This is a genomic window from Zhongshania sp. (genome assembly GCF_029212375.1).
Lineage (GTDB): Bacteria > Pseudomonadota > Gammaproteobacteria > Pseudomonadales > Spongiibacteraceae > Spongiibacter.
In genome coordinates this window covers 281931-448933 of record NZ_JARGNU010000002.1, presented here as the reverse complement: position 1 = coordinate 448933, position 167003 = coordinate 281931, and the positions used below count along the sequence as shown (strand labels likewise).

144 protein-coding genes, 1 tRNA gene and 1 pseudogene (1 of these 146 only partly in view) are annotated in these 167003 nt (G+C 50.8%); 58 read left to right on the top strand and 88 right to left on the bottom strand.

The window, feature by feature from the left end:
• Window positions 1–156 precede the first annotated feature (156 nt).
• The 6 genes from P1U47_RS04045 to dapA form a co-directional block, all read right to left on the bottom strand.
• Complete coding sequence (locus P1U47_RS04045) at window positions 157–2220, bottom strand: TonB-dependent receptor (protein WP_301027296.1); 2064 nt, start codon at window positions 2218–2220, stop codon at window positions 157–159.
• A 194-nt stretch (window positions 2221–2414) separates the two neighbouring features.
• Complete coding sequence (locus P1U47_RS04040; RefSeq protein WP_301027295.1) at window positions 2415–2702, bottom strand: hypothetical protein; 288 nt, start codon at window positions 2700–2702, stop codon at window positions 2415–2417.
• Window positions 2703–2787: 85 nt separating this feature from the next.
• Window positions 2788–3507, bottom strand: coding sequence for a phosphoribosylaminoimidazolesuccinocarboxamide synthase (gene purC / locus P1U47_RS04035; protein WP_184460861.1), 720 nt, complete (start codon window positions 3505–3507; stop codon window positions 2788–2790).
• Window positions 3508–3532: 25 nt separating this feature from the next.
• Window positions 3533–4291, bottom strand: coding sequence for an MBL fold metallo-hydrolase (locus P1U47_RS04030; RefSeq protein WP_301027294.1), 759 nt, complete (start codon window positions 4289–4291; stop codon window positions 3533–3535).
• Entirely contained in the window at window positions 4291–5322 is a 1032-nt protein-coding gene (gene bamC, locus P1U47_RS04025; protein WP_301027293.1) for an outer membrane protein assembly factor BamC, read from the bottom strand. Before bamC ends, P1U47_RS04030 begins: the two co-directional genes overlap by 1 nt.
• Window positions 5323–6201 carry a 4-hydroxy-tetrahydrodipicolinate synthase gene (dapA, locus tag P1U47_RS04020; RefSeq protein WP_301027292.1) on the bottom strand — a complete coding sequence of 293 codons (879 nt, stop codon included), beginning with the start codon at window positions 6199–6201 and terminating at the stop codon, window positions 5323–5325.
• A gap of 190 nt (window positions 6202–6391) precedes the next feature.
• On the opposite strand from dapA, the gene P1U47_RS04015 reads away from it, so the two are divergent.
• Window positions 6392–6877, top strand: a complete 486-nt coding sequence (locus P1U47_RS04015) for a DUF3806 domain-containing protein (protein WP_301027291.1) — start codon at window positions 6392–6394, stop codon at window positions 6875–6877.
• A 9-nt stretch (window positions 6878–6886) separates the two neighbouring features.
• On the opposite strand, the gene P1U47_RS04010 is transcribed toward P1U47_RS04015, so the two are convergent.
• The gene (locus P1U47_RS04010) at window positions 6887–7774 is read right to left on the bottom strand and encodes an AEC family transporter (protein ID WP_301027290.1); all 888 of its coding nucleotides are present in this window, start codon (window positions 7772–7774) and stop codon (window positions 6887–6889) included.
• 145 nt (window positions 7775–7919) lie between these two features.
• Here P1U47_RS04010 and P1U47_RS04005 point away from each other — a divergent pair, with 145 nt between their 5' ends.
• Both P1U47_RS04005 and P1U47_RS04000 read left to right on the top strand, forming a co-directional pair.
• Window positions 7920–8135 carry a TIGR02450 family Trp-rich protein gene (locus P1U47_RS04005; protein WP_301027289.1) on the top strand — a complete coding sequence of 72 codons (216 nt, stop codon included), beginning with the start codon at window positions 7920–7922 and terminating at the stop codon, window positions 8133–8135.
• A gap of 236 nt (window positions 8136–8371) precedes the next feature.
• Complete coding sequence (locus P1U47_RS04000) at window positions 8372–8743, top strand: VOC family protein (RefSeq protein ID WP_301027288.1); 372 nt, start codon at window positions 8372–8374, stop codon at window positions 8741–8743.
• A gap of 137 nt (window positions 8744–8880) precedes the next feature.
• Here the strand turns inward: P1U47_RS04000 and cofH are convergent, their stop codons facing one another.
• Genes cofH through npdG form a run of 5 tightly spaced genes read right to left on the bottom strand, consistent with a single transcriptional unit; the run spans window position 8881 to window position 14716 of the window.
• Window positions 8881–11403 carry a 5-amino-6-(D-ribitylamino)uracil--L-tyrosine 4-hydroxyphenyl transferase CofH gene (gene cofH / locus P1U47_RS03995; protein WP_301027287.1) on the bottom strand — a complete coding sequence of 841 codons (2523 nt, stop codon included), beginning with the start codon at window positions 11401–11403 and terminating at the stop codon, window positions 8881–8883.
• The gene (gene cofC / locus P1U47_RS03990; RefSeq protein ID WP_301027286.1) at window positions 11400–12167 is read right to left on the bottom strand and encodes a 2-phospho-L-lactate guanylyltransferase; all 768 of its coding nucleotides are present in this window, start codon (window positions 12165–12167) and stop codon (window positions 11400–11402) included. The genes cofH and cofC overlap by 4 nt, the downstream gene beginning before the upstream one ends.
• Window positions 12168–12222: 55 nt before the next feature.
• Window positions 12223–13203, bottom strand: coding sequence for a 2-phospho-L-lactate transferase (gene cofD / locus P1U47_RS03985; RefSeq protein ID WP_301027284.1), 981 nt, complete (start codon window positions 13201–13203; stop codon window positions 12223–12225).
• Window positions 13203–13979 (bottom strand): coenzyme F420-0:L-glutamate ligase, encoded by a 777-nt coding sequence (gene cofE, locus P1U47_RS03980; protein WP_301027283.1) that lies wholly within the window; start codon window positions 13977–13979, stop codon window positions 13203–13205. The genes cofD and cofE overlap by 1 nt, the downstream gene beginning before the upstream one ends.
• The gene (npdG, locus tag P1U47_RS03975) at window positions 13976–14716 is read right to left on the bottom strand and encodes an NADPH-dependent F420 reductase (protein ID WP_301027281.1); all 741 of its coding nucleotides are present in this window, start codon (window positions 14714–14716) and stop codon (window positions 13976–13978) included. The genes cofE and npdG overlap by 4 nt, the downstream gene beginning before the upstream one ends.
• 235 nt (window positions 14717–14951) lie before the next feature.
• On the opposite strand from npdG, the gene P1U47_RS03970 reads away from it, so the two are divergent.
• Entirely contained in the window at window positions 14952–15419 is a 468-nt protein-coding gene (locus tag P1U47_RS03970; RefSeq protein ID WP_301027280.1) for a globin domain-containing protein, read from the top strand.
• A gap of 178 nt (window positions 15420–15597) precedes the next feature.
• Here P1U47_RS03970 and P1U47_RS03965 read toward each other — a convergent pair whose 3' ends face one another.
• Window positions 15598–15858, bottom strand: a complete 261-nt coding sequence (locus P1U47_RS03965) for a hypothetical protein (RefSeq protein ID WP_301027279.1) — start codon at window positions 15856–15858, stop codon at window positions 15598–15600.
• Window positions 15859–16051: 193 nt separating this feature from the next.
• Window positions 16052–17473 carry a pyruvate kinase gene (gene pyk, locus P1U47_RS03960; protein ID WP_301027278.1) on the bottom strand — a complete coding sequence of 474 codons (1422 nt, stop codon included), beginning with the start codon at window positions 17471–17473 and terminating at the stop codon, window positions 16052–16054.
• Window positions 17474–17785: 312 nt separating this feature from the next.
• Between pyk and P1U47_RS03955 the strand changes: the two genes are divergently transcribed.
• Complete coding sequence (locus P1U47_RS03955) at window positions 17786–20089, top strand: penicillin acylase family protein (protein WP_301027277.1); 2304 nt, start codon at window positions 17786–17788, stop codon at window positions 20087–20089.
• 70 nt (window positions 20090–20159) lie between these two features.
• On the opposite strand, the gene P1U47_RS03950 is transcribed toward P1U47_RS03955, so the two are convergent.
• Window positions 20160–22334 carry a glutamine synthetase III gene (locus P1U47_RS03950; protein WP_301027276.1) on the bottom strand — a complete coding sequence of 725 codons (2175 nt, stop codon included), beginning with the start codon at window positions 22332–22334 and terminating at the stop codon, window positions 20160–20162.
• 262 nt (window positions 22335–22596) lie between these two features.
• On the opposite strand from P1U47_RS03950, the gene P1U47_RS03945 reads away from it, so the two are divergent.
• Both P1U47_RS03945 and P1U47_RS03940 read left to right on the top strand, forming a co-directional pair.
• Entirely contained in the window at window positions 22597–23850 is a 1254-nt protein-coding gene (locus P1U47_RS03945; RefSeq protein WP_301027299.1) for an NAD(P)/FAD-dependent oxidoreductase, read from the top strand.
• 76 nt (window positions 23851–23926) lie between these two features.
• Window positions 23927–25588 carry an NAD(P)/FAD-dependent oxidoreductase gene (locus P1U47_RS03940; RefSeq protein WP_301027275.1) on the top strand — a complete coding sequence of 554 codons (1662 nt, stop codon included), beginning with the start codon at window positions 23927–23929 and terminating at the stop codon, window positions 25586–25588.
• 44 nt (window positions 25589–25632) lie between these two features.
• On the opposite strand, the gene P1U47_RS03935 is transcribed toward P1U47_RS03940, so the two are convergent.
• Complete coding sequence (locus tag P1U47_RS03935; RefSeq protein ID WP_301027274.1) at window positions 25633–25899, bottom strand: hypothetical protein; 267 nt, start codon at window positions 25897–25899, stop codon at window positions 25633–25635.
• 276 nt (window positions 25900–26175) lie between these two features.
• On the opposite strand from P1U47_RS03935, the gene P1U47_RS03930 reads away from it, so the two are divergent.
• The 4 genes from P1U47_RS03930 to P1U47_RS03915 all read left to right on the top strand — a co-directional run bounded on the left by P1U47_RS03930 (window position 26176) and on the right by P1U47_RS03915 (window position 31626).
• Entirely contained in the window at window positions 26176–26589 is a 414-nt protein-coding gene (locus P1U47_RS03930) for a MerR family DNA-binding transcriptional regulator (protein WP_301027273.1), read from the top strand.
• A 54-nt stretch (window positions 26590–26643) separates the two neighbouring features.
• Entirely contained in the window at window positions 26644–27813 is a 1170-nt protein-coding gene (locus P1U47_RS03925) for an isovaleryl-CoA dehydrogenase (protein ID WP_301027272.1), read from the top strand.
• Between the two features lie 115 nt (window positions 27814–27928).
• Window positions 27929–29536, top strand: coding sequence for a carboxyl transferase domain-containing protein (locus P1U47_RS03920; protein WP_301027271.1), 1608 nt, complete (start codon window positions 27929–27931; stop codon window positions 29534–29536).
• An 83-nt stretch (window positions 29537–29619) separates the two neighbouring features.
• Window positions 29620–31626: an acetyl/propionyl/methylcrotonyl-CoA carboxylase subunit alpha gene (locus tag P1U47_RS03915; RefSeq protein WP_301027270.1), complete on the top strand. Its 2007-nt coding sequence runs from the start codon at window positions 29620–29622 to the stop codon at window positions 31624–31626.
• A 283-nt stretch (window positions 31627–31909) separates the two neighbouring features.
• Here the strand turns inward: P1U47_RS03915 and P1U47_RS03910 are convergent, their stop codons facing one another.
• From P1U47_RS03910 to P1U47_RS03870, 9 genes are all read right to left on the bottom strand, one after another.
• Complete coding sequence (locus tag P1U47_RS03910; protein WP_301027269.1) at window positions 31910–32392, bottom strand: cupin domain-containing protein; 483 nt, start codon at window positions 32390–32392, stop codon at window positions 31910–31912.
• A gap of 125 nt (window positions 32393–32517) precedes the next feature.
• Window positions 32518–33465, bottom strand: a complete 948-nt coding sequence (locus tag P1U47_RS03905; protein WP_301027268.1) for a hypothetical protein — start codon at window positions 33463–33465, stop codon at window positions 32518–32520.
• A 293-nt stretch (window positions 33466–33758) separates the two neighbouring features.
• A complete protein-coding gene (locus P1U47_RS03900) occupies window positions 33759–34472 on the bottom strand; it encodes a 2OG-Fe(II) oxygenase (RefSeq protein ID WP_301027267.1) in 714 nt (237 codons plus the stop codon).
• A 134-nt stretch (window positions 34473–34606) separates the two neighbouring features.
• Window positions 34607–35170, bottom strand: coding sequence for a CBS domain-containing protein (locus tag P1U47_RS03895; RefSeq protein WP_301027266.1), 564 nt, complete (start codon window positions 35168–35170; stop codon window positions 34607–34609).
• 56 nt (window positions 35171–35226) lie between these two features.
• Window positions 35227–35514 (bottom strand): hypothetical protein, encoded by a 288-nt coding sequence (locus tag P1U47_RS03890; RefSeq protein WP_301027265.1) that lies wholly within the window; start codon window positions 35512–35514, stop codon window positions 35227–35229.
• Between the two features lie 143 nt (window positions 35515–35657).
• Window positions 35658–36059 carry a GFA family protein gene (locus tag P1U47_RS03885; RefSeq protein WP_301027264.1) on the bottom strand — a complete coding sequence of 134 codons (402 nt, stop codon included), beginning with the start codon at window positions 36057–36059 and terminating at the stop codon, window positions 35658–35660.
• A gap of 67 nt (window positions 36060–36126) precedes the next feature.
• Window positions 36127–37116: a DUF4268 domain-containing protein gene (locus P1U47_RS03880; RefSeq protein ID WP_301027263.1), complete on the bottom strand. Its 990-nt coding sequence runs from the start codon at window positions 37114–37116 to the stop codon at window positions 36127–36129.
• Window positions 37117–37290: 174 nt separating this feature from the next.
• Window positions 37291–38340 carry a nitronate monooxygenase gene (locus P1U47_RS03875; RefSeq protein WP_301027262.1) on the bottom strand — a complete coding sequence of 350 codons (1050 nt, stop codon included), beginning with the start codon at window positions 38338–38340 and terminating at the stop codon, window positions 37291–37293.
• A gap of 171 nt (window positions 38341–38511) precedes the next feature.
• Window positions 38512–38958 carry a DUF1294 domain-containing protein gene (locus tag P1U47_RS03870; RefSeq protein ID WP_301027261.1) on the bottom strand — a complete coding sequence of 149 codons (447 nt, stop codon included), beginning with the start codon at window positions 38956–38958 and terminating at the stop codon, window positions 38512–38514.
• A gap of 157 nt (window positions 38959–39115) precedes the next feature.
• Between P1U47_RS03870 and P1U47_RS03865 the strand changes: the two genes are divergently transcribed.
• Entirely contained in the window at window positions 39116–39361 is a 246-nt protein-coding gene (locus tag P1U47_RS03865; protein ID WP_301027259.1) for a hypothetical protein, read from the top strand.
• Between the two features lie 80 nt (window positions 39362–39441).
• Here the strand turns inward: P1U47_RS03865 and P1U47_RS03860 are convergent, their stop codons facing one another.
• From P1U47_RS03860 to P1U47_RS03845, 4 genes are all read right to left on the bottom strand, one after another.
• Window positions 39442–39819 (bottom strand): carboxymuconolactone decarboxylase family protein, encoded by a 378-nt coding sequence (locus P1U47_RS03860; protein ID WP_301027258.1) that lies wholly within the window; start codon window positions 39817–39819, stop codon window positions 39442–39444.
• 116 nt (window positions 39820–39935) lie between these two features.
• Window positions 39936–41093: an acyl-CoA dehydrogenase family protein gene (locus P1U47_RS03855; RefSeq protein WP_301027257.1), complete on the bottom strand. Its 1158-nt coding sequence runs from the start codon at window positions 41091–41093 to the stop codon at window positions 39936–39938.
• A gap of 37 nt (window positions 41094–41130) precedes the next feature.
• Entirely contained in the window at window positions 41131–41838 is a 708-nt protein-coding gene (locus P1U47_RS03850; RefSeq protein WP_301027256.1) for a glutathione S-transferase family protein, read from the bottom strand.
• 22 nt (window positions 41839–41860) lie between these two features.
• Window positions 41861–43036 carry an acyl-CoA dehydrogenase family protein gene (locus P1U47_RS03845; protein ID WP_301027255.1) on the bottom strand — a complete coding sequence of 392 codons (1176 nt, stop codon included), beginning with the start codon at window positions 43034–43036 and terminating at the stop codon, window positions 41861–41863.
• 347 nt (window positions 43037–43383) lie between these two features.
• Between P1U47_RS03845 and P1U47_RS03840 the strand changes: the two genes are divergently transcribed.
• The 4 genes from P1U47_RS03840 to P1U47_RS17565 all read left to right on the top strand — a co-directional run bounded on the left by P1U47_RS03840 (window position 43384) and on the right by P1U47_RS17565 (window position 46498).
• Complete coding sequence (locus tag P1U47_RS03840; RefSeq protein ID WP_301027254.1) at window positions 43384–43788, top strand: SirB2 family protein; 405 nt, start codon at window positions 43384–43386, stop codon at window positions 43786–43788.
• 271 nt (window positions 43789–44059) lie between these two features.
• A complete protein-coding gene (locus P1U47_RS03835; RefSeq protein WP_301027252.1) occupies window positions 44060–44299 on the top strand; it encodes a FeoA family protein in 240 nt (79 codons plus the stop codon).
• Window positions 44296–46158: a ferrous iron transporter B gene (locus tag P1U47_RS03830; protein WP_301027251.1), complete on the top strand. Its 1863-nt coding sequence runs from the start codon at window positions 44296–44298 to the stop codon at window positions 46156–46158. The genes P1U47_RS03835 and P1U47_RS03830 overlap by 4 nt, the downstream gene beginning before the upstream one ends.
• Before the next feature lie 10 nt (window positions 46159–46168).
• The gene (locus P1U47_RS17565; protein ID WP_366943112.1) at window positions 46169–46498 is read left to right on the top strand and encodes a DUF6587 family protein; all 330 of its coding nucleotides are present in this window, start codon (window positions 46169–46171) and stop codon (window positions 46496–46498) included.
• Window positions 46499–46679: 181 nt separating this feature from the next.
• Here the strand turns inward: P1U47_RS17565 and P1U47_RS03825 are convergent, their stop codons facing one another.
• Window positions 46680–47318 (bottom strand): TetR family transcriptional regulator, encoded by a 639-nt coding sequence (locus P1U47_RS03825; protein WP_301027249.1) that lies wholly within the window; start codon window positions 47316–47318, stop codon window positions 46680–46682.
• 333 nt (window positions 47319–47651) lie between these two features.
• Between P1U47_RS03825 and P1U47_RS03820 the strand changes: the two genes are divergently transcribed.
• A complete protein-coding gene (locus tag P1U47_RS03820) occupies window positions 47652–48065 on the top strand; it encodes a nuclear transport factor 2 family protein (RefSeq protein WP_301027248.1) in 414 nt (137 codons plus the stop codon).
• Between the two features lie 50 nt (window positions 48066–48115).
• Window positions 48116–50074, top strand: coding sequence for an acetoacetate--CoA ligase (locus tag P1U47_RS03815; protein ID WP_301027247.1), 1959 nt, complete (start codon window positions 48116–48118; stop codon window positions 50072–50074).
• A 128-nt stretch (window positions 50075–50202) separates the two neighbouring features.
• Here P1U47_RS03815 and lpdA read toward each other — a convergent pair whose 3' ends face one another.
• From lpdA to aceE, 5 genes are all read right to left on the bottom strand, one after another.
• Window positions 50203–51966 (bottom strand): dihydrolipoyl dehydrogenase, encoded by a 1764-nt coding sequence (lpdA, locus tag P1U47_RS03810; protein WP_301027246.1) that lies wholly within the window; start codon window positions 51964–51966, stop codon window positions 50203–50205.
• An 11-nt stretch (window positions 51967–51977) separates the two neighbouring features.
• Entirely contained in the window at window positions 51978–53312 is a 1335-nt protein-coding gene (gene aceF / locus P1U47_RS03805; RefSeq protein ID WP_301027245.1) for a dihydrolipoyllysine-residue acetyltransferase, read from the bottom strand.
• A gap of 1 nt (window position 53313) precedes the next feature.
• On the bottom strand, window positions 53314–54177 hold the full coding sequence (locus P1U47_RS03800; RefSeq protein ID WP_301027244.1) for a hypothetical protein: 864 nt from the start codon (window positions 54175–54177) through the stop codon (window positions 53314–53316).
• A gap of 25 nt (window positions 54178–54202) precedes the next feature.
• A complete protein-coding gene (locus tag P1U47_RS03795) occupies window positions 54203–55078 on the bottom strand; it encodes an IS982 family transposase (RefSeq protein WP_301027243.1) in 876 nt (291 codons plus the stop codon).
• Window positions 55079–55160: 82 nt separating this feature from the next.
• Window positions 55161–56981 (bottom strand): pyruvate dehydrogenase (acetyl-transferring), homodimeric type, encoded by a 1821-nt coding sequence (aceE, locus tag P1U47_RS03790; RefSeq protein WP_301027242.1) that lies wholly within the window; start codon window positions 56979–56981, stop codon window positions 55161–55163.
• Window positions 56982–57125: 144 nt separating this feature from the next.
• On the opposite strand from aceE, the gene P1U47_RS03785 reads away from it, so the two are divergent.
• The 5 genes from P1U47_RS03785 to P1U47_RS03765 all read left to right on the top strand — a co-directional run bounded on the left by P1U47_RS03785 (window position 57126) and on the right by P1U47_RS03765 (window position 61351).
• A complete protein-coding gene (locus P1U47_RS03785) occupies window positions 57126–57587 on the top strand; it encodes an Lrp/AsnC family transcriptional regulator (RefSeq protein ID WP_301027241.1) in 462 nt (153 codons plus the stop codon).
• An 860-nt stretch (window positions 57588–58447) separates the two neighbouring features.
• Window positions 58448–58843, top strand: coding sequence for a nuclear transport factor 2 family protein (locus P1U47_RS03780; protein WP_301027240.1), 396 nt, complete (start codon window positions 58448–58450; stop codon window positions 58841–58843).
• 63 nt (window positions 58844–58906) lie between these two features.
• Window positions 58907–60163 carry an SRPBCC family protein gene (locus tag P1U47_RS03775; protein WP_301027239.1) on the top strand — a complete coding sequence of 419 codons (1257 nt, stop codon included), beginning with the start codon at window positions 58907–58909 and terminating at the stop codon, window positions 60161–60163.
• Window positions 60160–60513 (top strand): hypothetical protein, encoded by a 354-nt coding sequence (locus P1U47_RS03770; protein WP_301027238.1) that lies wholly within the window; start codon window positions 60160–60162, stop codon window positions 60511–60513. Before P1U47_RS03775 ends, P1U47_RS03770 begins: the two co-directional genes overlap by 4 nt.
• Before the next feature lie 28 nt (window positions 60514–60541).
• A complete protein-coding gene (locus P1U47_RS03765) occupies window positions 60542–61351 on the top strand; it encodes an SDR family oxidoreductase (RefSeq protein ID WP_301027237.1) in 810 nt (269 codons plus the stop codon).
• Window positions 61352–61705: 354 nt separating this feature from the next.
• Here the strand turns inward: P1U47_RS03765 and P1U47_RS03760 are convergent, their stop codons facing one another.
• The 10 genes from P1U47_RS03760 to P1U47_RS03715 form a co-directional block, all read right to left on the bottom strand.
• A complete protein-coding gene (locus P1U47_RS03760) occupies window positions 61706–64069 on the bottom strand; it encodes a TonB-dependent receptor (protein ID WP_301027236.1) in 2364 nt (787 codons plus the stop codon).
• Window positions 64070–64109: 40 nt separating this feature from the next.
• Window positions 64110–65030: a hypothetical protein gene (locus P1U47_RS03755; RefSeq protein ID WP_301027235.1), complete on the bottom strand. Its 921-nt coding sequence runs from the start codon at window positions 65028–65030 to the stop codon at window positions 64110–64112.
• 195 nt (window positions 65031–65225) lie between these two features.
• A complete protein-coding gene (locus P1U47_RS03750; RefSeq protein WP_301027234.1) occupies window positions 65226–65873 on the bottom strand; it encodes a TetR/AcrR family transcriptional regulator in 648 nt (215 codons plus the stop codon).
• Window positions 65874–66005: 132 nt separating this feature from the next.
• Window positions 66006–66602, bottom strand: a complete 597-nt coding sequence (locus P1U47_RS03745) for a TetR/AcrR family transcriptional regulator (RefSeq protein ID WP_301027233.1) — start codon at window positions 66600–66602, stop codon at window positions 66006–66008.
• A 9-nt stretch (window positions 66603–66611) separates the two neighbouring features.
• Window positions 66612–68075 carry an aldehyde dehydrogenase family protein gene (locus tag P1U47_RS03740; protein ID WP_301027232.1) on the bottom strand — a complete coding sequence of 488 codons (1464 nt, stop codon included), beginning with the start codon at window positions 68073–68075 and terminating at the stop codon, window positions 66612–66614.
• Window positions 68076–68100: 25 nt separating this feature from the next.
• Window positions 68101–68856 (bottom strand): glucose 1-dehydrogenase, encoded by a 756-nt coding sequence (locus P1U47_RS03735; protein WP_301027231.1) that lies wholly within the window; start codon window positions 68854–68856, stop codon window positions 68101–68103.
• A gap of 94 nt (window positions 68857–68950) precedes the next feature.
• The gene (locus tag P1U47_RS03730; protein ID WP_301027230.1) at window positions 68951–70165 is read right to left on the bottom strand and encodes a cytochrome P450; all 1215 of its coding nucleotides are present in this window, start codon (window positions 70163–70165) and stop codon (window positions 68951–68953) included.
• 144 nt (window positions 70166–70309) lie between these two features.
• Window positions 70310–71476, bottom strand: a complete 1167-nt coding sequence (locus tag P1U47_RS03725; RefSeq protein WP_301027229.1) for a phosphotransferase — start codon at window positions 71474–71476, stop codon at window positions 70310–70312.
• Between the two features lie 37 nt (window positions 71477–71513).
• Window positions 71514–72317 (bottom strand): SDR family NAD(P)-dependent oxidoreductase, encoded by an 804-nt coding sequence (locus P1U47_RS03720; protein ID WP_301027228.1) that lies wholly within the window; start codon window positions 72315–72317, stop codon window positions 71514–71516.
• 81 nt (window positions 72318–72398) lie between these two features.
• Window positions 72399–74852: a TonB-dependent receptor gene (locus P1U47_RS03715; RefSeq protein ID WP_301027227.1), complete on the bottom strand. Its 2454-nt coding sequence runs from the start codon at window positions 74850–74852 to the stop codon at window positions 72399–72401.
• Window positions 74853–75507: 655 nt separating this feature from the next.
• Here P1U47_RS03715 and P1U47_RS03710 point away from each other — a divergent pair.
• The gene (locus P1U47_RS03710) at window positions 75508–76146 is read left to right on the top strand and encodes a TetR/AcrR family transcriptional regulator (protein WP_301027226.1); all 639 of its coding nucleotides are present in this window, start codon (window positions 75508–75510) and stop codon (window positions 76144–76146) included.
• A 44-nt stretch (window positions 76147–76190) separates the two neighbouring features.
• Window positions 76191–77618 (top strand): coniferyl aldehyde dehydrogenase, encoded by a 1428-nt coding sequence (locus P1U47_RS03705; protein WP_301027225.1) that lies wholly within the window; start codon window positions 76191–76193, stop codon window positions 77616–77618.
• A 6-nt stretch (window positions 77619–77624) separates the two neighbouring features.
• Here the strand turns inward: P1U47_RS03705 and P1U47_RS03700 are convergent, their stop codons facing one another.
• The 4 genes from P1U47_RS03700 to P1U47_RS03685 all read right to left on the bottom strand — a co-directional run bounded on the left by P1U47_RS03700 (window position 77625) and on the right by P1U47_RS03685 (window position 82896).
• Complete coding sequence (locus P1U47_RS03700) at window positions 77625–79058, bottom strand: GntR family transcriptional regulator (protein ID WP_301027224.1); 1434 nt, start codon at window positions 79056–79058, stop codon at window positions 77625–77627.
• A 144-nt stretch (window positions 79059–79202) separates the two neighbouring features.
• Window positions 79203–79913 carry a TetR/AcrR family transcriptional regulator gene (locus P1U47_RS03695; protein ID WP_301027223.1) on the bottom strand — a complete coding sequence of 237 codons (711 nt, stop codon included), beginning with the start codon at window positions 79911–79913 and terminating at the stop codon, window positions 79203–79205.
• 27 nt (window positions 79914–79940) lie between these two features.
• Window positions 79941–81704, bottom strand: coding sequence for a cytochrome P450 (locus tag P1U47_RS03690; RefSeq protein ID WP_301027222.1), 1764 nt, complete (start codon window positions 81702–81704; stop codon window positions 79941–79943).
• Between the two features lie 367 nt (window positions 81705–82071).
• Window positions 82072–82896 (bottom strand): GntR family transcriptional regulator, encoded by an 825-nt coding sequence (locus P1U47_RS03685; RefSeq protein ID WP_301027221.1) that lies wholly within the window; start codon window positions 82894–82896, stop codon window positions 82072–82074.
• 270 nt (window positions 82897–83166) lie between these two features.
• Between P1U47_RS03685 and P1U47_RS03680 the strand changes: the two genes are divergently transcribed.
• From P1U47_RS03680 to P1U47_RS03595, 18 genes are all read left to right on the top strand, one after another.
• Complete coding sequence (locus P1U47_RS03680; RefSeq protein ID WP_301027220.1) at window positions 83167–84690, top strand: class I adenylate-forming enzyme family protein; 1524 nt, start codon at window positions 83167–83169, stop codon at window positions 84688–84690.
• Window positions 84691–84694: 4 nt separating this feature from the next.
• The gene (locus P1U47_RS03675) at window positions 84695–85540 is read left to right on the top strand and encodes an enoyl-CoA hydratase (protein WP_301027219.1); all 846 of its coding nucleotides are present in this window, start codon (window positions 84695–84697) and stop codon (window positions 85538–85540) included.
• A 48-nt stretch (window positions 85541–85588) separates the two neighbouring features.
• A complete protein-coding gene (locus P1U47_RS03670) occupies window positions 85589–86884 on the top strand; it encodes a MaoC family dehydratase N-terminal domain-containing protein (protein ID WP_301027218.1) in 1296 nt (431 codons plus the stop codon).
• 51 nt (window positions 86885–86935) lie between these two features.
• Complete coding sequence (locus tag P1U47_RS03665) at window positions 86936–88147, top strand: acyl-CoA dehydrogenase family protein (protein ID WP_301027217.1); 1212 nt, start codon at window positions 86936–86938, stop codon at window positions 88145–88147.
• A 5-nt stretch (window positions 88148–88152) separates the two neighbouring features.
• Window positions 88153–89226 carry an acyl-CoA dehydrogenase family protein gene (locus tag P1U47_RS03660; RefSeq protein WP_301027216.1) on the top strand — a complete coding sequence of 358 codons (1074 nt, stop codon included), beginning with the start codon at window positions 88153–88155 and terminating at the stop codon, window positions 89224–89226.
• 60 nt (window positions 89227–89286) lie between these two features.
• Entirely contained in the window at window positions 89287–90255 is a 969-nt protein-coding gene (locus P1U47_RS03655; RefSeq protein ID WP_301027215.1) for a nitronate monooxygenase, read from the top strand.
• 63 nt (window positions 90256–90318) lie between these two features.
• Window positions 90319–91485 carry a hypothetical protein gene (locus P1U47_RS03650; protein ID WP_301027214.1) on the top strand — a complete coding sequence of 389 codons (1167 nt, stop codon included), beginning with the start codon at window positions 90319–90321 and terminating at the stop codon, window positions 91483–91485.
• 26 nt (window positions 91486–91511) lie between these two features.
• Window positions 91512–91952 carry an OB-fold domain-containing protein gene (locus P1U47_RS03645; RefSeq protein ID WP_301027213.1) on the top strand — a complete coding sequence of 147 codons (441 nt, stop codon included), beginning with the start codon at window positions 91512–91514 and terminating at the stop codon, window positions 91950–91952.
• Between the two features lie 38 nt (window positions 91953–91990).
• Window positions 91991–93304, top strand: a complete 1314-nt coding sequence (locus tag P1U47_RS03640) for a hypothetical protein (RefSeq protein WP_301027212.1) — start codon at window positions 91991–91993, stop codon at window positions 93302–93304.
• Window positions 93301–93987, top strand: coding sequence for a hypothetical protein (locus P1U47_RS03635; RefSeq protein ID WP_301027211.1), 687 nt, complete (start codon window positions 93301–93303; stop codon window positions 93985–93987). Before P1U47_RS03640 ends, P1U47_RS03635 begins: the two co-directional genes overlap by 4 nt.
• A gap of 34 nt (window positions 93988–94021) precedes the next feature.
• Entirely contained in the window at window positions 94022–95572 is a 1551-nt protein-coding gene (locus P1U47_RS03630; RefSeq protein WP_301027210.1) for an AMP-binding protein, read from the top strand.
• An 11-nt stretch (window positions 95573–95583) separates the two neighbouring features.
• Window positions 95584–95916: a hypothetical protein gene (locus tag P1U47_RS03625; protein WP_301027209.1), complete on the top strand. Its 333-nt coding sequence runs from the start codon at window positions 95584–95586 to the stop codon at window positions 95914–95916.
• A 61-nt stretch (window positions 95917–95977) separates the two neighbouring features.
• Window positions 95978–97897: a hypothetical protein gene (locus P1U47_RS03620; RefSeq protein ID WP_301027208.1), complete on the top strand. Its 1920-nt coding sequence runs from the start codon at window positions 95978–95980 to the stop codon at window positions 97895–97897.
• A gap of 88 nt (window positions 97898–97985) precedes the next feature.
• A complete protein-coding gene (locus tag P1U47_RS03615; protein WP_301027206.1) occupies window positions 97986–98810 on the top strand; it encodes a DUF2889 domain-containing protein in 825 nt (274 codons plus the stop codon).
• A 12-nt stretch (window positions 98811–98822) separates the two neighbouring features.
• Entirely contained in the window at window positions 98823–100694 is a 1872-nt protein-coding gene (locus P1U47_RS03610) for a carboxylesterase family protein (RefSeq protein ID WP_301027205.1), read from the top strand.
• 33 nt (window positions 100695–100727) lie between these two features.
• Window positions 100728–103265: a CoA transferase gene (locus P1U47_RS03605; RefSeq protein ID WP_301027204.1), complete on the top strand. Its 2538-nt coding sequence runs from the start codon at window positions 100728–100730 to the stop codon at window positions 103263–103265.
• Between the two features lie 77 nt (window positions 103266–103342).
• Window positions 103343–104737 (top strand): wax ester/triacylglycerol synthase family O-acyltransferase, encoded by a 1395-nt coding sequence (locus P1U47_RS03600; RefSeq protein ID WP_301027203.1) that lies wholly within the window; start codon window positions 103343–103345, stop codon window positions 104735–104737.
• Between the two features lie 51 nt (window positions 104738–104788).
• Complete coding sequence (locus tag P1U47_RS03595; RefSeq protein ID WP_301027202.1) at window positions 104789–106270, top strand: DUF3336 domain-containing protein; 1482 nt, start codon at window positions 104789–104791, stop codon at window positions 106268–106270.
• Window positions 106271–106348: 78 nt separating this feature from the next.
• Here P1U47_RS03595 and P1U47_RS03590 read toward each other — a convergent pair whose 3' ends face one another.
• The 4 genes from P1U47_RS03590 to P1U47_RS03575 form a co-directional block, all read right to left on the bottom strand.
• The gene (locus tag P1U47_RS03590) at window positions 106349–107101 is read right to left on the bottom strand and encodes a hypothetical protein (RefSeq protein ID WP_301027201.1); all 753 of its coding nucleotides are present in this window, start codon (window positions 107099–107101) and stop codon (window positions 106349–106351) included.
• Window positions 107091–107732 carry a SatD family protein gene (locus tag P1U47_RS03585; protein WP_301027200.1) on the bottom strand — a complete coding sequence of 214 codons (642 nt, stop codon included), beginning with the start codon at window positions 107730–107732 and terminating at the stop codon, window positions 107091–107093. The genes P1U47_RS03590 and P1U47_RS03585 overlap by 11 nt, the downstream gene beginning before the upstream one ends.
• Window positions 107733–107812: 80 nt before the next feature.
• Window positions 107813–108148: a hypothetical protein gene (locus P1U47_RS03580; protein ID WP_301027198.1), complete on the bottom strand. Its 336-nt coding sequence runs from the start codon at window positions 108146–108148 to the stop codon at window positions 107813–107815.
• A gap of 168 nt (window positions 108149–108316) precedes the next feature.
• Window positions 108317–109513 carry a phosphotransferase gene (locus P1U47_RS03575; protein WP_301027197.1) on the bottom strand — a complete coding sequence of 399 codons (1197 nt, stop codon included), beginning with the start codon at window positions 109511–109513 and terminating at the stop codon, window positions 108317–108319.
• A gap of 210 nt (window positions 109514–109723) precedes the next feature.
• Between P1U47_RS03575 and P1U47_RS03570 the strand changes: the two genes are divergently transcribed.
• On the top strand, window positions 109724–110206 hold the full coding sequence (locus P1U47_RS03570; RefSeq protein ID WP_301027196.1) for a helix-turn-helix domain-containing protein: 483 nt from the start codon (window positions 109724–109726) through the stop codon (window positions 110204–110206).
• On the opposite strand, the gene P1U47_RS03565 is transcribed toward P1U47_RS03570, so the two are convergent.
• The 3 genes from P1U47_RS03565 to P1U47_RS03555 form a co-directional block, all read right to left on the bottom strand.
• Window positions 110203–111396: a thiolase family protein gene (locus P1U47_RS03565; protein WP_301027195.1), complete on the bottom strand. Its 1194-nt coding sequence runs from the start codon at window positions 111394–111396 to the stop codon at window positions 110203–110205. The two genes, P1U47_RS03570 and P1U47_RS03565, sit on opposite strands and share 4 nt — an antisense overlap.
• Window positions 111393–111818 (bottom strand): OB-fold domain-containing protein, encoded by a 426-nt coding sequence (locus P1U47_RS03560; RefSeq protein WP_301027194.1) that lies wholly within the window; start codon window positions 111816–111818, stop codon window positions 111393–111395. The genes P1U47_RS03565 and P1U47_RS03560 overlap by 4 nt, the downstream gene beginning before the upstream one ends.
• An 88-nt stretch (window positions 111819–111906) precedes the next feature.
• A complete protein-coding gene (locus P1U47_RS03555) occupies window positions 111907–113235 on the bottom strand; it encodes an amidohydrolase family protein (protein WP_301027193.1) in 1329 nt (442 codons plus the stop codon).
• A gap of 191 nt (window positions 113236–113426) precedes the next feature.
• Between P1U47_RS03555 and P1U47_RS03550 the strand changes: the two genes are divergently transcribed.
• The gene (locus P1U47_RS03550) at window positions 113427–114053 is read left to right on the top strand and encodes a TetR/AcrR family transcriptional regulator (protein ID WP_301027192.1); all 627 of its coding nucleotides are present in this window, start codon (window positions 113427–113429) and stop codon (window positions 114051–114053) included.
• A gap of 317 nt (window positions 114054–114370) precedes the next feature.
• On the opposite strand, the gene P1U47_RS03545 is transcribed toward P1U47_RS03550, so the two are convergent.
• The 6 genes from P1U47_RS03545 to P1U47_RS03520 all read right to left on the bottom strand — a co-directional run bounded on the left by P1U47_RS03545 (window position 114371) and on the right by P1U47_RS03520 (window position 117797).
• Window positions 114371–115300 (bottom strand): hypothetical protein, encoded by a 930-nt coding sequence (locus tag P1U47_RS03545; protein ID WP_301027190.1) that lies wholly within the window; start codon window positions 115298–115300, stop codon window positions 114371–114373.
• Between the two features lie 105 nt (window positions 115301–115405).
• Entirely contained in the window at window positions 115406–115891 is a 486-nt protein-coding gene (locus P1U47_RS03540) for a hypothetical protein (RefSeq protein ID WP_301027189.1), read from the bottom strand.
• 782 nt (window positions 115892–116673) lie between these two features.
• Window positions 116674–116961 (bottom strand): HigA family addiction module antitoxin, encoded by a 288-nt coding sequence (locus P1U47_RS03535; protein ID WP_301027188.1) that lies wholly within the window; start codon window positions 116959–116961, stop codon window positions 116674–116676.
• A gap of 9 nt (window positions 116962–116970) precedes the next feature.
• Entirely contained in the window at window positions 116971–117153 is a 183-nt protein-coding gene (locus P1U47_RS03530) for a type II toxin-antitoxin system RelE/ParE family toxin (RefSeq protein WP_301027187.1), read from the bottom strand.
• A gap of 33 nt (window positions 117154–117186) precedes the next feature.
• Entirely contained in the window at window positions 117187–117501 is a 315-nt protein-coding gene (locus P1U47_RS03525; RefSeq protein ID WP_301027186.1) for a HigA family addiction module antitoxin, read from the bottom strand.
• Between the two features lie 14 nt (window positions 117502–117515).
• Window positions 117516–117797, bottom strand: a complete 282-nt coding sequence (locus P1U47_RS03520) for a type II toxin-antitoxin system RelE/ParE family toxin (protein WP_301027185.1) — start codon at window positions 117795–117797, stop codon at window positions 117516–117518.
• A gap of 486 nt (window positions 117798–118283) precedes the next feature.
• On the opposite strand from P1U47_RS03520, the gene P1U47_RS03515 reads away from it, so the two are divergent.
• Window positions 118284–118535: a type II toxin-antitoxin system Phd/YefM family antitoxin gene (locus P1U47_RS03515; protein WP_301027184.1), complete on the top strand. Its 252-nt coding sequence runs from the start codon at window positions 118284–118286 to the stop codon at window positions 118533–118535.
• Entirely contained in the window at window positions 118532–118786 is a 255-nt protein-coding gene (locus P1U47_RS03510) for a Txe/YoeB family addiction module toxin (RefSeq protein ID WP_301027183.1), read from the top strand. Before P1U47_RS03515 ends, P1U47_RS03510 begins: the two co-directional genes overlap by 4 nt.
• Window positions 118787–119387: 601 nt before the next feature.
• On the opposite strand, the gene P1U47_RS03505 is transcribed toward P1U47_RS03510, so the two are convergent.
• The 5 genes from P1U47_RS03505 to P1U47_RS03485 are packed head-to-tail and all read right to left on the bottom strand — an operon-like array spanning window position 119388 to window position 124137.
• Window positions 119388–120209, bottom strand: coding sequence for an SDR family oxidoreductase (locus P1U47_RS03505; protein WP_301027182.1), 822 nt, complete (start codon window positions 120207–120209; stop codon window positions 119388–119390).
• Window positions 120210–120261: 52 nt separating this feature from the next.
• Window positions 120262–120960, bottom strand: coding sequence for an SDR family NAD(P)-dependent oxidoreductase (locus tag P1U47_RS03500; RefSeq protein ID WP_301027181.1), 699 nt, complete (start codon window positions 120958–120960; stop codon window positions 120262–120264).
• A gap of 39 nt (window positions 120961–120999) precedes the next feature.
• Window positions 121000–122619, bottom strand: a complete 1620-nt coding sequence (locus P1U47_RS03495; protein WP_301027180.1) for an AMP-binding protein — start codon at window positions 122617–122619, stop codon at window positions 121000–121002.
• A gap of 14 nt (window positions 122620–122633) precedes the next feature.
• On the bottom strand, window positions 122634–123491 hold the full coding sequence (locus P1U47_RS03490) for an alpha/beta hydrolase (RefSeq protein WP_301027179.1): 858 nt from the start codon (window positions 123489–123491) through the stop codon (window positions 122634–122636).
• A complete protein-coding gene (locus tag P1U47_RS03485) occupies window positions 123460–124137 on the bottom strand; it encodes a TetR/AcrR family transcriptional regulator (RefSeq protein ID WP_301027178.1) in 678 nt (225 codons plus the stop codon). The genes P1U47_RS03490 and P1U47_RS03485 overlap by 32 nt, the downstream gene beginning before the upstream one ends.
• Before the next feature lie 296 nt (window positions 124138–124433).
• On the opposite strand from P1U47_RS03485, the gene P1U47_RS03480 reads away from it, so the two are divergent.
• The 3 genes from P1U47_RS03480 to P1U47_RS03470 are packed head-to-tail and all read left to right on the top strand — an operon-like array spanning window position 124434 to window position 127945.
• Window positions 124434–125663: a cytochrome P450 gene (locus P1U47_RS03480; protein WP_301027177.1), complete on the top strand. Its 1230-nt coding sequence runs from the start codon at window positions 124434–124436 to the stop codon at window positions 125661–125663.
• Between the two features lie 51 nt (window positions 125664–125714).
• Window positions 125715–127190, top strand: a complete 1476-nt coding sequence (locus tag P1U47_RS03475; protein WP_301027176.1) for an aldehyde dehydrogenase family protein — start codon at window positions 125715–125717, stop codon at window positions 127188–127190.
• Window positions 127191–127204: 14 nt separating this feature from the next.
• Window positions 127205–127945: an SDR family NAD(P)-dependent oxidoreductase gene (locus P1U47_RS03470; RefSeq protein ID WP_301027175.1), complete on the top strand. Its 741-nt coding sequence runs from the start codon at window positions 127205–127207 to the stop codon at window positions 127943–127945.
• Window positions 127946–128059: 114 nt separating this feature from the next.
• Here the strand turns inward: P1U47_RS03470 and P1U47_RS03465 are convergent, their stop codons facing one another.
• From P1U47_RS03465 to P1U47_RS03445, 5 genes are all read right to left on the bottom strand, one after another.
• A complete protein-coding gene (locus P1U47_RS03465) occupies window positions 128060–128230 on the bottom strand; it encodes an SMR family transporter (protein ID WP_301027174.1) in 171 nt (56 codons plus the stop codon).
• Window positions 128231–129715: 1485 nt separating this feature from the next.
• On the bottom strand, window positions 129716–131224 hold the full coding sequence (locus P1U47_RS03460; protein ID WP_301027173.1) for a hypothetical protein: 1509 nt from the start codon (window positions 131222–131224) through the stop codon (window positions 129716–129718).
• A gap of 39 nt (window positions 131225–131263) precedes the next feature.
• A complete protein-coding gene (locus P1U47_RS03455) occupies window positions 131264–132211 on the bottom strand; it encodes a flavin reductase family protein (protein WP_301027172.1) in 948 nt (315 codons plus the stop codon).
• An 85-nt stretch (window positions 132212–132296) separates the two neighbouring features.
• Window positions 132297–133214 (bottom strand): alpha/beta hydrolase, encoded by a 918-nt coding sequence (locus P1U47_RS03450; RefSeq protein WP_301027171.1) that lies wholly within the window; start codon window positions 133212–133214, stop codon window positions 132297–132299.
• On the bottom strand, window positions 133214–134005 hold the full coding sequence (locus P1U47_RS03445) for an enoyl-CoA hydratase/isomerase family protein (protein WP_301027170.1): 792 nt from the start codon (window positions 134003–134005) through the stop codon (window positions 133214–133216). Before P1U47_RS03445 ends, P1U47_RS03450 begins: the two co-directional genes overlap by 1 nt.
• A gap of 331 nt (window positions 134006–134336) precedes the next feature.
• On the opposite strand from P1U47_RS03445, the gene P1U47_RS03440 reads away from it, so the two are divergent.
• The 5 genes from P1U47_RS03440 to P1U47_RS03420 all read left to right on the top strand — a co-directional run bounded on the left by P1U47_RS03440 (window position 134337) and on the right by P1U47_RS03420 (window position 142615).
• On the top strand, window positions 134337–135545 hold the full coding sequence (locus tag P1U47_RS03440; RefSeq protein ID WP_301027169.1) for an acetyl-CoA C-acetyltransferase: 1209 nt from the start codon (window positions 134337–134339) through the stop codon (window positions 135543–135545).
• Window positions 135546–135567: 22 nt separating this feature from the next.
• Complete coding sequence (locus P1U47_RS03435) at window positions 135568–137715, top strand: 3-hydroxyacyl-CoA dehydrogenase NAD-binding domain-containing protein (protein ID WP_301027167.1); 2148 nt, start codon at window positions 135568–135570, stop codon at window positions 137713–137715.
• A 72-nt stretch (window positions 137716–137787) separates the two neighbouring features.
• The gene (locus P1U47_RS03430; RefSeq protein WP_301027166.1) at window positions 137788–138951 is read left to right on the top strand and encodes an acyl-CoA dehydrogenase family protein; all 1164 of its coding nucleotides are present in this window, start codon (window positions 137788–137790) and stop codon (window positions 138949–138951) included.
• 31 nt (window positions 138952–138982) lie between these two features.
• Window positions 138983–140170 carry a cytochrome P450 gene (locus tag P1U47_RS03425; protein WP_301027164.1) on the top strand — a complete coding sequence of 396 codons (1188 nt, stop codon included), beginning with the start codon at window positions 138983–138985 and terminating at the stop codon, window positions 140168–140170.
• A 96-nt stretch (window positions 140171–140266) separates the two neighbouring features.
• Window positions 140267–142615, top strand: a complete 2349-nt coding sequence (locus P1U47_RS03420) for a TonB-dependent receptor (RefSeq protein WP_301027162.1) — start codon at window positions 140267–140269, stop codon at window positions 142613–142615.
• A 105-nt stretch (window positions 142616–142720) separates the two neighbouring features.
• On the opposite strand, the gene P1U47_RS03415 is transcribed toward P1U47_RS03420, so the two are convergent.
• The 9 genes from P1U47_RS03415 to P1U47_RS03375 all read right to left on the bottom strand — a co-directional run bounded on the left by P1U47_RS03415 (window position 142721) and on the right by P1U47_RS03375 (window position 155452).
• Window positions 142721–143173 carry a patatin-like phospholipase family protein gene (locus P1U47_RS03415; protein WP_301027161.1) on the bottom strand — a complete coding sequence of 151 codons (453 nt, stop codon included), beginning with the start codon at window positions 143171–143173 and terminating at the stop codon, window positions 142721–142723.
• 195 nt (window positions 143174–143368) lie between these two features.
• Entirely contained in the window at window positions 143369–143587 is a 219-nt protein-coding gene (locus tag P1U47_RS03410; RefSeq protein ID WP_301027160.1) for a patatin-like phospholipase family protein, read from the bottom strand.
• A 68-nt stretch (window positions 143588–143655) separates the two neighbouring features.
• On the bottom strand, window positions 143656–145632 hold the full coding sequence (locus P1U47_RS03405) for a CocE/NonD family hydrolase (RefSeq protein ID WP_301027159.1): 1977 nt from the start codon (window positions 145630–145632) through the stop codon (window positions 143656–143658).
• 59 nt (window positions 145633–145691) lie between these two features.
• Entirely contained in the window at window positions 145692–148097 is a 2406-nt protein-coding gene (locus tag P1U47_RS03400) for a TonB-dependent receptor (RefSeq protein WP_301027158.1), read from the bottom strand.
• Between the two features lie 301 nt (window positions 148098–148398).
• The gene (locus P1U47_RS03395; protein ID WP_301027157.1) at window positions 148399–149505 is read right to left on the bottom strand and encodes an amidohydrolase family protein; all 1107 of its coding nucleotides are present in this window, start codon (window positions 149503–149505) and stop codon (window positions 148399–148401) included.
• Between the two features lie 77 nt (window positions 149506–149582).
• Window positions 149583–152000: a CoA transferase gene (locus P1U47_RS03390; protein WP_301027155.1), complete on the bottom strand. Its 2418-nt coding sequence runs from the start codon at window positions 151998–152000 to the stop codon at window positions 149583–149585.
• Between the two features lie 38 nt (window positions 152001–152038).
• A complete protein-coding gene (locus P1U47_RS03385) occupies window positions 152039–153151 on the bottom strand; it encodes an acyl-CoA dehydrogenase family protein (protein WP_301027154.1) in 1113 nt (370 codons plus the stop codon).
• Between the two features lie 13 nt (window positions 153152–153164).
• Window positions 153165–154337, bottom strand: a complete 1173-nt coding sequence (locus tag P1U47_RS03380) for an acyl-CoA dehydrogenase family protein (RefSeq protein WP_301027153.1) — start codon at window positions 154335–154337, stop codon at window positions 153165–153167.
• Entirely contained in the window at window positions 154337–155452 is a 1116-nt protein-coding gene (locus P1U47_RS03375) for a nitronate monooxygenase (RefSeq protein WP_301027152.1), read from the bottom strand. The genes P1U47_RS03380 and P1U47_RS03375 overlap by 1 nt, the downstream gene beginning before the upstream one ends.
• Before the next feature lie 98 nt (window positions 155453–155550).
• Here P1U47_RS03375 and P1U47_RS03370 point away from each other — a divergent pair, with 98 nt between their 5' ends.
• Entirely contained in the window at window positions 155551–156585 is a 1035-nt protein-coding gene (locus tag P1U47_RS03370) for an AraC family transcriptional regulator (RefSeq protein WP_301027151.1), read from the top strand.
• Window positions 156586–156614: 29 nt separating this feature from the next.
• Here P1U47_RS03370 and P1U47_RS03365 read toward each other — a convergent pair whose 3' ends face one another.
• Window positions 156615–157823 (bottom strand): acyl-CoA dehydrogenase family protein, encoded by a 1209-nt coding sequence (locus P1U47_RS03365; RefSeq protein ID WP_301027150.1) that lies wholly within the window; start codon window positions 157821–157823, stop codon window positions 156615–156617.
• 28 nt (window positions 157824–157851) lie between these two features.
• Entirely contained in the window at window positions 157852–158925 is a 1074-nt protein-coding gene (locus P1U47_RS03360; RefSeq protein ID WP_301027149.1) for an acyl-CoA dehydrogenase family protein, read from the bottom strand.
• A gap of 231 nt (window positions 158926–159156) precedes the next feature.
• Between P1U47_RS03360 and P1U47_RS03355 the strand changes: the two genes are divergently transcribed.
• Window positions 159157–159933: an enoyl-CoA hydratase-related protein gene (locus P1U47_RS03355; protein WP_301027148.1), complete on the top strand. Its 777-nt coding sequence runs from the start codon at window positions 159157–159159 to the stop codon at window positions 159931–159933.
• A 15-nt stretch (window positions 159934–159948) separates the two neighbouring features.
• Here P1U47_RS03355 and P1U47_RS03350 read toward each other — a convergent pair whose 3' ends face one another.
• Together P1U47_RS03350 and P1U47_RS03345 are read right to left on the bottom strand one after the other, a co-directional pair.
• Entirely contained in the window at window positions 159949–161541 is a 1593-nt protein-coding gene (locus P1U47_RS03350; RefSeq protein WP_301027147.1) for an AMP-binding protein, read from the bottom strand.
• An 81-nt stretch (window positions 161542–161622) separates the two neighbouring features.
• A complete protein-coding gene (locus P1U47_RS03345; protein WP_301027146.1) occupies window positions 161623–163929 on the bottom strand; it encodes a TonB-dependent receptor in 2307 nt (768 codons plus the stop codon).
• A 264-nt stretch (window positions 163930–164193) separates the two neighbouring features.
• Here P1U47_RS03345 and P1U47_RS03340 point away from each other — a divergent pair, with 264 nt between their 5' ends.
• On the top strand, window positions 164194–164532 hold the full coding sequence (locus tag P1U47_RS03340; RefSeq protein WP_301027145.1) for a transposase: 339 nt from the start codon (window positions 164194–164196) through the stop codon (window positions 164530–164532).
• A gap of 138 nt (window positions 164533–164670) precedes the next feature.
• Here P1U47_RS03340 and P1U47_RS03335 read toward each other — a convergent pair.
• From P1U47_RS03335 to P1U47_RS03325, 3 genes and pseudogenes are all read right to left on the bottom strand, one after another.
• Window positions 164671–164747, bottom strand: a tRNA-Arg gene (locus P1U47_RS03335).
• A 183-nt stretch (window positions 164748–164930) separates the two neighbouring features.
• Window positions 164931–165953: pseudogene (locus P1U47_RS03330) on the bottom strand (cyclopropane-fatty-acyl-phospholipid synthase family protein).
• Between the two features lie 149 nt (window positions 165954–166102).
• A protein-coding gene (locus P1U47_RS03325) for a CaiB/BaiF CoA-transferase family protein (protein WP_301027144.1) crosses the window boundary here: on the bottom strand, window positions 166103–167003 show its 3' portion. It continues 236 nt past the right edge of the window; 901 of the gene's 1137 nt are visible here — the last part of the coding sequence; its start codon lies beyond the right edge, outside the window; its stop codon occupies window positions 166103–166105.

The window sequence follows — 167003 nt, the reverse complement described above, 5'->3', positions numbered from 1 at the left end:
CGGTTCAGTATGAGAAATTAGCAAATTAATGTGTCCGGTTTTGTTGACCAGAACAGTTCCTTAAAATAAAGTAAATCGGCCGCATTCTGTATTAATACCAATTAGGATAGCGATAGCCCTTAGTACTATCGCTACCCCAAAATAAATTAATAATTTTTAGTTTTCGTCAAACTGTATCTGCAAAGCGAGTTCTACAGCACGACCTGCCTCCGGCGCGTAATCACGGATAAATGAACTCGCACTGCGGATTTCCTCGTCACCCAAATTACGCCCTTTGAGCATGACAGTGTATTGCACGTCGGCTAGTTCAAACACTCGAGAAACAGTCATATCTAGCCGCTGATAGCTCGCTGTTACAAGGTCGTTGGCGCCAGGTTTGGTTTGCGCGTGAGCATAAACCATGCTCAAATCGGCCTGCCAGTTCTGCGTCTGCCAATGTAAACCTAGACCGTCACGCGCCGGGGGTAAACGCGGCGCATTATCGCCATTATCCAATTCACCAGATATTCGATCACCGAATACGCTTAGGCTATAGACCGCACTGCCACTGTTATACATCTGCCATTCAAATTCATATTCCACGCCCTGAAAGCTCGCATCTTGCTGGCGGTAGGCCAAAACATCCACGCCGTCCAGTTCGCTGCCGGTATTATCCAGATAGATAAAATTCTGAAAATGATTAGAAAACGCCGTGAGTTTGCCACTAATCACGTCATAGTCGGCACGCAGACTCAAATCGACATTCTGCGCCTCTTCACTAAGCAATTGCGCATTGCCAACTTCAATCGCGCCGGTAGCACCGTGCACAACGTAACTGCCAGCGGCATTGCCAATATTCGAAAAACGTTCCTCTGCCGTTGGCGCTCGGCGCGAACGAGATAGGGCCAAAGACGCAGTCCAATTATCATTTAAATCGTATAAACCCGCCAAAGAAGCACTGGCGCTATCGGTGTCGTAATCTGCAATATTTTCGTGATTAGCAGATAAACGATCAAAATCTGCGCGCACGCCAGCTTCTATTGACCAGTTGCTGGCGTGGTAATCTTCCAGCCAAAACACCCCCAATTGCTGGGTATTATTGGCCGGTACAAATGACTCTTCACCAAGCGCAGAAAAATCTGCATCCAACCATTGCAAACCTACTACCCCATGCCAATCGCCCCCCCAGCCGCTAAAAGGCCGGTGTGCCAACTCTAAACGGCCCGCCCACGCTTCTTTGTTAAACGTAGTCCCAACGTCACCATTAGCCTCGATTTCCTGATGCTGGTAGTCGCTGTATGCTACCCGCCAGCGCAATAATTCAAAAACACCATCAAAATGCCGGTCACCAGCAAGATCCCAGCGCTTTTGACTCACTGCTAAACTCACTCCCGCCTCGCTCTCTTCCGGCTCTGCGCCATGCTCCTCGTCCTCATGGTGATGCACACCGGCAGGAATACCGTAAGTATTGTCCAGCTCGCTATAACTCAGCCCCCAGTAGCCAGCTTCAAAATGATAGGCACTGCCCAAGGTCGTACGGCGCGTGCGACCGTCGGCATTGGCGATAAAGCCATCACTGCTTTCGTCGGTATCGGCAATATTGCGCGGATTAACAGCTAAGCCCGGAATATCGGGGCTTGCCCAATCGCGGTACAAAGAATCAACATGCACCGCCCAGTTGCCGTCACCCGCATCCACCCGAAATACCCCGCTACGACCGTCGTCAACACTGCTATGACGAAGCTCGGCTGCCCCCGAAGCGCCATTAATTGCCTTGCTCGGCACACGGCTATCTAAAACATTAATTACCCCGCCAATAGCACCACCGCCGTAAAGTAAGGTCGCGGGGCCACGGAGAATTTCTATGCTGTCGGCCAATATCGGCTCTACCGAAACCGCGTGATCGGCGCTATTAGAAGACACGTCTAAGCTCGGTAAACTATTTTGTAAAACCTGAACCCGCGGTCCCTGCTGCCCGCGTATCACCGGCTGCCCAACCGCCGGCCCAAAACTCGCGCTGCTCAATCCTGGTGAATGATTAAGGGTTTCGCCAATCGTCGCTGCCGCTTGGCGACGCAATTCTTCGCCACTTAGCACCGTTAAGGGCAATGCTGTTTGCGCTTCATTTTTGTGGATTGAAGTGGTAACCAAGACATGTTCCATGTGGGACTTTTCAGCCGCCACTACGCATAAAGGCTGGGCGCAAGCACCCGCCACAGAAATTATCATCTTCCAGTTCATTGTGTATTCCTGAGTATCTAATGTTGTGCAGCACTGCTTGCATAAGGCTAAACAACCTTGATCTGCAAATAGCGCTACAAAGTAGTTCTACAGAAAACACCGAGCTTGAACCCGCCATAAAGGCACGGGCACACTGCGCTAGCGTACAGGCGCAGCAGATTTACTTAGTAAGCCGATGTTTCGCGAAACGCGATTTAGACAAAAGCAACAGGAGGTGCCCGAGCGGGCGGGTGTAACACAACACGGGCGCGGATTACTTTGGGTAGCGCCAGTTCATGACGACTGGGTAAAAACGCGGGAATATAAGGGGTAAAGGGGTCGCTAGTGGCCGCCGCACTGCTGTAATGACAGACCACACACTCGCTAAGCGGGCTGTGTTCTGCAATATGAATATGGTTACCCTGCAGCCATAGCGACCAACTGAGGCACAGTAATAGCAGTGCCGCCAGTGATAGGCGTTTATGTTGTAGGTTAAGATTCATGAGGGTTGTGAGTGCTGCGTTAACAAGCGAGCGGCTATGCTAACGCAGTGTGATGATGTCCGGCAAGAGTAAAACCGAAGGCAATCTAAGCGTCGAAGTCGATCCCTAAACGCCGGCCAACTAACTCATAAGACTCAACTACATTGCCAAGGCCTTGACGGAAACGGTCTTTGTCGAGTTTTTCGCGGGTGTCTTTGTCCCACAGACGGCAGCCGTCTGGCGAGAATTCATCGCCAAGATGGATTTCGCCGTCGCTGAACACACCAAATTCCAGTTTGTAATCCACGAGCAGCATACCCGCGTCGGCAAACATCTTTTGGAGCACATCGTTAACTTTAAAGGTTAATTCCTTCATGCGATCAAGCTGAGCGTCGTTTGCCCAGCCAAATGAGCGAATATGGTATTCATTGATCATCGGGTCGTGCAGGGCATCATTTTTCAGGAACATTTCAAAAGTGGGCGGATTAAGCTCCAAACCTTCTTCCACGCCTAAACGCTTAACAATCGAACCCGCGGCAATATTACGCACCACACATTCAATGGGCAGCATATCCAATTTTTTAACCAGCGCATCGTTGTCAGACAATAGCTTTTCAAAATGGGTTGGAATACCGGCTGCCTGCAAGGCATTCATAATGAAGGCATTGAACTTATTGTTCACCATGCCTTTGCGATCCAGCTGCTCTACCCGCAGACCGTCGAAGGCCGAGGTGTCATTTCTGAAATTGAGGATATAGCGGTCTGGGTCGTCAGTCTTAAAAACTGACTTTGCCTTACCGGAATACAACTCTTCGCGTTTTTCCATGGTTTGCCTCATTAGCACAAAAAGATCACGCTATATCTAGCCAGTCGAAACCAGCCTCTTGGTCGGCAGACAGCAGCGCGTCACTGTTTACCAACATCGGTTCTATCGCCATTCTCGCCAGCGCGGGCGTGTTGTTCTTTTCACTCAGGTGGGCAATGACCACATGTTGAAGCCGAGCAACTTCGGCATCTTCCAGCAAACTCGCGGCCTGCTGGTTATTCAAATGCCCCCAATCGCCGCCAACCCGCTGTTTGAGCGAATAGGGATAGGGGCCATTGGCGAGCATGGTCACGTCGTGATTACACTCAAGTAGCAGCGCATCGCAGCGGCGATAGTGCTCCCTGACGACGGGCGTAATACTACCTAAATCCGTGAGCAGCCCAAACGTTTTTTTTTGGTAACTGAACACAAACTGGCAGGGTTCCCGCGCATCGTGGGGAACCGCCACCGGCATTACCGAGACGCCACCGATGTCGATTGCCGCACCTAATTCTAAATGCCGCCAGTGGTGAGAGAGCCGCAGCTGGCCGTGCTCCCCCGTCCCGTAACTGCAATACACCGGCATTTTGTATTTACGCGCCAGCGGCAACACCCCTTTGATGTGATCGCTGTGCTCGTGAGTAACCAAAATCGCGGTTAAATCACTCGGCGTTCGGCCAAGCCTAGCCATGCGCCGCTCGGTTTCTTTAATACTAAAACCGCAGTCGATCAGTATGCAGCTTTGCTCGGTTTCGAGCAGGGTAGCATTGCCTTTACTGCCACTACCCAGCGATGCAAAACGCACTAATACATATACCCCATAATGCGCTTAAGCAGGTTTTCGCGCTCGGTGTCGCGCAGGCGGCGGCCTTTCTGGTAATTAAGGTAAATAAAGGACTCGCCATTGGCGGCTGGACGCAGCTCCACCACATAACGGCTCAGATTAGCGCGACGGGCGCTAAATAAGCGAGTGAACCAGCCCATTTCATCGGCCTCGGTGTCGCTGTAATTCAGCCAGTATTTATTTACTTCGCGGCGGTCATCTTCAATTTCAAAACCCGCCTTAACCAGCGCCAGCCCCAATGCAGCCCAAGCGCGATCTTCTTGCAATTGCAGCCTTAAATATTGACCATCACCTTCGGGAGAGCCTTCAAGAAAAATTTTTCCCTTACCGTCTGAACGCTGAGCCATCATCGATACCGAGGCATCTTGCTCGCTGTCGGCAAGATACTGGGCAACCACGCGCACCATCTGCGCTTCGCGGTCTAGGGAATCAGACTGTGCAGGCCAATCATCGCCGCCATTAATTTGGGTTAGCAGGTGAATTTCGCTAGTGCCTTTTTGCACACCTTGGTCGAGGCGAAAACGAAAGCGCTCCCGCGTACTGCCGTCACCATTGGGGTCGCGCCACTCGGTTTCTATAACCGACGTAGCACCATCGGCACGGGCAATTTTTAAGCCCGCACGACCAAGAAATACCCGCATCCGCGGCCATACTTGGTTTGGATCACCGTCCAGTAATATCCAGCTTTTACCATCTAAGGTTTGAATTTTAACTTCGGCAGTACCCACATTTTTAGCAAGGGGCTCTGGCCTTTTTAATTCAAATTTGCCTGGCAACACGGTGTGGGTCTGCAGGCCAGGCACCACGTACTTGTCATCCAAGGTCGCTGAACTTACACCCGGCGGCAATTCTAAGGGCGCGCTTAACTTAGCTTTGCGGTAATCATCACCGCGATCGCGAAACGCGCCGTCAGACATACAGCCAGACAATACTGCCAGCCCCAAACTCACGGTCATTATTCTAAACACGGTGCTGTGCATATTATTGCTCATTTAGTCGATTAATCCCGCTTTTTGTAGGGCTTCGGTCACTTGTGGTTTGGCTGCGTCGCTGAGCACGGTCAAGGGCAAACGAATACCGTCTTCCATCATGCCCATGGCATGCAAAGCCCACTTCACTGGAATGGGGTTTGATTCCACAAACAAGCGCTCGTGCAAAATTCTCAGTGGCGCGTCAGCCAAGTCGGTGGCCGCTTTATCACCCGCCATGGCCGCCACGCAAACGGCCTTCACCGCCGCCGGCGCAATATTGGCGGTAACCGAAATATTGCCCTTGCCACCCAGCAGCATCAATTCTGCCGCGGTTGCGTCATCACCAGACAATACATCTAATTTATCGCCAACGGCGTCTATCAGCTCTTTGCCCCGCGCTAAATCGCCTGTGGCATCTTTGATAGCAATAATATTGGGGTGTTCGGCTAAGCGGATAGTGGTCGAATTAAGCATGTCGCAGGCGGTACGGCCCGGCACATTGTACAAAATTTGAGGTATCGCCACCGCGTTGGCAATTGCCATATAGTGCTGATACAAGCCCTCTTGGGTGGGCTTGTTATAGTACGGCGTCACCAATAAACAGGCGTCGGCGCCCACTTCGCGGGCAACTTCGGTGAGTTCGATAGCCTCAGACGTAGAGTTTGCACCCGTACCGGCGATCACCTTGACACGGCCAGCCACTTGGTCGACACAGGCTTTAATCACCATCTTGTGCTCGTCCATGCCCAGAGTTGCTGACTCGCCGGTGGTGCCCACCGCCACAATACCGTCAGTACCCTGTTCAACATGCCAGTCTATCAAGCGCGACAAAGCCTGCCAGTCTATACTGCCATCGCTGTGCATCGGTGTTACTAGGGCGACAATGCTACCCGAAATCATGCCTGTATCTCCAAAAATGGTGCAAGCCGCCAATGGTACTGGCCTGTGCCACGCAGCTCAAGGGACAAATCACTGTAAGCTAGCGGAATCTCGAACGAATCCATGCAAACATGGTCAACAACATAGGTCTTAACGACGTTAACACCTATAATGCACCGCGTTTTGCCCATGTAAGACAGGAGAAAAGCCAATGCGTTTCCTAGCGATAGTATTTCTGTTTATTTTGGCGCCAATGAGTATCGCCGACCCTTGGCGCACCGACCCGATCACGCCCATGGACGAACGTTACATGGACAATAGCCGCAAGGAGCTCAATGACCTTGCCCGAATTGAATTGGGCCGCAGCTTCGGCGAAGGCCGCGACAGCGACCTGAGACTGATGCAAACTCTGCTCGATCGCAAACTGGTTAAAGGTGATCAAACTGCACTATTGCAGGCCATGGGCATTGTTATTGGCGACCATCTACGCAAGGAGCACAATTTAAAGTGGGTCATCTATATTGACCGCGTCGGCCGCAGCCGAGCTTTAGACGTGCCGATGAAAGACGAGGCCATATTCCCCGTTACGCAAATCTCTAGCCGCGCCGCGGTTGGCGCCGATATTGACGTTAAGGCAATCTACGAACGCCTAGAAGGCGAAATTGCCCGCGCCAAAAAGAAGATCATTGTCCGCTAAACCTTCTTTTTAGCGCACACCAAGAAAATAGAGTAGTACGGGGATGCTAATAAAGCTGATTAAGGTGGAGCTAACCACCATCCCCGCCACGGTGTCCGGCTCCCGCCGGTACTGCATAGCCAACAAATAATTAAACACCGCCGCAGGCGTTGCCGATTGCAATAAAACCACATTGCGCACCATGCCCTCCAAATCTAGAACGTATACCGTCGCCACGCCGCCGCCCAAGCCGACCAATAGGCGCAGGCAACCCAGCCCTAGCGATTTACCCACTCCCTGCAAGCGCAGACTGCTTAAGGAAACCCCAAGGGTAATCAACATTAGCGGTATCGAAATACCGCCTAGTAATTCCAAGGTATTTTGTAACGGCAAAGGCAAATGCCAATGATTAAAAATCAATAGACAGGCAAACACCCCAGCATAAATTACCGGCGAGCTGAGCACGCCCTTAATCATGGCTTTACCGCTGAGTACCGCAACCCCAAAGGAAAAGTGTGAGATGGTGGTAACGAGGAATACCCCCAGCCCAATCGCCAACCCTTCCTGACCAAAGGCAAACAAACAGAGGGGCAAGCCCATATTGCCAAAATTGCCAAATACCAGCGGTATCAAAAAATCGCGCAAGCTCAAACGCAATAACACACAAGCCGCAGCGGCAAATACCGCGGTAAAGGCCAGCATACACATGCTGGCGAGCAAAACGTGCTGCAGGAGCTCCGCAGATATCACCGTTTTGCCCAAGGTTCCCACGATCAGCGCCGGCGCGCTAATCCACAGCACAATGCGCCGCACAAATTCATGGTCGAAGGGCTGTTTAAAGCGCACCCAAAACACGCCAATGGCCGCGCAGAGTATTACCGGCAAAATAATCGGTACAAGAGGAGAGATTAAGGACATGAGATTCCGGTTAGAAGTGCATTATTGCGGATCAAAGAAGCGCCATTATCAGGGCATTATGCACCTTTTCCAAGCCGCGGCCGCGCATCTATATGGCCCATTACTGCGTAAGCATATAAATATCCAAACCGCTTAGGCCATCATTATGAACACCGTTAACCCCAAAAAACTCCTCAATAGTAAATGGACCGCCGTTAGTCCCGTAGACAAAGAAAAGCATTTTATTGTCACTGAAGCCAAGTTCGATGAATATCAGACCCTCTACCACTGCGAGCTCGAAGCAGTAATGAGCAAACGCAGCTTCACACTGCAGTGGCGAGAGCTGAAGGACGCCAATCGTTGGCTCTGTGGCTGGCAGTAACAAACCGCTGCGGCCAATTACTAAGGCGCGCGACTGGTGGCTGTGCCAAATATCCTCAACCACGAGTAAATGCCTAGGCAGGCCGAAGGTAAAAATTCTATCATTAGCGCGATGATAGAACGTACTATTGAAAGACGCATTAGCAAATAGCTATGGCTTGCGTGACACCAAATTAAATACAATGTTCTTATTCAACATAAAGACATCAACACCTAAACCAATAAAGGATTCTAAAAATGATCGGATATGTAACCTTAGGCGTTAAGGATTTAGCCGCCGCCAAAGCCTTTTATCTTGAACTATTGGCAGATATGAACGTGCAACTGATTTTTGATATGGATCGCATCGCGATGATTGGCCGCCCCGGCGAGCCAATGCTAAGTGTTTGCGTGCCCTATAACGAAGAAGCCCCCTCTGCGGGTAACGGCAATATGGTTGCGCTCGCACCTGGCTCAACTGAAGCAGTAGACAAACTCTATGCTAAAGCAATTTCAATGGGCGCGACCAGCGACGGCGAGCCAGGCTGGCGTATAGAAGGCGTATTTTACGGCGCGTACTTTTTTGATAAAGACGGCAACAAAGTCTGCTTTTTCTTTATGCCAAGCTAATCCTGAGCCAGCATAAATCAATAAGTAAACCCTAGCCAAATAGACTGGGGTTTATTTCTTCAACGCTTATACTGGTAAAAACTCGGGCATAAGCGCCGCGAACGCCGCTCTCTTTCGTTACACACGCTAATTTTTGTTCAGCCGATCGCCAACACATCATCATTGCGGTGTTTACTGCGCTCATACTTATCAGCTGGCGTATTTATTAGCTCAGCAAGTGGCAGCGCATTACGGGATCGCAAACACTGCTCCGGATCAGCAGGGCCATACAAGGTATTGCGTTGAAATGGCTGACGGCCAGCGCGATATATCCTAGCCTCCATCAATTCCGGCGCGGTTTCTTGACCATGCACAGCCCCCGCAGCGCGGGTAATGGTTTCATTCATTAAGGTGCCACCCAAATCATTCACACCAGCATTCAATAAAGCGGCAACCCCCTGCTCACCCATTTTCACCCACGAGGCTTGAATATTGTCGATGAGGCCGTTGAACACGAGTCTGGCCACCGCATGCATTAAAATAGCTTCGCGAAAGCTCGGTCCCCGTCGCGCTTTGCCCTTTAGGTAGATCGGCGCCTCTGCGGGTACAAAGGGCAATGGCACAAACTCAGTAAAACCCCCAGTTTGTTCTTGTAAATTCCGCACGCGCAAAAGATGGCGCGCCCACGATATATAGCCGTCGACATGACCATACATAATGGTCGCCGTCGAGCGCAGCCCAACTTTATGGGCGCTTGCCATCACCTCTAGCCACTGCACGGTATTGATTTTGTCGGGGCACAAAACTGCTCTTACGTCGTCGTCGAGGATTTCGGCTGCGGTGCCAGGCAGGGAGTGTAAACCTGCGTCCTTTAGCTGGCGTAAATAGGTTTCCAGATTGAGACCAAGGGTTTGAGCGCCCTGCCAAACCTCCAAAGGAGAAAAGGCATGGATATGCATGTTTGGTGTTTCTGCGCGCAAGGTAGCAAGAATATCGAGGTAGGTTTGGCCGGTGTATTCAGGGTGAATACCGCCCTGCATACACACCTCTGTCGCACCCCGCTGCCACGCCTCCTTGGCGCGACGAGCGATTTCGTCGCCGGACAAATCATAGGGCCGACCACGCAGATTTTCGCTGAGTTTACCCTTAGAAAACGCGCAAAACTGGCATTTGAAATAGCACACATTGGTGTAATTGATATTGCGGGTAACAACATAGCTCACGCGGTCGCCACAGCGCTGCGCGCGAAGGCGATTAGCCGCTTGGCAAACCGCCGTAAAATCTGCGCCTCGCGCAGAGAACAAACGAGCAATATCACTTTCACTCAGGGCCTGTGCTCGCATCGCCGCAACGATAATGCCTTGGATATCCGCCGACACTGGCGCAGCAAAATCGCGATTATTCGCCTTACCGTTTATAAGTTCGATCTCCGCCGTAGGCGCTTCAAAATCCTGCCCCGCCACCCAGCCATCTTCCTTAGGCAGGCCTTGACCATCGCAGTACTGCAATACTTTGCTGTGCAGCGCGATATCTAACCAGCGGGAGTAATCCCGCACATAGCGCGGATAAATAGTTAGGCGCTCATGCAGGTGCTTGCCTGCGGCCGCGGTTTCTGTCGCCAAAGTTTCAAGATGCGGCCACGGCGCCTCGGGGTTTACAAAGTCTGGTGTTAAAGGCGACACCCCGCCCCAGTCGTTCAAGCCCGCCGCGATCAACTGCGGCAAAACGCCGGGGCTGAGGTTAGGCGGCGCTTGAATACTCATCTGGGCGCCAAAAATCAGCCGCGCCACCGCGATTGTCCACAGTAGCTCATTCAAATCTGGCTCTGGTGCCTTTGCCATTTTAGTTTCTGGCTTGGCGCGAAAATTTTGAATAATCACTTCTTGTAAATGGCCATAGCGCCGATGCAGCGCACGCAATGCCAGCAGTGACTCTACGCGTTCAAGACGCGTTTCACCGATACCAATTAAAATTCCCGAGGTAAAGGGCACGGCTGCGCGCCCCGCCCGCTCAATCGTTGCCAAACGCAGCTCAGGGTCTTTGTCAGGTGAGCCGTAGTGAGGCATACCCTTAGCGCATAAACGACTCGATGCCGACTCCAGCATTATCCCCATTGATGCCGACACTGGGCGCAACATCGCGAACTCCGCATCATTCATGCAACCGGCGTTAATATGGGGAAGCACATTGGTTTCGGCTAATACTCGGCCGGCAACATGAGCGAGGTATTCTAATGTCGTTGCAAAACCCATTGCCTGCAGGGCCTCGCGGGCAGCGCGATAACGCAATTCAGGCTTTTCTCCCAGGGTAAACAGGGCCTCTTTGCAGCCCATGCTTTCAGCGACTTTAACCTGCGCTAGCACGTGCTCTGGCGACAAAAAAGCCTGTTCTATTTTTTTGGGGGTTTTCGCAAAGGTGCAATAATGACAAACGTCACGACACAAATGAGTCAGTGGAATAAACACTTTTCGCGAATAACTTACGCCGTTATTAAACCCGCGATCGCGGAGCTGAGCAGCCACCCGCATCAAAGCCGGCGTTTCGTCCAGTTCGGCCAAATTTATGGCATCTTCCGAATGTAAACCCAAATCGGCAATGTGACTCAACTCCCACGGCAACCCAAAGCTACTCGATTCCTCTTTTTGAAAGCTAGCTAATATCGTCTGTATATTGGCCGTCATAGCGTATTCCAACCCGACATAGCTGAGGTGATAGGCATCAATAATCCTTTGGTATTGGCCTTTATATTTACCTCATCACCCGTCAAGCTTAAGCGTTGAGCGATGCCGCTTGCGTGTAAGAATTTGAGGGTATGCCGCCCAGCGCTGCTCGTTGGCATCGCCAGCAAACGCAACAGGTCACTGCGGGTATCGATGTCTTGGGCAATACCTGGCAAATGTAAAATTTGGGTGGCTATGCCGAGGCGCTGCGCTTGCCGAGCGTGCTGTTCACAACTGTCTTGACCATAAGCTAGCACTGGCATCCGCGCAGGATGACAAACCAAAATATTACTCCCGCGCCGATAGTAGTCCGTCACTATACTGAATCCCGGCGCGCCCTCATTCAACAGCTCGGTGTGAGCGTTAAGGACGGTGTCTAACTCACTATGGCTAAGCAAAGGCAAATCACCGTGTACGACCATGACATTACGGTGTGGCGCAATGCGATGTATATTTGCCAGTGCTGCGCCAACCACCGCGTTCAACCCCTGCTCCCCAAAATCGCGCTCAGGCCAGCACACAACGCCATAGTGCTCTGCCAATGAATGTGCCGCAGGGTCGTCTGAAACCAGCACCACTTGCTCAAATCGGGGATACGAGGCAAGAACCTCAATCACATCCTCTACCATTGCATGAAACAAAGCCCAGCGCTCAGACGCCGTTATACTGCCCGCCAATCGTTGTTTGGCCTGTACAAAAATTTTTAATGGCAGTAGTGCCCACATAATGTCGCTACGCTTCTAATGGATGCTTATTGTTATGATAAATGCGTCAAAGGCTTTACTTATTAATGCGGCTGGCGAAGTCTAATATTGTCTCGGCCAGCTGAGTTTTACTCGCAACATCACTCATCATCGTTTGACTTACACAGGTATCCAGCCCCATTGCCGCCACCTCGTCGGCATAGCTCGCGTCTAATTCATCTAATACATAGGCATCAATAACATCGCCGTAATAAGCGGCTACCGCTGCAGCAGTAGCGGGCATCGCCAGCTCGCGCATCATTTTTGCTGCTGGCCCTTTCACTGCGCGCCCAGCAATAATTGGCGACACGGCAATCACCGGCGCCTTCGCGGCTTTCAATAATTCACGACAGCCGTGCAGGGCTAAAATGGGGTCAACGCTTACAAAGGGATTAGAGGGGCAAATAATAATCGCGCTCAGGGTATCGCCTGCCAGCAGCGCAGCTAACTTCGGGTGCAGTTGCGCAGATTCAATCCCATCAAACAGTAATTCCCGAACTTCAGGTTCGCACTTATCGCGAACAAAATACTCTTGAAATTCTAAACGCCCCTGATCGGTTATGACTTTGGTCGCCACCCTATCTTCCGTCATGGGCAACAGAGTATGTGGAATACCCAAACCACAGCACAGTTTTTCGGTTACCGAGGCCAAGCTATCGCCTTTAGCCAATAATTGTGTGCGCAGAATATGCGTGGCCACATCCTGATCGCCAATTTGAAACCACTCTTCACCACCCAAGCGGCGCATCGCTATGCGGGTCCGCCAGCTTTCGTCCTTTAAGCCCCAGCCGCGCTCCTCATCGTTTAGGTCGGCCAGTGCGTACATAACCGAATCGAGGTCTGGGCAAATTCGCAGTCCCCAGTAGTCAAAATCATCAGCCGTATTCGCGGCGATTGTCAGTTGAGCGCCCGACAATACACCGGCAAGCCCCCTCGCCAACTTAGCGCCGCCGACCCCACCCGTCAGGGCGAGTACGCGTCCGGTATAGGCCGACTCAGTGGTTAACGATGTGTACATTAGCGAAACATATCCTTCTCGCGATCGCGAATTAATGAAGTAGAACCCGCCGTAGAGGGGCGCAAATTTGCGCCCCGAATTAACACCAGCGGTATCGCCTCGTCACCCTGCCCCATCATAAATGAGGCGGCTGCCGCCAATTCATCCGCCACGGCTACCTCGCTTATTTCAAGTGCACGACCAAATAGGTCGCGCTCCCCAATTCTATTTTCCACGGCGTCAAAACCCGCCGTGGCAATAGCAAAACCTACCGTGCCATTGCGCCACGCTCGGCCAGCACTGTCATTAATAATAATATTAGTCTGTATCCCCGTTTTTACATACAAGGCATCACGCAAGGCCTGAGCGCTGGCATCGGGGTTTTCCGGAAGAAGTAATAATCGCGGATTCTCAGGGTCGCTTTCAATGTTTGAACGGTCAATACCAGCATTAGCATGCACATAACCCAATTTGTGTTCAACAATGACCACGCCGGGCCGCTGGCGCAACACTGCCCGCGACTCTCCCAATAAAACCTGCATATGGCGAGGGTCTTTGACGCAGCTTGCCGCCAAGGCAATCGCCTCCGGCCCAGGCTCCACCGCATTTAAGTAGGCATAGCGCCCCTCTGCCTTTGACACTATTTTTTGCGCCAGCACCAGCAAATCACCGTCTTGCAACGACAAACCCGCAGCATCCAAGGCCGTTACCAGTATCTGCGCCAGATCATCCCCCGGCTCAATCATCGGAATACTCGGCACCGCATACAACGTCATGGCCTTATGCGCTGTGCTCATGAGTGCTCCATCCCGGTAACCTTGATCCCCGCATGGCATTTGTACTGCTTATTTATAAAAATCAGTAACGACGTCATTGCCTCTACTGCCGCCGCATTGGCAATACTCCCCGCATGCAGGCCTCGCAATCCCGTGGCCTCGACCAACTCAATGACCTGGGCGCGCGCTTCTTTATTGTCGCCACAAACAAGTACATCACTGTCCACGACCTGCCCCTCTTGCAAATGCACTGCCGCCACATTTTGAAAAGCTGACACCACCCTAACTCCGTCGCCCAATATATTTTGTGCAATCTGCCCAGCAGAGCCTTCTGCTGGCAATTGCACTCGGGCAACTTTAGGGGGGATTAAGGGCACCGTTACGTCGATTAAAATTTTGCCTTGCAGCGCGTCTTTAACGCTTAGCAGGGTACTGGTGTGATGCGCAAAAGGAACCGTAAGTACCACTAAATCGCCGGCACTGGCCGCCGCGATGTTATCCATCGCTAAAACCGGCACCAAACCAATGCCGCGCGCCTGCATAAGGCCGCGCAATTCACCTGCCGCAGACTCGGCATTGTCTTGCGTGCGCGAACCTATAATAATTTGGTAACCAGCCGCCGCCCAGCGCCGCGCCAAGCCTGTACCAAGTCCGCCGGTTCCACCTAAAATCGCAATGACGGGTTTGGGGTTTTCCATGACTTTTATCCTTATATTGTTGGTCATAACCGCTTCTTCAGTGTCGGCTAAGTTTGCCACATCCACAAGCCATAACTGCACCAGCCACCGCTATGCCCAGCACCAAAATAAACAACCGTCTTAAGCAAAACACCGCATACCACATTGCGGTAACTAGCTATATCGCCCTCGGATAGCTCTAATAATCAAACCCCATAAAATCCGCTAGATTAAAACCATGCCAGTGATACTAAGTATATTTATCACCGTATAACGCATTTTTTTGGCATCAATACGCGACCTTGAGGCGCTAGCCATGACCCCAAAACAGATTAGTATTATTCAGCACACTTTTTTAACAGTGACCGCGATTAGCCGCCCCTTCGCTAGAGTCTTTTATCTGCGACTATTTCAACTATCGCCCGACTTGAAACACCATTTCAACAGTCAATCAGACTACAAAGGCCGCAAACTCAATGCCATGTTAGGCACTGCAGTACGCTCGCTTTATAATATAGACGGTTTAAAAGTGGTGGTTAGCAGCCTCGGTCGCCGCTATATCGCACAAGGTATTAGCGCCGAACAACTCGGGCACATAAATCAGGCATTATTAGAAACGCTAGAAATGGCCTTAGGGGATGAATTCAGTGGCGATGTGAGCGCTGCGTGGACAAGTCTCAGCACCTTATTATTAAATACGTTACTTGAGTCAAACTCACCCCGCAAGCTTGCGCACTGTCCTTGGGGATTTGAAGTACCCACCGCGCTTGCAGCGGTACGATAGTCGCTCACACGTATTTGACTAAACTACGATTGGCTTGGGGAAATGCACCTTTACCGCGACCAAATTTTGGCCAAAGGCACAAGTAGCCGCGCCCGAGATCAAGCGCCACCATGTAAAGGGTTTAGATCACCAACACACTCCTGCCTACCAATTTAGTGTTAGCGCTAGATTAAATTTTTTAATAACAAAGGTTTTTAGCAAAAACCTTATCCGCCATTAAACTAAGCGTATACAGCCGCAGATTCTCCTGCGCCTCTTCAAGGGTGCTCGCTCTATGTCGGGCATCGCAATCTTTAAAAAAGTGGCTAATATCCCATGAATACGCCCCAATTGGATGAGGCTTAGCACTAATATCGACCATAATCCGCGCTTTTATACTCTCACTCATACCTTCTAAATTAAAAATATACTCATCGAGAATTTTTCTTGGAGTGCGCATAACATGTACCTCGTCAGTGAGAACACAAATCAAAAATTTATCCAAAAAGGTATAATAATTTACTTATCAGGAAAAGAAGACTACCTCAAATAAAGCACCTTACTCATTAGCGCGCAAGCTATTAGCGCCGAACGAGTTAAATCCTCGCGGCAAGCAAGCGCGCAGCCCTCGCTACTGGCTAGGGCTTAGCGGCTTAACTTACCCGCACTATTTTGAGTGTATTGGTGTGACCGTCAACGCCCACCTCATCACCAGTGGTACCTAAGATCAAATCACCGGCGACCACATGCCCTTTCGATTGAATTTTTTCAACACAACCGCTAATTTCAATGCCATTAGCTGGGCTCGATACCGCATACACGCCGCGATATAAACTCACCCGATTACAAGTAGTCGGGTTTCGACTGAAAGCAAAAATTGGAATGCCAGAAGTCAGACGCGACATTAGCAATACGGTACGACCAGTCTCAGTCATCGACACAATCGCCTTCACACCTACCTGATGATTCGCTGCATAAACGGCGCTCATCGCCAAGGTTTCTTCCACTGAATCAAATTTTCGCTCAAGACGATAACTGGATTTTCTGGCGGAAGGATACTGCTCAGCGCCTTCGCAATTGCGCGCCATGGCTTTTACTGTTTCAACAGGGTACATCCCCGACGCGGTTTCCGCCGACAACATCACCGCGTCGGTTCCGTCCAATACCGCATTGGCAACATCAAACACCTCGGCGCGGGTTGGCACTGGGCAGCTGATCATCGACTCCATCATCTGAGTTGCGGTAATAACCGGCCGATTCAATACGCGGGAACGTTTAATAATGTGCTTTTGCAAGCCGATGAGGCTGGCATCACCGATCTCGACGCCTAAATCGCCCCGCGCCACCATCACGCCATCGCAAGCACGAATTAGCTCATCAAGGTGTTCGTCATTTGCCACCGCCTCTGCGCGCTCAATCTTGCCGATGATATGAGCAAAACAACCCGCCGCTTCTAGCTTCTCGCGGGCATCAATAATATCGGCGGCGCTGCTGGGAAATGACACGGCAATAAAATCGAGACCAATATCGGCAGCCAATTTAATATCTTCAAGATCTTTTTCGGTTAAGGCTGGCGCCGACAATCCGCCGCCAAGGCGATTAATACCTTTGCGCGAATGCAAATTACCAGCACTTTCCGAGCGGCAGTAGACCTTTTCGCCAACAACCCGATCAACCATTAAGCGCAAACGACCGTCATCCAGTAACAAGGTGTCGCCAGCACTTACCGAGCGCGCCAAGGGCTCGTAATCGACACCCAAATGATGATCGCTGCCTTCGCCGTCGGCCAATTCGGTATCAAGTATCAGCTCAGTGCCTTTTTTCAATACAATTGGATCAACCGCTAATTTACGCAAGCGAATTTTGGGGCCTTGTAAATCGCCCAACAAGCCGACAAAACATTTGGCCTCGGCTGCCAATTCACGAATCAATAACGCCCGTGCACGGTGTTCATCTGCGCTGCCATGGGAAAAATTCAATCGAAATACATTCACCCCAGCGCTAATCATCTCGGCGAGTATTTCCCGAGAGTCACAAGCGGGTCCGACTGTGGCCACAATCTTAGTTCGACGCATGAATACCGCTATCCTTTAAATAAATAGTGAATGATGGCCCTATGTTACACCCCAGCCCGCTGCACAGCGACACCTCGCCACTCAGTTTTTTCAACTGCCCGCGCGGTTCAACGTACAGCAATAACACCAGCGGCTTTTTGCCCTGCCCAACGCGCACCACTATTTCACATAACAACTTAAATTTAGCCAAACCAATCACAATTCAAGATATTAAAAATAGGCTTAAAATATACATTGTTATGATGGCTCACATATTGCTAAACCAGATTACTATGTCACATCAACGAGAGCAAACACCCCATCAGGAGCGCCATGAAAGCAAGCCACATTCCAGGCATTTTCGCCCTGCTCGCCCAAGTAAGTAGCGGTCATTTATTTACTCGAAGACGCCCAAGCACGCTAGCGCAACGCCTCGCCAAACTGCCCTTAGCAAACGCACCACTGGCTGCCAAAATAGAAATACGCTGGAACGCACAAATGGTGCCGTATATTTTTGCAGATTCTGAGCGCGATGCAGCGACAGGGCTAGGCATGATTCACGCCCACCTTCGCCTCAGCCAAATCACCTTTTTACGCCAAATTAGTCAAGGGCGAATGGCGGAGTTTTTGGGGCCAGCGGCAATCAACATCGACCACACCTTGCGCATATTGGATTTTGGCCGCAGCACCCCAGCCAACCTCGCCGCATTGCCGGCAAGCACCTTGAACTGGCTAGAGGGCTTTGTGGCGGGCATTAATCATGTCATTGACCACGTCAACCAAGATAAACGGCGCCAACCCGAAGAACTCGCTATTCTCGGCGTGCAGGCTGAGCGCTGGAACGTATCCGACGTATTGAGCCTGAGCCGCTTAAGTTGCGCCGACTTCACTTGGAAAGTGTGGACCAACTTACTGCCACTGCGTGAGCGCAGCGACTGGTCGACGATTTGGCAAAATCTAATGCAGCAAAACGGCGGACCACCCATTCCAGGCCATCACCGCAAAACCAGCGGCCACACTATCGACTGGCTCAGCGACCACTTTGGCAAGCCCGGCGGTTCAAACTCAATGGCAATTAACCCCCAGCTTAGCGACAACGGCGCGGCAATATTAGCTGGGGATCCACACTTACCCATCACACTGCCCAATTTATGGCTAATGGCTGGTGTGCACTGCCCCACCATGAAAGTCGCCGGTTTTATGCTGCCGGGCATGCCCGCCATAATGGTTGGCCGCAGCCCAGACATCGCATGGGGAGGCACGTCTATGCACGCGACCTCGAGTGATTTATTTGATATTAGCGATCTTCCCAAAACTGCAATTCGCCAGCGCCAAGAGCATATCAAAGTGCGCTGGGGCCGCGACCAGAAACTAACAATTAACGAGTGCGACTGGGGGCCAATTCTGTCTGACGCCCCTATGTTTGGCGGTAAAAAATCATCGCCGAATTCCACCAAGTCAAAACCGCGTTTCGCGATGCGCTGGGTTGGCCACGACCCCAGCGACGAAATAAGCGCCCTGCTCGGCGCCGCCAGAGCAAACAACTTTACTGAGTTTCGCGGCGCCCTAGAGAGTTTTGCGGTGGCTGGTCAAAATATGCTGTACGCCGACACCAGCGGCAATATTGGCCAAGTCATGGCGGCCCACTTACCTGCGCGCCCCGCCAAGCCAGCCAAAGACATGATCCTAGCCCGCAGCGAGCTTCGTTTTTGGCAAACTAAAATCACGAGCGCAGAGTTACCCCGTAGCTACAACCCCGCTGAGGGATTTGTCGCTTCAGCAAATAACCGCCCCAGCGAAGAAAGCCCTTATTTAATCAGCAATTTCTATTCACCCGATGACCGCATCCGGCGCCTGCGTCAAATACTCGGCGGCGACGCACCGGCCAGCGCCCTATGGAATATCTCGCAAGATGTAAGTAGCCCAACGGCGCTACCACTGCGCGATGCTATGCTTGCGCTGGTGTCAAACCCTAACAACGATAAGCTCAAGCCCTTGCTAGCGTGGGACGGGGTTTACGACATTGACAGCCAAGGCGCCTTGTTTTTTGAACTCAGCCTCTATCACTTTGCTATTGCCCTGCACGGCGAAGACGCACTCGCGGTATTTACCGCCAACTGGGATCCCCGCGGACTACTCCGCGCCGAGCTAGCTAAGCAGCCAGAAAGTAAGCTCCGCGCAGCCATCGACCAAGCCTTTAGCAAAGCAGCAGCCGACACCGCAAAATATGAGCGCTGGGGAAATATTCACCGCCTAAAATTGGCCCACCCACTGGCGGCCTTGCCCTTATTTGGACGGCGCTGGCGCTTCGCCGACGAGCCCATTGCTGGCGCCAACGAAACCATCATGAAGTCTGCCCATGGCTTCGCCAAGGGCAAACATTATGTGCGAATGAGCTCCAATGCCCGCCACCTTTGCGACATGAGCGATATCGACGCCAATTGGTTTGTGCTGCTAGGAGGCCAAGACGGCGACCCAGGCTCTGCTTGTTTTCTTGACCAATGGCCGCTGTGGCAAAAAGGCGAAATGCTGCAAATGCCATTGCGGGCAGACACCATCCGCACTTTATTTAGCTACTCCACTAAAATAACGCCGGCGCACTGCAGCATCGCAGCCAAAAACTTATCTGCTAGATAACAAAAAGCCCTCAATAAAGAGGGCTTTAGGCGTAGATAAAAATGAGTTGGCGCACCGCGCCAGCTCAAACTTATCTAATAAACAACATTTCCGAGTACTTAGGCATAGGCCACAGATCGTCGGCAACCAAGGCTTCCAGCACGTCAGCATGGCCACGCACTTCCAGCATCAAACTGCGCAAAGTGCCTGCCGCGTACTGCATGTGCTCCTCGGTAGAGGCAAAGTCGTGAACAGCCAAGGCAGTATTCAGCGTAGACACTGCCGTCATCATTGCATTCGCCTCGCTTGCTACCGCTGCAGCCACGCTATTGTCTAAAGTAATACTCAACGCCGCCATCGCCGAGCTAGTTGACGCCAACTGCGACAAATACTCAATTGCCGCTGGGTAAATGCTAGTTGTGGCCATATCGACAACCAACTTCGCTTCTACCTCGATAGACAACAAGTACTGCTCAGAATACACCTCAAAGCGGCTTTCCAGCTCTACCGGAGTCAATACCCCAGTGCTGGAGAACAACTTAATAACCGCCTCGTCACGGAAATAAGGTAGCGCATCTGCAGAGGTTGGCAGGTTTTTCAGGCCGCGATCTTCAACCGCTGCACGATGCCACTCAGCTGAGTAGCCGTCGCCACCAAAGATAACATTGCTGTGCGCTTCCATAAGTTCTTTAAGTACTTTGATCGCCGCTTCAGGCTTGCTCGTGCCAGTAGCTAATTCAACTTCTAGCTTGTCAGCAATCCAGTTTAAGGAGTCGGCCAGCATGGTGTTCATCGCAACCAACGGACCAGACACAGAAGCAGAAGAGCCTACTGCGCGGAATTCAAAGCGGTTACCAGTAAAGGCAAACGGTGAAGTGCGGTTACGGTCGCCAGGATCGCGCTCAAACTTCAGAATCTGGCTCAGACCTAGATCCATAAAGCCGCCCAATTCAGACTTCAGCAATTTGCCTTCTTTGATGTCGTTAAAGACACCTTCCAGCTGGTCACCCAAGTACACCGACAAAATGGCTGGAGGCGCTTCATTTGCTCCCAAACGGTGATCGTTCGACGCAGAAGCAATAACAGCGCGCAAAAGCGGCCCATAAAGGTGCGCGCCACGGATTACTGCACCACAAAAGAGCAGGAAGTTGATGTTGTCGTGAGGAGTGCTACCTGGATCCAGTAAATTTCCCTGGGTTGCGTTACCTACCGACCAGTTTACGTGCTTACCAGAGCCGTTTACGCCAGCAAATGGCTTCTCGTGAAGCAAACATACAAAGCCATGACGCTTGGCAGTAATCTTTAACAGGGTCATCAGCATTTGTTGGTGATCAGAAGCGATATTCGCTGCCTCATAATAGGGCGCGATTTCAAACTGACCTGGTGCCACTTCGTTGTGGTGGGTTTTTGCTGGAATACCCAATTTGTATAGCTTGTCTTCCAAATCTTGCATGAAGACCTGAACGCGCTCAGGGATCGCACCAAAATAATGGTCGTCAAACTGCTGCCCTTTGGCTGGCGAAGCGCCAAACAACGTGCGGCCAGCCAGGGTAAGGTCTGGGCGGCTAGCAGCAAAATTAGCATCGATCAGGAAGTATTCCTGCTCAGCGCCACAGCTGGAATTCAAGGTGGCAACCTCGGCCTCACCCATCAGCGACAACACCCGCTGACCGGCCTTATCCATTGCAGTATTAGAGCGCAGCAGTGGGATTTTTTTGTCCAGCGCTTCACCTGTCCAGCTCATAAATACGCTTGGAATCATCAAGGTAGAGCCGTTATCGGTGTGCATGATATAAGCGGGGCTGGTTGGATCCCAAGCCGTGTAACCACGCGCGGCATTGGTCATCCGCAGACTGCCGTTAGGGAAAGAAGAACCGTCTGGCTCGCCCTTAATCAGCAAGCTGCCAGTAAATTCAGTGATCGCATGACCGTCAGAATTAGCAATAATAAAACCATCGTGCTTCTCAGCAGTGGCGTTGGTCATTGGGTAGAAAATGTGCGAGAAGAACTTAACGCCTTTGCCCAGCGCCCAATCTTTCATGGCTGCGGCAACAACATCAGCGGTCGCGGGGTCAAGCGGCGCACCGGTTTGTACGGTCTTTTTCATTGCTTTAAAAGCATTCTTAGAAAGACACTGTTCCATCTTTGCAAGATTAAAAACATCGCTTGCCCAGATTTTACTGAGGGGCTCAGGCATCGTAACGGCTTTAGGCGTACGATTAGTAATCTGGGAAATAGCTTGAACGCGCGCTTGATTGCGACTCATTAAGGTGACCTCGCCTTATACAATATTAAGTAATGGATATCACTTGAACTTGCTGAAATGCCAAGAACGAAAATGACTGGGGTTTTGCTAGCAAAATTTGCACCAGCTTAGCGCAGCCAGCAAAATTTTTTGAAATAATAGCCCCGTAGTTCGGCAGGCACGCAGTATAGCGATGGTGCGGCCAAATACCAGCCTATGCCAGCGCAAAGATTTGTCGGTATACTGCGCGCCAAATACCCTCTGTAAAAGTGACACTCCTACCGTGCAATTTGGCGCAAACCATTTCGACGTGATCATACTTGGTGCCGGTGCATCAGGGCTAATGTGCGCACTCACCGCCGCCCAGCGCGGGCGACGGGTTTTGGTTTTAGAAAAAGCCAATAAAGTGGGCAAAAAAATCCTAATGTCTGGCGGCGGCCGCTGCAATTTCACTAATCACTTTGTGGAGGCAGACAACTTTATCTCTGCCAACCCGCATTTTTGCAAGGCCGCACTCACCCGCTATACCCAGTGGGACTTTATCGGCATGGTTGAGCGCTACGGCATTGCCTTTGAGGAGCGCAAACACAGCCAGCTGTTTTGCCTCGACTCCGCCAAAGACATCCTTAATATGCTGCTCGACGAATGTGCTCAGGCCGGCGCCGAAATCCGCAGTCACTGCACTATTGATAAAATATCGGCATTACCTGAACAAGCGTACTCAGACAAACATGCGCAAGAGAACCAGCGCAGCCGCTACCAAATAGCGCTACACCAAGGCCAAACTCCATTGAAACTAGAGTGCCATTCACTGGTGGTCGCCACCGGCGCGCTCTCGATTCCCAGCCTCGGCGGCAGCGGCTTAGGCTACGACATCGCCAAGCAATTCGGCATTGCCCTTACCGAGCGCCAAGCGGGACTTGTGCCTTTTATGTTCAGCGACGCCATGAAGCCCCTCTGCGAACGCCTCGCCGGTCTAGCGCTAGAAGTCGAGGTAAGCTGCAATAAGCGCCAATTCACCGAGAATATGCTGTTTACCCATCGCGGCATTAGCGGTCCAGCCATACTGCAGATATCCAATTACTGGAATCCAGGCAACGAGATTGTGGTTAATCTGCTCCCCCAACTTGATATCGCCAACTGGCTGCACAGCGCCAAGCAGCAACAGAGCAAGAGCTTATTGCGCACGGTGCTAGCGCAACAGCTGTCGAAGGGGCTCGTCGCCGAACTGCAAACCCTGTGGTGGCCAGACAGCGCAGAACTAACGCTGGCCAGCTTTAGCGACAAGCAACTCGCCGCCATTGCCGAAAAGCTCCAGCACTGGCGCCTTAAACCCTCGGCAACCGAGGGCTACCGCACCGCCGAAGTCACCCGTGGCGGCGTTGACACCGCGGCTATTAGCTCCAAAACCATGGAAGTAAAATCCCAAGCTGGCCTCTACTTTATCGGCGAGGTTTTAGACGTAACCGGCCATTTAGGCGGCTTCAATTTTCAGTGGGCGTGGTCGTCGGGCTATAGCGCTGGCTTGGCTTGCTAATAACTGCGCGCAACCCCAGCCCACAATCATGATAAAATCCCGCACTTAAAGACCAAATCGGAAATACACCCTGTTCATGCTCAGACTCACCGACATCAAACTGCCCCTCAATCACAGCGACGCCGATTTGCGCAGTGCCGTACTCACTAAACTAGCCCTGGTTGATTCAGAGCTGCTGAATATTCATATTTTTAAGCGCAGTTACGACGCCAGAAAAAAGCACAACATCCTGCTAATTTACCTGCTGGATATTGAGCTGAGCGACGAGACGGAGCAGCGGGTACTGGCGCAGTTTGCTGGCAAAGGGTTTGTTCGCCCTAGCCCCAATACCGACTACCAATTTCTGGGCCAAGCCCCTACAGACTTCCCCAGCCCCGAACTACAGCGGCCAATAGTGATTGGCTTCGGCCCCTGCGGTATTTTAGCGGCACTGGTCTTGGCGCAAATGGGCTTGAAACCGATTGTACTCGACCGCGGCCAAGACGTTCGGCAGCGCACCAAAGACACTTGGGGTCTATGGCGCGAGCGCAAGCTCAACACCGAGTCAAATGTGCAGTACGGCGAGGGCGGCGCGGGCACCTTCTCCGACGGCAAGCTCTACAGCCAAGTTAAGGACCGTCGTTTTCTCGGCCGCAAAGTCATGACCGAATTTGTTAAGGCCGGCGCCCCTGAAGAAATCCTGATGGTCAGCAAGCCCCATATCGGCACCTTTAAGCTGGTGAAAATGGTGGAGAATATCCGCGCTGAAATTACCCGCCTTGGCGGTGAAATTCGCTTTAATAGCAAAGTCGAAACCCTGCATCGCGAATCAGACAATGGCGAACTTGGCAAAGTAACTGGCGTCACGCTTGCCGATGGCAGCCACCTCGCCAGCCGCCATATTATTCTGGCGGTGGGCCACAGCGCCCGCGACACCTTTGAAATGCTGCTCGCGCAAGGGGTTTACCTCGAGGCCAAGCCCTTTTCCATCGGCTTTCGCATTGAGCACCCGCAATCCGTTATCGACGCAGCCCGCTTTGGCGACAACGCAGGCAACCCAATCCTTGGCGCCGCCGACTACAAACTCGTTCATCACTGCAAAAACGGCCGCAGTGTATACAGTTTCTGCATGTGCCCCGGCGGCACCGTGGTCGCCGCCACCTCAGAAGAAGGCCGAGTGGTGACCAACGGCATGTCGCAATATTCCCGCAACGAACGCAATGCCAATTCCGCCATTGTGGTCGGTATTGAGCCCGAAAAAGACTATCCCGAGCATGTGCTCGCGGGTATCGACTTACAGCGTCAGCTCGAAAGCTTAGCCTACCAACTGGGTGGCGAAAACTACAACGCGCCCGCCCAGCTCGTTGGCGACTACCTGCGCAACACACCCTCAAGCGAACTCGGCAGGGTAGTGCCCTCTTACAAACCCGGCGTGAGCCTTGGCGATTTAAGCTTGGCCCTGCCCGACTTTGCCAATGCCGCTATTCGCGAGGCGATTCCCGCTTTTGACAAGCAAATCAAAGGCTTTGCAATGAACGATGCGATTCTCACCGGCATCGAAACCCGCACATCGTCGCCGATCTGTATCAAACGCGGTCGCGATTACCAAAACCTGAATACCAAGGGTCTCTACCCAGCCGGTGAAGGCGCTGGCTATGCGGGGGGGATTTTGTCTGCGGGTATCGACGGCATCAAAGTGGCAGAAGCCGTGGCGATTGATTTACTGGGGCTGGACGTAGCAATACCAGACGGTCGCTGACTTAGCTAGAAAGAGTTCAGCGCACCGGACAGCAGCGTAAGCCCCTATAAATCGAGATTGCGCGTCAATACTTCTGCAGATTTAATGATACGGCTTACACGGTACAGCTCGTCGTGTTTCTCTTCTGCGGAGTAGCCTGCTGGCTCACCGGTGCCGGCGTTAACAAGCCAAGAGGTTTCCGGTCTGCGTTTGCCCAGTAACTTCTTGAGCTCAGGAGCCGTAATACCTAATGCTTTAGCGGCTGCATTATTGCTGCAACGAGTCTGGTTTTCGTTCAGGTAATCAAGTACGAGGGTGATTTTATCTTGCATTACAATAGGATCCTTACAAAGTTAAGCTAGCGGCAAAGTGTCCACCCTTGCGAGCTTATGTACTTTGTTGACAATAAACCGGAGTTGGATCGACCATTATACCGTAAATTGCGGGTAATTATCTGGTTTGCTTTGGCCAAGTCGCAACACATCCATCCTGACAGAAAAATTTAGTGGCGCACTGAATAGCCAAACTAATAACAAGCAAATCAAAGTTGACGTTAACGTAAACTAGAGGTAAGGTGTTCGCTATCTTAATACTGCGAACAAGACCCCATGCCAACTCGACGCTATAGTATTTCCGATCTTGCCTCGGACTTTGACATCACCACCCGCACTATTCGCTTTTACGAAGAGAAAGGCCTGCTCAACCCCGAGCGCAAAGGCCAAACCCGTATTTATAGCGCCGCCGACCGCATCAAGCTAAAGCTCATTCTGCGCGGTAAACGCCTCGGGCTTTCCCTCGAAGACAGCAAAGACATTATCGAGATGTACCACCCCGAGCATGACAACAGTCCCCAGCTCATTAAATTAATCGACAAAATTCGCGAGCGCCGGCGCTTAATAAAAGAACAATTACGGCAGCAGCTTCAAGACCTCAACGACATGATCTCAGAGTTAGACCAAGCCGAAGAACGCTGTGTCGAGGCACTTAACGACATGCAAAAAAAGCCCAGTAAAACCGCATAAACACAGCATTAAACGGCCACATAATTTAATAACGCAAACACACAGGTGATTCCCATGAGTTCTAGCTACCCCTCTCTTAATTTTGGCCTTGGCGAAGAAATCGACATGTTGCGCGACGCCACCTACCAATTTGCGCAGGCCGAGATAGCCCCACGCGCCGAAAGCATCGACAAAGATAATGCCTTCCCAATGGATTTGTGGCGCAAAATGGGTGACATGGGACTATTGGGCATTACCGTTAGCGAAGAGTTTGGCGGCAGCGACATGGGCTATTTGGCCCACGTTATTGCCATGGAAGAAATCAGCCGCGCCTCCGCCTCGGTGGGCCTGTCCTACGGCGCGCACTCCAATCTGTGCGTTAACCAGATTTATAAAAATGGCAACCAAACCCAAAAAGAAAAATACCTGCCCAAACTGTGCTCTGGCGAACACATTGGCGCCTTGGCGATGTCTGAGCCCAATGCCGGTTCCGACGTGGTTAGTATGAAAATGAAAGCCGACAAACAGGGCGATCACTATGTGCTTAACGGCAATAAAATGTGGATCACCAACGGTCCCGACGCCAATACCTACGTGATTTATGCCAAGACCGATATCAATGCTGGCCCGCGTGGCATGACGGCATTCATAGTAGAGCGCGACTACCCCGGCTTTAGCCGCTCACCCAAGCTCGACAAACTCGGTATGCGCGGCTCCAACACCTGCGAACTGGTGTTTGATAACTGCAAAGTGCCCTCAGAAAACATTCTTGGCAAGGAAGGCGAAGGCGTTAAGGTTTTAATGAGTGGTCTGGACTTTGAGCGCACCGTTTTGTCTGGCGGTCCTACTGGCATTATGCAGGCCTGCATGGACGTGGTGGTGCCCTATTTACACGACCGCAAACAGTTTGGCCAAAGCATTGGTGAATTCCAGCTCATGCAGGGCAAGCTCGCCGATATGTATACCGAACTCAATGCCAGCCGCGCCTATTTATACGCGGTAGCCCGCGCCTGTGATCGCGGCGAAGCCAGCCGCAAAGATGCCGCAGGGGTAATTCTTTACGCAGCCGAAAAAGCCACACAAATGGCGCTACAAGCCATTCAAACTCTCGGCGGCAATGGTTACACCAATGAATTTCCCACTGGCCGTTTACTGCGCGACGCCAAACTCTATGAAATTGGCGCCGGCACCTCAGAAATACGCCGCATGCTTATTGGCCGCGAACTGTTTAAAGAAACACTGTAAACCTCGCCGATGCAATTTAATTAGGGCCACCCATAAAAAATAAACAATGGGTGGCCAAATTTAAGAAGCAATAAATACGTTTTTGACGATATAAAACGAAGCACAGGCAGCCACCATGACCGTACTGAAATCGACAATTAATCCCCGCGATACCGGTTTTCTCGAAAACACCGCGCACATGCAAGCGCAGGTCGACGACCTCAAAAACATTGTGACCAAGATCAGCCGCGGCGGCGGTGAAAAATCTCAGCGCCGCCATACCGAGCGCGGCAAGTTACTGCCAAGGGAAAGAATCAGTGCTCTTGTCGATGTCGGCACGCCCTTTCTAGAATTATCGCAATTAGCTGCTTACGAAGTTTACGAAGAAGAACTCGCCGCGGCGGGCATCATTACCGGCATTGGCCGCGTCTGCGGGCAGGAATGCATGGTTATCGCCAACGACGCCACGGTTAAAGGCGGCAGCTACTTCCCCCTTACAGTGAAAAAGCATTTGCGCGCCCAAAGCATCGCCCAAGAAAACTTCTTACCCTGTATTTATTTGGTCGACTCAGGCGGCGCCAATCTACCCCGCCAAGACGACGTATTCCCAGACCGCGAACACTTTGGCCGCTTCTTTTTTAATCAGGCCAATATGTCGGCCATGGGCATTCCTCAAATCGCGGTGGTCATGGGCAGCTGCACGGCAGGTGGCGCTTACATTCCGGCGATGGCCGACGAATCCATTATAGTGCGCGAACAAGGCACCATCTTTCTTGCCGGCCCGCCACTGGTAAAAGCCGCCACAGGTGAAGTGGTTAGTGCCGAAGACCTCGGCGGCGCCGATGTTCACTGCCGCACCTCAGGGGTTGCCGATCACTACGCCCAAAACGATCACCACGCGCTGCAATTGGCGCGCAATGCCGTAAAACGTTTAAATCGCCGTAAACCAATTGAACTCGACATTGCGCCCAGCGAAGAACCCGCCTACCCCGCCAAAGACATTTACGGCATTGTGCCTAAAGACAGTCGCAAACCCTATGACGTGCGCGAAATTATCGCTCGCATTGTGGATGCCTCTGACTTTGACGAATTCAAAGCCCTGTACGGCACTACCTTAATCTGTGGCTTTGCCCGCATATTTGGCTACCCAGTGGGTATTATCGCCAATAACGGCATACTGTTTTCTGAATCTGCGCAGAAAGGCACGCATTTTATTGAGCTGTGTGCCCAACGTAAAATTCCCCTGATTTTCTTGCAGAACATCACCGGCTTTATGGTCGGCCAGCAATACGAAGCCGGCGGCATTGCCAAGCACGGCGCCAAAATGGTAATGGCAGTTGCCTGTGCCAAAGTGCCCAAGCTTACCGTACTTATTGGCGGCTCCTTTGGCGCCGGCAACTATGGTATGTGCGGCCGCGCCTACGACCCGCGCTTTATGTTTATGTGGCCCAATGCGCGCATCTCGGTAATGGGTGGTGAGCAAGCCGCTGGCGTTATGGCGCAAATAAAACGCGACCAATATGAGCGCGACGATAAAGACTGGCCCGCCGAGGAAGAAAAAGCCTTTAAGCAGCCAATTCTCGACACCTACGAAAAGCAGGGCCACCCGTATTACGCCTCGGCGCGGCTGTGGGACGACGGCGTTATCGACCCCGCCGACACCCGCATGGTATTGGGCTTGAGCTTGTCTGCCAGCTTAAACAAGCCAATTGAAGACACAAAATTTGGCGTATTCAGAATGTAGTGCCTTGAGCTTTCAACACAAATTACTCGGCACACTTTTCTAACACTGAATACTGGCTTATTAAATAATACGGAAGCGCAAGCATGTTTACTAAAATTCTGATTGCCAACCGCGGGGAAATCGCCTGCCGCGTTATCAAAACGGCACGCCGCATGGGTGTCCGCACCGTGGCGGTTTACAGCGACGCCGACCGCAACGCCCTGCATGTCAGCATGGCCGACGAAGCCATCCATATTGGCGGCTCCGCAGCGCGAGACTCTTACTTAGATATTGATAAAGTCATCGCCGCCGCAATAAAAACCGGCGCACAGGCCATCCACCCCGGCTATGGATTTTTATCAGAAAACGCGGCCTTTTGTCGTCGCTGCGCCGCTGAAAATATTGTATTTATCGGGCCGCCCACCCCCGCAATCGAGGCCATGGGTTCTAAATCTGCCGCTAAGCAAATTATGGAAAAAGCCGGTGTACCACTGGTAACAGGCTATCATGGCGACGACCAAGATCCGGAAATAATCCGCAAAGCCGCCAACGACATGGGCTACCCGGTATTACTTAAAGCCACGGCTGGCGGCGGCGGTAAAGGCATGCGCCAAGTGTGGAGCGCAGAGGAGTTTGACACTGCCCTTGACGCCGCCAAGCGCGAAGCCATGAACGGCTTTGGCGACGACACCATGCTGGTTGAAAAATACCTTACCCAGCCCCGTCACATCGAAATTCAAGTGTTCTGCGACAGTCACGGCAACGCGGTGTATTTATTTGAGCGCGACTGCTCCATACAGCGCCGCCACCAAAAAGTAATTGAAGAGGCCCCCGCGCCCAGCATGAGCGAAACCCTGCGTGCCGAAATGGGTAACGCCGCAGTATGCGCTGCCCAAGCCATTGATTATGTTGGTGCTGGCACGGTTGAGTTTTTACTCGACGCCGACGGTAGTTTTTATTTCATGGAAATGAATACCCGTCTGCAGGTAGAACACCCCGTTACCGAAATGATTACCGGTTTAGACTTAGTGGAGTGGCAGCTGCGAGTTGCCGCTGGCGACGTTCTGCCGCTTAAGCAGAATGAATTAACAATTAATGGCCACGCCATAGAAGTGCGAATTTACGCCGAAGACCCTAACAATGAATTTTTGCCCCAAACCGGCAGCCTTCACTTTTTAGAAACCCCGGCGGAATCGGCCCATATCCGTATCGACACCGGCGTGATCGAAGGCGATGAAGTCAGTGTATTTTACGACCCCATGATCGCCAAATTAATTGTGTGGGACACCGACCGCCAACATGCGCTGCGGCGCTTGGGTGGCGCCTTAAAGGAATATCGATTAAACGGCGTCACCACAAATATCGACTTTCTGTACACGCTTTGCCAGCACCCCGCGTTTGCCAAAGCAGAATTTGACACGGGCTTTATCGGCAAGCATGAAGACCAGCTGCTAAATCGCGACACTCCCGAACTTGGCGACAATCTCGCACTGGCCGCGCTCTATCTCATTTTAAAACAGAAACAGCTTATTGCCGCCCGCGCCTATGGCAGCAGCGACGCTGGCTCGCCTTGGAACAACCCCCACAGCTGGCGTTTGAATCAACCAGCGCAGCATCACTTTGCGCTGCAATTTGGTGACGAGGTCGTCTCGGTCTGCGCCACGGCTCTTGATACCGATCCCACCAGTTTCAATATTAAGCACGGCGAACAAGAATACACCGTTAGCGGTGAGTTAAACGAGCGCGTATTACAGGCCGATATCGACGGCCACCGCCAGAGCGCCAGCATCGCCGAGCACAACGGTAGCTTCAGTATGTACACCGCCGAGCGCGCCGTGCAATTTAATATCAAACGACCCGACTTAGGCGACAGCAGTGGCGACGCCTCTGAGAACCAATTGATCGCGCCGATGAATGGCACCATTGTCAGCCATCTATTAGCCGCGGGTAGCACCGTCAGCAAAGGTGACGCCCTACTAATAATGGAAGCCATGAAGATGGAACACACTATTCGCGCCCCCGCCGACGGTATAGTGAAAGCGTTTTATTACCAAGCCGGCGAGCTGGTGAGCGGCGGTGCTGAATTAATTGAATTTGAGAAAGCCGAATGAGCTGCACCAGAGCCGCCATGTAAATTCAAAAAAACAACACCGCTTTAACCCCCCATTGGTAACGGAAATCCGCTGCAAAGAGATGCATTGTGTTGTGGGCCCAGCGGCCTATACCAATAAAATGTAACGATTAGCAGCGAACAAAGCTGATGGGCTAGAGTAAACAGAAGATATTTAAAAAGCACTAAAGCTAATGATAATTAGTATGTCTTTTAAAGGCTCCACGCTGAGCGGCACGAGGTACGAGCGACCAGCGTGAAAGGTCTGAACAGCTGCAAATATATTAAGCCTTCTTACCTGCATTTGGCTCCGCAATCCTGTCAATATCGACAAGATTCCACGGCATATTTTTTTGACGATAAATGCGCTTATTTAATTTTGGATAATCACCCACATCATGATCAAGACGTTGACCAACCACGATACATTTCAATATTGAATCACCGACATTTTTAAGAGCATGAGCCTCCCCACCTGCTCGATATCCTATAAAATCTCCCGACTTAACACTGTATATATACTCGCCGATCTGAGCCTCGGCCACTCCATCAAGAATATAAATGCACTCGTCTTCATGATAGTGCATATGAAACTCTGTGGTTTCATGACCAGGTTGAACTTCAATAATATGAAACCCAAATCCAGACAACCCTGTTAAATCGCCTAGCGATTTATTAGTCCGCTTTGCATTCTCATTCAAAAAATGAGTTTTTGATATCCCTTCAAATTGTTCAATTTCTTCTTTGGTGACTAAGTATTTATCCATTATTCCCTCCAGAGGCATTTGAAGCAGCCTCAAAATCGGCGCACTAAGAGTCTATGTTAGTCTGGGGAGTCTAGGCTGGCAACGGTATCGTCTCGTTGACAAAAGACAGCCAGTTAATGGGGGAATCAAGCTAACATCCACAAATGCGCCGCAACCAAGGCTCGCCACGGTGAGAATTGTGCTAGCCACTGCTGTGTCTCCAGCTCACTAATTTTATCGTGGCGAGCTAATAGCAATTGAAGATTACGGCGCACCGCAACATCGCCGTGCAGCGAGCCATCTAAATAGGCGAAGCCCCGCAGCAAAACGTAGTTAACCGTCCACGGGCCGATACCCCGAATACCCAGCAATTGGCGGCGAAGTGTTTCGGCGCTGACGTGATCTAATAGCTGATCGTCGCTTTGGGGGAGTTTGAGTTGGCCACACGCTAGTGCCTGTGCCAAAAATATCAAGGTCTGCGCCTTGGTTTTAGACAAACCAACGTTGCACAAAACCGCAAGCTCACTGGCCGCGACCTGTTCAACACTTGGGTGGCAGCGCAAGCCACTGGAATGTAGGCAACCCAGTAATTGAATAAAACGCCGCCGAATCGACACGGCCGCTGCCACACTAATTTGCTGGCCCGTAACCGCCCAGCACAAGGCCTCAAAAGGATTCACCGACAGCGGCACCCGCAGGTTTGGGCGCTGCTGTAATAAACCGCCCAGTTGCGGGTGCTCGCAATATTGAAATAAGAACGCTTCCACATCTTGATTCAAACCCAGCATCCGTCTCACCATGGCTTGCAGATTTACCTGCCATTGCGCCGCATGCTTAGCCCTAGAACTTTGCGCTAAGGACATATCCAAGTCTAAAACCACTGTCGCCGTTTGACCGTTAAACTGAATACCTAAACAAGCTGGGTAGCCTTCCCAAATCAACGCCTTTTCCAAGGTGCTAGGCAAGGATTGGCTTAGTGTTTCAACCGGCATAACGCAACGCTCAGATACCTGCTCGCTATCACGACCGTGAAACGCGAGTATATCGCCGACCCTGTAGTTTGCTGGCAGCACTAATTCTAGTGAAATTCTCATTATGTGAAGAAGCCCCTCAAAAATCCGCTCATTCGACTTACAGATTTGCCCCAACGTACAACACTCCCAACTAAACCTAGACCCCTTCAGCTGCGAATACGTTAGTAGAACAGCTCTACCTAACACTCAAACGCGGCACGGCCTTCATCCCGCGTTTGAGCTCACCGAGCATCACAGAAATCAATGGGATGCATTAGCGAGGACTGTCTGAGCCGAAGGCGAGCTCCGCCGCGATCCCGTTGAATTTTGTGAGCGCAGGGTACCCGAAGGGTAAGTGATAGCGGGCAATTTAATTAGCTCGCATCATGAAAAATCACGCCGAGAGTATGCCGCTCACCACTGCGCAGCTCACTCACCCCGTGACGATGATTGAGCCGGTAAATGCCACGCGTCCCGGTTGCTGGCCGCTGGTGCACGGCAAAAATCAGGGCATCACCTTGGGCCAAGGGCAGCACCTCTGGCCGCGACTGCATTCGCGGCCGCTGCTCGGTCATTACAAATTCACCGCCACTAAAATCCCGCTTTGGGTCAGACAATAACACCACCATTTGCAGGGGAAACACATGCTCGCCGTAAAGGTCTTGATGCAGGCAATTATAGTCACCCGCCTCATACCGCAGCATCAATGGCGTAGGGCTGCACTGCCCCGCCGCGTGGCAGCGCTGGATAAACTCCTCATGAGTATCGGGAAACCGTGTGGCCAAGCCCATCAATTCATTCCAGCGATTGGCCACCGGCACTAAACCCGCATAAACATCACGGCGCAGTTCGGCAACCAAATCGGGCAAGGGGTAGGAAAAATACTGATACTCACCGCGCCCATAACCGTGGCGCTCCATTACGACCCGCTTGCGAAAAAGCGCCTGTTGAGGATATTGCGCAATCACCTCGCGACAGGTTTCTGCGTTAAACAGGCTTTGAATAAGCGCACTACCGCGGCTATTTAATTGATCTTCTAGCTGAAGCCAGTCAATTTTGGCTAAAGAATGATTTGCGGTGGTGACCACGGGGTGTCCTTTTCTTGGGCAGCGGAGTGCAAAAAAGAACATTGTGACGAATCGACGCTATTAATACAGCCCGATTCTTGCGGTAATCAATACCGAGTCAATTTAGGGGGCCGAAGCCCCCTATAAGACCGCCCTTAGCGATGTAAAGACGAAAGATACAACTCGGCAAATTTTGGCGGACGCTGAATAGACACATCCATTTTCAATTTTCGAGCGATGTCGCTGGCCGAGATAACACCGCGTATTTGGTGGTGCGAGCGCTCTACCACCAAACAGTGTTGATGACCGTATTGCCTCAGCACATCCAGCACGTCTGATACGGTCATTAACTCCAGCTCCCTAAAATCAAACACCTTTAAATCTTGCCGCTTGCGCATCATGTCATTCACCTGAAGCTCCTCGCGGTTGTAGCCGTCGGCCACTTTTTTGATCATTTCGCTATCGCTAAGGTCCTCTAACGCGACCACGCCAAGGAAGCTGCCATATTCATCTACAACCAATTTCAGTCGAACATGTGAGCGTTTCATCATATTCTCGGCTTCTAGCGCCGAGGTCGTGGCATCGATTACCATCGGTTCATGTACTTTAAAATCGGTAAACACCACCATTGCAGGTGAATCACCGTTTAGCTGGTCGAAGTTTTCTGGGTGCGCCAATTGATCGACGCGATCGGCGTCGTATAGTCCAAACTGTTTCATGTTTTTAACTCTCATTAATTAACAGCAACGGCGAATACCGTCGGTTTTGGTATTAATCAGAGTAGTTTTGGCGGCGCGCGAATTGGCGCATTTCGATAAATGCACTGGGCGCCGAGATTTTGCGGGGCATAAACCTGCGGCTGGTCAGGAAAATCAAGGAGAGTATAAGGGGTATTGGTATTAAGCAGTTTGGCGGGCGGGTCTTCGCTACCGGCAAAATCTGCACGGCATTCCGCGATATCGCTAACACTGCCCGCCAGCCAGCTTTTTGCTGAATGATGCCGATCCGCCAGTGCATTGGTGCACAGCAGTACAACGATCATTGCTAACAGACTGCGAAGCATGATTCTCCCGCAAATATGAACAAATTCTTACAGCAGCATAACACAGCTATTAATTCTGTCTATCGAGTACCGACGGGGAACAGTGATGGGTGTTACTCATGCCGATTTATCACGCCAGCGCCAAGCCAACGTAGTGGGCAGTTTTAAATAGGAAGTTCATCAAAGCGCGGCACATTTTCCAGCGCATTGTCCCAGCTCGCCTTGCTACCCATAAAAATATGGCCCTGCGGCGCAAGGCCAATGTCGGTATTAAGACTACCCGCCGGAATCACAACCGACTCGCCATCTGCCGACACAAAAGGCAATGCCGAGCCACAGCGGCTACAAAAACTGCGCTGATGCCGCGTGCCCAACACCTTAAAATTAGATACGCTGTCTTTGCCCTGCAACCAAACTAACTCACCGCCACGGCCAAAAATATTTGCAGCATGCGCCGAGCCCGAGTTTTTACGACAGCGCTGGCAATGGCAGAGAAAAAATTTTTTAAGCTCACCGCCGTATTCATAAATAACATTACCGCAAAGGCAAGAACCTGAGTGTTTCATGATTAGAGTATCTCCAGAATCAACTGCCCCTTTGATTTAACTGGGGCGCTCGTGAATTAGAAATTACTTACATACTTCGAGCAATTACAGATAAAGGTCTTATTTTTTTACTAAATACAGTTTTCAACTTCAATAATTTATCAATATGCCAAGATTTAACCGCCTCTAGCTCAGAATCTGCATCATCAATTGAGCCGTTTGTGTACAAAGCAATTCTTGACGCTATTCCGTTGTCCAGACGCTCCCAGCTAAGCGCTTCACCTAACTCAACCTCTATTTCATTTTTCATTTTCTGTAATTCGTCAAAAATATACTTATTCTTTACTTGTTCACCAACACCAATATATAACTCAGCCCGCGCTTTACCATCTTGAGCGAAATTCGCACCATATGTTATTCCACTAGAACCCGACGAAAATGAATACCAATTTTGAGGCTGACCAGCCCTTGCTGACGTAAACCTATACTTATCCCGAAGCGTATCAATTAGGCTTTGAAAATAATTTCTATACCTCTCCCCTTTCGTTGAAATCGAGGCACTTTGGGACTGCCGTTTTTTGTTTTTTTGCCATTCATTTGGTGAAGCGACTAATTTGAAATTAAACGCAGGCTTTGAGTCATCTATTTTTATCACCTCTACCACCACACCAAAAAATGATGTTTCACTGTCGGTTCTTTGATTAAGCCAGTCCAGTGCCTGCCGGTGCTCCTCCCGAATTGCTTCAGACACCCAAATAACAATAGAGGCATTAAATCCTGCGGCGTAGGTCAGCAACTTACCCAAATGATCATGATCAGTTTGCGTAAGCTGATTTTCTATAATTACAGACTTAGACGAACCTAAGTCTTTAGCTAAGATATCTAAAGAAAAGTCACCAACACTCGCTTCCTGCTCGGTTAGCTCTAGATCCATCCCTAATGATTTCCCAAGCTCGCCTATATTGTCTGCGAGCCAAGGAGTAAAATCTGACGCTTCATGAGGCCAGATTTCACGTAGAGCTACCTTATTTAATTCACCAAACAATTTATATACCTCTTGATTTTGCAAGGCTGTCAAAAAATCCTGTTTGAAGCCTGACGTTGACTGATAACGTTGACGCTCGCATCACAAATCAGCATTTTTCTTACATAGATAACCAATAAATACACCCATACGGTGCAACAAGTTTGTGTTTCACAGTATCTTTAAAACTTGTATTACAACACTTGAACCCGTAAAAAAGCAGAAAACTTAAGGGGCATCGCTGACCAAATCCACCAGCTCTCGCGTAAGCAGCAGTGCTGAAATCTCCTTGCAAGCGCTCGTATTCTGCCCTGCCCACAGCGGCGAAAAATCACCACTACCTTGGCTTTCTGCCTTGGCTCGGAGTGGCGCAATGGCTGTGCTTGCTAGGGGGAAATCCGGGGCTGCAGAGTTTATTGGCCCCAGCTCACGCATTAGCCGATTTACAATGCCCCGCGCTGGGCCACCGCTGAATAGATTGGTAAGCGCAGTGACGCGGGCGGCGTCGCTTTGCAGAGCTGCGCGGTGTATTGGGCTGGTGGTGGCTTCTGGGCAGAGTAGATAGGTGGTGCCGAGTTGGGCAGCAGTCGCGCCAAGGCCGATAGCGGCAGCAACACCCTTGCTGTCGGCAATGCCGCCGGCGGCAATAACGGGAACTTTCACAGCTTGAACAACCTGCGGCAACAAGGCGAAAGTACCGACCTGAGTGCTTATGTCGCGCGCCAAGAAGCTACCGCGATGCCCACCCGCCTCTAAGCCCTGGGCGATGACAGCGTCTACGCCGCGGGCTTCTAGCCAGCGCGCCTCACCGACCGTTGTTGCAGTTGAAATAATTTTTCCACCCCAACCGCGTATGCGCGCCATTAGCGCTGGCGCGGGCAGGCCAAAATGAAAACTCACTACTGGTGGTTTAAATTCGTCTAGTATGTCGGCGGCCTCATTGCTGAACGGCCTGCGACCGGCTTGCGCAGCAATAGAATGCACATCTATACCAAGCTCAATGTAATACGGCGCAAGGGTTTGTAGCCATTGCCTTTCGCACTCTGGATTTGGCGTGGGCGGAATATGACAAAAGAAATTGACGTTATAAGGTTTGGCGGTTTGCTGCTTAATGGCGCTTAATTCTGCACGCAGTGCGTCAGGACTTAACATGGCGCAGGGCAGCGAACCGAGGCCACCGGCGTTTGACACAGCAACCGCAAGCGCATGGCCTTGCACTCCCGCCATTGGCGCTTGAATGATCGGCAGCTCCACACCGAGCAGTTCCATTATATTCATGCTTTGCCTCATACAAAAAACACCGAAACCGAGAACTTAGGGTACTAGCGCTAGCGGTTCTGCACAGTATAAATGTGGATGCGTGCTTATCAGCAGCCCTAACCCCTAAGCCCTAACCCCTAAGCCCTAAGCCCTAAGCTTTACGCGAGTTCCGCTCTCAACTCTAAGTCGCTAGTGAAATCGCATTAAATTGAATAAAACCGTAACGCTGTTATGGCCACCAAGTTGATTAGCGGCCCAAGCCTCCATCTTATTGATACTGCACTGGATTTTCTGCGAACCTTCCAGTGTATGTAGCCAGCCAAGCAGGCTAATGTTTATAAAGAGGGTAATAACAAATACCCCCCGAAAACTGACTTTCTTGGTTTTATGGCGAAGCCTTTGTTGGCCAATAATTGCACCGGGCCAACCACACATTAATGCCGAAATGTGTAAGGTATTTTCCGGCACTCGCCACCGGCCATTGGTGGCAGCCATTTTATCTTTGGCATATAAACCGTAGGAAATCACGCTGGCAATAAAATAGACCAACGCAATTAGCGGCGGCGTATAGCCAAACCAGTAGGAGTAAGCCAAGCCCGCAACTAACAACACAATGGGGATATACCACATTTTCATTTCTATGCCACGCAATGGTCAAGCCAAGTTCCAAGCAAGAATTATATGTAATTCAAGCACTAAGCATCTAAAATGACAGAATATACTGGATCGGTAACTGTTTCCCCTAAAATAGCTCGACTGCGGTATAATTAGGCCCATCGCAGCACAGGAGAATATGGCTATTATGAAACAAGAAGACATTACCACTGCCAAGCCTAAGTCTCTTAGCGTCTTTGAAACGCTTAAGCAGGGCATTTCATTATTATTTGCGCTTCAAAATAAATCGGGACGCAAGCAATTAATGGACTCGGCAGAAACCAACCCCTTGCCAATACTGTTTGCTGGACTATCGGCAATGGCCATCTTTTTTCTTATCTGTTTTGTAACATCGCAACTGGCTCTTAAGTTTATTGTGCAATAAGGAATGTTAGGCGCAACTTGCCTACCAAAATAAGGCGCCCGAGCTTGTAAAACACGGCCGCCTTCCTTTAATAAGCGCCATTAAGCCTCGTAAGTATCAACAACTTCTTTTGCCACGCGCATGGCAGACAAGGCCGCTGGGTAGCCACAATACGCTGCCGCATGCATAACAATCTCGCGTATTTCTTCTGGGCTAACGCCGTTATTAAGCGCCCCACGCACATGTCCTTTCAGCTCCCCCTGCGCGTGTAGCGCTATTAGCATAGACACCGTAACAATGCTGCGGGCCTTAAGGTCTAGACCATCGCGCGTCCAAACTCCACCCCAAGCGTGTTCCATGGCGGCCTCTTGCAAGGGCATGTCAAAATCGCTGGCATTGCCCAGCGAGGTATCCACGTGGGCGCTACCCATAACTTGGCGACGAATTATTTCACCGGCTTTTTGATCTTCAATACTCATGCGCTTTCCACTCATCTCTGGTTTGCAGAGGCAATACTACTGCGAATCGCCGAGTCATGAAATCTAACGCAAAGCCAAAGATAAGAACCAAATTTGGCAGGGCCTAAGGTTTACGGCTATTTCTTATTACTGGGCAATATCCCCATGGTTTTGCAGATAATACTGAGCATTACCTCGTCGGCGCCGCCGCCGATAGACGTTAAACGGCTGTCGCGATAGGCGCGGGCAACTGGGTTGTCCCACATATATCCCATGCCGCCCCAGTACTGCATACAGCTGTCGGAGACTTCGCGCAGCAGACGCCCCACTTTTAATTTAGCCATAGAAGCCTTGCGGGTAACGTCTTCGCCGTCGATATAGCCTTCTACTGCGTTGTATACCAGCGCGCGCAGGGCTTCGACCTCGGTCTGCAATTCTGCCATGCGGAAATGCACCACTTGATTGTCGAGTACCGATTTACCAAAAATCTGCCGTTCGCGGGTGTATTCAATGGTGTTGTTAATGCAGTCTTCCATACCTTTCAAACCACCCGCCGCAGCGAATAAGCGCTCTTCTTGAAATTGCAGCATCTGGTAGATAAAGCCGTGGCCCTCTTCGCCAATTAGATTGCGCTGAGGTACCCGCACATTGTCGAAAAACACTTGAGCCGTGTCTGATGAGCGCATACCAAGCTTATTAAGGCGCTCGGAGAAGGAGATACCAGGTGTATTAGTGGGCACCACAATTAACGATTTATTCAGATGTGGCTTGTCGTCGCTGGTATTGGCCAGCAGGCATAAATAGTCGGCCTGAGTGGAGTTGGTAATCCACATTTTGGAGCCGTTAATAACGTAGTCGCCGCCGTCTTTTTTAGCCGTGGTTTTTATGGCCGCCACGTCTGAACCGGCGTGGGGCTCACTTACCGCAATAGAGAATACCGCGTCGCCCGCAATGGCGGGCACCAAGAATTCGCGGCGCAGCTCGTCGCTACCAAAGCGCGCCAAAGCTGGTGTCGCCATATCGGTTTGCACGCCAATCCCCATTGACACGCCACCGCTGGCAATACGCCCTAGCTCCTCAGAAAACACTATTTGGTAGCTGTAATCCAAGCCCATGCCGCCGTACTCGACCGGTTTCGCAATGCCAAGCAGACCCAGATTACCCATTTTTTTAAACAGCTCGTGGGCGGGGAAAATACCGTCTGCTTCCCACTGATCGGCATAGGGATTAATTTCAGTATCGATAAAGCGGGCAATGGTTTGCCGGATGGCATTGTGTTCTTCACTAAATTTCATAGTAACTCCGTATTATTTTTACAATGCGTTAAAGGTATTAGCCAAATAAATTGGGGACGTTTTCGAAGGGGTATGGCGTAGGCGAAAATAGCGACTGCTCTTTGCCTATCGGCTCCACTTTTTGAAACGCTGGCCGCGCACTCATGCGCTGATAATAGTCCAACACCTGCGGTTCATAGAATTGTGACAAGCCCAAGCCATCACCCAAATAAAGGGCAAACACCACCGCAATATCGGCGACGGTAAAGCGCTCATCGCAGAGGAACTCTCGACCAACAATATGACTATTAAGACGTTTAAGCCGCGCCAAAAACCATTTGTAATAGTCTTCTACCACCTGGGGCTGGCGGCGCTCCGGCGGCTCTAACTGGGAGTAGCGCAGCACCAGCGTTTGCGGAAAGGTTAAGGTGGCATCGCTGTGAAACAGCCAGTTTAAATAATCGCCGTATTCGGGGTGATCGGCTTTTAAACCAAAATCATAGCGCTGGTAGCGCTCAACCAAATACAAGCCAATCGCCGAAGACTCGGTCATGTGGGTGTCGCCGTCGACAAAATACGGCACTGTACCCAGTGAATTAAGCTCTAAAAATTCTCGCGCAAACATGCGGGGCGGAAATGGCAAGGTCTCTAGTTCATAATCTATACCCATTTCTTCTAGCGCCCACAGGGCACGTAGTGAACGGGAAGTGTAGCAATGCCACAACTTTGGTCGCTGTTTGCTTTGTAGATGATTGTGTTCGCTCATTGTTTATCCTTTTTATATTGGCTTACAGGCCGTACTGCCGGGCGGCAAGATCGCGCATAATTTCTTCAGAACCGCCACCAATCGCGTTAACTCGCACTTCGCGATAAAACCGCTCAACCCGATTACCCCGCAGATAGCTAGCGCCGCCAAGGATTTGACTCGCCTCGCGGGCGCAAAACTCCATGGTCTCGCTGGCCTGTACTTTCGCCATGGCCAAATCACCCGGATCACAGCGGCCTTCAATATAGGCTTGGGTAAGGTACTGCAAATAGGTCTGGGTGGCGTTGATGCGCTGTTTCATGCTGGCAATTTTATGGCGAATAACTTGATGATCGGCCAAACGCTTACCAAAGGTCTTGCGCTGTTGCGCCCACGTTACCGCGTCTTCTAGGCAAGCGCGCGCCGCAGCTTCCATGGTAACCGCCAAGCTTAAACGCTCGGGGTTGAAGTTTGTCATAATCACCCAGAAGCCCTTGCCCTCTTCACCCAGTAAATTGCCTACCGGCACCCGCACATTGTCAAAATACAGACTGCCGGTATCGGCGCAGCACCAACCCTGCTTACGATCTAAGGGCGTGCGCCCCACTCCAGGCAAATCGGTGGGAATCAGTAGCATCGACACGCCTTTACCACCTTCGCCACCGGTGCGCACGGCAGTCGACACCCAATCTGCATTCATGGCGCCAGAGATAAAGGTTTTACTGCCGTTCACAATATAGTGGTCGCCGTCGCGCACCGCGGTGGTGGTAATATTCGCAACATCCGAACCACCCGAGGGCTCGGTAATCCCCAGCGAAATTCGCTTTTCCCCCGCCAATACCGGCGGCACCACCAACTGCTTAATTTCATCGCTGCCGTAATTTAATACCGGCGGCAAACCGATGCCGTGAATCAGTAAATTACTCACCAAGCCTCCCGCCGATCCCGCGCGGGTAAACTCCTCACTTACAATATTCATATGCCACTGATCAATGCCCTCGGAGATACCGCCGTATTGCTCGGGGTAGCTGAGCTGCAATACACCGATCTCGGCGGCCTTAGCCCACAAACTGGCGGGTATCTGCCCCGCCTCTTCCCAATCGTTCAAAAATGGCTCTACCTCGCGGCTTAGCCACCTGCGCAACTGGGTGCGCCATTCTTCGTGCTCGGGACGTAAATAGGGGTTGTGCAGACGCGCACTGTCAAAACTCAGGGACATTGCCAATACCTATTGGGTTAAAAACAAGTACCGCTCAGTCTAGCTGGATTAAGGATATTGGCTTGGGCAATAGCGCCACTAAGTCGGGCATTCACGCCAGATTGATGACTTTACTTGACAGCTTGGCAATGCTTTACCGCATTTTGATTAATGCCGTAAGAACATCGTCCACTGACGCCGCCCTGCGTTCGACTGTTACACTCAGCGTAGAGATGATCACCTGTAAAGCAGCACGAACAGCTCCACAGAATTATTTACAGGCTCCGTTATGGTTTCTGCATTAAAATCATCGACCGCATTCGCTCTGTAGGAACATAATTAAACTATACGACGAGACGCAAACAGCCATGATTGAATTCTACCCACAGATCAAACTACTACATATCGCCACCGTTTTACTCTCTGGTGGCGTGTTTACGTTTCGCGGTTTGCTAATGGTTGCCAGATCCGCCCAAAGTAATCACCCAGCGCTCTCGCGGCTGTCTTACATTAACGACAGTATTCTGCTCACAACCGGTTTATTACTCATGAAAATGACACATCAGTATCCAGTTTCACATAACTGGCTGAGCGTAAAATTGAGTATGCTAATCATTTATATCGTACTGGGCGTATATGCCTTGCGTGCAGGCCGCACCCATTCCCAGCAAATTATTGCGTTTATCGCCGCCCTAAGTAGCTACTTGTTAATAATATCCATAGCGCGCGCCCACCATCCACTCGGTATTTTTGCAACTGGAAACCTATTTTAGCCATGACAGCACCGCCCCTACTGACTCAAGCATTTTGAGGGCTCTTCCAATTGCTGCGCGTTATGACGCTGTTCGTATTATCGTCTACTTAGCCGGTCTATCTGGCATCCTGCCTCTTAGGCGCGCTACCCTCTGGTATTCCCAAAAAGTCGAATAAGCCCAATACTAAGGTTGACGAATACACACCTAGACACAATATATCCGTAGTAACTCGCTATCATAGGGAATATAATGAGACCCATTCTCATTAGCGGCCAGTTGCAGCTTTATTATGAACTTATCCGAGCTACCAAAAGGCGGTCAAGCAATCGTAGTCTCAGTACGAAATAGCCGTGAGCTAGACCCTATCGCGCATCGCATGCGTGAATTGGGTTTTGTGGTTGACGCCCCAGTAAAAATTTTAGCTAGGGGTCTTTTCAAAGATTCTCCTTTGGTTGTCCGCGTTGGCAACACTCGCTTTGCTCTACGAAAGAAAGAGGCAGAGCGCATTCAAATTAAAGAAGTAATATGAGCCGCACCCCAAATCAAGTTCATCGCGTAGCTTTAGTCGGAAACCCCAATTGCGGGAAAACTGCGCTATTCAACCTGCTCACTGGTAGTAAGCAAAAAGTAGCCAATTACGCCGGCGTCACCGTTGAGCGCAAAGAAGGTTACTGTCGAATCAACGAAGACCTTAGCTTTCAGGTACTAGACTTACCCGGCGCCTACAGCCTATCTGCTACCAGTCCTGACGAGGCCGTTACTCGCGATGTGTTACAAGGGATCTACAAAGGCGAGGCGCAGCCTGAGCTCATTGTTTGTGTAATTGATGCAACCAATCTAAGACTACACTTGCGCTTTGTGCTTGAGCTGGCCGACCTAGGTCGGCCAATGATAATAGCCCTAAACATGATGGACAGCGCTCGCAAACAAAACATTCATATAGATACCATCGGCCTAACTAAAGCGCTGGGCATACCTATATTAGAAACCATAGCAACTCAGCGCGACGGTGCCGCTAATTTACTAGCACAGCTAGCACAGCAGCACTGGCCAACACCGGCGCACAGCAATAATCTCAATATTGAAGCCCGCTATGAACACGTCAATACTCTTATGGCGCGTTACGTTTCGCAAAATAGCACACACAAGCATCGTGGTTTCGATGACCAATTAGACGGCATTCTCCTTCACCCTATCACTGGCCTAATTGTTCTTTCCTTTATCTTATTTTTCATGTTCCAAGCGGTATTTTCGTGGGCGGCCCCATTAATGGATGGCATAACCGCAGGCGTCAATTTATTTGGAAACTTAGTCACAGCGCCAATCCCAGTGGAATCAGCGCTCTACAGTTTAGTGAATGACGGCATAATTGCAGGGCTGGGCAATGTATTAATATTTCTACCGCAAATATTAATTCTGTTCCTGTTCATTCTTTTCTTAGAAGAATCTGGCTACCTCCCCCGCGCAGCATACCTCATGGACAGAATAATGTTTCGCGCTGGGCTCACCGGCCGCGCATTTATTCCGTTACTGTCGAGCTTTGCCTGTGCCGTACCTGGCATAATGGCAACTCGGAGTATTCAAGACCCACGCGATAGATTAACGACCATACTCGTTGCCCCCTTAATGACCTGCTCAGCTAGGCTCCCTGTTTACACACTTTTAATTTCGGCATTTATTCCCCGCCAGCAAGTAGCGGGGTTATTTAATCTTCAAGGATTAGTGCTATTTACCCTGTATATAGCCGGCATTTTAAGCGCTTTAGTAGTGGCGTTTAGTATGAAATGGGTAAAGCGAGATAAAAGCGAGCATGCCTTTTTAATGGAATTGCCCGCTTATCGCATCCCTAAGGTTCGGGATTTAGGCATTGGTCTATTGCACCGAAGTAATATATTTTTAAAACGCGTTGGCGGAATCATCTTTTCACTCACCGTTCTGCTGTGGGCATTTTGCACGTTTCCTAGCGCTCCCGCAGACTACATGGGCGCCGCTATCGACTACAGTATTGCCGGTCGCTTAGGCCATATGATGTCAGTTATTTTTGAACCCATTGGGTTTAACTGGCAAATATGCATTGCTTTAATACCAGGCATGGCTGCCCGCGAAGTTGCTGTATCTGCACTGGCCACGGTGTATGCAATGTCGGGCAGCAACGAAATGGTCAACCAACAACTAACCGAGTTAATTGCCCAACAATGGACACTACCTACCGCGCTATCGCTGCTTGCGTGGTTCGTATTTGCCCCGCAGTGTATCTCCACCTTGGCCGTTATTCGGCGCGAAACTAACTCTTGGCGAGTGATGGGCTTTGCCACTTTTTATCTGTTTGCATTAGCCTATCTCGCTTCATTTCTTGTTTTTCAATTAAGCACAAGCTTGCTGAGCTAAGAAGGCATTTATGTATTGGAATATTGCCCAAATTGTCATCATTAGTGTGCTGCTGGCAATTAGCCTATTAGTAGCACTAAGCCATGCATTTCCCCGCCGAAAGGCCATTTATTATCAACACATCACAACAGCACTACTGCAACCCAAACGGTCCAACGCGCTCCAATGGCTAGGCAGGCTATTATCAAATCGAGCAAAGACCAGTAGCTGTGCAAGTAATGGCTGCAGCAGTTGCCAAGGTTGCGCAACGCAGTTATCAAATAGACCGACAACAAACACTGCTGCACCCACAACGGAAACGACCTCCACCATAGTCATGCTCTGCACCCCTATTGACTAGGGAGATTAGCAGGGTGACTAGGCGGCCGCGATTCGCTAAAGCGCAACTTAAGACCATGTTCATTCGCTAACAGGAAAAACCAAAAACTAAAAAGCGAGGAAAACCACGAGCGACGCGCTGCCCCAGAATATTAAGCACAACAGCGTTTAATATTACGGGGCTATAGTAAAAAAGTGGAATACTAGACGAACACAATATCGAAGATAAACGCGATGGTGTGGTAGATTTCGGTTTCGGAGAATACCTGACGCCCTGTAAGCAATTCGATCTCGCCGTGAAGCGTAAAGGTGGTTCCCGCCGCACCGATAATATAATAGTAAAGACGGCTGGGGTCGCAATCACGCACCGTGCCATGCTGCTGGCCTTGACGAATACAGTTCACAACCATTTCAAAATGATCACGCAAAAATTCATCAACAATCCAATTTATTCTTGGGGTATCCTGCGTGCTCGCCATCGTTAAAATGCGATGCACTTCTGGACGCTCTGCCGACATTCTCACAAACCGCTCTATAAAGCGCTGCAAGCTTACCTCGGCAGGTTGGTTTTCATTGCTTTTAAACAATTCAACAATAGAGCGGCTATAGGCACCCACCGTCGCGGTCATGGTCTCCCGCCACAAAGCATCTTTAGTGTTGAAATGATAGAGAACTAATGGGTGAGTAGTGTCTGCAGCGCGTGCCACGCTGCGAACTGAGGTGCCCTCAAAACCGAATTGACTAAAGTGCTGCAAAGCCACATCAATGATTTTTTGTCGAAGGTGCTCACTTCTACTCGTGCCGCCGCGCAAAGCAGCGACTTGGGCTTGAGCTTTTGCCATTGGAATACCAGATTATTGAATGCTACGGACTAAGAGACGCAGTATATACCTTGTCGACATAGTAGCGTCTCCGAGCGCAGGTCTCAAGTGCGCGGCCTAGCGGCCACGATCAAACTACTGGCAAAGTCTATGGCCAACTCCACGCCATGTAATACCCAAAGTATGCGCAAAGCAGTACCTAAGACACCTGAAATTTCACGCAATGAACACAGTTATGCAGAATAAGATCACAACATTATTGACCACATGGTAAGTTTATGTAATTCTCGCCATCGGCGCTGGGAATTAAAAGCGACCCCATGGCAATTTTTATAAAATAACAGGGCTAATAAAATGAATATGCCGGTAGCTGATTTGCAGTCAAAAATCACAGAAATCGCCCGCCACATCGACAGTGGCAACGCGAGCCGAGCGGCGGACTATTTTGCAGAAAAAAGCACATTACAATTCTCTGGCCACGCCCCAAATCAGGGGGTAATTGAAGGTTTAAGCGCTATTCGATCTTTTTTTCAGCAACGCCAAGACAATGAAAAATTATTGACTAGGCATTTAATTAGCAATCTTCGGATTACGTCTACAGATGCCAATTGCTTTAGGTTGGATTACATATACAACGTTTATCGAGGTCAGTTAGGTCATGCCCTTCCCGACGAAAACTTTGTCTGCGATGTAAGCGACGTTTTCCAACAAGAAGATCAGGATTGGAAAATCATTCAGCGTGAAGTTGCCGTTATTTTTAAACGCTAAAAAATTCGATCTGCAATCAGCTATTTATACTATTACCGCAGGGCAAATACATGAGCACCGAAAAGAGCCTCTTATTATGGCGTCCGTCCCCCAGCCAAATAAAAAGCAGTCACTTAGCTAAATTTCAAACTGCACTGGCCGCTCAAACCGGATTAAACTTCCCAGATTATAATGCGCTACATCAATGGACCATTGAAAACATTAGTGAGTTTTGGCTGGCCGTGTGGCGTTACTGCGGGGTTATAGCAAGCTCACAACCTGAATATGCGTTGGATGAAACTAGGGCTATTTGGGAGGCTACGTGGTTTGACGGCGCAAAACTTAATTTTGCAGAAAATGTGCTTCGCTATAATGATAATCGCTTGGCCCTTGTCGCAATTACTGAGGACGGGCAGCGCCAAACTATTACCTACGCTGAACTTTATGAACAGGTTAAAGCCTTCGCGGCCGGCTTGCGCCACGTTGGCGTTCGCAGCGGCGACCGCGTTGGCGGCATTTTAGCCAATACGCAAGAGGCTGTTGTGGCCATGCTCGCCAGCAGTAGCCTTGGCGCAGTTTGGACCTGCTGTTCTCCTGATTTTGGTAAAGACGGCATTCTCGACCGCTTTAGCCAAACCCAGCCAAAGGTTCTCATTGGCTGCAACGAGTATCAATATAATGGCAAAGTCCACGCTTGTCTCGACAAGATCAAATCAGTAGCCGATGCTTTGCCGTCGGTCACAACGGTTATCTATACCCGCGATGTCGACTTTCCAGATGAGACGCGCGCCTACGCAAGCTACAGCGTTAGCAGCTTTAGTCAATTATCAAAATCGCCGCTCGTGTTCGCCCAGCTGCCTTTTGACCACCCGCTCTACATACTCTATTCGTCGGGCACAACTGGCAAGCCAAAATGCATCGTACACGGTGCTGGTGGCACCTTAATACAACACCTTAAGGAATACGTCCTGCATTATGATGTTGACCGCAAGGACAGCTTTTTCTACTTCACCACAACCGGCTGGACGATGTGGAATATATTGGCCAGCGCGCTGCTTACGGGCTGTAAAGTTGTGCTGTATGACGGCTCGCCATTTTTTCCTGAAGCCGATCGACTGATCAATCTTATTGATGAAGAAAGCATTAGTGTATTTGGCGTTAGCGCTAAATATCTCAGCGCCATTGAAAAAGCCAATTTAAAACCCCGCAATTCGCATTCATTAGAAAGTTTGCGAATGATACTGTCTACCGGCTCGCCACTCGCACGCGAGAGCTATGAATACGTGTATCGCGACCTCAAATCAGAACTGTGCTTGGGCTCCATTTGTGGCGGCACCGACATAATATCTGCTTTCATTGAAGCCACTTACACGCTGCCGGTTTATGCGGGCCAGTTGCAGTGCAAAGGTTTGGGAATGGCGGTAGAAATATGGGATGACCAAGCTAATCCTATCGTTGAGCAGAAGGGTGAACTGGTCTGTAAGTACGCGTTTCCGTCGCGACCAATTTACTTTTGGGATGACGACAACAAACAGCGCTATCGTAAATCTTATTTTGACCGATTTGCTAATGTCTGGGCGCAGGGCGATTTTGGTGAGCAAACAGCTGAGGATGGCTTTGTTATTTATGGCCGCAGTGATGCGGTGCTAAACCCCGGCGGCGTGCGTATAGGCACCGCTGAAATATATCGCCAAATTGAACCCTTCGACGAAATTCTCGATAGCGTTTGCGTGGGGCAAGAATGGCAAGGCGACGTGAGAGTGATCTTGTTTGTAGTGCTGCGAGACGGCCTAAAACTTGACGACAATCTTAATCAGAAAATAAAAATTGAAATACGCCGCAATACCACGCCGCGGCATGTTCCCGCCAAAGTCATCCAGGTTACCGACATCCCGCGCACTATCAGTGGCAAAAACGTGGAAATTGCGGTGCGCGATACCATTCATGGCCGCGCTGTAAAAAATACAGAATCACTCGCAAATCCCGACGCCTTGCAACAGTACGTCGATATTCCAGAGTTGAGCCAGTGATTGCAGGGCTGAGTCCTTTACGCATGGGCATATTAGTGACCACAGACAGCCCTGACAAATCTCGGTTACGCATTCATTGCGCTGTAAATGACAGGATAGAAATAGTATTAACCGAAAAGCGTTTGGCCTTAATGCCTTACAGGAGGAAGGTCGGTACAGATTCCGTGTGCCGCTTCCGCCGCTAGACCAACACTTTCACCCAAGGTTGGATGCGGGTGAATGGTTTTAGCAATATCCACTTGGTCCGCACCCATTTCTATCGCCAAAGCCACTTCGCTAATAAGGTCACCCGCACCAGTGCCAACAATGCCACCACCCACAATTTGACCGGTTTCAGCATCGAACAGCAGCTTGGTAAAACCCTCGTCACGGCCATTAGCAATGGCGCGTCCCGACGCTCGCCAGGGGAAGAGACCTTTCTTATACTGGCGATTCTCTGCTTTCGCCTGGGCTTCGCTTAGGCCCACCCACGCAATTTCTGGGTTGGTGTACGCAACGCTGGGAATTACACGGGGCTCAAATGCCGCGCGCGTCAACCGCGCATCGGCAATCAGCTCACCCACTGCCACTTCAGCAGCGACGTGGGCTTCGTGTACGGCTTTGTGCGCCAACATGGGCTGACCAACGATATCGCCGACCGCAAATATATGCGGCACATTGGTTCGCATTTGCCGATCCACCGAAATAAAGCCGCGCTCGTCAACGGCGACGCCAGCGTGCTCGGCACCGATGCGTTTACCATTGGGCTCACGCCCCACGGCCTCAAGCACCAAGTCGTACATTTGCGGTTCACTTGGGGCATTGGCGCCGGCAAACGCTACGCGAATACCTTGACTCGTAGCCTCTGCACTAACGGTGCGAGTGCCGAGCATAAGCTTATCGAAGCGGGCGCTATTGTATTTTTGCCACACGTTCACTAAGTCACGATCTGCGCTAGGTATCAGGCTATCAATCATTTCGACAACATCAATACGCGCGCCAAGAGCAGCGTAAACCGTGGCCATTTCAAGGCCAATAATACCGCCACCAATTATAAGCATGCGCTTGGGCACCAAGGGCAATTCAAGCGCCCCTGTCGAATCGATAATACGCGGATCATCAGGTAAAAACGGCAGCCGCTGCGCTTGAGAACCAGCAGCGATAATTGCGCGCTTAAAATGCACCACCCGCCCTTTCTCACCATCGTTCACTTGCAGCCGCTGACTATCAATGAAATATGCGTTTCCATTGAGCACGCTAACACCACGCATATTAGCCATAGCAGCTAGGCCGCCGGTTAGCTTACCCACAACCGCTTCTTTGTGGCTGCGCAATTTGGTTAGGTCCACCGCTGGTGCAGCGAAGTTCACGCCAACGCCTGCAAAATGTTTGGTCTCGTCCATCACCGCGGCAACATGCAACAACGCCTTTGAGGGAATGCAACCAACGTTTAGGCATACCCCACCCAAGCTTGCGTAGCGCTCAACCATAACCACCTTAGCGCCAAGGTCGGCAGCGCGAAACGCTGCGGAGTAACCACCAGGGCCAGCACCTAATACTAGAACATCACACCAAATTTCATCAGCTTGACTAGAGCGAATCGAAGCGCCAGATCCTGTTTGCGGTACTAGATCAGGCGCAGATGTCTTAGTGGCGATTGTTTGGGCGGCCTCAGCTTGCACTGAATTTTTTAGTACCGCAATCAAGGCGCCTGCGCTGACTTTATCACCTATCTTTACGGTGAGTTCGCCAACTACCCCAGCCCTAGGTGAGGGAATTTCCATAGTCGCCTTGTCGGTTTCTAGGGTAATTAAGCCCTGCTCAGCCTCAACGTGATCGCCCATACTCACCAATATCTCAATGACCTCAACGCCGTTGGCGCCACCAATATCGGGGACTCTAATTTCTATCATTGTGCAATTCCCTATAACAAAACTCGGCGAAAATCAGCTAATACCGCAGCGAGATACGCGTTAAAGCGCCCCGCCATGGCGCCATCAACCGCGCGGTGATCCCAGCTAAGACTGAGCGGTAATATCAACCGCGGTTCGGCCTCGCGACCGTTCCAAATCATTTGATAACGGGATTTAGACACGCCTAAAATGGCCACTTCGGGGGCATTAATTATGGGGGTAAAATAGGTGCCGCCAATGCCACCCAGCGAAGAGATAGAGAAACAACCGCCACTCATTTCCGCCGCGCTCAACTTGCCGTCGCGGGCCTTTGCCGACAAGGCGCTCATTTCGGCGGCAATCTCCAAAATGCCCTTTTTGTCAGCGTCGCGGATTACCGGCACCACCAAACCGTTGGGGGTGTCGGCAGCAAAGCCAATATGGTAATAACTCTTTAAAATGAGGTCGTCGCCGTCGAGGCTAGCATTAAAATCTGGGAACTGTTTAAGCGCCGCCACACAAGTCTTAATAAGCAGTGCAAGCAGAGTCACCTTGGTGCCGGTTTTGGCTTTTTCCTGCTCTTTATTAAGCTGCACGCGAAAAGCTTCAAGCTCAGTGATATCTGCATCTTCGTGATTGGTAACATGCGGAATACTCACCCAGTTACGATGCAAATTTGCGCCGCTGATCTTGCGAATGCGCGACAGCGGCCGACGCTCGACTGGGCCAAACTTGGCAAAGTCCACCTGCGGCCACGGCAAGATATTGGCAAGCGCGCCGCTGCCAACCACCGGCCCACCCGAAGCGATGGCGCTGAGCTGTGATTTCACAAAGCTTTGCACATCGGCGAGGGTAATTCGGCCCTTACTTGCACTGCCCTGCACTTGGCTTAAATCGACACCAAGTTCCCTTGCCAGTGCGCGAACCGATGGCGATGCGTAGAGCAAATTTGTTTCGGCAAGTTGCGATGGCGAAGTTGCTAGTTTTGCGGGTGTGGGCGTGGGTGCCACAGCGCTTGCGGTCGCCCTTAGCGCTGTAACCGCAGAAATAGGCGCCGCGTCAGCGTTCTCTATTTTCGCTACGCGAGCCTCGACGTTCTCCTGCGCAGAAACTGTGAGCTCGGTCGACGCGGCGTCCAACACCACAATTAAACTCCCTTCGCTAACGGTGTCACCCTCGCAAACCTTTAGCTCTTTAATCACCCCCGCCTGCGGCGAGGGAATTTCCATGGTTGCTTTATCTGTTTCCAGTGTAATGAGGCCTTGATCGACCGCAACTGTATCGCCAACCTTCACCAGCACTTCAATAACTTCCACATTCGCAGTGCCACCAATATCCGGCACTTTCACTTCCAGCACATTACTCATATCACACCTCCCACGACGGCGAGGCATCAACATCAATGCCATAGCGAGCAATGGCCTGCGCACAAACATCTGCCGCAATATCACCGCGCTGTACCAAAGTGTGCAATGCCGACAACACTATATGGTAGCGATCAACTTCGAAGAAACCACGCAGCGCGGCGCGGGTATCACTGCGACCAAAACCATCAGTTCCCAATACCGTGTAGCTAGGCTCAATGTAAGAAGCAATCATCTGTGGCAGAGCACGCACATAATCGGTGGCTACAATCACCGGCGCTTCACCGCGCAAACACTCAGTTACATAGCTTCGGCGCTGAGTGTCTTGGGGATGAAGACGGTTGCTGCGCTCAATGCCCTGCGCCTCACGTGCTAACTCAGTAAAACTGGTTACGCTCCAAACCTCACTTTCAATTTGCCAATCGTCGGCAAGCAACTGCCCGGCGGCGATCACTTCCAATAAGATGGTTCCGGCCCCTAACAGACGAACTTTACCTTGCGCGTCGTCAACATCTTGCAGCGCATAGCGGTACATACCCTTAAGTACGGCATCCTCAACTCCAGCAGGCAAACTCGGCTGTGCGTAATTTTCATTCATCACGGTGATGTAATAAAAAACATCTTCGTCTTCTTCCATCATACGGCGAGTGCCGTGATCCAAAATAACAGCGAGTTCACCCGCAAAAGCGGGATCGTAAGCGCGGCAATTTGGCACTGTTGACGCAATTAAGTGGCTGTGGCCATCTTGGTGCTGCAAGCCTTCGCCGCCCAAGGTTGTTTTGCCCGCAGTGGCGCCCATTAAAAAGCCACGGGCGCGCTGATCGGCTGCCGCCCAAATGAGATCGCCAATACGCTGAAACCCAAACATTGAGTAGTAAATACCCGTGGTGCATTTAGGAAATGACCACTTTCAGGTTGTTTAATTTATTCCCTTCACGTTGGTTGAACCATTGAATTAATGTGAGGGACGCTATCTTTGTCACAATTCTGCGCGAAATACCCTTGAACGATTTTGCATAATTCCGCCGTATCATGAACTGGTCACAAAGTTGTGAAAACAATGTTTCGATCCGCTTTCTGGCTTTACGATATTTAGCCGGAAAGTCTCTAAACTCTTTCTGGTTCTTTCGCATCGGTGTTTGCAAATTGATACAACTTGATGAAAATAAATCTGCTTGCCAAACTCTGCTCAAATACCCTTTATCGCCAATCAAAACACAATTGTTTAACTGGCCTTCAATATCGTTTAGGTAATGGATGTCATGAACCGAAGCCTTTGATATATCGTACATTTTTAACACGCCACTCGGTGAGCAAACCGCGTGTAACTTATAGCCAAAGTAGCGCATATTTTGTGCTGCACAAAAACCAAAATCTGGCGAGCTAGATTCAAATTCTTGGCAAATTTTACTGCGATTAGATCGACTCATTTTACACACTTCCAATGGCATGCTATCGACAATATTTATATCGTTATCAACATCTAATCGCGTGACAATAGCGCTTCTGATTTCTTCTAATTTAAAACTCAACCTTCGCGCTCTTCTGTTATAAACGGAGCGCTCAATTTTCCCATTGATGCACGCAGGCAGCTGTTTGAACAAAAAGTGTTCTGAATCAATGCCCAGTGTTTCAGCTGCAAGACTGAGCGCGAGTAGCTCCTTATCGCTTAGCTTAGGTGTTCTGATTTGATTCAAAAAATTATCGGCTGGCTCAATTTCGTGCAAAAGAGACAGAATTTTGCTATAAACGCTGTGTAAGTTACTCATCTCGTTACCATTTTTCTCGTAAACTAATGATAACCTCTTTATGAGGGTGAGTAACTTACCTCCTTCCTAAATGCACCACGGGTTAGTAAATATAAAACGGTAGCATTCGGATACCATGCACCGAATAGCTGGTGGCCGCAGCCACCCACGAGCTGATTGCCCCAGCTTCGCTAATACCTTCTTCAAGAATCTGGCCATCCTTTGCTTCGCGATAACTGAGAATAGAACCGATATCCTCCGGTTCATAGCACTGCCCTGCACTGGAATAAATGCCTACCTGCTTAAAGAGATTCGCCATACCAAAGGTGCGGGCTTCATCGGCCACAATAGGCACCACGCGCTTGCCAAGCTGCTTGTCTTTTAACAAATTGGTCATCATGCGCACAAAGGCCATGGTGGTAGACATTTCTTTGCCATCTGCCTGCAGCGCAAAGCCGCCGTAAACTGATAGCGCGGGCACCGCCACAGGGTCGGCAACAGAAATACGGCTCGGCATATAGCCGCCAAGTATTTGACGATGCTCGTGCAAATAGCGCATTTCGGGGCTGTTTTTCTCGGGCTTGTAAAAACTTAAGTTCGCTGCATCGTCGTCGGACAACGGCAGGTTAGAACGATTGCGAAAATCGATTAAGGCCTCGCGATCTAGTTTTTTCTGTTGATGGGTCGTCATCTTGCCTTGGCCTGCCTCGCCCATGCCAAAGCCTTTTTTAGTCTGGGCAAGAATAACGGTCGGCTTACCACTGTGGCGCACGGCCGCGTCGTAGGCGGCATATATTTTCACTAAATCGTGACCGCCACGCTTGAGGCGATCAATTTGTTCGTCGCTTAGGCCTTGCGCCAATTTTGCCAGTGCTTCATTTTGACCAAAGAAATGATCACGATTATAACGTCCATCTTTTGCCGCAAAGGTCTGAAACTGACCGTCCACAGTGTGTGAAAAGGCATCGACCAAGGCGCCGTCTTTATCGCGGGCAAATAAGCCGTCCCAATCCGAGCCCCAAACTAATTTTATTACGTTCCAGCCAGCACCGGTGAACAAGGCTTCGAGCTCGTCAATAATACGGCCATTACCGCGAACGGGCCCATCGAGGCGCTGCAAATTGCAATTAACCACCCAAACCAAATTATCGAGACCTTCCCTTGCGGCAAGTGTTAGCGCCGACATACTCTCGGGTTCGTCCATTTCGCCATCGCCAAATACCCCCCAAACTTTGCGCTCTGTCGTATCCAGCAAGCCGCGATGCATTAGGTAGCGCATAAATCGCGCTTGGTAGATTGAACTGATCGGGCCGATCCCCATAGACCCCGTTGGAAATTGCCAAAAATCGGGCATTAGCCATGGATGAGGGTAGCTGCACAAACCCCGAGTGCCGCTTGGACCGGCGCCAACCTCTTGCCGGTAATGGGCAAGATCGGCTTCTTCTAGGCGGCCTTCCAAAAATGCTCGGGCATACACACCCGGCGCGGAATGCGGCTGGTAGAACACAAGGTCGCCACCAACGGTATCTGTGCGAGCGTGAAAAAAGTGGTTAAAGCCAACCTCAAACAAATCAGCGGCACTGGCGTAGCTGGCAATATGGCCGCCCAATTCGCCGTAGGCCTTATTGGCCCGCGCCACCATTGCCAGCGCATTCCAACGCATAATCGACACAAGCTTTTCTTCAACGGCAAGGTCGCCTGGAAATACCGGCTGCTGATCAACCACTACCGTATTCACATAAGGCGTACCCCGCGCTGGTTGCCAGCCTATAGCAGGGTCGCGAGCCATGGCCGTAATGGCATCAAGTACCTGCCGCGCGCGCTCGGAGCCACCGCGCGCCACAAGCCCCACAAACGCTTCACGCCATTCAGTCAGTTCAATTGGGTCAAAATCGCTATGCTCAGGCTGGGTAATACTGTTCATTTCATCCGCCATATCGTCAGTTCATCCTGACAACTATGGTAGTGGATACAAGGCAGTTTTTTTCACCGCATTAGCTGCAATTAAACGATCAAAACGGCACAATATGCCGCAAGATAATAATTTAACAGCATGAAGAGCTTCTATATGAAATTAGACAACATCGATCGCAAAATTTTGCGTGAACTACAGAACAACGGCAAACTGGCCAACACTGAGCTAGCCAAAAAAGTCAATTTGTCGCCCTCGCCCTGCCTAACCCGCGTAAAGCGACTTGAAGCTGAGGGCACCATTCGCCAGTACGTGGCCTTATTAGACCCACAACAACTCGACTTACGCCTCAATGTATTCGTTTTCATTAGCCTTAAAGCACAAAGCCGGCAAGCGCTCAAAGATTTTGAAGCGCGGGTTTGCGCCTATGACGAAGTAATGGAGTGCTACCTTATGACCGGCGACGCAGACTATCTAATACGCTTGGCCATGACCGACATGGAATCACTAGAACGCTTTATTGTTGAAAACTTATCGCCAATGCCAGAAATAGAGAAAATTCGTTCGAGTTTCGCCTTAAAGCAAGTGCGCTACAAAACCGCCTTACCCCTGCGCTAAGCTCACCACGGAGTTTCTAAGAGTTTTCCGGCAGCGCAGGGTGTTAACAAAGTTGAGAATAATCGCTTTAGAATGCAGCTCCACTGAAGTAGGCCGGAATTATTAACCAAGCGTGATGGGTGTCATCCTGGGCGAGTCGCTAGCGCCAAAATTTCGGGCATAACAACTGACTTATTATTCGATTATTGCGAACAGCGGAGGAATCCCACTCAAGAATTGGTAGTGGCATTTATTTCCTAGCACTAGGCTTGAGCACAGATAAAACCTCATACCGAATGCGCCAAGCCGCTATAGCTGAAGACCGGCCGAGTAATGACCTACCTAGCGGAGGCCGTTGCCACTCAACGTCCCACTCACTTACAGTAACCCCCAAATTAGCGCGCTTTAACAAGCTGCCCGAACAACCATAACAACGTGACTTGCCAGTGCACTCACCGATTATGGTGTTGACCGATTAATGAACGAAATGCGCTAGCCAATATTTGCGACCGCACATTACAATACAGATATTGACCGAGTGGTAAACGTGGTGATAGGCTAATCAAATAGTTAAGAAGCAATAAATATACGGGGCATACGGCGACGCTAAGCAGTCGCAATAACTTAAGGTGATTTTTGTATCAAGCCCTCAATACACCCTAAGTAATTAAATCTAATAGACCAACGAATATTTACTGCGCTATGTAAGCTAAGCCGCGCCGTGCTCCTAATAGCGTTGGCTATTGTAATGTAGCCGCGCTAACGAAGTGACGTACCTCCCCCTGCACTACCCGCTCGGGGCATCGTCATTCGGCAAGTGCGAAAACGAAGAACACAATGATATTTCTAGTGATAACAATAACGCGTAAGAGGTAGTTCCAATGACGAATAAACTAGACGTAGTGATCGACGAACTCGGAATGGCAATTGCTGGCCGCGACATTAATCGCCTGCGCAACATCTACGACGACAAGGTTGTTGTTTGGCATTCTGCAACCGGCCAAGCTCAGACAAAAGAAGAGAATTGCGCCCTGCTAGCGAAATTATTCACAATTAGCGCAGAGCTGGGATACCACAGTATTCAGCGCCATGCTATTGAGGGCGGCGTCGTTCAGCAGCATTGTTTAAAAGGTCGATTTAATGACGGCACCGAAATGCCAGCGCTACACGCTTGCATGGTAATCAAAGTTGAGGGTGGAAAAATTATTCGAATTGATGAGTACTTTGACTTCCAAACATTTGCCCCAGTTTGGGAAAAGCTACTCGGCGAATCATAATACATCCAACAACAACTGCGCGAACGGAAGTATTTCTTAGAATAAAATGGCGGGAGCATAAATATGAATAGCAACACAGGCGAGGCGGCGTTTCAGTCGCGCGGCACTTTTACAGAAGACGCAGGGTTATCAACATCCCCTATACCTCTTGAGCCATACTATAGCGAGGCATTCTTTGAACAAGAAAAAGAAAAAATTTTTCGCCGAGCGTGGTTGCTGGTTGCACGGGAAGAAGAGTTGCCTGAGCCCGGTTGTTTTGTTCTAAAAGCGATTCACACGTTAGACACATCCATCATCATCACTCGCAACCCCAAGGGCAAGGTGCAAGGCTTCTACAACACCTGCTCACACCGTGGCAGTCAAATTGTTACCGAGAGCGAGGGGCGCCGACGTTTGTTTGTGTGTCCATATCACAAGTGGTCTTATGACACCGATGGTGACCTTAAATCAGCACCCGATGAGCAAAATTTCTTCTTCAACAAAAAAGATTGTGGCCTGACTCGTGTTGCCACCGAAGTCTGGGAAGGGTTTGTTTTTGTTAACATGGCCGAACAACCAGAAATAAGTCTGGATGAGTATATAGCACCTCTTAAAGAATATATTTCAGGCGTTAACTACCTAGGCGCCTCTAGTCCTATCGTTGTAGAAGCAGATTTAGAGGCAAACTGGAAGGTGGTGGTTGATGCATTTTTAGAGAGCTACCATATTCCCTCTATTCATCCTAAGACCATAGCCGAAACATTTTCAAACCAAATTAATCCCCATGCTCGGCTTCTAAATTCAACTCCCCTAGGAACTCATCAACAGGTTTCCATGTTTGGAAACAGCGGGCTTAAGCCCAATCCGAACAACCGCGCAGAGCAACTTGCTGCCGGTGACACCGGCAGCGTTATCTCTGCTGCGGCGCTTAAGGATACAGAGGCATTTTTAGCTCACCCAGCGATCAACCCGACAAAATCTGCCGACTGGTCAATGGACGTTAACCAAGTATTCCCCCACGTTCAAATCGACTGGGGGCCAGGAGGCTTTTGGGTTCATCACTTTTGGCCGTTAAGTGCCAGCCGCACAAAATACGAAGTACGTTTTTATGTGACCGAAGCACAAGATTTTAAACAACGCTTTCAACAAGAAATGTACGTTGCCAGAGTTGCCGAAGTGGTTTTAGAAGACCTTGTAAATGTAAAGCGAACCCAGCGCGGCATTAAAAATGGCGGAAAAAAGCACATTCAGCTACAAGATAGTGAAGTAGGTATTCGCTACTCTACCTCGCGCATTATCAAGTGGGTTAATTCAGACACGGTACGGGAGGCGATTAAATGAGTAAAAACCTACAATCAGTGCTACCTCATGGGTTCGCCTCGCTGGAACGTTTTGTTGATAAATGGGCGAAAGATACAAGCCAAGCGCGCATGGAAGCGCGGTGCACATCAACACAAGAACAAATAATTGAATTTTACGAAGCCGTATTGGCAGTCAGCGACGTTGCGATGGCCGAAATAGCAAAACACCCACTTACTGAGATGCCTGAACAAATTCAGAAGCTCGCCAAACTCATCCTCGCGTTAGCACATGCATCAATTGCGGTTGAGGTTCACGGCCAGCCACGCGCCATAGGCGCACCCTTCCCTAATAGCGTACGAGTGTCTAAAGGTGCAGCGCCTTTCGGCTAATAATAATCAGCGAAGTCAGGAGTTTACAATGTCATTCTCATTAGAAAACAAAGTTGCATTGGTAACCGGAGCAGGGTCCGGTATTGGTCGTGCCTGTGCTCGCAAGCTAGCAGAATGCGGCGCAAGCGTATTAGTAACAGATATTAATAAGGAAGCTGCCGAGAAGGTCGTCAGCGAGATCCGCGAGGCTGGGGGCACCGCTAGCGCGGGAATTTGTGACATCGGTGACGAAGCGAGTGTAGCCGCCGCAGTTGCGCTGGCGGTGGAAATTTTCGGGGGATTAGATATTCTCCACAATAATGCCGCCTATGCCTCTGCAGAATCAGTGGCCGCAGATACCGACATTGTTGATATGCCTCTAGCGCTATGGGATACCACGATGGCAATTACTTTGCGTGGCACCATGTTGGGTTGCCGCTATGCAGTCAAAGAAATGGTCAAGCGCGGCGGTGGCAGTATCATCAATACTTCATCCCAGTACGGCGTCTCCGCATTTAACAAAATGCCCTGCTACGGCGTAGCAAAGGCGGCGATCAATATGTTAACCGAGTACGTTGCCACCGCCTTTGGCAGAGAGGGCATTCGCTGCAACTCAGTGGCCCCTTCCATGATCCTAACACCACTACTTAAAGCTGCCATTCCCGAGGAGTTAATTAAACTCAATGAAGACTCGGCCCTGACACCCTTTTTAGGGGAGCCAGAAGACATCGCAAATATCGTCGCATTTCTTGCATCCGACGAGGCAAGATATTTGACTGGGCAGGTGATTCGGGCCGACGGCGGGATGACCGCTCACTTACCTACTTACGCCGATGCGAGACGATTCTTCGGAAACTAAAAAATCGGTTTATTGAACGCGTACAATTTTTGAGTTGACCAGCGCCACCCTCCGTTAATTTGGCACAGCCAAATTCAGGTATAAAATAACCCAGACCAATAGCCTAGGTTATTTTATACAAGACACCGATATGTATTTGTTGTGTTCCGCACGACTCGTACATTCCAAGCTTTGTTCGTAACAATAATTTACGTACATATTTTAAATAAATTAAACCTAGTAACGTATATTCATGCAATTATTGTGGTGTACAGTCATCATTATAAGCTATAATTTTTATGGCGAAATTACGTCTGTTCGATATCGTTACAACGGCGCCATAAATATTCTAAAATCAAAAAATATCGCGACGTCTTAATCTGCCGAGTCAAACTCCCATTTCAAGCTAACACCATAACTAACGGGTTGCGCCAATTTTCCAACCACGCCAAAATCAGTTTGGAACTGATAAATATAATATCGAGTGTCTTCCAAATTACTGCCAAATAGCGACACGTCGATATTTGAGCGCGTATGTGAGTAAGTTACCCTCGCATTTAGCATTGTGTATGCCTCCTGCTCAAGCTGGTTAGCTGCGTCATAGTAGAAACCGTCATTGAAATAATAATCAGCACTAACATTAATTTCACCGGCGGGTACTGCATGATGCCAATTAAGGCCAAAACTTGCGCTCACTTCTGGGTTACGCACTATCGTATTGCCGCTGTAATTTTGATCTGGGCTATATAATCCAGCATAACCGTTACTTGGAGCCGTGTAACCAACGGCATTTTCAAACTTATCATAGCGGCCATGCAAATAGCTGGCGCCAAAAGTAATAAGCCACGCTTCGCTCGCGGCCCATTGAACATCGATATCGCCACCCTGTACAGTTGCTTGCTCGGCATTCTGAAATTGCACAACCCCACCTGATAACAGCGATACGAACTGAGATTGTAAATCTTCTATTTCGGTTTGGAAAATAGCCGCATTTACCTGCAATCGTCGTTCAAACAACGAAGACTTAACACCAAGTTCAAGCGCACTTACTGTTTCAGGCCGAATAAAGCTCGGCGATTGCGTCAGATTAACAATATTGTAGCTGCCGCTTTTAAACGCTTTCTGAAAAGACGCGTACAGTAATTGGCCCTCACTGGGGATAACGGACACGCTAAGCTTGGGAGAAAAATTTGTTTCTTCAAACTCTTCACTGGCGTAACTGAGCAAATTGCTTTCAGAAAGCTGCCCCAGAGTTCGCGTTCGAACCGCCAGATCCGTGTCATACACCCGACGCTTCTCACGCTGAAATCTACCACCCGCGGTGACATCCAACCACGACAGAGGACTCCAAGTAGCTTGGGTATACGCCGCCTGCGCAATGGTATCTAACGAACCAGTAACAAGCACTGAGGCTTGGGCAGCTTCATCTAATGGGGATAGTAGAGCACCGACAACATCTAGCAGTGGGGATATTGCCGAGAGGTCTACGGGCAATGGCACGCCGCCGTCTACAAGGCCAGATAACCCATTATTCAAGCCGGCCACTGCAAATCCTACTGGGTCGTAACCCACCGTACTGTCGAGATAGTAGAGTCCAAAAATCCACTCTAATTGCTCGCTCCAAGGTGAATCGCCATTGGAAATAAACTGCAGCTCTTGCGAGAAAATTTCGCCAAACAATTGTGGTTGATTTTCCTTTTTTGTCCCGTCGCCACCAAACTCAACTAGATTAGCATTCGAACCGTCGAAATCTACTAGAGACTGACCATTGGTGTCTTGGTAAGACGTTATTGATTTAACATCAAAAGAACCAGGGAAAAACTGCAGCGTTAACGCGCCGGCCTTTAATTCACTAAAGGCTGTATTGTCTAAGTTAGTATTTGTCTTGTAATCAGCAGCGCAGGACATACCCAAAACCGCACCCAAAGCGGAGGGCTGAAGGCAGGCGAGTAGCGACGTACCAACACCCTCAGACTTAAAATAATAGCCAGATAAACGCGCGTCAAACCATTCCGCCGGCAACCAGCGAGCACTCACGTTTACCCCTTGTTCTTTATACGGTTGTAGTTCGTCGTAAGACAAACCCGCTACCGGATCGTAATAATCATCTCGCGTGTTATAGATAACGGCAGCACTTGCAGAAAGTGCATCAGTAAGTGGACCACTCGCATAAAGACGACTATTACTTTCATTGAAACGCTCATAGCTTGACGATGCTTTAACCGTAAACGTATCACTAGGCTGCCTTGTGGTAATACTAATTGCTCCCCCAGTTGAGTTGCGACCAAATAGCGTTCCTTGTGGCCCTTTCAATACTTCAACACGCTCAACCTCGCCTAATGAACGCGCCAAGCCAAAGGAAATAGGAAAATAAACACCGTCAATATAAGGCGCCACACTTAAATCTGCAGAGGGAATAAATGCATCTGTACCGACACCACGAATAAATATAACGGCATAATTTACTAAAGTGTCGTAAACTAGCCCTGGTGTTTTAATCGCAAGGTCAGCCATCGATTTCACGCCGGCCCTTTCCAGCGCATCACCAGAAAATGCATTAATAGCGATTGGTACATCATTAACATTTTCAGAGCGTTTCTGGGCCGTAACTACAACTTCTTCTAGCGCGTATTTTGATTTTTCTAATTCAGCAAATGACGCATTACATAGAACACTAGCAAGGAATATCAATACACTATTTCTACCGAGATACCATTTTATTTTATTTTCCGCGTACATAATTACAATCCCATTAGTAAATCTTGATACCGATCATGCTCTACGGCATGAAGAAACTATTCCAGCCCGTAAGCAACCTTACACTTAACAGTGGAATAATTAGGCAACCGACAAAAGTAATGTTAAATATGAGCACCCAAGCCAAAGCGCGGACGTAGGGAAAAACCACACCTATCTCTGCTGTCGCACCGTCGCCACTTATCCGAATATTGTTATAACGCGCTAACCCCGATAACGCCTCTAAGCGGTTCAGCCCCTTCTCATCTGGCGCGCCAACTAGCCATGAAATTAAATTTGGCCACACAAACATCGTCAGCATTGGCCACATTAATGGAAAGTTACCTCGGCCCATATCTAGGTAGGGTCCGATTGGTGGGTCATAGGTCCACCAGCCCATATAAGCAGCGGTACCCTCAACCAAAATATTCCATACAAAGGTAAGCGGCACGGTAAACATAATAATTGCCTTACCCAGACTCGCCTTAGGATTCCGAGCTTGATAAACCTGTGCAAGGCGCAATATTGCCCAAGTATGTAACACCCAATACACCGCATACATAAAAGGCATCCACAACGGATTGTGTGGCGCCGTATACGGGAGATCGAGTCCATAGTGATAAAAATTTGGGCTGTAAAGTAAATGCTGGCCCCAGTCGCCGAAGGTCTCTAACCAAAATGTTGATGCGCTAGCTACGCACATCAACACCCACCAAGTGAGTTCACCCTTTTTGATACTGTCGCGAATCAAAATAATTAAAACCAATATTGCCAAAGCTGGTATTGCGTAATTCAATAGCCAACTTAATGGCGGGTCTATTATCCCATCGGGCAAACAGCGACCATCTTGCCAAAATAAGCCCTCGCCACCAGCACAGACTTCACCTGGCGTCCCTATATGAGACGTGTTGGTATTGATTAGCTCCGCATGAGAATTATTATTCGACCAATGAAATTCTATCACTGTGTATACCTATGATTATTGTCATTAACACAAGAGTTATAGTCTCAGCTATAGACGTGACGGGAAAGTTGATCTGGGTCGGATTATAAATATCTATTTACATAACGTAAGCTATTATTATTTATATGATTTATTAAAAATTACGCAAGCGATCGTCGGGCGCTGTCCAGCTTTTTAAACATTGCTGGGCAAAAATCAAATAAGGCTGGGCAAAAAAAAGCTCAGTGCCATCGACAGTAACAGTTCACGCAACAGCGGCTGATGTCGATAATCTGGATTGTCTCGCAAAATATGATAGGAAGTCTGTTCAACCGCTCGTCCCATCGCCTGGGCACGCAAATCTAGGTCTGCGGCTGTCATCGTCGGATAGTGGCGCGCAAAAAATTCCTTTAATAAGTCTGCACCCGCATCATGCTGGTCTGAGTAACTGTCGTAAGCCGTCCAAACACCGAAATAGCCGCTGTGAGACTGATAAAAGCCTGCATCGAGATCGATAAGCGCAGACTGCAGCTTAATCGTAGAATCAACAATCATTGCCAAACCCTCAGCAAGGCCCATTGTGTTCCACTTAGATTCTAATCGTGCAGACCAATCTTCAAAATGCTGTTTAATCTCATGTCGAAACACTTCTGCTTTGACTGCATCTAGGCTGGGAAAATACTGATAGATAGAGGCTTTAGGAACACCCGACACCAGTTCTAAGGAAGTTGTCGTCAGCGCGTCGCTACCGGCATCTAATAGAATTTTCCGCGCCGCCTGTTCAACAGCCAAAACCATGCGCCGCGAGCGCTCTTGCTTTGGCTCGCGCCGTAAGCCAGCGGGGCTAGAACTATCCGTGACCATAACAAGCCATCGCTATCATCATCCGCAGCACCTATTATAAATTATTATGTTTTTAGCTAAGCCACAAAACGCTTAAAATCTTACGCATTGGCTGATATTTTAAATTCTAAAGGCACACTTTCCTTGCCAACTTCAAGCCTGATGCAGGATTGTTTTTAAAAAATACATCAGCTGATCCGGTGCGTTACTAAGACCACTGTCATCGCCAACATCAAGACTCAATCCCACAACCAAGGCTCGGAGCAATACCGCTAGCTCGCCAAAATTTGGCGGTTCAGCAACCCCTGCACGGCTGTATAAAGCGCTTAACATTAGGCGAACACTCTCATTCACCTCATTTAAATAGCCTCGATACTTTGCAGCAAAGTCCCTATTGCGCTTGGCGTGGAGCTGAGCCTCAATAACGAACATACCCCAGTCGGCCTGCCCCAAATAGCGTGCAAAACTTCCGCGCATATACTCAAGTATCGTTTCGAGATCTTCGGGCATGGCCAAAAACTGACGCCACTCCTGAATTTCACGACTATTATAAGCCTTGAGGACATCAATTAAGATGTCCTCTTTGCTTTTATAGTTGGCGTAAAAAGCGCCTCGAGAAAAACCCGCAGATTCGGTAATTTTGTCGATCGCCGCGCCGCCAAAACCCCAACGTGCAAATTCTTGCAGGGCTGCGGTTCTCAGCTTTTCCTGTGTGATACTGCGGCTGTCTTCTCGACTAAGTCTTGTCACGCGTCTACCTTATTGAGCCAAACTAACGGTTTTTAAACGAATAAACTCATCCAGACCTGGACGGCCACCTTCCTTACCAAAGCCAGACAAGCCGAGCCCGCCAAACGGGGCATGGGCAGGAATATTACGACTGCCGTTGATATGGACAAAGCCAGTTTGCAGTTCTGCAGCTAAGCGGTGTGCTCGCTTAAGGTCATTGGTCTGAATATAACCGCCAAGACCATACTGGGTACTATTGGCAATTTCAATAACCTCTTCTTCGGTACTGAACTTCTGTATTACCAATACTGGGCCAAACACCTCTTGCTGGGCAATTTCACTTTGCGGATCAACATCGGCAAAAATCGTCGGCGAGACAAAGAAGCCCTTGGCCAGATCGCCACCTAAACGTTCGCCACCCAATACTAGGCGTCCAGCCCCCGCCAACTTTGCGCGCTCAACCATGGCCAAGATACGGTCACAGGCCTCTTCGTTAATTACTGGACCAATAAAGGTATTAGGGTCACGCGGATCACCAATCGGCAGGGCTTTCGCTATTGCGACAACTTTCTCGACCATTTCATCATAAACGCTATCTTGCACTAGCAATCGCGTGGGCAATTCACAACCCTGGCCGCTCAATAAGCCTACGCTCATCATAGCTGCATGCTGGGCAGCAACATCAAGATCGGCATCCGCAAAAACAATATTGGCCGACTTGCCGCCCAACTCCATCACCGACGGTTTAAGTAGTTCGGCACACTGATGCAGTATCTTGCGCGCGGTAACTGGACCTCCGGTAAAACTGACTTTCTGTACATCTGGGTGGGCAATCAAGGCCTGGGCAGACTCAACCGCGCCCGGCAAAATATTAATAACGCCTGGTGGAATACCGGCTTGCAGGGCCAATTGGCCAAACAGCGCTGCAACAAAAGGAGTTTGCTCTGCCGGCTTAACCACAACCGTATTACCCGCCGCTAAGGCGGGAATAACTTTCATGCCCAAACTAATAAGCGGACCATTCCAAGTCACTACAATACCAATAACGCCATAGGGCTCAGGCAGGGTGTAAATAAATTCGTCACTCGGGTAGCTGCTAACCACCTGGCCGTCAATTTTGTCAGCCCAGCCTGCATAGTAGCGGGTCCACTCTTCAGCCAAGCCTGCACCACCGGCAGCAACACTAAAGGGCGTTCCACCCTCTAGCACAGCCAAACGCTGAAACTCACTCGCATTCGCTTTAATGAGATCAGCCAATCGTCCAAGTAATACCGCGCGCTCACGGCCCGGCATCCGTCGCCAAATCTCAAATGCAGCTTTAGCCGTAGCAACTGCGTGTTCAGTTTCGCTTACACCAGCCAGCGGAATCTCTGCCTGGGCCAAACCGGTGGCTGGATTGATATGGGTGTACACACCGCCAGAGGCTTTTTCAATTACTTTGTCGCCAATTAGCAAGCTGCCCTTGGGGCAGGTTGAATCAAATTCGATAGTCATAACATTGTCTCTTTAAATGCGTCGCTTAAATCCGAATGACGGTGCCGCCATCGACGGGGAAGACTTGGCCATTCACAAAGGCCGCCTCATCACTGAGCAGGAATACGCCAACTTGGGCGATTAGCTCTGGGCCGGCCACTTGACCTGTCGCTTGACCAGACATTTTTGCCCACTGCGCCATTTGCTCTACCGACATAATTGGCTTCATGCCTTCAGTGTCGACCGTACCGGGTGCAATCGCGTTAACGCGAATATTGTCGGCGGCGAGGGAATGCGCCAAGTTTACCGAAAGCGTATTCACGCCCGCTTTAGAAACTGAATAAATACCCGTCGCCTGCCAGCTGCCGATAGACGAGGTATTCACAATAGCGCCACCGCCCTGCTTTCGCATCTCCGGTACTGCTGCCTGAGTCATATACAAAACACTGTGCATATTGACCGACATCACTCGCTGATAATCGTCTATAGAAAGATCCTGCAAAGGCGGCATAAGCGCAGCGCTTAACAAGCCCGCATTGTTAACCAAAAAGTTTAGCTGACCGAAGGCCTTCACTGCCGCAGCAATACACTCCTTACAGGATTCAGGTGAGCCTACGTCAACCTTCACCGCAACCGCCTTACCGCCAGTAGCGGTAATACTCGCCGCAACCGACTCCGCCAGCTCAAGGTTAATATCAGCCACTACAACGGCAACGTCACGCTGACTAAGTAGTCGTGCATAAGCGGCGCCCATACCCTGAGCGGCACCGGTAATAACTGCAACTTTTCCACTAAAACTCATAATTCTTCTCCTCAGATAGGGTGTGGCCGGGATAGATAAATGTATCGACCAATATTTTTACGTAATAATTGTTCTTAATAATTTTTGCTAATTGCTACCAACGTAGCTGCAAACTTTCCATTGCCATTACAGCACCGCCGCGCACTTTTGGCGTAAATCCCTCTTCAACAGAAAATGCGGGCATACGCTCTAGCCACTCTTCCAAGAAAACCCGCAATTCCAAGCGCGCCAAGGTCGCTCCTGCACAATTATGGGGGCCACCATTAAAGGCCATGTGACGAAATTTGGGACGTTCTAAATCCACTAAACTAGGGTTTTCCAAAGCGCGGTCATCGTTATTTGCCGCCGCTAGGCTGCAGATAATTCGATCGCCAGCACGCATCTGCACGCCCTTAAATTCCATGTCGCACGCCACGCGGCGCGGAATATTTGGAAACGAATAACGTCGCAACAACTCTTCAATCGCACTGGGAATTAACTCGGGCTTATCCCGAAGTTGCTGCTGAAATTCAGGATTTTCAGCCAAGTGCCGAATCGAAAAAGTCATGGCATTGGTGACTGTATCTAACCCCGCCAGAAATAGCAGATTGCACATTTCCAACACACGCTTGTGACTGAGTTTTTCACCACCCACCTCAGAGGCCAACAAGATACTAATGGGGTCGTCAGATGGGCTTTTAACTCGCTGTCGGATTAATGATTTAAGGTAAAAACGCATGCGCACAAAGGGCGGCAGGCGCTTTAGCATGGTGTCCGAAGCCAAAATGCCATTTGCCCACCTAACGAACTCCTCGTAGCGCGACTGATCCATGTGCATCAAGCCCATAAAGGTTTTAACCGGAATCGGCACCGACACCGCCGACATAAACTCACAAGCCCCCTTGGGCTTAACATCCTCGATCAAGCCAATCGCCAGCTCACGAATCTGACTCTCTAACTGCACTACCTTTTGCGGCGACAGAAATTTCATCAATAACATTCGGTAATGGGCGTGATCAGGGCGATCCATATCTTGCGGCGGCAATGACAAACCGAGCTTGGCAACATCGGGGGAAAACGGCGCCTTACTGCTCGAAAACAACTCTGGACTGAGCATGATTTCGCGAACATCTTCCATTCGCGTCGCAATCCAGTGACCGCCATTGCGGGGCGTATAAAAAATATCTGGCGCACTGTTGTGCAAGGCTTTATGACTAGCATGAACATCGCCGCCACGGGCCGAGTCACTAAAAATATCGAAATCATAAATAAGGCCAGCGGCAATATGCGGTGGCGCCACGCTTGGTGATTTCGATTTAAAAGGGAACATAAACTGACCTTCCGAGCGATTATTGTGCTTTAGGGTAGCCGCAACTGCTTACGACCTGTCCGCTTCAATATAGGTGAAAATCAATATCAAATACAACAGTGTATTAGGATTTATTAATGTATGTTAATTATAGGCCAGCATCACTTAGCGTTTCACAAGTAGCTTAACTGCCGCGGCAACATCTAAATCCTCAACCGCAGCGTTAATACGCTCCCAGCTGCGATCCATACTTTCTCTACTCTGCAAGCCTTCCCAGTTCCGTGTTAACTGAACCGCATCCCAGCCATAAGCCAACCAGAAACGATAAATATCAAAGGCTTCATCTAAATCTATATCAACAACCACGCCCTTCTCGCGCAGCGTCTCAATGTAGAGGGCTAATAAATCTTTCTCGTGCTGACGCCGCAGTTCAATTGGCGCCCCAGTCCCCAGAAAATAGGCAACTTCGCGCAGGCCCTGACCTCGATGTGCGATCTGCCAATCCAGCAAACCACTGCGGCCATCGTTCAGAATATAAGTATTACCAAGATGGGTATCGCCATGCACCAAGGTATGCGGCCCGCGCTCGCGCACGCCGACAACCTCGTCTTCATACTCGGTCAATACCCCCGCCAACTCGCTAACTGACTTGGCGGCCACTTCTTTGCCGTTAATAAAGCGCTGCCGAAAGCGCCGATGAACCGCCATCATCATTTTAAAACCCGGCCGAGAACGCTCCCTATCGAGCCAAGCCAACTCATTATCAAGTTTTGGCGACTCCCAAAATGCCGCGTGCAAGCTTGCTAACGCAATCATCATGCCGCGCAAATGCGACAACGGCGCCTCGTCAGCCAAGCTAAAGGTCTGACAACCTCGCTCGGACAAATCCTCTAGCACCAATAAAAAGCGCGCCCCCAAACCAATATTTGAAGCGTAAACCTTTGGCGCCTCATCGCCGAGAAAATGCCGCGCCGTGCGATAAAACTGCACCTCGTTCGACGCCATTTTGAGCGGTCCAACCATAAGTCGACTGCTTGTCGTTTTAGGCGTCGACTTAACAAAAACCATACTGGGCAATCCGGCCCGTTTACCAAGCTCATTCCACTCCAGACCCAAGCGCTGACGGTCAGTGGTACCAAAGTCGCCACCAACAAGTGACGTCGACAATAGCTCTGCACCAGCAATACCACTGGCAAGTTGTTTTTGTAGCCAAGACTTTTTAATATCTTTAGCCCGCATTGGCCCTACACTGGGCACCCACGGCGACACGCTTGTTACTGCGCGGCCAAGCATTAGCGAGGCATCGAATAAGGCATTATTTTTATAGGTCACACGCAATCACTCCCAAGTACATTGAGCGCCGAATAAACTAGGCTGCTTTAAGTTTTTTCACTTGCTTAAGCGTGAGATTGGCCAACATATCTGGCGAGAAGAGCTGCATCATAAACATAGAAAAGCGCAGCATTGGCGTCACAGAAATACGACGCTTACCCGCCATCAGCCCCTTGTAACCCGCTTTGGCAACATCTTCAGCAGTGAACATATTCCCAGACACAAATTTTTCTACCGCTTTGCCGGTATCGTCGTCACCCTTGGCGGTCGCCATGAATTTACTTTGGGTAGCAGGCGGACACAGCACACTAACCTGCACACCGTAATCTGCTAGTTCAGCGGCGATACCCGCGCTAAAATTATTAACATAGGCTTTCGACGCGCAGTAAGCCGCCATGCCAACGGTTGGAATATAGCCCGCCATAGAGCCGACATTCAAAATCTTTCCACTGCCGCGACGCTTCATTTCATCACCAAATACTCGACACATTTGGCTTAAACCGACCACATTCAGCTTCAACATACTCTCAAGGCGCTTACCATCTACCGCGACGTGGTCACCAAACACACAAAATCCAGCATTATTTACCAGTACATCAATGGCCAAATTATGTTGTTCGCAGTAAGTCAGCACCTCGTCGGCAGCGCCGTCTTGGGCAACATCTTTTTGCACGAGTACAGTTTCAACACTCGGAAAATCCCGCTGCAACTCAAGCGCCAAATCGTCCAGTTCATCTTGCATCAAACTAAATACCACTAAGCGATAGCCGTCTGCTGCAAACAAGCGACAAAACTGACGACCGATTCCGCTACCGCCACCGGTTATTAATACTGTCTTCACTTTTAACTACCTCAATATTTTACAAAAATGCTGCGAAGGAAACTCCTTCGCAGCGCAATGAGCCCCCTACTGGGAGCACCGCTAAAACTCGTAATCCAGCCGCATTCCGTAAACCCGCGGCCTACCGGTATAACGCACAAACACATCTGGCTGGAATTGGGTTGAATTGAAATACACTTCATCCGTTAGGTTTCGCACGTAAGCTTGGATATTCCACGGGCCATCGTAAGGGCTGAAGCCAACTCTGGCATTGAGAATAAAATAGCTGGGCCGAACAGTAATAGGGTCGTTAGAGAGGTCGCCCTGCGCTGCATCAGAATACTTGCCGTCAAAACCAATACTTGCTGAATAATCTTTAAATACTGGCCACTCATAATTGACTACTGCGGTTACCTCCATTGGCGAGGCGTAATCGAGCTCATTCCCAGAAAAGTCTTGTTCATTGCCATTAATATCAATACCAACATAATTTTTGACTTCGGTATCTAGCAGAGAAAGACCGACAGACGTATATAAACCATCGAAGGGTGCCGCTTGGATTTCTAGCTCTAGCCCCTGCACAATCGATTCAGGCACATTATCTAAACGCTGAATAGCGCCAAAAATAGGATCTTTAAATACGGTAAATAGCTGTTTGTCTTCATAGTTATAGCGAAATAGAGAGCTATTCACTTTTAACAGCCCGTCATACCACTGAGCCTTCATACCAAGTTCAAAAGCTTCAATACGCTCTTGGGTAACAGGGGTATATTGTTCATCCGTTGCGGACAATAGCGAGGGGTAACTACCTGCTTTATAGCCAATACTGTATGAAGCATAAAACAACATCGCATCGCTGGGAGTCCAATCTACTGCGATACGGCCAGAGATATTGTCTTCTTCTAAGCCACCGCGAACCAAGCCCGACTCATTGGTCTCACTGTTTAAAGTTACGCAATCGCCAACACCGGGGCCGCCAGAGAGATCACCGGTCAAATCCAGCAAACCCGCATCTGCCGCCGCAACCAGTGCCTGACCAATAGGTTCGCTCAACGCCGTTATGGGCAACAGACCCGCAACAACCTGCCCTACTTGGCTAACCTGCTCACTGGTCAATAGCGAAAACACATCACCCAGCCCTGCACGCTGCAAAACGCCAACTGCTTGGAATAAAGACGCTGTGGTACCGTCGGCATCGCGGGTACAGGCATCGTAGTCGCGGGAGTCTTCGGTATAACGCAAACCAAGGGTATATTTAAATTGCTCACTCGCCTGCCATTCGGCTTGGCCGAAAAGGGCGTGACTTTCAGCATCTTGCTTGGAATAGAGATCTACCTGACGGACAAATATACCGCCATAGCCGCCGCTGGACTCCGTGGGGTAGGTGTAGCGAGTGTCTTCAAGTTCATCGCCGCTGTAAAAGTAGCCTGCAACCCACTGCACGCTATCGTCAAAGGCGAAACCCGAAAAACGGAATTCCGCGTTCCACGCGGTAGTGTCGGTTGCGGTATCGTAGTCGAGGTCGCTTACATTGAGACCGTCATTGTTATAACTGTCGTTACCGTCAAAGCGCTGCAAGGCTAAGATCGATGTGAATGTAGTAGATTCGCTAAATTGCCAGTCGGTGCGAACAGATGTCGCGATATAGTCCTGATCCAAGCCCAACTCGCGCTCGGGATTATATGCTGTTGCCCGCGCATCGCCCTCTGGTGCGGTAGGATGGTTCTGCACATTTTCGGATGCCTCGGCGGCAGGCAGGGCAGAGAAATTCTTAAACTGAAAATACTGGGGTGACTGGGGTTCACTGCGATCACGCCAACCATCTACCGACCACTGCACAGACACCTCATCGCTGGCGTTCCACACCAGCAAGAACCTAGCTGACTGTTTGTCGACCTCGCCCAACTCTGCACCCAGCCGAGTGTAATCGTATTGCCAACCTTCACTACTGCGAATATCACGCACGGCAAAACGCGCCCCAAGGCTGTCGCTCAGCGGGCCACTAACATAGGCTTCCAGATCTGATTGAGCGTATTTTTGATAGCCCGCCGAGAACCCCGCTTCAAACTCTTCACCAGGCTTTTTACTAATATAGTTTACTGCGCCGCCGGTAGTATTACGGCCATATAGCGTACCCTGCGGACCCTTTAATACTTCGACCCGCTCCAGATCAAGGTTTGCGCCCTTGGTCATTACAGGAAAAGGAATATTCACTTCATCAATATACACACCAACAGCAGAAGTCGCGGTTTGACTAATTTCGTTAAAGCCAACACCACGCAAGGTATACACAGGGATGGAAAAGCCACTGTCGGTATAAGAGAACCCAGCTACCAAATTGGTTAAGTCGGCGGTGTCGGTAATGCCAAGCGCTTGAAGCGTGTCATCACTGAATGCCGAAATGGCAATACCAACATCCTCGGCAGACTGCTCTCGTTTTTGGGCCGTAACCACTACTTCTTCGATCAAAGAGCTGCGTTTACGCTCCACTTCCTGTGCAAACCCAAGCTGGCAGCAAATCACCGACCCCAGCGCCAATAGCGATATACGCCCCATTTCCCTATCTCCTCTTATTATTGAATCAACAAATTTCTCATATCGGCCAAATACTGGGGCAAGGGAAAACAATACGACTACTGTATTCTCTAGATTCGTGTCACACCCCGAAGAAAAAACACGATTCTCAGCGGCATAATGGACAGTTGAACGATTTAGCCCTTGCCAAAGAAGTAAAAACCCAAGTTATTTTTCTCGACATACTATAGCGTCATCTTTAACATACTGTAAAGTAATCCTATATATCAATTAAACAATTAATATAACATACTGTTTTATATGATAATATTCTACAAAAATGTCAATAGCGAAGTATTCACTCATGCTTTTCAAACAAAAATATTACATATATAAAAATATGTTGCTTTACAATGAAACAACACCCACAAAATGTACCTAAAATTCGCATACACAAACTCAAAAGCATAAGCTTTACGCAGAGAAACAGTACAAATTACGCCAAGGAGTCAGATTTTATGCCCGACGTACCACTTCACATAAACAGCCTGCCGTCATTCCCTTGCCTTGACAGTGCCCCCAATTCTCAAGTCCCTGCTGTCGCCGCCAGCAATGGCCAAGGCCAAATCAATACCAGCATAGGCAACCGCGAAGCCCTTTGCCGGTCGCCAAGCTCAAAGAGAGAAATTCCAAAAGTATGAGCAGTATTCGCATAAAAATTCTCGCTACGGCTGAACAATATTTAAAAGACCACAGCCTGGCAGATGCCCAGATCAATGCGCTGTGCCAATCGGCAGGGGTATCTAGAACCTCATTTTATCGGGAGTTTAGAAATCTCGACGACATGTTCTCCTGCGTAGTCGCAAGCATGTGGGCCAATATACTCAAAGACATTATTGCCGACGTAGAGGCCATTGAAGCCCCCGAACAGCGCCTTTTTGAATTCAGCAAGCAGGTCGCCAGCATCGCCCAGTCGCGCCGCTATTTACCCTGGGATGAAAAAAACATCACCCACGCGGTGAAATTAATGCACAAGGAAGACGGCAAGGGGCTCGCCGCCATCCTTAGTGTGATATCGCCTTTTATGCTGCGCTGCCAACAACAAGGTGTGCTCCGCCAAGACCTGCACAGCGATGAAATCGCCGACTGGATACTAAGACAAATGTGGACGCTGATGAGCATTCCACTCCCCCCTAGTTTCGCGAACGAACCACTTGACCGCTATATACAAATTTTTATTGTTGATGCGCTCAGACCTAACACAACTACCGCAGCCAAAGCTGACGACATCAACACCAAGCTTGATCAAATATTAGACAAGCTCCGTTATCTGTAAACCAAACCTAAACCCCTAACAACGACGACAATGAGTGCCGATTTATGAACCAGCCACACCAAGACAGCGCCAAGCCGCTACAAGAACTGCTGCAAGCACAACGCGATAGCTTTATGAAAGACGGCTTTCCCGACGCCGCAATCAGAATCGACCGCCTAGCCCGCATCGCCGACATCCATCTGCGCTATAAAGATCAATTAATTGAAGCCTTGTCTCATGATTTCGGTCACCGCAGCCGCTTCCAGTCAACCATCACCGACGTACTCGCCAGTAGCCGCGAAGCCAAAGAAACCCAAAAAGAAGTCAAAAAATGGATGCGCCCCGAAAACCGCAAAGTGCCTTTCCCCATGAATATAATGAGCTCTAAAGCACAGATTCACTACCAGCCACTCGGTGTGATAGGCAATATGTCGCCGTGGAACTTTCCCGCGCACTTAGCGTTTTCACCTGCTATAGGTGCTATTGCCGCCGGCAATCGGGTCATGCTTAAACCTTCGGATTTAACGCCTGCAACGTCTACCGTCATCAGCACCATGGTCGCAGATGGTTTCGACCCCACCGAGATGACCGTGGTAAATGGCGACGTAAATACCGCTATAGAATTTTCTAAACTAGCCTTCGATCACTTGGTCTACACTGGCGGACCAGAAATTGCTAAATCGGTCATGGCTGCTGCCGCGCAAAACCTAGTACCACTGACCTTAGAACTCGGTGGCAAATGCCCAGTTATCGTCGATCAAAGCGCCAATATTCAGCAAGCCGCGCAACGCACCATGACCATGAAAATCATGAATTCTGGACAGCTCTGCCTGTCACCGGATTACGTGTTACTGCCAGAAACTAAGCTTGAAGAATTTCTCAGTGCAGCGACAGCCACGCTTGGCGGTTTTTTCAGCTCTATCGCCGACAATGAAGACGTCACCTCGATTATTAACCAGCGCCACTACGACCGTTTGCAAGGGTACATCGACGAGGCAAAAGCCGCCGGCTGCCGAATCGAAGAATTCAACCCCGCCAACGAAGACTTTAGCAATAGCCCACGAAAGATGCCCTTCCGCTTTGTTATCAACCCCGACGAAAGCTTAAGAGTAATTAACGATGAACTGTTTGGCCCGATACTGGTGATTAAAACGTATCGCGATTTCAATGAAACCGTGAGTTACGTCAACAGTAAACACCGGCCGCTGGCGCTGTACTGCTTCAGCAATAACAAAACCAATATTCAAAACCTACTGCAGAATACCTGCTCTGGCGGGGTAACAATCAATGATGTAGCGCAACACATTACCTGCCCAGATCTTCCTCTAGCGGGTATTGGCAACAGCGGCATGGGCTCTTACCACGGGCACCATGGCTTCTTACAATTCAGCCACAAAAAAGCGGTTTATCACCAAGGCTTACTGAGCATTGGCAAATATTTAGCACCACCATCGACGGACAAAAAACAAAGATTTGTGGACAAAATGCTGTAGCGCGAGCTACACACCCGCTATATATTTTTCAATTATGTTGTGGTGTTGCAAGACCCTGCGCCGCGCTAGCGAGGGGTCGCGGTGTAGCACCGCGTCGACGATAGCAGACTGGCTCGCCGTAATTGGCTCAGCATATTTTGCTAACTTGGCCAAGGCCTGCTTACCCTGCTCGGTGAGATAAATACTGTCTAGCAAAGCATCGTAATAGAAGTTAAGTATGGCATTGCCACCCAGATGGTTAATCGCTTTTTGGGTAGCCATCGCCGCACTGGTAAAACTCGCCTCGCCAACTAACGCCTGCTGGGTTTCAATCAAAACTGACAAAGACTTAGCGTCATCTTCAGTCAGCATTTCTGCAGCGAGGGGTATAGCTGCAAGCTCAACCGCAGCGCGCACTGCGGCAATATCGGCATAGGGCGCTGCGGTCGCATTCAAGTAATACACCACCGCCGATATCGCATTATCAGGCTTTGGCTGTCCTACTCTAAGGCCTCCATCGCGCCCCTTTTGCATATAAACCAAACCCACTGTTTCCAACACCCGACACGCTTCGCGAAAGGTACTTCGGCTCACCGCATAGCGGTTCATGAGCTCAGTTTCTGTTCCCAGGCGCTCGCCATTTTCACAGCCAGTATCACGGATATCGCGATGTATCCGGTAAATCAAGCCTTCTGCCAGCTTACTATGGCTGTCATCAAACCAATCCGGATAGGCCGACACACTGTGCAACGTTGCTATTTGACTGGCCACCGATTCAGCCGTGAAATCCAAAAACCCTTGGAGGTGCGTACTCGCTATTGCGCTATTACCCGCAATAATTTCATTCAGCAATAAACTGAGTTTCGACCACGCCAAGGCACTATTAAGGGCAAATTCCTCGTCACTCAGCTTTTCAAAATTAACCAAATCAACAGTGACAAAAATTAAAGGCATCAAACATAAGGTAACAACGTCGTTATCGGTAATATCCATTAACTGGCGATAAAAACGAAACAATAAAACAACAAATTGCTCTCGCGGCATTCCCTGCTGGTATTGGCCCTGCAAAATCCGCAATTTAACAATGTCGCGGTTGTCCAATTTCTGCAGCGCCACCCGCACTAAATCTTGTTCGAGCACCGCTCGCACCTTTAGCAGATCACTAAAATCGGCTTGGGAAAAATCAAAATAATCTCGGAGCAAATTCACCACCAGCGACTGCTTGGGCGCCTGCACGTATATTCCGCCATTAATCCCGCGCTGCGATCGCGTAATACCGAGCCACTCTAATTGGCGCAGGGCTTCGCGAAAGGTATCTCTACTAACCGAATATCGGGCGCGAAGGTCGGCCTCGCGGCCAAGAAGCTGATCGGCCGAGAGCCCGCCAGCAACAATGTCTCGCGTAATTTGCTTGGCGAGACTATGCGCCAATTTCATATCATTTGGTGACTGGAATCCCATAAGCAGAAATGATTATCCTTTGTGCTAAAAAGCTGACTGCAAAACTTACAAACCGTAGTACTAGACAAAGGGATTCTATGTCGAGCGAGCAAACTGGACAAGCCATTAGCCACTCAACAGCAAGGACCTACATCAAGGTATATTTTATTTATTCAATAGACTGTGACTAATCAAGGCCACGGCCTGCTGTATTTCACTAAGCCGCTTTTCCATATTATCTAAACGTTGTTCGGCAGGCTGTTTGGCAGTAATAACACCAAGGTCATTATCGAGATTGTCTTTCAAAAGCACCGGCAATAAAAATTGCCGAACTCGCCGCCGCAGGCGATGCTCGGTCCAGTCGCCTTCAGAAACCAATAACAAAAACTCGCGCATCAACCACTCGGCGACTTCCTCGTTGTCGAGACCATCACGAAGCTCGCCAGACTCCCGCGCCGCCTCCAGCGATGGGATCAAAATAACCAACACCAACTCGCGGTAAACAGGCCGAATAAGGCGCAAATTCTGAGGATCATTGCCATGGGCAAAAATAGCCGCGAGCGCCTCATACTGATTAATATTCAACACCGCCTGCACGGTGTTAATTTCCATCTGCTCAGCAAAACTCTCAGCGCCCGCCGACAGACGTATTGCATCTTCAACAAAAGGCCGCGCCTGCTCAGAAATCAAGGCGGCAATAATGGCGTCGCGACTACCGAAGCGCCGATACAGTGTGGCCCGCGACATCTCGGCCTCGGCGGCAATATCGTCCATCGCCACCTTGTACACACCGAGGCGAGCCACCGCCCGCGCCGCCGCGCTCAAGACCTTATCCAGCCCCTCGTCGCTGCGCGGGATTGCTCCAACTACCTTCATTACCGCCCCTTGTTTTTCCTTAATCGCTCAACGAACTTCGTAAACATCATAAATAAGTTTACTCATGCCTTCCGCATGACCACGCCCCACCGCCTGCACCTTGTTTAGCCACATATAGCGTGGATCTGCCGTTTCAAACTTTGGCGTAATAATAATCGGCGCCGTACCGCCTTTTGAATAATCCGAGCGCCCTTCGTAGCTAATAAAAATGGTCGCGCCGTCATGGGTCTCAATTGTCGCCCGCACATCAATCATCAGCGTGCCGTCGGCACTCACCGTCGCCCAATCCCCTGCCGGGCATGGCGCGCCAAGCGCTTTAATTCGCGCGCCATCCCAGCTCGCCTTAGTAACATCAACCATCAAGCGAGTACCCCGCGGCCCTTCAGGAATAATGATCGGTACACCAAGCTCCAACACCACCTTGGCAAGATGCACCAGCTCAATCCCGTGCCCCTCACTGGCCTGCAATACCACTTCTGGCTCGGCGGCATTGGCGCCCTGTTTCAAGGCCGCCTCGTAACCGGAGGCATACATTGTGACATGAGATGCATCTGCCGTGGGCTCGGCTTTACTGAATTTTACCGGCATACGCTTGATACCGTTGGTGAAATTACTGCGCAGACGATCAACCTTGCCACCCAACTGTACATCTGGCAGACGGGTCACCAGCTGCTGCAACATGGCGCGCAATTCGGTGCGGGCCAAATTCGCGCCCAAGCAGCGATGAATAGCCCCGGTCGCGCCAAAGGATAAATGTTTATTGGCATTTTTGCGGAAGATATTAAAGGTATTTGGATCGTCAAATACCGCCTCGTCGCGATTGCCCGAGACATACCACATCAAGACTTTTTCACCAGCCTGAATCAACTGGCCATTAACCACATGATCCCGAGCCGCACGCCGTGCAAAACACATCGCTGGGGTGGTCAAGCGCAGCATTTCTTCTACCGCATTATTCATCAGCGAGGGATCTTCCCGCAGTTGCGCCGCCACTTCAGGATGCTCAATGAGCAGTAGCGCACCCTGCAGAAATTGGGTGCGCGTCGTCTCGTTACCCGCAGTGGCCAGTACGATAAACGTCGCACCGAGGTCGATGTCACTAAGCTGCTCGCCATCTTCCTCTGCAGCAGAAAGCATACTAAATACATCGTCGCTAGGATTAGCCCGACGGGCCATGCCCAAACGGCGAGCATAGGAAAACATCTGAAACGCGCCCATCATATTGCGTTGAGGATCAGACAGCTCTGGGTCGCTGCTGCCAAACATGGCATTGGCCCAATCAAACAATTTTTGTCGGTCGTGGGCGGGCACACCAAGAATTTCCGCAACCACTTCAATCGGCGTATAAGCTGCCATGTCGTGGAGATCACACACACCCTTGTCGATAATCGCGTTCATCGCATCTACCGCACAGGTTTGTATCGTCTCCTCAAGCTTTTTAATCGCCTTTGGTGTAAAGGCTTTCATTATCGCCTGACGCAAAAAGGTGTGGCGCGGTGGATCACTCATAATAATCGAGTGATCAATGGTATTTTCTAAGGTCGACTGCGGCACTGGCATCGGACTGATATCGCAGCGGCTGGTAAAAACCTCAACGTTCTTTTCAATTTCTTCAATGTCTGCATAGCGAGTGATATTCCAAAAGCCGCCGTTCTCCTCATCTGGCTGCGGCTGCCACGTAATCGGCGCCTCCTTGCGCAGCAGCGCAAAGTATTCGTGGGGAACAGCCTTTTCAAAAATTTCAGGATTAGCTAGGTCGACGTCACCAACCTTCAGGGTATTACTACTCATGGCAGAGCCTCTCACATATCAAAATGAAACATTTAAGTATTTAGTCTCACATATTGATACATAATACTTAATTGTTGTAAAGATGCAGATGATTAAGCGCACTCGAATCACGGGGCTTAAAATGATGTTAAGACAAGGTTTAGGCGGCGACAGCCAGTATCGACAGGTGCAGCGGCGCCAGATAAAACGTTTTAATGCCTGCTTTTGCGGTGTTAGCCAAGGCTTTCGGGGGAGCTGTGCTTTGGGGTTGCTACAGAGGGGTTGCTACAGGAGGATTGCTTTGAGAGCTAAGCGTAGAGCTTAAGATTAGGGGCTTAAGATTAGGGGCTTAGCACAAGCCCCTAATCGATCAATTAAAGACCGTTAACTAGCTATTGCGGCTGAGCACTTCCAGTATGGTGGTGTCTTCGTAGCCAGAGATCCACATTTGGTAGGCCGCTTCATTGTGGCGACGCCAATGCGCCACCGCCTTGTCGGCATCGCCCGCTTCAATCAAATCAATCAGCTTCGCCTGTGAACGCAGGCCCGCAGCTAGGGTCTTCTGCCCTGTTTCTTTGTTACGCCACTTTGCTTCAGCCACGATGGCCTGATGCGCAGAGATAATCGAGGAAATAGCGCTGTAAAGTAGCCCCAGCGGACGGTTGCCAGCCAGATCAACCAAGGTACTGTGAAAATCTGCCAAGGCCCGCGAGAATGCCTGAGGGTCTTTCAGCAGCGCAGCTTCTTCTGCAGCCAAACACTCGCGCAATTTGGGCGGCGCCGCTTCCTGCGCATTATTCACCACCAGACGCACCAAGGCGGGCTCAGAAGCATTGCGCGCTAAATAAACTTCAGAGACGGTCACCCCCTGTGACTGCAAGACCATAAGGGTGTTTTCAGCAATCAAATCGGGGCTGGGCGCATGCACTACCGCGCCACCTTTGGCGCCTCGGGTAACCGATACCAGCTGCTGCGCTTCAAGGATGCGATACGCTTCGCGAATAGTCGGACGCGAAACATCAAACTGTTCCATAAGATTGGCTTCAGCGGGCAGCTGATCCCCGTCCCTAAGCTTGCCCCGTATAATCTGGTCGCGAATACTACCGGCCAGCAACTCAGATGCCTTCGGCACTTTGAAGCGCTTGGCACCGCGACTATTCTTACCCTTGCCCGGCTCACCGGTGCGACTGGTCACATCTGCAATTTCAATCATGTCTGCACTTCTTCCTATGACCCCTACTCAACAAGAGCGGGGCGCAACTACTAGTGACGGTATTTAATCATATATATCATTTTATTTCTGTAGGCAAACCAACGCATTTTAAAAGTAGCTCTAAGCTAGACCAAAACGCCTCTTGTTAATCATGTATACGATTGCTATGATTGATACAATTAAGGCAGCTTACGCGCCCCCAATATAATTTTAATGCCGCCAGCCAAACGCCGTGGGCAATCTACAGTCATCACAACAGGATTCAAGCTCATGCAACCGAGCCTTATAGATCGCATCAATCAAGTATTAGCGCTATCTCCTAGCAGCGAGGCTTTAGAATTTCAGGGACAATGGTTCAGCTGGCAGGACATTAGAGATGCCATGTCCAGTCTAGAAGAATGCCTAGAAAAAGCGGGTTTAAGTGAAGGTGATGTTGTCGGTGTGCTTTTACGTAATCGCCCAGCTCATGTCGCAACCCTAATGCAAGTGCTGGCCTCACGACGTTGTATTGCCACGATCAACCCTTTTCAAAGCCCAGAAAAAGTCGCTCAAGATATTCGCCAATTAAATCTCAAAGTCGTGGTTTGTGATCGCGACGACTTAGTGCACACGGAATTACACGCCGCCGCCAACGACAGCGGTTCGCTGCTTTTAGAGATGCATACCGACCAGCACCTCAATATCACAGCTATTAATGCCGACCGTGCGCCAACAGCAAAAGATTACCACCCAGCGCTGCCAAACACCGCCATCCTCATGCTCACCAGCGGCACAACGGGACCGGCTAAACGGATCGAACTGCCCTATTCGAGCTTTACACTCTCGCTAATGGGCACGCCAGGGCACTACAGCAGTCATGCCGAGATTGAAGAAATTCGCCTAAAGAGCACGCCAGCAGTACTGACCACGCCACTGGTTCATATAGGCGGCATGTTCGCGGCCATGGCGGCAGTGATCCAAGCTCGCCCTATTGTGATTCTTGAAAAATTCAGCGTCGCCGAGATCCGCCGAGCGCTCGTCACTTACCAGCCAAAATTAATTTCGCTGCCACCAACCGCTCTGCGTATGATCCTCGATGCCGACGTGCCCGCGTCAGAATTACGTTGCCTACTCGCCATCCGCACTGGCAGTGCGCCACTACCACCGTCGCTTCAAGATGAGTTTGAAGATAAATACCGTGTTGCCTTACTCGACTCCTATGGCGCCACCGAGTTCGCTGGCGCGGTTGCTGGCTGGACCATTGGCGACCATAAAAAATTCGCCAAGCAAAAGCGCGGCTCTGTAGGCCTAGCGCAACCCGGTACAAAAATTCGCGTGGTGAACGCCGAAACCGGCGAAGTACTGCCCGCCAATACCGTCGGTGTACTGGAAGTGGTGTCTACCCAAATTGGCAGTAAAGAGTGGACGCGCACCACTGACCTCGCCGAAATTGACGACGACGGTTTTCTTTATATTCGCGGTCGCGCCGACGACGCGATTATTCGCGGTGGCTTCAAAATTCTGCCCGACGATGTCGTAAAAGTATTGCGCAGCCACAGCAAAATCAAATACGCCTGTGTAGTAGGTATACCCGATGAACGCCTTGGGCAAATCCCCGTTGCCGCCATTCAGCTGCATCACGGCGTCACCGAGATAGATTTGAACGAGGTCAAAACCTTCCTAAAATCCAAGCTAACCTCGTATCAAGTACCAAGCGATATTAAAGTGGTAGAGGACATGCCCCGCACGCCCTCGATGAAAATTTCAAAACACGCCGTTAAAAACCTCTTCCTCGACGACGCAACAAGGGATTAAAACTGTGGCAGAGCAACTGGTATTACAACAACTCGAAGATGGGATTTTAACGCTGACCTTAAACCGGCCAGATAAAGCCAATGCCCTAAACCCGCCAATGATGCGCCAGCTCACCACTGCGATGAGCGAAGCTGCCAGTAATGAGCGTGCGCGGGTTGTTATTGTCACCGGCGCCGGCAAAGCCTTTTGCGCGGGCGGTGATATTGGCGGCAAGCCAGAAAAGAAAAAAGACTTAAGCCCAGAAGAAGCAGCAGCGGCGGCTGAGCGCCGCGCCAATCGTCCAGCAGACACTTTAGTTAATCGCATCAAGTGGCTGCGCGACAATATGGAAACTAGCCGTATTTTATACGAGATGCCCAAGCCGACCATTGCCATGGTCAATGGTGCCAGCGCCAGTGTTGGCCTTGCCCTTGCCGGTGCCTGCGATTTTCGGGTCGCCTCATCCAAAGCGGTGTTTGTGACCTCGTTTATCAAAGCCGGTTTGTCTGGCGATTACGGCGCCAGCTACTTTTTAACTCGCCTACTCGGCAGCGCCAAAGCCCGCGAACTCATGTATTTATCTGAAAAAGTCAGCGCCGACGAAGCCCTGCGTATCGGCATGGTGACGAAGGTATCTGCACCAGAAGAGCTCTACGCCGACACCATGGCGCTGGCCAACAAACTGGCCGCCGCACCACCGATCACCCTGCAATTAATGAAACAGAATATGAACGCGGCAGTGAGTGCCAGCTTAGGTGAACAGCTCGATCAGGAGGCCACCAATATGGTGTTGTCGTCGCTGACCGAGGATCACCGCGAAGCGATCAAAGCCTTTATCGAAAAACGCGAGCCGGTCTTTACTGGTAAATAAGCCGTAAACACTCGCAAGTAAGCACGGAATTTAAAAGAGGAATAAAAGATGTCTGAGAAAAAGACCGAAAACAAAATTAGCGACGAGTTTGAAAAAGCCACCAACTACGAACTCACCGACCACGATATTGAGCGCGCTCGCCTATTAATCGGCATTGATTTGGCCTGCCGTGACAAAGAGCAAATCACCAAAATCACCGAAGACAATATCCGCACCTACGCGCAGGGCTGCGGCAGCGACAACCCCCTGTTCGTCGACGAAGACTACGCCGAAGGCACCCGCTGGGGTGGCGTATTTGCGCCGCCAATTATGTCGGGCTTTGTCAACAAGCCGATGCTCGGCGACCCGATTCCTAAAGAGATCAAAGACCAAACCAAAAGCGTATTCCGTGGCATTCACGCCTTTATCTCTGGTGGCGAGTGGAAGTTTTACAAGCCTATGTATCCCGGCGACACCATTTACAGTTTCTCCGGTGAAACTGATCTAGAAGTCACTCCGTCTGAATTTGCGGGCCGTAAAGTCACTCGCTTAAACCGCTCGGTAAAAATGAACCAGCGCGGCGAAGTCGTGGCCGAATACACCTACCGCCTAATCTTGACCGAGCGCAAAAAAGCCCGGGAAAAAGGCAAGAACCTCAGCATTGAACCAGCCAGCTACAACGACGACGATTTAGTTCGCATTGACGAGCTGTACGCCAACGACAATCCCCGCGGCGGCGACAAACTCTTTTTTGAAGACGTCGCCGTAGGCGGCGCCCTCACCGATTCCGTGCGCGGCCCACTCACCGTCACCGACGTAGTGAACTTCCACGCCGCCGGTTATGGCTGGGTACCCTATGGTCTTCGCACTGGTCGGATGTGGCACAAAAACCGCCAGCGCATTGCACCGTTCTACGTAAAAAACGACATGGGCGTGCCCGATGTGGCCCAGCGTCTGCACTGGGACAGTAGCTGGGCACAAGCCATCGGCAACCCCCGCGCCTACGACTACGGCGTAATGCGTGAGCACTATCTTTACCACTATTTAGCAGAGTGGGCTGGCGACGACGGCTGGGTAGTGAGCATGTACGACGAGATTCGCAAATTTAACTACATGGGCGACGTCCAGTTTGTTAAAGGCGAAATCATCGGCAAGCGCGTTGAAAACGGCCAGTGTTTGGTCGACATCAGCGTGAGCATGATTAACCAGCGCGACGAAGAAACCGTGCGTTGCACTGCCACCGTTGCCCTGCCCAGCAAGGAACACGGTATTGTCATGCTGCCCGAAGCCGCGCCTGAGACCAAGCGTCGCGCTGTAGAAATGCTGGCCCGCCACCGTGAATTGATGGCGGCTAAAAAGGCCTAAGGGTCTTATTCCAAGTACTTATTGGTCCCAAGCAATTATTGGAGAGATGAAGTGGATCTCAGTTACAACGCGGAGTACGAAGCTTTTCGCCAAACGGTGATCAGCTTTTTAAAAGCCCATTGGCCCGTGCCAGACAGCGCTGGCGAAGGTGCTGCTGATTGGCCTCGGCCTAAAAAAGAGGCTTGGTTTCGCAAACAGGCTATTGAAGCGGGCTTTTTGTATCGCGGTGTGCCCAAGGAATTTGGCGGCGCCGAGCAGGAAGCCGACATTTTAAAAGCCACCATAATCCGCGATGAATTTTCAAAACGCCGCGCCCCCATGGAAGCCCCCGGCATCGGCAATATGATGTTGGTACCTACCTTATTGGAGTGCGGCACCCAAGCGCAAAAAGAGCGTTTTGTGGCCAAAACCCTGACTGGTGAATACCACTGGGCGCAGGGCTATTCAGAACCCAATGCCGGTTCCGACCTCGCCTCCCTGCGCACCCGCGCTGAACTTGTCGAGGGCGAAAACGGTTTGGAATGGTCTATCACTGGCCAAAAAATCTGGAGCACTTTAGCCCAATACGCCCAGTATATGTTCGTTCTCGCCCGCACCGAACCAGACGCGGGTAAACACGCGGGCATCTCCTATTTGCTGATCGACCTCAAAGCACCGGGCGTAACCATTCGCCCAATTAAGCAGGTCACCGGCGGCAAGGAGTTTTGCGAGGTGTTTTTTGACGACGCCCGCACCCCCGCCGACTGGATTGTTGGCGAGCGCGGCCAAGGCTGGACAGTATCGAAAGCCACCCTCGCCCACGAGCGCAGCTCTATTGGCGGCGCGCAAACCTCGGTCGGTTTGTTTGAAAAATTATTAAGCCTCGCCAAAGGCGTTAATTACCAAGGCGTACCGGCCATTGAGCACCCAGTGATTCGCGACCGCTTAGTGACCTTAGAAGGCTATGTGCAGTCGCATTTGTATTCTAGCTATCGCCAACTGTCGATGGCAGCGGCTAAGCAAAACCCCGGCCGCATCACCTTAATGAACAAGCTGATTAATACCAATATTGGTCATATGGTCGCCGACCTCGCCAAAGACCTCATTGGCGATGCCGCCCTTACCATGCCGCCAATCAAAGGCCGTGCAGAGGGCCATGAAAAATGGCTAAACCAATTCTTTGGTTCCCTCGGCGTTGCCATTGCCGGAGGCACCTCAAATATTCAGCGCAATATCATCGCCGAGCGGGGCTTTGATCTGCCCCGTGACGATGCTCAGGAGTAGCGCGCATGGAATTTTTACTGTCAGCAGAACAACTTGAAATTCAGGACACGGTAAAACGTTTCCTCGCCAAAAATTGCGAGTCGACCAAGCTGCAACGCTATATCGACGAGCCGCAAAATCTGCCCACCGATATTTGGCAGGGTTTGATCGACATGGGTGTGCCCGCCCTGATCGTGCCTGAAGAATTTGGCGGCCTTGGCATGGAATTACTGAACTTAGCCATTATTGCCGAGACCCTTGGCTACGCCGCCGCCCCCGGCCCACTGCTGGGTCACAGCTTGTGCACTCAAGCCCTGATACTCGCAGGTAGCCAGCAGCAGAAAGAGAAATGGCTCCCGCTACTGGCCAGTGGCGAAGCCCTCGGTAGCTTCGCCAGTGCTGAAACGGGTCAGTGGTTTGGCGCTGAATTAGCCCTAACAGGCAACAGCCTTAACGGCAGCAAGCAGCACGTACCATATGCTGAACACGCTGATCTCATCGTCATTGCACTAGCCGACAATCAGTTTGCGCTGGTCGAAAAATCCGCAAGCGGTTTAAGCATCAGCCCAGAAGACGTCACCGACCGCAGCCGTCCGCTGGCGAGCCTGAACTTTGCAAACTGCGCCGTGGAATTACTGCCCAATAGCAGCACCGAGGCCGCCGAGAAAGTGCTAAACACCGCACTGATTCTGCTCGCCGCAGACAGCTTTGGCGGCGCCAGTCGCGCAATCGACATGGCGGTAGACTATGCTAAAACTCGGGAGCAATTTGGCCAAATCATCGGCAAATTCCAAGCCCTGAAACATCAGCTCGCCAATATGGCCGTAGACGTTGAGCCCATGCGCGGTCTTTACTGGCATGCGGCCTACGCCTTTGACCGCGAGCCAGAGGCGTCATCACGGCAAGCGGCGCTGGCCAAGGCCCACCTCTGCGAGCGCTATTTACACGTCGCCCGCGAGGCCGTGCAGGCCCACGGCGGCATTGGCTATACATGGGAATGCGATATTCAAGTCTTTTTAAAACGAGCACTGTTTAACAATGCGTATATGGGCGCTCCCGCCCTACACCGCAAACGCGCTGCCGATTTGGCCGCGTGGTAAACACCAACAAATAAGATCGCCTGGAATTAAATTTCCCGATATAAAAAGCGGAGCACAAAAATGAAAACACGCGTTACAGAATTACTTGGCACCCAATACCCGATTATCCAAGGTGGTATGCAGTGGGTCGGCCTCGCCGAACTCGCCTCAGCGGTATCCAATGCGGGTGGCCTCGGTATGCTAACGGGTTTAACTCAGCCAACACCGGCTGATTTAGAAAAAGAAATCGCCCGCTGCCGCACCATGACCGACAAGCCCTTTGGTGTGAACATGACGGTATTCCCCACCATCAAGCCGCCGCCGTACGAAGAATACATCGACGTTATTATTAACAGCGGTATTAAAATAGTCGAAACCGCCGGCCCCGGCGCCGTTGAGTATATGCCCAAGCTGAAAGCCGCCGGCATTAAAATCATTCACAAATGCGTCGCCGTGCGTCATGCCCTAACGGCGCAAAATTTAGGCGTAGACGCCATCAGCATCGACGGCTTTGAATGCGCAGGTCACCCCGGCGAAGAAGACATTCCAGGCATGGTGCTAATTCCCCTCGCCGCGCGCGCATTAACTATTCCCGTTATTGCATCCGGCGGTATTGGCTGTGGTCGCGGCATGGCCGGTGCCTTAGCACTGGGCGCCGAAGGCATCAATATGGGCACACGTTTTTGCGCCACCCAAGAAGCGCCTATTCACGCCAATATCAAACAAGCCTTGGTGGATGCCAAAGAGCAAGACACCAAATTGATCTTCCGTACATTGCGCAACACCGCCAGAGTTTTGAAGAACGATATTTCTACCGCGGTTGTTGAGATTGAAGGCCGCGATGGCAAAACCGACTTTAAAGACCTGCAGCCACTGGTAGCCGGTGCACGGGGCCGTGCGGCACTCGCCGCGGGCAATGTTAACGACGGCATTGTTACTGCGGGCATGGTCGTGGGTTTGATAAACGATATTCCTACTTGCGCCGAATTAATCGAAAGCATCGTTGCTGAATGCAAAGCCGAATTAGGCCGTGCAAATAGCTATTTATAAGTGAAATAACACCAAGCAACGCCACTTACGGGTGGCGCTGAATGATAAATTGAGAGCCTATTCATGAAAATAGCCAAACAGGCTGCCGTTGTCGGCATCGGCGCCACCCCTTACTACCGCCGGGGCGAGTCACACCCGCAGACGTTTAACGAACTAATCTGCAAGGCGATTATTAACGCCACTGAAGATGCGGGCTTATCGGTCAAAGACATTGACGGCTTTTCCTACTACTCCTTTGGCACCGACACCGGCTTGCTGATGGAGTCGCTGGGTATTCCTGAAGTGCGCTACTCCTCTATGGTCAGCGGTGGTGGTGGCGGCAGTGTTGGCGCGGTGCAGAATGCCGCCATGGCCGTAGCCACTGGCGCGGCTAATGTCGTGGTGGTGCCCTTTTGTATGCAGCAGCCCACTGGCAAACGCTATGGCTCGATCATGTCGCAGATCGACCCCACGCCAGACAAAGCCTTTTTTATGGCTGGCGGACTCGTCGGCCCCGGCCACTTCTTTGCGATGCTGGCTAAGCGCCATATGCACCAGTACGGCACCCGCCGCGAAGCCTTTTGTGAAGTGGCTATGTCGACCCGCGAAAATGCCATCACTCGCCCCGGCGCGCGCTTTCAAAAAGCACTCACCAAAGAAGAATACTTTGCTGGCCCAATGATCGCCGACCCGCTGTGCCGTTACGATTTCTGTCTAGAAAATGACATTGCTGGTGCGCTGATTATTACCAGTGCCGAGCGCGCCAAAGACCTTAAGCAGCGCCCAGCCTATGTATTAAATGGCGAACAAGGCGGACGCCGCGAATGGGGTCGCTCAATCGCGTGGATGAATATGCCAGATGAGTATTTTGCCTCTGCGGGCCACGCCAGTATCGCCAAACACCTTTACGCCGATGTTGGCATCACCGCCGCCGATGTTGACGTCGCTTTACTCTACGACCATTTCTCGCCCATGGTGGTGATGCAATTAGAAGACTACGGCTTTTGCGCACGTGGCGAAGGCGGCGCTTTTGTTGAAGACGGCAATATCCGTTTTAAAGGGGGCAGCATTCCGGTGAATACTCACGGCGGCAATTTATCCGAAGCTTATGCAGTGGGTATCACCCACATGATTGAGGGCGTTCAGCAAATTCGCGGCACCGCGACCAATCAAGTTAAAGATGCCGAAATCGCGCTGGTTACCGGCGGCCCAGCTTCGCTGCCAGTCAGCGGCCTATTGCTGTCCCGCTAAGCCTAAATAAGAATTTGGAGCACACCATGAGTAATGAAGTTTTTGCAAAAGCACCGCCAGACGAATTGTTCCAGCTTGAAGTAGATACCTGGACCCAGCCCTATTGGGACGCGGCCAAGGATCATCAACTCAAGCTGCCAAAATGCGGCGACTGTCAGCAGTACTGCGAGCTGGGCGCCAGCCATTGTCGGCACTGCCGCTCGCAAAACATTAGCTGGGTAGAACACAGCGGCAGCGGCAAGGTGTATTCCTTTACCATTATTCGCTTCCCCGTAATCCCGTCACTGCAGGACTCCGTACCCTATGTACCGGCAGTAATCGAACTAGACGGCGTAGACGGCCTCAAGCTGATTTCCAATGTGGTTGATGCGCCGCTGAGCGAAATTGAAATTGGCAGTGCTGTCAGCCTGCGCTGGCACGACCGCGAAGACGGCGTATCACTGCCGCGCTTTACCCTCGCGAAATAGCACCGAGCATATACCGCGTTAGCAAAAGGTAATTAGAAATGACCACAATAACAAATGATCAATTTTTCGATCCGACGGTAGAAACCATGCCCCGGGCGGAGCTGGAAAAACTGCAGGAAGCGCGTATTCTGCAGTTGGTTCCCTACGTTTATGAACGCTCGCCGCTGGTGCGCGATCTCTGGGAACAACACGGTGTTACCCCCGACGACATTAAATCGCTTGCTGACTTTAAAGCAAAAGTGCCGTTTATGGACAAAGACACCATTCGCGCCTACCGCGACAAACACAACGACCCCTACGGCGGTTTGGCCTGTGTTAGCGCGCCCCATTTGCGCGGCGTTGGTTTCACCTCTGGCACCACCGGCGATCCAACCCCGCTGCCACGGCCAGAAGACAACGCGGTGGTGAACGGGCTTAAACGCGAATTGTGGCAGATCGGCGTGCGCGCCAACGACAAGTTTGCCTACATGTTATTTTCCTTTCGTGACGGCCTGAACGCCGACCGCTGGATGGACTGCGGCATGATTCCAATCGCCGTTCAGCATTCGCCGCTGGAGATTCCCTACCTTGTTAAAATCTCACGGGAACATCGGCCAAAGGCACTGTTTATGATTTCCACGCCCATTATTATGGGACTTGACGCCTACCAGAAAAAATCTGGCGACGACCTGCGCGAAGCCTTTTCATCCATTCAAGGCGTGGTGTTTGGCGGCGAGCCAATGAGCCCCAATCTGCGCAAAATTGTTGAAGGCTGGGGTTTAGAGATATTCGAACTCAGCTCACTCGGTGACCTTGCCACCGCTATGGAATGCAAAGCCCACGACGGCATGCACACCTGGGAAGACATCGCCCTTATCGAGCATTTAGACCCCAATGACAATATCGAGATGCCCGACGGCAGCCGTGGCGAATTAGTCGTTACCGCATTGACCGACGATGTTGCGCCGTTTATCCGCTACCGCACCGACGATCTTATCTCGTTCACCCGCCAGCCCTGCACCTGCGGCCGCACCCACGGCCGTATGAAGCCAGTAGGTCGCAAGGGCGATGAAATGCTGATTGGCGGACGCTCAGTTCTGCCTATCGATATTTTCCCATTTATTGGCGACTTCCCAGAAACCCGCAGTGGCCTGTTCCAAATGATTCGCCCCCAGCGCGAAATGGACGCACTGCGACTGCGGGTCGGCTTTGACCCCGACGAACTGCACGACGACGAAGCCGCACTCTGCGAACGTATATCGAGCAAGCTGCAAAGCGAACTGGATATCCCTATTAGCGTAGAGCTGATGTCGAACGAAGCGCTATTAAAACTTGGCCCACCAAATAAAATCCCGAGGGTGAGCAAATCATGAGCCAAATAACCCAAACCACACTAAGCCCAATCGCGGTTGGTCGCTACCTTAACGTCGATGGTGAGAAAACCTCGCTGCCGTTTTCACTGATGGAAATAGACCGCTCACGGCGCGCCATATTGCGGGTGTTAAACACCTTCCATTTTCGCACCGGCGCTAACATTCTTATTACCTCGCTGTTCGACGAAGGCGCGCACATGATGCCCTTTGAGCGCGCCGTAATGACCTACGGCATGGTTGCGGCCTCCGCTGACTCCACGCCATGGGACGCCAAACGCGTCGAATCCATCGTCCGTATGTTCGCCCTCTCTGGCGCCGCCGGTATCAGCGGCGACGTGCTCGACGGTTTAGCGCAATTGGGCTTTAAGCCCGAAGAACTCTTCGACGGCATGAAAGTTTGGGCAAGACCCGATGCCTACGAAAGACTCAAAGCCTTTCCTAATCTCGACGTCTACCGCTGGATGGAGATTGGCCCTGCGGTTGCCGTTGAATGCAGCCAAGGCGCCGGTGCCCATATCGATCGCTTCGAGTGGAATGTTGAAGAGATCGATGGTGAAGTTGTGCTAACAAATCGCCTTAACCGCTGTGTGGAATTCAAAAATTACCACACCGGCTTAAAAGCCAAAGTCCATAACGGCGGCTGCGACTGCGGTAATCCAGATCCGCGAATCATCCCAGCATGAATACCTTTACAAAATGCAAGCATAGGGTCTAACCATGAGTTTTGGCGACAAGCAGTATCAGGCAATCCGCATGCACGGTATCGGCGATGTACTTCGCGAGCACACCCGCTCGCGCCCGCACATGCTGGCAGTACTGGATGGCGACATCAAACTTAGCTGGCCCGAGCTAGATCGCCGCGTAAACCGCTTGAGCAATCTGCTGCTATCCGCAGGATTAACCGAAGGCAGTCGCATTCTCTGGCTGGGCCAAAACTCCTTTCGGCTTTTTGAAGCGCTGCTCGCGGCGGCTAAAATTGGCGCCATGGTGTGTCCGGTAAACTGGCGCATGAGCAGCGACGAAATGGCTGCGGTCATCGACGATTTCACGCCCCACATTACGCTCTGGCAACAGACCGACATTGGCGAGACCTTGCTCGAAGCAAAAAACAAAGCCAATCATCAAGGCCGCTGGATACAGCACGACGGCAATGATGAGGAAAGTTACGAAGCCCTGTTACTCGGCGCAGCCGACACCGACCCAAATATTCCAGTGCATCCAGATGTACCTTTGGTGGCAATGTATACCGCCGCCTTCGACGGCAAACCTAATGCTGCACTGCTGTCGCAATCGGCCATCCTCTACCAAAGCTTGATGATCGCCTATGGCTATTCCATTACCGACCAATCGGCCAACCTGAATTCTGGGCCGCTGTTCCATTTGGGCACCATGCTCGCAACATGGGCGACCTTTAGCTTCGGTGGTAAAAATCTGTTTGTTGCGAGGGTAAACGCGGAAGAAATGCTGCAATTGATTGCGCGCGAGCGCGTCAGCCATGCCTTTGTTGCCCAGCCCACCGTTGAGCAAATGCGGGAAATTAATAAAGACGGCAAATACGACGTGAGCAGTATTTGGTCCGATCCTTCAGCGCCCGAGTGGAGTAGTCCACTAGTAATGCCCGCAGACTCGCCTTTTGCCAAACAAGCGCGGGTATACGGCCAGACGGAAATTATGGGCTTTGTCAGCTTGGGCTTTTTAGGCGGCGGTGGCGCTGGCCGCGTTTCACCGCTGGCGCAAGTGCGCATTGTCGACGACGAGGGTAATGACAAAGCCATTGGCGAGGCCGGCGAAATTGCGGTGCGTGGAGCGCTAGTGATGAGCGGCTATTACAATCGCGACACTGAGAATGCGCGGCGCAGCCAGCACGGTTGGCATCTCACCCGCGATTTGGGCAAACGCCTAGAGGACGGCAGCATTGCCTTTGTCGGCCCAAAGACCACCATGATTAAATCTGGGGTTGAGAATATTTACCCCGCCGAAATTGAAGCCTGTATTCGCCAGCACCCCGCCATTCAAGACGTTTGTGTTATCGGCGTGCCCGACCCTAAGTGGCAGCAAAACGTGAAAGCCATTGTGGTGTTTAAAACCGGTGAACGTGCGAGCGCAGAAGACATCATTGAACACTGCCGTAGCCGCATGGCCTCGTACAAAAAGCCCAAGCTCGTCGATGTCGTCGATAGCCTGCCCCGCAAGCCCGACGGGCAATTAGATCGCAATGCCGCAGACCAGTTGTTTGGCGGCGGCGGCTATCCAAGCACATCAGGCTAAGGAGTAAGAATATGGCCTGTTGTATTTTTGCGGCGATGATTATCACCAATGTATTGGTGTACTGGCGCCGCTTAAAAGCCTTTTTGGGTTATGCCGTCAGCGACAATCCCGGTTTAGTGACGGCAAATACCGCACAGCTAGCCAAAAAAGACATGTCGTTGCGCTACAGGCTGCGACGCAGCGCCGTTCCCACCCTGCTCATTTTGGCAACGGTAAGCTTTGGCACCATGCATTGGCGCCACATGCTACACGAACTCGACCTTGGCAGACCACATGTTGTGTCCGCCGATGCACCAATAGAAGCCTCATTTTTTAAAGGTGCTTACGACTTTATTTGTAATTAAATCGACGCATTTAAATTTAGCGTCACCACAACACCAATCATAATTTTATCCTGAGGTTGATATGGACCAAGCCCTAAGTAATATTGAAAAAGATCCGCGCTTTAATCGCGAGGTCAGCGCTGGGCCACTGTCAAAAGCGCGACTGAAACGCACCAAATTATTCTTTCTTGCCATAGCGATTGTCGGCTTACTGCCCAGTGTCTTTGGCCTGTCCCCTGCCCTGCAAAGCGCGGGCTTAGGCTTGTTATGGCCGGGCGGTGGTTTTGCTGCCATGGGTGGCTGGTCACTATTAATGATTCCGGTATTTTACGGCCTGTACTGGCTAACGCTAGTAGTGTGGTTTGGTACCGGTAATATTCTCGCGCCCATTTCGGTTTGGGTATTAGGCGCCATCATTCCCGCCTTTATGATGGGCGACACCACCGTGGTGTGGCCGTATGCTCCGCATCTAGTTCTTGCACTGGTTGCCCTGCGCGAAGGCCGCGATATTTACAAAAATCGCAAGCAACTCAGCGAAGCCGTTGCCCGCCGCGAAAAGCGCAAAGCCTATTTAGCAAAAGCATTGAGTAATGTCGACGCCCGCGCCATTCCCGAAGCTGCCGCTGGCAGCCGTGAACTCGACGAGAAACAATTAGCCTCTGCACGCTATCTTTATGAACGCGCTCTACAGCCTATTGGCCAATTTCAGGGTTATAACAAAATTGACCAGTTTCAAACTTCAGCGCTGCGCTACCAGATTAATACCGTTAGCTATGCGCTGGCCGAAATGCAGTGTCACTACACACCAAACTTTCACGGCTATTTAAACGAAGCGCAGCAGCGCCTTATTGAGCAAATGTTACAAAAGCCAATTTGGGGTTACTGGCCGCTGGAAAATATGTGGGGCAATTTCAATTTCAATTTTGATCCCTGCGCCAAAGACAATATCATGCTGACCGGCTTTTTCGGCCTGCAAATTTGCCAGTATATGTCTAACACTGGCGACATGCGTTACGCCGAACCTGGCTCGCTGACCTTTATCTACAGCGATAACAAACAGTACAAGCACGACATTCACAGCGTCATTGGCTCGATTGTTAACAACCAAAACGAACAGGCCTTCTGCCTCTACCCCTGCGAGCCAAACTGGGTTTATACGCCCTGTAATTTTATGGGCATGAAGGCACTGGCGCTCTACGACCGCTTGTTTGGCACCACCCATTTTAAAGATATTTATCCGCAGTTTATTAAGCAGCTCGACGCCGAATTCACCCAAGCCGACGGCAGCGTTATCGCCCTGCGTTCTAACCTGACTGGCTTCGCAGTGCCATTCCCATTCGCTGACGATGGCCGCGCATTGTATTTCAACCCCATCAATCACCAGCGCGCCAAAGAAGCTTGGGCACTGGCCCGCGCCGAGATGTTCTATCGCGAAGACGGCGTACTGAAAATTAAGCTCGAAGGCAAAGGCGTTGACATGGGCAACTACAGCCAAGGTCAGCAAGCCAATATTCAAAATCTGCTGTCCGCCGCCAAAGAATTTGGCGATGCCGAAGCGGCAAACACCGCAGAGCAGTTGCTTGAAGAAATGTATCCGCCAAAATTTGAAAACGGCACGGCCGTCTACCCCGGCTCATGCTCGACCAACACCACCTTGGCCCGTGCGTTCATGTTCGGCGCCAATGACTACCTCAACTCGGTACTCAAAGGCCCCGCTGAATCTGCATTAAAAGGCCCGATTCTATCTGGCATCAAATACCCAGAAGTGCTTGTCGCCAAGGCCTTTAGCCATAGCGGCGCAGATTTGGAGCTCGTGTTGTATCCCGGCGATGGCAATCGCGACATCACGTTTGTTATCGAACGCTTACAAGCCAATGCCAGCTACGACTGCGTGATTGCAGGGCAAAGCGCGCAACACCAAGCGGATGCCGATGGCCGCCTTCAGCTCTCCGCGAGTTTGGACGGACGCTGTGCGGTCACCTTAACCCCCGCATCGGCCTGAAGCCCAAAGCTGGCTCAAGTACGTGGGCCAGCACAATCCTTTAGCCGCGAGTGGTGATCGCCCACCACTCTCTTGAGGCAGCAATAATATGGCCGACGCTCCAGAAAATGCGCTAACAATAGATCATAAATTTATCGACGAAACTAAAACCGACACCGGCCGCGCCCGCCGTATGATCGATCTAAAACGCTGGGATGCAAATACCGTCGTTGGTTGGTTAGAAGATGACTTTCATCATTTTGGCGTAACACTCAGCCATGATGGCGAGCTTATTACCGGCGTGTCCGCGACGGCTGCTCGCTACCCTTGGGCTAGCTGTGCCTTTGCTCCCCAAGCCCTGCAGCCATTAGTGGGTAAAACCTTATCTGCGCGCAGCAGCGACATTGGTCAACGCCTTGCCATGCGCGAGCAATGCACGCATATTTTTGATCTCACCGGCCTTGTTATGGCCCATGCGGTGCGCGGAATTTCACACCGGCACTATCAAGCCATTACCGAAAACAGAGAAATTCTCGGCTGGAAAAACCACAAAAATCCAATTTTTGGCCCCACCACCATACACCTAGAGCAAGATGGTAAAATCGTTATGCAATGGCGCAGCGAAAAAGCCGATATCATCGATAACGACACCGGCCATCGCCAGTCATTAGGCCGGGGCTTTCGGGAATGGACTGAGTCCCTAGATTTAGAGCACGGTGAGTACGCCACTATTTTGCGCCGCGCCCTCCTCGTGTCTGGCGGGCGCTCCATGGTGCACGACAACTACCCCAGCGCGGCGGCGATGGAGCAACCCGAGCTGTGCTATTCCTTTCAAGCCAGTCGCCGTGACAGCGCATTGCGCATGCACGACACCACCAAAGACTATGCCGATAGCCCCGAGGCCATGTTGGCCTGTGTAAACAGCAAGCCCTGAGGCCATAAGGACATGACTAATTTTTTGCTTGTCGCTCTTTTCGCGATTGCAGTTTATTACTGGTATCGCCGACGCACGACCCCAGCACCCAGAGTTACGGCAGCGGAAAGCCTGCGCCAAACGCGCTACGGCGAGTTAATCGGTTTCAAAGATCGCAACGGTTTATTGTGCTGGCAGGGCATCCCCTTTGCCGCGCCACCCATTAATGAACTGCGCTGGAAGGCACCACGCCCACCCGCTCCGTGGCAAGGCGTGCGTGAAGCACTAGCACCCGGCAATAAACCCGCGCAAGTCGGCAGCGCCACTGGTGGTTTTAAAAAGGCGGACCACGGCAAACCCGCTGGCAGCGAAGACTGCCTATACCTGAATATTTGGGCGCCGGAAAAGCCCGCCAAAAAACTGCCGGTGATGGTGTGGATTTACGGTGGCGGCAATGCCGCCGGCGCCGCAGATATTCCCGCCTACAATATCCCCTACTTCGCCGCAGCTGGCGACGTGGTGGTGGTGACATTTAATTATCGGCTCGGGATTCTAGGCTGGTTTTACCACTCGGCACTGGCCGCCAGCGCCGATAATCCCGAGGACGCCTCTGGCAATTACGGCACCCTAGACTGTGTGCAGGCGCTGCGCTGGGTAAAAGAAAACATCGCCGTATTTGGTGGAGACCCTAACAATATTACCGTTTTTGGTGAATCCGCTGGAGGTATTAACACCTTAAGTATGCTGCTGGTTCCTCAGGCCCGTGGTTTATTCCACAAAGCCATTGCCCAGAGTGCCATCACCACCTGCTACAGCCTTGATGAAGCACAAAACTACTCTGACGACCTTATCGCCGGACATGAGCACAGCTCAAAAGAAGTCATTAATCTATTGCTACAACAGCAAGGTTTAGCCGTCGACTCAGATGCCGCACGCCGCCTTCAAGACAGCATGGACGAATCGGCAATACGCCAATTTCTATGCGGTCTCCGCGCCGACGAATTACTCTCGCCCTTTAACAAAGTAGTAATGGGCATGTACCAGTCGCCGCGCCCAATTGCCGATGGTGCAGTCTTCCCCACCTGCTCATGGCATGAAGCCTTTGCCGATCCGGCGCTGCACTATTCGGTGCCGCTCATGATTGGCGCCAATCGCGATGAGTTTAAACTTTTTTTGGCTGGCGACACCGACGACTACGTGGATATGCGTTTTGGTGTATTGCCCACGCCCAAAGATCCAGAGCGCTATCAGCGCGATGCTCGCTACCTCTCGGATCTATGGCGCGCATCTGCCGTCGATGAAATCGCCCAGCGCCTGGTCGTTCACAATACTGCAGCCACCTACGCCTACCGCTTCGACTGGGACGACTGGCCACGTCTGCCATTTATGAATCTGCCCGAGCTGGTTGGTGCCAGCCACGGCGTTGAGATTATGTTTATGTTTGGGCTGGTCGCTGAACGCCCTTGGCTGCGCTACCTGCTCGGCGGGCGACGCTTTACAGAGATGCAGCAACTCAGCGAAGCCATGCGCCAGTACTGGATCACCTTCGCCAGCACCGGTACGCCGAACACGGCTAACAACAACTCGCTAGCACAGTGGACGCCATGGCCAAGCAGCGAGCGCAGCACCGACATCACGCTGCTATTACTTGATACGCCATTAGCAACCAGCAGCCACATGGTTCGCGACATCATCAGCATTGCCGATATTCGTAAGAACTTACTTGCCGACCCACTGATTAGCAGTAATCCCGACGAATTGCGGCGCATGTATGCACGCTTATTTATTTACGGTATTCAAGGCCGCTATTGGGACAGTATTCCCTACCCAGGCCTTGAACAATACCAAGCCGGGGGCGCCGAACGCCATTGGGCCGAAGCCTGCCGACCGGCACTAAAACCCTGACGCTTTAGGCTCACAGTCATTAGGAAATAAAATATGGATATAACATCAGACAGCTCGGAATTACCGCTGCAAGGCCTTAAGGTTGTGGAACTGTGCCATCGCCGAGGTCATATTACGGGCCGCTTCCTCGCCGACCTCGGCGCCGAAATACTGTCCGTAGTCGATGACAACAATGAGGCCTTAAACGCGGCGCCACACTTTGAGGGCCAGAGTCTGCGCTTTGCCGTTCACAGCGCCAACAAACAAGTAATTGCGGCGAAATTTACAGTTAAACGCCAACAAAATACGATTCGTTCGCTATTGGCCAACGCCGACATTTTATTGATCGACGAACTCCCTGCCGCTCTACAAGAAGCCGGTTGGAGCCTAGCAAGCCTGCATGCCGATTTCCCGCTGCTAATCATTCTGTCAATCCGCGACTTTGGTTTACGCGGCCCCTATAAAGATTTTGTTGCAAGTGAATCTGTGCATATGGCCATGAGCACCGTGCTTAGCCGCTCTGGTCGCGCTGGCCGCGAACCACTGCTGCCACCCGGCGAAATGGCCCTTGAAACAACCGGCGTACAAGGCGCATGGCTTGCGCTATTAGCCTATTGGCAGCGTCGCCGGCTTGGGGTTGGCGATGTACTAGACTATTCAATCAACGACGCCCTCGCGCAAATTCTCGACCCTGGCATCGGCTCTTCTGGCAGCGCCTCCGCAGGACGAACCCCAGTTGAAGTGGCGCCGCATTCACGGCCACTGGTCGAGGCCGAGCCTGGCAAGCTGCCCTCAGTCGCCCTGATGTACCCCGTATTTAAATGCGCAGACGGCTCGATTCGCCTCTGCGTACTCAATCCACGGCAGTGGCAGGCTATGTCGGACTGGCTTGGCGACGACCACCCCTTTACCGACCCCAAGTACAAAGAAGCTCGCAATCGGCTTTTAAATATCGACAAGATTAATGCGCGTATCGCGGCTGTGTTTGCCGATAAAACCCGCGCAGAATTGGCCGAGCAAGGTCGCCAGCGGGGTATTCCCATTGCGCCGCTGGCCAAACCGGCAGAGTTATTCGACAACACTCATTTTGCCGAGCGCGAGTTTTTCACTGCAATCGATATCAGCGGCAGCCAAGGCCGCGTGCCCGCAGGCTATTTGTGTGTCGACGGCAGAAGGCTCGGCATACGCCACGCCGCCCGCCCACTTAACGTTAACGAGGCGCGCTTCACCAGCACCAGCGACGCCATGCCAGAGGGCAGCGACATGGGCGCCAGCGCCCGTCCGCTAACTGGCATTCGGGTACTGGATCTTGGCGTTATCGTTGCCGGTGGTGAATTAGGACGGATGTTTGCCGATCAGGGCGCCGACGTTATCAAGCTAGAAAACAAATCCTTTGGCGATGGTCTGCGGCAAAGTATCGACAATAATCCGGTGTCGATCAGCTTTGCACAGGCCTCTCGGGGCAAGCGTTCGCTCGGGCTCAATCTGCGCAGCGACCAGGGTAAAGCCTTGTTCTACAAGCTCGTGGCGCAATCCGACATTGTCTTATCCAATTTCAAACCGGGTACCACAGAATCCCTCGGCATAGACTACGCCACCTTAAAAGCCATAAACCCACGAATTATCTGCGCCGAAAGCAGCGCCATGGGCAGCACCGGCCCCGACGCAAAAACTATGGGTTACGGGCCACTCGTCAGAGCCAGCACCTCCCTTACCGGATTGTGGCGCTACCCAGACCAAGACGACGGCTACGGCGACGGCGTTACCATTTACCCAGATCATTTTGTTGCCCGGGTGAGCTCCACCGCTATTTTGGCCAAGCTTATTCAGCGCCAGCGCACCGGGCTTGGCGGCTTTGTCGATCTATCCCAAGCCGAATGCATTATGACCGCACTGGGCACCGAGTTTCTGCGCGAATCCTTAGAACCTGGCAGCATGGTCGCCAAGGGTAATCAACACGAATTTGATGCGCCGAACAGTATTTTTCAGTGCGCCGGTGACGACCAATGGTGTGCCATATCGGTCAGCACCACCGCCCAATGGCACGGCTTGTGTAATGCAATGGAACGCAATGACTGGCTGGCAAACCCCAGCTACAGCACCAGCGACGGACGCCTTGCCGCTAGAAACACAATAGAAGAAATGGTGAGCAGCTGGTGTAAGCAACACTCGCCACAAGCCATACGGGATCTCCTTCAAGAACACGGCGTACCCGCTGGCGATATGCTGCGCCTTAGCGAGTTTTTGCAAAACCCCCACTACCGTGCGCGGGGCTACTTTCGAGTCTTACATCAGCCCACTGCGGGCAGGCCACTGCCAACCGAGAATGGCCTAGTGCCGCATTGCGAATTAATCCCTGAACCCAAAATCCGGCAGGCGCCCGCTCGCGCCGAACACAGCCGTGAAATCGCGACTACGCTTTTAGGCGTCTCAGAAGCGGAGTTTAAAAACTTAGTGGCCAACAAAGACATTGAACAGGGGCACTCGGCAAGCAAGGGCGCGCGCACCCAAAAATACAAAACAATGGCAATATCCGCAGCAATGACCGGCGTGCTCCAGCTTGCCGCCATTCGTGGCAAATTTGAAAAATAATTTTTAACCCAAAAGTGAATCCAAGAAAAATACCGCTCATCGCAACGGATTCAAGCGTCTTCATAGAGGAAGTGAAAATGAAAAAATTAGGGCTGCTAGATGCAATTTTTGTTCACTCAGAGTCCAAAGACGCGCCTCGGCACGGCTGCGGATTACAGATATTTTCGCCGCCAAAAAGTGCTGGGCCAAATTATCTTCGCGATCTCTACGATTCCATGCGCAGCGTGCCGATAAGTGAAGCGCCGTGTAATTGGAAACTCAACCAAGACTCACTGCTACGCAAAATTTCGCCGGTATGGGAAACCCTCGATAATGTTGATATCGACCAGCATTTCTTCCGCTGGGGCCTACCTGCACCGGGTGGCCAAAAAGAGTTGGGCGAGCTGGTGTCTCACATTCACTCTCAGCCCCTGGATTTCTCACGCCCGCTGTGGGAATGCCATCTTATTGAAGGCTTTGACGACGGTCGCTTTGCGATCTTAACCAAAGGCCACCACGCCATGTTCGACGGTATGCGCGCACTGCGCTGGCAGACCTGTATGCTGAGTACCAATTCTAGAAAGCGCAATATGGTGCCATTCTGGGCGGTAGGCCTACCCAGCTCCGTGCAAAAAGAAATCAAAGAAAACCCGCGCCTGCTTCCCGATGTTTTGCGCACCCAACTAAAAAGCAACTACAGCTCCGTAAAGAGCTTAGCCACCGCTGCGCTGCAGTCTCTCAATGCCGCCACCCAAAAAGATAGCGAATTGATTGCCCCCTACTCTGCGCCTAAGTCAGCCATGGGCGACCCGCTAACTTGGCGCCGCCGCGTTGCGACCCAAAGCCTCACCATTGCGCGAGTTAAAGCCGCCTCCATTCCAGGAGCAACCATTAACGACGCCGTGCTCACCTTGATTGGCGGTGCCTTTCGACGCTTTTTAAGCGAAATTAATGAGCTGCCAGATAAATCACTGGTTTCTGCGGTACCCATGGCATTAAAGAGCGCAGACGCGTCAATGAGCGGTGGCAACGCCCTAGCCAATTTACTCGTGCCCATTGGTACCCATATTGAAGACCCCGCCGAGCGCATGCAATTTGTTATGGATGCCAGCACTAAGGCAAAATCTCATATGCAGCAAATGTCTACTCAGGGCATGCAGGCGTGGATGATATTAACCACCTTACCAGCGCTGCTCGACATAGCCTCAAAAGAAAACCTCATCGCGCGGCGCTTCAGTAATATGCTGATTTCCAATGTACCAGGTTCAAAAGAAGCCCTGTATTTTAATGGCGCGAAAATGGACTCTTGGTATATTCCATCGGTTCTCATCCAAGGCTCTGGCGTCAATATTACGGTAAGCAGTTACAACGGCAACCTAGATTTTGCATTCACCTCCTGCCCAGATATTCTGCCTCACATACAAAAAGTATCTATATATCTACGAGAGGAAATAGAGCGGCTTGAAGCCCAACAGGGTATAAAAAATGCCTAATTACCAAGCTGATAATTGCATTTCGCAAATCAGCTTAGAGGGAGAAATCCATTGAAAAATAGCAATGTATTATCGCTATTCAATTCAGCCAAGCTCACCAAGGTGACAGAAGCACTTGCCGAGGCAAATAGTTATTCCCAGTGGCATGAGCTCGCAACCAAGCATGACAAGTTAACTGGCATGCAGCAGTGGCGGGCGGTAGAGCGCAGCCGTCTCTACGATTACCAAGAGATTAGCCGCCGGCACGCGCGGCTCACCACTCTGCTCAAAAATGGCGACCCTAAAGCCTTGTTACTCCATCTTAATGAAGGTGTACACGGCAATATGGGGGGCATGGGCAGTTCCCGCCTGTATCACCGCAGTTTGGTCGGCACCAAGCATTTAATAGAAGAGTACATCGACCTCCAGCTCGCCGCCCTAGACTGCATTTGCAATGATGCGCTGGGGTGTCTAAGCGAAGTAGAAAAAGTCGACTTTATCCGCAGGGCAAGCCACTGCTACGGAAGAACCGCCTTAATGCTAAGCGGCGGCGCGGGTTTAATTTACTTTCACCACGGGGTGGTTGCCGAGCTAGCTGAGCAAGGCTGTCTGCCCAATGTGATCTCCGGCGCCAGCGCTGGCTCCTGGGTATGCGTGCAAGTAGGCGCCCTCACCGATCAGGAACTAGCCGCTGGGTATCTAGATAAACACCGCTATCCAGAAATTCAGGGCAAGCAAGTATGGGCAAGTATCCGCGATAGATCAGGCAATCTCGCCAATCAAATAAGAGCCGACCTCATCGACAGCTTCTGTGGAAAAATGACTTTTCAAGAAGCCTACGAACACACTGGCCGCTACATCAATATCGCAGTAGCGCCAGTAGAGCGGCATCAAAAAGCCAGATTATTAAATGCCATAACCGCACCCAACGTCACTTTGCGCTCGGCCGCCATGGCATCATCGGCAGTGCCCGGTATGATCGAATCTGTCCAATTAGAATGCAAAGATACCCAAGGCAAACTAAAACCCTACCTCCCCAGTCGTCGCTGGGTAGACGGCTCAATGACCCAAGACCTGCCTGCCAAGCGCCTAGCGCGTTTATACGGTGTGAATCACTCGCTGGTCAGTTTAATCAACCCGCTGGCCCTACCCTTTGCCAAAGAGCCTGCGCTACACAGTAATAGCCTAAAAGCGGCAGCGGGACGCTTCGTGCATAACATCAGCTTAGAAGTGCTAAAGCTAAGTCAGACCACCTTGGAAAAGTCACCACGAACAGCGCCGCTCAGTAACTTAATTTCTACCGGTTATCACCTGCTAGATCAGGAGTACACCGGCGACATTAACTTTATGCTAAACCGCAACAGCTACCGCCGCGGCAACACCCTGTTTATGTACAAAGAAAATGATATCGAAAATCTAATTTTAGCCGGCCGGCGCTCGGTGTGGCCGCGTCTAGCCCAAACCAGAAACTCGCTGTGTTTGAGCCAAAAGTTAGATGAGTTACTGGTTAAAGTAGACCAGCCAAAGGGCATACAGCGCTTTATGATTCATTGACCTGAGTCCACTCGCCCTCGGCACACCCAATTGTGCTGAGGGCGAGCGGAGCAATGCTAAATTTACGCAGTTACAAAATCAGATTGCCGCCAAACTACTGCCGACGATAATCGCCGCCAACGCCGACACAAAAGTGCCAATCAGCATATATTCGGCAAATTGTTTGTCTTCCAATTGCTTCATTCGCGCAAGGCCTTTCGCGGCAATAATAAACGCTAAGGCACTAAACTCGCCGGTCTGAAAGATAATCATAAACATCAGCCAGCGCTCTAAAAAGCCAATCACCCTGCCGGCATTGTATTCGGCATTATCAATTGCACCGTCAACACGATCTGCCGCTGCGGGTTTGGGTTCTAAGTGGCAATGATGGAATACCGCCCGCAACAAAATATTCACTTCGTTGGCCAGTATTAATAAACCAAAAACGATTAAGCCAATTTGATCGGCACCGGTATAGCGCGGCCACTGCAATATCGACAGATGCGACTGCAAATGCGCACTCACCGTCAGTACCCAGGGCTGTAATTCAAAGCGATCACCAAAAGACGCGGCGTAGTCTGGCAATAACAGCAGAATGAATAGCGTAATAAGGCGATAACCCTTACTCAGATCGAGGCGACGCTCTAAACCGAGATTAACCAAGGCCACCAGCACCACGGCGAACAAGCTCGCCATTCCTGCCGTATTCCACGTAAATACCAATAACACCGCTAGACCTTGCACGGCGCTTAACAAGAGATTTGCGCGGCGGCTTAGGGGGCCGTCATTGCGCAAATACACCAAGCGGCTCAGCAAAATTAAAATGGCGTAAATTAAATACTCAGTGCTCATTCGCTTGTTCCAAACTTTCAGTCATCAGTACGCCAATTTCATGCATCAGCCCTATCACGCTCTCTAAGTCACCGTCGCGAATATTCCGATACACCGCCTGTTCAGACACACCCAGCTTGGTGGCAATATCGTTAATCGACTGCTGCTGTAAAAGCGCAGAGAGAATTCGATGGCGATTCTGCTGCCACTTATCACGATTATGCGACAGCATATCAAGACTGTGACGAACAAGGCCTTCGCCACGATGCAATCCCAGCAGCCGGTAGCGCACCTTATCTTTTTTCATCGTTTCAATTCCCGCGCGGGCACGATGAAACGCTGGGCCATCCATCGCCAAGGCTGCTTCGCGGTTGATGTCGGTGGCAATATCTCCCAGCCCGAGGGCAAAACGAATCTGCACCGGATACATCTCGGCCTCAATTTCAGCAATGCACGGCCAAATATCCTTGGCAGCAACAAACAATGCCTGAAACTCATCGCCCAAGGTCACGGTAAAGGGCGAGATTATCCCTAGGCCGTCGGCTCGGCTATTTAACGCAGCACAGCACCGCGTTAAACGGCGTTGCACCGCAGCGCGATCTGACAGAGACTTTGAAGCGACAATATCGCCAATAAGGGCTATATAGCTCATATTAAACCAAATCAGTTTAAATACAGAAATTAAACCATATTGAGATAATATGCAAATTTAAACCAATTACCCGCCGCTTACTACGATGAGCGCCCCATCAACAAAACCTGCATATCGCCCTTAGCCCGAACACTGGCCACCAGTATATACAGCATACTGACCAGTCCGCCGCCCAGCACACAGGCTAAAGCCAGCGCAAACCCCGCAGCTGAAAAACGATGGCGCCATGCTACCCAGCTCCCCAAGAGCAGAAGATGCGCTAAAAAATCCACATTAAACTGGGCGCGCCAATTCAATGCCTGAATATCTGACACAAACAGCTCACCGGCAATCATGCCTTGCTGGTTAAAAGCCTGCACAGTAACAAATACAATGGCTAACCAACACAGTGCTAAAAAAACCTTAAACACGCTCATACCACCCCTCACTTTTTAATTTCATTATTAGCAATATTTTAAAAATAAATTCACTATATCTGAACACAACTGTATAGCGTTTTGACATAACAGGAAACCGATTAACATTCATTTAGAACGACACTCCGTCATCGTAAATTTTACTCTTTAAGATGGCGGTTTCAGTACTTATAATTTTTTCATTAAGCTCGATAAACGCCCAGCAATGTCATTCTCTACAATGGAACCATTAGTTGCGATTAAGCCGCGCTCCAGCGCTGCGGTGTCGTGGTTGTAGCTGCCATGCACAAACGCCGTGATGTTGGCATCCCAATGGTCTAGCACGAAGAGGCAGTAAAGATTCCATGCCTCATCGGTTTTAATAGCTACGCCCAAATCCCGCAGGGTGTCGATATAAAGATTGAATATGGACTTTTCGTGTAGCTTGCGGTCGTCTTCGTCGATTGCAGATAACAGAAAATACGCGAAATCTCTTAAGCCGTGACCACTGAACACAACCTGCCAGTCAAATAGCCCAGCGCTGCCGTCGCTGTAAGAAAAGGTATTGCCAAGATGGGAGTCGCCGTGCAACACAGTGCTTGGCAGTGTATCCATATATTTGAACACCGCATCGGCGCCGAGGCTCCAGTCTTGCAGCATAGACCTGGAGGTTTCCGGCAGTAATATCTCGCTGGCGGTTTCGGCAAAGGCCGCTCGTACACTCTTATTCAAGCCATTGAGCCACGGCCAGCCATAGCGGCAAGTGCGTGGTCTTACCCAGCGCAAATCGCTTTCAAGACGCGGCGACTGCCAAAACTTAGCATGCAATTTGGCGAGGCTTATCGCTACCGCCTTAACATGCTCAATACTGGCCTTGTCACGAATCCAATACGGCTTACTCGCCGAGGATTCGAGGTCTTCTAAAACAATGAGAAAACGCCCACCAGCGTAAAATTCCGAATAAAAACTGCGCGGCGCAATATCCGCGATTTCTGGTTGAATGGTGTTATAAAAACGCGCCTCAAGTTCCTGCATATGCAACACCGACAGCATTTCTCTGTGGGCGGGCTCTGGCGGTGTCGACTTCACGAATATCGCCTTGGGAAGGCCTGCACTTTGCCCGGCAGCGTCCCAGTTGAGCGTCCATTTCTGTCTGCTCGTCATGCCAGAATGTTCGTCGGCCGTTGCCATGGAGCTCAGTTTAGCGCCGCCAGTCGACAGTATTGATTCCACAAAGGCTTCGTTAACGTCGGTGAGAAAATGCGGGCCGTCGATTGCCAAGGCGGGGGCATGGGCGAGCGCTACATCAGCGGCAGTCAAACTATTCAATGCATCCTCATGGTAGGCATCAGTATTTTCTAAATGATTAATTGTGTGCGCTGACATAGGCTTATTCCTTGCGATGGTTTTATTACTATTGTGATTGCCGACAACTGACAACAATAATATGTAAACATATCACCAAGTGTCAACTAGTTTACATAAATCCATTAAGCGTATGGTATTGGCGACCAAGATCGGCCAAAATGCGGTGGCTTACCGCGCAGTGCAGCCATTAGCATAGCGCTACATCGACCGGTTATTTTGAGGTGATTTTTGACAAAGCAGGCTTTAGAAAGCGTATCAAAAGCGGACAATGCTGACTTGAGCACCGAGTTTCGGCTGCACGTATTTAAGCTAAACGGCTTATTACTGAAAGACACCGAAGTGTCGCTAGATAAATCCAAGCTTACCCGCGCGGGTAGCTTGGCCTTAAGCGTATTGGCCGCCAGCGACCAGCCGATGACAGCGTCTCAGTTGGCAAAAGAAATTGGCCAAAGTCGTCAAGGCGTGGGCCGCTTGGTTAATTTACTCGCCAAAAAAGGTTTGCTTGAACTTTCTGACAACCCCTACCACGCCAAATCAAAACTGATCGCCGTTAGCGCAGAGGGCCGCAAGGAATTTGAAAAAGTGCGGCGCACGCACAATCAACTGCAGGCAGATCACCCATTACCCCTCAGTAACGACGAACTTAAGGCGGCGATCAGCGTGCTCAATAAGGCGATCAACCACCTCAGCAATACTGACGGCGCCTACTAATCTACGGTTAACAACATTGCCCCCGCCAGCGGCCCGCCCGCCGTCGACAGTGCGGCTACGTTTAGAGGTTTTGCTATTTGGCGCTCCCCAGCCCCGCGCCACAACTGCAAGCAGGCCTCGTGCACCTGACCATAGGCGTGCATACGACCAGCCGAAAGCGCACCGCCGTTGGTGTTTATTGGTAGCATGCCGTCTAGCGCTATATTGTGGCCACCATCGATAAAGTCACCCGCGCCGTAGCGTTCACAAAAACCAAAGTTTTCTAACCAGTTAATGGAGTGGAAGCTAAAGCCGTCGTATAACTCGGCAAAGTCGACATCCTTGGGTTTTAAATCAGTGCGCGACCACATCATCTCGGCGACTTTGGGCTGGGCTTGGGTATCCAGTGCGTCGAGCTGAGTCCAGGAATTGCGGTAGGCCATGCTGCTGCCAATCGCTTCGATCTTAATCGGCTTGTTCGGCAGGTCTTGGGCGCAGTCCCAGCGCGAAATAATAATTGCGGTAGAGCCGTCGATGGGCACATCGCAGTCGAACATGCGGATTGGCGTCGAGATCATTGGCGATGCCAAATAGTCTTCCAAGCTCATCGGGCTGCGGTACACCGCTTTAGGATTAAGCGCGGCATTGCGACGTCCGTTAAGCGCAATCTGCGCATATTGCTCTTCGCGTATACCCGACCTATGCACATAAGCCTGAAAATACATGGCCTGCTGAATCGCCGCCGCATAGGTGTGATACGGCGAATACCACTGAAAAAGGCCGTGGTCGCGCTGGCCTGATGTCATTAGCGCATTGGCGAAGGCGGTTTTACGGGCAGTGGCTTCAGTCAAGGTTCTAAACACAAGTACGTGCTTACACAGCCCTGCGGCAATGGCGCCGATTGCATCAAAAATTGCCGCGAATTGACCCGGCCCCTCAGGCGCGCCGCTATACCAGTTCAACTCTAGGCGCAGCGCGTCTTGAATATGGGGAATACCTACCGGCGAAAAGCCCGAGGCATTGTAATCTGCACCTGGCCAGGTGGCGATGCCGTCGATATCGGCTCGGCTCAAACCTGCGTTAGTGATCGCTTCCATACAGGCATCGACCGTCAACTCTAGGCCAGTTTTACTGCTGCCGCGAGAAATCTCAGACTGACCTATGCCGGTAATGGCGGTGTTTTTCTCAGGGTATTTAGAGGCTGAATTCATAGCGCAACATCCGGTTCAAATAAGGGCACCCACAGGTCTTCGTTCTCCTCAAACAATACCTTCACCGGCATACCGATATACACCGCATCCACCTCGCAATGCACAATATTGCTCACCAAGCGCACGTCTTCTTGCTCGGCAATCGACACCAGCGCAACCACGTAGGGCACCTTCAAGGACGGCAGCCATTGCTTGTGATTAACCGTAAAACTGGTGATTACACCTTTGCCAGACGTTGCCGAAGGCGCAACCTTGCGACTTTCGCATTTAGGGCAAAAAGCCACGGGGGGATGAACATAGTATTCGCAGTCTGCGCAGCGAAATATCAGCAGCTCCCCACGCTCACCCCCAGTCCAATACGCCTGCGTATCGGCATTGGTGGCGGGCAAGGGCCGTGGCACACCTTGATCGAGATCTAACATAATTATTTAACTCGGTATTATTGTGAATGGGCACGCCCCAGTTCTGCGCAAAGCGACTGGGGCAGATACGGCGAGTCCTTTACGAGGCCTAGGCCGCCGCGTCATCGCCGCCTTTACCTACATTATCGGCAAACAGCTTAATCACGTCGCCAGAGGTCACTACTTTGCCACCCGCCTCAAGATGCGGATTGTGACCGCCCGCCGACACCACGCTGGTGTCTACGCCATCGCGGCGGGCTTGGGCCTGCAGTGCAGCAACCGTGCAATTCTCGCGACCCAGCAAGGTGATTGGGTCAAAGCTAAATTCGCGAATCGCATTTTGATGGGTGACCTTGTTAATGACGCGCTCGGGCAGGTCTTTAACACTCTCCCACAGTACATCGGCGGCATTGGGCCACACACAGTCGGAATGGGGGTAGTCGGTCTCAAAACAGATAATGTCTTCACCAATATCGGCGTAATTCTTAATGCCAAATTTGTCGTCAATAAAGCAGGTAATGAAATGTTCTTTAAACACCTCACTCGGCTTTTTGCCGCCAAAGCTCATATTGGTCCAGCCCGCGTGCTGCTCAAAAGAAAAGTCAGCGCGCTCCAGTAAATAGGGAATCCAACCAATACCGCCTTCGGTGAGGGAGATTTTAAGATTCTTGTATTTCAACAAGGCGCCTAAGTGCATCCAGTCTGCGGCAGAATTGGCAATCGAGATCGGCATGCTGGTGATCCAGCTATTAATTGGCGATTCCATAGACGGATGCGGTGGCTGATAACCCGTGCCAATGTGGCAGTTCACCACTACCCGCAATTCATCGCAAATCGCCCACACTGGGTCCCAAAAAGCATTATGGATAGACGGCAAGCCCTTCACCGTGGGGTTGTCGGGAAAAGTCACCGCGTGACAGCCCTTCTTCACCACCCGCTTAATTTCTGCCACACAGGCCATATTGTCCCAAAGCGGAAGAATCGCCAGCGGTATCATCCGGCCTGGGTGCTTAGCCGCCCATTCGTCAATGTGCCAATCATTGTAGGCACTCACCATGCGCACGGCGTTTTTCTTGTCTTTGGCATCAACAAAAAAACCACCATCAAAGCCAATAAACGTACCAAAACACATGCAGCTCAAAATGCCGTCGGCATTCATATCGTCAATGCGCTTATCTATATTGTAAGCCGCTTCGCGGATCTGACTCAGCGAGGTCGGCTCACAGCCGTATTCGGTCTTGGGCCGACCAACCACCGCATTAAGACCAACGTTAATGACTTTACGCCCTTCAAACAGCCAAAAATCGACACCGGACTCGTCGCTAATAAATTGCGGCGCCTTGGCTAGCTCGGCTTTACTCAGATGTTGTTTAAACATGTCTGGCGGCTCGATCACATGATCGTCTACACTCATTAAAATCATGTCTTCTTTCTTCATTTCAACACCTCTAATTATTGCCTTAGCACTACAGAAATAGGCCTGCTAGCTCAATCGCTTAGCAACAGTATAGGGCTAAAATACGGCGCGTATTATTCGCATTCGGGTTTTGCTGGCGCGTTATTTCCCTTTGATTTATAAGGATTTTTGCGCATACTAGCGATAACTATAATTTATTCGCATTTACGCCTATGCAAGCTCCTAAGCCCCGTAAGCAACCCAAGCAAGAACGCTCGCGATTACTGGTAGAGTCGGTAAAGCAGGCCTGCCGCGAAGTACTCAATAATGAGGGCGCCGAGGCACTCACCACCCTGCACCTAGCCGAAGTCACCGGCATCTCAGTTGGCTCGCTCTACCAGTACTTTCCCAATATTGAATCGGTGGTCGCTGCGCTGTACGAAGATTTACTGCGAGAGTACTTAGAAGAGCGCAAACATGCGGTAATGATGAAATACCGCAATATGAACGCCGAAGCTGCCCTGCAATCCATGATCGACGGCACCATTGGCTTTCACGCCAGTTTATTAAAATTAAATTTTAAATTTCACCAACGCTACCACCGCTGCTTTGACCTAGACAAAGCCTATGACGAAATCGCCGGTGTAAACAAATTCTCGATCAGTGTTATTGCCAATGCCCTACTCAGCGAACACCGCAATATGAGCGAAGCCGAGGCCCAGCGCTGCGCACTGCTGTCTACGCGGTGCTGCAAAGCCTTAGTAATGGAAATTATGGACGAGCAGCCTGAACTGCTGTTTGAAGAATGTTTTGCCAAAGAGATGTTGGCGATTTGTAGTGCGGTATTGCCGCCGAAGTGATTCTTACTTGCAGCACGGTAGTGGCAAAAATCTGCAGAGATTATCAATTTCCCCTTGATATCCCTGCCCTGGATAGCCAGTTTGAAATGCGTAACCAAGGATCAATATTTGGCAACAAAGGAGCGCCGGAAGGCACAGATTTTGATGGGAGCCTGCAGGGTTATCTGCAGCCTCATCCTATGATCAGCGACAGTTTAAAATTAGCGTTTGAAACTATCCATTGGAGTTAATTGTTAACGCACTATTGCTCATTTTTACTAAGCATATATTTATTCTGGAACGAAACGAATATCCTTGCCTCGCACTGCACATCTTTTTCAAGAAGCATCTTCAAGTAACTCGCCCGCAAGGGAGTCAAAATCATATACCTTAACAACCGCTGGGAAACTCATTCTTGACGCACTACTCTTGATAAATTCAAGTTCCCGCTCCCCAACATTATCCGTGACTATAGCGAATATGAATGAAAACTCTTTCTTCTGAACATCGCTTAAGCTGTCATATAGCCTCGATACTCTTTCTAAAGTTTGCAGTGACGCGGTACCCCCAGCCCGTCTCATATCCCTCATAAACTTAACCTCAATGGTCGTTAGCTGGTTACCTGACCTAGCGACGCCATCAAAAACATATCGCTTTCTACCAATCTCAAATTTCATTTCTTTTTCTATTTTTACACCAAGTTCATTCTCCAGTTTTTCTAAAGCCAGTTTTTCAGCCATTTGTGAATCTCGCATACTGGCTTTATTGGCGGCTAGAAAAACTCTCCAATAAAGCTCACGCGTTTCTTTATTTCTAATTTCAGAGCTGTCTTCCTCCAAACGTATTGCAGTTACCAGAAGACCATCCTCACCTGGATTCTTGATCTCACTCGATACGTCAACTTTCTGAACCCATGCGTCATCAGCGTTGAAGTCTACACCCTCTAACTCAATTAGAGTCTCGTTTTCAGTTTTTGCCTCTTCACCAAAATCTTCTATCTGATCCTTAAGAGACGCTTTCTGTAATATATTTATAAAATGATCTTCATCCTTAAAATCACTAGGCGCATAGAGAACTTTGTGATTCCAATTTAGAGTAATAAAAAATTGCGCAATCAAAGTAAATGGAAACAACATCAGGAACCAGATGTAAGTTGACTGAGCCCCAGCTTCCAAAAACGGAAGTATAGCCGTACCACTAATCTCTGCGGTGCCAGCAAATATTGCAATAACAGTTAAAGGATTTTTTACAGTACCTTTTCCTTGCACGATACTCTCCCATGATTATTAGCGCCCGCAGTAAAAATCGACTTAAATTTGCTGCGCAAAGCGATAGCGGCTTTAAGCCGTTATGATTTTCTGTACCTTTTATACCTATTCCGTCAACTCTGGATTCAGGACATTAGAATTAAGATCTTCTAATGAAATACTCCACGATTCGGTGAGCATATCCCTGCAGGAAATTGCTACAGACATTGATTTACCGTTGTATACAGGCCTATTACATATATCTTTATTTTCGGCGCCAGCATTACACTTTACTGCATGAGAACCAATTTCCCCAAGATACTGCATTGTCCTATTATCTAAAAATAACTGCGCCTCACCAAAGTACAATACGAATAGCTTGTCGATTGATTCTTGAGATATTTTCTTATTCGATGATTCATTCGCAATATTTGACGCTGCATTTGATACTTTAAGGCAGTATTTTAGCTGAGATTCCCAAAAAGGCTTTTTGTAATCTTTTTCGATGCTAAATTTATATTGATACACACCAAAAATTAATGCCAACACTGATAATCCAAGCCCGAAATTTTTTATTATAGTATCCCAATATCTATGATTTTCTTCATTCATGGATTGACCCTTAAGTTGACATAATACTTTCATCATAATCGAAAAATTTTACTTCGTGGGATTACTCAAAAAAAATACCGCAACTCATTGAATTTATATTGAAATAGCGAGATCTGATACCGAGTAGCGCTTTTACACAGCGCGCTTACATAAATATGTTTTTGGCGGGGTGTCATATGTCTTACCTCACTATCCTATGTGATTGATCCTAAATTCCTTTTTGTGAGTAGAGCTGGCGAAACGAGCACCCTACTCGCAGAAACCGAGCATAAATCTTTGCGTCGGAAAAATATACTGCTTATTCAGCTGCGTGCGATGTGGATGTATTTAAGTTCCGGCTTTTGGAAAATGTGACGCCGCTGTGCTGGGCTTGAACCGACGTCTAGTTGAGTGGGTGCAAATTGTTTTGGTGGTATATGGATTCTGAATCGAGTTCAGAATGACGAGGTGTGGGATTCAGAGTGACGAGGTGTGGCACTCAGAATGACGGCATTAGAAGCTCAGAGTGACGGCGTTTGGGGTTCAGAATGACGGCGTGGGGTTCAGGGTGACAAGGTCTTTGGTTCCGAATACGCTGCATACCGCCAGTATTAAGAATAGTCATCACCTCACTCAGTGCTAGTCACACACTTCGACCTCATACGCATCGCCATCTTCAAAACGAAAACAGATACGCTACTAATCATTTTTGAAATCGAGTGCTGTTCCTGCCTGAAACAGCGCGAGGAACACGCGTCCGGCGACCGAAGGGCGCGCATTTAATGGCTTAGTTATGCGCGCTATTACGCAGCGACAAGCTTTTTGACCTTGAGGTCTTTACGGTGTTGTTCGGCATGCCACAGCTCATATTGAGACTGCTGGGTTAGCCAGCTCTCCGATGAGGTATTAAAAGCGATAGAAAGCCTAATAGCCATTTCCGGACTAATTCCGGCCTTGCCGTTCAGAATGTCGCTTAAGGTTTTTCGACTGACCCCAAGCGCTTCTGCAGCTGCTGTAACAGACAAGCCGAGTGGTTCCAGGCAAAGCTCTCGTATGATTTCACCAGGATGGGGTGGGTTGTGCATCAACATAGGAGTACCTCAGTGATAATCTTCGTAGTTCACTATCTCGGCGTCTCCATCCTCAAAACGGAATGCCACGCGCCAGTTACCACTTACCGTCACCGACCAAATTCCCGAGCGATTGCCGGAAAGCTCATGGAGCCGAAGGCCTGGTAAGTCCATATCTTGGGCACCGGATGCCGCAAACGCAGCCGACTGCAAAGAGACCCAGCGCGCTATCGTCGTTTGCTTTTGTTATGCAGCATGCAGTGGCTTTATGCGAGCCACTTCTTCCTTAACCGACTGCGCCGCCGTCCAAAGATCGACAGATCGCTGCGCATTCAACCAAAATTCCGGCGAGTTACCAAATAAACGGGCAAGCCTGAGCGCCATTTCAGGGCTGACCGCTCGACGTTCGCGCAGTAATTCATTAACGGACTGGCGAGAGACACCCAGCGCATCAGCCAAGCCCGCTACGGTCAGCTTATAGTCCGGCAGGAAATCTTCTCTCAGCATTTCACCGGGATGGGTCGGCTTGCGTTGCATACCGCCAGTATTTGGAATAGCCATAGTCATTACCTCACTCAGTGGTAGTCACACACTTCGACCTCATACGTATCGCCATCTTCAAAACGAAAACAAATACGCCACTGATCATTGATTGAAATCGAGTGCTGCCCTAGCCTGTTTCCGGAAAGTTGGTGAAGGCGATTACCGGGCGGCACTTTCAAGTCCTCCAGCCGCTCAGCCAGACTCACGTATTCAAGCTTTCTGGCCGCTCGCGGTGCAACATCCGCAGGAAACTTCTTTGATTTGCCTTTGGAGTACAGTTCTTGAGTCTGTTTGTCGGCGAAGGATTTGATCATGCTCAAAACTGTATCGCGTCACGTGACACATGTCAATACATCGTAAAATGGTGGTATAAGCCCTAGCAAACTACCCAGATTGAATGTCACAAAGGCCGGGGCTACAAGCTATTGCGACGAAGCCCTTATACCGAACTTGAAGCGGCGACTGCTTGGGTGGGTGCGAATTGTTTCGGTGGTATATGGATTCTGAATCAAGTTCAGAATGACGAGGTGTGGCGCTCAGAATGACGAGGTGTGGCGTCCTGAATAACGGCATTAGGGGCTCAGAGTGACGACCTTTGGGGCATAGAATGACGGCGCCGGGTTCGGGGTTCGGGGTTCGGGGTTCGGGGTTCGGGGTTCGGGGTTCGGGGTTCGGGGTGACAAGGTATGGGGTTTAGAATGATGGCCAGTGGAGGCACCGTGCTAGAGGGGATGATTGACCCAATTGTTATGCGCTGATACCATGCGTACATATTTTTGTACATGTACAGGTAAGTCATTATGGAAAGTATAAGCTATACTGCCGCGCGAAGTAACCTTGCCAAGACTATGGAGCAGGTATGTAACGACCACGCCCCTGTGGCTATCACTCGCAAAGGCGAAGGCGCTGTGGTGATGATTTCGATGGCCGACTACCAAGCCTTGGAAGAAACCGCCTACTTGTTGCGCAGCCCTAAGAATACACGGCGCTTGATTGAGTCTATTGCCGAACTTGAAGATGGAAAAGGTCAAGCAAAGGAATTGATTGAGTGAAATTAATTTTTGCAGAGAAGGCATGGGAAGATTACCTATACTGGCAAAAGACTGATAAGCAGATGCTCAAACGTATTAATCTACTTATCAGGGATATTCAGAGAGAAGCATTTGAGGGGATTGGCAAACCTGAACCTTTGAAGCACGCCCTTTCTGGGTATTGGTCTCGGCGAATTAACGACGAGCATCGAATTGTTTATAAAATTCTTCAAGACTCCATTCTTATTGCGCAACTACGGTATCACTACTGAGCTAAGCACGTACTCCGCGGTTTGGGGCTTGCATGGAGCGCCAACCGAATGGCGGCCCCAGCCAAAGGCGACAACACCGCCTTGTTACAAGTATTACGTGCTGAACCTTGTATGTAATTCAAGCAGCTCTCCATGAAGGTCACCTGCGACCCGATTTATTTTCCTCAAATTTCCATATTCCCCCTTCTATGCCTTCGTCCGCAGCACCCGCTATAGAACTTAGCAAGTATCTATCTGCGGCATCGTGAGCCAATTTGTTTCTATATATGGATTCTAAATCAAGTTCAGAATGACAAGGTGGGCGTTCGGAATGACGAGGTGTGGGGTTCAGAGTGACGAGGTGCCACGGACTATAGCGTGGCGGGCCGTCAGTCGGTCTTGATGCTGAACATGATTGGGTGGGCGCGAACTATTTCGGTGGAATATGGATTCTGAATCAAGTTCAGAATGACGAGGTGCGGGGTTCAGAATGACGACGTGTGACGCTCAGAATGACGACGTGGGCGTTTGGAATGACGGCCAGTTGCGCTTGGCAGCTGGGAAGTAGCCGTCATGCCGGACTTGATCCGGCATCTGGTGGGCTAAGCGCTAATATTCTGTATTAAGAAAGCCCGAGCATCATTTTTATTGCTGGCTCCGGGTAGCTGTCGGTAATGGCCGAGGACATATGCCCAGCATCTACTGGCAGTAACACACCCGTCACGCCGCTTGCCACTGGCGAGGCCAGAAATATCATGGCATTGGCCATTTGTTCTGGTAGTAAAAATTCGATACCCGCCGCTTCGCGGTAGCCATGGCCAAAGCCGAGCCACACATCTGCGTTTGCTCGCGCCAAGGGCGTGTCGGTGGGGCCGGGTAAGATGCTATTAATTCTAACGCCCTTGCTTAACAGCCGCAGTGCCGAGGACGCGACATAGGCATTGGCGGCCTGTTTGCTGAAGGTATAGGTGTCATTGCCTTCATTGGCTTTTAGCCAAGCGTCGGCCTCGTCCCAAGTGCTAGTTGCCAGAAAATCTTTAAGCTGGGTCAAATTCTGCTGCCAAGGCAAGCCGGCAATAGAGGAGATCATCACTACCGACGCACTATCTGCAAGCTTTCCCGACGCCAGCAGGGTTTCAATAATATAGCGCTGACTAATAAAGTTGATCTGCATAATGCCACCAGTGCCATCGGCAACACCCGCGCAGGACAGCACTACATCAAAGCGTTCATCTAGCTGTGCCAGCGCTTCTTCTACGCTAGCTTGGTTGCGCAAATCGACCTTTACGTAGTTCTTAACAGGGTAATCAACCGGCGCCACATCCAGCACGCTGGGTTCGCCGCCGAGGCTGTTAACCAACAGTGAGCAGGCTCGGCCCATGCCGCTGGCGCCGCCCACGACTAATACCGACTTGTTTTCAAAATTAATAAAATTGTTATTCATAACTCACCTGTTCATATTTAAATTAATCACGTTTCGAATCACTGATTTGTTATTAGACTCGCCCAGTTACCGGCAAAATCGAGCCGCTTACCGCGCTGGCCTCATCTGAGGCTAAAAACAGCATGACCTTGGCTAGTGCTGCTGGGCTAACCCAGCGTGAAAAGTCTTCATCTGGCATCGCCTCGCGGTTGGGCTGGGTATCTATAATGCTGGGCGCCACGGCATTAACGCGAACGCCCTTGTCTTTTAGCTCTGAGGCCAGCGACTCGACAAACCGCGACACACCAGCTTTTGATGCAGCATAGGCGGCTATTCCAGCCTCGCCTTTTACGGCGGCTCCGGCGCTCACGCACACAATGCTGCCCCGCTGCTGCTGTAAAAACACCGGTAACACCGCCTTGCTTGCGGTAACGGCAGTCTTAACATTCATTTGATACAGGCGATCCCAGGTATCTAGCTCGTCGCTGTCAAAGTTGGCCCAGTGAAAACCGCCAGCAATATTCAGCAGGGCCGATACTTCGCCAAACTGGGCCTGCGCTTTGGCGACCACACTTTGCGCTTGGGCAAAATCACAAATATCCACACCCCCACAAATCAGTACTTGGGGCGAGTCGCTGAAATCGGCGCCAAGCAGTTGCTCGGCTCTGTCTACTAACACAATGCCGTAGCCCTGCTCTAGCGCTGCCTGCGCGGCGGCGCGGCCAAGGGAACCAAAGCCGCCGGTAATGATGATGGTTTTATTCACTGTCATAACATTGGTCTCTATTAAGCGCGTAGATTGATTGGCTCTTTAGCGGCGCTGCATTTCAAAATCACTTTTTTCTCGGTCCCAGGTGCTGGCGGTACAGCCGTCGTCACGCAGTTGAAACTTCATTATTTTGCCAGTGGGATTGCGGGGTAAATCCGTTCTAAATTCGATATAGCGGGGTACGGCAAAGAAAGGCACCTTGTCTAGGCACCATTCACAGAGTTCTCGCTCAGTCAGGGTTTCGCCTTGTTTTAAAACGGCGGTCACTTTTACGTCGTCTTCACCCATCTCTGATAACACGGCGTGTACTGCGACATCGCTTATTGCTGGATGAGAAGCAAAGGTCTTTTCCATTTCAAAGCTAGAAATATTTTCTCCGCGGCGGCGTAAATAATCTTTTTTACGATCCAGAAAATAGAAGTAACCTTGTTCGTCGAGCTTGCCAATGTCGCCGGTATGCAACCACATATTGCGCATGATTTTTAAGGTGTCTGCTGGGCGATTCCAATAGCCTTCAAAACAGACATGGGGTTGCAGTGGCCGCACCACCACTTCGCCAGCTTGGCCACGGGGCAATTCGCAGTCGTAATCATCGACGATCATGACCTCAAAATCGTCTTGAACGCGGCCAGAGGTATTGGCTGGCGCATTCTCGTCGCTAAGCTTGCCGTAGACCACCATCGCCGCCTCGGTAAAGCCATAGCCTACCGAACCAAGCACTTTTGAACCAAAGCGGGTACGCCAAATTTGTTTAAGCTCTTCAGGAAACGGCGCAGTTTGCACCGTTCGCAACTGGCCGAAGCAGCGCTTGCTGGCATCGCTGTCCGGCGCAGTGCCAATAAGCGGTGCCATAGAACCCAGCAAGCTCGCCATGGTGGCGCCGGATCGTTCGATATCCGGCCAAAAGCCCGACAAAGAAAAGCGCGGATACACCACCACTCTCGCGCCAATCATTGCCATCATCATAATGCTGCTCAGGGCATTCATGTGGAATAACGGCAGTGCTGTCCAGACCGTATCTTTCGCGGTCGGCTCCCAGCAGTACAGTGCTTGGCGCGCCAAGTTACAGGCGTAGTTATGACTAATCATGCAACCCTTCGACGGCCCAGTGGTGCCCGAGGTATAAATAAGCATACTCAAATCGCCGCCCTTAACATCGGCAATTTGTAGCTTGCTGGCATCGACGGCTTGCAGCTTGGAAAGACCAGATACCGGAATAGTACTCGCTGCTTGCAAGGGAAGTTCGCCGCGACAAACAAGGTGTTTAACCTTGGGCAATTCCGACGCCACTTGCTGCACGCGCTCAATATAGTCGGCCTCGGCAATCACGATCGCCGCGCCCGCGTCGCAAATCTGGTGGCGCAGAAACTCGCCTTTGTATGCGGTGTTAGTGGGTACGCTCACGGCGCCGATTTTATTAATAGCAAACCACAGCACTAGGGCATCAATGCTATTATCAAGCACCGAAACCACGGTCTCCCCCGCCTTAACGCCCATATCCAGTAAACCTGCCGCAAGAGTATTACTCAGCTCATCTACCTGCCGATAGGTATATAGGTCGCCGCTAAAATCGACAAATATTTGCTCGGCATACTTCGCCACCGCGTCTGCTAGCACGCTATTTACAGTATGGTTTGGCGCCGAGCCCCAGCCCTTTGACATAGTCTTTTCCTTTCTTAAATACGGTTTAAAAAATCTAAGATGGCCGTGTTAAATTGGGTATTGTCATCCCCTGCAACCATATGCCCAGATTTGTCGATGCTTATATGCTCAGCATGGGGTATTAGCTTGCGAAAATGATCGACGCCGTCGTCGTCAACAATATTGCTGCGTCCGCCGCGAACTAAGAGTGTTGGAATAACGATGCTGCGGGCATCCCGCTCTAACTCTTCAAGGACATGTTTGGGCTCGCCAACTGTGAGCAATTTGGGGTCCCAGTGCCAAAAATACCGGCCGTTTTCAGCAAGACGTAGGTTCTTTTTCAAACCGTCATAATTAGTCTGGCGTTTACGGTGTGGTATGTATTCGGCGATTAAATCAGACGCTTCTTTTAACGACGCGAAGCCGTCGGGTGCAGCTTTCATAAATCCGGTAATTTGGTCTACGCCTTCTGAATTTACCTTGGGTACAACATCAACCAATACCAACGCCCGAACCAAGTCAGAGCAAAATCGGCTAGTAGCCACCAATGACGCGAGCCCACCAAGCGAGGCGCCGACCAGCACCGGCTTTGCGGGCATACGCCTAACTAGTGCATCTACATCTTGAGCAAAATGCACTAATGCATAATCTCCGTCTGCACTCCAGTCGCTGTCGCCATGCCCACGTAAATCGGCCACCTGCGCGTAAAACCCCTTACCGGCAAGGGTTTGCGCAGCAGCGCCCCAAGAGTAGCGAGTTTGCCCGCCGCCATGCAGCAAAATGACCGGTGGGTGACTGAGGTTGCCAAATGACTCAGTGGCAATATTTATACCCTTGTACGCCGCAACGCCCTGCATAGCCTCAACACTCCAAGGCTGATGTCGCATCGACATTGAGTGAAGCGCGAATAAAGTTTTGCATAGTCACATACAGCAACTGATGAAATTCTTGGTCAGCGAGTTTTTCTGGGTAATAACGCAGCGCCGCAAAAAATAGGCTATTCAATTGATTTAGTGCGAGATTGGCGGTTTCGCTAATCAACTTTATCGAATGCCCCGGAAACTCAGCGGCTATGGTTGGCCCTAAATAATTGCGGCAAAATTCCTCGCTGTCAGAAAGCTCAACAAAGCGCTTACCCACGTCGAAAAATAATTTGTATTGCTCGTAAAAAGTAGAATGCAGATCATGCATGGATTTGTGCCATGCCACAGCATCGTCAATAATAAAATGAATTAACGCGTCTAATCCGTCTTTACCAATCAGTCTTGCTGTGACTTTTCCGCGAGCAACAAACTCAACGAATTCTCTTTCGAATAGGGCTGCCACTACGGCGTCTAAATTGGGAAAATATTGATATATAGAACCCTTACCGACACCTGACACCTTCTCAAGAACAACAACATTGAATGCTTCTTCGCCATGCTCTTGGAGAATTTTTTTACAGGACTCAATAATCACATTTACCATCATATGCGAACGCTTCTGTTGCGGCTGCTTTTTAGGCTGAGGCGGACTGACTAGTGACAGATCTGAGGTCATCGTGATATCCCATTTTTATTGTCATAACTTAATATTTTATGTAATCGTAATAGTGGATAGAGACAAAAGCTCTATACCTAGACATCGTCAACGCTTATCACTTTATCCCCCTATTAATCAGCAGGGCAACCTATTTACGCCAAATGCGAAAGCCCTTTAGCCAAACAAATAATATCTATATTTATCAACACTTTATAAAGAAATAAAAATCCACAAAAAGCGACATTCAATTAGTGGAGACAGGCTTCCAATTAACCTATTGTTATTGCATCACTCGACAATAAGATTTCATGCACATGACAGTAATTGATAGCGCCATCACAGACACTCTTCCTAGCCATATTCCTTCTAACTTGGTAAAAGCCGTCGACTATAACAATGACCCAGCATTGAAGATTGACCCCTATTTAGCGCTAGCGCCACTGCATGACGGCCCGCCCATATTCTGGAACCCATTAAATATACGTCATAACGGGCTTGGCACCTGGGATGTGCCTAGAGCCAGTTATATGAGAGAGATACTGGCGGATCAGGCTACATTTTCAAGCAAAAACTGCGCTGGCTTTTCCGCATTGATTGGTGAAAGCTGGTTGATGACACCGCTTGAAATTGATCCCCCCGACCATGGTTTTTACCGTAATTTTCTAAACCCGCTGTTTTCACCCGTCGCGGTCAAAAAAATGGATGAACGCATCCAAAAAAGAGCTCAGGACTTAATTGATGGTTTTAAAGATCGCGGCCACTGCGAATTTATTACAGAATTTGCACGCCCCTTCCCTATAGCCATTATCATGCAGCTACTCGGTCTGCCGATTGAGGAGCTGGATATATTTATTGATTGGGGGCAGCGCCTACTCCACGGCGAAAGCTTAGAGGTTAAAGCTCAGGCTGCCAATGAAATCCATATTTACCTAAAGGACCGTATTGCCGAAAAGCGACGCAATCCTCAGGATGACTTTATAAGCTATATCTGTAAAACCGAGGTTGATGGCCGTAGACTTAACGACGATGAATGCATGGGAATTTGTTATCTCATGTTTGTTGGTGGCTTAGACACGGTGGCATCGTCTTTGGGCTTCCAGTTTCACCACCTGGCCAGCCACCCCGAGCATCGAAAATATCTTATAGAAAATCCCAAAAAAATACCCGCAGCGGTTGAAGAGTATTTACGCCGTTTTTCCTCGGTAATGACGGCAAGGCAAGTGACGACAGACATCGATTTCCACGGCGTTACGATGAAAGCTGGCGACTGGATAACGCTGGTTCAGGCCAGCACATCGATCGATCCATTAGAGTATGAAAATCCGATGGAAGTTGATTTTGAACGTCGCCATCGCCATCTCGCCTTCTCATTTGGCCCGCATTTTTGTCTAGGTAGCCATATTGGTCGTCGCGAACTGAATGTTGCCCTCGAAAAAATCCTCGTACAGCTACCTAATCTGCGAATAAAACCAGATTCATCGGTTATTACTCATGGCGGTGCGGTTTTCGGCGTTGCCCATTTAGAACTAGAGTGGGATAGCTAAACCTTAAAACAAAGAACGAATAATCAAAATGCTAAAATCGGATAAAACATTATGAATGCCTTAACGACCAATAAAATGCTTTTTATCGACAACCAATGGTGTCCGGGTGAAGCGCCCGCACAGGAGGTCATTAATCCCGCCGACGAAAGCCTCATCGGTATGACTCCCGTTGCCTCGGCGTCGCAAACCGAACAAGCCATAGGCGCTGCGCGCGAAGCCTTTGACAATGGCCCGTGGCCGCAAATGTCGATGAATGAGCGAGTGGCCTGCATGCAAAAAATGCACGACTATTTATATACCCGCAAAGCAGAGCTCGTTGAGCTTATCCGCACGGAAGCGGGTTGCTCACAGCAGCTAGCCGATTTTCTGCAATTTGAGCTACCCATGAAGCACGCTCGCCAACTCATGGCAGACGCTCTTCAAATCCAATCTGAAATGATTAGACCTGAGATCACCCCTGGAATGGATGGCCGAAAAACGCTGGGAACAGCGGAAGTGATCTACGAACCCATTGGCGTGGTGTCGGCCATTACCGCCTATAATTTCCCCTTCTTTCTTAACGTGGTTAAGGTCTATCACGCTTTGACGATGGGTAATACCGTGGTCTTGAAGCCCTCGCCGCTCACGCCCTTCCAAGCATTTATTTTTGGTGAGGCAGCGTTAGCAGCAGGATTACCCAAGGGCGTACTTAACATCGTTAATGGCGACATAGATACCGGCACCCTCCTTAGCACCGACAAGCGCGTTGATATGATCACCTTTACGGGCTCCGACAAGGTTGGAGCCGCGATCATTGCTCAATCTGCCCCCACCCTTAAAAAGACCCATATGGAGCTCGGCGGCAAGTCGGCGCTGATTGTTCGCGAAGACGCCGACATCCAAAAGGCCGCAATGGCAGCAGTTAGCAACTTTACTATTCATGCTGGCCAAGGCTGCGCTTTAACAACCCGCGTATTAGCCCACCAAGGTATTCGCAAGCCATTGATTGATGCCATGCAGGTAATGCTAAGCCATGTAAAAGTGGGCAACCCAATAGATCCATCCGTCAGTATGGGGCCACTAATCCGCGCTAACGCCCGTGATAGAGTGGAACGCTATGTTGGCCAAGCCTTAGATAGCGGCGCCAATCTCGTGTTTGGCGGACGCAGGCCTGATATTGAAAAAGGCTTTTACTATCTACCCACCCTATTCGATGGCGTGGACAACAGCGCAGTAATTGCCCAACAAGAAATATTCGGGCCAGTGAGCGTGGTGATTGGTTTTGACAACGACCAAGAGGCCATTGCGATGGCCAACCATTCTGATTTTGGCTTGGCTGGCGGCATTTTTTCTGCCGATGCAGGTCGCGCCTATGAAATGGCCTTAGAAATGAGAACCGGCGGTGTGGCAATTAACGGCGGTGCTGGCACTGTGTTATCCAGCGCGCCCTTTGGCGGCTACAAACGCTCTGGCTTTGGCCGCGAGTACGGTCGCCAAGGCCTGTTGGATTTCACCGAAACCAAGGTTATTTCCTTTCACGCTGGCTAAGTAGGAACACTCCAATGAACAATAAAACAATTCTGATTACCGGCGGCAGCAAGGGCTTGGGCCTATGTACGACTCGGCGCCTTCTCGAAAAAGGCACTCAAGTCATTGTGCTCTCACGCAGTGAGGGCGAGCTGGGTGAATTACTCGCCACCTACCCCAAGCAGCTGCATTGGCTAAGAGCTGATTTTGCCGACACCGCCTCAATTGCTGGCGCATTTGAACAGGTCAAAGCCATCACAACAAAGCTCGATGCACTAATTTTGAATGCCGCCCAAACCGTGCCCATGCCCTTTGCGCAAATGAAAATAGCCAACCTAGAACAGAATATTTCGGTAAACGTCACCTCGGCACTACTCTGCCTGCAATACAGTTTGGCGCTACTGCGCGGCGGGCGCGCTATTTTTATCTCTACCGAATCCGTGGACAAACCCTTTCCGCTGCTGTCGGTTTACGCTGCCACCAAGGCCGCCGTAGAGACGACCTTTAACGGGCTGCGCGGGGAGCTGTACAAAGATTTCAATATTCAGCTCACCTCACTGCGCGCCGGTTATATGGCCGACACCGCCTTTGGCGAAGCTTGGCCACCAGAAATGGCAGCAACATTTTTTAAACTGGCAGAAGAGTCGGGCAGCCTTCGCGCTGGCGGCTCACCCATGCCTACCAGTCGAGTGGCCGCGATGATCGAACATATTATTGAACTGCCCCAAGACGTGACGATAAACCGACTGGATGTGCGCAGTGGGGACTCTTTTTAAAAAGCAGTTCCCGCTTAGCATTCTACTGAAACTGACAACACTCATTTCAATACTCATTTTCTAATTGCTTGCATTCACTTCGCGACCCGTCATTTATCCGTGCGCAGCGCTTTGTCAGGCATGCGCCAATTTAAGGCCGACGATTCCCACAAAAATAAAACCAAGGCTAACGATTTTTAGTACGTCAGTGGACTCATTGAAAAGTATGATACCCAATATTGCGGTTCCAATAGCGCCAATGCCTACCCATACAGCGTAGGCTGTACCAACGGGAAAGGTTCTCATTGCGATACTTAGCAAAAAGCGCTCGCAACTAGCGCAAACACGGTACCTAGCGTCGGCCAAAATTTAGTAAAGCTCTCGGTATATTTCAGCCCAATTGCCCAGCCAATCTCAAGCTATCCTGCCACGAAAAGAATAAACCAGTTCATAAACACCTCTCAATTATAGGGGCCGTCGCCTAGTGATTTTTGAGAGATGGGGTCGTCCCCACTCTGAATGCATAACAATTGGATCTCAAGCACGCACGGCTTGCCGTGAAGAAGCACCACAACAACTAGCGCAACCCATTAAATTTAAATAATAGTATCGACACTCAGCCGCAAGCCGAGCAAAAGTCTTAGCGACGAAAAAATATACAGCTTATTCCGCCACCAGTGTAGCGACGCAGGTGAATACGCGTCTTTCACGAGTGTGATGCCGTCATGCCGAACTTTAGTGGGTATCTGGAGGGGCACCGTGAACTAGTTCAGTGGTATATGGATTCTGAATCAAGTTCAGAATGACGATGTAGAAAGTTCAGAATGACACTCTCTACAACGAAGCCGTCATACCGGACTTGATCCGGTAACTGGTGGAGCCACTGTGAACTAGTTCGGTGGTATATGGATTCTGAATCGAGTTCAGAATGACGATAGCGGGAGTTCATAAGACCGTATAAGAAGTTCGGAATGAACGCGTAGCGAATTCAGGAATGACAGCCTCTACAACGAAGCCGTCATGCCGGACTTGATCCGGCATCTGGCGGAGGCACCGTGAGCTAGTTCGGTGGTATATGGATTCTGAATCAAGTTCAGAATGACGATGTAGGGAGTTCACAGACCGTATAGGAAGTTCAGAATGACGGCGTAGCGAACTCAGGAATGACAATCTCTACGACAAAACCGTCATGCCGGACTCTACAACGAAGCCGTCATGCCGGACTTGATCCGGCATCTGGTGGGGGCACTGTGAACTAGTTCAGTGGTATTGGATTCTGAATCAAGTTCAGAATGACGATGTAGGGAGTTCAGAATGACGATAGAGGGAGCTCAGAATAACTCTGTAGGAGGTTCAGCATGACAGCGCACAAAGTTTGGCATGATGCCATTTACAACGAAGCCGTCATGCCGGACGTGATCCGGCATCTGGTGGGGGCACTGTGAACTAGTTCAGTGGTATTGGATTCTGAATCAAGTTCAGAATGACGATGTAGGGAGTTCAGAATGACGATAGAGGGAGCTCAGAATAACTCTGTAGGAGGTTCAGCATGACAGCGCACAAAGTTTGGCATGATGCCATTTACAACGAAGCCGTCATGCCGGACGTGATCCGGCATCTGGTGGGGGCACTGTGAACTAGTTCAGTGGTATTGGATTCTGAATCAAGTTCAGAATGACGATGTAGGGAGTTCAGAATGACGATAGAGGGAGCTCAGAATAACTCTGTAGGAGGTTCAGCATGACAGCGCACAAAGTTCGGCATGACGGCATTTCCCGCTATTCGTTTTACTTAAACAGCAAGCCAGTAGTTAAGACCATCATCCCCCGCGCTAGCCACGCCGCTCGCGCCAATCACTTCCTTTTCGCCGCTGATAAGGGCTTGCAAGGTCGCTGGGGCATTAACCGCTGCGAGGTGGCGTTTGTTTTCTGGGGTTCTGCAAATTAATGCCGCGCGCTCGGGTTGGCCGTCACGGGAATACCATAGCGAGTAGGTTTCTAGAATCGATGGGCCACTGTAGGCGCTAAGTACTTCGGGCACGTCGCCGTAGTTAGCGTCTAAATCGTCTTGTAAATTAAGATTCTCGACTGGATTGCTAGCTGGCTGGCGATACAAAACTACTGCATGGTGTTTGGTTACAAACTCGCCGTTGCCATACAGCAAACCGTTTTCGCCTTTGCCTGCGCGAATAGCGTGAACCATAGCGGCAATGGCATGGCCCATGTAATTGTTTACCGCCGCGCCAAAGAAAGTTAAGCCCCCAGTAACCGACAGTACGGCGGTTTCGCTTAGCCCTAAGGCGCGCCGTGCTAACTTGGGTACGCAGGGGAAGCAGCTGTAGAGTTCGACCAGCTCAGGCACTGCGCTCATGTCATTTACTTCTAAGGTTTTCTTCAATACCGATGACATGGCGTGGGCCTCGGTATAGCCACTGCGCGACAAGATATCCCGTGGTTCTGCACCGCCCACGCCGCTGCCAATGTAGACCAATTTGTCTTCGGCCACACCAAGGGCAATGGCTTTTTCATAGGTGGTAACAATGCAGGCCGAGGCCTGATTCACCACCGGATTGGCGATCATCCACTTGGTGTAGGGGTGAACGACCAAGCGGTTCTTTTCTGACGGCGTGCTGATTTCTTCAGAAGAGAAAGCTTTGCCTAACCACGAATTTGGATTAGCCGCAGCCACCGCCGCCATGCCCGCGCCAATATCACCCGACTCCCGCTGAGCCTCGGCAAAACTTTGGCCCCACTCTGCGCGAATTGCGTTGTCGTATAAGGGGTAGACGTCTATCGGCATATTTAGGCCGTATTTAAGCGCTTCGGGGTGAAAGAAGTCGGCTTTGCTCGGGCGTGGTTTACCCGCTTGCGGTGGCGTCCAGTTTGGTCGCTGTTGTAATTTACCCGCCGCTACCAGCGAGGCGGTTGCCTCGCCACCAGCAACGATGACCATTGCCTGTTCACCGCTCTGCACCTGACGTGCGGCCTCGGTTAAATACAGGGTGGGCATATTGCCGCCAACGGGGCTTTCTTCACACAGCGCATTGCTAATGCCAAGGTTTTCGGCGGTCAAACTGGCAAGATCGGCGTAGGGCCAGCCCATTTGATTGATCACATATACAGCGCTGATCACGGCCTTTAGTGCCTCGCTGTTGGCGCCGGTATCGGCCATTGCATTTTCGCAGGCACTAACAATCAAGCGCATGGGTTCACGGCCAATTTGACCGTTTTCTAATTTCTCGGTGATCTCGCCTACGCCGATAATAACCGCTTGTTGATTTTTGCTAATGGTAGTGCTCATGAAAACCCTCATTCTTTTAATTTAATGATGCTGCGCTCGCTATTCTGCCTGTAGCAGTTTTCGCGCAGTCGCCTTTAATAAATCCTTTGCTAAAACCGTTTCGGCGTAGGCTTCGTCTGGCAAGGCGTCATCTTCTAGGGCCTGAATAAAGGCGAGCTGCTCTAGCTGCAATTCGCGCCCAGCATCCTGCAAGGTGCTCCGCAAAACACCGTCATCGTCGGTAAGGGAGAGCAGTTTCTTTTCTGCCATGGCGCGAAGAACCGCGTCATCCACGCGGTAGCCGCTAACCTGCACTAGGCTGTCGATTTCGGCCGCTGTGCGCTTATCTTCGATAGCAAGAATATTAAGCACCGCCATTTCAGTTTCGGTAATGCCACGCTTTTTCAGCTCTGTCGAAGCGCGCTTCATTAACTGGAAATACACCAAGCCCATTAAGTAGGTGAGCGAATTTGCCGAAAAACCACGGCTGCGCACATCGTCTACTAATGCTTCTGGCTTTTTCTTGGGCACGGCCAAAGCGTATTTGCCGCCGTGAAATACCAGCGCTTTGCGGTCAAAGTGTTCGAGTTTTTCGACGTGGCCAACATAAATTTCGTGGTCGCCACCCTCGTAGCGGTATACCGTTTTGCAATGAAATACCGCTGAGCAGCCGTCCAAAATTGGCACGCCGCCAACGCCGCGATGAAAATCAACCTCAGCGAATTTGTCGATACCCCGTGTTGCAAAACGCTGGGATATTGGCTCTTGGTCTGCAGCCAAAATATGCACCGCAAAATGGTCTGCGGTGTGGTAGGTATTAAAACTACCCGCCGATTTTGCCAGACTCCACAGCACCATTGGCGGGTCCAGAGACACTGAGTTAAAACTATTTACGGTAACGCCGGCGTCTACGCCATCGTTGCAGGTTGTTACTACCGTAACACCGGTCGTAAAACACCCTAGTGCATTACGCAAGGCCATTGGATCTACAACGTCATTTTTAGTCATTTTTGCTCTCCTTATAAGCGGAGCCTCGGTAGCTATATTACGCGGCTAACACTAGGCCTCAGTCGATATTAAACTCAGACTTTATTTATTGAGAAAACAGCGCCAACACGTCGGCAGCTACTCGTTCTGGAAATTCGTGGTGCAAGTTGTGTGAGGCATCTTCAAGCACAAGATCACTACGATGCTGATAACACTTAAGCCTGCTCGCTAAGGCCGCACTGTCTTTAGCAAAGATATCGGCGACAAAAGATTTAAGCCCGCGGCACAGCAAGACCTTGGCGCGAATATTTCGCAACAGTTCTTCCACTTGCTCGTAATGGGGGTAAATTGGCGTAATCTGGCGGGATTCAGCATCGGCTAGCGGTGCCAAACTGCCGTCGGCCAATACCCCTAAAAAATGCTCCGCCAAAAAGGCGGCCCATTCAGGTCTAAGGCGCGGGTTCCTTTCAACTAAGCGCGCGGCAAACTCGCTATGACTTTGATAAGACTTGCTTATACCTCGGGGGCCATCAAGCCAGCGCGCCACAGACTTAGGCACACCGCTGCTGAGCAAGCCACCAGGCATGGGCGCCAAACCCTCGATATTGACGAAATGGCTGACCCGATCTGGCCGTGCGCCGCTATACATAGAAGATAAATTAGCGCCCATGCTGTGGCCGATAATTTTTACTTGCTGCTCGTCACCGCAATAGGCCTTAACCAGCTGCTCCATGTCGGCCAAATAACCAATAAACAAGGAGCCTCCCGGACGCGGCGCCGACAAGCCGTAGCCACTCCAGTCGGGGGCAATAAAATGCCAATTTTGGCTGGATTGCGCGATAAGCTCATCCACCAAAAACTGCCACGTTGCCGACACATCCATCCAACCGTGAAACAAAAACACCTTTGGCGCGCCCGCTTTGCCCCATTGGCGCACGTGGTAGCGAACGCCACGTATTTCACGATACTCAGACCACGAAGGCGTATAGGCCAGCGCGTCATGGCAGGCAGTTGCAGCAGCCATCAGCGAATCTCGTATTCTTTTGCCGCTTTACGCGCAGCGTCTACATCTAGCTCTTGTGCGGCTTTTGGATTGCCAATTTCACACAACCGCAGGGCGTGATTGAGCGCAGCAGCACGAGGCATGTCTAAGCCCTCCCAAATTGCGCGAACGGTGTTTTGTATTGCCGAGGGCGGCTTAGCGGCAATCTTGCTGGCCAAGTTATGGGCGTGCGCCCAAAGATCTGCTTTGGCCACAACCTCTGAAACCAAATTAATGCGTAAGGCCGTTTGCGCAGAGACGCGCTCGTCGCCACCCATCAGGGAAATACGCAGCACTTCCTGCAGCGGCACTCGGTATGCCATGCCCACTGGCTCTACCCCACACACCATGCCGTAGCTAACATGTGGATCAAAAAACTGAGCATCATCAGAGCAAATTACAAAATCGGCTTGATTAAGAAAATAGAAACCGCCTGCGCAGCACAGGCCGTGTACTGCAACGATCACCGGTTTCCAGCAATGATTAGAGCGCGGCCCAAAATAATCGCCGGGGTCTTTTACATAAAAGGGGTTGGTGGTTTGGTCGGCACTGACGCCAGACTTAACATCGGCCCCTGTTGAAAACGCGCGACCGTCTGCGGCGCGAATAACCACCGCATTAATTCCGTCGTCGGTATTAATTTGCTTCCAGAGCTGGTCGAATTCTTCACACATCTCCATGGTGAAAGCATTCAGCGCGTCGGGGCGATTAATAGTAATGGTGGCTACCTTGTCTGCCACTTCGAACAAAATAGTGTTGAATTCACTCGCCATGCTGGTCGTCCTTATTGATCTATCACGATTATTGTAGGTAGACGCGCGGCGCAAATATTCGCCAAATCGCCCTAATCGGCTCAATTAAATTTCGGGTGAGGCCAAAAGCCTATGTCATACATCCTATCATATAGATGATTTAAATCATTATAGGTGTTATAGTCCAAATTATACATAGCCATGAACCACTTTTTCTGCCCGCCCACCGGCAGTTTAACCGTGCTTCACTTGCTAACTCATAACAATGCCCAGTGTAGGTAACAAACCCAGCTCCAAGGGAAACACCGACAAGTCACTGGGTAAAATTTGGCAATTTCAATGAGACTACACCATGATTGATGCATTCATCTTCGATCACGTGCGCACCCCTCGCGGCAAAGGTCGGCCTGATGGCGGCTTACACAGTGTGCCCCCTATCGAATTGGCAGCCCAAACACTTAATGCCATTAAGTCACGCAGTGACCTAGACACCTCTACTATAGATGATGTCATCCTCGGCATCGTTACCCCCGTTGGCGAACAGGGCTGCAATATGGCCCGCCCCGCACTGCTCATGGCAGACTACGACGAATCGGTGCCCGGTATGCAAATTGATCGCGCCTGTTCGTCTGGATTAGATGCGGTGAATCTTGGCGCAGCGCAAATCATGTCTGGCCAAGCGGGCATGATCATTAGCGGCGGTGTGGAGTCTATGTCGCGGGTGCCCATGGGCAGCCAGGGCGGCGCGTGGGCCAGAGACCCCGCAGTGATCAGCAAAACCTATTTTGCCCCGCAGGGCATTGGCGCCGATTTGATCGCCACGCGCAGTGGTTTCAGCCGCAGCGATGTCGACAGTTATGCCCTTGAGAGCCAACGCCGCGCGCACAATGCATGGGAAAACGATTATTTTAGTAAATCCATGATCACCGTGGTTGACGATCTCGGCCTGCCTTTATGTAGTAAAGACGAACATATGCGCCCAAGTGCCACGGCTGGCGATTTGGCAGCGCTAAAACCAGCCTTTGCAGCAATGGGTGAGCAAGGCGGCTACAACGCCATTGCCCAACAAAAATACCCAGAGGTTTTTGCCATTAACCACGTGCATACCGCAGGCAATTCTAGCGGTATCGTCGACGGCGCCTCGGCACTATTACTTGGCAGCGCCGCCCAAGGTAAAACTGCTGGTTTAACACCGCGCGCACGTATTCGTGCCTTTGCCTCGGTGGGCAGTGAACCCACCATTATGCTCACCGGCCCTGCCGCTGCCGCGCGCAAAGCACTGAAAAATGCAGGCATGAACGCTGCCGACATTGACCTGTTTGAACTCAACGAAGCCTTTGCTTCGGTAGTGCTTGAGTTTATGCGCGAGCTAAACATTCCCCACGACAAAATCAACGTTAATGGTGGCGCCATTGCCATGGGTCACCCACTGGGTGCCACCGGCGGTATGTTGATCGGCACAGTACTCGACGAATTGGAACGCCGCGGTCAACACACCGCACTGATCTCGCTGTGCGTGGGTATCGGCATGGGCGTAGCAACCATAATAGAGCGCGTATAAAACGACGACTGGATAAAAGACGATGAGCAGCCAATTCAAGACTATTCAATATCAGCTAAACGAGCAGGGTATCGCCATCCTTCTGATGGATATTCCCGGCAGCAACGCCAATGTCATGGGCGACGCTTTCCGAGACGAGCTAGATCTTGCCGTTAACCTCATCGCCAGCGATGACAATATTAAAGGCGCGGTAATCGGCTCGGTGAAAAACGATTTTATGGCCGGTGGCGACCTCAATGCCATGGTTGAAATGTTCGCCAATGTCACTGATCCACAAGCTGCCCTCGACATTGCCAACAGCATCAAACCCACTCTGCGCAAATTAGAATGCTGCAGCAAGCCAATTGTGGCGGCCATCAATGGCCCCGCCATGGGCGGTGGTTTAGAGCTGGCACTGGCCTGTCATGGCCGAGTTGTGAGCGACTCAGCCAAAGTTATTATGGGCCTGCCCGAAGTTACCTTGGGCTTGATGCCCGGCGCCGGTGGCAGCCAGCGTTTACCGCGCATGATCGGCATTCAAAAAGCCCTAGAAATCATGCTGCAAGGCCGGCCCTTTAACGCCGCCAAAGCACTGGAACTGGGTATTGTCGACGCCATTGTCGCCCCTGAAAAACTGATAGAAGCCGCTTGCCAACAAATTACCGATGGCCTCGACCCCATCAAGCCGTGGGATAAAAAAGGCTATACCATTCCAGGCGGAAGTGGCTTTTTTGATGCCGATCTCGGCAATCTCTACAACTACCTAACAAGCACAATTTGCCGCGACACCCAGCGCAACACCCCTGCGCCACTCGCGCTACTCACGGCGGTCGCACGCGGCACGGCAGTTCCCTTTGATGCGGGGTTACATATCGAATCCTGCTATTTTGCCAAGCTCATTCTCGACCCTACCGCCCGCAATATGGTGCGCACCTTATTTGTTAGCAAAGGTGAGCTAGACAAGCTTAGCCGTCGCCCTAAAGGCATAGACAAAGCCAGTTTCCAAACCATTGGCGTGATCGGTAGCGGCCTAATGGGCGGCGGTATTGCCCAAAGCGCCGCCAAGGCTGGCATCGACGTTGTTTTGCTCGACATCAGCGACGAACAAGCCAGTAAAGGTAAGGACGCAATTGCCAAATCCTTCGGCAAGCTTATTGCCAAGGGCCGCATGCAGCAGGAAAAAGCCGATGCACTGTTGGCAAAAATTACGCCTTCTGCGGATTACTCCAAGCTCGCGAGTTGCCAGTTGGTTGTAGAGGCGGTGTTTGAAGACGTCGCCCTAAAGCAGATGGTTTTCAAAATGGCGCGGGAGCATATGCCTGCCGACGCCATACTGGCATCCAATACCTCGAGCTTGCCGATTAGCCAAATAGGCGAAGGCCTGCCCTCCCCTGACCGTTTCTTGGGTCTGCACTTTTTCTCGCCGGTAGAGCGTATGCCGCTGATCGAAGTTATTCGGGGTAAATTCACCAGCGACAAAACCCTCGCCGAGGCCTTGGACTTTGTTGCCTTGCTGCGCAAAACGCCGATTATTGTTAATGACTCTCGGGGCTTTTTCACCTCGCGGGTCATCTCTGCCTATTTGCAAGAAGCTTTTGCCATGGTGGCCGAAGGTATTTCGCCAACGCTCATCGACAATATTGCCAAACAGGCCGGTTTCGCCATTGGGCCACTGGCACTCATTGACGATATCGGCTTAGAAAATGGCTACAAAGCCTCGCTGGCTGAAAAACAAGCCTTAGGGGAACGCTGGGTAGAACCCGCCGGTTTTAAAGTACAAAAGCAATTTAACGAACTCGGCCGTATTGGCCGCCGCGGCGGCATGGGCTTTTACGACTATAGTGAAGGTGTGCGCGCCCCATCAGCGGCGGTGGCCAAGCTTTACCCCGCCTCAGCAAGCGCGGTTGATGCCGAGCAAATTAAACAGCGCCTACTCTACGTGCAAGCATTAGAAGCCGCGCGCTGCTATGAAGAAGGCGTCATTACCGACGCCGCCGAAGCCGATGTTGGGGTTATTTTGGGCATAGGGTTTCCGAGCTATACCGGTGGGGTCTTCTCGCTGATCGACACACTTAACTGTGGTGAATTTGTCGCGGCCCTCGACGCGCTTACCGAAACGGTTGGCGAGCGATTCCGCGCTAGCGACTGGCTGAGAAGCCGCGCAGAAGTCGGCATCCAATTTTATGCTTAATAAAAACTGAACCGAATTAACCTAAATAATTAATTGTCGCGGCATCGCACCGCGCACCGACAGGAGATGATAATGAAAGCTTTGGACGTACAGCCGCCCGCAGCGATGCAAGACGAAGAGATCACTATGTTTTCTGACGCCGCCAGCCGCTTTTTTGAACGACACGTGACCCCAGAAGTATCTGAACAATGGCGTAAGCAACACCACTGCGATCGCGATATTTGGAATAAGGCCGGCGAAGCCGGACTGCTGTGTACCATGATGCCAGAAGAATACGGCGGCAGTGGCGGCGACTTCCGTCATGAAGTAGTGATTATTGAGCAGCTATTCCGTCACGACGCCAACGGCATGGGCATTACTCTGCAAAACGCAATTTTAGCGCCCTATATTCTGCTGCACGGCACCGAAGAACAGAAGCGGCGCTGGCTGCCAGGTTTAGCAAGCGGCGAACTCGTCGGCGCTATCGCCATGACCGAACCCGGCACTGGATCAGATCTCGCTGCGGTGCGCACCACCGCCAAAAAAGACGGCGACAGCTACATTGTTAACGGCCAAAAAACCTTTATCTCTAACGGCTCGCAAGCCAACCTGATTTGCGTAGTAACTAAAACAGACATTAGCGCCGGCAATAAAGGCGTGAGTTTGGTGATGGTTGAAACTGACAAAGTTGAAGGCTTCAGTCGCGGCCGGATTCTCGACAAAGTGGGGTGTGAAGCCGCCGACACCTCGGAGTTATCTTTTCAGGATGTTCGCGTACCTGTAGACAATATTCTTGGCGGCGTCGAAGGCAAGGGCTTTGGCCAATTAATGGCAGAGCTTCCCAAGGAACGACTCATTATTGCCCTGCAGAGTATTTTTGCGATTGATGAAGCCTTGGCGACCACCATCGAATACACCAAAGACCGCAAAGTATTTGGCCAAAGCGTGATGGATTTTCAAAACACCCAGTTCAAATTAGCCGAATGTAAAACCTTGGGCACGGTTACCGCCGTGTTCGTATACCACTGCCTAGACCTGCTTCTGCAGGGCAAGCTCGACAATAATATGTCGGCCATGGCCAAACTCTACGCCTCTGAAACCCAAGGCAAAATTATTGACGAGTGCCTGCAGTTATTTGGTGGTTACGGCTATATCAACGAATACCCCATTGCGCGGCTGTATCGCGATGCTCGGGGCCAGCGCCTGTGGGGCGGCACCAGCGAAATTATGAAAGTACTCATAGCCCGATCTTTATGACCACATACATTGGCAACCGGAGAGTAATATCATGAACATTCCAGCGCATGTGCCCGCGCACCTCGTTTATGAGTTTAATCATAATACGGACGAAGGACTGTTGAGCGATCCCCAGCAACGCTTCAAGGAATTATCAGATAAATTCCCTGGCGGGCTATTCTATAGCCCATGCTTGGGTGGCTTTTGGGTAATGACCAATTACGAAAATTACGCAACTGTGGCCAATAGTCCGGATTTGTATTCCAGCCGTGAAGTCACTATTCCCAGTACTGGCGGTATGTACCGATTAATTCCCGTCAATATCGACCCACCAGATCATGCCAAATACCGCCAGGTATTAGCCAAACAGTTTAGCCCGCCGCGCATGCGCAAAATGGAAGACGATATTCGCGTGTTAGCAAATCAGCTGATCGACAATATCGTTGACAAACGCGCGTGTAACTTTGTTGACGAATTCGCCGAGCAGCTTCCCGTCACTGTATTTATGAGAATGATGGGCCTACCGCTAGACAGGCTTGAAGAGTTCCGCGGCTGGGCAATGGTGGCATTAACCGAAACCGATCCTAAAACGCGGATGCCGGTGATGATGAACATTATCGGCTTTATGACGGAGTCACTCCAAGCGCGCAACACCGAGCGTCAAGATGACTTACTCAGTGACATTATCCACGCTGAAATCGATGGGCGGCCGATCACCATGGAAGAAGCCCAAGCCTATTGCTTGCTGCTGTTCCTCGCCGGCCTAGACACTGTTGTTAATGCCACCTCGTTTGGTATTCGTCACCTCGCTAAAGACAAAACCCTGCAACAGCAAATGCGCGAAAATCCAGAGATTGCACCTGCCTTTGTTGAAGAATCACTACGCCGTTATTCCTTTGTGAATATTGGCCGCATTGTGAGCAAAGATCATGAACTTAATGGCCAGTTGTTAAAAGCCGACGAGATGATTTTGGTTCCTCAGATTCCCGCTAATCTCGACGAACAGGCCTTTGAAAACGCCCTAGAATTTCAGCTCAATCGCAAAGGGCCAAATCGCCACGTTGCCTTCAACACCGGGCCGCACAACTGCCTAGGCGCGCACTTGGCAAGAATTGAACTCGCGCTAACCTACCAAGAGTGGTGCAAGCGCATACCAGAATTTAGTGAAGACCCCACCGTACCACCGGTATTAGCCGCTGGCCCAGTAATGGGTATGCGCAATTTACAACTGACTTGGTAGACCCAATCACGCGGTAGCACCTTGGCGGCCGCCCTATTTTTAGACAATAAACCGACGACCTAGTCGTTACAGTATTGCTAGCGAGTGAATAAAAAAATGACATCACCTCTTATCCATCCCAGCTCTAAGCCAGCGCCCCTGCGGATGCATCATACCATTCTGGCAATTGCATTAAGCGGAATAATTCCCTCTGGTCATTTGTATGCAGCAGCGCTAGAAGAAGTTGTGGTAACTGCCCGCAGAACGGCAGAAAGTCTGCAGGATGTACCCGCCGCAGTCACCAACTTTGGCGGCGAAGCCCTGCAAGACAGCGGCATTAGCGATCTTAGCGGTATAGCCAACATTACACCGAGCTTGGTATTTGCCCCCAGCCCAGGCGTTGGCGTTAACCCTCAAGTTGCCATTCGCGGCCAAGTGCAAAACGACGCCACGGTATTAACAGTAGATCCAGCGGTTGGCGTTTATCTGGATGACGTTTTTCTCGGTCGCTCGCCGGGTTCTCTGCTCGATATGTTCGACATCGCCCGAGTCGAAGTATTAAAAGGCCCTCAAGGCACGCTATACGGCAGGAACACCACCGGTGGTGCCCTTAAAGTTATTCCCAATAAAGCCCAGCCCGGTGGCGGCTGGGATGGCTTTGTAAGGGTCATGACCGGAAACTACGGCCAACAGCATATAGAAGGCGCAACGAACATACCTATTACTGACACCTTCGCAGGTCGCATCGCCTTATCTCAGCGTGAGATGGACGGTTATGGCAAGGCAACTGTGGTTTCCGCAAATAACCCTGAAGCGATTATTGGCGAATTTGATCCCGGTGCTAAAGCAACCGACACCCTGCGCCTAAATCTTATGTGGGATGTCACCGACAGCGCCGTTCTGGAATTTGGTTATGACTCCAGCGACACCGAAACTAACGGCGCGCCAAGCTATGATCGCGCTGGCGACCGAGCGCGAACCACTGCCGCTGTCATTACCAGCTACGAGCGTTCATCCGACGATCACTACAGCTATTTCACCGATGTAGAAACCAAAGCAAATGCCCTCACCGAAGGTGTTTACTTAAAGGGTAGCTACAATTTCTCGTGGGCGGAGTTAAAAGCCGTCGTTGCCCAGCGCGATCTTGATTACGCATTTACGATTGACCCCGACGGCACCAGCGCGCGCGGTGTATACACCGACACCCAGCAGAATGTAAAACAAACGTCTTTCGAACTTCAGCTCAGTGGCGCCGTGTGGGATGATCGTATTCAATGGATTATTGGCTATTTTGATTTTGAAGAAGACGGCCGTGATCAGACCTATACCTTCGCATCTGACGTGGTAGCCGGTGCCGCCGTTACCGGCTTACCAACCGTTATTCTCTTTCCAGCAACCGGTACAGCACCCCTGCTAAATGCCACCGGCGACGCCAGTATCTTAAACACCAGTGACTCTGCCTTTGCGCAAATAACCTGGGATGCCCTCGATAATGTGTCATTTACTGTCGGCGGCCGCGCGATTAACGAAAACAAGGCATTGGATATTACTCAGTTTGACTCGGGCTTAGCCAATCTTGCCCTTGGCCCCAACCCAACAAACAACTGCGTATATGCTGATGATCCAGCCAACGGTCAATCAAACGGCACCGACGCGTCTAGCTGCTACTTTCGCCAAGACACCGACTACAAGTACAACACCTGGACATTCTCCGGTAGCTGGAACGTCACCGACGACATGATGCTCTACGCGAAGAAATCACGGGGCGTGCGCTCTGGTGGCCAAAACTTCCGCGGCCGTACTGCAGAAACCCTGGTGCCCTTTAACCCTGAATTTGTCACCGACACCGAGATCGGCTTTAAAGGCGAGTTTTTTGATAGCCGTGTGCGCCTTAACTTAGCGGGTTACCACACCGACTATAAAGACATTCAGTTCTCGGACATCGTAGGCATCTCAACCTTTATTCAGAACTTGGGTGATGCGCAAATCCAGGGTACTGAAGCAGAATTAACTGTTGCAGCCAGCGATACTCTGACCGTGATTGCAACAGGCACCTTGATTAACTTTGAATACGATGACGAAACCCTGCAAGGCCCTTTTGCGCCGCATAAGAAAGCCTCTATTGCGATTAACTATAAGCAGCCATTGCGCTGGGGTGAGTTTGGCAGCAACCTGTCTTACGCTTATAGCGACAAAGTGCCGCTAGACAATGATGCTAACGCCTATGAGAACAACCCAGATGTATCACAGGAAGCTTATGGGCTATTAAGTTTTACGGCCTATATTAACTTTGAGTCTACTGGCCTGCGGCTTGGTATATTTGGTAACAACCTTACCGACGAAGAAACCTTTGGCAACGTAATACCGTCATTTGTGTTTACCGACCCACTGGTTGGCGGTGTTGGCACCACCGGCTCACCACGTATGTATGGTATTGACCTGACCTACCGTTTCTTTTCCCTGTAATACCAGCCGAGGGCGGCCTTAGCGCGTCCTCGGCTCCCGCCCCTAATTACGTATATTTTATTAATCTCGACTTGAAGCCTTGAAAGATCACATTTCAATTTTGGTTTACAAATTGGTATATGCCACCCCCTGTAAATACCCAGCTTTCGCACAAGCTTCTCTTTTAGATGGATCTAATGGGTTTTTACCCATTTCTTTCTTTGAATGGGAATCCGGAGAAACTACAAGAACGTCACTTCCATGTTTTTGTAACAAGTCAATTTCCGCCTTTAAACTACTACCCAGCATAGACATACAACCTAGGCCAACAGGTGAAATAATCAATACTTTTTTTGCGCCCAAGGCAAAGTCAGCGTTTTCGCCAGAACGAATGCCGCCATCGTAATAATACTCTCCGCTTATTTTCACGCTAGGCCAAATCCCAGGTACTGCGCAGCTCGCCGCTACCGCATCGACAAAATTAACATTGGAATTTTTGGTGAAATTAATAAGCTCACCCGAGATAGCGTGTACCGCCATAATATGCAAATCAACACTAGGCCACTCATGACTTGGCATTCGCTCTTGAATAACTTGCCGGCGTATCTCCGCGTCGACGGTCTTGGCCTTTAAGGCCATAGCACCAATGCGCTGCCGAAACCTGACAGGATTATTTTTTACTAATAGCGCAGGTATTAATTTGAGGATAATTTTGAATATATTTATAGACGGTGCAATTTCATTAACTTGCTTTTTTACGTCGATTTGCCGCTGCTAGAAATCTTCAACCTTAACGCCACTGGTAATTTGCGCAGCTAAAGTAGCGCCTGCAGATGTACCTATTAATTTATCAAATTGCTCAAGATTTAGGCCCTTCTCTTCTAAACCTCTAAGTACACCCGTCATCCAAGCAATGCCGGTTACCCCGCCGCCACCCAAAACTAATGTGTAATTGGCTTGTTGTAATTCTGCTTTTGTATGCTTAACGTGCATCCCCATTTTTCCCTAAGCAGCAATAATTGCAGTTTACTACAGAGATGGCGCAACGTAATCACGACGCTTTATTCAATCATATCGCAAACATTACAGTGAATTTTGAAATCGGCTGGAGATGCAATAGGGATATTAATATGCGACGGGTACAAGGCATTACGCTGAATATCATATACACCCCCCACTAACTGTTCGATCATTGGCAGTGAGGGCAGTGCAAAGGGAATATCCGATGTTGATATAGTCACACGCAAACGCTCACCGGCGTTAATCTGATAAACCGTTGGCCAAATGGCAATATCAAATTGTGTCACTTCATTTGGCACTAGATCTTGATTCGCGGCAGGCGTGAGCACCTGCACTGGCATTATTAATTTTTCGTCTTTATACCACGCGAACTCGTCGATAAGTGCGCGCTTTGAGGCAATCATCGCCCCGCTCGTTATGGAGACCGGCGTGCCGTCTTCCAACACGCGAGATAGGCCAACAATAAATTCTGCGTTTTTCGTGGTCGACGCCGCATACAGGGTCATTGCCATATTCCCTGCAATGATGGTGTCTTCTGTAAAAGGCTCGGTAGTGTAAGTAAGCGCCACAATCTGCGTTGTCGCTTCGGAACCACTCCCACAAACATCATCTGCAGGCAGGCCTGTCATTTCCGCCAAGCCTGCGGATTGAATCCGCAAACGAACACTACAAGGGCTAGACACGCCACTCCAAGGCACTTGATCGAATCCAGTTGCGGTAGCTGGCGGGTTCAGGGATAAGCTGCCGTCATTAAGCGATGGCGCGCCGCTGTCACTCGCTTCGCCTAAATAGAATGTTTTTACCGTTGCTTCTTTCGGTGGCCATATATCGGTTTCGACCCAGCGATCGGTATTCATAATATTAAACTTAATCGGCGAGTCGGTGAGTTCTATGCCGCTGCGGACGTCTTTCAACCAGCGGTCAAACCATTGCAAGCGCATCTGTTGAGTCATCGGGGTTAGTGTACCGGCGTGGGTCCATGGCCCCATTACGAGCTGGAACAACGGGTCTACGCGCTGCCCCTCTACCATACCGTCCCGCGCTGAGCGACCAGTGACAATATTTTGCAGGGCCACGTAATTGCGATAAGGGCCAAAACCCATAATGTCGTAAAAGCCGCCGATCAACATCGTCGGTATACGGTTTGCCGCCAGCCCCTCTAAGCGATAAAACGGACTGCGCGGATCCCAAAAATCCCCCACATAGGTACTAGGCCCATCCAGCACCATGTCTTGAACCAAGCGATTTGAAAACATGCTTGAGGTTTCTATGGTGCTCAGCGTCCTAACAGATAGGTCGAGCGGCTCTTCTAGCCCCATATACCCTGGCAAACCTGCAAGACCGGTTCCGGGAAATAGCACGGCATAGAGTAAACCAAATCCGCCATTAGGTAGCCCACCGTAAAGACCGTCACGGGCAACATCGCTAATAGCCACCTGCGGTGCTATCGCTTTAATCGGTGAGTTAGGACCCGCCGCTGCCGCCGTCATAATCTGGGTAATACCCAGATAAGAAGCGCCAAACAAACCCACCTTGCCATTGCTATTGGGCAGTTTGGAGGCCCAGTCTGCCAGTAACACCCCATCACGCGCTTCGCGCTCATCCCACAGGCCAAAACTTCCCTGCGACGCACCGCGCCCCCGTACGTCTGCAACCACGGCGATATAGCCACGCTCTACGAGATAATTAATGTCATCGCCTGTACTCAGGCCAGGCGTGCTTTTGCCATACGGAGTTTGGGTTAATAGTGAGGGAAACGAGCCTATAGCCGGCTCGCCAGATTCGAGATCAATTGGGTAGTACACGTCTACCCGCAGCACAATACCGTCGTCGGTTATAACCTCGACGTTTTGTTCGCTTGCTACTGCGTAGAGCGCCTCGCCTGGCGACCAATCGACGATTTCTGCTGCGGGTGTATTAGCGCTCGGCGCAGCAGCAGACTTACTCGAACCACCACCACACGCATTAAGGCTAACGCTAATAAATATCAAACACAGGTATTTTATTATTATGGTCATAAGCCAACTCCACTGATTTAAGCTAGCGCCCGATAATCGGTAATCGTTAAATTATGGCGCTAGAAATCGTAGCGAATATCAATACCATAAGTACGCGGCTCACCGAGGGGCGCGTTGGCAATGGCGACATTATTGCCGGTGCTCACCCCGAGACCAGCCGTTGTACCTGCGTCTACAACAACCAGTTGCGGAGTTGTAGCATACTCTTTGTCTTCGAGATTGCGCCCCCACAATGCCACGTTGATGCCGCTATCTGGCATATCAAAGGAGATCCGCGCGCCCAGTAAGGTCACGCTTTGTGCGGTTGCTGCATTAAAGTTATCAACATCATCCTGACCATTAACCGCATTGGCAAAGGACTTAGAGCGCGAACTTACGTTGAGATCAAACATCAAGTCGCCTGCGTCCATTGGCACCAAATAATTAAGCCGGGCAGAGCCTTCTAACTCTGGCGCGGAGGGAAGAATAAATTTCCCCTCCTCAAATTCCCAAGTAAGATAAGCGCCGGTTACCGCAAACTTTAAATTCGAGCTAATAACCCACTCTGCGTCTACTTCAAAACCGTCTATATCAGCCTTTGCCGCGTTGTAGACTTGGGTTGCCAAGCGAATGTCTTGGCCCGACGCCACCACAACGAGCAGGCTCTGCTGAATGTCGGAATAAAATGTGTGGTAGTAGGCGGCGTTGAGCCGAACACTATTATCAAACCAAGTAGATTTTAGCCCTAGCTCAATATCAGTCGCGGTTTCGGGATCAAATGGTTTAGCCGATTCACCGCCACCCCCACGGGCGTTCTGTCCGCCTGAGCGACTAGAGCTAGCGTTTTTAAGGTAAACCATTGCGTCATCATTGAGACGCCAATCGACGGATGCCGTCCAAGAAATAAATTTATAGGTGTCGCTGGCATACCAGGTGCAATCTTCAAAGTCGGCGTTGGGTGGTGGACTTAAGCTATCCATTCCGCAGTTATTACTGCGACCATTCGGGCCGAGATGATCTGGGCCAACATCGCCGGTAGCCAAGCGAGCATAATAGTTGGTGGCCAATAAGCTTTTTTCATCTTCGGTGGCGCGCACACCCAAAGTGGTGCTCAAGGAATCCGTTAACATCAAGGTGCCAGACACAAAAGCCGACTTACTGGTGTTTACTGCATCACCATGATTGAGATTATAGAGATTACCACCCGCGTTACTTAAAATTCCGCCCGCCTTGCTTTCATCGAAACCTTCTTCATCAAAGAAATACAGGCCAGCGATCCAGTCCAGCGCCCCATCGAAGGATAAGCCACCGACCTGCAATTCTAAGGATTGCTGTTCAGCATACTGAATAAATAAATCTTCGAATGAAACCAGAGGGATACTGGTACCGTCGACATCGCTGTCAAATGCGGTATCTGTTTCACGGTAGCCGTAAACCAGCTTAGTCTGAATAGTGTCTGTTAGGTCATACTCAATGGTGAACGCCGAGGTAGTGGTATCTGAAAATGAAATATTGATAGTGTTAAGCTCTGCGTCGTAATAGCCCTGATCGTCACGGCGTCCAAGTGGCAGAAAAGCTGGCGTAGTAGACACGTCGCCAGCCCATGGCGCCTCCTCAGATACGTTGCGCGACGCAGCTACCATCACCGAGCTATTAGTCTCGTAGCTAAATAGAAATCGCAGTGCATCGCTCGGTTCAAACGTAACGCCTAAGCGCCATAGATCGTTGTCGCGCGTACCAACCTCTTCCACCGAGGATACACTCTGATCGTAATCAGCCAGTATATTTAGCGGCTGTGGCAGCGGAAAACTGTCATCGCGCTTTTTAACTACCGCGATGCCATGGCCGTCATTTTTTTGATCGACTAAACCTGCGAGGCGTATCGCTAATTTATCTTGAATTATTGGCAGGTTTATCGCCCCACCGTAGCGCCGAGTATCGTAATTGCCATAGGTAGCGGACAGAAAGCCATCGACTTCACCAAAAGGATCAGCCTTAGCGGTATTTAATTTGATCGTGCCGCCGGTGGTATTGCGACCATAGAGCGTGCCTTGTGGCCCCTTCAGTACCTCGACCTGAGTAAGGTCAAACATACTATTGGTGGTGCCATAGGCGCGAGCGAGGTAGATATCGTCAATATACCAACCCACCGAGGGGTCAAGGGTAATCAAGCTGTCGGTTTGCACCTGACCCCGCAGGGTCACTTTTGAGGTACTTCCCCCCTGTGCTGGCGCTTGTTCAATATACAAGCCAGGGGTAAAACTGCCCAGCTCGCTGGTCTGACTCAGGTTAAGTGCGACCAAATCATCCGCCGACATGCTAGTAACCGCTACCGGCACATCCTGCAGCGTTTCTTCCTTTTTACGAGCGGTAACCACGACCTCTTCGAGCGCGAAGCCTGCGGCATAAGCATGATCCACTTGTGCAATGAAAGGAATAGATATAGCAATGGTGAGACACAATAGCTTCGGGTGTGGCAGTTTCATGGCGACTCCAGGGTCCGTACGTATGTTTTATTATTAGCGGTCTAGGTACAGCACCAGGAAATTAAGCCCGCCGCAGGAATAAGCTTAATTATACATATGATTAATATGTATTCAACACTAAAGCATATTTATACCACTTTGCGTAGTTACGGCATAAAGCGTGAGTACACGGGCTAAGTTGAACATTGCGCGAATCTTTGGAGGGATTTTTAGAAGAGATAGATAAATTGCGGTATCGCGGCCCGACGTTTGGCGCCATAGCGTTTGAGCTATGGCGCCAAATATTAGTCGCTACTTAATTTTAACGATTTAAAGCATCGTTTTTGAGGCGAAACAATTTCGCTGCGTTTAAGCCAAGAATCGCCGCTTTGTCTTCGTCAGAAATATCCACACCATCAAAAATGTGTTTGATCACTTTCTGAGAATGGGGGAAGGTGCCTTCCATATGCGGGTAGTCAGACGCCCACAGCAGTGCCTGAACACCGGTAATTTCACGAGACAATACGCAGGCTTTGTCGTGTTGGAAGGAGCAGTAAATCTGATCGCGCACAATTTCGGATGGGCGACGTGCCAGTTTAGGACGCACAAAGAAGCTGTGAGCATCAAATACTTCGTCCATACGCTCGGCCAAGCCAGCCAGCCATGAGGCGCCGGTTTCAATACAGGCCACTTTTGCTTTGGGGTTGCGATCTAAAATACCACTGCCGACCAAGTAGTAAATTGCTTCTTGGGCATCGCACATTAAGCGAGTGTAGTTGATGATTGCACCGCCCGCGCCGCGCTCTGGGGCAAAATCTTCCAAGCCGGTTCCGGCATGTAAGATAATAACTACACCGCGCTCGCCAGCCTTGGCAAACAGCGGCTCCCAAACAGGGTCGTTATACTTGGGCACACCGTCTGGCGTTACAACAGGCAGCATCGCCGCGGTATAGCCAATATCAGCAACGCGATCAATTTCCTTTATTGCTTCGTTTACGTCACGGCACGGCAGAATTGCAGATGGTACAAAGCGATCTAAATTCTCGCTGAAGTGACTGTGGCACCAGTTGTTGTATATACGGCAGCTTTCGGCCTCAACGTCGGCTTCTTCGATGAAGTAAATAATCAAACCCAGAGACGGGAAGATAAGTTCGGCATCGACACCATCGCGCTCCATATCTGCAATACGACGATCTATGTGATGGGAGCCGCTGCGCTTTTCACCTGGCTCGTGCATGCCGGTCTCGTCGGCCCGTTCGCCACCCATTTTAATGCGGTGCACTATCTTGTCGCCGACTTTGCTGCACACAAAGCCATCTACTGGTGTCATCGTAATCGCGCGATGCATCATGCTCTCTGGGAGGGCGCTGGTAAAAATATCCAGTGGCTCGGTGACGTGGGCGTCGGCACTAAAAATAAATGGTTTCATAATGGTATTCCTCTCTATTTCATTAAAGTATGTAGCTATTTTTTCTTGAGCTAATTTCAATCGCTATAGCTAAATGCTTAGCCAGTTATAAATTCATTTTCTTTCATTACTTCCAACACGCCGCTGGCGACCAGTTTCTCGATCTCTTCCGCGTTCAGTCCAAGCAAGCTCCCGGCAAGTTCACGGGTGTGTTGCCCTTGAAACGGCGCCGGACGAATCTCCGGCTCAGGCAGATCACTAAAGCTGACGGGGCCGTTTTCGGTCTGTAATACCGTGGGAAAGCCAGGCTGTTCGAAATGCCGGAAAAACTTACGCGCGTGTAAATGCGGGTTTTCGTCGAAGTCACTGAGGCGCTGCATTTTTCCCGCTTTTATGCCGACTGTTTGCAAGCGCTCCATGACTTCGGTGGCGTCAAGTTGGGCCGTCCACTCCGCCACTGCCGCCTCAACTAAGTCGCGGTGTTGTAAACGATCTTCTGCTGCAGACAAGCGTGCATCATTGGCCAGCGTCGTATTTTGCATTAGCCCGCATAAGCGCTGCCATGCAGCATCATTGTCCACATCGATCACACACCACATATCATCGCCAGCGCAGGGAAATACGCCGCCGGGACAGCTGAACTCAATCTTATTGCCCATTGCCTTTAAGGAGCCGGGCTGCAGTGATTCACGCAACAAAGGTGTCGCTAATAAATTAAGAATCGACTCTGCTTGGGAAATTGCGATGCGCGCACCAATACCTGTGGTTTCGCGGCGAATGAGAGCAGCCATTATCGCCACCCCCGACACCCGCGCCGCAAAGTGGTCCGGCACAATGGTAATGCCGTCGCTGTAACTACCCTCAATTTCAGGGTAGCGCCACAAGCCGGTGAGGCCAGAGGCGGCACGGACCAATGGCCCGTAGCCCATGCTTTTAGCCAAGGGCCCGGTATTACCTAGGGCACTGCTCTCTACTGCGATAATTCTGGGGTTAATAGCCTTGAGCTGCTCGTAGCCGATACCGAGGGATTCCATGGTGCCGGGTTTGAAATTAGACAACACAATATCGGCGTCTTTAGCCAAGGTATGAAATATCGCGATACCTTCTGGGCTGCGCAGATTTAAGCCAAACGATTTTTTATTGCGCGAGCCCTGACAAAACGACTGACTAATTGCCACGCCTGGCGCCGACGTTTGACGTAGGCCATCGGCAAAGGCAGTGTTTTCAACCTTGATAACCTCCGCCCCTTGGTCCGCCAAAATCCGTCCCGATTCTGCCCCTGCCACAATCACGCCGAGATCGAGTACGCGAATACCACTTAATGGTCGGCGACCCGCGCTCCCGGTTACCGGTGCTGCTTGTTTGGGCTTTATCGCAGCCAGTAAGCCATTATCCCTTCCCGCCGCGGGCGCTGCGCTCCTTGGCCCAATGCGCCGACCATCAATTTCAATATAGCCGCTGGGCATTTTGCCCAACTGGCCACCAACCGCAAACTCAACAAAGGCTCCGCGCGCATTGAAGTGCTCGTTCTCTAGCACCTGAGTAGGCGTGGCAACCGCCGCAATAGGTACGCCCCGACGTTGCCCCTCAATCACCAAATCATCCGCCGCTTGATCAGCAAACAAGGCGGCGATCAAGGCATTAATGTCTTTAATTACTTTAAAGCGCTCGCCGATATTGCCGTATTTAGGATCCGTAAATGCATGCTCATTACCCAACCAGCCACACATGCCCTGCCACTGCCGAGGGTTGAGTACACAAATACGTACATGGCCGTTTGCACAAGGAAATATTGGGTACAAAAAGCCAACTGGCGGCCGCCCATAGGGTGCCAATTCGTTAGCACTGCGACCCGCTGCCGCACTGCCCGTTACACCAAGACCGGGGTCGACTACCTGGGCAGTAGCTTCCAGAACGGAAAAATCCATGCTATTGCCGGTACCGGTCTGAAGTTTCTGCCAGTAGCCCAACAAAACCACCCACGCCGCTTGCACGCCGGTAGTTTCTAGCGCCAATTCCCCTGGCGGTAGCAACGGCTGGTTACCCGCTATTCCCGAACGCGCCAATACCGCGGCCATAGCCAGCTGCACTGCATTGCTGGCTTGGTAGTCGCGGTAGGGGCCGGTTTGACCAAAATCAGAAATAGACATCACTACCAAATCTGGACGGCGCTCGCGCAACGCGGCGGCATCTAAACCCAGCGCGGCCATGTCACCAGGTTTTGCCGTTTCAATAACAATATCGGCGCTGTCGATTAGCGATAAAAACTGGGCTTTGCCCTGAGCAGATGTTAGGTCGAGGCACACACTTTTCTTGTTGGCATTGTGGCTGGCGAAATGCAGGCTTTCGCCCGCGACCAAAGGTGCTTTATGGCGGGCAGCCATACCTTCTGGCGGCTCGACTAAAATGACTTCAGCGCCCAAGTCGGCGAGTAATCTACCGCACATTTCGGCCTTGCCATCGCCTAGGTCAATAACCCGCAAGCCGGTCAGCGGCAGTGTGTTTAAATCAGCCATTGTTCATTCCTTATTTTGGTATTCATTCACTAAGCAGCCTAAGCCGCGTGTGCAGCCGCAATATTGCTACCAAGGGCGGCGAGCACACTATTTTGCCCACCTAAATCCATTTCTAATTGGCGCGCCCAAAGGCAGTAGCGAAACAGCGGGTAGTCACGGTCTACGCCGGTGCCGCCGTGCACTTGCTGGCTGCGATGACTAATACGGTGCAGGGCCTCAGTAGTCCAATAGGCGGCGACCAATGCACTCTCTTCAGCGTCAATACCATCGCGAAGCTGGCACGCCGCCTGCTCACTCGCCACCCGCAAACACGCTTTATCTATGTAGCAGTCGGCTAATTGGTGGGCGACCGCCTGAAAACTTCCGAGTGGGCGCCCAAACTGCTTACGCTCGCTGCAATGTTCGCTGGCTAAGGCAAGCATGCCTTCGCAGAGGCCGGTCGCCAGTGCCGCCGTTGCCGCTTGTTGGTAGTGGCGCGCAGCGGTGAGCATAGCGTCTGCATCAGCACCTTTGACCAGCAATTCCGCTTGGGCACCATCTAAACTGAAATGCGCAAGGCTCTGACCATTGGTGGTTTCTTGCGCACGACGCTTTACGCCCACTTGTTCACAGGCAAAAAGATAAATGCCAACGTCGCCGCCATCTTGCGCCACGGTCCAACAAGCACTGGCTTGCATACCCGCAGGCACACGGCTTTTCTCACCGTATAAATACAGCTTGCCGTCTCTGTTTTCAGCGAGGGTGTCCGAGGCCGAGGAATTGGTGAAACCGGAATCTGCCAACGCGGCAGTTAGCATTCCCTCGCCAGAACATACGGCCCGTAACGCCGCCTGCACACAGGCCACATTGGCATAGGGCAGCAAGGGCAAACTTGCCGTTGCCAATACCGGCAGTGCTGGCACCGGCGCGACATGGCGCCCCAGCTGCTCCAGCAATACCGTTAGGGTTTCAAAGTCTTGGGCCATACCGCCAACCGACTCCGGCAGAGCCAAGCCCAGCAGCCCGGCGTCGGCCATTTGCTGCCATAACTCCGCGTCGAAATAGCCTAAGTCCTCGGCCTTGCGCAGCCTAGCTTGCGTGCAATAGTCGCTGAGCAGTTTGTCGCTAAGATCTAATATTTCGCGCTGAAATTCGGTTAAATTAAAATCCATAACAAGCTACTCCCTATGCGCCGCGAGGCAGACCTAAACCCGCCGTAGCAACAATGCTGCGTTGCAATTCATTGGCGCCGCCACCAAAGGTGTGCACCGTACCTTTGCGATACCAGCGCTCCATCAAGCCATTCAATACCGCATCGTCGCCGCGCAAATTACTCAGCGGCGCCAGTATTTCCGCCATTAGTCGGCCCAACTCTACATAGAGCTCCGAGCCAAACACCTTGGTCGCTGAAGCCTCAACCATGCCACTGCCGCCCTGTTCTATTTTCCAGGCACTCTTCAGGCACATGAGTTTCAATGCCGACAAGCGGGCTTTGGCCACGGCTAAATTGCGCTGCACCCAGGGGGTAGCTAAAAGCTCGCGGTAAACAGTATCGCTATACAGCAGTTTTAGGGTTTCGTCATAAAGTTTCGCCACGTGGCCATAGCTAACCAGTGATAAGCGCTCAACATTGAGCTGGCCGGTAATTAGCGGCCAACCGCCGTTCACCTCGCCCACACGGTAGCAATCGGGTATCCGCACATCTTGGTAATAGGTGGTGGTCGTCACCACGCCCATGGTCTGGATCAAGGTGCAGGAATAGCCGACGCTATTGGTGGGCACCAAGAAGATGGTCAGCCCTTTGTGGCGTTTAGCTGGGTCGGGATCGGTGCGCGCCGCCAGCCAAATGTATTGGGAAAAATTGGCGCAACTGGTCCAAATTTTTTGACCATTGATAATCCAGTCATCGCCGTCGCGCTCGGCGCGGGTGCGCAGGGAGGCGAGGTCGCTACCAGCCGACGGTTCTGAGTAGCCAATGGCGAGGTAAGCTTCGCCACCCAAAATTTCGCCCACAATCTTGTCGCGAATCTCAGGCTGGGCATGTTTGGCGAATACCGGACCAATGGAATTAGCCGACAGCGCTGGCCAGGGGAAGCCCGCACGCTTGGCTTCATCGACCAGCAAATACTGCTCGACCGGATCGGCGCCAGCGCCGCCCAGCTCCTCGGGCCAGGAGTAACGTATCCATCCATCTGCGCCGAGCTGGCGCATTTTTTGCCAATAGATTGGCCCGCCACCGTGACTAAACTCCTCGCAGGCCAGCTCGGCCTTAAAGTCATCGGTCATCATATGCTGGCTCATATAATCACGAATCTTTTGGCTAAAGGCCTGCTGCTCCGCACTCAATTCAATGTTCATTAGGCTTCACTCACTAAGGCCGACAGACTGCTCGCCGCGTCGACAAATTCTTCTAGCATTGCCATGACCACCTGACGGACTGAAGACTCGTGTTTCATATCGCCAACGATCTGCCCAACGGGGTAACTCATATAGTCTTTAGCGCCCGCGCGTTCGATGCGCATCCGCATTTCTGCGGTGGCAATGGTTTGCAGGGGCATCGGCAAAGTCGCTGGCGCGCCGGGGGCAAGCCACATGTCACTGAACTCACTGCGCAACATGCGGCAGGGTTTGCCGGTCATCGCCCGGGATTGAATCGCGTCTTCGGCCTTTGCCGCAAACAAGCGCTCCTTCAATTTTGGCGTTACATCGCTCTGGCTGGTGCCCAACCAAATAGAGCCGCACCACACCCCTGCCGCGCCCATGGCCATTGCCGCCGCCATTTGTTTGCCGCGACCAATACCGCCAGCGGCCAGCACCGGCATGGGCGCTACGGCATCTATCACCTGCGGCCATAACACCATTGAGCTAATACTGCCGGTATGGCCGCCTGCTTCGCCGCCTTGGGCAACAATAAAATCCACCCCCGCGTCGACCTGGGCCAAGGCGTGATCGGCCTTGCCCACCAAGCTCGCCACCCGAATCCCCTTTGCTTGCAGCATGGCCACGGTTTCCCGCGGCGGTGTACCCAGAGCGTTAACCAGCAATTTAATGGGATAGCGCAGGGCGACATCCAGCAGGCCCGTAGCCTCTTCTGGCGTCATTTGAATCTTGTCTAGCTGGGTTTTGAGCAATTCAGCTGCTTCGGATTCCGGCAGCGGCGGAATATTGGCCTCGGCACATTTATTAGCCAGAAACTCGCGGGTTTCACGGGGAATCAAGACGTCTAAATCCAGCTTGCCCACGGCGCGCTTTTCATAGGTATTGGGAATAAGTAAATCGACCCCATAGGGTTTGCCGTCAACGTGGGCGTCGATCCACCGCAACTCTTCCTCTAGGCGCTCCGGCGAGAAACCGCTGGCACCGAGCACGCCCATACCGCCCGCTTTAGAAACCTCCACTACCACATCGCGGCAGTGTGAGAAGGCAAAAATGGGTAATTCAATACCGAGCATCTCGGTGATTGGCGTTTTCATAAATTATTATTCCCACAGTGGGTTATACTCGCTAGCTACTATCTCGCGCCTAAGGCTTTGCCGGAAGGACAAGAATTCACAATCCGCCTCACAAAAATATGCACGCGACTGAACAAGATCCACCACTCGAGCTGCAAGCCGAATTTAACTACCGTATGGCAGTGAGTCGGCTGCTGGCTGGGGCAATCAATCACGGCCTAGACACCAATGCCTTGCTTTGCGACGCAGGCATGAACCCCGCCGCCATAGAGGGCGACGGCGACGTCTCACGCAGCCAGTACATAAACCTGCTGACCAGCTTATTGCCGCCGCTGCAAGATGAGTTTTTTGGGTTGAGAGAGCATCCTGTAAAACCCGGCGTAACCAGCATGATGGTCGAAATCGCCCTAGGTAATGACACCCTTGGCGCAGCCATGACCCAAAGCCTGCGCTTTATGCGGCTGGTCTGCGACGATATGCGCATGAGCCTCAGCGACGAGGGCGACGATATCGCGCTGGTGCTCGCCGGCTTAGACTCCCAGCGAGATCCCGGCCACTTCTTAGTAGATTATTGGCTCAATTATTTACATCGCGTTTTCAGCTGGATGATCGACCAGCTTATTCCTGTTAAAGCCGTTGAGCTCGCGTTTTCCGAAAACGTAAATCCCGAGCGCCTCGTATATCAACTGCGTGGCGACTGGCAAAGTGGCTGCAAACGCAACGCGGTGGTATTTAGCCGCAAATACCTTTCTCTACCCATTCTGCGCAGCCGCAATGAATGGCTGGCCCTGCGCCAAACGGCAATACAAAGCGGCGTAGTCCACTGGCCCGACGAGCAAGTCCAAGTCTCGTCAAAGGTACGCTCACTGGTCTTCAACGCCCTGCGCCAAGGCGAAGCCATACCGAGCCTTAATACTGTAGCCCAACACCTGCACTTAACCACCGCTACCCTGCATCGTCACTTGAACAGCGAGGGCACCAGCTTTCAGCGTATTCTCAACGATGTGCGCTGCGACACCGCCATCGACAAACTGCGCTTTCAGAAAATGTCCGTTGCCGAGGTCGCCGAACAGCTGGGCTTTGCTGAGCCGCGCTCCTTTAGCCGCGCGTTTAAGCAGTGGACCGGCGCCAGCCCGTCCGATTATCAGTCCTAAACTTTCTGTTACGGATATTACGGCGACGCCTATTTACCCGCCGGCAATTGGGCGAAGGCAATGTCTTTATCAACGCGAATATCGCCGGGCAAGCCTAACACCCGCTCCGCAATTTGATTGCGCAGAATTTCATCGGTGCCGCCAGCGATTCGCAAGGCTGAGGCCCAGATATAACCGTACTGAAACTTCTTGGCCAGCTCGTTATTTTCTGCAGAAAAAGCGCAGTCCATGCCCAGTATGTCGCCAGCGATTGCGGAGATATCCTGCAGCATATTGGCAGACACCAACTTGCCCATATTCGACATGGCGCTGGGGGTTTCACCGCGAGAGACACTTGTTAGTAATCGTGCTCGAAAGTTTTTAAGGCCCATGTCGGTTGCAACATGACGCGCCACATCCAAATGGTAAGGTGCGGCATCATCACCTGCGCTGCGCACCACATCGAGAAGTTCATCAATACTAGGCAAGCCCTTGGACTCACCACCCACATTGAGACGCTCGTTCATTAGCGTCGTCATCACCACTTTCCAGCCACTGTTCACATCGCCTAAGCGGTAGCGGTCAGGAATTCTCACGTCGGTGAGAAACACCTCATTAAACTCCGATTCACCGGAAATTTGCTTGATGGGTCGAACATCGATGCCCGGCGTTTTCATATCCAATAAGAAATAGGTCAGGCCTTTATGTTTTGGCACATCAGCGTCGGTGCGCACCACCAGCACCCCCCAGTCGGCGGTATGGGCCCAGGAGGTCCATACCTTTTGGCCGTTAACGACCCAGTCATCCCCATCGCGCACGGCCTTAGTGCGCAGCCCGGCAAGGTCTGAACCCGCAGACGGCTCAGAAAACATCTGACACCACAGCAACTCACCCATCAGGGTTTTATAGGCAAACTGTTCAATTTGCTCAGGCGTACCGTGGGTGTAGATGGTGGGTACTGCCAACTGGCATCCTATCGTTACAAAAGGACCAACTGGCACGTGGTAGCGCCCTTCTTCTTCGGCAAAAATAACTTCCTGCATTGCCGTGCCACCCATGCCACCCATGTCTTTGGGTAGGGAGATTGCGGCGTAGCCGGCCTTTGCCTTTTGCTTTTGCCAATCTCGGCCTAACTCCGCAAAGCGGACATCCCCTGGCGACATGCCCAGCGGCTGGCGATAATCACCGGCATTGTCGTTCAACCAATTACGCACTTCCTCGCGGAACATCGCTTCTTCGCGGGTATCATTAAAATCCATGCTGTACTCCTAAACTATGCGGGGCGGCTCAGGCGGCGGCCAGTAACTTCTTAGACCAGTGGGCGATATTGCCGATACTCATTGCGAGCAAGCGCGCACGCTTGTAGAAAAAATGGCAATTGGCTTCCCAGGTATAACCAATTCCGCCGTGCAGGTGCAGGTTTTCTTCCGCAGAAAAATTATAGGCATCGGTAGCACTCACCCTAGCCACCGCAGCGGCCAGCGGCAGTTCGCTGCCACCTACCGACATTGCCCAGGCGCCGTAATAGGCATTGGAACGCGCCAGCTCGATCTTGATCATCATGTCTGCCAAACGATGCTTCACCGCTTGGTAAACACCCACTTGGCGACCAAAGGCGTAGCGTTCCAGCACATAATCCCGGGCCATATAACAGGCCACTTCAGCGCCACCGAGCTGTTCAAAGGCGGTGAGTATCGCGGCTTGATTCGTAATGACATCGATTAGCGCCTCAGCACCCTGCTCACTTTGCAAAACGATAGCTGGCACCGATTCAAGCGAGACGCGCTGGTAACTGGCCAACTCATCGACACCCTCGGGTAAATCTAGGGTTTGATAGCCAGTCGCCGTAGTGTCGATCAGCACCAAACTTAGCTTGCCATCCAGCAGCGCGCTGGTAATCAGAAAATTGGCGCTGCGCGCATAGGCCACCGCGGGCAGTGATCCGCTGACGGTTAGCAAATCGGCATCGACTTGGAGACTCTTTGCAGCCAGCTCTACCGCCACAATCGCTTCGCCGCAGGCAATTTGTCCCAAAAGTTCAGCAGCCTCGCTATTGCTACAGCGCTTAAGCAACTCTGCACCAAGGCAAACCGTGCTAAAGAACGGCGTTGGCGCCAGTACACGACCTACCTCTTCGGCGAGCACACACAGCTCCAAAGCACCCATGCCCAAGCCGCCCTGTTCTTCAGCAATGCTAATGGCGGGCCAGCCAAGCTCGACCATCTGCTGCCAAAGTGCCTCATCGTAATCTGCACCGCTGGCAATATGGCTGCGCAACCGCTCTGGGTCACAGCTCTCGGAGAGAAATTTGCGGGCATGATCAGCAAGCATTCGCTGATCTTCAGAAAAATCGAAATTCATACGTCTCTCCAAAGAGTCGGGTGTCGAGCCAAGATCTATCGCGAGTTCTGCGACTATTCTTATATGAGTTTAGTCTCTTCGGCTGAAAGCTTGCGCGGCATCCAGCGAATACCAAAACAAAGGCCATCTTGCCATGGCAATTGAAGTATATATAATAACAATCATATATATGATTTGGAAGTACCTAATACCCTCGACTCCGCCCACCTTAAAAAATAACGAGTGCATACTATGTCTGAGCCACATCTATTATTTGAACGCTTAAGCCCGCAAATCGCGGTTATTACCTTAAATCGACCCGAAAAACGCAATGTGATTAGCGGCGAAATTGCGCAGGGGCTGCGCGATGCAATTCAAACCGTCGAAAACGATCCTCTGCTGCGCGTTGCTATTCTCACCGCCAAGGGCAAGGTTTTCTGTGCTGGCGCCGACCTCACGGAAGTCAACGCGGGTCGCGGCCATGCCCTGACCACGAAGAGCGGCGGCTTTGCGGGATTTGTTCACGAACCACGCAGCAAAGTGTGGATTGCCGCAGTAGATGGCCTAGCGCTGGGCGGTGGCTTTGAATTATTGCTGGCCTGCGATTTAGCGGTTGTTAGCACCGAGGCTCAGCTTGGCTTGCCCGAAGTGAAACGTGGATTAATAGCGGCGGCAGGTGGCGCATTTCGGGTTGGCCGCTCACTACCAAGAGCGATTGCTATTGAGCTGGCGGTGACCGGCCGCGCGATAACTGCTGAGCGCGCCTTACATTTTGGCCTAGTTAATAGCTTGGCTGAACCAGGCCAAGTGCTCGACGCAGCTATTACGCTGGCCGAAGAAATTGCCGCCAATGCGCCGATCTCCGTTGACCAAAGCCTCGCGCTCTGCAAAGCAGCCCCCGAGTGCGACGAGGCGGAGTTGTGGCAACGAAATCAAGGCGCCGCAGGCATCGTCATTAGCTCGGCAGATTCCAAAGAAGGGATGCGCGCCTTTCTAGAAAAACGCCCGCCAAATTGGCAGGGCAGCTAATCCCTTAGCAGCTCACTAGTCTAAATCGAGCAAGGCAATACACTCTTTCTCTATCGGCTTTTCCGATACAGTTTTAGGTATTGCCGAGAGCACTTGAAATATTTCAGGGATATCGTTTTTCTCTAAATTTTTGTGGCAAAACTCACGCAGCACGTCCTCGCTAAAATCGTCGCGGTCAGAGGCCACAATGGCGGCCACCAAGGTTTTCTCGCCAGCAATATTGTTAGGACGCGTTACGCCGTAAACGAACACATCTTGCACATAAGAGGATTGCAGTAGGCTCGCTTCCACCAAGGCGGTATTAACAAAATCGCCATTGCGCCGCACACCGCCACCCACGCGGTGATGAAAATAAAACCAGCCGTTTTCGTCTTTGTGGCCCAAATCTCCCATGCGCAGCCAGCCGCCCTGCACTTTTTCTGCGGAGGCGTCCTCATTCTTGTAATAGCTCACGGTCGTCGCTTGGCCATTTAGACGACGAAAGCAGATTTCGCCCTCAACTCCCGGCTTACAGGCAACACCCTGACTATCGAAAATCTCTGCTTCCCAATCTGCACTTGGCTTACCAATGCTTCCAACTGGACCAATACCCGGTGGGTTGGCTAGGCCACCGCCCTCCGTCGCGCCGTAGACTTCAAATAATTGCACAGCAAAGCGGCGCTCGAAGTCCTTCCATATCGACGGAGGCATACCGGAGCTTAGAATCAGCCGAACGGGATTATCTGCATCATCAGAATTTTCAGGAACAGCGTAAATTTCAGGAATCATGCCGCCCAATAAACTAAATATGGTGCAGCCGTACTCTCGGCAAATATCCCACAAGCGGCTTTTACTGAATTTGCGGCTGATCACCACGGGAATGCCCAGCGCTAGGCCATTGCGTAAAAAATTCTGAGCATTAATGTGGGTTAACGATAAGCCGGTGTAAAACACATCATGCTCATTCGCCCCTAATTTAGCGAGGCTATCGGCCTGCGCCATATACTGCCCCTGACTATAGACAACCGCTTTGGGATTACCGGTGGTGCCCGAGGTAAACATCATAAACATGGGTATATCAGGAGCGTGATCGACACCTAGCAAACTCGACGCAGCATCAGTTAAACATTGCTGATAGTCTTCAATTAAATTAGCAAAGCTATTCTTAGCTCCCGAATTTGTACCAACACATAATATCCATTTTAAACTCACCTCATCACCAAGTACCTCAAGCACTTGATCTAGACAGTAATCGGCGCAGACCAAGCCATCGCAATCGGTATGGGACAACATATACGCTAACTTTAGACCTTTAGCGCGGGGATCTATGGGCACAAAAGGCGCGCCAAGTATAGAACTCGCCACCATGGTTTCAACAAACTCGGGGTGGTTATTCATCATCAGCGCAATATTGCCCGGCCTGCCGCCCTGTCGTTCATTGATGACAGCGGCAAGCGTCGACGCATTGCGCCACAGCTGCTCGTAATTGCGGGTTTCGCCGCACAGTGCGCCGTCAGTATCGACATGAACAAAGCGCAAAATTTGTAATTGCGGCCGCTGCTCTGCCCCTGTAGCAACAACCTTCGCCAAAGATAATTGATGTAAATTAGCAATTTTTAGTAATTCCATTACCGCCTTAAACTCCAAAATTTTAAGAAAAAAAAGCCAGCGCAAGCGCTGGCAAAGCAAATTAGACCGTATTCATTTACGCTAGAAGTTGTAAGTCACATCAACACCAAAGGTGCGTGGCTCGCCCATTGGCCGGTTAGCAATCGCTAGCGAACCAGGGAAGTAAATATTCAAACCGCTAGTGGAATACTCTTTGTTTTCAAGGTTACGCGCCCAAAATGACACATTAAGATTAGTATCTTTCACTTCCAACTGAGCGCGAGCACCAATAAGCGTCAGACTCTCTGCGGTTGCCGCAGGAAAGTTATCGATAGCATCCTGGCCGCCCGAGGCATTACCCAGCAGCTTCGATCTTGATGAAGCGTTCAAGTCAAAGGTCCAGTCACCGGCCGCCGTCGGCATAAAATAATTTAGGCGTGCGGTACCTTCAAACTCAGGTGCCGATGGCAGAATGGGGGTTGAACCGGAATCAGGTTTTTCGAATTCCCAATCTAGATAGCCCGCTGTTACTGTTAGCATCCAGTTTGGCGTAATGACCCACTGCGCCTCGGCCTCGATACCATCAATATCGGCATTACCCGCATTCACAACTTGCGTGATTAACCCTGACGGCGTCGCAACAAGATTCGTCTGCTGGGTGTCTTCATAGAAAGTATGGTAGTAGGCAGCATTCAACTTAACGGAGTTTTCAAACAATTCTGATTTAATACCCAATTCAATATCAGTCGCGGTTTCTTCATCAAAAGGCTTGGTGCTATCGGCGTCTATGCCTCGAGCATTTTGGCCACCAGAGCGACTAGAGCTAGATGTTTTAACATAGGTCATTACATCTTCATTGAGGCGCCAATCAACCGACGCGGTCCAAGAAATAAACTTAAAGGTTTCACTATCTGACCAAGTACATTGATTAAAATCTGCATTTGGTGGCGGACTAGCCGCGTCGATCCGGCATACCGCTGCTGAGGGGCCAGGATTTGACGCAACCCCAAGTGGAACCGCGTATTGCTGCGAGAAAAAGGCCTTTTCATCCTCAGTAATACGCGCACCCAGTGTCGCATTAACATCTTCTGTCAGGCTAAACGTACCCGACACAAACGCAGATTTACTGGTATTTTCGGCGGCGCCAAAGCTGTAATTGTAGTCGACGCCACTCCCGTAGGTTGACAAGCCGCCACTACGTGAAAGGTCAGAGCCGTCCTCTTCAAAATAGTATAGACCGGCGATCCAATCTAAAAAGCCGTCTAAAGCTAGACCACTAATCTGCCATTCCAAGGAGTCTTGGCTAGCCACTTGTTCTAGCGGAAAATTAAATTGAGAAACTGGAACCGCCGTGCCATCAATGTCGCTCATATAAGCTGTATCAACATCGCGATAGCCGTAAACCAATTTAGTTTGGAGGTTTTCAGCAAGATCGTATTCAAAGGTCAGCGCAAACGTGTCGGCGGTGGCATCGGAATAATTGCCATAGTTGGCCGCAGAGTCATAGTAGTCGGTAGAGCTACGAGTCAACGGAAAATAACCGGGGGGCGTCGGCTCGTCGCCAGCGAAGCCAGGCTCATCAGAAAAATTTCGCGAGGCCATCGTCATATACGATGAATTGTGTTCGTACGACATCAACACCCGCAGGTCTTCGCTTGGGTCATAGGTTACGCCAAGACGATACACTTCATTATCGCGGGTACCCACCTCTGCGGTTTCACCAGTAGGCGACTGAGTAAAACGATCATAAATGGTGATTTCACCAAAACCATTCTCGCGCTTATCCGCCTGCGCCGCTAAACGTATCGCGAGCTTATTCGGTATAAGCGGAATATTAACTGCGCCGCCGGCCTTGTGGCTTTTGTAATTACCAACACCGCCTGTAACAAAACCGCTTAGCTCAGCAGTAGGGTCGGCTTTTTCAGTAAGAATCTTTATCGCCCCACCTGTTGTATTGCGACCGTAAAGCGTGCCTTGCGGGCCTTTAAGTACCTCTATCCGGCTAATGTCGAACAAGCTATTTGCCGTACCGTAAGCACGTGCCAAGTAAACGTCGTCGATATACCAACCCACCGACGGGTCTAGTGTAATTAAGTTATCGGTTTGTACTTGGCCACGAATGGTTACCTTGGCAATACTGCCGCCCTGCGCCGGAGCAGGCTCGATATGCACACCGGGAGAAAAACTGCCTAAGTCTTGAGTGTCACTCAGATTTAGCGCTTTTAGGTCATCAGCAGACATACTGGTAACCGCGACCGGTACATCTTGTAAGGTCTCCTCCTTTTTACGGGCGGTAACTAAGACTTCCTCAATTGTAAATCCCTCGGCAAAGGCGGGGGCTTGAACAGCAAGATTCCCGCCCAAGGCAAAGGCAACAGCAGAGGCAACTCTCGTTAATTTGGCTTTCATGGTGATCTCCCAGGAGACTAAGTATTTATTATGATTCGAATGTAACGATACAACTGAAATCAATTATAGCTATGATTATAATGATTGCAATGTTATTAACTAACACGCCAAATAGGTACTTATACCTAATATAATGCCTCAGAATAAAATTAACTTATTGTTTTTTATAAAGTTTATTAAAATAATAAGTTAAACATAAATGAATAAAAAACTTTCTGGCGCATTTAGCCCCGCCCTTTTGTCACAGATTTGGCCGATTACCCTGTGCTGCAAGCACTGTATGTGGCCAAACAACGGTTGATCCGGTTTGTGCTGCTCAAGACCCTGACGCGCAAGAAAGCCAGCATCAAGTTGCCGGTATTTATGAGATTGCTTGATGAACTAGCTGAGAGCCCGCTACGAGCACTAGCTAACACATTGCGCTCATGGTTGAAGCCCATTGTGGCCATGTGGCGATTTAGTAAAAGTAACGGAATAACTGAGGGCTTCCACAACAAAATGGAAATGATGACACGACGAGCGTATGGTTTTAGAAACTTTGAAAATTACAGATTACGCGTGCTAGCCCATTGTGGGTGGGACGGTGTGATTAACAGGGTTTAATGAGTGCCATCCCCCGTTAATGGGGTAGAGCCGGTAGAGCCTGTTGCAATAATGCGCTAAAAGTTGCGGAATAGTTTGGGATAAAATGGGGAATTTGGGATAAATAAAAAGGGCTGCATCTCTGCAGCCCTTTATATTTGGTGCGCCCGGCACGATTCGAACGTGCGACCGCCTGGTTCGTAGCCAGGTACTCTATCCAGCTGAGCTACGGGCGCTTCAGGCTGCGTACTATATGGATGTCGCCCCCCTCTGTCAACGACTTCATGAAATAAATTTGAAATTAGGGCCTATTGCTCAAAAAATCGCCAAGATATTGATATTTAACAGCATTACTCTGTGTGACTAGCACGATTCACGGGCAAAAATACAGGCCAAAAGACCGTTTATCACAAGAAAACTTAATCCGCTAATTGGCCTGGGGTTAGTAAGTAATGCCCAACAAACCATTCTTGGCCACCACGGTAGGCGAATAGCTCGGAGCAGGCCAACATAAACATGCGCCAACGCTGGAATTGCACTTTGGGCGTGGGTGCATCTTTAAGTATTTTTAGGGCCTCTGCCTTATTGTCGTCGAGTTTATTTAGCCACGCTTCGAGGGTTTTGGAGTAGTGCTCGCCATTTACCCGCCAGCTGTCGACCATGCGCATGTGCTCAGAGAAGTGCATTAAGGTGTCGAAGGCGGGCATTTGACCACCGCTAAAGAAGTTGTCGGTCATCCAGCCGCCATCAAAGGGATAGTGTAAGTAGGCGTGACAGAAGATATGCACAAACATTGAGCCGTTTGGCTCTAGCCAGCCAGAGACATTGGCGAGTAACTCGCGGTAATTACGGACATGCTCGAGCATTTCCACTGTTACGACCCTGTCGAAGCGCTAGGTCAGGGTTAAGTCGCCCACGTTGCAGGTAATGACCTTGACGTTAGTCAAGCCTCGCGATGCGGCCTGTGCTTCGATAAATTCCCGCTGACCACTTGAGTTAGATACCGCCGTAATCTGCGATTGGGGATAACGGGCGGCGGCCCACAGTGTGAAGCTGCCCCAACCGCAACCTAAGTCTAGTATCTTTTGACCATTTTCTAATCGCGCCCTTTCGGCGTACATCGCCAGCATGGCTTGCTCGGCATCCGCTAGGCTTTGGCAGTTTTCGTCCCACCAACAGCTACTGTATTTCAAACAGGGTCCGAGCATGAGTTCAAATAAGGCGGCAGGCACTTCGTAGTGTTGTTCATTGGCAGCCCCAGTATTAATGGCAATGGCGGACTCGCTAAGTTCGCGGCGAAACTGGCGGCGGCGTGTTTCATTGCTGTGCAAATCACCGCTGCACTCCTGCACCAGCCGATCGGCTAATTCTCGGCGTATGCCTCGACGCAGCAGCGGGTCAGGCACAAGACCACGCTCGGCAAGTAGAATAGGACTAATCATAATTTACTCCGTAAAGGCATATAGGTAAGGCTGCGTTTTTTGCTTATTACGGCGCCCGTGGAAATACGGATTTTGTTAGCACAAAATTCAGCCAACAAAAAAGGGCCACAAAGGCCCTTATAAAACAAATAGTAGCGATGGCTTTACGCTTAGCTTAAAACACCGTCAGCACGCAGGCTGGCCAAGCTCGCCGCATCGTAACCCGCTAGCTCGCTTAGTACCGATTCAGTATCGCTACCTGGACGCGGTGCGCCCTTTAGCACTTGGGGCTCAGTGCGACTAAATTTAGGCGCTGGCCCTGGCTGTATTTGACCTTCTACTTCAATAAAGGATTTTCTGGCAACATTGTGTGGGTGTTTTGGCGCTTCAGCCATCGACAGTATTGGCGCAAAACAGGCGTCTGAGCCTTCAAATACCTCGCACCACTGGTCGCGGGTTTTGGTCAAAAATATTGCAGTAAGTTTCTGCTTCAGTTCAGGCCAACGTGCGGTATCCATTTGCGCGCCGAAGCTGTCTTCGTCTAGACCCAGTTTTTCTTTAAGAATGTGGTAAAACTGAGGTTCAATGGGACCGATCGACACATGCTTCGCGTCGCTGGTTTCGTAGGTTTCATAAAAATGTGCGCCGGTATCCAGCAAATTAACGCCGCGCTCGTCTTTCCAAAGTTTCTGGTTATAGAAGCAGTACACCATATGCATGAGTGCCGCCGAACCCTCTACCATCGAGGTATCGACCACCTGGCCTTTACCGCTGCGACTGGCCTCTAAAATCGCCGATACCACACCAAAGGCCAAGAACATACCACCGCCACCAAAGTCGCCCACCAAATTAGCGGGGGGTACCGGCTTGTCGCCAGCGCGGCCCATGGCATGCAGCGCACCAGACAGGGAAATGTAGTTAATGTCGTGCCCAGCGGCCTGCGCCATTGGGCCGGTCTGGCCCCAACCGGTCATGCGGCCAAAGACCAATTTTGGGTTGCGAGCTAAGCACTGCTCTGGGCCAATGCCCAAGCGCTCGGCCACACCGGGCCGAAAACCTTCAATCAGCGCA

What these genes read in the sequence shown, in the direction of transcription:
- P1U47_RS04045 (WP_301027296.1), bottom strand. Translation starts at nt 2,220, where the DNA reads ATGAACTGGAAGATGATAATTTCTGTGGCGGGTGCTTGCGCCCAGCCT.
- P1U47_RS04040 (WP_301027295.1), bottom strand. Translation starts at nt 2,702, where the DNA reads ATGAATCTTAACCTACAACATAAACGCCTATCACTGGCGGCACTGCTA.
- purC (WP_184460861.1), bottom strand. Translation starts at nt 3,507, where the DNA reads ATGGAAAAACGCGAAGAGTTGTATTCCGGTAAGGCAAAGTCAGTTTTT.
- bamC (WP_301027293.1), bottom strand. Translation starts at nt 5,322, where the DNA reads ATGAGCAATAATATGCACAGCACCGTGTTTAGAATAATGACCGTGAGT.
- dapA (WP_301027292.1), bottom strand. Translation starts at nt 6,201, where the DNA reads ATGATTTCGGGTAGCATTGTCGCCCTAGTAACACCGATGCACAGCGAT.
- P1U47_RS04015 (WP_301027291.1), top strand. Translation starts at nt 6,392, where the DNA reads ATGCGTTTCCTAGCGATAGTATTTCTGTTTATTTTGGCGCCAATGAGT.
- P1U47_RS04010 (WP_301027290.1), bottom strand. Translation starts at nt 7,774, where the DNA reads ATGTCCTTAATCTCTCCTCTTGTACCGATTATTTTGCCGGTAATACTC.
- P1U47_RS04005 (WP_301027289.1), top strand. Translation starts at nt 7,920, where the DNA reads ATGAACACCGTTAACCCCAAAAAACTCCTCAATAGTAAATGGACCGCC.
- P1U47_RS04000 (WP_301027288.1), top strand. Translation starts at nt 8,372, where the DNA reads ATGATCGGATATGTAACCTTAGGCGTTAAGGATTTAGCCGCCGCCAAA.
- cofH (WP_301027287.1), bottom strand. Translation starts at nt 11,403, where the DNA reads ATGACGGCCAATATACAGACGATATTAGCTAGCTTTCAAAAAGAGGAA.
- cofC (WP_301027286.1), bottom strand. Translation starts at nt 12,167, where the DNA reads ATGTGGGCACTACTGCCATTAAAAATTTTTGTACAGGCCAAACAACGA.
- cofD (WP_301027284.1), bottom strand. Translation starts at nt 13,203, where the DNA reads ATGTACACATCGTTAACCACTGAGTCGGCCTATACCGGACGCGTACTC.
- cofE (WP_301027283.1), bottom strand. Translation starts at nt 13,979, where the DNA reads ATGAGCACAGCGCATAAGGCCATGACGTTGTATGCGGTGCCGAGTATT.
- P1U47_RS03970 (WP_301027280.1), top strand. Translation starts at nt 14,952, where the DNA reads ATGACCCCAAAACAGATTAGTATTATTCAGCACACTTTTTTAACAGTG.
- P1U47_RS03965 (WP_301027279.1), bottom strand. Translation starts at nt 15,858, where the DNA reads ATGCGCACTCCAAGAAAAATTCTCGATGAGTATATTTTTAATTTAGAA.
- pyk (WP_301027278.1), bottom strand. Translation starts at nt 17,473, where the DNA reads ATGCGTCGAACTAAGATTGTGGCCACAGTCGGACCCGCTTGTGACTCT.
- P1U47_RS03955 (WP_301027277.1), top strand. Translation starts at nt 17,786, where the DNA reads ATGAAAGCAAGCCACATTCCAGGCATTTTCGCCCTGCTCGCCCAAGTA.
- P1U47_RS03950 (WP_301027276.1), bottom strand. Translation starts at nt 22,334, where the DNA reads ATGAGTCGCAATCAAGCGCGCGTTCAAGCTATTTCCCAGATTACTAAT.
- P1U47_RS03940 (WP_301027275.1), top strand. Translation starts at nt 23,927, where the DNA reads ATGCTCAGACTCACCGACATCAAACTGCCCCTCAATCACAGCGACGCC.
- P1U47_RS03935 (WP_301027274.1), bottom strand. Translation starts at nt 25,899, where the DNA reads ATGCAAGATAAAATCACCCTCGTACTTGATTACCTGAACGAAAACCAG.
- P1U47_RS03930 (WP_301027273.1), top strand. Translation starts at nt 26,176, where the DNA reads ATGCCAACTCGACGCTATAGTATTTCCGATCTTGCCTCGGACTTTGAC.
- P1U47_RS03925 (WP_301027272.1), top strand. Translation starts at nt 26,644, where the DNA reads ATGAGTTCTAGCTACCCCTCTCTTAATTTTGGCCTTGGCGAAGAAATC.
- P1U47_RS03920 (WP_301027271.1), top strand. Translation starts at nt 27,929, where the DNA reads ATGACCGTACTGAAATCGACAATTAATCCCCGCGATACCGGTTTTCTC.
- P1U47_RS03915 (WP_301027270.1), top strand. Translation starts at nt 29,620, where the DNA reads ATGTTTACTAAAATTCTGATTGCCAACCGCGGGGAAATCGCCTGCCGC.
- P1U47_RS03910 (WP_301027269.1), bottom strand. Translation starts at nt 32,392, where the DNA reads ATGGATAAATACTTAGTCACCAAAGAAGAAATTGAACAATTTGAAGGG.
- P1U47_RS03905 (WP_301027268.1), bottom strand. Translation starts at nt 33,465, where the DNA reads ATGAGAATTTCACTAGAATTAGTGCTGCCAGCAAACTACAGGGTCGGC.
- P1U47_RS03895 (WP_301027266.1), bottom strand. Translation starts at nt 35,170, where the DNA reads ATGAAACAGTTTGGACTATACGACGCCGATCGCGTCGATCAATTGGCG.
- P1U47_RS03890 (WP_301027265.1), bottom strand. Translation starts at nt 35,514, where the DNA reads ATGCTTCGCAGTCTGTTAGCAATGATCGTTGTACTGCTGTGCACCAAT.
- P1U47_RS03885 (WP_301027264.1), bottom strand. Translation starts at nt 36,059, where the DNA reads ATGAAACACTCAGGTTCTTGCCTTTGCGGTAATGTTATTTATGAATAC.
- P1U47_RS03875 (WP_301027262.1), bottom strand. Translation starts at nt 38,340, where the DNA reads ATGAATATAATGGAACTGCTCGGTGTGGAGCTGCCGATCATTCAAGCG.
- P1U47_RS03870 (WP_301027261.1), bottom strand. Translation starts at nt 38,958, where the DNA reads ATGAAAATGTGGTATATCCCCATTGTGTTGTTAGTTGCGGGCTTGGCT.
- P1U47_RS03865 (WP_301027259.1), top strand. Translation starts at nt 39,116, where the DNA reads ATGGCTATTATGAAACAAGAAGACATTACCACTGCCAAGCCTAAGTCT.
- P1U47_RS03860 (WP_301027258.1), bottom strand. Translation starts at nt 39,819, where the DNA reads ATGAGTATTGAAGATCAAAAAGCCGGTGAAATAATTCGTCGCCAAGTT.
- P1U47_RS03855 (WP_301027257.1), bottom strand. Translation starts at nt 41,093, where the DNA reads ATGAAATTTAGTGAAGAACACAATGCCATCCGGCAAACCATTGCCCGC.
- P1U47_RS03850 (WP_301027256.1), bottom strand. Translation starts at nt 41,838, where the DNA reads ATGAGCGAACACAATCATCTACAAAGCAAACAGCGACCAAAGTTGTGG.
- P1U47_RS03845 (WP_301027255.1), bottom strand. Translation starts at nt 43,036, where the DNA reads ATGTCCCTGAGTTTTGACAGTGCGCGTCTGCACAACCCCTATTTACGT.
- P1U47_RS03840 (WP_301027254.1), top strand. Translation starts at nt 43,384, where the DNA reads ATGATTGAATTCTACCCACAGATCAAACTACTACATATCGCCACCGTT.
- P1U47_RS03835 (WP_301027252.1), top strand. Translation starts at nt 44,060, where the DNA reads ATGAACTTATCCGAGCTACCAAAAGGCGGTCAAGCAATCGTAGTCTCA.
- P1U47_RS03830 (WP_301027251.1), top strand. Translation starts at nt 44,296, where the DNA reads ATGAGCCGCACCCCAAATCAAGTTCATCGCGTAGCTTTAGTCGGAAAC.
- P1U47_RS17565 (WP_366943112.1), top strand. Translation starts at nt 46,169, where the DNA reads ATGTATTGGAATATTGCCCAAATTGTCATCATTAGTGTGCTGCTGGCA.
- P1U47_RS03825 (WP_301027249.1), bottom strand. Translation starts at nt 47,318, where the DNA reads ATGGCAAAAGCTCAAGCCCAAGTCGCTGCTTTGCGCGGCGGCACGAGT.
- P1U47_RS03820 (WP_301027248.1), top strand. Translation starts at nt 47,652, where the DNA reads ATGAATATGCCGGTAGCTGATTTGCAGTCAAAAATCACAGAAATCGCC.
- P1U47_RS03815 (WP_301027247.1), top strand. Translation starts at nt 48,116, where the DNA reads ATGAGCACCGAAAAGAGCCTCTTATTATGGCGTCCGTCCCCCAGCCAA.
- lpdA (WP_301027246.1), bottom strand. Translation starts at nt 51,966, where the DNA reads ATGATAGAAATTAGAGTCCCCGATATTGGTGGCGCCAACGGCGTTGAG.
- aceF (WP_301027245.1), bottom strand. Translation starts at nt 53,312, where the DNA reads ATGAGTAATGTGCTGGAAGTGAAAGTGCCGGATATTGGTGGCACTGCG.
- P1U47_RS03800 (WP_301027244.1), bottom strand. Translation starts at nt 54,177, where the DNA reads ATGTTTGGGTTTCAGCGTATTGGCGATCTCATTTGGGCGGCAGCCGAT.
- P1U47_RS03795 (WP_301027243.1), bottom strand. Translation starts at nt 55,078, where the DNA reads ATGAGTAACTTACACAGCGTTTATAGCAAAATTCTGTCTCTTTTGCAC.
- aceE (WP_301027242.1), bottom strand. Translation starts at nt 56,981, where the DNA reads ATGAACAGTATTACCCAGCCTGAGCATAGCGATTTTGACCCAATTGAA.
- P1U47_RS03785 (WP_301027241.1), top strand. Translation starts at nt 57,126, where the DNA reads ATGAAATTAGACAACATCGATCGCAAAATTTTGCGTGAACTACAGAAC.
- P1U47_RS03780 (WP_301027240.1), top strand. Translation starts at nt 58,448, where the DNA reads ATGACGAATAAACTAGACGTAGTGATCGACGAACTCGGAATGGCAATT.
- P1U47_RS03775 (WP_301027239.1), top strand. Translation starts at nt 58,907, where the DNA reads ATGAATAGCAACACAGGCGAGGCGGCGTTTCAGTCGCGCGGCACTTTT.
- P1U47_RS03770 (WP_301027238.1), top strand. Translation starts at nt 60,160, where the DNA reads ATGAGTAAAAACCTACAATCAGTGCTACCTCATGGGTTCGCCTCGCTG.
- P1U47_RS03765 (WP_301027237.1), top strand. Translation starts at nt 60,542, where the DNA reads ATGTCATTCTCATTAGAAAACAAAGTTGCATTGGTAACCGGAGCAGGG.
- P1U47_RS03760 (WP_301027236.1), bottom strand. Translation starts at nt 64,069, where the DNA reads ATGTACGCGGAAAATAAAATAAAATGGTATCTCGGTAGAAATAGTGTA.
- P1U47_RS03750 (WP_301027234.1), bottom strand. Translation starts at nt 65,873, where the DNA reads ATGGTCACGGATAGTTCTAGCCCCGCTGGCTTACGGCGCGAGCCAAAG.
- P1U47_RS03740 (WP_301027232.1), bottom strand. Translation starts at nt 68,075, where the DNA reads ATGACTATCGAATTTGATTCAACCTGCCCCAAGGGCAGCTTGCTAATT.
- P1U47_RS03735 (WP_301027231.1), bottom strand. Translation starts at nt 68,856, where the DNA reads ATGAGTTTTAGTGGAAAAGTTGCAGTTATTACCGGTGCCGCTCAGGGT.
- P1U47_RS03730 (WP_301027230.1), bottom strand. Translation starts at nt 70,165, where the DNA reads ATGTTCCCTTTTAAATCGAAATCACCAAGCGTGGCGCCACCGCATATT.
- P1U47_RS03715 (WP_301027227.1), bottom strand. Translation starts at nt 74,852, where the DNA reads ATGGGGCGTATATCGCTATTGGCGCTGGGGTCGGTGATTTGCTGCCAG.
- P1U47_RS03710 (WP_301027226.1), top strand. Translation starts at nt 75,508, where the DNA reads ATGAGCAGTATTCGCATAAAAATTCTCGCTACGGCTGAACAATATTTA.
- P1U47_RS03705 (WP_301027225.1), top strand. Translation starts at nt 76,191, where the DNA reads ATGAACCAGCCACACCAAGACAGCGCCAAGCCGCTACAAGAACTGCTG.
- P1U47_RS03700 (WP_301027224.1), bottom strand. Translation starts at nt 79,058, where the DNA reads ATGGGATTCCAGTCACCAAATGATATGAAATTGGCGCATAGTCTCGCC.
- P1U47_RS03695 (WP_301027223.1), bottom strand. Translation starts at nt 79,913, where the DNA reads ATGAAGGTAGTTGGAGCAATCCCGCGCAGCGACGAGGGGCTGGATAAG.
- P1U47_RS03690 (WP_301027222.1), bottom strand. Translation starts at nt 81,704, where the DNA reads ATGAGTAGTAATACCCTGAAGGTTGGTGACGTCGACCTAGCTAATCCT.
- P1U47_RS03685 (WP_301027221.1), bottom strand. Translation starts at nt 82,896, where the DNA reads ATGATTGAAATTGCAGATGTGACCAGTCGCACCGGTGAGCCGGGCAAG.
- P1U47_RS03680 (WP_301027220.1), top strand. Translation starts at nt 83,167, where the DNA reads ATGCAACCGAGCCTTATAGATCGCATCAATCAAGTATTAGCGCTATCT.
- P1U47_RS03670 (WP_301027218.1), top strand. Translation starts at nt 85,589, where the DNA reads ATGTCTGAGAAAAAGACCGAAAACAAAATTAGCGACGAGTTTGAAAAA.
- P1U47_RS03660 (WP_301027216.1), top strand. Translation starts at nt 88,153, where the DNA reads ATGGAATTTTTACTGTCAGCAGAACAACTTGAAATTCAGGACACGGTA.
- P1U47_RS03655 (WP_301027215.1), top strand. Translation starts at nt 89,287, where the DNA reads ATGAAAACACGCGTTACAGAATTACTTGGCACCCAATACCCGATTATC.
- P1U47_RS03650 (WP_301027214.1), top strand. Translation starts at nt 90,319, where the DNA reads ATGAAAATAGCCAAACAGGCTGCCGTTGTCGGCATCGGCGCCACCCCT.
- P1U47_RS03645 (WP_301027213.1), top strand. Translation starts at nt 91,512, where the DNA reads ATGAGTAATGAAGTTTTTGCAAAAGCACCGCCAGACGAATTGTTCCAG.
- P1U47_RS03640 (WP_301027212.1), top strand. Translation starts at nt 91,991, where the DNA reads ATGACCACAATAACAAATGATCAATTTTTCGATCCGACGGTAGAAACC.
- P1U47_RS03635 (WP_301027211.1), top strand. Translation starts at nt 93,301, where the DNA reads ATGAGCCAAATAACCCAAACCACACTAAGCCCAATCGCGGTTGGTCGC.
- P1U47_RS03630 (WP_301027210.1), top strand. Translation starts at nt 94,022, where the DNA reads ATGAGTTTTGGCGACAAGCAGTATCAGGCAATCCGCATGCACGGTATC.
- P1U47_RS03625 (WP_301027209.1), top strand. Translation starts at nt 95,584, where the DNA reads ATGGCCTGTTGTATTTTTGCGGCGATGATTATCACCAATGTATTGGTG.
- P1U47_RS03620 (WP_301027208.1), top strand. Translation starts at nt 95,978, where the DNA reads ATGGACCAAGCCCTAAGTAATATTGAAAAAGATCCGCGCTTTAATCGC.
- P1U47_RS03615 (WP_301027206.1), top strand. Translation starts at nt 97,986, where the DNA reads ATGGCCGACGCTCCAGAAAATGCGCTAACAATAGATCATAAATTTATC.
- P1U47_RS03610 (WP_301027205.1), top strand. Translation starts at nt 98,823, where the DNA reads ATGACTAATTTTTTGCTTGTCGCTCTTTTCGCGATTGCAGTTTATTAC.
- P1U47_RS03605 (WP_301027204.1), top strand. Translation starts at nt 100,728, where the DNA reads ATGGATATAACATCAGACAGCTCGGAATTACCGCTGCAAGGCCTTAAG.
- P1U47_RS03600 (WP_301027203.1), top strand. Translation starts at nt 103,343, where the DNA reads ATGAAAAAATTAGGGCTGCTAGATGCAATTTTTGTTCACTCAGAGTCC.
- P1U47_RS03590 (WP_301027201.1), bottom strand. Translation starts at nt 107,101, where the DNA reads ATGAGCACTGAGTATTTAATTTACGCCATTTTAATTTTGCTGAGCCGC.
- P1U47_RS03585 (WP_301027200.1), bottom strand. Translation starts at nt 107,732, where the DNA reads ATGAGCTATATAGCCCTTATTGGCGATATTGTCGCTTCAAAGTCTCTG.
- P1U47_RS03580 (WP_301027198.1), bottom strand. Translation starts at nt 108,148, where the DNA reads ATGAGCGTGTTTAAGGTTTTTTTAGCACTGTGTTGGTTAGCCATTGTA.
- P1U47_RS03575 (WP_301027197.1), bottom strand. Translation starts at nt 109,513, where the DNA reads ATGTCAGCGCACACAATTAATCATTTAGAAAATACTGATGCCTACCAT.
- P1U47_RS03565 (WP_301027195.1), bottom strand. Translation starts at nt 111,396, where the DNA reads ATGAATTCAGCCTCTAAATACCCTGAGAAAAACACCGCCATTACCGGC.
- P1U47_RS03560 (WP_301027194.1), bottom strand. Translation starts at nt 111,818, where the DNA reads ATGTTAGATCTCGATCAAGGTGTGCCACGGCCCTTGCCCGCCACCAAT.
- P1U47_RS03555 (WP_301027193.1), bottom strand. Translation starts at nt 113,235, where the DNA reads ATGAAGAAAGAAGACATGATTTTAATGAGTGTAGACGATCATGTGATC.
- P1U47_RS03550 (WP_301027192.1), top strand. Translation starts at nt 113,427, where the DNA reads ATGCAAGCTCCTAAGCCCCGTAAGCAACCCAAGCAAGAACGCTCGCGA.
- P1U47_RS03540 (WP_301027189.1), bottom strand. Translation starts at nt 115,891, where the DNA reads ATGAATGAAGAAAATCATAGATATTGGGATACTATAATAAAAAATTTC.
- P1U47_RS03535 (WP_301027188.1), bottom strand. Translation starts at nt 116,961, where the DNA reads ATGTTGATGCACAACCCACCCCATCCTGGTGAAATCATACGAGAGCTT.
- P1U47_RS03525 (WP_301027186.1), bottom strand. Translation starts at nt 117,501, where the DNA reads ATGGCTATTCCAAATACTGGCGGTATGCAACGCAAGCCGACCCATCCC.
- P1U47_RS03520 (WP_301027185.1), bottom strand. Translation starts at nt 117,797, where the DNA reads ATGATCAAATCCTTCGCCGACAAACAGACTCAAGAACTGTACTCCAAA.
- P1U47_RS03515 (WP_301027184.1), top strand. Translation starts at nt 118,284, where the DNA reads ATGGAAAGTATAAGCTATACTGCCGCGCGAAGTAACCTTGCCAAGACT.
- P1U47_RS03505 (WP_301027182.1), bottom strand. Translation starts at nt 120,209, where the DNA reads ATGAATAACAATTTTATTAATTTTGAAAACAAGTCGGTATTAGTCGTG.
- P1U47_RS03500 (WP_301027181.1), bottom strand. Translation starts at nt 120,960, where the DNA reads ATGACAGTGAATAAAACCATCATCATTACCGGCGGCTTTGGTTCCCTT.
- P1U47_RS03495 (WP_301027180.1), bottom strand. Translation starts at nt 122,619, where the DNA reads ATGTCAAAGGGCTGGGGCTCGGCGCCAAACCATACTGTAAATAGCGTG.
- P1U47_RS03490 (WP_301027179.1), bottom strand. Translation starts at nt 123,491, where the DNA reads ATGTCGATGCGACATCAGCCTTGGAGTGTTGAGGCTATGCAGGGCGTT.
- P1U47_RS03485 (WP_301027178.1), bottom strand. Translation starts at nt 124,137, where the DNA reads ATGACCTCAGATCTGTCACTAGTCAGTCCGCCTCAGCCTAAAAAGCAG.
- P1U47_RS03480 (WP_301027177.1), top strand. Translation starts at nt 124,434, where the DNA reads ATGACAGTAATTGATAGCGCCATCACAGACACTCTTCCTAGCCATATT.
- P1U47_RS03475 (WP_301027176.1), top strand. Translation starts at nt 125,715, where the DNA reads ATGAATGCCTTAACGACCAATAAAATGCTTTTTATCGACAACCAATGG.
- P1U47_RS03470 (WP_301027175.1), top strand. Translation starts at nt 127,205, where the DNA reads ATGAACAATAAAACAATTCTGATTACCGGCGGCAGCAAGGGCTTGGGC.
- P1U47_RS03465 (WP_301027174.1), bottom strand. Translation starts at nt 128,230, where the DNA reads ATGAGAACCTTTCCCGTTGGTACAGCCTACGCTGTATGGGTAGGCATT.
- P1U47_RS03460 (WP_301027173.1), bottom strand. Translation starts at nt 131,224, where the DNA reads ATGAGCACTACCATTAGCAAAAATCAACAAGCGGTTATTATCGGCGTA.
- P1U47_RS03455 (WP_301027172.1), bottom strand. Translation starts at nt 132,211, where the DNA reads ATGACTAAAAATGACGTTGTAGATCCAATGGCCTTGCGTAATGCACTA.
- P1U47_RS03450 (WP_301027171.1), bottom strand. Translation starts at nt 133,214, where the DNA reads ATGGCTGCTGCAACTGCCTGCCATGACGCGCTGGCCTATACGCCTTCG.
- P1U47_RS03445 (WP_301027170.1), bottom strand. Translation starts at nt 134,005, where the DNA reads ATGGCGAGTGAATTCAACACTATTTTGTTCGAAGTGGCAGACAAGGTA.
- P1U47_RS03440 (WP_301027169.1), top strand. Translation starts at nt 134,337, where the DNA reads ATGATTGATGCATTCATCTTCGATCACGTGCGCACCCCTCGCGGCAAA.
- P1U47_RS03435 (WP_301027167.1), top strand. Translation starts at nt 135,568, where the DNA reads ATGAGCAGCCAATTCAAGACTATTCAATATCAGCTAAACGAGCAGGGT.
- P1U47_RS03430 (WP_301027166.1), top strand. Translation starts at nt 137,788, where the DNA reads ATGAAAGCTTTGGACGTACAGCCGCCCGCAGCGATGCAAGACGAAGAG.
- P1U47_RS03425 (WP_301027164.1), top strand. Translation starts at nt 138,983, where the DNA reads ATGAACATTCCAGCGCATGTGCCCGCGCACCTCGTTTATGAGTTTAAT.
- P1U47_RS03420 (WP_301027162.1), top strand. Translation starts at nt 140,267, where the DNA reads ATGACATCACCTCTTATCCATCCCAGCTCTAAGCCAGCGCCCCTGCGG.
- P1U47_RS03415 (WP_301027161.1), bottom strand. Translation starts at nt 143,173, where the DNA reads ATGCCAAGTCATGAGTGGCCTAGTGTTGATTTGCATATTATGGCGGTA.
- P1U47_RS03410 (WP_301027160.1), bottom strand. Translation starts at nt 143,587, where the DNA reads ATGCACGTTAAGCATACAAAAGCAGAATTACAACAAGCCAATTACACA.
- P1U47_RS03405 (WP_301027159.1), bottom strand. Translation starts at nt 145,632, where the DNA reads ATGACCATAATAATAAAATACCTGTGTTTGATATTTATTAGCGTTAGC.
- P1U47_RS03400 (WP_301027158.1), bottom strand. Translation starts at nt 148,097, where the DNA reads ATGAAACTGCCACACCCGAAGCTATTGTGTCTCACCATTGCTATATCT.
- P1U47_RS03395 (WP_301027157.1), bottom strand. Translation starts at nt 149,505, where the DNA reads ATGAAACCATTTATTTTTAGTGCCGACGCCCACGTCACCGAGCCACTG.
- P1U47_RS03390 (WP_301027155.1), bottom strand. Translation starts at nt 152,000, where the DNA reads ATGGCTGATTTAAACACACTGCCGCTGACCGGCTTGCGGGTTATTGAC.
- P1U47_RS03385 (WP_301027154.1), bottom strand. Translation starts at nt 153,151, where the DNA reads ATGGATTTTAATTTAACCGAATTTCAGCGCGAAATATTAGATCTTAGC.
- P1U47_RS03380 (WP_301027153.1), bottom strand. Translation starts at nt 154,337, where the DNA reads ATGAACATTGAATTGAGTGCGGAGCAGCAGGCCTTTAGCCAAAAGATT.
- P1U47_RS03375 (WP_301027152.1), bottom strand. Translation starts at nt 155,452, where the DNA reads ATGAAAACGCCAATCACCGAGATGCTCGGTATTGAATTACCCATTTTT.
- P1U47_RS03370 (WP_301027151.1), top strand. Translation starts at nt 155,551, where the DNA reads ATGCACGCGACTGAACAAGATCCACCACTCGAGCTGCAAGCCGAATTT.
- P1U47_RS03365 (WP_301027150.1), bottom strand. Translation starts at nt 157,823, where the DNA reads ATGGATTTTAATGATACCCGCGAAGAAGCGATGTTCCGCGAGGAAGTG.
- P1U47_RS03360 (WP_301027149.1), bottom strand. Translation starts at nt 158,925, where the DNA reads ATGAATTTCGATTTTTCTGAAGATCAGCGAATGCTTGCTGATCATGCC.
- P1U47_RS03355 (WP_301027148.1), top strand. Translation starts at nt 159,157, where the DNA reads ATGTCTGAGCCACATCTATTATTTGAACGCTTAAGCCCGCAAATCGCG.
- P1U47_RS03350 (WP_301027147.1), bottom strand. Translation starts at nt 161,541, where the DNA reads ATGGAATTACTAAAAATTGCTAATTTACATCAATTATCTTTGGCGAAG.
- P1U47_RS03345 (WP_301027146.1), bottom strand. Translation starts at nt 163,929, where the DNA reads ATGAAAGCCAAATTAACGAGAGTTGCCTCTGCTGTTGCCTTTGCCTTG.